The organism is Streptomyces triculaminicus, from assembly GCF_017349075.1.
Classification (GTDB): domain Bacteria; phylum Actinomycetota; class Actinomycetes; order Streptomycetales; family Streptomycetaceae; genus Streptomyces; species Streptomyces triculaminicus.
In genome coordinates this window covers 1,772,971-1,996,032 of sequence record NZ_JAFMOF010000001.1, presented here as the reverse complement: position 1 = coordinate 1,996,032, position 223,062 = coordinate 1,772,971, and the positions used below count along the sequence as shown (strand labels likewise).

222 protein-coding genes, 1 tRNA gene and 4 pseudogenes (2 of these 227 cut by a window edge) are annotated in these 223,062 nt (G+C 71.0%); 130 read left to right on the top strand and 97 right to left on the bottom strand.

The genetic code is table 11. From position 1 onward, the window contains the following. From J1792_RS09365 to J1792_RS09330, 8 genes are all read left to right on the top strand, one after another. Positions 1–1,511, top strand: the 3' portion of a protein-coding gene (locus J1792_RS09365) for an AbeC-like domain-containing protein (RefSeq protein ID WP_086572880.1). 91 nt of this gene lie to the left of the window's left edge; the window shows 1,511 of its 1,602 coding nt (coding positions 92–1,602); the start codon falls outside the window, past its left edge; it ends in the stop codon at positions 1,509–1,511. Continuing rightward, the gene (locus J1792_RS09360; protein ID WP_086572878.1) at positions 1,508–2,014 is read left to right on the top strand and encodes a hypothetical protein; all 507 of its coding nucleotides are present in this window, start codon (positions 1,508–1,510) and stop codon (positions 2,012–2,014) included. The genes J1792_RS09365 and J1792_RS09360 overlap by 4 nt, the downstream gene beginning before the upstream one ends. A 13-nt stretch (positions 2,015–2,027) precedes the next feature. Continuing rightward, on the top strand, positions 2,028–2,909 hold the full coding sequence (locus J1792_RS09355) for a serine/threonine kinase C-terminal domain-containing protein (RefSeq protein WP_207246992.1): 882 nt from the start codon (positions 2,028–2,030) through the stop codon (positions 2,907–2,909). A gap of 184 nt (positions 2,910–3,093) precedes the next feature. Further along, the gene (locus tag J1792_RS09350) at positions 3,094–4,602 is read left to right on the top strand and encodes an aldehyde dehydrogenase family protein (RefSeq protein WP_086572875.1); all 1,509 of its coding nucleotides are present in this window, start codon (positions 3,094–3,096) and stop codon (positions 4,600–4,602) included. 148 nt (positions 4,603–4,750) lie between these two features. After that, positions 4,751–6,283 carry a GMC family oxidoreductase gene (locus tag J1792_RS09345; protein WP_207246991.1) on the top strand — a complete coding sequence of 511 codons (1,533 nt, stop codon included), beginning with the start codon at positions 4,751–4,753 and terminating at the stop codon, positions 6,281–6,283. Positions 6,284–6,285: 2 nt separating this feature from the next. Then, a complete protein-coding gene (locus J1792_RS09340) occupies positions 6,286–7,422 on the top strand; it encodes a quaternary amine ABC transporter ATP-binding protein (protein WP_086572872.1) in 1,137 nt (378 codons plus the stop codon). Then, on the top strand, positions 7,419–9,404 hold the full coding sequence (locus tag J1792_RS09335; RefSeq protein ID WP_086572871.1) for an ABC transporter permease: 1,986 nt from the start codon (positions 7,419–7,421) through the stop codon (positions 9,402–9,404). The genes J1792_RS09340 and J1792_RS09335 overlap by 4 nt, the downstream gene beginning before the upstream one ends. 7 nt (positions 9,405–9,411) lie before the next feature. After that, entirely contained in the window at positions 9,412–10,389 is a 978-nt protein-coding gene (locus tag J1792_RS09330; RefSeq protein WP_086572869.1) for an ABC transporter substrate-binding protein, read from the top strand. A gap of 80 nt (positions 10,390–10,469) precedes the next feature. On the opposite strand, the gene J1792_RS09325 is transcribed toward J1792_RS09330, so the two are convergent. Continuing rightward, the gene (locus J1792_RS09325; protein WP_086572867.1) at positions 10,470–10,982 is read right to left on the bottom strand and encodes a carboxymuconolactone decarboxylase family protein; all 513 of its coding nucleotides are present in this window, start codon (positions 10,980–10,982) and stop codon (positions 10,470–10,472) included. A gap of 47 nt (positions 10,983–11,029) precedes the next feature. Here J1792_RS09325 and pdxR point away from each other — a divergent pair, with 47 nt between their 5' ends. Beyond that, complete coding sequence (gene pdxR / locus J1792_RS09320) at positions 11,030–12,451, top strand: MocR-like pyridoxine biosynthesis transcription factor PdxR (RefSeq protein ID WP_207246990.1); 1,422 nt, start codon at positions 11,030–11,032, stop codon at positions 12,449–12,451. Between the two features lie 61 nt (positions 12,452–12,512). After that, a complete protein-coding gene (locus tag J1792_RS09315) occupies positions 12,513–15,005 on the top strand; it encodes a hypothetical protein (protein WP_143587873.1) in 2,493 nt (830 codons plus the stop codon). On the opposite strand, the gene J1792_RS09310 is transcribed toward J1792_RS09315, so the two are convergent. Continuing rightward, positions 14,980–15,864 (bottom strand): hypothetical protein, encoded by an 885-nt coding sequence (locus J1792_RS09310; RefSeq protein WP_207246989.1) that lies wholly within the window; start codon positions 15,862–15,864, stop codon positions 14,980–14,982. The genes J1792_RS09315 and J1792_RS09310 overlap by 26 nt on opposite strands. A gap of 146 nt (positions 15,865–16,010) precedes the next feature. Further along, on the bottom strand, positions 16,011–16,364 hold the full coding sequence (locus J1792_RS09305) for a hypothetical protein (protein WP_207246988.1): 354 nt from the start codon (positions 16,362–16,364) through the stop codon (positions 16,011–16,013). A 120-nt stretch (positions 16,365–16,484) separates the two neighbouring features. Between J1792_RS09305 and J1792_RS09300 the strand changes: the two genes are divergently transcribed. Together J1792_RS09300 and J1792_RS09295 are read left to right on the top strand one after the other, a co-directional pair. Continuing rightward, positions 16,485–17,333 (top strand): helix-turn-helix domain-containing protein, encoded by an 849-nt coding sequence (locus J1792_RS09300; protein WP_086572127.1) that lies wholly within the window; start codon positions 16,485–16,487, stop codon positions 17,331–17,333. Beyond that, positions 17,309–17,521, top strand: a complete 213-nt coding sequence (locus J1792_RS09295) for a DUF397 domain-containing protein (RefSeq protein ID WP_086572125.1) — start codon at positions 17,309–17,311, stop codon at positions 17,519–17,521. Before J1792_RS09300 ends, J1792_RS09295 begins: the two co-directional genes overlap by 25 nt. On the opposite strand, the gene J1792_RS09290 is transcribed toward J1792_RS09295, so the two are convergent. Then, on the bottom strand, positions 17,502–18,353 hold the full coding sequence (locus tag J1792_RS09290; RefSeq protein ID WP_086572123.1) for a YwqG family protein: 852 nt from the start codon (positions 18,351–18,353) through the stop codon (positions 17,502–17,504). The genes J1792_RS09295 and J1792_RS09290 overlap by 20 nt on opposite strands. A 246-nt stretch (positions 18,354–18,599) precedes the next feature. On the opposite strand from J1792_RS09290, the gene J1792_RS09285 reads away from it, so the two are divergent. Further along, the gene (locus tag J1792_RS09285; RefSeq protein WP_242645490.1) at positions 18,600–18,929 is read left to right on the top strand and encodes a hypothetical protein; all 330 of its coding nucleotides are present in this window, start codon (positions 18,600–18,602) and stop codon (positions 18,927–18,929) included. 10 nt (positions 18,930–18,939) lie between these two features. Further along, the gene (locus J1792_RS09280; protein ID WP_207246987.1) at positions 18,940–20,142 is read left to right on the top strand and encodes a glutathionylspermidine synthase family protein; all 1,203 of its coding nucleotides are present in this window, start codon (positions 18,940–18,942) and stop codon (positions 20,140–20,142) included. A gap of 22 nt (positions 20,143–20,164) precedes the next feature. Here J1792_RS09280 and J1792_RS09275 read toward each other — a convergent pair whose 3' ends face one another. Further along, complete coding sequence (locus J1792_RS09275; protein ID WP_207246986.1) at positions 20,165–20,986, bottom strand: class I SAM-dependent methyltransferase; 822 nt, start codon at positions 20,984–20,986, stop codon at positions 20,165–20,167. 84 nt (positions 20,987–21,070) lie between these two features. Between J1792_RS09275 and J1792_RS09270 the strand changes: the two genes are divergently transcribed. The 3 genes from J1792_RS09270 (at position 21,071) to J1792_RS09260 (ending at position 22,792) form a co-directional block, all read left to right on the top strand. After that, positions 21,071–22,063 (top strand): Lrp/AsnC family transcriptional regulator, encoded by a 993-nt coding sequence (locus J1792_RS09270; RefSeq protein ID WP_207246985.1) that lies wholly within the window; start codon positions 21,071–21,073, stop codon positions 22,061–22,063. Positions 22,064–22,244: 181 nt separating this feature from the next. Continuing rightward, positions 22,245–22,538, top strand: coding sequence for a hypothetical protein (locus J1792_RS09265; protein ID WP_207246984.1), 294 nt, complete (start codon positions 22,245–22,247; stop codon positions 22,536–22,538). A gap of 11 nt (positions 22,539–22,549) precedes the next feature. After that, positions 22,550–22,792, top strand: a complete 243-nt coding sequence (locus J1792_RS09260) for a hypothetical protein (protein WP_207247133.1) — start codon at positions 22,550–22,552, stop codon at positions 22,790–22,792. 66 nt (positions 22,793–22,858) lie between these two features. On the opposite strand, the gene rocD is transcribed toward J1792_RS09260, so the two are convergent. Beyond that, positions 22,859–24,064: an ornithine--oxo-acid transaminase gene (gene rocD, locus J1792_RS09255; RefSeq protein WP_086572112.1), complete on the bottom strand. Its 1,206-nt coding sequence runs from the start codon at positions 24,062–24,064 to the stop codon at positions 22,859–22,861. Positions 24,065–24,175: 111 nt separating this feature from the next. Here rocD and trpS point away from each other — a divergent pair, with 111 nt between their 5' ends. From trpS to J1792_RS09240, 3 genes are all read left to right on the top strand, one after another. Next, complete coding sequence (trpS, locus tag J1792_RS09250; RefSeq protein ID WP_086572110.1) at positions 24,176–25,189, top strand: tryptophan--tRNA ligase; 1,014 nt, start codon at positions 24,176–24,178, stop codon at positions 25,187–25,189. 142 nt (positions 25,190–25,331) lie between these two features. After that, positions 25,332–25,955: a 2'-5' RNA ligase family protein gene (locus J1792_RS09245; RefSeq protein ID WP_086572108.1), complete on the top strand. Its 624-nt coding sequence runs from the start codon at positions 25,332–25,334 to the stop codon at positions 25,953–25,955. 83 nt (positions 25,956–26,038) lie between these two features. Beyond that, positions 26,039–26,944, top strand: coding sequence for a YihY/virulence factor BrkB family protein (locus tag J1792_RS09240; RefSeq protein ID WP_086572106.1), 906 nt, complete (start codon positions 26,039–26,041; stop codon positions 26,942–26,944). A 1-nt stretch (position 26,945) separates the two neighbouring features. Here J1792_RS09240 and J1792_RS09235 read toward each other — a convergent pair whose 3' ends face one another. Further along, on the bottom strand, positions 26,946–28,433 hold the full coding sequence (locus tag J1792_RS09235; RefSeq protein WP_483883521.1) for a D-alanyl-D-alanine carboxypeptidase family protein: 1,488 nt from the start codon (positions 28,431–28,433) through the stop codon (positions 26,946–26,948). Between the two features lie 109 nt (positions 28,434–28,542). Between J1792_RS09235 and J1792_RS33935 the strand changes: the two genes are divergently transcribed. Continuing rightward, on the top strand, positions 28,543–28,824 hold the full coding sequence (locus J1792_RS33935; RefSeq protein WP_242645488.1) for an SCO4848 family membrane protein: 282 nt from the start codon (positions 28,543–28,545) through the stop codon (positions 28,822–28,824). Positions 28,825–28,940: 116 nt separating this feature from the next. Further along, positions 28,941–30,503, top strand: a complete 1,563-nt coding sequence (locus J1792_RS09230; RefSeq protein WP_086572104.1) for an ABC transporter substrate-binding protein — start codon at positions 28,941–28,943, stop codon at positions 30,501–30,503. Between the two features lie 100 nt (positions 30,504–30,603). Here the strand turns inward: J1792_RS09230 and J1792_RS09225 are convergent, their stop codons facing one another. Both J1792_RS09225 and J1792_RS09220 read right to left on the bottom strand, forming a co-directional pair. Beyond that, entirely contained in the window at positions 30,604–31,005 is a 402-nt protein-coding gene (locus J1792_RS09225; RefSeq protein ID WP_086572102.1) for a hypothetical protein, read from the bottom strand. 157 nt (positions 31,006–31,162) lie between these two features. Then, the gene (locus tag J1792_RS09220; protein ID WP_207246983.1) at positions 31,163–31,420 is read right to left on the bottom strand and encodes a hypothetical protein; all 258 of its coding nucleotides are present in this window, start codon (positions 31,418–31,420) and stop codon (positions 31,163–31,165) included. 509 nt (positions 31,421–31,929) lie between these two features. Here J1792_RS09220 and J1792_RS09215 point away from each other — a divergent pair. The 3 genes from J1792_RS09215 (at position 31,930) to J1792_RS09205 (ending at position 33,539) form a co-directional block, all read left to right on the top strand. After that, the gene (locus J1792_RS09215; protein WP_086572098.1) at positions 31,930–32,187 is read left to right on the top strand and encodes a ribbon-helix-helix domain-containing protein; all 258 of its coding nucleotides are present in this window, start codon (positions 31,930–31,932) and stop codon (positions 32,185–32,187) included. 94 nt (positions 32,188–32,281) lie between these two features. After that, entirely contained in the window at positions 32,282–33,265 is a 984-nt protein-coding gene (locus J1792_RS09210) for a DUF2207 domain-containing protein (protein WP_207246982.1), read from the top strand. Between the two features lie 40 nt (positions 33,266–33,305). Further along, entirely contained in the window at positions 33,306–33,539 is a 234-nt protein-coding gene (locus J1792_RS09205; RefSeq protein ID WP_086572094.1) for a hypothetical protein, read from the top strand. A gap of 2 nt (positions 33,540–33,541) precedes the next feature. Here the strand turns inward: J1792_RS09205 and J1792_RS09200 are convergent, their stop codons facing one another. Further along, on the bottom strand, positions 33,542–34,807 hold the full coding sequence (locus tag J1792_RS09200; protein WP_086572092.1) for a M48 family metallopeptidase: 1,266 nt from the start codon (positions 34,805–34,807) through the stop codon (positions 33,542–33,544). A 113-nt stretch (positions 34,808–34,920) separates the two neighbouring features. Beyond that, a complete protein-coding gene (locus tag J1792_RS09195; RefSeq protein ID WP_086572131.1) occupies positions 34,921–35,703 on the bottom strand; it encodes an alpha/beta fold hydrolase in 783 nt (260 codons plus the stop codon). Positions 35,704–35,764: 61 nt separating this feature from the next. Between J1792_RS09195 and J1792_RS09190 the strand changes: the two genes are divergently transcribed. From J1792_RS09190 to J1792_RS09180, 3 genes are read left to right on the top strand one after another with little or no spacing between them, the layout of a single operon-like run. After that, positions 35,765–36,109, top strand: a complete 345-nt coding sequence (locus J1792_RS09190) for a MerR family transcriptional regulator (RefSeq protein WP_086572090.1) — start codon at positions 35,765–35,767, stop codon at positions 36,107–36,109. A 46-nt stretch (positions 36,110–36,155) separates the two neighbouring features. Further along, positions 36,156–36,560: a hypothetical protein gene (locus J1792_RS09185; protein ID WP_086572087.1), complete on the top strand. Its 405-nt coding sequence runs from the start codon at positions 36,156–36,158 to the stop codon at positions 36,558–36,560. Further along, the gene (locus J1792_RS09180; RefSeq protein WP_242645487.1) at positions 36,560–38,758 is read left to right on the top strand and encodes a DUF4132 domain-containing protein; all 2,199 of its coding nucleotides are present in this window, start codon (positions 36,560–36,562) and stop codon (positions 38,756–38,758) included. The genes J1792_RS09185 and J1792_RS09180 overlap by 1 nt, the downstream gene beginning before the upstream one ends. 105 nt (positions 38,759–38,863) lie before the next feature. On the opposite strand, the gene J1792_RS09175 is transcribed toward J1792_RS09180, so the two are convergent. From J1792_RS09175 to sdhC, 4 genes are read right to left on the bottom strand one after another with little or no spacing between them, the layout of a single operon-like run. Then, the gene (locus tag J1792_RS09175) at positions 38,864–39,622 is read right to left on the bottom strand and encodes a succinate dehydrogenase iron-sulfur subunit (RefSeq protein WP_086572083.1); all 759 of its coding nucleotides are present in this window, start codon (positions 39,620–39,622) and stop codon (positions 38,864–38,866) included. Beyond that, positions 39,622–41,376: a succinate dehydrogenase flavoprotein subunit gene (gene sdhA / locus J1792_RS09170; protein WP_086572081.1), complete on the bottom strand. Its 1,755-nt coding sequence runs from the start codon at positions 41,374–41,376 to the stop codon at positions 39,622–39,624. The genes J1792_RS09175 and sdhA overlap by 1 nt, the downstream gene beginning before the upstream one ends. Before the next feature lie 32 nt (positions 41,377–41,408). Further along, a complete protein-coding gene (locus J1792_RS09165; RefSeq protein WP_086572079.1) occupies positions 41,409–41,885 on the bottom strand; it encodes a succinate dehydrogenase hydrophobic membrane anchor subunit in 477 nt (158 codons plus the stop codon). Between the two features lie 8 nt (positions 41,886–41,893). Beyond that, positions 41,894–42,274 carry a succinate dehydrogenase, cytochrome b556 subunit gene (gene sdhC / locus J1792_RS09160; protein ID WP_086572078.1) on the bottom strand — a complete coding sequence of 127 codons (381 nt, stop codon included), beginning with the start codon at positions 42,272–42,274 and terminating at the stop codon, positions 41,894–41,896. Positions 42,275–42,635: 361 nt separating this feature from the next. Here sdhC and J1792_RS09155 point away from each other — a divergent pair, with 361 nt between their 5' ends. The 7 genes from J1792_RS09155 to J1792_RS09125 all read left to right on the top strand — a co-directional run bounded on the left by J1792_RS09155 (position 42,636) and on the right by J1792_RS09125 (position 52,245). Then, positions 42,636–44,210 carry a beta-N-acetylhexosaminidase gene (locus tag J1792_RS09155; protein ID WP_207246980.1) on the top strand — a complete coding sequence of 525 codons (1,575 nt, stop codon included), beginning with the start codon at positions 42,636–42,638 and terminating at the stop codon, positions 44,208–44,210. Between the two features lie 72 nt (positions 44,211–44,282). Further along, positions 44,283–46,415 (top strand): glycosyltransferase, encoded by a 2,133-nt coding sequence (locus tag J1792_RS09150; protein ID WP_372446082.1) that lies wholly within the window; start codon positions 44,283–44,285, stop codon positions 46,413–46,415. Between the two features lie 114 nt (positions 46,416–46,529). Further along, positions 46,530–47,054: a hypothetical protein gene (locus J1792_RS09145; RefSeq protein ID WP_086575370.1), complete on the top strand. Its 525-nt coding sequence runs from the start codon at positions 46,530–46,532 to the stop codon at positions 47,052–47,054. A gap of 324 nt (positions 47,055–47,378) precedes the next feature. Then, complete coding sequence (locus J1792_RS35020; protein WP_207246979.1) at positions 47,379–48,386, top strand: DUF4328 domain-containing protein; 1,008 nt, start codon at positions 47,379–47,381, stop codon at positions 48,384–48,386. A 34-nt stretch (positions 48,387–48,420) separates the two neighbouring features. Beyond that, positions 48,421–49,068 carry an RNA polymerase sigma factor gene (locus tag J1792_RS09135; protein WP_086575367.1) on the top strand — a complete coding sequence of 216 codons (648 nt, stop codon included), beginning with the start codon at positions 48,421–48,423 and terminating at the stop codon, positions 49,066–49,068. A 1,337-nt stretch (positions 49,069–50,405) separates the two neighbouring features. Further along, entirely contained in the window at positions 50,406–51,995 is a 1,590-nt protein-coding gene (locus J1792_RS09130; protein ID WP_207246978.1) for an acyl-CoA mutase large subunit family protein, read from the top strand. Between the two features lie 31 nt (positions 51,996–52,026). Then, a complete protein-coding gene (locus tag J1792_RS09125) occupies positions 52,027–52,245 on the top strand; it encodes a hypothetical protein (RefSeq protein WP_086574955.1) in 219 nt (72 codons plus the stop codon). A 27-nt stretch (positions 52,246–52,272) separates the two neighbouring features. Here J1792_RS09125 and J1792_RS09120 read toward each other — a convergent pair whose 3' ends face one another. Together J1792_RS09120 and J1792_RS09115 are read right to left on the bottom strand one after the other, a co-directional pair. Continuing rightward, positions 52,273–52,860, bottom strand: coding sequence for a flavodoxin family protein (locus J1792_RS09120; RefSeq protein WP_086574953.1), 588 nt, complete (start codon positions 52,858–52,860; stop codon positions 52,273–52,275). Between the two features lie 18 nt (positions 52,861–52,878). Beyond that, positions 52,879–54,417, bottom strand: coding sequence for an alpha/beta hydrolase (locus J1792_RS09115; protein WP_086574951.1), 1,539 nt, complete (start codon positions 54,415–54,417; stop codon positions 52,879–52,881). A 186-nt stretch (positions 54,418–54,603) separates the two neighbouring features. Between J1792_RS09115 and J1792_RS09110 the strand changes: the two genes are divergently transcribed. Beyond that, a complete protein-coding gene (locus tag J1792_RS09110) occupies positions 54,604–55,146 on the top strand; it encodes a hypothetical protein (RefSeq protein ID WP_207246977.1) in 543 nt (180 codons plus the stop codon). Between the two features lie 3 nt (positions 55,147–55,149). Here the strand turns inward: J1792_RS09110 and J1792_RS09105 are convergent, their stop codons facing one another. Together J1792_RS09105 and J1792_RS09100 are read right to left on the bottom strand one after the other, a co-directional pair. Beyond that, positions 55,150–55,431 (bottom strand): DUF397 domain-containing protein, encoded by a 282-nt coding sequence (locus tag J1792_RS09105; protein ID WP_207246976.1) that lies wholly within the window; start codon positions 55,429–55,431, stop codon positions 55,150–55,152. Next, positions 55,421–56,254 carry a helix-turn-helix domain-containing protein gene (locus J1792_RS09100; RefSeq protein ID WP_207246975.1) on the bottom strand — a complete coding sequence of 278 codons (834 nt, stop codon included), beginning with the start codon at positions 56,252–56,254 and terminating at the stop codon, positions 55,421–55,423. The genes J1792_RS09105 and J1792_RS09100 overlap by 11 nt, the downstream gene beginning before the upstream one ends. A gap of 117 nt (positions 56,255–56,371) precedes the next feature. Between J1792_RS09100 and J1792_RS09095 the strand changes: the two genes are divergently transcribed. Both J1792_RS09095 and J1792_RS35735 read left to right on the top strand, forming a co-directional pair. After that, positions 56,372–56,704 (top strand): hypothetical protein, encoded by a 333-nt coding sequence (locus J1792_RS09095; RefSeq protein ID WP_207247132.1) that lies wholly within the window; start codon positions 56,372–56,374, stop codon positions 56,702–56,704. Beyond that, positions 56,701–56,952 (top strand): DUF6255 family natural product biosynthesis protein, encoded by a 252-nt coding sequence (locus J1792_RS35735; protein WP_086569820.1) that lies wholly within the window; start codon positions 56,701–56,703, stop codon positions 56,950–56,952. Before J1792_RS09095 ends, J1792_RS35735 begins: the two co-directional genes overlap by 4 nt. Positions 56,953–56,963: 11 nt before the next feature. Here J1792_RS35735 and J1792_RS09090 read toward each other — a convergent pair whose 3' ends face one another. After that, positions 56,964–57,731, bottom strand: coding sequence for an SDR family oxidoreductase (locus J1792_RS09090; RefSeq protein ID WP_086569822.1), 768 nt, complete (start codon positions 57,729–57,731; stop codon positions 56,964–56,966). 78 nt (positions 57,732–57,809) lie between these two features. Here J1792_RS09090 and sigJ point away from each other — a divergent pair, with 78 nt between their 5' ends. From sigJ to J1792_RS09070, 4 genes are all read left to right on the top strand, one after another. Continuing rightward, positions 57,810–58,733 (top strand): RNA polymerase sigma factor SigJ, encoded by a 924-nt coding sequence (gene sigJ, locus J1792_RS09085; protein WP_207246974.1) that lies wholly within the window; start codon positions 57,810–57,812, stop codon positions 58,731–58,733. Next, on the top strand, positions 58,726–59,520 hold the full coding sequence (locus J1792_RS09080; protein WP_207246973.1) for an aminotransferase class IV: 795 nt from the start codon (positions 58,726–58,728) through the stop codon (positions 59,518–59,520). Before sigJ ends, J1792_RS09080 begins: the two co-directional genes overlap by 8 nt. A gap of 42 nt (positions 59,521–59,562) precedes the next feature. Next, the gene (locus tag J1792_RS09075) at positions 59,563–60,207 is read left to right on the top strand and encodes a maleylpyruvate isomerase N-terminal domain-containing protein (protein WP_207246972.1); all 645 of its coding nucleotides are present in this window, start codon (positions 59,563–59,565) and stop codon (positions 60,205–60,207) included. Between the two features lie 171 nt (positions 60,208–60,378). Then, positions 60,379–61,323, top strand: coding sequence for an SGNH/GDSL hydrolase family protein (locus J1792_RS09070; protein ID WP_207246971.1), 945 nt, complete (start codon positions 60,379–60,381; stop codon positions 61,321–61,323). A 184-nt stretch (positions 61,324–61,507) separates the two neighbouring features. On the opposite strand, the gene J1792_RS09065 is transcribed toward J1792_RS09070, so the two are convergent. After that, the gene (locus tag J1792_RS09065) at positions 61,508–62,368 is read right to left on the bottom strand and encodes a helix-turn-helix transcriptional regulator (RefSeq protein ID WP_207246970.1); all 861 of its coding nucleotides are present in this window, start codon (positions 62,366–62,368) and stop codon (positions 61,508–61,510) included. A 138-nt stretch (positions 62,369–62,506) separates the two neighbouring features. Here J1792_RS09065 and J1792_RS09060 point away from each other — a divergent pair, with 138 nt between their 5' ends. After that, on the top strand, positions 62,507–63,340 hold the full coding sequence (locus J1792_RS09060; RefSeq protein WP_207246969.1) for an alpha/beta fold hydrolase: 834 nt from the start codon (positions 62,507–62,509) through the stop codon (positions 63,338–63,340). 8 nt (positions 63,341–63,348) lie between these two features. Here the strand turns inward: J1792_RS09060 and J1792_RS09055 are convergent, their stop codons facing one another. The 8 genes from J1792_RS09055 to mycP all read right to left on the bottom strand — a co-directional run bounded on the left by J1792_RS09055 (position 63,349) and on the right by mycP (position 72,922). After that, positions 63,349–64,545 carry a DUF1266 domain-containing protein gene (locus tag J1792_RS09055; protein ID WP_207246968.1) on the bottom strand — a complete coding sequence of 399 codons (1,197 nt, stop codon included), beginning with the start codon at positions 64,543–64,545 and terminating at the stop codon, positions 63,349–63,351. A gap of 10 nt (positions 64,546–64,555) precedes the next feature. Next, entirely contained in the window at positions 64,556–65,119 is a 564-nt protein-coding gene (locus J1792_RS09050) for a GNAT family N-acetyltransferase (protein ID WP_207246967.1), read from the bottom strand. Continuing rightward, positions 65,112–65,579 carry a hypothetical protein gene (locus J1792_RS09045; RefSeq protein WP_207246966.1) on the bottom strand — a complete coding sequence of 156 codons (468 nt, stop codon included), beginning with the start codon at positions 65,577–65,579 and terminating at the stop codon, positions 65,112–65,114. The genes J1792_RS09050 and J1792_RS09045 overlap by 8 nt, the downstream gene beginning before the upstream one ends. 91 nt (positions 65,580–65,670) lie before the next feature. Then, the gene (locus tag J1792_RS09040; RefSeq protein ID WP_207246965.1) at positions 65,671–65,988 is read right to left on the bottom strand and encodes a hypothetical protein; all 318 of its coding nucleotides are present in this window, start codon (positions 65,986–65,988) and stop codon (positions 65,671–65,673) included. A gap of 2 nt (positions 65,989–65,990) precedes the next feature. Next, positions 65,991–70,823, bottom strand: a complete 4,833-nt coding sequence (locus J1792_RS09035) for a putative T7SS-secreted protein (RefSeq protein ID WP_207246964.1) — start codon at positions 70,821–70,823, stop codon at positions 65,991–65,993. Then, a complete protein-coding gene (locus tag J1792_RS09030; protein ID WP_207246963.1) occupies positions 70,823–71,392 on the bottom strand; it encodes a hypothetical protein in 570 nt (189 codons plus the stop codon). Before J1792_RS09030 ends, J1792_RS09035 begins: the two co-directional genes overlap by 1 nt. Continuing rightward, the gene (locus J1792_RS09025; protein ID WP_307842926.1) at positions 71,389–71,814 is read right to left on the bottom strand and encodes an SseB family protein; all 426 of its coding nucleotides are present in this window, start codon (positions 71,812–71,814) and stop codon (positions 71,389–71,391) included. The genes J1792_RS09030 and J1792_RS09025 overlap by 4 nt, the downstream gene beginning before the upstream one ends. A 148-nt stretch (positions 71,815–71,962) precedes the next feature. Beyond that, a complete protein-coding gene (gene mycP, locus J1792_RS09020) occupies positions 71,963–72,922 on the bottom strand; it encodes a type VII secretion-associated serine protease mycosin (protein WP_242645835.1) in 960 nt (319 codons plus the stop codon). A 1,179-nt stretch (positions 72,923–74,101) separates the two neighbouring features. On the opposite strand from mycP, the gene J1792_RS09015 reads away from it, so the two are divergent. After that, entirely contained in the window at positions 74,102–74,389 is a 288-nt protein-coding gene (locus J1792_RS09015) for a hypothetical protein (protein ID WP_207246962.1), read from the top strand. A 414-nt stretch (positions 74,390–74,803) separates the two neighbouring features. Beyond that, on the top strand, positions 74,804–76,222 hold the full coding sequence (locus J1792_RS09010; protein WP_307842925.1) for an amidase: 1,419 nt from the start codon (positions 74,804–74,806) through the stop codon (positions 76,220–76,222). A 17-nt stretch (positions 76,223–76,239) separates the two neighbouring features. Here the strand turns inward: J1792_RS09010 and J1792_RS09005 are convergent, their stop codons facing one another. Then, complete coding sequence (locus tag J1792_RS09005; RefSeq protein ID WP_242645486.1) at positions 76,240–77,013, bottom strand: FadR/GntR family transcriptional regulator; 774 nt, start codon at positions 77,011–77,013, stop codon at positions 76,240–76,242. Positions 77,014–77,144: 131 nt separating this feature from the next. Here J1792_RS09005 and J1792_RS09000 point away from each other — a divergent pair, with 131 nt between their 5' ends. Continuing rightward, the gene (locus J1792_RS09000; RefSeq protein WP_207246960.1) at positions 77,145–77,654 is read left to right on the top strand and encodes a gluconokinase; all 510 of its coding nucleotides are present in this window, start codon (positions 77,145–77,147) and stop codon (positions 77,652–77,654) included. Positions 77,655–77,695: 41 nt separating this feature from the next. After that, positions 77,696–79,096, top strand: a complete 1,401-nt coding sequence (locus J1792_RS08995; RefSeq protein WP_207246959.1) for a GntP family permease — start codon at positions 77,696–77,698, stop codon at positions 79,094–79,096. An 82-nt stretch (positions 79,097–79,178) separates the two neighbouring features. On the opposite strand, the gene J1792_RS08990 is transcribed toward J1792_RS08995, so the two are convergent. Then, on the bottom strand, positions 79,179–80,696 hold the full coding sequence (locus tag J1792_RS08990) for an FAD-dependent monooxygenase (RefSeq protein WP_207246958.1): 1,518 nt from the start codon (positions 80,694–80,696) through the stop codon (positions 79,179–79,181). Positions 80,697–80,769: 73 nt separating this feature from the next. Between J1792_RS08990 and J1792_RS08985 the strand changes: the two genes are divergently transcribed. Continuing rightward, positions 80,770–81,423, top strand: coding sequence for a TetR/AcrR family transcriptional regulator C-terminal domain-containing protein (locus tag J1792_RS08985; protein WP_207246957.1), 654 nt, complete (start codon positions 80,770–80,772; stop codon positions 81,421–81,423). Here the strand turns inward: J1792_RS08985 and J1792_RS08980 are convergent. The 3 genes from J1792_RS08980 to J1792_RS08970 form a co-directional block, all read right to left on the bottom strand. Continuing rightward, entirely contained in the window at positions 81,401–82,564 is a 1,164-nt protein-coding gene (locus J1792_RS08980) for an acyltransferase family protein (protein WP_207246956.1), read from the bottom strand. The two genes, J1792_RS08985 and J1792_RS08980, sit on opposite strands and share 23 nt — an antisense overlap. 122 nt (positions 82,565–82,686) lie before the next feature. After that, positions 82,687–84,051, bottom strand: a complete 1,365-nt coding sequence (locus J1792_RS08975) for a polysialyltransferase family glycosyltransferase (RefSeq protein WP_207246955.1) — start codon at positions 84,049–84,051, stop codon at positions 82,687–82,689. Then, the gene (locus J1792_RS08970) at positions 84,051–85,058 is read right to left on the bottom strand and encodes a glycosyltransferase family 2 protein (protein ID WP_086573537.1); all 1,008 of its coding nucleotides are present in this window, start codon (positions 85,056–85,058) and stop codon (positions 84,051–84,053) included. The genes J1792_RS08975 and J1792_RS08970 overlap by 1 nt, the downstream gene beginning before the upstream one ends. 223 nt (positions 85,059–85,281) lie before the next feature. Between J1792_RS08970 and J1792_RS08965 the strand changes: the two genes are divergently transcribed. The 11 genes and pseudogenes from J1792_RS08965 to J1792_RS08915 all read left to right on the top strand — a co-directional run bounded on the left by J1792_RS08965 (position 85,282) and on the right by J1792_RS08915 (position 98,896). Next, on the top strand, positions 85,282–86,571 hold the full coding sequence (locus tag J1792_RS08965) for a DUF6716 putative glycosyltransferase (protein WP_207247124.1): 1,290 nt from the start codon (positions 85,282–85,284) through the stop codon (positions 86,569–86,571). A 38-nt stretch (positions 86,572–86,609) separates the two neighbouring features. After that, a pseudogene (locus J1792_RS08960) lies at positions 86,610–87,934 on the top strand (cytidylyltransferase domain-containing protein). Positions 87,935–88,041: 107 nt separating this feature from the next. Beyond that, entirely contained in the window at positions 88,042–88,980 is a 939-nt protein-coding gene (locus J1792_RS08955; protein WP_207246954.1) for an N-acetylneuraminate synthase family protein, read from the top strand. Between the two features lie 10 nt (positions 88,981–88,990). Next, positions 88,991–90,235 (top strand): hypothetical protein, encoded by a 1,245-nt coding sequence (locus J1792_RS08950; protein WP_207246953.1) that lies wholly within the window; start codon positions 88,991–88,993, stop codon positions 90,233–90,235. Positions 90,236–90,348: 113 nt separating this feature from the next. Further along, positions 90,349–91,581, top strand: a complete 1,233-nt coding sequence (locus tag J1792_RS08945) for an amidohydrolase (protein WP_086572636.1) — start codon at positions 90,349–90,351, stop codon at positions 91,579–91,581. A 130-nt stretch (positions 91,582–91,711) separates the two neighbouring features. Continuing rightward, positions 91,712–92,743 (top strand): BMP family lipoprotein, encoded by a 1,032-nt coding sequence (locus tag J1792_RS08940; RefSeq protein ID WP_086572634.1) that lies wholly within the window; start codon positions 91,712–91,714, stop codon positions 92,741–92,743. Between the two features lie 276 nt (positions 92,744–93,019). Then, entirely contained in the window at positions 93,020–94,729 is a 1,710-nt protein-coding gene (locus J1792_RS08935) for an ABC transporter ATP-binding protein (RefSeq protein WP_086572623.1), read from the top strand. Next, complete coding sequence (locus J1792_RS08930; protein ID WP_086572622.1) at positions 94,726–95,832, top strand: ABC transporter permease; 1,107 nt, start codon at positions 94,726–94,728, stop codon at positions 95,830–95,832. Before J1792_RS08935 ends, J1792_RS08930 begins: the two co-directional genes overlap by 4 nt. Then, entirely contained in the window at positions 95,829–97,121 is a 1,293-nt protein-coding gene (locus J1792_RS08925) for an ABC transporter permease (RefSeq protein WP_242705367.1), read from the top strand. The genes J1792_RS08930 and J1792_RS08925 overlap by 4 nt, the downstream gene beginning before the upstream one ends. 11 nt (positions 97,122–97,132) lie before the next feature. Continuing rightward, positions 97,133–97,516 (top strand): cytidine deaminase, encoded by a 384-nt coding sequence (locus J1792_RS08920; RefSeq protein WP_278251586.1) that lies wholly within the window; start codon positions 97,133–97,135, stop codon positions 97,514–97,516. 96 nt (positions 97,517–97,612) lie between these two features. Continuing rightward, positions 97,613–98,896: a thymidine phosphorylase gene (locus J1792_RS08915; protein ID WP_086572619.1), complete on the top strand. Its 1,284-nt coding sequence runs from the start codon at positions 97,613–97,615 to the stop codon at positions 98,894–98,896. Positions 98,897–98,976: 80 nt separating this feature from the next. On the opposite strand, the gene J1792_RS08910 is transcribed toward J1792_RS08915, so the two are convergent. Continuing rightward, positions 98,977–101,259, bottom strand: a complete 2,283-nt coding sequence (locus tag J1792_RS08910; protein WP_086572617.1) for a S9 family peptidase — start codon at positions 101,257–101,259, stop codon at positions 98,977–98,979. 122 nt (positions 101,260–101,381) lie between these two features. Here J1792_RS08910 and J1792_RS08905 point away from each other — a divergent pair, with 122 nt between their 5' ends. The 3 genes from J1792_RS08905 (at position 101,382) to J1792_RS08895 (ending at position 103,301) form a co-directional block, all read left to right on the top strand. Then, the gene (locus J1792_RS08905) at positions 101,382–102,107 is read left to right on the top strand and encodes a TetR/AcrR family transcriptional regulator (RefSeq protein ID WP_086572615.1); all 726 of its coding nucleotides are present in this window, start codon (positions 101,382–101,384) and stop codon (positions 102,105–102,107) included. A gap of 250 nt (positions 102,108–102,357) precedes the next feature. Then, on the top strand, positions 102,358–102,933 hold the full coding sequence (locus J1792_RS08900; RefSeq protein WP_372446081.1) for a hypothetical protein: 576 nt from the start codon (positions 102,358–102,360) through the stop codon (positions 102,931–102,933). Further along, positions 102,930–103,301, top strand: coding sequence for a peptidase inhibitor family I36 protein (locus J1792_RS08895; protein ID WP_086572614.1), 372 nt, complete (start codon positions 102,930–102,932; stop codon positions 103,299–103,301). The genes J1792_RS08900 and J1792_RS08895 overlap by 4 nt, the downstream gene beginning before the upstream one ends. Positions 103,302–103,369: 68 nt before the next feature. On the opposite strand, the gene J1792_RS08890 is transcribed toward J1792_RS08895, so the two are convergent. Continuing rightward, a complete protein-coding gene (locus tag J1792_RS08890; protein WP_086572612.1) occupies positions 103,370–103,972 on the bottom strand; it encodes a TetR/AcrR family transcriptional regulator in 603 nt (200 codons plus the stop codon). 51 nt (positions 103,973–104,023) lie between these two features. On the opposite strand from J1792_RS08890, the gene J1792_RS08885 reads away from it, so the two are divergent. Continuing rightward, positions 104,024–104,572 (top strand): GNAT family N-acetyltransferase, encoded by a 549-nt coding sequence (locus J1792_RS08885; protein ID WP_086572611.1) that lies wholly within the window; start codon positions 104,024–104,026, stop codon positions 104,570–104,572. A 66-nt stretch (positions 104,573–104,638) separates the two neighbouring features. Here J1792_RS08885 and J1792_RS08880 read toward each other — a convergent pair whose 3' ends face one another. Both J1792_RS08880 and J1792_RS08875 read right to left on the bottom strand, forming a co-directional pair. After that, the gene (locus tag J1792_RS08880) at positions 104,639–105,307 is read right to left on the bottom strand and encodes a DUF4097 family beta strand repeat-containing protein (protein WP_086572609.1); all 669 of its coding nucleotides are present in this window, start codon (positions 105,305–105,307) and stop codon (positions 104,639–104,641) included. 145 nt (positions 105,308–105,452) lie between these two features. Next, complete coding sequence (locus tag J1792_RS08875; protein WP_207246952.1) at positions 105,453–105,605, bottom strand: hypothetical protein; 153 nt, start codon at positions 105,603–105,605, stop codon at positions 105,453–105,455. Positions 105,606–105,640: 35 nt separating this feature from the next. On the opposite strand from J1792_RS08875, the gene J1792_RS08870 reads away from it, so the two are divergent. Beyond that, complete coding sequence (locus J1792_RS08870; RefSeq protein ID WP_207246951.1) at positions 105,641–106,888, top strand: glycosyltransferase; 1,248 nt, start codon at positions 105,641–105,643, stop codon at positions 106,886–106,888. 101 nt (positions 106,889–106,989) lie between these two features. On the opposite strand, the pseudogene J1792_RS35730 reads toward J1792_RS08870, so the two are convergent. Continuing rightward, positions 106,990–107,178: pseudogene (locus tag J1792_RS35730) on the bottom strand (DUF6255 family natural product biosynthesis protein); the annotation flags it as partial. Beyond that, entirely contained in the window at positions 107,175–107,762 is a 588-nt protein-coding gene (locus tag J1792_RS08865; RefSeq protein WP_086572606.1) for an ATP-binding protein, read from the bottom strand. The gene J1792_RS08865 and the pseudogene J1792_RS35730, both read right to left, overlap by 4 nt. A gap of 242 nt (positions 107,763–108,004) precedes the next feature. Between J1792_RS08865 and J1792_RS08860 the strand changes: the two genes are divergently transcribed. The 7 genes from J1792_RS08860 to J1792_RS08830 all read left to right on the top strand — a co-directional run bounded on the left by J1792_RS08860 (position 108,005) and on the right by J1792_RS08830 (position 112,422). Beyond that, complete coding sequence (locus J1792_RS08860) at positions 108,005–108,883, top strand: helix-turn-helix domain-containing protein (RefSeq protein ID WP_086572630.1); 879 nt, start codon at positions 108,005–108,007, stop codon at positions 108,881–108,883. An 8-nt stretch (positions 108,884–108,891) separates the two neighbouring features. Further along, complete coding sequence (locus J1792_RS08855; RefSeq protein ID WP_086572604.1) at positions 108,892–109,080, top strand: DUF397 domain-containing protein; 189 nt, start codon at positions 108,892–108,894, stop codon at positions 109,078–109,080. 108 nt (positions 109,081–109,188) lie between these two features. Beyond that, entirely contained in the window at positions 109,189–109,644 is a 456-nt protein-coding gene (locus tag J1792_RS08850; RefSeq protein ID WP_086572602.1) for an ester cyclase, read from the top strand. After that, complete coding sequence (locus J1792_RS08845) at positions 109,641–110,246, top strand: TetR/AcrR family transcriptional regulator (RefSeq protein WP_086572601.1); 606 nt, start codon at positions 109,641–109,643, stop codon at positions 110,244–110,246. Before J1792_RS08850 ends, J1792_RS08845 begins: the two co-directional genes overlap by 4 nt. Further along, a complete protein-coding gene (locus J1792_RS08840; protein WP_207246950.1) occupies positions 110,243–111,175 on the top strand; it encodes an oxidoreductase in 933 nt (310 codons plus the stop codon). The genes J1792_RS08845 and J1792_RS08840 overlap by 4 nt, the downstream gene beginning before the upstream one ends. A 132-nt stretch (positions 111,176–111,307) precedes the next feature. Further along, positions 111,308–112,000: an RraA family protein gene (locus J1792_RS08835; protein WP_086572628.1), complete on the top strand. Its 693-nt coding sequence runs from the start codon at positions 111,308–111,310 to the stop codon at positions 111,998–112,000. A gap of 122 nt (positions 112,001–112,122) precedes the next feature. Then, positions 112,123–112,422 (top strand): hypothetical protein, encoded by a 300-nt coding sequence (locus J1792_RS08830; RefSeq protein WP_207246949.1) that lies wholly within the window; start codon positions 112,123–112,125, stop codon positions 112,420–112,422. Positions 112,423–112,524: 102 nt separating this feature from the next. Here J1792_RS08830 and J1792_RS08825 read toward each other — a convergent pair whose 3' ends face one another. Continuing rightward, on the bottom strand, positions 112,525–112,833 hold the full coding sequence (locus tag J1792_RS08825) for a hypothetical protein (protein ID WP_086572595.1): 309 nt from the start codon (positions 112,831–112,833) through the stop codon (positions 112,525–112,527). A 188-nt stretch (positions 112,834–113,021) separates the two neighbouring features. Here J1792_RS08825 and J1792_RS08820 point away from each other — a divergent pair, with 188 nt between their 5' ends. Together J1792_RS08820 and J1792_RS08815 are read left to right on the top strand one after the other, a co-directional pair. Then, positions 113,022–113,510 (top strand): hypothetical protein, encoded by a 489-nt coding sequence (locus tag J1792_RS08820; RefSeq protein WP_207246948.1) that lies wholly within the window; start codon positions 113,022–113,024, stop codon positions 113,508–113,510. A 127-nt stretch (positions 113,511–113,637) separates the two neighbouring features. Then, entirely contained in the window at positions 113,638–114,231 is a 594-nt protein-coding gene (locus J1792_RS08815; protein ID WP_207246947.1) for a Uma2 family endonuclease, read from the top strand. A gap of 115 nt (positions 114,232–114,346) precedes the next feature. On the opposite strand, the gene J1792_RS08810 is transcribed toward J1792_RS08815, so the two are convergent. After that, a complete protein-coding gene (locus J1792_RS08810) occupies positions 114,347–115,669 on the bottom strand; it encodes an MFS transporter (RefSeq protein ID WP_086572591.1) in 1,323 nt (440 codons plus the stop codon). 44 nt (positions 115,670–115,713) lie between these two features. Here J1792_RS08810 and J1792_RS08805 point away from each other — a divergent pair, with 44 nt between their 5' ends. Further along, entirely contained in the window at positions 115,714–116,721 is a 1,008-nt protein-coding gene (locus tag J1792_RS08805; RefSeq protein ID WP_242645484.1) for a LysR family transcriptional regulator, read from the top strand. Between the two features lie 20 nt (positions 116,722–116,741). Here the strand turns inward: J1792_RS08805 and J1792_RS08800 are convergent, their stop codons facing one another. Continuing rightward, positions 116,742–117,539 carry an alpha/beta hydrolase gene (locus tag J1792_RS08800; protein WP_372446092.1) on the bottom strand — a complete coding sequence of 266 codons (798 nt, stop codon included), beginning with the start codon at positions 117,537–117,539 and terminating at the stop codon, positions 116,742–116,744. A 185-nt stretch (positions 117,540–117,724) separates the two neighbouring features. On the opposite strand from J1792_RS08800, the gene J1792_RS08795 reads away from it, so the two are divergent. Further along, positions 117,725–118,885, top strand: a complete 1,161-nt coding sequence (locus J1792_RS08795; protein WP_086572588.1) for an adenosine deaminase — start codon at positions 117,725–117,727, stop codon at positions 118,883–118,885. A gap of 182 nt (positions 118,886–119,067) precedes the next feature. After that, on the top strand, positions 119,068–119,460 hold the full coding sequence (locus tag J1792_RS08790; RefSeq protein ID WP_179198994.1) for a hypothetical protein: 393 nt from the start codon (positions 119,068–119,070) through the stop codon (positions 119,458–119,460). Between the two features lie 183 nt (positions 119,461–119,643). Here the strand turns inward: J1792_RS08790 and J1792_RS08785 are convergent, their stop codons facing one another. The 5 genes from J1792_RS08785 to afsQ1 form a co-directional block, all read right to left on the bottom strand. Beyond that, positions 119,644–119,862, bottom strand: a complete 219-nt coding sequence (locus J1792_RS08785; RefSeq protein WP_086572586.1) for a PspC domain-containing protein — start codon at positions 119,860–119,862, stop codon at positions 119,644–119,646. Between the two features lie 110 nt (positions 119,863–119,972). Next, positions 119,973–120,557, bottom strand: coding sequence for a VanZ family protein (locus J1792_RS08780; RefSeq protein WP_086572584.1), 585 nt, complete (start codon positions 120,555–120,557; stop codon positions 119,973–119,975). 99 nt (positions 120,558–120,656) lie between these two features. Beyond that, positions 120,657–121,250 carry a hypothetical protein gene (locus tag J1792_RS08775; protein WP_086572582.1) on the bottom strand — a complete coding sequence of 198 codons (594 nt, stop codon included), beginning with the start codon at positions 121,248–121,250 and terminating at the stop codon, positions 120,657–120,659. Further along, entirely contained in the window at positions 121,247–122,761 is a 1,515-nt protein-coding gene (locus J1792_RS08770; RefSeq protein ID WP_242645822.1) for an ATP-binding protein, read from the bottom strand. Before J1792_RS08770 ends, J1792_RS08775 begins: the two co-directional genes overlap by 4 nt. A gap of 76 nt (positions 122,762–122,837) precedes the next feature. Further along, positions 122,838–123,515, bottom strand: a complete 678-nt coding sequence (afsQ1, locus tag J1792_RS08765) for a two-component system response regulator AfsQ1 (protein ID WP_177338123.1) — start codon at positions 123,513–123,515, stop codon at positions 122,838–122,840. A gap of 217 nt (positions 123,516–123,732) precedes the next feature. Here afsQ1 and J1792_RS08760 point away from each other — a divergent pair, with 217 nt between their 5' ends. Then, the gene (locus J1792_RS08760) at positions 123,733–124,488 is read left to right on the top strand and encodes a SigE family RNA polymerase sigma factor (protein ID WP_086574987.1); all 756 of its coding nucleotides are present in this window, start codon (positions 123,733–123,735) and stop codon (positions 124,486–124,488) included. Between the two features lie 130 nt (positions 124,489–124,618). On the opposite strand, the gene J1792_RS08755 is transcribed toward J1792_RS08760, so the two are convergent. After that, positions 124,619–125,275 carry a uridine kinase family protein gene (locus J1792_RS08755; RefSeq protein WP_086575488.1) on the bottom strand — a complete coding sequence of 219 codons (657 nt, stop codon included), beginning with the start codon at positions 125,273–125,275 and terminating at the stop codon, positions 124,619–124,621. Between the two features lie 175 nt (positions 125,276–125,450). Between J1792_RS08755 and J1792_RS08750 the strand changes: the two genes are divergently transcribed. Beyond that, a complete protein-coding gene (locus tag J1792_RS08750) occupies positions 125,451–125,801 on the top strand; it encodes a hypothetical protein (protein ID WP_242645483.1) in 351 nt (116 codons plus the stop codon). A 78-nt stretch (positions 125,802–125,879) separates the two neighbouring features. Here J1792_RS08750 and J1792_RS08745 read toward each other — a convergent pair whose 3' ends face one another. From J1792_RS08745 to deoC, 3 genes are read right to left on the bottom strand one after another with little or no spacing between them, the layout of a single operon-like run. Further along, complete coding sequence (locus J1792_RS08745; protein WP_207246945.1) at positions 125,880–126,770, bottom strand: aldehyde dehydrogenase family protein; 891 nt, start codon at positions 126,768–126,770, stop codon at positions 125,880–125,882. Then, positions 126,767–128,254, bottom strand: a complete 1,488-nt coding sequence (locus J1792_RS08740) for an aldehyde dehydrogenase family protein (RefSeq protein WP_207247123.1) — start codon at positions 128,252–128,254, stop codon at positions 126,767–126,769. The genes J1792_RS08745 and J1792_RS08740 overlap by 4 nt, the downstream gene beginning before the upstream one ends. Beyond that, a complete protein-coding gene (gene deoC, locus J1792_RS08735) occupies positions 128,251–129,243 on the bottom strand; it encodes a deoxyribose-phosphate aldolase (RefSeq protein WP_207247122.1) in 993 nt (330 codons plus the stop codon). Before deoC ends, J1792_RS08740 begins: the two co-directional genes overlap by 4 nt. A 140-nt stretch (positions 129,244–129,383) precedes the next feature. On the opposite strand from deoC, the gene J1792_RS08730 reads away from it, so the two are divergent. After that, positions 129,384–130,058, top strand: coding sequence for a PH domain-containing protein (locus J1792_RS08730; RefSeq protein WP_207246944.1), 675 nt, complete (start codon positions 129,384–129,386; stop codon positions 130,056–130,058). A gap of 207 nt (positions 130,059–130,265) precedes the next feature. On the opposite strand, the gene arfB is transcribed toward J1792_RS08730, so the two are convergent. Then, entirely contained in the window at positions 130,266–130,694 is a 429-nt protein-coding gene (gene arfB, locus J1792_RS08725; protein WP_086567008.1) for an alternative ribosome rescue aminoacyl-tRNA hydrolase ArfB, read from the bottom strand. 199 nt (positions 130,695–130,893) lie between these two features. On the opposite strand from arfB, the gene J1792_RS08720 reads away from it, so the two are divergent. From J1792_RS08720 to J1792_RS08705, 4 genes are all read left to right on the top strand, one after another. Continuing rightward, positions 130,894–131,469 (top strand): TerD family protein, encoded by a 576-nt coding sequence (locus J1792_RS08720; protein WP_207246943.1) that lies wholly within the window; start codon positions 130,894–130,896, stop codon positions 131,467–131,469. Between the two features lie 938 nt (positions 131,470–132,407). Next, the gene (locus tag J1792_RS08715; RefSeq protein ID WP_207246942.1) at positions 132,408–133,163 is read left to right on the top strand and encodes an ATP-binding cassette domain-containing protein; all 756 of its coding nucleotides are present in this window, start codon (positions 132,408–132,410) and stop codon (positions 133,161–133,163) included. Then, complete coding sequence (locus tag J1792_RS08710; protein WP_207246941.1) at positions 133,160–134,437, top strand: hypothetical protein; 1,278 nt, start codon at positions 133,160–133,162, stop codon at positions 134,435–134,437. The genes J1792_RS08715 and J1792_RS08710 overlap by 4 nt, the downstream gene beginning before the upstream one ends. A gap of 226 nt (positions 134,438–134,663) precedes the next feature. Then, positions 134,664–135,077 (top strand): hypothetical protein, encoded by a 414-nt coding sequence (locus J1792_RS08705; protein WP_207246940.1) that lies wholly within the window; start codon positions 134,664–134,666, stop codon positions 135,075–135,077. A gap of 211 nt (positions 135,078–135,288) precedes the next feature. Here the strand turns inward: J1792_RS08705 and J1792_RS08700 are convergent, their stop codons facing one another. From J1792_RS08700 to J1792_RS08690, 3 genes are all read right to left on the bottom strand, one after another. Beyond that, positions 135,289–136,851 carry an MFS transporter gene (locus tag J1792_RS08700; RefSeq protein WP_207246939.1) on the bottom strand — a complete coding sequence of 521 codons (1,563 nt, stop codon included), beginning with the start codon at positions 136,849–136,851 and terminating at the stop codon, positions 135,289–135,291. 71 nt (positions 136,852–136,922) lie between these two features. After that, positions 136,923–137,630 carry a tRNA-dependent cyclodipeptide synthase gene (locus tag J1792_RS08695; protein WP_086567003.1) on the bottom strand — a complete coding sequence of 236 codons (708 nt, stop codon included), beginning with the start codon at positions 137,628–137,630 and terminating at the stop codon, positions 136,923–136,925. A gap of 7 nt (positions 137,631–137,637) precedes the next feature. Further along, entirely contained in the window at positions 137,638–138,420 is a 783-nt protein-coding gene (locus J1792_RS08690) for a 2OG-Fe(II) oxygenase (protein ID WP_207246938.1), read from the bottom strand. 252 nt (positions 138,421–138,672) lie between these two features. Here J1792_RS08690 and J1792_RS08685 point away from each other — a divergent pair, with 252 nt between their 5' ends. Further along, entirely contained in the window at positions 138,673–139,038 is a 366-nt protein-coding gene (locus tag J1792_RS08685; protein ID WP_143587576.1) for a hypothetical protein, read from the top strand. A gap of 567 nt (positions 139,039–139,605) precedes the next feature. Here the strand turns inward: J1792_RS08685 and J1792_RS08680 are convergent. Genes J1792_RS08680 through J1792_RS08665 form a run of 4 tightly spaced genes read right to left on the bottom strand, consistent with a single transcriptional unit; the run spans position 139,606 to position 141,432 of the window. Then, entirely contained in the window at positions 139,606–139,839 is a 234-nt protein-coding gene (locus J1792_RS08680) for a DUF397 domain-containing protein (protein WP_086566998.1), read from the bottom strand. 57 nt (positions 139,840–139,896) lie between these two features. Beyond that, positions 139,897–140,715: a helix-turn-helix domain-containing protein gene (locus J1792_RS08675; RefSeq protein ID WP_278251604.1), complete on the bottom strand. Its 819-nt coding sequence runs from the start codon at positions 140,713–140,715 to the stop codon at positions 139,897–139,899. Positions 140,716–140,729: 14 nt separating this feature from the next. Beyond that, positions 140,730–141,239, bottom strand: coding sequence for a DUF6879 family protein (locus J1792_RS08670; RefSeq protein ID WP_207246937.1), 510 nt, complete (start codon positions 141,237–141,239; stop codon positions 140,730–140,732). Continuing rightward, positions 141,223–141,432, bottom strand: a complete 210-nt coding sequence (locus J1792_RS08665; protein WP_086566994.1) for a hypothetical protein — start codon at positions 141,430–141,432, stop codon at positions 141,223–141,225. The genes J1792_RS08670 and J1792_RS08665 overlap by 17 nt, the downstream gene beginning before the upstream one ends. Before the next feature lie 366 nt (positions 141,433–141,798). Between J1792_RS08665 and J1792_RS08660 the strand changes: the two genes are divergently transcribed. From J1792_RS08660 to J1792_RS08645, 4 genes are all read left to right on the top strand, one after another. Continuing rightward, positions 141,799–142,317: a toxin-antitoxin system HicB family antitoxin gene (locus tag J1792_RS08660; RefSeq protein ID WP_086566992.1), complete on the top strand. Its 519-nt coding sequence runs from the start codon at positions 141,799–141,801 to the stop codon at positions 142,315–142,317. A gap of 96 nt (positions 142,318–142,413) precedes the next feature. After that, a complete protein-coding gene (locus J1792_RS08655; RefSeq protein ID WP_086566991.1) occupies positions 142,414–143,256 on the top strand; it encodes a DUF4097 family beta strand repeat-containing protein in 843 nt (280 codons plus the stop codon). Between the two features lie 87 nt (positions 143,257–143,343). After that, on the top strand, positions 143,344–144,327 hold the full coding sequence (locus J1792_RS08650) for an ATP-binding cassette domain-containing protein (RefSeq protein ID WP_207246936.1): 984 nt from the start codon (positions 143,344–143,346) through the stop codon (positions 144,325–144,327). Further along, complete coding sequence (locus tag J1792_RS08645) at positions 144,324–145,115, top strand: ABC transporter permease (RefSeq protein ID WP_207246935.1); 792 nt, start codon at positions 144,324–144,326, stop codon at positions 145,113–145,115. The genes J1792_RS08650 and J1792_RS08645 overlap by 4 nt, the downstream gene beginning before the upstream one ends. A gap of 27 nt (positions 145,116–145,142) precedes the next feature. On the opposite strand, the gene J1792_RS08640 is transcribed toward J1792_RS08645, so the two are convergent. Together J1792_RS08640 and J1792_RS08635 are read right to left on the bottom strand one after the other, a co-directional pair. Continuing rightward, positions 145,143–145,418: a DUF397 domain-containing protein gene (locus tag J1792_RS08640; protein ID WP_086566986.1), complete on the bottom strand. Its 276-nt coding sequence runs from the start codon at positions 145,416–145,418 to the stop codon at positions 145,143–145,145. Next, positions 145,405–146,253: a helix-turn-helix domain-containing protein gene (locus J1792_RS08635; RefSeq protein ID WP_307842924.1), complete on the bottom strand. Its 849-nt coding sequence runs from the start codon at positions 146,251–146,253 to the stop codon at positions 145,405–145,407. Before J1792_RS08635 ends, J1792_RS08640 begins: the two co-directional genes overlap by 14 nt. Before the next feature lie 110 nt (positions 146,254–146,363). On the opposite strand from J1792_RS08635, the gene J1792_RS08630 reads away from it, so the two are divergent. The 3 genes from J1792_RS08630 (at position 146,364) to J1792_RS08625 (ending at position 147,250) form a co-directional block, all read left to right on the top strand. After that, complete coding sequence (locus J1792_RS08630) at positions 146,364–146,714, top strand: hypothetical protein (RefSeq protein WP_207247131.1); 351 nt, start codon at positions 146,364–146,366, stop codon at positions 146,712–146,714. After that, positions 146,711–146,938: a DUF6255 family natural product biosynthesis protein gene (locus tag J1792_RS35725; RefSeq protein ID WP_372446080.1), complete on the top strand. Its 228-nt coding sequence runs from the start codon at positions 146,711–146,713 to the stop codon at positions 146,936–146,938. Before J1792_RS08630 ends, J1792_RS35725 begins: the two co-directional genes overlap by 4 nt. Positions 146,939–147,058: 120 nt before the next feature. Next, on the top strand, positions 147,059–147,250 hold the full coding sequence (locus tag J1792_RS08625) for an antitoxin (RefSeq protein ID WP_086566981.1): 192 nt from the start codon (positions 147,059–147,061) through the stop codon (positions 147,248–147,250). A gap of 18 nt (positions 147,251–147,268) precedes the next feature. On the opposite strand, the gene J1792_RS08620 is transcribed toward J1792_RS08625, so the two are convergent. Then, complete coding sequence (locus J1792_RS08620; RefSeq protein WP_086566979.1) at positions 147,269–147,871, bottom strand: GNAT family protein; 603 nt, start codon at positions 147,869–147,871, stop codon at positions 147,269–147,271. A gap of 303 nt (positions 147,872–148,174) precedes the next feature. On the opposite strand from J1792_RS08620, the gene J1792_RS08615 reads away from it, so the two are divergent. Together J1792_RS08615 and J1792_RS08610 are read left to right on the top strand one after the other, a co-directional pair. After that, the gene (locus J1792_RS08615) at positions 148,175–149,791 is read left to right on the top strand and encodes a M4 family metallopeptidase (protein WP_242645482.1); all 1,617 of its coding nucleotides are present in this window, start codon (positions 148,175–148,177) and stop codon (positions 149,789–149,791) included. Positions 149,792–149,870: 79 nt separating this feature from the next. Then, the gene (locus tag J1792_RS08610) at positions 149,871–150,365 is read left to right on the top strand and encodes a hypothetical protein (protein ID WP_086566975.1); all 495 of its coding nucleotides are present in this window, start codon (positions 149,871–149,873) and stop codon (positions 150,363–150,365) included. A 37-nt stretch (positions 150,366–150,402) separates the two neighbouring features. On the opposite strand, the gene J1792_RS08605 is transcribed toward J1792_RS08610, so the two are convergent. Further along, positions 150,403–151,107: a pentapeptide repeat-containing protein gene (locus J1792_RS08605; protein ID WP_207246934.1), complete on the bottom strand. Its 705-nt coding sequence runs from the start codon at positions 151,105–151,107 to the stop codon at positions 150,403–150,405. A 175-nt stretch (positions 151,108–151,282) separates the two neighbouring features. Here J1792_RS08605 and J1792_RS08600 point away from each other — a divergent pair, with 175 nt between their 5' ends. The 3 genes from J1792_RS08600 to J1792_RS08590 all read left to right on the top strand — a co-directional run bounded on the left by J1792_RS08600 (position 151,283) and on the right by J1792_RS08590 (position 154,539). Continuing rightward, the gene (locus tag J1792_RS08600; protein ID WP_086566974.1) at positions 151,283–152,293 is read left to right on the top strand and encodes a zinc-binding dehydrogenase; all 1,011 of its coding nucleotides are present in this window, start codon (positions 151,283–151,285) and stop codon (positions 152,291–152,293) included. 204 nt (positions 152,294–152,497) lie between these two features. Beyond that, on the top strand, positions 152,498–153,979 hold the full coding sequence (locus J1792_RS08595) for an MFS transporter (protein ID WP_207246933.1): 1,482 nt from the start codon (positions 152,498–152,500) through the stop codon (positions 153,977–153,979). A gap of 71 nt (positions 153,980–154,050) precedes the next feature. After that, positions 154,051–154,539, top strand: coding sequence for a GNAT family N-acetyltransferase (locus tag J1792_RS08590; protein WP_086575275.1), 489 nt, complete (start codon positions 154,051–154,053; stop codon positions 154,537–154,539). Positions 154,540–154,561: 22 nt separating this feature from the next. On the opposite strand, the gene J1792_RS08585 is transcribed toward J1792_RS08590, so the two are convergent. Beyond that, positions 154,562–155,665, bottom strand: coding sequence for an aminopeptidase P family protein (locus J1792_RS08585; protein WP_086575273.1), 1,104 nt, complete (start codon positions 155,663–155,665; stop codon positions 154,562–154,564). Between the two features lie 239 nt (positions 155,666–155,904). Between J1792_RS08585 and J1792_RS08580 the strand changes: the two genes are divergently transcribed. Next, the gene (locus J1792_RS08580; protein WP_086575078.1) at positions 155,905–158,079 is read left to right on the top strand and encodes an MMPL family transporter; all 2,175 of its coding nucleotides are present in this window, start codon (positions 155,905–155,907) and stop codon (positions 158,077–158,079) included. Between the two features lie 91 nt (positions 158,080–158,170). On the opposite strand, the gene J1792_RS08575 is transcribed toward J1792_RS08580, so the two are convergent. After that, positions 158,171–158,244: transfer RNA gene (locus J1792_RS08575), tRNA-Thr, on the bottom strand. A 216-nt stretch (positions 158,245–158,460) separates the two neighbouring features. On the opposite strand from J1792_RS08575, the gene J1792_RS08570 reads away from it, so the two are divergent. From J1792_RS08570 to J1792_RS08555, 4 genes are all read left to right on the top strand, one after another. Continuing rightward, positions 158,461–159,855, top strand: coding sequence for an RNA-guided endonuclease InsQ/TnpB family protein (locus J1792_RS08570; RefSeq protein WP_207246932.1), 1,395 nt, complete (start codon positions 158,461–158,463; stop codon positions 159,853–159,855). Between the two features lie 354 nt (positions 159,856–160,209). Beyond that, a complete protein-coding gene (locus J1792_RS08565; protein ID WP_207247118.1) occupies positions 160,210–161,334 on the top strand; it encodes an ABC transporter ATP-binding protein in 1,125 nt (374 codons plus the stop codon). A gap of 212 nt (positions 161,335–161,546) precedes the next feature. Then, complete coding sequence (locus tag J1792_RS08560) at positions 161,547–161,963, top strand: hypothetical protein (RefSeq protein ID WP_086575080.1); 417 nt, start codon at positions 161,547–161,549, stop codon at positions 161,961–161,963. Between the two features lie 53 nt (positions 161,964–162,016). Next, entirely contained in the window at positions 162,017–162,739 is a 723-nt protein-coding gene (locus J1792_RS08555; RefSeq protein ID WP_207246931.1) for a nucleotidyltransferase family protein, read from the top strand. Between the two features lie 86 nt (positions 162,740–162,825). Here J1792_RS08555 and J1792_RS08550 read toward each other — a convergent pair. The 3 genes and pseudogenes from J1792_RS08550 to cysS form a co-directional block, all read right to left on the bottom strand. Next, positions 162,826–164,437: pseudogene (locus tag J1792_RS08550) on the bottom strand (DoxX family protein). A gap of 156 nt (positions 164,438–164,593) precedes the next feature. Next, the gene (gene rlmB / locus J1792_RS08545) at positions 164,594–165,547 is read right to left on the bottom strand and encodes a 23S rRNA (guanosine(2251)-2'-O)-methyltransferase RlmB (protein WP_086575120.1); all 954 of its coding nucleotides are present in this window, start codon (positions 165,545–165,547) and stop codon (positions 164,594–164,596) included. Positions 165,548–165,622: 75 nt separating this feature from the next. Continuing rightward, positions 165,623–167,014 (bottom strand): cysteine--tRNA ligase, encoded by a 1,392-nt coding sequence (cysS, locus tag J1792_RS08540; protein ID WP_086575121.1) that lies wholly within the window; start codon positions 167,012–167,014, stop codon positions 165,623–165,625. A gap of 245 nt (positions 167,015–167,259) precedes the next feature. Between cysS and J1792_RS08535 the strand changes: the two genes are divergently transcribed. Continuing rightward, entirely contained in the window at positions 167,260–168,417 is a 1,158-nt protein-coding gene (locus tag J1792_RS08535; protein ID WP_086575123.1) for an acyltransferase family protein, read from the top strand. 217 nt (positions 168,418–168,634) lie between these two features. Then, positions 168,635–169,786: an acyltransferase family protein gene (locus tag J1792_RS08530; RefSeq protein ID WP_242645481.1), complete on the top strand. Its 1,152-nt coding sequence runs from the start codon at positions 168,635–168,637 to the stop codon at positions 169,784–169,786. 40 nt (positions 169,787–169,826) lie between these two features. On the opposite strand, the gene J1792_RS08525 is transcribed toward J1792_RS08530, so the two are convergent. The 4 genes from J1792_RS08525 to J1792_RS08510 all read right to left on the bottom strand — a co-directional run bounded on the left by J1792_RS08525 (position 169,827) and on the right by J1792_RS08510 (position 172,332). Then, a complete protein-coding gene (locus J1792_RS08525; RefSeq protein ID WP_086575124.1) occupies positions 169,827–170,234 on the bottom strand; it encodes a PPOX class F420-dependent oxidoreductase in 408 nt (135 codons plus the stop codon). Positions 170,235–170,288: 54 nt separating this feature from the next. Continuing rightward, positions 170,289–170,789, bottom strand: coding sequence for a 2-C-methyl-D-erythritol 2,4-cyclodiphosphate synthase (ispF, locus tag J1792_RS08520; protein WP_086575126.1), 501 nt, complete (start codon positions 170,787–170,789; stop codon positions 170,289–170,291). Next, complete coding sequence (gene ispD / locus J1792_RS08515) at positions 170,779–171,564, bottom strand: 2-C-methyl-D-erythritol 4-phosphate cytidylyltransferase (RefSeq protein WP_086575128.1); 786 nt, start codon at positions 171,562–171,564, stop codon at positions 170,779–170,781. The genes ispF and ispD overlap by 11 nt, the downstream gene beginning before the upstream one ends. A gap of 285 nt (positions 171,565–171,849) precedes the next feature. Further along, complete coding sequence (locus J1792_RS08510; RefSeq protein WP_003953493.1) at positions 171,850–172,332, bottom strand: CarD family transcriptional regulator; 483 nt, start codon at positions 172,330–172,332, stop codon at positions 171,850–171,852. A 610-nt stretch (positions 172,333–172,942) separates the two neighbouring features. On the opposite strand from J1792_RS08510, the gene J1792_RS08505 reads away from it, so the two are divergent. Beyond that, positions 172,943–173,617: a DUF461 domain-containing protein gene (locus J1792_RS08505; protein WP_086575131.1), complete on the top strand. Its 675-nt coding sequence runs from the start codon at positions 172,943–172,945 to the stop codon at positions 173,615–173,617. 73 nt (positions 173,618–173,690) lie between these two features. Here the strand turns inward: J1792_RS08505 and phoP are convergent, their stop codons facing one another. Both phoP and phoR read right to left on the bottom strand, forming a co-directional pair. After that, on the bottom strand, positions 173,691–174,362 hold the full coding sequence (phoP, locus tag J1792_RS08500) for a two-component system response regulator PhoP (RefSeq protein ID WP_466731699.1): 672 nt from the start codon (positions 174,360–174,362) through the stop codon (positions 173,691–173,693). A 262-nt stretch (positions 174,363–174,624) separates the two neighbouring features. After that, positions 174,625–175,950 carry a two-component system sensor histidine kinase PhoR gene (phoR, locus tag J1792_RS08495; protein WP_086571267.1) on the bottom strand — a complete coding sequence of 442 codons (1,326 nt, stop codon included), beginning with the start codon at positions 175,948–175,950 and terminating at the stop codon, positions 174,625–174,627. Positions 175,951–176,180: 230 nt separating this feature from the next. On the opposite strand from phoR, the gene phoU reads away from it, so the two are divergent. Then, the gene (phoU, locus tag J1792_RS08490; protein WP_086571265.1) at positions 176,181–176,876 is read left to right on the top strand and encodes a phosphate signaling complex protein PhoU; all 696 of its coding nucleotides are present in this window, start codon (positions 176,181–176,183) and stop codon (positions 176,874–176,876) included. Between the two features lie 488 nt (positions 176,877–177,364). Here the strand turns inward: phoU and J1792_RS08485 are convergent, their stop codons facing one another. After that, the gene (locus tag J1792_RS08485) at positions 177,365–177,793 is read right to left on the bottom strand and encodes an NUDIX domain-containing protein (RefSeq protein WP_207246930.1); all 429 of its coding nucleotides are present in this window, start codon (positions 177,791–177,793) and stop codon (positions 177,365–177,367) included. Between the two features lie 58 nt (positions 177,794–177,851). On the opposite strand from J1792_RS08485, the gene J1792_RS08480 reads away from it, so the two are divergent. The 15 genes from J1792_RS08480 to J1792_RS08410 all read left to right on the top strand — a co-directional run bounded on the left by J1792_RS08480 (position 177,852) and on the right by J1792_RS08410 (position 190,598). Further along, positions 177,852–178,631 (top strand): GntR family transcriptional regulator, encoded by a 780-nt coding sequence (locus J1792_RS08480; protein ID WP_207246929.1) that lies wholly within the window; start codon positions 177,852–177,854, stop codon positions 178,629–178,631. A gap of 515 nt (positions 178,632–179,146) precedes the next feature. Beyond that, the gene (locus J1792_RS08475) at positions 179,147–179,398 is read left to right on the top strand and encodes a DUF6284 family protein (protein WP_207246928.1); all 252 of its coding nucleotides are present in this window, start codon (positions 179,147–179,149) and stop codon (positions 179,396–179,398) included. Beyond that, positions 179,395–179,805, top strand: coding sequence for a hypothetical protein (locus tag J1792_RS08470; protein ID WP_207246927.1), 411 nt, complete (start codon positions 179,395–179,397; stop codon positions 179,803–179,805). Before J1792_RS08475 ends, J1792_RS08470 begins: the two co-directional genes overlap by 4 nt. After that, entirely contained in the window at positions 179,786–181,447 is a 1,662-nt protein-coding gene (locus tag J1792_RS08465; protein WP_207246926.1) for a hypothetical protein, read from the top strand. The genes J1792_RS08470 and J1792_RS08465 overlap by 20 nt, the downstream gene beginning before the upstream one ends. Further along, positions 181,447–181,788: an RRQRL motif-containing zinc-binding protein gene (locus J1792_RS08460; RefSeq protein WP_207246925.1), complete on the top strand. Its 342-nt coding sequence runs from the start codon at positions 181,447–181,449 to the stop codon at positions 181,786–181,788. Before J1792_RS08465 ends, J1792_RS08460 begins: the two co-directional genes overlap by 1 nt. A gap of 139 nt (positions 181,789–181,927) precedes the next feature. Beyond that, the gene (locus J1792_RS08455) at positions 181,928–182,350 is read left to right on the top strand and encodes a hypothetical protein (protein WP_307842923.1); all 423 of its coding nucleotides are present in this window, start codon (positions 181,928–181,930) and stop codon (positions 182,348–182,350) included. After that, the gene (gene traA / locus J1792_RS08450) at positions 182,347–182,880 is read left to right on the top strand and encodes a plasmid transfer protein TraA (RefSeq protein ID WP_207246923.1); all 534 of its coding nucleotides are present in this window, start codon (positions 182,347–182,349) and stop codon (positions 182,878–182,880) included. The genes J1792_RS08455 and traA overlap by 4 nt, the downstream gene beginning before the upstream one ends. Positions 182,881–182,892: 12 nt before the next feature. Continuing rightward, the gene (traB, locus tag J1792_RS08445; RefSeq protein WP_207246922.1) at positions 182,893–184,944 is read left to right on the top strand and encodes a plasmid transfer protein TraB; all 2,052 of its coding nucleotides are present in this window, start codon (positions 182,893–182,895) and stop codon (positions 184,942–184,944) included. A gap of 181 nt (positions 184,945–185,125) precedes the next feature. Further along, positions 185,126–185,608 (top strand): hypothetical protein, encoded by a 483-nt coding sequence (locus J1792_RS08440; protein WP_242645480.1) that lies wholly within the window; start codon positions 185,126–185,128, stop codon positions 185,606–185,608. Positions 185,609–185,619: 11 nt separating this feature from the next. After that, complete coding sequence (locus J1792_RS08435) at positions 185,620–185,781, top strand: hypothetical protein (protein WP_207246921.1); 162 nt, start codon at positions 185,620–185,622, stop codon at positions 185,779–185,781. 13 nt (positions 185,782–185,794) lie between these two features. Next, a complete protein-coding gene (ssb, locus tag J1792_RS08430; RefSeq protein ID WP_207246920.1) occupies positions 185,795–186,244 on the top strand; it encodes a single-stranded DNA-binding protein in 450 nt (149 codons plus the stop codon). A gap of 89 nt (positions 186,245–186,333) precedes the next feature. After that, a complete protein-coding gene (locus tag J1792_RS08425; protein WP_307842922.1) occupies positions 186,334–187,416 on the top strand; it encodes a bifunctional DNA primase/polymerase in 1,083 nt (360 codons plus the stop codon). Positions 187,417–187,687: 271 nt separating this feature from the next. Then, on the top strand, positions 187,688–188,851 hold the full coding sequence (locus tag J1792_RS08420) for a DUF3631 domain-containing protein (protein WP_207246919.1): 1,164 nt from the start codon (positions 187,688–187,690) through the stop codon (positions 188,849–188,851). A 215-nt stretch (positions 188,852–189,066) separates the two neighbouring features. Continuing rightward, positions 189,067–189,288, top strand: a complete 222-nt coding sequence (locus J1792_RS08415) for a helix-turn-helix domain-containing protein (RefSeq protein WP_207246918.1) — start codon at positions 189,067–189,069, stop codon at positions 189,286–189,288. A gap of 89 nt (positions 189,289–189,377) precedes the next feature. Beyond that, positions 189,378–190,598: a tyrosine-type recombinase/integrase gene (locus J1792_RS08410; RefSeq protein WP_207246917.1), complete on the top strand. Its 1,221-nt coding sequence runs from the start codon at positions 189,378–189,380 to the stop codon at positions 190,596–190,598. 255 nt (positions 190,599–190,853) lie between these two features. On the opposite strand, the gene J1792_RS08405 is transcribed toward J1792_RS08410, so the two are convergent. Continuing rightward, on the bottom strand, positions 190,854–191,045 hold the full coding sequence (locus J1792_RS08405) for a hypothetical protein (RefSeq protein WP_207246916.1): 192 nt from the start codon (positions 191,043–191,045) through the stop codon (positions 190,854–190,856). Positions 191,046–191,373: 328 nt separating this feature from the next. On the opposite strand from J1792_RS08405, the gene J1792_RS08400 reads away from it, so the two are divergent. Next, complete coding sequence (locus tag J1792_RS08400) at positions 191,374–191,562, top strand: hypothetical protein (RefSeq protein ID WP_207246915.1); 189 nt, start codon at positions 191,374–191,376, stop codon at positions 191,560–191,562. A gap of 80 nt (positions 191,563–191,642) precedes the next feature. Here the strand turns inward: J1792_RS08400 and J1792_RS08395 are convergent, their stop codons facing one another. After that, positions 191,643–192,404, bottom strand: coding sequence for a phosphoglyceromutase (locus tag J1792_RS08395; RefSeq protein WP_086571261.1), 762 nt, complete (start codon positions 192,402–192,404; stop codon positions 191,643–191,645). A 139-nt stretch (positions 192,405–192,543) separates the two neighbouring features. Between J1792_RS08395 and J1792_RS08390 the strand changes: the two genes are divergently transcribed. Next, positions 192,544–193,824 (top strand): MDR family MFS transporter, encoded by a 1,281-nt coding sequence (locus tag J1792_RS08390; RefSeq protein ID WP_086571259.1) that lies wholly within the window; start codon positions 192,544–192,546, stop codon positions 193,822–193,824. A 31-nt stretch (positions 193,825–193,855) separates the two neighbouring features. Here J1792_RS08390 and J1792_RS08385 read toward each other — a convergent pair whose 3' ends face one another. Both J1792_RS08385 and mshA read right to left on the bottom strand, forming a co-directional pair. Further along, positions 193,856–194,359 carry a type III secretion system chaperone family protein gene (locus J1792_RS08385; protein WP_086571257.1) on the bottom strand — a complete coding sequence of 168 codons (504 nt, stop codon included), beginning with the start codon at positions 194,357–194,359 and terminating at the stop codon, positions 193,856–193,858. Then, positions 194,352–195,713 carry a D-inositol-3-phosphate glycosyltransferase gene (gene mshA, locus J1792_RS08380; protein ID WP_179198944.1) on the bottom strand — a complete coding sequence of 454 codons (1,362 nt, stop codon included), beginning with the start codon at positions 195,711–195,713 and terminating at the stop codon, positions 194,352–194,354. The genes J1792_RS08385 and mshA overlap by 8 nt, the downstream gene beginning before the upstream one ends. A 233-nt stretch (positions 195,714–195,946) precedes the next feature. Here mshA and J1792_RS08375 point away from each other — a divergent pair. After that, positions 195,947–196,743 (top strand): annotated as a pseudogene (locus J1792_RS08375) (class I SAM-dependent methyltransferase). A gap of 56 nt (positions 196,744–196,799) precedes the next feature. Here J1792_RS08375 and J1792_RS08370 read toward each other — a convergent pair. From J1792_RS08370 to mshD, 7 genes are all read right to left on the bottom strand, one after another. Then, on the bottom strand, positions 196,800–197,234 hold the full coding sequence (locus tag J1792_RS08370) for an NUDIX hydrolase (RefSeq protein ID WP_207246914.1): 435 nt from the start codon (positions 197,232–197,234) through the stop codon (positions 196,800–196,802). Next, complete coding sequence (locus tag J1792_RS08365) at positions 197,231–198,226, bottom strand: CHAD domain-containing protein (protein WP_242645805.1); 996 nt, start codon at positions 198,224–198,226, stop codon at positions 197,231–197,233. The genes J1792_RS08370 and J1792_RS08365 overlap by 4 nt, the downstream gene beginning before the upstream one ends. 154 nt (positions 198,227–198,380) lie before the next feature. Then, a complete protein-coding gene (locus J1792_RS08360; protein WP_086573139.1) occupies positions 198,381–200,618 on the bottom strand; it encodes an RNA degradosome polyphosphate kinase in 2,238 nt (745 codons plus the stop codon). 295 nt (positions 200,619–200,913) lie between these two features. Further along, positions 200,914–201,960 (bottom strand): ABC-2 membrane transporter-related protein, encoded by a 1,047-nt coding sequence (locus J1792_RS08355; protein ID WP_207246912.1) that lies wholly within the window; start codon positions 201,958–201,960, stop codon positions 200,914–200,916. Next, complete coding sequence (locus J1792_RS08350; protein WP_086573142.1) at positions 201,957–202,898, bottom strand: ABC transporter ATP-binding protein; 942 nt, start codon at positions 202,896–202,898, stop codon at positions 201,957–201,959. The genes J1792_RS08355 and J1792_RS08350 overlap by 4 nt, the downstream gene beginning before the upstream one ends. Next, a complete protein-coding gene (locus J1792_RS08345) occupies positions 202,895–203,323 on the bottom strand; it encodes a GntR family transcriptional regulator (protein ID WP_086573144.1) in 429 nt (142 codons plus the stop codon). The genes J1792_RS08350 and J1792_RS08345 overlap by 4 nt, the downstream gene beginning before the upstream one ends. A 120-nt stretch (positions 203,324–203,443) precedes the next feature. Next, entirely contained in the window at positions 203,444–204,367 is a 924-nt protein-coding gene (gene mshD, locus J1792_RS08340) for a mycothiol synthase (protein ID WP_207246911.1), read from the bottom strand. Between the two features lie 148 nt (positions 204,368–204,515). On the opposite strand from mshD, the gene J1792_RS08335 reads away from it, so the two are divergent. Continuing rightward, positions 204,516–206,333, top strand: coding sequence for a bifunctional metallophosphatase/5'-nucleotidase (locus J1792_RS08335; protein WP_086573146.1), 1,818 nt, complete (start codon positions 204,516–204,518; stop codon positions 206,331–206,333). 44 nt (positions 206,334–206,377) lie between these two features. Here J1792_RS08335 and J1792_RS08330 read toward each other — a convergent pair whose 3' ends face one another. After that, positions 206,378–208,918, bottom strand: a complete 2,541-nt coding sequence (locus tag J1792_RS08330) for a hypothetical protein (protein WP_207246910.1) — start codon at positions 208,916–208,918, stop codon at positions 206,378–206,380. Positions 208,919–209,264: 346 nt separating this feature from the next. Here J1792_RS08330 and J1792_RS08325 point away from each other — a divergent pair, with 346 nt between their 5' ends. Both J1792_RS08325 and J1792_RS08320 read left to right on the top strand, forming a co-directional pair. Beyond that, a complete protein-coding gene (locus tag J1792_RS08325) occupies positions 209,265–209,465 on the top strand; it encodes a hypothetical protein (RefSeq protein ID WP_207246909.1) in 201 nt (66 codons plus the stop codon). Positions 209,466–209,543: 78 nt separating this feature from the next. Continuing rightward, positions 209,544–210,077: a GNAT family N-acetyltransferase gene (locus J1792_RS08320; RefSeq protein ID WP_207246908.1), complete on the top strand. Its 534-nt coding sequence runs from the start codon at positions 209,544–209,546 to the stop codon at positions 210,075–210,077. 41 nt (positions 210,078–210,118) lie between these two features. Here the strand turns inward: J1792_RS08320 and J1792_RS08315 are convergent, their stop codons facing one another. Continuing rightward, positions 210,119–210,760 carry a TetR/AcrR family transcriptional regulator gene (locus tag J1792_RS08315; protein WP_086573128.1) on the bottom strand — a complete coding sequence of 214 codons (642 nt, stop codon included), beginning with the start codon at positions 210,758–210,760 and terminating at the stop codon, positions 210,119–210,121. Positions 210,761–210,869: 109 nt separating this feature from the next. Here J1792_RS08315 and J1792_RS08310 point away from each other — a divergent pair, with 109 nt between their 5' ends. Both J1792_RS08310 and J1792_RS08305 read left to right on the top strand, forming a co-directional pair. After that, positions 210,870–211,259 (top strand): VOC family protein, encoded by a 390-nt coding sequence (locus tag J1792_RS08310; RefSeq protein WP_086573129.1) that lies wholly within the window; start codon positions 210,870–210,872, stop codon positions 211,257–211,259. A gap of 153 nt (positions 211,260–211,412) precedes the next feature. Beyond that, complete coding sequence (locus J1792_RS08305; protein WP_086573131.1) at positions 211,413–212,309, top strand: MBL fold metallo-hydrolase; 897 nt, start codon at positions 211,413–211,415, stop codon at positions 212,307–212,309. A gap of 37 nt (positions 212,310–212,346) precedes the next feature. Here the strand turns inward: J1792_RS08305 and J1792_RS08300 are convergent, their stop codons facing one another. After that, positions 212,347–213,210 (bottom strand): LysR family transcriptional regulator, encoded by an 864-nt coding sequence (locus tag J1792_RS08300; RefSeq protein ID WP_086573132.1) that lies wholly within the window; start codon positions 213,208–213,210, stop codon positions 212,347–212,349. A 69-nt stretch (positions 213,211–213,279) separates the two neighbouring features. On the opposite strand from J1792_RS08300, the gene J1792_RS08295 reads away from it, so the two are divergent. Further along, positions 213,280–214,188 (top strand): EamA family transporter, encoded by a 909-nt coding sequence (locus J1792_RS08295; RefSeq protein WP_086573134.1) that lies wholly within the window; start codon positions 213,280–213,282, stop codon positions 214,186–214,188. Between the two features lie 43 nt (positions 214,189–214,231). Here the strand turns inward: J1792_RS08295 and J1792_RS08290 are convergent, their stop codons facing one another. Next, positions 214,232–214,663, bottom strand: a complete 432-nt coding sequence (locus J1792_RS08290; protein ID WP_086573135.1) for a hypothetical protein — start codon at positions 214,661–214,663, stop codon at positions 214,232–214,234. Positions 214,664–215,096: 433 nt separating this feature from the next. Here J1792_RS08290 and J1792_RS08285 point away from each other — a divergent pair, with 433 nt between their 5' ends. After that, positions 215,097–216,314: an LmeA family phospholipid-binding protein gene (locus tag J1792_RS08285; protein WP_207246906.1), complete on the top strand. Its 1,218-nt coding sequence runs from the start codon at positions 215,097–215,099 to the stop codon at positions 216,312–216,314. A gap of 17 nt (positions 216,315–216,331) precedes the next feature. Here J1792_RS08285 and J1792_RS08280 read toward each other — a convergent pair whose 3' ends face one another. The 6 genes from J1792_RS08280 to J1792_RS08255 form a co-directional block, all read right to left on the bottom strand. After that, complete coding sequence (locus tag J1792_RS08280) at positions 216,332–217,726, bottom strand: sensor histidine kinase (RefSeq protein ID WP_086569317.1); 1,395 nt, start codon at positions 217,724–217,726, stop codon at positions 216,332–216,334. After that, entirely contained in the window at positions 217,723–218,457 is a 735-nt protein-coding gene (locus J1792_RS08275) for a response regulator transcription factor (RefSeq protein WP_086569315.1), read from the bottom strand. Before J1792_RS08275 ends, J1792_RS08280 begins: the two co-directional genes overlap by 4 nt. Positions 218,458–218,542: 85 nt before the next feature. Beyond that, the gene (locus J1792_RS08270; protein ID WP_086569313.1) at positions 218,543–219,547 is read right to left on the bottom strand and encodes a S1C family serine protease; all 1,005 of its coding nucleotides are present in this window, start codon (positions 219,545–219,547) and stop codon (positions 218,543–218,545) included. Between the two features lie 114 nt (positions 219,548–219,661). Then, positions 219,662–220,687 (bottom strand): LacI family DNA-binding transcriptional regulator, encoded by a 1,026-nt coding sequence (locus J1792_RS08265; protein WP_086569311.1) that lies wholly within the window; start codon positions 220,685–220,687, stop codon positions 219,662–219,664. Between the two features lie 24 nt (positions 220,688–220,711). Further along, positions 220,712–221,551: a response regulator transcription factor gene (locus tag J1792_RS08260; protein WP_086569309.1), complete on the bottom strand. Its 840-nt coding sequence runs from the start codon at positions 221,549–221,551 to the stop codon at positions 220,712–220,714. Positions 221,552–221,953: 402 nt separating this feature from the next. Next, positions 221,954–223,062, bottom strand: the 3' portion of a protein-coding gene (locus J1792_RS08255) for an ABC transporter ATP-binding protein (RefSeq protein ID WP_372446079.1). The gene runs 919 nt beyond the window's last position; only the last 1,109 of its 2,028 coding nucleotides appear in the window; the start codon falls outside the window, past its right edge; it ends in the stop codon at positions 221,954–221,956.

Here is a 223,062-nt window from a genome sequence, read left to right as displayed (position 1 = left end):
TCGAAGAGCTGGTGGAACATGAAGAACGACCGGTCGCGCCCTCGCTGGGCGTGGACGTGGTGCCGGTGCTCACCCACGCACTGCGCGCCCGCGGTCAGGACACGGTGACCGCACTGCTTCTGCTCGCCCTCTGGACGGGGTTCATCGCCGTCGACGTGGCGTCCACCCCGGAGGGGGTGGAGCTGCCGGTGCCGTTGTGGTCGACGGCGTACGCCGTGGTCTGCATGGCGCACTGGGCCGCGCACACCGCCGCCGGGCGCGGGTCGGCGCCGTACGTCGTCGACAGGCGGACCCTGCGCCAGGCGCTGAAGGGGAACGCCGCGCTGCGCGCGCTGCTGCCGGTGGGGATTCCGGTGCTGACGCTGGCGTACTGGGCCTTCGCCTTCTGGGCGCTGTACCAGGGGGCCGAGAACTGGGCCGGCATCATCTTCCCGCTGCTGCTGGTGCTGCCCGTGTGGATGCACCGCCAGCGGGTGGCGGCCGTGATGCGCGACGAGCTGAACCGGGAGGCGTTCCTGGTGCGGCCGCGGGCGCTGCCCACGACCACGTATCACCACCGCATCGCGCGCTCCATCGACCGCGAGCAGTACGCGGGCCTGACGATCTACGACCCGTACCGGCCGTTCATCGGCATGGGCGTGCCCTACGAGCCGTGGTCGTTCGCCCTGGAGCTCAAGAAGCGGCGGGACGCCGCGCCCGACGGTCCGGCGCCGTTCACCGGCCGTACGGTCGTGGAGCTGATCCGGCCGCGGCTGGAGGCGCTGCGCGAGGCCACGGCGGCGACCAGCCGGGACCGGCTGAAGGACCTGGAGATCGAGGAGTTCGTCTATCTGCCCGTCGGCCCGCAGCGCACCGGCGTGGCCTACGACGACCAGATCGTCCGGCGTCACCTCGCCGAGTCCGTCAACGAGGGCGGCGAGGCGCGCCGCTACTTCCTGCGGGTGCGGGTCGGCGCGTGGGACGAGCAGGTCGTGGTGTCCGTGCTGGTCAGGGTGCACACCCAGGGCGGGATGCTGGTCCTGGAGGTCGCCCCGCACGTGCTGCCGCCGGTGCGGCCGGAGTTCCGGGCGGTCGACGTGATCGCCTCGCGGGGCGAGGACGACCTCGTGCGCGACGGCGTGCGGGCGCTGCTGACGGCGCCGGCCGCCGGGTTCGCGGCCGCGGTGTCCACGGTGCGTTCGGCCGTCTCCGGCTTCCGCACCTGGCTCGCCGACCCGCGGCGGGCGGTGCCGGACGGCCCGGCCGGCTCGGTGCGGGAGATGGGCGCGGTGCCGCAGGTCTCGCTGTTCCAGGAGATGGACATCAGCCGCTATGTGAAGACGGTCCAGGACCGGATCGCCAGCGGTGTGCGGGACGCGCTGCGCGCGCAGGGCTATGAGACGGACCAGTTCGAGCAGCAGATCGTGCAGATCAACGAGGGCGGCGTCTTCATCGGCTCGATGAGCGGCGGCGCGGTCGCCAGCGGTGCGGGCGCGGAGGCGAAGAACGTCACGGGGAGCGGGAAACGATGACGAACGGACAGCGTGATCAAGGCGGCGGTGGCATCTCCATCGGCCGCATGACCGGGGGCGCGGCGGCCAGCGGGCCGGGCGCGAAGGCGGAGGACCGCTCCGAGCGGACCGACCGGCCCGCCGGCGGAGGCGGCGTGCCCGCCCCCGTGCCGGCGCCCTCCGACGGCGGCATCGCCATCGGCGAGATGGCCGGCGGCGCGGCCGCGGCGGGCCGGGAGGCGCGGGCGGTGGACGCCTCGCGCAGGCTGCTGACGGTGTCGCCCGAGCTGCTCGCGGCGGTACGGGACCTGCGGCTGGACCTGCCCCGCTTCGCGCGGACCGAGCCGCTGGCCGAGCTCGAGGAGGAGCTCGAGGGGCTCGAGGAGGACGCCCGGCAGGACGGCCGGACCCGTGGCGGCCGGCTGACGCGCCTGCGCGAGCTGCTGACCGGCGGCGCGACGGCCGTCGGGGCGCTGGCGTCGGCGGCCGCCGTCGTCCAGGCGATCAGCCAGTTACTGGCGTAGGGCGGCGAGGCACATGAGCTACTGGGACGCCGACCTGCAGCAATGGGTGGACGAGCCGCCTCCGGGAACGCCGTCCGGCGACGACGAGCCCGAGGTACTCCTCGCACCCGTCCCCGACCCGCTGCCCACCGGCCCCTCGCACGCGTCGATCCTCGCCGGGGTGCTCGCCGGCGTGGTGCTGGCCGGCGCCATCGGGACCGGCATCTGGGCCCTCGTCCACGACGGCGATCACGACGGCGGCGGCAGCACCTTCGACTACGGGACGCCGAGCGCGTCCGCCTCCGCGACCCCCGGCCCGAGCTACGGGTCCAGCTACGGGTCGACGTACGGGTCCACGTACGGGTCGACATATGGCTCTACCTACGGGTCCACGTACGGCACCACATCCGGCACCTCGGGCGGCAACACCTACACCCCGAACTCCGTGCCCAGCCCCTTCACCGGCGGGACGAGCCTGCCGAGCCGCTTCACGCGGACCGTCGACCCGGCCGGTTTCCGGCTGGACGTGCCGACGGGGTGGACGCGCAGCACGGACCGGTCCAGCGTGTTCTACAAGGCGGCGGACGGCCGCCGGCTGATCCAGGTCTTCACCCTGGAGGGCCCGGAGGGCACGCCGTACGACTCCCTGCTGGCGACCGAGAAGTACGTCAGCCAGTACAGCGGCTACCAGAAGATCCGCCTGACCAGGCTGAGCGGGGACGCCGGGGAGTACGAGTACAGCTACACCCTCACCGATCACACCACCCGCCATGTGGTGATCCACGCCTCCACCGCGCCCGACCGGCGCAAGTACGCGCTGCTGGCCGCCGGGCCCTCGTACGACCGGCTCGGCACGCTGGAGACGTTCCGGGCGGTGCTGGGTTCGTTCTGCCCGCTCGGGTACTGCACCGGCTGAACAGGGGGCCGCGGGGCAGAGGACCCCGAGGCCACTGTGAGTGACTCACGTCACTCTTTGTGAAAAAGGAGGCATAGGTTTCTCCCCTCTGGTTAGGGGCGTCCCGTTGTCGGTCCCGGGCCCGCCCGTGGCGGCCCGGTCCGGCGACGTGACCGTTCACCACCGGAAGGCAAGGAAAGAAGTCATGTCGTCACTCGAGACCATCCACGTCGACGGGGTGTGGCGCGCCGCCGCGTCCGGGGCGCAGCGGGAGGTCCTCGACCCCGCGGACGCCACGGTCCTCGCGACCGTCTCCGAGGGCGGCGTGGCGGACACCGACGCCGCCGTGGCCGCCGCCCGCCGCGCGTTCGACAACGGGGCGGGCCCCTGGCCGCGTACTCCGGTCGCCGAGCGGGCCGCGCTGCTGCGCCGGGTGGCCGGGCTCCTCGAGCGGGACCGCGAGGAGATCGCGCTGATCGAGAGCCGGGACACCGGCAAGACCCTGGAAGAGGGCCGGGTCGACGTCGACTGCGTGCGCGACGCGTTCCGCTACTTCGCCGACCTGGTGGTGGCCGAGGGCCCCGGGCGCGTCGTGGACGCGGGCTCGGACACCGTCCACAGCGTGGTCGTGCACGAGCCGGTGGGCGTCTGCGCGCTGATCACTCCCTGGAACTATCCGCTGCTGCAGGCCAGCTGGAAGATCGCCCCGGCGCTGGCGGCCGGCAACACCTTCGTCGTCAAGCCCAGCGAGGTCACCCCGCTGTCCACCGTGCACCTGGTGCGGCTGCTGGCCGAGGCCGGGCTGCCGGACGGCGTCGCCAACCTCGTCACGGGCGGCGGCGACCCCGTCGGCGCCCGGCTCGCCGAGCATCCGCACGTCGACCTCGTCTCCTTCACGGGCGGGCTCGCCAGCGGCACCAAGGTGATGACGGCGGCCGCGCCGACCGTCAAGAAGGTCGCCCTGGAGCTCGGCGGCAAGAACCCCAACGTCGTCTTCGCCGACGCGTGCGAGAGCGACGAGGACTTCGACACCGCCGTCGACCAGGCCCTCAACGCCGCCTTCATCCACAGCGGCCAGGTCTGCTCGGCCGGCTCCCGCCTGATCATCGAGGAGTCGGTGCGCGACCGCTTCGTCTCCGAGCTGGCCCGCCGGGCCGAGCGGATCAGGCTGGGACGGGGCACCGAGAAGGGCGTCGAGTGCGGCCCGCTGGTCTCCGCGCAGCAGCTCGCCAAGACCGAGGCGTACGTGACCCACGCGCTCGCCGAGGGCGCGGCGCTGCGCTGCGGCGGCAGGCGTCCGGAGCCCAGCGACGTCCGCCCGGAAACCGGCTACTTCTACGCTCCGACCGTCCTGGACCTGTGCCACGGCGAGATGAAGGTCGTGCGCGAGGAGACCTTCGGCCCCATCCTCACCGTGGAGACCTTCCACACCGAGGACGAGGCCGTGGCGCTGGCCAACGACACCGAGTACGGGCTCGCGGGCGCGGTCTGGACGAAGGACGCGGGCCGGGCGCGCCGCGTCGCCGGCCGGCTGCGTCACGGCACGGTGTGGATCAACGACTTCCACCCCTATCTGCCCCAGGCGGAGTGGGGCGGCTTCGGCAAGTCGGGCATCGGGCGCGAGCTCGGCCCGTCCGGACTGGCCGAGTACCGCGAGGCCAAGCACGTCTACCAGAACCTCGAGCCGAAGCCGGTGCGCTGGTTCGCGGGCTGACACCCGCAGCACCCCTGCTCGTACGCACAGACGTACAGAAACGTTTCGTACGCGCAGCAGCCCGCCCCCGTGGGCGTCGCGGAACCACAGCGATGCGGAGCCGCGGCAGCGCGAACGTTTCCTGCCGCAGAAGGAGTTCACCCCCACCATGCCCGTCTACGACTACGTCGTCATCGGCGGCGGCACCGCCGGTTCCGTCATCGCCTCCCGCCTCACCGAGGACCCCGGCATCAGAGTCGCCGTCATCGAGGGCGGCCCCTCCGACGTCGACCGCGAGGACGTCCTGACCCTGCGCCGCTGGCTCGGCCTGCTCGGCGGCGACCTCGACTACGACTACCCGACCACCGAGCAGCCGCGCGGCAACTCCCACATCCGGCACAGCCGCGCCCGTGTCCTGGGCGGCTGCTCCTCGCACAACACGCTCATCTCGTTCAAGCCGCTGCCCGGCGACTGGGACGAGTGGGAGCAGGCGGGCGCCGAGGGCTGGGGCGCGGAGTCGATGGACCCGTACTTCTCCCGGCTGCGCAACAACATCGTTCCTGTGGACGAGAAGGACCGCAACGCCATCGCCCGCGACTTCGTCGAGTCGGCGCGCGAGGCGGCCGGCGTGCCGCGCGTGGAGGGCTTCAACGCCAAGCCCTTCCACGAGGGCGTGGGCTTCTTCGACCTCGCCTACCACCCCGAGAACAACAAGCGCTCCTCCGCCTCCGTCGCCTACCTCCACCCCTTCCTCGACCGCCCCAACCTCCACCTGATGCTGGAGACCTGGGCGCACCGGCTGGAGCTGGACGGCACCCGGGCGAAGGGCGTGCACGTCCGCACCAAGGAGGGCGAGGAGGTCTACGTGGAGGCCGCGCGCGAGGTCCTGGTGTGCGCGGGCGCCGTGGACACCCCGCGGCTGCTGATGCACTCCGGCATCGGCCCCAGGGCCGACCTGGAGGCGCTGGGCATCCCCGTCGTCCACGACCTGCCGGGCGTCGGCGAGAACCTCCTCGACCACCCCGAGTCGGTCATCGTCTGGGAGACGGACGGGCCGATCCCGGAGAACTCCGCGATGGACTCGGACGCGGGCCTGTTCGTACGCCGCGACCCGGCCGCGAACGGACCCGATCTGATGTTCCACTTCTACCAGATCCCCTTCACCGACAACCCCGAGCGGCTCGGCTACGAGAAGCCCGAGCACGGCGTGTCGATGACCCCCAACATCCCCAAGCCGCGCAGCCGCGGCCGGCTCTACCTCACCAGCGCCGACCCGGCCGTCAAGCCCGCCCTCGACTTCCGCTACTTCACGGACGAGGAGGACTACGACGCCCGCACGCTCGTGGACGGCATCCGCCTCGCCCGCGAGATCGCCAGGACCCAGCCGCTGGCCGGCTGGCTCAAGCGCGAGGTCTGCCCGGGCCCGGAGGTCACCTCGGACGAGGACCTCAGCGAGTACGCCCGCAAGGTCGCGCACACCGTCTACCACCCGGCCGGAACCTGCCGCATGGGCGCCACGGGCGACGAACTCGCCGTAGTGGACCCGCAGTTGCGCATTCGCGGCCTTGACGGTATCCGTATCGCCGACGCGTCGGTCTTCCCGACGATGACGGCCGTGAACCCGATGATCGGTGTGCTGATGGTGGGGGAGAAGTGCGCCGAACTGCTGGCAGAGGCCGCTACCCAAGGGGGTGAGGCATAAAGATGCCTACCGTCGATACGAACGCCGAGAGCCTGAACGCCCACGTGGCGAGTGACCGGAACGAACCGGAGACGGCGGCTCCCGTCTTCTCCGTCCGCAACCTGTGGAAGGTCTTCGGCCCCAAGGCCGAGCGCGTGCCCGGCAGCGACCTGGCGGACCTCTCGCCGGAGGAGCTGCGCGAGAAGACCGGCTGCACGGTCGCCGTCCGCGACGTCTCCTTCGACGTCCGCCCCGGTGAGTGCTTCGTGGTCATGGGCCTGTCGGGCTCCGGCAAGTCCACCCTCGTACGCTGCCTGACCCGGCTCATCGAGCCGACGTCCGGCACCATCGCCATCGACGGCGAGGACGTGCGCGGCATGGACAAGGGCGCCCTGCGCGACCTGCGGCGGCACCGCGCCGCCATGGTCTTCCAGCACTTCGGCCTGCTGCCGCACCGCACGGTCCTCGACAACGTCGCCTACGGCCTGGAGATCCAGGGCGTCGGCAAGGCCGAGCGCCGCGCCAAGGCCGCCGAGATGGTGGAGAAGGTCGGCCTCGCGGGCCTGGAGGCCCGCCGCCCCGGCCAGCTCTCCGGCGGCCAGCAGCAGCGCGTGGGCCTGGCCAGAGCGCTGGCGGCCGACCCCGAAGTACTGCTGTTCGACGAGCCGTTCAGCGCCCTCGACCCGCTGATCCGCCGCGACATGCAGGAAGAGGTCGTACGCCTCAACCGCGACGAGGGCCGCACGATGGTCTTCATCACCCACGACCTCAGCGAGGCGCTGCGCGTCGGCGACCGCATCGCGCTGATGCGCGGCGGCCGCGTCGTGCAGTGCGGCACCCCCGAGGAGATCGTCGGCTCCCCGGCCGACGACTACGTCCGTGACTTCGTCCGGGACGTGCCGCGCGAGCAGGTCCTCACCGTCCGTCGCGCCATGCGCCCCGTCCGCAGCGCCGGCGAGGCCGAGGCCGGAGCCGCGCTGAACCCCGCCACCACCGTCGCCGACGCCATCGAGGCCGTCGCCCGCACGGGCGCCCCGGCGCGCGTGGTGGACGCCGGGCGGTGCCTGGGCATCGTGGACTTCAAGTCACTGCTGAGCATCGTCGCGGGGCTGGACCGGATACCGGGCCGGGTGCACTCCCTGAAGAAGGCGGCCGCATGAGTTCCGCCACCACCACCGTCCCGCCCCGGGCCGTGGCTCCGCCGGGCCGGCTGCGCGCCGCCCTGCGCCGCCCGGCCGCCCGCAAGCTGCTGCTGCTCGGTGCCGTCACCGCCGTCCTGGCGCCGTTCGCCGCGGCCCGCTGGGGCAGCGGCGCCTGGCCCGACGCGCTGACCGTCGACCTGGCCGGCCCCCTGGGCCGCGCCAACGACTGGATCATCGACAACCGCGACGGCCACTGGCTCTTCCTCTACTTCTTCGGCCACATCAGCAACGCCATCATCACGGCGGTGCGCGGCGTGTACCTCGTGCTGCTCGCCCTCGGCTGGGCCGGGGTCACGGCGGGAGCGTCGCTGCTCGCCTGGCGCCTGGCGGGCGTACGGGCGGCCGTGACCGCCCTCGCCTCGTTCGCCGTGTGCGGGCTGCTGGGCATGTGGGTGCCGACGATGCGCACCCTCGCGCTGATGATCGTCGCCGTCGCGGCGTCGGTCGCCGTCGGCGCGCTCCTGGGCCTCGCGGCCGGGCTCTCGGACCGTACGTTCCGGGCGCTGCGGCCTGTACTGGACACCATGCAGGCGCTGCCCGCCTTCGCCTACCTGCTGCCCGTGGTCCTCGTCTTCGGCATCGGCGTGGCGCCGGCCGTCCTGGCCACGGTCGTCTACGCGGCCCCGCCGATGGCGCGGCTCACCGCGATGGGCCTGCGCGGTACGGACCAGGGCGTGCTGGAGGCCGTCGACTCCCTCGGCGCCACCGGCCGCCAGCGCCTCCTGACCGCCCGCCTGCCCCTGGCCCGCCGAGAACTGCTGCTGGGCGTCAACCAGAGCATCATGATGGCCCTCTCCATGGCCGTCATAGCCTCCGTCATCGGCGCCGACGGCCTCGGCGACCGCGTCTACCAGGCCCTGTCGACCGTAGACGTCGGCAGCGCCCTGGCAGCGGGAATCCCGATCGTGCTGCTGGCGATCGTGCTGGACCGCACGACTGCGGGCCACCGCTCTGTGGGCAATCGTTCCGCAGGGCGGAACGGGTGGGCACAGAGCCACCCACGGACCCGCACCCGAACGCTCACCACGTGGGCGGTAACCGCCGCGGCGGTCGTAGCCCTCGGCCGCCTCGTCGGCGCCAACTCCTGGCCGGACGGCTGGACCGTGGCGATCGCAGGCCCCGTCAACGAGGCCAAGGACTGGATGGTCGACCACCTCTACAGCGGCATCCCCGGCATCGGGGGAACGGCCGACTGGGCCGCCCACTACACCGGCTGGGTCCTCGACCCGCTGCGCGACGGCCTGCAGGGCCTCCCCTGGTGGGGCGCGCTGATGATCGTGGCCGCCCTGGCCTGGCTGATCGGCACCTGGCGCACGACGGTCACGGCGGTCCTCTCACTCGCCGCGATCGGCGTGCTGGGCCGCTGGAACCTGGCCATGGACACCCTCTCCCAGGTGCTGGCGGCGGTCGTCGTCACGCTCGTCCTGGGCTTCGCGGTCGCGGTCGTCGCGGCCCGCAGCCCGCGCGTGGACCGGCTGCTGCGCCCGGTTCTGGACGTCTTCCAGACCATGCCGCAGTTCGTCTACCTGATCCCGGTCGTCGCGCTGTTCGGCATCGGCCGGGCGCCGGCCGCCGCGGCCGCGATCGTCTACGCGCTGCCGGCCGTGGTCCGCATCGTCAGCCAGGGTCTGCGCCAGGCCGATCCGGCGGCGCTCGAGTCGGCCCGCTCGCTGGGCGCGACGGGCGGGCAGCAGCTGCGTCAGGTGCAGTTCCCGCTCGCTCGGGCGGAGCTGCTGCTGGCGGTCAACCAGGCCGTGGTGCTGGTGCTGTCGGTCGTCATCATCGGCGGCCTGGTCGGCGGCGGCGCGCTCGGCTACGAGGTCGTGTTCGGCCTGGCCCAGGGCGACCTGGCGACCGGCCTGATGGCCGGTACGGCGATCGCCTGCCTGGGCCTGATGCTCGACCGGGTCACCCAGCCGACCAAGCCGAAGGAGGGCTGAGACGGACATGAGAAAAGCACTGATCACCGCCGCGGCCATCGGCCTGACGACCGTCACGGCCGTCACGGCCACGGGTTGCGGCGCGGCGGACATGACCAAGCAGTCCTCGCCCTACGCGAACGCGGCGGGCACGAAGACGGTCACCCTCTCCGTCCAGTCATGGGTCGGCGCCCGCGCCAACGCGGCGGTCGCGACGTACCTGCTGGAGCACGAGCTGGGCTACCGCGTGGACACCGTCCAGGTCGACGAGGTCCCCGCCTGGGACGCCCTCAGCCAGGGCCGTGTCGACGCCATCATGGAGGACTGGGGCCACCCGGAGCAGGAGAAGCGTTACGTCACGCAGAAGAAGACCGTGACGGACGGCGGCGAGCTGGGCGTCACCGGCCACATCGGCTGGTGGGTGCCCAAGTACTTCGCCGACGCCCACCCGGACGTCCTGGACTGGAAGAACCTGAACAAGTACGCCGGGCGGATGCGCGGCCCGGAGAGCGGCGGCAAGGGCCAGCTCCTGGACGGCTCCCCGTCCTACGTCACCAACGACAAGGCGCTGGTGAAGAACCTGAAGCTCGACTACCAGGTCGTCTTCGCCGGTTCCGAGGCCGCCCAGATCACCCAGATCCAGCAGTACGCGAAGGACAAGAAGCCCTTCCTGACCTACTGGTACGAGCCGCAGTGGCTCTTCAACGAGGTGCCGATGGTCGAGGTGAAGCTCCCGAAGTACACCGACGCCTGCGCCGAGAAGGGCACCGCCGACCCGTCCACGATCGACTGCGCCTACCCGACGACGCCCCTGAAGAAGTTCCTGAACACCGAGTTCACGAAGAAGGGCGGCAAGGCCGCCCGCTTCCTGAAGAACTTCAACTGGACCAAGGCGGACCAGAACGAGGTGGCGCAGATGATCGCCGAGGACAAGCTGCCGGCCGACAAGGCGGCCGAGCGGTGGGTGCACAAGCACCCGGAGGTGTGGAAGGCCTGGCTGCGCTAGGGGCCGGCGCCAGGCGAGGGTGGTGCGTCGGAGGTTCCCCTGTGACCTCCGGCGCACCCCCCTCCCCATGACCGTGGGGGTCAGCCCTTGAGGGAACCCGGCTTGTAGTGGCCCGGGACGCCGCGGGTCGTCACGGCGATGCGGTTCCAGGCGTTGATCACGATGATCGCGGAGATGAGCTGCGCGAGCTCCGTCTCCTCGAAGTGGGCGGCGGCCCGCTCGTAGACCTCGTCCGGTACGAAGCCGTCCGTCAGGACGGTGACGGCCTCGGTCAGCTCGATCGCCGCGATCTCCTTCGCGGTGTAGAAGTGCTTGGACTCCTCCCACGCGCTCAGCTGGATGATGCGCTCGACGCTCTCGCCCGCGGCCAGGGCGTCCTTGGTGTGCATGTCCAGGCAGAAGGCGCAGTGGTTGATCTGCGAGGCGCGGATCTTCACCAGCTCCAGCAGCACCGGGTCCAGGCCCTGGTTCGCCGCCTGGTCCAGCTTGACCATCGCCTTGTAGAAGTCGGGGACCAGCTTCGGCAGCACCAGGCGGGGGGTGTGCTCGGGAACGTACTCGCCGGTGGTGTTCGTGTTCTCGTTCGTCGTCATGGGTACGACACTACGGTTCGGGTAGCCCACGGATATGGTCCATTTCCATGGCGGAAAATTGGGCCACTTACGGCACTGACCTGCACCTCGACCTCACCGGTCCCGGCGGCGTACGCGCCTGCCTGACCCGCGCCCTGCGCGAGTCCGTACGGACGGGCCGGCTGGCCCCGGGCACCCGGCTGCCCTCCTCGCGCACCCTCGCCGCCGACCTCGGCATCGCCCGCAACACCGTGGCCGAGGCCTACGGCGACCTCGTCGCGGAGGGCTGGCTCACCGCCCGCCAGGGCTCCGGCACCCGCGTGGCGACACGCGCCGCCGCGTCCCGCGCGAAGCCCCCCACGCGCGGCCCGCGGCCCGCCCGTACGTCCCGGCCGACCTACGACCTGATGCCCGGCACCGCCGACGTCTCCGCGTTCCCGCGCGCCGCCTGGCTCTCGGCCGCCCGCCGCGCACTGACCGCCGCCCCCAACTCCGCCCTCGGCTACCCCGACCCGGCCGGCACGCCCGAGCTACGGGCCGTACTCGCCGGCTACCTGGCCCGCGCCCGGGGCGTACGCGCCACCCCGGAACGGATCGTGGTCTGCTCGGGCTTCATGCAGGGCCTGTCCGTCCTGAGCCGGGTGCTGAAGGCCCGGGGCGTACGCGAGATGGGCGTCGAGTCCTACGGGCTGTGGTTCCACCGCAACGCCGTCGACCGCGCCGGGCTGCGCTCCACGCCGCTGCCCCTCGACGAACACGGCACCTGCGTCGAGGAACTGGCGGCCCACCGCTCCGCACGCGCGGTGCTGCTCACCCCCGCCCACCAGTTCCCCCTCGGCATGGCCCTGCACCCGGACCGGCGCGCGGCCGTCGTCGACTGGGCGGCGCGCACCGGCGGGCTGATCCTCGAGGACGACTACGACGGCGAGTTCCGCTACGACCGGCAGCAGGTCGGCGCGCTGCAGGGACTGGACCCCGAGCGCGTCGTCTACTTCGGCACCGCGAGCAAGAGCCTGGCCCCCGCGCTGCGGCTGGCGTGGATGGTGCTGCCCGAGCACCTCGTCGACGAGGTGCTGGCCGTCAAGGGCCAGGGGGAGTACGGCACGGGCGCCCTCGACCAGCTCACCCTCGCGGAGTTCATCGACTCCGGCGCGTACGACCGTCACCTGCGCGCCATGCGACTGCGCTACCGCCGCCGCCGCGACCAGCTCGTCTCCGTCCTCGCCGAGCGCGCCCCGCACGTCCGCGTCACCGGCATCGCGGCGGGCCTGCACGCCGTGCTGGAGCTCCCGCCGGGCACCGAACGCGACACCCTCAAGGCGGCCGCCTGGCAGGGCCTGGCCCTGTCGGGCCTGAGCCGCTTCCGCCACCCCGAGGCCCCCGGCCCCCAGGCCCCGGACGGCCTGATCGCCGGCTACGGCACCCCGCCGGACCACGCCTTCGCGGGCGTACTGGACACGCTGGTGAGATCCCTCCCCCCGGTGGGGTGAGGGGGCCAAGGGGAGCTGTCCCCCGCTCGCGGGGTGAGCGGGGCGGTCCTACGGTCGAGATATGCCCCCACTGACGGTGGAAGCGAGGCTCCGGGCGCGCGTGGCAGGCGGGAGGAAGCTCGACCTGGAGCCCCGGGGCCACGTGACGTGGGCTGACATGCGTGCTTGGGGCTATGAGCGCACGATCGCCGCGTCGGCCCTTCGGAAGATCATCCTCGACGGAGAGACGGTGTACCCCAGAGGGGTGCATCTGCGCGGGGCACGCGTTCTAGGGCCCCTCGACCTGGAATCCGCGGAACTGAAACGCCACGTGGTGCTGGAGGACTGTGCGTTCGACGCCCCCGTAGCTCTCGACCGTGCCACCGCCTTGCGGATCCGTTTCGAGCACTGCGACATGGCCGGGTTCACCGCCGAGAAGCTCCGGGCGACGTCTTTGGAGCTGACCAGCTCGAGGTTTCTGCCGCCCCCGCAGGGCGGGCGGAGAGGGGTGCGTCTGAGCGGTGCGCGGTTCGCCGACCAGCTGAGCGTGTCCGAGGCGGAGCTCAGGGACGTGGACGAGGGTGGCGTCGCGCTGGTCGCGGACGGCGTGAGGGTGGACGGGCACCTGTCGCTCGAGTGCGTCAGGGCTTCCGGCGCGGTGTGGCTGAGCGGTGCCGAGATCAAGGGGGACCTCGAGTGCTCCGGGGCTGGGTTCCTGGGGTGCGACAAGTACCGCAGCGCGCTGATGGCCGACGACGTCAGAGTCGGGGGACGGCTCGTCCTCAGGGAGGCCAGGAGTGCGATCGGGTCGGTCCGGTTGATGCAGGCGAGCATCGCGGGTGAGCTGGATGGAGTCGCGGCCCGGTTTCTGGGAGCGGACGCCGACAGGGATGCTCTGGTGGCCCCCGGTATCAGGGTCGATGGTTACGTGTCGTTGAGGGGCATGAAGGCCGGTGGCGCCCTGATTCTTTCGGGGGCGGAGATCAAGGGGCAGGTGAATCTCTCGTTCGTTGACTCTCTGCGCGCCAATACCGACGGGTGCGCGGTGGAAGCGGACGGTCTCACTGTTCGTGGCGGAATGTTTCTGAGGGAATTCACGGCCAGGGGCGCGGTGCGGCTGCTCGGCTCCGATATCGCGCTCCAGCTCGATTTCTCACGTGCCCGGTTCACCGGTACGAACGGTGACGGGGAGGTGGTGATCGCCGACGGGATGAAGGTGGGCGGAAAGGCCCTGTTCCGGTACCTGCGGGCGGGGGGTGCCGTACGGCTGGGCGGCACCGACATCAAGGGGGGCGTGTCGTTCGGCAGGGCGGTGATCGCCCCCGCTACACCTCATGGCGAGGCCTTGAACGCCGACCGGGCCGTGATGCGGGGGGATCTGAGTCTGCACAGCTTGATCGCCGAGGGGCCGGTATCCCTGCGTTCGGCCACCGTAGCGGGCCGGCTGGACTGCTCCTACGCCCAGCTCACGGGCGTCGACAGGCACCACAATGCGCTGATCGCCGACGGGATTCAGGTGGGTGGGCACCTGTGCCTGGGCGACAGGAACGAGACCACTGGACACATCAAACCGTTGCGGGTGCGGGGAACGGTACGGCTCGTCGGTGCGCGGATCAACGGCGCGCTTCGCATCGTGACGCTCGAGATGGCCGCCCGGCACACCGCTCTGGACGCGACCGGGGCGCGTATTACGGACGAACTGCATTGGCTTCCGGTCTCACAGGTGCGCGGAAAGGTGATCCTCGAGAGAGCGTCGGCGCATCGTGTGGAGGACAACTGGGACGACGTGTGCCGCCCGCGCGCCTGGTGGCCCGGCGAGGGCGGGCTGCAGATGGCCGGCTTCACCTACGACGGCTTCGGCGGCAGGAACCGGGCCGAATACGAACAGCGGCTGAGCTGGATTCGTTGCGGCCATATAGAGAGAACCAAGTCGTCGCCTGGAGTGTTCGCCGCTCAGCCCTATGAACAACTGGCGCGTGTCTACAAGCAGATGGGGCAGGACACGGAGGCTCGACAGATTTCCGTTGCCCGCCGCCGAGACAAGCGCAAGCATGGCAAACTCCTCCGACCGCGTCGGCTGGGGAGCTGGATCCTGGACAGGACCATTGCTTACGGATTCAAGACCGGGCGTATGGGCTTCCTGCTTGTCGCCATCTGGGCTGTGGTGTTCGGCGCCTCTTGTTGGGCCCAGCAGCAGGATGACCTGGTGATGCCGATCAGAAGCGTTGCGTCGGCGAAGGCTGCGCCGGCCCCGCTGCCTTCGCCGCCTCCGCCTCCGCCGACGATGACACGGCCGCCGATGATCCAGCCTCCGCTGATTCAGCCGGCGCCAGCGCAGCCGACGCCCACTGCGGACCACCCGCAGAAGGGCTACCCGGCCTTCGCGCCGGCGGCATACGCCGTCGATGTCGCCATCCCTGTGCTCAATCTGCACCAGGCCGAGTACTGGGGGCCCAACACGGCCGCACCTCACGGTAGGGAATTCGCCTACCTCACCTATTTCTGCACAGTGGCCGGGTGGCTCACGGCGACCATGGCCGTCGTGGGCCTCACAGGCCTGGCGCGCAGGGACTGAGGGGGCTGAGGGCCTCCCGGATGGCGGCCACGCCGCGCCTGGTCGCGGCGACGGCACCGGAGGCGTCGTCGTGGGGTACGGCGGTGGCGAGCTCGTAGCGGCAGTCGCGGCATTGGGACTCTCCTGCAGCAGGGCGGATCATGCGGCCGCAGCCGCCTGCGCAGGCGCGGAGCGGGGACGGCGGGGGCGTGGGTTCGGGGGCCGGGTCGGGCATCTTGCGCAGGAGGCGGTTGCGGAGGAGCCCTCGCGCGGAGCGGACCTGGTCGGGGAGGCCGGAGGTCAGTTCGTCGCGGAGCTCGCGCAGGCTCGCACCGCGCTGGAGCCATTCGGCGACGAGCGGGGCGAGGGTGCGCACGTCGCGGGACGACAGGCGGAGGCGGCGCTCGCCTCGGGTGACGAGGGCCAGGGCCTGTGCGCCTCGCTCGGCGAGCGGGTGGTGGGGAGGTGGGGAAGTGTTCCCCTCAGTGTTTTCTTGGGGACGGCCGACGGTCCGGGGTGTCGGTTCACCGACGGCCGGTTCTGGAGCAGTCGGTGGGCGATCGATCGCCGCCGCGGCTTCCTCCGCCGTGAGGGGGGTGTTCGAGATCAGCTGCCGGGTGGCCCAGCGGCCCGCGACGCCCTGGCGTTTCCATTCGTGGACGTAGCCCTCGGCGATCAACTCGCCCTTGGCGCGCGTGAAGGCGGTCTTCTTGATCCCCGCGCGCTTGGCGGTCTCCGAGAGCGGTACGTCAACGCCGGGCGGGAGCGCGAGCTGCCAGAGGAGGAGGCGGACGGCCTCGGCGGAGAGGCGGGGGTGGCGGATGATCTCGTTCGGAACCTGGGTGGAGGAATGCGCCGGAGCGCTAACATGCCTGAGCATCTAAGGGAGGTCCTGACTCCTGGCGGGTGTAGACCCCCTCCGCCGGTTGCCGCCAGCGTGGGGGGTCGCTTGTGCGCAAACGTACTGCGCGAGCGTGCCTGAACAGCCCGTTCCGCCACTCCAACACCCGTACGGTTACCGCCCGATCAGGTGTGCGCTCGCCGCTGGTGCAGCCCCATGCTCCACGCCAACGCCGCCGCGCCCTCGCGGTCGCCCCCACGCTGGGCCGTGGCCCACTCCTGCTTGATCGACCGGCACTCCCCGCAGGGCTGCCCGGACTCCCGCGCCCCCGAATACGCCGCGAGCGCGGCGGTGATCAGCCGCGCCTCGTCCTCCCGCAGCGGACTGAGGAACGTCACGTACGGCTGCCCGTACGACGGCGGCTCGGGCACGACCTGGACCGAGTGTCCGTGCGCGCGCAACGCATCGTGCAACTCCACCGCCACGCGGGCAGCGGTCTGGCGGATCACATCGGCGTCGGCCGGCTGGGGATTGGGCATGGGTGGGTACCTCGGTCGTGGTGTGTGCACTCCGGTTTCGGTTCCCAGCATCGGGGCGTGGAGCTACGCTCACCAGGGGTAACGGTTTTCGGCCTTCCGACGCGAAAACAGGTGGCAACAGTGCCCGCACCCAAGGAACTCGATCCATCGACGTCGCTGACAGCGTTGTACGGAGCGAAGTTGCGCAAGCTCCGCATGCGGTCGTCCATGACGCAACGGGAGTTGGGCGACAAGATTCCCATCGCACACAGCCGGATCGCCCAGTTCGAACTGGGGAAGGAGATGCCGACGAAGGCTGTCTCGGAGCGGCTGGACGTGCTGCTGGGCGCGGACGGCGATCTGTCCGACTTGTGGGAGCACGCCAGGCGGACGCCGTTTCCGAACTGGGCGCAGAAATTCGTGGAGTACGAGGCAAGGGCCTCTGCCATGCACAAATACATGGCGCACGTGGTGCCGGGTCTGCTGCAAACCGAAGCGTACGCGCGAGAGGTGCTGCGACTTGGTCAGCCGTGGCGTGCTGCGGACGAGATCGAGGAGCAGGTAGTCGCTCGACTCAACCGGCAGGCCATCCTTGCGAGGGAAGACCCTCCTCTCCTGTGGGTGGTGCTGGACGAGGCGGTACTGCGTCGCCCGATCGGTGGCTCGGCGGCTATGTACGAACAGCTGGCGCGGGTAAGGGAAGCGGCCGAGGCCCCGAATATCGAAGTGCAGGTCATGCCGTTCGAGGCAGGCGCCCACTCCGCCCTCGGCGGGTCGCTGACGCTGCTCTCCTTCCGCAGCGGTCCGGATGTGGCCTACCTGGAAGGCGACCACCACAGCGAGTTGGTGGAAGATAGCGCCGCAACGGCACGACACTCCCATCGATACGATCTCGTGCACGCTTCGGCGCTTTCCCCGACCGCGTCAACCGCTTGGCTTGAAAGGGCGATGGAGGACTTCAGCACATGCAGAAAAATCGTGCCGACCTGAGTATCGCCAAATGGCGGAAGTCGACTTACAGCAATGGCGGGGGAGGCGACTGCCTCGAAATCGCCGACAACATACCCGGCGGCCTCGTCCCCGTCCGCGACAGTAAGAACCCCTCGGGCCCCGTCCTGGTCTTCCCGGCCGGGGCCTGGGCCCGGTTCGTCGAACGACTCAGCAGCACTGCCAGGTGAACATCGCTCGGTCGAAGCGGCGTTCGGCGAGGTCCTCGGGGCGTATGAGCCAGTAGAGGCAGCCGGTGTCGCCCCACATCATCTGGGCGCGGTGGTCGGAGTCGAACTGGGCCAGCAGCGTCCAGCGGCGGGCCTCCTCGTCCATGGCGGGTTCGCCCCAGGCGACCTTGCCGCCGAGCACGGCGTGGGCGATCTCGTGGTCCACCGGGTTCTGGACGGCGGTCGCGTGGCCGCCCACGCGGTGGCAGGCGTTGCCCGCGAGGTCCCAGAGCGCGTTCCGGAACTCCTCAGGGAACGCCGTGTCGTCGTAGGAGTCGGAGACGGTCGCCTCGATCACGGCGGTCAGCGGCACCTCGCGGTAGGCCTCCACGTCCTCCAGTTCCTCGACCAGGCCCTCGAGCAAGTCCTCCGGCATTGCTCGTTCGGCGGTCGGGGTGCCGGCGGGGACGTAGATGATGCGCGCGCCTGCCAGGGTTTCCGGTTCGCCCGGGTTGACCAGGGCGTCGCCGTCGTCGATCTGGCCGTCGAAGTAGAAGAAGTTCAGCGTGCCGTCCGCAGGCAGCTCGATGTCGAGGGCGTCGGACGGCAGCGCGGCGCAGTCCAGGGAGGCGACGAAGGCGAGGGGGCCGTGGCCGTCCCATACCGGCCACTCCACGTCGTCCGGCAGCCGGGGCAGGCCCCCGAGGCGGCCGACGACCGGGTCGGAACCGGACGCGGCCCTCAGGCGGGCCGCCGGGCGCAGCCCGGCGATCCAGCGCTCGGCGGCGTCGGCGGGCAGGTGGGCACGGGCCAGGTCGTGCAGGGTGGCGGCGTCGGCGAAAGACTCGGTCATGGCTCGATGATGCAGGGCGCCACTGACAATTCCGTCTCCTGGCAACCCTTTGACCGTGTTCCTGGCAACCCCGTGACCGTGCCCTGACAATCCTGTGACCGAGCCGGGACCGGCCGGAAACCGCCCTCGCCGACTGGCGGCTTAGGGTGTGTGGACTTCATCCGCGACGGGGGCGTCCCACACATGGCACACAAGCCACAGAAGACACGAAGGCGACTTCGTTCCAGCACCGTGATACTCGGCGGCATGGGCGCGCTCGCCGCCACGCTCACCGCCTGCGGTTCGGAACCGGACAAGCGCTGCGTCGACCCGAACAGCTACGACGTGAGCCGGGGATACAAGGTCCTCGACTCCAAGGCCTGCAAGAAGAGCGGCAGCTCCACGTCCTCGAGCTCCAGCTCCAGCTCCGGCTCCAGCGGCGGCGGTTCCTCCTCCGCGCGCTGGTACTACGGCTCCTCCAATTCGAACAACGGCGGATTCGCCGACCGTGGCACGTTCAGCAAGAGCCAGGCCGTCGACCGGGGCGGCTTCGGCTGTTCGTCGTCGTCCTCCCACGGCGGCTCGAGCGGCGGCTGAGCGCAGAGCGATGCAGCGTCACCGCATATCCCCCCGGCCCGGCTGGCAGGAGATCGTCGAGGAGCAGGGGCTGATCTACCCCCTTGCTCGTCAGCCCGACGGCTCGCTGCGTCCCTACTGGGACGAGAGCGCGTACTACTCCTTCACCCTCCCCGAGGTCGAGGCGCTCGAGGAGGTCGTCGAGGAGTTGCACGGGATGTGCCTGGAGGCCGCCGCGCACATCGTCGACCACGACCGTTTCGCCGACCTCGGCATCACCGATCCCGGCCTGAAGTACCTGGTCGCCGAGTCCTGGCAGCGCCGTGCGGAGCTGCCCACCCTCTACGGGCGGTTCGACCTGCGCTACGACGGCCGCCCGGGCGGCGGCCCGGCCAAGATGCTGGAGTACAACGCCGACACACCCACCTCCCTGGTGGAGGCCGCCGGACCGCAGTGGTTCTGGATGGAGGAACGTTTCGCCGACGTTCCGCACGCCGACCAGTGGAACTCCCTCCACGAGCGGCTCGTCGATGCCTGGAGGCGCCAGGCCGCCCTCCTGCCGCCCGGCGCGCCCGTGCACTTCGCGCACTCGGCCGGGGACGAGCTGGGCGAGGACCTGATGACGGTCGCGTACCTGCAGGAGACCGCCGAACAGGCCGGCATCACCACTGAGGCCATCTCCATGGAGGACATCGGCTGGGACCGGCTCTCGGGTCGCTTCGTCGACAAGAAGCTCCGCTTCATCCGGTCCTGCTTCAAGCTCTACCCCTGGGAGTGGCTGGCCACCGACGACTTCGGCCCCCAGGCCCTGGACACGCTCGACAACGGCGGCGGCACGGGCTCGACCCTGTGGATCGAGCCCGCGTGGAAGATGCTGCTCTCCAACAAGGCCCTGCTGGCCATCCTCTGGGAGCTCTTCCCCGACCACCCCAACCTTCTCCCCGCCTACCTCGACGGCCCGCGCGAGCTGGCCCGTACGAACGGCTACGCCGCCAAGCCGCTGCTCGGCCGCGAGGGCGCCGGCGTCACCCTCCACGCCCCCGGCGCCGAACCGGTCGTCCGCGACGAGCCCTGCTGCTACCAGGAGCTCGCCGCGCTCCCCGACTTCGACGGCAACCACGTCGTCCTGGGCGCCTGGGTGGTCGGCGACGAGTCCGCCGGCCTCGGCATCCGCGAGTCCTCGGGCCTGATCACGGACGAGTACGCGCGCTTCGTCCCGCACGTGATCCTCTAGTGAAGGGTGCGTACCGGACGCTCTAACGGAGGGCGTGCACCAGCCACCCCGACATCCCGGGGCCGCCCTCCACGTGCCGCCCCAGTTCCTCTCCGACCCCGGCGAACGACCGGACCTCGGCCTTCCAGCCGTGCTCCGAGAGCAGCGCTCCGGGATCGTCCGCCCCGTAGTGCCATGCCGAGCCCCACTCCTCCATCCGCTCCAGCATCGGCCGGGCCTCCGGGGCGGCGAGAAGCTTCGCGGCCACGAAGTCGGTCAGCAGGTGGCTGCCGGGCGCGGAGAGTGCCGAGATCCGCTCGAACAGGGCGCGCACGTCCGGCTCCCGCAGATACTGCGTGAGCCCTTCCACCAGCCAGCACGTGGGCAGGTCCGCCCTGAACCCCGCGCCCGCCAGGGCCTTCTCCCAGCCGGCCGCCGCGAGGTCGACGCCCACCGCCACCCGGCGGCAGGCCGGCGCGACCCAGGCCGACAGCTGTTCCTTGCGGTCCAGAAGCTCCGGCCGGTCCAGTTCGTAGACCGTCACATCGTCCGGCAGACCCAGCCGGTACGCGCGCGTGTCCATTCCCGCCGCGACGATCACGAGCTGGCGAGGACCCCCGTGGCCCACCGCACCCCCGATCGCCTCGTCGAAGAACCGCGTCCGTACCGGGATCGCCGCCACGTCGCCGACCGTCTCGAGCAGGGCCATGGCCGAGGGCCCCGCGAGCTTCGCGGCCAGCGGGTCGTGGAAGAGGGCGTCGGCCCTCGTCGACTCCCGCGCCCGCATGGCGGCGGTGAGAAGGGCCGTCTTCGCGACGGGATCGAGCGTGTTCGCATGCGTATCGAGTGTGTTCGCGTTCGTCATGCCGAGGACTCTCACCGGGCCGGTCGTCCCTCGTCCTCAACCGGGCCCGCCCTGACGGAATGCGACATCGGATAGCGTTTTCCGGTGGATTCCGTCATACGCGATCTCGACCTCCTCGACCGGCAGTTGGTGCACGCCCTCCAGATCGACGGGCGCGCCCCGTTCAGCCGGATCGCCGCCGTCCTCGGCGTCTCGGACCGTACGGTCGCCCGCCGCTACCACCGCCTCCGCGCCGACGGGGTCCTCCGCGTCACCGGGATGCCGGACGCCGGCAGCCTCGGCCTCGTCGACTGGGCCGTGCGCCTCCAGTGCGTCCCCGGCGCCTCGGCCGAGATCGCCGCCGCGCTCGTCGAGCGGGCGGACACCTCATGGGTGGGGCTCGCCTCCGGCGGCACCGAGATCACCTGCATCACCCGGGCCCGGGGCGGGTCCGCCCAGGGCAGCCTGCTGCTGTCCAGACTGCCCAGGACGTCCCGGATCACCGGTGTGACCGCCCACTGCATCCTGCGCATGGTCGCCGGCGCGGGCGGCTGGCCGGGCCGTACCGCCGCGCTCGACGCACGGCAGGCCGAGGAGCTGTCCCGTCTCGCGGCGCCCGGCGCGCCCTCCCGCGACGTGCGGCCCGGCACCGCGGACGACCGCCTCTTCGCCGCCCTCGCCAAGGACGGCCGCGCCGCCGTCGGCGAGCTGGCCGCCGCGACGGGGTGGTCGGAGTCCACCGTCCGCCGCCGGATCGACGAACTCCGCGCCGCCGGGGTGCTGTACTTCGAGATCGACATCGACCCGGCGCTCTACGGCTTCACCCAGGAGGCCGTGCTGTGGCTGACCGTCGCGCCCGGCGAGCTCACCGCCGTCGCCGAGGCCCTCGCCGGTCACCCCGAGGTCGCGTACGCCGCGGCTGTCACCGGGCCGGCCAACATGATGGCGGTCGTCGTCGTCCGGGACGCCGACGCGCTGTACGACTACCTCGCCACGCGCGTCGGCGCACTGCCGGGCATACGGGGTGCCGAGACCACGCCGGTCACCCGGCACGTCAAGAGGTCCGGCACCCTGCTCACCCCTGCACGGGCCCGCTGAGCACCCGAGCGCCACTGACAGTTATCGGCGAGGAAAGCGCACAGGCAGCGTCCGCCGTTCGAGTGAACCGGCCGCAGCCGCCGGATACCGTGTACTTCCGAGTGGTACCTCTTGATGCTCATGCGCCAGGAGTACCGATCGCGCACACACCGGCCCCATAGCGTCGAGGAGAGTGGCGAAGATGGCCCGCGCGAAGTCGTTCGTGATGCACATGACGGGTGGCCCCGTCGAACTACCGTCGACGATCCTGGGCATCCGGGAGGCTCTGCCCGAGCGGCAGCGGGACGAGTTCAACGCCGAGGTCGAGCACGCCGAGGCCGCCGACCTCCCGCTGTTGCTGGCCCGTTGGGCCATGCGGATCCCCGCCGAGCAGGACGCCGCCGAAGCCGACGTGGTCGACCGTGTCAAAGCGGGCGACTTCTCGGGAGTGACGTTCGACAACGAGAGCGATGACGCCTGGAGGAGCGCCGGTTGAGTGAATTCCGTGTGGCCTGGACCGACGAGGCCCGGGCCGGGAGGGACACGATTCCGCCGGAGCGGAAGAAGGCATTCAACAACGGCATGGCGGCCCTGCGAGCCGATCCGTACCAGTGTGGATCGTCAGCCGTCGGAGACGGTCGGAACCGGCGGGACGCCGCGATCGGCGGGGTGGCGATCATCCGGTACGAGGTGAGCCCGAATCCGCAGATCTTGGTCATCACAGTGCTGCGCCTGATCGCTCTGCCCTGATCCGGCTTCCCGCCCGCGGGGCCCGGGCGGGAAGCCCGGACCCCGCGGGCGGCCTCCGGCGGCCCGTCAGCCCTCCAGCACCGCGCGGAGCTGCTCCAGCCCCCAGTTGAGGTCCTCCTTGCTGATGACCAGCGGCGGGGCGATGCGGATCGTCGAGCCGTGGGTGTCCTTCACGAGCACGCCGCGTGCCATCAGGCGCTCCGAGATCTCGCGGCCCGTGCCGACCTCCGGCGCGATGTCGACGCCCGCCCACAGGCCGCGGCCGCGGACGGCGGTCACGGCGCCGGCGCCCGTCATGAGGCCCAGCTCGCGGTGGAGGTGCTCGCCCAGTTCGGTGGCGCGCTCCTGGTACTCGCCGGAGCGCAGGATGGCGATGACCTCCAGGGCCACCGCGCACGCCAGCGGGTTCCCGCCGAAGGTGGAGCCGTGCTCGCCGGGGCGGTGGAGGCCGAGGACGGCGCGGGAGGAGACGACCGCGGACACCGGGACCACGCCGCCGCCCAGGGCCTTGCCCAGGACGTACATGTCCGGGACCACGCCCTCGTGCTCACAGGCGAACGTCCGGCCGGTCCGGCCCAGCCCGGACTGGATCTCGTCGGCGATGAAGAGGACGTTCCGCTCGCTCGTCAGCCGCCGTACGCCCGCCAGATAGCCGGGCGGGGGCACCAGCACGCCCGCCTCGCCCTGGATGGGCTCGAGCAGCACCGCCACCGTGTCCTCGTCGACCGCCGCCTCCAGCGCCGCGAGGTCGCCGTAGGGGACGATCTCGAAGCCGGGGGTGTACGGGCCGTAGTCCGCCCGCGCCTCGGGGTCCGTGGAGAAGCTGACGATGGTCGTCGTCCGGCCGTGGAAGTTGTTCTCGGCGACGACGATCTTCGCGCGCCCGTCGGGCACGCCCTTGACGCGGTAGCCCCACTTGCGGGCGGTCTTCACGGCCGTCTCGACCGCCTCCGCGCCGGTGTTCATCGGCAGCACCATCTCCATGCCGCACAGCTGCGCGAGCTCCGCGCAGAACTCCGCGAACCGGTCGTGGTGGAAGGCCCGCGACGTCAGCGTCACCCGGTCGAGCTGCTGTTTGGCCGCGTTGATCAGCCGGCGGTTGCCGTGGCCGAAGTTCAGCGCCGAATAGCCGGCGAGCATGTCGAGGTAGCGGCGCCCCTCGACATCGGTCATCCACGCGCCCTCTGCGGTCGCGACCACGACCGGGAGCGGGTGGTAGTTGTGCGCGCTGTACTCCTCGGCGGCGGCGATGCTGCGTTCCGTGGCTGTCAACGTGTGCTCCGTTCCTGCTGTAGGGGGTTCGGGGCATGCTGCTGACGCCTTTCTACACCCGCCTACGCACCGCTGAGCCGAGTCCGGTTCAGCACCTGAGAGAATGTGTGCATGGCCCTTGATCGTCCGCGCGCTCTCTCCGGTATCCAGCCCACCGCAGGCTCGTTCCACCTCGGGAACTACCTCGGTGCCGTCCGTCAGTACGTGGCCCTGCAGGAGACCCACGACGCCTTCTACATGGTCGTCGACCTGCACGCGATCACGGTCCCGCAGGACCCGAAGGAGCTGCGGGCGAACACCCGCATCGCCGCCGCGCAGCTGCTCGCCGCCGGCCTGGACCCGGACCGCTGCACCCTGTTCATCCAGAGCCACGTGCCCGAGCACGCGCAGCTCGCCTGGGTGATGAACTGCCTCACCGGCTTCGGCGAGGCCTCCCGCATGACGCAGTTCAAGGACAAGTCCGCCAAGCAGGGCGCCGAGGGCACCACCGTCGGCCTGTTCACCTACCCGGTCCTGCAGGTGGCCGACATCCTCCTCTACCAGGCCGACTCCGTGCCGGTGGGCGAGGACCAGCGCCAGCACATCGAGCTGACCCGCGACCTCGCCGAGCGCTTCAACGGCCGCTTCGGCCAGACCTTCCGCATGCCGGCCGCGCACATCGTCCGCGAGACGGCGAAGATCTACGACCTGCAGGACCCGTCCGCCAAGATGAGCAAGTCGGCGGCCACGGCCAAGGGTCTGATCAACCTGCTGGACGAGCCCAAGGTCTCCGCGAAGAAGATCAAGAGCGCGGTCACCGACACCGACACGGTCATCCGCTTCGACGCCGAGAACAAGCCGGGCGTCAGCAACCTCCTCACCATCTACTCCACGCTCACCGGCACCACGATCGCCGAGCTCGAGCAGAAGTACGAGGGCAAGGGCTACGGCGCGCTCAAGACCGACCTCGCCGAGGTCATGGTGGAGTGGGTGACCCCCTTCCGCGCCCGTACGCAGGAGTACCTCGACGACCCGGAGACGCTGGACGCCGTCCTGGCCAAGGGCGCGGAGAAGGCCCGTGCCGTCGCCGCCGAGACGCTGGCCCAGGCCTACGACAGGATGGGTTTCCTGCCCGCGAAGCACTGAGCCATCCGGATACGGTTCGGCGGCTTCCGTGCACGTCGGGGCCGTGATCCGGGCGGCGCAGGACCAGGTGATCTGGCAGTGGACGCGGCCCAGCCGTCACACTGACCACGGGGACGTACAGGCGCACAGGAGGGAGAACGCAGTGGGGACCGTAACGCTCGGCGTTTCGATCGCGGTCCCGGAGCCGTACGGAAGCTTCCTCCAGAAGCGCCGCGAGAGCTTCGGCGACCCGCACGCCCACGGCATTCCCACGCATGTCACCCTCCTGCCGCCCACCGAGGTGGACGCCTCGTCGCTGCCCGCGATCGAGGACCACCTCGCCGAGGTCGCGGCCGAGGGCCGGCCGTTCCGGATGCGCCTGTCCGGGACGGGTACGTTCCGGCCGCTGTCGCCGGTCGTCTTCGTCAACGTGGTCGAGGGCTCCTCGTCCTGCGCCTGGCTGCAGAAGCGGGTGCGGGACGCCTCCGGGCCGGTGGCCCGCGAGCTGCAGTTCCCCTACCACCCGCACGTCACGATCGCCCACGGCATCCCCGAGGAGGCCATGGACCGGGCCTTCGAGGAGCTCGCGGACTACGAGGCGGCCTGGACCGTCAACGGCTTCGCGCTGTATGAGCAGGGCGCGGACGGCGTATGGCGGCTGGAGCGTGATTTCCCTTTCGGACGGACTGACGGGGAACATCCACCCCCGGGCGTGCCGCGGCAGACCGACCAGGCGGGACATACGGACCAGGCGGGCCAGGCGCGCCCGCAGGCGCCCTCCCGCTGAGCGCGCCCGTACGCCGCGACATCACTCCGTTTCACCCGTCCGGGTGAGGCGTACGCCCGTCCGGGGAATGGTAAAGGTCGATCATGGACTGGCTGACCCGGCTGCCCCTGATCGGCACCCTCCTCACGAAGGTCATGCGCACGCACGCGTGGCGCTCGTACGAGACCCTCGACCGGGTGAAGTGGACCCGGCTCGCCGCCGCGATCACCTTCACCAGCTTCGTCGCCCTCTTCCCGCTGCTGACCCTGGGCACGGCGGTCGCGGCCGCCACGCTGAGCGACGCACGCACGCGTGACCTCGAGCGGCGGATCGCCGAGCAGGTGCCCGGCCTCGCCGACAGCCTCGACCTCAGGGGCCTCACCGAGAACGCCGGCACCATCGGCCTCGTCGCGGGCGCCCTGCTGCTGTTCACCGGCATCAGCTGGGTGGGCTCGCTGCGCGAGTGCCTGCGGGCGGTGTGGGAGTTGGAGGAGGGCCCCGGCAACCCCATACTGCTCAAGATCAAGGACGCGGTCCTGCTGGTGGGCCTGGGCGGGGTCTTCCTGCTGTCGGCCGCCTGCTCGGCGTTCGCGTCGGCCGCGGCGGGCTGGGTGGTCGACCAGGCAGGCCTCGGCGGGGTCGGCGCTCTGCTGACGGCGGCGGGCTTTGGCGCCGCCGTCCTCGCCGACTTCCTGATGATGGTGTTCGTGCTGTCCCGGCTGCCCGGAGTGCACCCCAGCCGGCGCCGGCTCGTGGCGGGCGCGCTGATCGGAGCGGTCGGCTTCGAGGTGCTCAAGCTCGTCCTGAGCGGCTATCTGCAGGGCGTGGCGGCCAGGAGCATGTACGGGGCCTTCGGCACGCCGGTCGCCCTGCTGCTGTGGATCAACTTCACGGCGAAGCTGACGCTCTACTGCGCCGCGTGGACGGCGACGAACGGACCCGCCGAGACATCCGACGGGTCCGCCAGTACGTCCGCCGAGTCCGCCGAGGCGGCACAGGGCGAGGTGTAGCTCAGCTGGCGTCCGGCTTGTCGCCAGGCTGGGCACCCGGCTTGTGGTCCGGCTTCGGGGGAGCCCCCGGTGTCTCGGGCGTCACCGGCGTCGTCGGCGTCACCGACATCTCGGGCGTCACCGGCGTCCCGGGCTTCCGGTCCTGCCCCGGCTCGGCCGGGGACCGGTGCCGGGCCCGGGCCGGCAGCGGGTGGCGGCGGTTGACCACGAAGCCCGCGATCGCCAGCAGGGCCAGCGCCGCGCCCGTGAGGCCGACCGCCGTCCACATGCCGTCTCCGCCGCTTCCGGCGACCGACGCCTGGGCGCTCTCCCCGCCCTGCCCGGCCGTCCTCCCGCCCGGCTTGTCGGTCCCGCCCTTGGGGGTCACGAGCATGCCGACCGGCTTGACGTGGCCCGCGGCCTCGAAGCCCCAGTCCAGCAGCTTCGCGGTCTCCTTGTAGACCTGGTTGGGCTCCTTGATGTCGGGGTTCATGACCGTCACCAGGAGCTTGCGGCCGTCGTGCTGGGCGACGCCGGTGAAGGTGTTGCCGGCGTTGGTGGTGGAACCGTTCTTCACGCCCGCCATGCCCTTGTAGGCGGGCACGCCCTGACCGGTGAGCAGCCGGTTGGTGTTGGTGATGGGGAACGTCTCGCGCTTCTTGCCCGGCTTCTCCTCGCCCGGGAACTGCGCGGTGGCCGTCGAGCAGTACTCGCGGAAGTCCGCCTTCTGCAGGCCCGAGCGCGCGAAGAGCGTCAGGTCGTAGGCGCTGGAGACCTGGCCGTCGGCGTCGTAGCCGTCGGGCGTGACGACGTGGGTGTCGAAGGCCTGGAGGTCGTCGGCGTGGGCCTGCATGTCCTTGACGGTCCGGGCGATGCCGCCGTTCATCGAGGACAGCACGTGCACCGCGTCGTTGCCCGAACGGAGGAACACCCCCAGCCACATGTCGTGGACGGAGTACGACGAGTCCTCCTTGATCCCCACGGCGCTGCTGCCCTCGCCCATGCCCTCCAGCTCCGCCGGCCGCACCCGGTGCTGCTCGTTCTTGGGCAGCTTCGGCAGCACGGTGTCGGCGAAGAGCATCTTCAGGGTGGACGCCGGGGGCAGCCGCCAGTGGGCGTTGCGGGCGGCCAGGATCTCGCCGGACTCGGCGTCGGCGACGAGCCAGGAGTCGCCGCTGAGCTCCTCCGGCAGCGCGGGCGCCCCCGGTTCGGGCCGGACCTGGGTGCCGGGCTTGCCGAGCAGCTCGCCGCCCACCGTGGACATCCTGGCCGGCGGCTGCTTGGGGGGCAGCTTGGGGGGCTTGCCCTTGCCGTCGGCGTCCGGGCTCGCGCTGGAGCTCGGGTTCGGCGTCGGGGCGGCCAGGGCCGGGGCCGCGACCGCCAGGGGGAGCAGCAGCGAGGCACCGGCCGCCAGCGCGGCGGCGGTGGTGACGGCGGTGCGGGAGCGTCGGCGGCGCGTCGCGGAGTACCGCGCGGCGGAACGCGGCGGAGGTGATGTCTTCGTCGGCACGCTGGTGAACGTACCTCTACGCCCCGTGAGGGAAGACGGCGCCTCACGGCGGGCCCGCGTCGAGGACCCGATAGGACCAGTGCGGGCGGCTAAACGCATACTGAAACCCATGGTGAAGTCTTCCGGGGATGCCGCCCCCCGAACCCCCGCGACCCTCTCGCGTCCCGTGTCCTGGTTCCTGCTCGCCTTCGGGGTGTGGAGCTGGTTCATCTGGATCACTTTCGTCAAGAACCTCTGGAAGGACGGCAGCGGGCTCGCCTTCGACGACTCCGGTGATCCGACCGCGTACTTCTGGGTGCATCTGCTGCTCGCGATCACCTCGTTTCTTCTGGGGACGGCTGTCGGGATCATCGGGTTGCGTGGCGTACGGGCGTTGCGGCGCAGCTCATAACGGACGCTCCGGGCTCCTTCCGCCCCCGGTCGGCGATCACTTGGCCGATTCCCAGGACGTACGCACGTTCGTGTGTTTACCGTGATGCGCATCACTGGGCGGGAGGGGCGCAGGCGATGCGTGGTGTACGGAATCGGGTGGGTGCGGTAGGTCTGGCGGCGCTGCTGACGGCAGCCGTCGGCGGCTGTGGGTTCACGGAGGGGGGTGGATCCGGCCAAAGACCGATCAGCGTGGGCACGACCGACACGGTCAGCACGCTCGACCCGGCGGGCGCCTACGACGCGGGCTCCTGGGCGCTCTACAGCAACATCTACCAGTCGCTGCTGACCTACGCCCCCGGCTCCAGCACCCCGGTGCCGGACGCGGCACGGCGGTGCGGCTTCTCGGGCGACGACTTACGCACCTACGTCTGCGAGCTGCGGCCCGGCCTGACGTTCTCCAACGGGCACCCGCTGACGGCGGCCGACGTGAAGTTCTCCTTCGACCGCATCATGCGCATCAAGTCCCCGCAGGGCCCGGAGTCGCTGGTGGAGACCCTGCGCTCGGTCGACGCCCCGGCGGACGGCGACACGGTGACCTTCCGGCTGAAGGTGCCGGACGCCACCTTCCCGTTCAAGATCGCCACCGGTGGCGGTGCGATCGTCGACCACCGGACCTACCCGGCGAACCGGCTGCGCACCGGCACCACCGTGGACGGCTCCGGCCCGTACCTCCTCGACGCCTACACGGCGGGCGCGAGCGCGGAGCTGAAGCCCAACAAGCGCTACCAGGGCGCGATGAAGCGGCAAGGGAGCGACGTGACGGTGCGGTACTTCGCCGACCCGGCCCGGCTGGCGCAGGCCTGGCAGCGCCGGGACCTCGACGTTGTCGGCCGCCAGCTGCCGCCCGCCGACCTGGCGGGGCTCTCGCCCTCGGAGACGGCCTTCCGAGTCAGCGAGACGACCGCCGCCACCATGCGCGCGCTCGTCTTCAACCTGCGCGGCGGCTCGCCGATGAAGGACCAGGCGGTGCGCCAGGCGATCGCGGCGGTCCTCGACCGCAGCGCACTGGCCAGGGACGTCCATCTGCGCACGGTGGAACCCCTGTACTCGCTCATCCCCCAGGGCATCACGGGCCACACGACGTCCTTCTACGACGCCTACCCCCAGCCCGACACGGACCTCGCCGCCCGGCTCCTGGCCCGGGCGGGGCTGACGGCGCCGGTGCGCTTCGGCCTCGCCTACTCGCAGGGCGTCGCCACGGACGAGGAGGCGGCGCTGCTGAAGAAGCAGCTCGAGGCCACGGGACTGTTCCGCGTGGACACCCGCCGGGTGGGCTGGAAGGAGTTCCAGGAGGGCTACGCCCGGGGCGCGTACGACGCGTACACCATCAGCTGGGTGGCCGACTTCCCCGACCCCGACACCTTCACCACCCCGCTGCTGGGGGCGGGCAACGCCCTGCACACCGGCTACTCCAGCCCCCGCATCGACAAGCTCATCCGCGCCACCCAGAAGAACGACGACCGGGGGCGCGTCTCCGAGGACTTCCGCGCCATCCAGCGCATCGTCGCCGAGGACGTTCCCCTGGTGCCGTTGTGGCAGAAGAAGGACTACGCGGTGAGCACGAAGTCCATCTCCGGCGCCCAGTACCTGTCGGACGGCACGGGCATTTGGCGGCTGTGGCAGCTGAGGCGGATGTGAGAGGGCGGTAGGGGCGGTACGGGGCGCGCCGGCGGCCTCCTGTCCGGCTCGGCGCGCTCCCTGTCGGAAATCAAGCAAACGTGTCAGTTAAGGAATCGGGTCAGAAGCGGGTGCGCTCGTCGCTGGCGAAGAAGAAGCCGAAGGCCGCGCTGGCCAGGGCGACGATCGGGGTGATGACCAGGCTGATCTCGCGGTAGTCGTCACTCTTGAAGTGGGTCCAGTGGCCGAGGACCAGCGCCAGCGTGGGAACGCCGGTGAGGAGGCCGACGAGCCACAGCAGCCCCACCGCCAGGGTGCGGCGGGTCTCGCTCATGTGGCGCTCCTTCAGGCCCACGACCTGGTCGTCGCGCACCCTCGGGTCCGGCTGCTCGTCCTCCTCGAACACGCCGCGCACCGGTGCGGCGGGCGAGCTCAACCCGACTTCCCGGAGGAAGGCGAGGTCCAGGCCGTTGCCGGCGGGCGCCTCGTCCTCGATCAGGTCTTCCGGTCGGCCTGACGTCATGGGCATCAACTCTCTTCCGGAACGTGCGGAGACGGGTCTTCCGGTGGGGGCGGCGGCCAGGGGGCCGCCGGGCCCAGCGTCCAGACGTTCGCGCCGGGCAGGGGCTGTTCGTCCTCCCGCAACTCCTCGTCGTCCAGGGGCGGTCGAGGCGGTTCCGTCACTCGTGGGGACACCCCCGTTGGCCGGGGACGCAGGTGCAGACCATGATCGGCGGACCGATCCGCCAGGTCTCGACGTCGGGCAGCGGCATCTCCTCCTCCCGGAGCACCACTTCGCCGTTCAGGAAGGGGTCCGGATCGTCGGGGCGGATGAACTCCCTGGGGAGTTGGGGCGCTGGAAGCAGCTGACAGGCGTTGTGCCACTCGTGGAAGGGGGTGAGGAAGCCCCCCGCCTTGGCGTTCTCGCAGATCCTCACGCGTGGTGCCCCCTCTGAGGTTCGCCCGAGGGCGAAGGGATGACGGTGCCGCAGGTGCCCCCAAGTGTTGCCTGGGGCGATCCTATCACATGTGGTGTGACTCTCATCAACATTCGATCCACATTCCATCCACATCAAATGTGGATCGGCGTCACATCTGAAGCTCACACCATGCGGATTTGCTTGACATTGGTTGCTTCGGAGCGCAGGATGAGGGAGCGCGTTGGATCCAGTACGGCTGAAGGGAATGGTCTGATGGGTTGTTTAGCTGTCCTGTGAAGTCCGACCGGCCGGCTGGTGTGACCGCCGGTGCCGTATGCGGCTGTGGTTGCGTATAGGGGGAACCACGCCCAGGCGGAGCAATGGGGTTGCTTCGTACTTGCGTGCGGCATGGATGCCGACTCGTGTGCACGTGTCTGTCGGGATGGCCCGGGTCTGGAAGCCCGGTGGCCGGAGCCCGATCGTTGCCGTGCCCGGGTCATCGTGAACCTTCGAATGGGAGCCCTGGCATGCCCGAGAACTCGACCGACACGCCGACCACAGCGCCTGCAACCGACACCCAAGTCACTCGGCTAAGCGTGAACATCAACGCGGAAACAGCTGCCAAGCTCCGCTGGTACAAGGATCACAAGGGCATCTCGATCACCGAGACGGTGCGCCGCGCCGTCGCCCTGCTGGATCTTGTGGAACGAGAGACCGCGAACGGCAGCGAAGTTCTGCTCAAGTCGCGCGACGGCAAGTCGGTCCGTCAGCTGTGGATGGTCTGACTCGGATGTCCCGAATGTAGATCCGCTTTCCAACTCCCCTCCTCCGTCGCACACTTCGGAAAAAGAGTGCGCACCGACGGGGGACCGGACCGGCATGAGTGGTTACGCACAGGACTTCACCTGGCTGTGGACAGGTCTCGGCCTCGGCGTGCTCGGCGCCTGGGCGTGGGGGTTGCTGCTGCTCCACGCCGACCGCAGGCAGCGAGCGGTCCGCAGGCCGGGACCGGCCGTCGGCTGGGGTGACCATGCCATGGCCCGGGCGTCGCGCGAGGACCCGGACCGGCTCGCGCCCACGGTCGCCGCGGCGCTGCTGCACCGGGGCGCGCTGATCTGCCGGGACGGCACGCTGCACGTCGTGCCCGGTGTCCCCGCGGCCGACGATCCGCTCGAGCGGGCCATGGTCGCGGCCGCGAACCCTCCGGCGGACCTTCCCGCCCTCGTGCGGCGCGAGCCGTACGCGACCGCCGCGGCGGAGTACGACCGCCTGCTGACCGCTCAGGGCCTGCTGCCGCTGCCCGTCCGCGCGCTCCCGGTGTGGCCGTTCGGCCTGCTCGCGGCGCCCGCACTGATCGTGCTCGGGGTGCGGCTCGTCCTGCTCACGGCCGACGGCCCGCCCCCGGGAGCGGAGTACGCCTGGGACTGGGGCGTCTTCGCGGGGCTCCTGCTTCTGGCGGTGGCCGCGATGGCGGCCCTGCACCGGAGCCGGGACGCCAGGGGGCTCACGCCCTACGCCCGGATGCCCGAGGTCGCCGCGGAGAGCGCCCGCCTGCGCGGCAAGCTGATCACGCACGAGAGGCGGGCGAACGAACGCCGCGTCCACCGACCGCGGCTGGGCGTCGACGCGCCCGGCCTGGCCCGCGCCCTGGCCGTACTCGGCCCCGTCGTGCTCGCCGACCGCGAGGTCGCCCACTGCCTGGGCTGCGAGTGGACCCCGCCCCACCACGTCAACCAGTGGGAGGTCATCAGGGCCCCGCTCGAGAAGTCCGGTGGCAGTGGCGAGGGCGTCGGGCTCGGAGGAGCGTGCGGCGGGGGTTCGGGCTGCGGCGCGGGATGCGGGGGCGGCTGCGGCGGTCTCTGACCGGCACCTCCGCCGACGCGTTCCATGGCAGTCTGAAGAGATGGACCAGTACCCCTGGCGCGCCCCCGCCTCGCCCGCGTCCCCCGGTGAGCCGCCGTACTACACGACCGACACGTGCGCCGGCTGCGGCGCCGTCGTCCACGGCATCCACGCCCGCTGGACGTGCGCGGCCTGCGGCGCCTGCAGCCCGTACCAGGAACCCCCCGAGGGCTGGGCCACCGAGATCACCCCGGAGGAGCAGGCCACCAACACCGTCGGCTACGACACGCCCTAGCCTCAGCCCCGGAGGACCAGCCGCGCGACGCGCGCGCGGGCGTCGGCCAGTTCCGCGGCGACCGCCTCGTCCCGCTCCTCCCCGAGCAGCACGGCCGCCGGGTGCTGCGACGCGGCCGCGAGCCGCTGCCGGCGCAGGTGGGTGGGCGGATGGGTGCTGTCCACGCCGTGCCCGCGCAGGGCGCCGGCCCGGCGCCGTCGCTCGTACTCCCGCTCGGGGACGGACGCGACGTGCTCGGCCAGCGCCGCCCACAGCTCCTGTCCGGCCTCCCGGCCGGTCCCGGACCGGCCGGACCGGCTCCGGGCCCTGACCGACTCGCGCCGGAGCCTGTCCTCGACCGTGTCCGTGATCAGCAGCCGGTCCATGAGCCCGACGGCCGCCGCGGCCGATCCGGCGTGCGCGGCCAGGTCGTCCGCGCGGTACTCGGCGCGCTGCGACGCGCGCAGCGTCAGGTGGTCGAGCAGGGCCAGCAGCCCGTGCACCGGGTAGCGGCCGACCGCCATCAGCCAGTTCGCCAGGCGCTCGGCGATGTTGGGGTTGGCGATCGGAGCGAGGAAGTACCGCCATGCGAGGAGGCAGTCCAGCGCGGTCCTGACGAGGAAGCCGCGGCGCGTGTCGCGGTGGGCGTAGTGGCCGAGCTCATGGCCCAGGAGCGCGACGCGCTGCTGCGGTGTGAGGACTTCCCACAACCCGAGCCCGAGGAACAGGGCGCGCCGCCGCCGTGCGAAGCCGTAGGGGCGTACGCCGGCGTTGGCGTCGGCCTCGACCACCACGGCGTCCACGCCCCGCGTACCGACCGCCTCCGCGACCCCGTCGATCAGGTGGAAGAGCGAGGGCGCCTGGGCCCGGCGCAGGACCGGCAGGTCGTCGGGCAGTCCCGGGAAGCGTGGGCGGAGGACGAACGCCACCGCGAGCAGGATGACGCCGAGCAGCAGTGGGACGACGCTGCCCTGGACGATCAGGAGGATTCCGCCCACGGCGAGAGCGAGCGTGACGCCGTGCACGAGCAGGGCGATGGCCTGTGCCGCCACGCCGGCGGGATCCCACCGGGACCACTCGGGGTCCTCCCCGCCGCTGCCGGCCTGGGCCTCGGCGTAGAGCCGTTCTCCGTGATGCTGTGACAACCGGTGCCGCAACGCCTCGACGCGGCCCGGGGGTAACTCCGGCTCCACCGGGTCGACATTCCAGTCGCAGGCGTCGCACCAGGTGACGAAACGGTCGTCCACCGGCATGGCGGTGGCACAGCGCGGGCATGCGCGCGTCGTCATGTTCTCTCCCCTCGCGGCCCTCCCCAGAGCCGCACACATGATCGACGGACCCTACCGTGCAGGCCTCGGACGGCCCGGTACGACAGGCCGTCCGCAGCCGCGTCCGCCGCCGCTCACAGACCCTTCCGGTCCAGGAAGTCCGTGATCAGCTTCTGCCACTCCTCCGGCCGCTCGGCCATCGGGACGTGGCCCGTGGCGATCTCGGCGTACTCGGCGCCGGGGATGCGGTCCGCCAGGTAGCGCGAGTTGGCGGGGGAGACGAGGGTGTCCTGGGTGGTGGCGATGACCAGGGTGGGCACGGAGATGCCCGCGAGGTCGGCGGTGGTGTCGGCGAACCGTACGGCACCGGCCTGGTCGCCGGCGCCGGGCGGGACGGTCGCGGCGATCTGGTCGAGGAAGGGGCCCACCTGGTCCCGGGGCACGGCGTTGTAGAAGTCCTCGCCGAACCCCGACAGGGCGACGAAGCGGGCGAAGGACTGCGTGTCACCGTCGGCCAGCAGCTTCTGCCAGAGGTCGAGCGAGGCCAGCAGCCGGTTGTCGGGGCGCGCCAGGCCCGCCGTCAGCACGAGGCCGCGTACGCGCTCGGGGTGGCGGGCGGCCACCCGTACGGACACCAGGGTGCCCAGCGAGTAGCCGATCAGCGTGAAGGTCTCCAGGCCCGCCCGGTCCGCCTCGGCGACGAGCGCGTCGGCCAGGAGGTCGACGGTGAGCCCGTCCGGCAGGCGCGGCGTGGCGCCGGAGCCGGGGTAGTCGGGGGCGACGACCGTGTGGGCGGCGGCGAGGGCCGGGAGGATCGGGGCGTAGTTGCCCTCGATGCCGCCGCCCGCGCCGTGCGCGAGGAGGAGGCCGGGGCCGGAACCGGTGACGGACGTGGAGAGCGCGGGAATGCGTGTCATGGGCAGGAGGTTGCCGTATGACATCAGTGTCAAGGTCAAGTCCGGTGGGGGAACGTCGCACATGCGCATCGGTGAGCTGTCACGTCGTACGGGAGTGAGCCCTCGGCTCCTGCGCTACTACGAGCAGCAGGACCTGCTCAGCTCCGAGCGCGACGCCAACGGCTACCGCCGCTACCACCCCGACGCCGCCGAACGCGTCGCCCGGATCCGCGAACTGCTCGACGCCGGACTGACGACGGAGGTCATCCGGACCCTGATGCCCTGCGCCCAGGGCGGGCCCGGGCTGCAGTCCTGCTCCCATTCGGTGGGGGTGCTGGACGATCAGATGGCCCGCATGGAAGCGGAGATGGAGGAGCTGCGGCGCAAGAAGGAAGCGCTGCTGGAGGTCAGCTCGAGCCTGCGCTGACAGGCGCCTGGGGGCGTTGTCAGTGGTCGCCCCTACTCTCTGTCACATGGCAAAGGTGAGGCTCGTCGACGAGACGACATCGGGGGAGCGACGCGACGCCTGGGCGCTCGAGTGGCCGGAGGCGCGGCTGACGCTGCGTGAGGTGATCCGCCGTCGGGTGTTCGAGGAGGTGGCCGCGCTCGACGCGGCCCGCGCGGAGGGCGGCCAGGGGCTGGTCAAGCCGACGGAGACCGAGCGCCTTCTCAACGGCAACGGCACCGGCACCGACCAGCGCGAGGCCCGGCACACGCTCCCGCAGAAGCACTACGAGCGCGCGCTCGCCGACTTCGGCCGCAACGGCTTCCTGGTGCTCGTCGGCGACCGTCAGATATGGGACCTCGACGAGGAGGTCGACCTGACGGCCGGCGCCGAGATCACGTTCCTCAAGCTCGTTCCGCTGGTGGGTGGCTGATGACGACGACGACCGACGACCAGGCCCGGATGGAAGAGCTCGGGCGGCTCCACGTCTGCTACAACACCCACAAGCTGTGGCCCCTGCTGAAGGCCGCGCTCGCCGCCGGGCAGCCGCTCCCCGGCACCTTCGTCGGCGTGCTCAGGCGCACGGCCATGGTCGCCGCCTGGCAGGTCGAGAAGGACTGGGCGAGGACCGTCGCCGGCCTGACCGAGCCCGTCGTCAACCCGGGGGAGGCCTGGACCGACCTTGCCCTGGCCGAGCTGCCCGCGCTCGGCGACACATGGCGGCGGCTGCTCGCCCACGCCGCCACCGCCCGCACCGCACGGCCCGCCGCCAAGTGGGACAAGACCGCCCGGGCCCTGCTCGACGAGCTCGACGAGGCCCCCGACGCCGTACGCCCGCGCCTGCTGTCCTGGCTCGAACTCGCCGGCCGCCCCCGGACCGCGCCGCTGCACGTCCCCGAGTACGGCTCGGATCCCAACGACGAGTTCGACCCGTACAACGTCGACGCCCTGCGCGGCATCACCTGGCTGCTGGCCCTGCTCCCGCCGCACCCCGACACCGTCCGCGCCCTGGGCGCGCTGGTGACGTTCTCGCTGCGCAAGGTCCCCGGCCTCGGCCCGCGCAGCCCCAAGATCGCCAACGCGGCCGTGCTCGCCCTCTCCCGTATCGACGGCGACCCGGCCCTCGCCGAGCTGGCCCGGCTCTCCGCCCGCATCACCTACAAGGGCACGCTCAAGCAGCTCGACACCGCGCTCACGGCCCGGGCCGAGGCGATGGGACTCGGCCGCGACGAGATAGAGGAGCTGGCCGTCCCCTCGTACGGCCTGACGGAGGTCGGCCGCAGCGTCCACACCCTCGGCGACTGCACGGCCGAACTGGCCGTCCGGGGCGGCAAGGCGGTCCTCGCCTGGCACAACGCCACCGGAAAGGCCGTCAAGAGCCCGCCCGCCGGCGTGCGGCGCGACCATGGCGACGAGCTCAAGGAGCTCAAGGCGGCGGTCAAGGACATCGACGGCATGCTCGGCGCCCAGAGCGAGCGCCTGGACCGGCTCTTCCTCGCCCGCCGCCGCTGGACGTACGCCGCCTGGCGCGAGCGCTACGCCGACCACCCGCTCGTGGGCACCCTCGCCCGCCGCCTGCTGTGGATCGTCGACGGCCGGGCCTGCGGCTTCGCCGACGGCGCCTGGCGCACGCCGGCCGGCGACGCGGTGACGGCCGGCCCGGACGCCCCGGTCGAGCTGTGGCACCCGGCCGTCCGCGAGCCCGCCGAGGTCCTCGCCTGGCGCGAGTGGCTCGAGCAGCACGGCATCACCCAGCCGTTCAAGCAGGCCCACCGCGAGGTGTACCTGCTCACCGACGCCGAGCGCGCCACCCGCGTCTACTCCAACCGCTTCGCGGCCCATGTGCTGCGCCAGCACCAGTTCCACTCCCTCGCCGCCGTCCGCGGGTGGAACAACAAGCTGCGCCTGTGCGTCGACGACTCCTACCCGCCCGCGACGCGCGAGCTGCCCGAGTGGGGGCTGCGCGCGGAGTTCCGGGTGGACGGCGTGGAGGACAGGACGGGGGCGGACCTCACCGCGTCCGGCAGCTATCTGTGGCTGTCCACCGACCAGGTCCGCTTCTACCCCGTCGGCGCGCCGCCGCACATGGCCCACGCCGGCTCCGGCGACTACCGCCCGGGCTGGAACGAGACGCCCGTCGAGCCGATACCGCTGGCGGAGATACCGCCCCTGGTGCTGAGCGAGGTGCTGCGCGACGTCGACCTGTTCGTCGGCGTGGCGAGCGTGGGCAACGATCCCACCTGGCAGGACGGCGGACCCGAGGGCCGCTTCCGGGACTACTGGACCTCGTACGGCTTCGGCGAGCTGTCGCAGAGCGCGCGGACCCGCGCCGAGCTGCTGGAGCGGGTCGTGCCGCGGCTGGCGATCGCCGACCGCTGCCGGATCGAGGGCCGGTTCCTGCTGGTGCGGGGCGAACTCCACACGTACAAGATCCACATGGGCTCGGGCAACATCCTCATCAGCCCGCACGACCGGTACCTGTGCATCGTGCCCAAGGCGGCCGGGGCGGCCGCCGACGCCGGCTATCTGCCCTTCGAGGGCGACCGGACGCTCTCCACGATCCTCAGCAAGGCCATGATGCTCGCCCGGGACGAGGAGATCACCGACCGGACCATCACCAGCCAGCTCTGAACCGAACCGAACGGAACCGGACTGGACCGAACTGGACCGAACGAAACGAAAGGTCCCGCTCCCTCGCGGGAACGGGACCTTTCGGAAGACGCGGCGGACCGCAGGTCAGAAGCGGCGCGTGATCAGCGCACGCTTCACTTCCTGGATCGCCTTCGTGACCTCGATGCCACGCGGGCACGCGTCGGTGCAGTTGAAGGTCGTCCGGCAGCGCCAGACGCCGTCCTTGTCGTTGAGGATCTCCAGGCGCTGCTCTCCGGCCTCGTCACGCGAGTCGAAGATGAAGCGGTGCGCGTTGACGATCGCCGCCGGGCCGAAGTACTGGCCGTCGTTCCAGAACACCGGGCACGAGGAGGTGCACGCGGCGCACAGGATGCACTTGGTGGTGTCGTCGAAGCGCTCGCGGTCCTCGGCGGACTGCAGACGCTCGCGCGTCGGCTCGTTGCCCTTGGTGATGAGGAAGGGCATGACGTCGCGGTACGCCTGGAAGAACGGCTCCATGTCGACCACGAGGTCCTTGAGCACCGTCAGGCCCTTGATGGGCTCGACCGTGATCGGCTTCTCGGGGTTGATGTCCTTGATCAGCGTCTTGCACGCGAGGCGGTTCTTGCCGTTGATCCGCATCGCGTCGGAGCCGCAGATGCCGTGCGCGCAGGAGCGACGGAACGTCAGCGAGCCGTCCAGGTCCCACTTGATCTTGTGGAGACCGTCGAGGACGCGCTCCTTGGGGTCGATCTCGACCTGGAAGTCCTGCCAGGTGGCCTCGGCCGAGACCTCCGGGTTGAACCGGCGGACGCGGAAGGTGACCGTGATGTACGGCGAGACCTCGGCCGGGGACTCGGCCTTCTCGAGAGTCGGGGTAGCCATCAGTACTTACGCTCCATCGGCTGGTAGCGGGTCTGGACGACCGGCTTGTAGTCGAGGCGGATCGAGTCCTTGCCGTCCGCGTCGACCTCGCGGTACGCCATGGTGTGGCGCATGAAGTTGACGTCGTCGCGGTTGGGGTAGTCCTCGCGGTAGTGACCGCCGCGGGACTCCTTGCGCGCGAGCGCGGAGACGGCCATCACCTCGGCCAGGTCGAGCAGGTTGCCCAGCTCGATGGCCTCCAGCAGGTCCGTGTTGAAGCGCTTGCCCTTGTCCTGGACGGACACGTTCTTGTAGCGCTCACGCAGCTCGGCGATCTTCTCGACGGCCGTCTTGATGGTCTGCTCGGTGCGGAAGACCATGACGTTGGCGTCCATGGTCTCCTGCAGCTCCTTGCGGAGCTCGGCGACCCGCTCGCTGCCGGTGGAGTTGCGCAGCCGCTCGACCTGGTCGACGACGAGCGCGGCCGGGTCCTCCGGCAGCTCGACGAAGTCGGCCTTCGCGGAGTACTCGGCGGCGGCGATGCCGGCGCGCTTGCCGAAGACGTTGATGTCGAGCAGCGAGTTCGTGCCCAGGCGGTTGGCGCCGTGCACGGACACGCAGGCGACCTCGCCGGCGGCGTACAGGCCGGGGACGACGGTGTCGTTGTCGGACAGCACCTCGCCCTCGACGTTGGTCGGGATGCCGCCCATGGCGTAGTGCGCGGTGGGCTGGATCGGGATCGGGTCCGTGTAGGGCTCGATGCCGAGGTACGTCCGGGCGAACTCGGTGATGTCCGGGAGCTTGGCGTCCAGCTGCTCCGGCGGCAGGTGGGTGAGGTCGAGGTAGACGTGGTCGCCCTCGGGACCGCAGCCACGGCCCTCGCGGATCTCCGTGTAGATGGAGCGCGAGACGACGTCGCGCGAGGCGAGGTCCTTCATGACCGGCGCGTACTTCTCCATGAAGCGCTCGCCGTCCTTGTTGCGGAGGATGCCGCCCTCACCGCGGGCGCCCTCCGTCAGCAGGATGCCCATGCGCCAGATGCCGGTCGGGTGGAACTGGAAGAACTCCATGTCCTCCAGCGGCAGGCCACGGCGGTAGCAGGCGGCCTGGCCGTCACCGGTCAGGGTGTGGGCGTTGGAGGTCACCTTGAAGAACTTGCCGGTGCCGCCGGAGGCGTAGATGACCGACTTCGCCTGGAAGACGTGGATCTCGCCGGTGGCCAGCTCGTAGGCGACCACACCGGCGGACTTCTTGACGCCGTCGACCTCGGTGATCAGCTGGTCCAGGACGTAGAACTCGTTGAAGAACTCCACGCCCTCCTTGACGCAGTTCTGGTACAGCGTCTGGAGGATCATGTGGCCGGTGCGGTCCGCGGCGTAGCAGGACCGGCGGACCGGGGCCTCGCCGTGGTTACGGCTGTGACCGCCGAAGCGGCGCTGGTCGATGGTGCCGTCCGGGGTGCGGTTGAACGGCAGGCCCATCTTCTCGAGGTCGAGGACCGCGTCGATGGCCTCCTTCGCCAGGATCTCGGCGGCGTCCTGGTCGACCAGGTAGTCGCCACCCTTGATCGTGTCGAAGGTGTGCCACTCCCAGTTGTCCTCCTCGACGTTCGCGAGGGCGGCGGCCATGCCGCCCTGGGCGGCGCCGGTGTGGGAGCGGGTGGGGTAGAGCTTGGTGAGCACCGCGGTGCGGCTGCGCTTGGTCGCCTCGATGGCCGCGCGCATGCCGGCGCCACCGGCGCCGACGATGACGGTGTCGTACTTGTGAATCTTCATGAGTGGGTTACCTCAGTCCCTCAGCCCGTGGCCTAGCGGATGTTCGGGTCGAAGGTGAAGATCACCAGCGTGCCCAGCAGGACGGTGAACACCGTGGCGGTGTACAGCAGCATCTTCAGCCAGAAGCGGGTGTTGTCACGTTCGGCGTAGTCGTTGATGACCGTGCGCAGGCCGTTGGCGCCGTGCAGCATCGCCAGCCACAGCATGATCAGGTCCCATGCCTGCCAGAACGGCGAGGCCCAGCGGCCGGCCACGAAGGCGAAACCGATCTTGCTGACGCCGCCGTCGAGGACGAGCTGGATCAGCAGGTGGCCGAGGACCAGGACGACCAGCAGGATGCCGGACAGGCGCATGAAGAGCCAGCCGTACATCTCGAAGTTGGTGCGCGTGGCCTTCGGGGTCTTCTTGGTGCGCTTGCGCGGCGCCTCGATGACCGGAGCCGGGTTGTCGACGTCGTAGAGCGTGACGTCGTCGACGCCGCTCACGGCGGGGGTGGTTTCAGCGGACATCTTGCGACTCAGCTCCCGAACAGCGTGCGCAGCGTGTGCTGGAGCACGGGGTAGAAGGCGCCTGCCATCAGGAGGGCCCAGACCGCGACCACGGACCAGAGCATCTGCTTCTGGTAGCGCGGTCCCTTGGACCAGAAGTCCACGGCGATGACCCGGAGGCCGTTGAGAGCGTGGAAGAGGATGGCGGCCACGAGGCCGTACTCCATCACGTTGACGATGGGCGTCTTGTACGTCGCGACCACGTTGTCGTACGCCTCGGGGGAGACGCGGACGAGAGCGGTGTCGAGGACGTGAACGAACAGGAAGAAGAAAATGAGGACGCCGGTGACTCGATGAGCCACCCAGGACCACATGCCTTCCCGGCCGCGGTACAGCGTTCCAGCCGGCACGGAAAACCCTCCGGGAGCGGGGATTGGGGCCTGCCGGCTTCACTGTCGGTCGGGCCCGGCCGGGTACGGTCCACCGGCCCTGGCCATCGTAGCGACGCCTTGTCGCTTCGGTCCCCCGGGGTGGGCAGGTGTGATCAAACAGGCACGTACGGCCTAGGACCTACGGCGACCTGCGGGAACCTTGTCCGATACCTCCCGGCGTGTCTGGATGCCTATTGGGGTAGATACGGAGAAAAGCCATATCTTCGCCATATAGATCCCTTTTAGGATCTATGAGGAGGTTTACTCCATGGGACGGACGGAACGGCCGGCAAGGACCCCTCGCGCTTCCGCCATCCGGGGCGTTGTGGCCACTTGTGCCATGGTGGTCACTTTGTCCCTGATGGGCTGTCCACGGGACGGCTCCGCCGATCGCCCCAGCGACGACGACTCGCGCTCGGCCCGGGCCTCGGACTCCTCCCCGGCCGCCCCCTCCTCCGCCCCCGCCGTCTTCGCGCCCCCGCCCGTGCGGCCGGGCAAGCCCGCCACCGTCCCCTCGGTACGCACCTACAACCAGCGCACCGGCCCCGGCTGGCGGCCCGCCGCCGGCGCCCGCGTCGTCGCCGACCCCGGCGGGCCGCTGGCCGACGAGGCCCGCCGGCTCGCCGAGGACCTCAGGCTGCCCACCGGCCCCGGGCCCGCCCGGCCCGGTGACGTGGAGCTGGGCCTGCGCGCCGGGCAGAGCGGCGGCCCCGAGTCCTACGAGCTGACCGTCCAGGGCCGCAAGGCGACGATCACCGCGCCCGACGAGGCGGGCCTGTTCTACGGCACCCGCACCGTCGTCCAGGCCGTCCGCACCGCCGGCGGCCTGCCCGAGGGCGTCCTGCGCGACGGGCCCGACCGGCCCCAGCGCGGCCTCAACCTCGACATCGCCCGCAAGCACTTCTCCGCCGGCTGGATCGAGGCCCGGCTGCGCGAGATGGCCGACCTCAAGCTCAACCAGCTGGCCCTGCACTTCTCCGACGACCAGGGCTTCCGCATCGAGTCCGCCTCGCATCCCGAGGTCGTCTCGCCCCAGCACCTCACCAAGGCCGAGCTCCGCCGGATCGTCGCCCTCGCCAGCGCCCTGCACATCACCGTCGTCCCCGAGATCGACTCGCCCGGCCACCTCGGCGCCGTCATGACCGCCCACCCCGCGCTCCAGCTGCGCGACGCCGCCGGAACCGTGGCCCGGGGCGCGGTCGACGTCGCCAACCCCGAGGCCGCCCGCGTCGTCGACGACCTGCTGCGCGAGTTCGCTCCCCTCTTCCCCGGCCCGTACTTCCACCTGGGCTCCGACGAGTACCGCGCGCTGACGGCGAAGAACCCGCAGGTCGCCTACCCGCGGCTGGCGGAGCTGGCCCGGCAGAAGTACGGCCCCCGGGCCCTGGTGCAGGACCTGGCCACGGGCTGGCTCAACGACCGGGCCGCCGTCGTGCGCGCCCTGGGCAAGACGCCCAAGGCCTGGAACGACGGCTTCTTCCGGGGCGGGGTCGTCACACCCGACAAAACCATCGAAGTCGAGTACTGGACGGGCAAGGAACTCGGGGCGCGTCCCCCTCAGGAGTACCTGAACGAGGGACGCACGGTGGTCAACCTCAACGACGAGTACCTCTACTACGTGCTCGGCGAGCCCAACCAGTTCCGCTACCCCACCGGAGAGCGCATCTATCGCCAGTGGTCGCCCGCCGTCCTGCGCGGCACCGTGTCCGTCCCGGCCGGACCCACCGGCGCGGACCGGATCCCCGGCGGCCGGCTCGCCGTGTGGTGCGACCGGGCCGAGGCCCAGACGCCCGAGCAGGTCGCCGCCGGCATCCGGATGCCGCTGGCCGCCGTCGCCCAGAAGCTGTGGGATCCGGCGCCGCCGCAGCTCACATGGGCCGATTTCTCCGCTTTGGCCACTCGCGTGCGACGCTGAGCCGAAGGGCCTAACCTCCGGGGATGAAGCCTGCGGCGCGCGCGGCGCACCCGTACGGCCCACCCCGGCGGTGTGCGCGCCCGCGCGCCGCGCCTTGAACGCGCACTTGAACGAGGGCCCGATGAAGATCGAATTCCTGCTGCACAACGCGTATGGCATCGGCGGCACCATCCGCTCGACCGTCAACCTGGCCGCCGCCCTCGCCGACCGGCACGAAGTGAGCATCATCAGCGTCAACCGGCCCGCCGACGAGCCGGAGCTCACCATCGACCCCCGGGTGCGCCTGGTGCCGCTGGTCGACCTGCGCGAGGGCACCGAGGGCGACGAGTACACGGACCCCCTCAACCAGCGCCCCAGCGAGATCTTCCGCGACGAGCGCATCGACAACGGCCGCATGGCCGCCACCGCCCTCACCGACCGGCGGGTCGCCGACCACCTCGCCGCCACCGACGCCGACGTCGTCATCGCCACCCGCCCCAAGCTCATCGGCTACCTCGCGAAGTACGCCGCCGACCGCCCCTACCTGCGCCTGGGCCAGGAGCACCTCACCCACGAGGCGCACGTCGCCGAGCTGCACGCCGTGATGGACCCGGCGATCGCCGCCCTCGACGCCTTCGCCACCGTCTCCGAGGCCGACGCCGGGCACTACCGCGAGGCCCTGCCCGACGCCCACGCGCGCATCCTCTCCATCCCCAACGCCGTCCCCGCCCCGGCCGCCGCCCCTCCGACGGCACCTCGAAGACGATCGTGTCCGCCGGCCGCCTCGTCGGCGTCAAGCGCTACGACCGCCTCATCGCCGCCTTCGCCAAGGTCGCCGCCGACCGCCCCGACTGGAACCTGCGCATCTACGGACGCGGCCCCGCCAAGGCCAAGCTGCGCAAGCAGATCGAGGAGCTGGGCCTGTACGAGCGCGTCACGCTGATGGGCGCCCGCTCGCCCATCGAGACCGAATGGTCCAAGGGAGCCGTCGCCGCCGTCGCCTCCGACGCCGAGTCCTTCGGCATGACCATCGTCGAGGCCATGCACGCGGGCCTGCCGGTGATCGCCACCGACTGCCCCTACGGCCCGCGCGAGATCCTCACCGACGGCACCGACGGCGTGCTCGTCCCGCTCGACGACTCCGACGCCGTCGACGCCTACGCCGACGCCCTGCTGAGGCTGACCGGCGACGCCGAACTGCGTGCCCGCCTGGGCGCGGCCGCCCGCACCGCCGCGCACCGCTACGAACCGTCCGCCATCGCCCAGCGCTACGAGCAGCTCTTCGAGGAGCTGCGCCCCGGCAGCACCGCGCCGGGCAAGGCGAAGAAGGGCGGGCTGCTGCGCGGCCTGTTCGGCGGCGGCCGCAAGGAGCGCGGCCCCGTCGCCCCGGCGCCGGCCGCCCAGGGCGACACCGCCCACCCCGACGCGCGCTGCGCGGTCGACGCCGACGGCTCCCTTCTCGTCCGCCTGCGCGCCGAGCAGCTGACCGCGGCCGACACCCACGTCCTGCTCCGGCACCGGGGCAGCAAGGGCAAGGAGGCGGTCCGGGCCGCGCTGCCCAAGCAGCGCCCCGAGCCGGGCCAGTGGGTCGAGGCCCGCGTCGAGCGCGACGCCCACACCCTGCCCGAGGGGCGCTGGGACAGCTATGTGGAACGCTCCGGCGACAAGTCGCGCCGCCGGCTGACGGCCGCGCTCGTCGAGCAGAAGGCGCTGCTGACCCTGCCCCCGCGGCAGACCGCCGAGGGCGCCTCGGCCTGGGTGCCGTACGAGACGAGCGACGGCTTCCTGGCGGTGCGCACCTGGCTGCGCACCCAGCACGTCGAGGCCGCCGAAGTGCGGGTGGGCGAGGACGGGATCATGGTCACGCTCGAGGCGATGGGCGACGCGCGCCTCGGCGAGGGCGCCGAGCTCGTCGCCCGGCTGCGCGGCGCCGACGGCTCGGTGGACGACGTCCGCGCGGCCGTCGAGAACGCCACCGCCCTCCTGCCCTACGAGCCGATGACCCGGCGCATCGGCGCGGAGCAGGACCTGTGGGACCTGTACGTGCGCCCGTCGGCCGGCGCCGCGCTGGTGCGCCTCGGCCGCATCTCCGGCGACTTCGCCGACCGCAAGGGCATCGACACCTTCCCGGCCGCGACGCGTGGCGCGGTGCGGCTGCGCCCGTACTTCACGGTCACCAACGACCTGACGGTCACGGTGAAGGACCTGGAGGGCGAGGACGCCTGAGCCCGCCCGTGGCGGATGTGACGCAAGAGGAGCCCGCCGCGCTGTACGTCCCAGAGCCGTTTGTTTCGCGGACGGAAACGTTCGTGGAGACGAACAGACCGAAGGGGAACGCTCATGGGCTTCTGGGGCTACTTACTCCTCGGCCGCGGCGGCGACCGGGCACTCGCCGAGTGCCCGGTCCTCGCCGCGAGCCGTGAACACCTGATACCGGCCGGGACCTTCGCCGGCGGCTGGCAGCTGTGGCGGCACCCCGGCCCACCCGAACCGGCCGGCGTGGACGCGCTCGTGCGCGCGCTCGCCGACGAGACCGGCGCCCCGGCGCTGGCCGCCTACGTCATGGAGAGCGACTGCGCGGTCGTCGGCGGCGCCCACCCCGGCGGCGCGAGTTGGTCCGCGTGCCTGGGCCGGACCCCGCTGGCCCGCTACATGGCCGACACCGAACTCGGCCTCGACGAACTCTTCCCCACCCCCGAGGCGGCCGCGGCCGACTGCGCCGCCTGGGCGGCGGAGGCCGGGCACGCGGCGGACGCGGCGGAGCTGGCGGGAGTGCTGGCCGCCGACCCCGAGCCGCTGGTCGAGAACCTCTTCCACGAACTCCTGGCGCGGCTCGGCATGGTGGAGCCGCTCGCCGGCCGCTGAGCGGCGACGTACGAACGTAGAGATGAACGTAGAGGTGTACGGACGGAGGGCGGCCGGGGCCGCCACCCCCCACAGGAGAGGCCCCGGCCGCCCGCCCGTTGCGAACCCTGGTGAGGTACGCACTCCTTACAGCGTCGTTAATCGAAAATTCGTCACACCCCGGGTACTGGCGGGTAGGCGCAAACGTGGCCGGTAGCGCTCAGGGGCGCACGCCGGGCGCGTAGTATCACCCGCTCGTAGACGTTTTCCCTGTGGCCGGGAGCCGGGCCACCACTCTGGGGGTCAGTAGAGATGTATCCGTGCGGTCATTGCCGCGCCACCGCCGTGGGCCCCGACGGACGCTGCGCCGCGTGCGGGGCGTACCAGCAGCCGGCGGCGGCCCCGGTGGCGGCCGCCCCGGCGGGCTACGGCTATCCGCCGCCCCCGCCCGCGCCGATGGGCCTGCCCGTCGGCGGGGTCGACCTGCGGCGCGGCGTGCGCATCGCGGTGATGGTGCTGCTGAGCGTGTGCGTCCTGGTGGCGCTGCTCCACGTGGCCGCGACCGGCCAGCAGCGCAGCGCCGTCCAGGACGTCATCAGCGGCGGCTTCATGGCCATGGACCGCGAGAAGATCAACGACGCGGACGACTTCGCGCGCTCGATGACCATCCTGCAGATGCTGTCGATGCTGGTGACAGGCGTGCTGTGGGTCATCTGGTTCCGCCGGATGCGGCTCAACGCCGAGGTCTTCGCGCCCGGTACGCACCGCTTCGGCAGCGGCTGGGCGGTGGGCGCGTGGATCACGCCGGTCGTCAACTTCTGGTTCCCCAAGCAGATGGCCAACGACATCTACCGCGCCAGCTCCCCGGCGGGCCCGCAGAGCGCGCCCAAGGGCCTGCTCAACGCCTGGTGGACGGTGTGGCTGGCGAGCATGGTGGTCGGCGGGATCGGAACGTCCATGTACCAGTCGGCCAACAGCAAGATCCACGCGTCCGTCGGCTCGGACCCCGGCGACGCCCTCGACACGCTCAGCAGCTCGCTCGCGGTCAGCGGCCTGTCGGAGCTGCTCTCCGCCGCGGCCGCCGTGCTCGCGCTGCTCGTCGTCCGGCAGTTGTCCGGGATGCAGGAGCAGCGGGCCATGGGCGGCATGCCGCCCATGGCGCCCGGTATGGCGCCCGGCATGCCTTACGGCGCGCCCGCTCCGGCCCAGGGCTGGGCCCCCGCGATGCCGCCCGCCATGCCTCCCATGCAGCCCGGCGGCCCGGTCCCGCCGCCGTACGGTGCGCCGTACGGTCCTCCGCCCAGCGCCCCGCCGCCGCAGAATCCTTTCGGCAGCGGTCCGGCCGGCTACTGAACCACGGGCACGGTACGTGGTGCAGGATGAGAGCGTGCAGGGGGACGACGCTGAGCTGACCGTCGCGGTGCGCGCGGCGCAGGGTGGGGACGAGACGGCATTCCGTACGGTCTACCGGGCCGTGCATCCCCGACTCCTCGGATACGTACGCACGCTGGTCGGCGAGGCGGACGCGGAGGACGTGGCCTCGGAGGCGTGGCTGCAGATAGCCCGCGACCTCGAGCGGTTCACCGGCGACGCCGACCGGTTCCGCGGCTGGGCGGCCCGCATCGCCCGCAACCGCGCGCTCGACCACATACGGATGCGCGGCCGGCGGCCGGCCATCGGCGGCGACGAGAGCGAACTCGCCGGCCGGGCCGCCGACGCGGACACCGCCGGGGAGGCCCTCGAGGCCCTCGGCACCGGGCGGACCTTCGCCCTCATCGGCCAGCTCCCGCAGGACCAGGCCGAGGCCGTCGTCCTGCGCGTGGTCGTCGGACTCGACGCCAAGAGCGCCGCCGGTGTGCTGGGCAAACGCCCCGGCGCGGTGCGCACCGCCGCCCACCGCGGCCTGCGCCGACTGGCCGAACTGGTCGGCGGCGACACCACCCCCGGACAGCGGCAGTCACCCACAGGCGCGAGCGGACCGAACGCTTCTGCCGGTGTGACGCAATTGCGCGCGCGGACGCAGAAGGACATGTGATGGCGGACGACCACCGGTACGACTGGCTGGATGACGACGCCGTGGAGCGGCTGCTGCGCGGCGATTTCGTCGCGGGTCGCGACGAGAAGAACGCGAAGAACGCGAAGATTCTGACGACGGACACGACGGACACGACGAACGCTGCGGGCGCGATGGGCACCGCCGACACGACGGGCGTGACGAGCGCGGCCGGGACGAACGTCGGCGGAGCCGATGTGACCGATGCCGCCACCGCCGGCACGGCTGCCGACGCCGGGATCGTGGCCGAGCGGCTCGAGGCGGCGCTGCGTTCCCTCGCCGTGCCCTCCGTGGCCGCCGACGCCCCGCTTCCCGGCGAGGAGGCGGCGGTCGCGGCGTTCCGCGCGGCCCGCGCCTCCGCCGCCGCGCCCGTCGCACCCGCCGCGGTCCGACGCGCCAGACCGTTCTCCGCCCTCCGTTCCTTCCTCGACCGACCCCTGAAGACCGTCCTCGCGCTGACGCTGGCCGGCTGCGCGGTGGGCGGCGTCGCGGTGGCCGCCGGTACGGGCGTGCTGCCCAGCCCCTTCGGCCGCGCCGCCAAGTCGCCCGGCTCCGACCGCAGCGTGGCGGCCGCCGAGGGTTCCGGCACCGCGACCGTCGGCCCCGGCACCACCGCTCCGGGCGCCACCCCCTCGCCCGGCCGGACCGGGGGCAAGCACTCGGGCGCCGGCTCCGAGCCGTCCGCCTCCGGCACCCCCGGCAAGGGCGCCCCCCCGCCCCGGAGGCAGGGAGACCGGGCCGGGCCGCTCCCCCTCGGCCACCCCGCCCGGCGGCGACGCCGGCAAGGACGACGGGAACAAGGACGACGGGCAGAGCGGCCAGACCGGACAGACCTGGGCCGCCCGCCTGTGCCGCGAGTTCCTGACGAACGGAAAGCGGAGCGGCAGCGGCTCGGGCCTCGACGAGGAGGGCGTACGCACCCTCGAGCGCAGCGCCGGCGGCGCCGCGGCGATCCGTGCGTACTGCGAGCGGCTGCTGAGCGTCATCGACGGCGACGAAGCGGACGACGGCTCCTCGGGCGGCAGCGGCGACCAGGTCGTTCCGCGTCCTCCGCGCACCCGCAGCCAGCCCCACACCAGCCTCCTGGAGCCCCTGCCCGCACCGGGTGTGACGTTTTCCGGGGGCACGGCGCTGTAAGAAGTGAGCCGACTGGTCATCGGCTGCGCAGGAGCCGGAGTTCCCCCCATACCGTCGGCTCCGCGCATCGGCGCGGGCGGAGCTCTTTCCCCCGGCTCTGCCCGCGCCCCCCACTCCTCGCCCCCGCGCACCGCTACAGTCCCAAGCGGAGTTTCCGCAACGGAGCGCGCGGGAGGCATCCCATGACCAAGCCCCGGCCGACCGAGTCCGGACCGCCCATCGAGCCCGTCTACGGCCCCGACGCCCTGGCCGGGTGGGATCCCGCCGACAGGCTCGGCGATCCGGGCGCCTACCCCTACACCCGCGGCGTGTACCCCACGATGTACACCGGCCGCCCCTGGACCATGCGCCAGTACGCCGGCTTCGGCACGGCCGCCGAGTCCAACGCCCGCTACCGCCGCCTCATCGAACACGGCACCCACGGCCTGTCCGTGGCCTTCGACCTGCCCACCCAGATGGGCCACGACTCCGACGCGCCGATCGCGAGCGGCGAGGTCGGCAAGGTCGGCGTCGCGATCGACTCGATCGAGGACATGCGGGTGCTCTTCGACGGCATCCCGCTCGGCGAGGTCTCCACCTCCATGACCATCAACGCCCCGGCGGCGCTGCTGCTGTTGCTCTACCAGCTGGTGGCCGAGGAACAGGGGGTGCCGGCCGAGCGGCTCACGGGCACCATCCAGAACGACGTGCTGAAGGAGTACATCGCCCGCGGCACGTACATCTTCCCGCCCCAGCCCTCGCTGAGGCTGACCGCCGACATCTTCCGCTACTGCCGGGCCGAGATCCCCCGCTGGAACACCATCTCCATCTCCGGCTACCACATGGCCGAGGCCGGCGCCTCGCCCGCGCAGGAGATCGCCTTCACCCTCGCCGACGGCATCGAGTACGTCCGTACGGCCGTCGCCGCCGGCATGGAGGTCGACGACTTCGCACCCAGACTCTCCTTCTTCTTCGTCGCGCGGACGACGCTGCTGGAGGAGGTCGCCAAGTTCCGCGCGGCCCGGCGGATCTGGGCGCGGGTGATGCGCGAGGAGTTCGGGGCACGGGACCCGAAGTCGATGATGCTGCGCTTCCACACCCAGACGGCGGGCGTACAGCTCACCGCGCAGCAGCCCGAGGTGAACCTCGTGCGCGTCGCCGTGCAGGGCCTGGCGGCCGTGCTGGGCGGCACCCAGTCGCTGCACACCAACTCCTTCGACGAGGCCATCGCGCTGCCCACGGACAAGGCGGCCCGGCTCGCGCTGCGCACCCAGCAGGTGCTCGCCTACGAGACGGACGTACCGGCGACCGTCGACCCCTTCGCCGGCTCCTACGCCGTCGAGTCGCTGACGGACCTCGTCGAGGAGGCCGCCGTCGACCTGATGCGCCGGGTCGAGGACCTGGGCGGCGCGGTGGCGGCGATCGAACACGGCTTCCAGAAGGCCGAGATCGAGCGCAACGCCTACCGGATCGCCCAGGAGACGGACGCCGGCGAACGGGTCGTCGTCGGCGTCAACCGCTTCCAGCTGGCGGAGGAGGAGCCCTACGAACCGCTCCGCGTGGACCCGGAGATCGAGACCCGGCAGCGGGAACGGCTGGCCCGGCTGCGCTCGGAGCGGGACGCGCGGGCGGTCGAGGCGGCGCTCACCGAGCTGAGGAAGGCCGCCGAGGGAACCTCGGCCAACGTCCTGTACCCGATGAAGGACGCGCTGCGGGCACGGGCCACGGTGGGGGAGGTGTGCGGGGCGCTGCGGGAGGTGTGGGGTTCGTACGTACCGACGGAGGCGTTCTGACCCGCCCCCGGGCTGGGGGACACTGGAAGGTATGTCCTCACCCCGCCGCACCTGCCCCGTATGCACCCGAGAGATCGCCGTCGTCGGCGGACGCTTCGCACGCCACGACCCCCCGGGCCGCCGCCCCGCGTTCTCGTACGAGCTGGTCTCCTGCCCCGGCTCACGCCGCTCGGCGCCGCTGCTGGCCACGGAACCCCGGCTGTTCGACCCGGAAGAGCCGCCGATGGACGGACAGCAGCAGCTCTTCTGACACACGCCCTTCTGCTCCTCTGGGCGCCTACGCGGCAAAGAAGGTCTTCGCGGCGGTGAGCGTCGCGGTGTCCGCGTCGATGTCGTCCGGGCGGTTGCCGTGACCGACCAGCCCGCCGGCCCACTCCATGCCCATGTAGTCGGCGGTGAGGCGCAGCGTGCCGAGCAGCGGGTCGGCGTTGGCGGGGTCCTCGTCGCTGATCACCGTGATGCCCCAGAGCTTCTTGCCGGCCATCCGCTCCTTGAACCGCACCTGCTCGCGCAGGTGCAGCCAGCCCGCCCAGTAGTCCAGGTAGACCTTGGTGTCGGCGGACACGGTGTACCAGTAGAGCGGCGACGCGATGACGAGGTCGGTGGCCTCGAGGGTGGCGTCCAGCAGCAGCTTCTCGTCGCCGGTGGGAAGCGGGCGGGTGCGGTCGCCGGTGTGCCGCAGGTCGTCGAAGTCGGGCAGGGGCATGTCGCGCAGCCGCAGCCACTGCTGCTCCACGTCGGCGGGGAGCTGGGCGGCGGCCTTGCGGGCGAGCTTCTCGGTGTTGCCGCCGGTGCGGGAGCTACCGAGGAGGAAGAGGAACTTCCGCTCTGTGGAGTGCTGTTCGGGATTGATCGTGTCCGTCATGACCGGCCATAACCGTGATCACTTCGCTTTCATTCCGGCTGCGGTGCACAGGCCGTCCGACGCGGGTCGGCGGCCGGTGGTGAGGAAGGTGGTCACTGCGCGGTCGGCGCAGGCGTTGGCGCGCTTGTCGCCGCTGTCGACGAGATCTCCGCTGCCGAGGTAGACGCCGTGCCCACCGGCGTCGACGCTCACCATGCGGGCCCGGTCGCCGAAGGCCTCGCGCATCTTCAGCGCCCCACGGTGCGGGGTCGCGGGGTCGCGCAGGTACTGCACCATGAGGACGTTCGACGGCCCGTCGGAGGTGATGCGGGTCGGCTTGTCGGCGGGCCCGTCCGGCCAGAACGCGCACGGCATGACACCCACCGGCATGCCGTTGGTCAGCGGATGCCTGGCCCGGTCGGCCTTCACGGCACGGGCGTAGTCCGGTATCGAACCCGGCCAGCGCACGTCGTTGCAGATGACGCCGACGCTCACGGCGGCGTCGGCCGACGATATGAGCCCCGGCTCGTAGGGCACGGGCTTGTCGCCGGCGTCCCGGGCCTTGACGATCAGCGCGGCCAGCCGGTCGAAGCTCCTGTCGCTGTAGAGCGACTGCTGCATCTCCGCGCGCAGCCGGTTGCCGGTGAGCTGCGGCTTGCCGTCCGCCGACCGCGCGGGCACGCGGTCGAGCTTCTCCGCGAGCGAGAGGAACAGCGGCCGTACGTCCCCGGCCCGCTCGGCGACCCTGTGCTCCTTGGCGAGCCCGGGGTCGGCCGCCCACTTGGCGAAGTCCGGGAACCGGTCGTCCGCCGCCCCCGACATGTTCGCCAGCCACCCGCGCTCGGCCCGGCTCGGATCCGGGTCGCCACTGCTGTCGAGCACCCAGCGGTCGGTGTGCTTCGGGTACTTCTGCGCGTACACCGCCCCTACGTACGTCCCGTACGACGTCCCCCACGCCGACAGCTTGTCCTCGCCGAGCGCCTGCCGGAAGCGGTCGATGTCCCGCACCTCGTTGGCCGTGGAGAACGACCGGATCACCTCCCCGCCGTTGCGCACGCACGACTCGGCGATGCGCCGGGACCGGGTGACGCTGGCGCTTATGTCACCGTCCGGCCCCGGCCAGGGCCGCAGGCCGGCGGACTCGAGGTCGTCCTCGCCCAGCTTGCAGTCGGCCCGCGTGCTGTCGCCCACACCACGCGGATCGAGCGAGACGATGTCGTACGCCCCGCGCGTCTCCTTCCGCAGCTCCTCACCCACGGCCGCGAGCTTGGCGTTCCCCGAGCCGCCGGGCCCGCCGGGAATGACCAGCAGCGTGCCGCGCCGGGCGGTGGGCCGGTCGCTGCGCAGGCGGGACACGGCGACGTTGATCTGCGGGCCGGTCGGCTTGCGGTAGTCCAACGGGACGGGCAGCGTGGCGCACTCCGTGGCCGAGCCGGCCGAGCCCGCCGAGCAGGGCTTCCAGGTGAGTGAGGGGGCGGTGGCCGGCCCCTGGGCCGCCTGGGCCGGGGCGGCCAGAGTGGCGGCGACGGCGGCGGAGGAGAGGGTCAGTAAGAGTGCTGAGCGCTTCGTAAGTGCCATGCGTTCCATGGTGGTTGAGTGCGACGCCCGTGACCATCCGGAGATCCACCTAGGGGCGGAGGGGGTAGCCCCGGGGAGGTGTCGGGGTGCGCGATAAATCCGCAGGCCAGCGTGGGTGGGGCCGGGGTAGGGTGCGGGGCCGCCGGTCAGCGGGCCGGAGGATGCACACGAGGGAACGGTGACGACTTGGCGCGAATCTGCCGCCTGATGGAGAAGACCTGGGAGCGCAGCGAGGTGAACCAGCGGGCCGAGGTGCTCGCAAGCTTCCTGGCGTCGCGACCGCGATACAGCACCGACGCCGTGGCGCGGAAAACGCTGACCCACAAGCTCGAGATCGTGCGGGAGTCCCTCGAGGACGACAGCCTCGACGTGGCGCGGCGATGCCTGGAGGATCTGGAGGACGAGGCGGCCGAATGGGCCGACCACCCCCACTACCCGGCCGCCCCACGCGCCCACGAGGCGGACGCCCAGGTCCGCGACTACGTGAAGGACGAGCTGCGGAGCCGTCTGTCGACGAAGCAGCGAGGCGACCGGGACGTGCTCAGGGGGTCCATCGAGTACACGCGGCGACGGCTCCTCTTCAACACCCCGAACCTGACCATGTTCGACCGCCTCGACGTCCACTACATCTCCGGGCGCGCCCTGATGGCCCTCGACCTGGGCCATCTGTACATGGCAGGGCGCGAAAGGGAGCGGCTGCGGGAGATCGCGAAGCGGTACGAGGCCTGACGGCTACCGCAGGGTGCGGAGGAAGGCGGCCCAGCTTGACGAGGGGACCGTCAAGACGGGGCCGGGGCGCTGCCGCCGCTTGGAGTCGCGGACGCGGACGAGGGTGGGGGCGGCGTCGTTGACCTCGAGGCAGTTGTCGCTGCCGTCGTCGTCCCCGGCAGAGCTGTAACTCGACTTGCGCCAAGCGGCCAGAACTTCGATGCAGCTGCTGCCGCCTTGGTCGTCGCCGTGACCGCTGTAGCTCGACTTGCGCCACTCAGGCGATATGTGGTGCTCACAGCGCATGTTCGTACTCCTCTGCCACTGAAGTGATCAGGTCCAGCGATGCCCGGGCCGACAGCGCGTCCCCCAGCGCGAGGTCGTACGAGGCCTGGCACTGGGCGACCGTCGCCGGATCGTCGTGCAGGTGCCCGGTCCTTAGCCCCTCAACGTACGCCAGCGGTGGGGCCTCGTCGAACTTCATCAGGGACACCATGCTCTCGGCGAGCGCGTGTGCGCCAGAACTGAAGGGAAGCACGTGAACCCGGACACGGCCGATGCTTGCCAGCATGGCGATATGGCGTAGCTGGGCGGCCATCACGGCCGGTCCGCCGACCACCCTCCGCAGCACACCCTCATCCAGCAGCGCCCACAGCACAGGGCCATCGGTGCCATCGAGGATTCGTGCGCGCTCGAGGCGCTTGACGACGCGCCTGTCAACATCCGCTGCCGAGGTGTTGGCGGTTCCGGACCGGAAGATGGCCCGGGCGTAGGGCTCGACCTGCAGTACGCCGGGAACCAGGGCGGCTCCGTACCCCTGAATGCAGCTGGCCAGGGCCTCCAGTTCCACGACCTGCGCGAAGTACGTGGCGAACCGTCCGATGTCGAGCGTCGGCAGGAACCGTTCGAAGAAGCCGTCCGTACCCAGCTCGTTGTCCAACCGCCTCGCGTCCTCGACGCGCGGCTTGCGCCGCCCGGCCTCGATGTGGGCGATCAGCGACGGCGAGCAGACGACGGCGTCGGCGAGCGACTGCTGCGTGTGGTCGGCGGCCTCGCGCCGTAGCCGTAGCTCCTCGCCGTAGGCCTGCCTGGCGATGGACGGGCCTTGTGCGCCCAGGTCTTTGGCCATGGCTAACTCCACTTCTTGACGGTGGCGTTGGAGAGCTGGACCCCCTTCCGGAGCGTAGCTGCGCACGGCGAGCATTCGGACGCAGTCCGTGAAGAACGAACCCCGAAGGGACCTGCTGTGTACGACGACACCACCCCGTCGGAGGCGATGACGTATCGCGAGGGGACGTATGTGATCGACACGCGCAGCGGAGCGCTCGCGCAAGTCATGGGAACCATGGGGCCGCGGGTGCAGGTGCGGCGTCCGGATGGTGGTCGGGAATGGGAGGTGCCGCCGACGGCGTTGCGGCTGGCGACGCGGGAGGAGCGGGTGGCGGCCGCGTTGGGGTGCGAGGAGTGCGTGTCGCTGCGGGCCGCGCAGCGGCGGGCCGTCGACGGCGGGGGCACGCAAAGCGCGGTGGCGGCGACGGTCGCGGTGCGGCGTCACGCACGAGAGGCGCACGCGGGATGAGGACCGGTATCGACTGCCCGCACACCGCCGGGTGGACGCAAGGCCAGGACGGTGTGTGGACCTGCCAGCGGTGCGGTACGCGCCGCTTCGCGGACTACGGGGCCCTTCGGCCCCCGGGGCTGCCCGAGCCGAGGAAGCCGAGCCGTGCCGCCCGCCGCGCGGCGGACCGTAGCGCGGCGAGCTACATCGCGTGCCGCCTGCCACGCGGCATCCGGTGGGGGCTCAAGGAGGCGGAGTTGGCGAGGTAGCGCCCGAAACCCTAGGCGACCCGCTCGGCCAGGAAGTCCTCCCAGGTGCGGTGACCCGTGACGGCCGTCTCCAGGGAGAGGTTCTCGCCGGCCCGGTACGCGCGGCCGGCCTTTCCCGGCATCCGGACCGGCAGCATCGGGCGGCTCTTGCCGCGTGCCCGCAGGTAGCCGCGGCTCAGGTCGGCCAGGCCGTACACCGTGGGGCCGGCGAGGTCGGGTACGAGCCCGGCGGGCTCGCCGAGGGTCAGCTCCACCAGCCGGGCGGCGACCTCGCGTGCGTCGACCGGCTGGAAGCGGAGGCCGCCGGGGACGGGTACGACGGGCATCTTCGTCATCGTGCCCACGACCTTCAGGACCAGGTCGTGGAACTGAGCGGCCCGCAGCGTCGTCCACGGCAGCCCGGAGCCGGCCACGGCCTGTTCCGCGCCCAGCTTGGCCTTGAAGTAGCCCAGCGGCACCTTGTCCGCCCCGATGACCGAGATGTAGACGAGGTGCTTCACATCGGCGCGCTGTGCGGCCCGGACCAGGTTGCGGGTGGCTTCGTCGTCGCCCTTGGGGCCGCCGGCGAGGTGCAGGACGGTCTCGACTCCGTCGAGCGCGGGCTCGATGCCCTCGTCCTTGAGCAGATCGGCGGTGACGTACGTGATGCCGTCGCCGGAGGGCGTGCCGCCGTGCCGGCTGAGGACGCGTACGTCGCGGCCGGCTTCCCGCAGGAGCGGCACGACGAGGCGCCCGAGCGTGCCCGTACCACCGGTGACCAGGATCGTTGACGAGGCCATGACTTCGCACTTCCGTTCGCGTCGGTTAGTTTTCGAGCTTCTGCTGTCATGACCCGGCGTGCGAAAGGAATGTGACAGGTGGGGGAGAAAACTTTTCCGGCGGAGCGATTCGAGGAGCACCGGCCGCGTCTGCGGGCGGTGGCCTACCGGATGCTCGGCTCGGTGAACGAGGCCGATGACGCCGTCCAGGAGACGTGGCTGCGCCTCAGCCGGACGGACGCCGACAGCATCGAGAACCTCGCTGCCTGGCTGACCACGGTGGCCGGACGCGTCTGCCTGAACATGCTGCGCTCGCGCGCGCAGCGGCGCGAGGACCCGCTCGAGGTGTACGTACCCGACCCCGTGATCAGTCACGAGTCCGGGATCGACCCCGAGCAGGAGATGTTGATGGCCGACTCGGTCGGGTTGGCCATGATGGTGGTGCTCGAGATGCTGACGCCGGCCGAGCGGCTCGCGTTCGTCCTGCACGACATGTTCGCCGTGCCCTTCGACGACATCGCCCCGCTGCTCGATCGGACCCCGGCCGCGACGAGGCAGCTCGCGAGCCGCGCCCGCCGCCGGGTGCAGGGGCAGGCCCCGGCTCCCGACCCCGACCTCGGCCGCCAGCGCGAAGCCGTGAACGCCTTCTTCGCCGCCGCCCACGACGGCGACTTCGATGCGCTCGTGGCCGTACTCGACCCCGACGTCGTGCTGCGCGCCGACGGCGGCACCGCGCGCTCCGGGCTGTCCGTGGTGCTGCAGGGCGCACGGACCGTGGCGGGCCAGGCGGTCACCTTCGGACAGCTCACCCCGTACATACGACCGGCGCTCATCAACGGGGCGGCCGGAGTCGTCGTCGCCGACGGCGCGTGGCGGTGGTCCGTCATGGCCTTCACCGTGGTGGACGGGAAGGTCGTCGCCATCGACGTACTCGTCGACCCCGACCGGCTGGCTCTGCTCGACCTGACGGTTCTCGACCGGGTGCAGGGTCAGGGTGAAGGGCAGGTGCAGGGCGATGCGTGATCTTTCCGTTCCGTACGTCGAGGTGGACGGCCGGGCCGTCGACGCCGGGCCGCTGCTGTCCGCGCTGATGGGCAGCTACGGCCACATGACGGCCATGCAGGTCAGGGAGGGCCGGGTACGCGGCCTGGACTTCCACCTCGAGCGGCTCGACGCGGCGACGCGCGAGATGTTCGGGGAGGGAATGGACGGCGGGGGCGTACGCGACAGCGTCCGGCGGGCGCTGGGCGGGGCGGGGGTCGCCGACGCGGACGTACGCGTCTACGTCCACGCCATGGGCGGCCTCGACGCCGGCCCGACCACGACGGTGGTCGTACGGCCCCCTCTCGCGGGCCCCGGGGCGCCGCAGCGGCTGCGCAGCGTGCCGTACGTACGGCCGCTGGCGCACCTGAAGCACGTCGGGTCGTTCGGCCAGGTGTACTACCTGCGACGGGTGCGGGCCGAGGGGTTCGACGAGGCGCTGCTGGTGGGGCCGGGCGGCGAGGTGACCGAGGGCGCGATCACCAACGTGGGCTTCGTCGAGGGCGACACGGTGGTCTGGCCCGACGCGCCCGCGCTGGACGGCATCGCCATGCTGGTGCTGCGGCGGGAGCTGGATCGGGCGGGTGTGGCGTGGCGGCGGCAGCCGGTGCGGCTGGACGAGGTCGGGCGTTTCGAGAGGGCGTTCGTCTGCAATTCGATCGGTGTCGCGGCGGTTTCGCAGATCGATGAGGTGCGGTTTCCGGTGGACGGGGGCCTTGTCGATGAGGTGATGCGGCTGCACGCGGCGGCGGGGTGGGATGCGATCTGACCGGTCTGGTGCGGGTTCGTCGCGTTGTGGGACAGTCGGCGCATGGACGACGTCGTCGTGTATCGCGACAGGCTGGACGCTCTTGAACGGACGTGGCGGGTCTGGGCCGAACTGGGCACGGATCTGACCGAGGAGCAGTGGACGGCGGCGACCCGCTGTCCGGGGTGGGACGTGGCCGCCGTGTACGCGCACCACTCGACGTTCCCGAGGGACATGGACGGCCCGCTGCCGCCGTCCATGTCCTCTTCTCTTGAGGAGCCGGTGACGGCCGTGGAGGCGCTCCGGCGGTTCAACGCCCCGGGTGGACTGGCGTACGCGGCGGCTGAGGCGGTCGCGGACCGGGCGGTCTCGGGGGCGGCGGAGGCCGGGCGGGGGGAGCTGGTCGAACGTTTCGCCGTGCGCGGGCCCGGCGCGGTGCGGCGCCTGCGCGCGGCGGAGGCGACCCGGGTCGTGCCCTGGGGCGGTACGGGGGTGGTGGTCGAGCTGGTGGAGGCGGTGCGGTTGGTGCTGCTGGAGGCCACGGTGCACCTGCTGGACGTACAGCGGGCGCTGGGCCGGCCCCCGCTCGTACCGCCGCAGGCGCTCGGCGACACGGCCCGGCTGCTGGCGGAGGTGGCCCCTCCGGTCGACTTCATCGAGGCGGCGACCGGGCGCTCGGCGCGCTCTCCCTTGCCGGTGCTGCGCTAGGCATCCGCGCAACGGTCTTGAAGCCGTCAAGTACGGGCAACTGGACCTCGAGAGCCCGGCATCCGGTCACATGTGCGGGAAATGTGGGGATGTCGATTGACGGCCGGTCTCGCCGCCTTCGAGTCTGGCGACCCGAACTTCGCCCAGGAGTTCGCATACGAGGAGGCAGACATGCCCCGTACCGCCAGCGCTCCGGCCGGCCGGCGCAGAGCCCGATTAGCCATCGCCGCGTGTGGTGCCGCAGCGGCCCTTGTCGCGGGCGCCCTCGCGCCCGCGACCGCCGCGAATACCGCGCCCCACACGGCCCCGAAGCCACGGGCGGAGCACTATGTCGCCCTTGGCGACTCCTTCACCGCCGGCTCGCTCATTCCCGTCCAGATCGACGCCGCGTGTGGACGCTCCAACCGCAACTACCCCTCCCTCACCGCCCGCCGGCTGAGCCCGGCCGACTTCCGGGACGTCAGCTGCGGCGGCGCCAAGACCGACGACATGTGGCGCCCGCAGCCCGGCACCGGCAAACCGGAACAGCTCGCGGCGCTCAAGTCGGACACCACGCTGGTCTCGATCGGCATCGGCGGCAACGACATCGGCTTCGGCGAGGTCGTCAGGGCGTGTACGTACGCGGTGCCCAAGCCGATCCCGGACGGCAACCCCTGCGAGCAGCGCTACACGAAGGGCGGCACCGACCAGCTCGCCGAACGCATCCTCGAGACCGCCCCCAAGGTGGCCGCCGTCCTCGGGGAGATCCGCAAGCGGTCCCCCAAAGCGCACGTGATCGTTGTCGGGTTCCCGGCGATCCTCTCGGAGAAGGCCGAGGACGCGGAGGGCTGCAAGGCATCCTTGCGGATGCCCGTAGGGGACATTCCGTACCTGCGGGCCACGATGCGCAGCCTCAACACCATGCTGAGCCGCGAGGCGCAGCTGGCCCGTGCGACCTACGTCGACACCTACACGCCGTCCGTCGATCACAACGCCTGCCGGCCGTTCGCCGAGCGCTGGGTCGAGGGCATGTACCCGCGGGCCGAGCGCCCCGCCTGGCCCTTCCACCCCAACGCGAACGGCGAGGCGGGGATGGCCGAGGCCGTGAAGCAGACCCTGGCTGCCCCAAAGGTATGAATATGTCGACATAGAGGCCTATCTACCCCCTTCTCCGGCAAGTCCTCTTGACAACCGTTGTCCGGGGGGTAATCACGGAGGAGCCGCCATACGACGAGAGCTGATGTAGCCCCGCATCACGGTGACTGTCGCGGTAACCGGTGATGCGTACGCGGTGGGGGCGGCCGGGGCGCCTGGGCCCGGGTCACCCCACCGTTTCGAACTGGCCGGTGCCCACGACCTTGAGCAGCGCGAGGCGCTCGGCCGTGTCGCTGCCGACGGGCGGGGTGTAGAGGATCACCCGCTGATCTCCCTCCGGCGCGAGCAGCGCCTGGCAGTCGAGATCGACCGGGCCGATCAGCGGGTGCAGCACCCGCATGCGCGTAGCCCGGCGTACGGCGACCTCGTGCAGCTCCCACAGGGTGCCGAACTCCTCGCTGGCCCCCTTCAGCCGCTCCACCAGACGCGTCGCCGCGGGGTCGCCCGCCCGCCGCCCGAAGGACGCCCGTAGGTCGGCGACGTGCAGGCGGCTGTAGTAGTCGTGCTCGTCGGCAGGGTAGGCGGCGCGCTGGGCGGAGTCGGTGAACCAGCGCCAGATGATGTTGCGGCCGTGCTCCGACACCGTGCACACCCCGCCGAGCAGCGCCTCGGCCATGGCGTTCTGGGCCAGGACGTCACCGAGGTCGCCGACGATCTGGGCCGGGGTGGCGGGCAGCTGGTCCAGGAGGTGCAGCAGCCCCGGGCTGACGTGATCGCCGGACGTACGACCGGCGGGCGGGCGCCGGCCGGCGAGGAGGTGGAGGTGGTCGCGCTCGTCGTCGGACAGGCGCAGGGCGCGGGCCAGCGCGGCGAGCATCTCCGGCGACGGCTGCGGGCCCCGGCCCTGCTCGAGACGGATGTAGTAGTCGGCCGACATCCCGGCGAGCTGGGCGACCTCCTCGCGGCGAAGCCCCGGCGTGCGCCGCCGCGGGCCGACGGGAAGGCCCACGTCCTGCGGGCGCACACGGTCACGGGAACGGCGCAGGAAGTCGGAGAGCGCGGCACGGTCGATCGTCATGCTGATCATCCTGCAGCACGCGCCGACGGCTCAACCAGGGACTCCCGATCCCAGGCTGAAGAGGTCTCTCCCGGCCCCGTCGCCACGGCGGCAGAGTGAGTCGGGCCGGAGCACAGGGCCCCGGCGACTTGAGGCAGGGAGCGTTCCATGGCCACCATCACCGTCGACGGCGCACAGGTCCACTACGAGAAGACCGGCACCGGCACCGGCACCGGCCCCGCGCTCGTCCTGGTCCACGGCACCGGATCGTCGGGCGCCGCTGTGAACTGGGGACAGACCGCGCCCCGGTTCGCCGGACACCGCACCGTGATCACCCCCGACCTGTCGGGCACGGACGCCACCGTCGACGACGGCCGCCCGTTGACCTCCGAAGGGCTCGCCGCCCAGGTCATCGCGGTCATCGAGGAAGCGGCCGACGGACCGGTCGACCTGCTCGGCTTCTCCATGGGCGCCACCGTCACCGCCACCGTGGCCGCCCTGCGCCCCGACCTCGTACGCCGCCTCATCCTCACGGCCGGCTGGGCCCACACCGACAGCGACGAGTACCTGCGCAGCCTCTTCACCCTCTGGCAGAACCTCGGCACCACCGACCCCGCCTCCTTCGGCCGCGCCGTGGCCATGACCGGCTTCAGCCGCGGCTTCCTCAACGCCATCGGCCGCGACGCGTTCGAGGCCCTGATCCCCAACATGCCGCCCACGACCGGCACCCTGCGCCACGTCGCCTACGACCTGCAGGTCGACATCCGCCACCTGCTGCCCCGCATCGAAGCCCCCACCCTCGTCCTCGGCGGCACCCAGGACATCACCGTCCCCGTAGAGCACAGCCGCGCCCTCCACGCCGCGATCACGCACAGCACGTACGCGGAGATCGACGCGGGGCACGTGATGCTCTTCGAGCAGGAGGACACGTTCGTGAAGCTGGTGACGGACTTCATCGACGGCGATGCCGATGCTGATGCTGCTGCCGCGCTGGCGATGTGACGGCGCGGCTACTTCCAGGGGATGTTGAGCCAGGGGCTCTGCGGGTCGGTGACGAGCAGGCGGTAAGCCTCGAGAACCCCCTGGTACCAGTTGCCGAACTCCTCCTCGTCGAAGTGGAGGCAGCGGCCCAGCGCGTAGCCGGCGGCGAAGTCGTGCCAGGAGTTGTAGGTCGCCTGACTGACCCGGCCGGCCCGGACGACCGCCGCTTCGGCCTCGGCCACGCTACCGAAGCGCGCCGCCACTCCCCAGCGGGCCATGGCGGAGGCTCGCCCGTAGTCCCAGGAGAGGACCGATCGGACGAACTTCCCGTCGGCGAGCAACCCGTCGGCGCGGAACCGGGCTTCGTAGCGCGTGATGCGGCCGATGAGCTGCTGGAGGCGGCCGACTTCCGCGGCAATGCTCGGATCGCCGGGCTCGGCACCCGATTCCACGGCGTTGTGCCGCAGGACGCGCTCGGTGATCTCGCGCCAGTGGGCGACCTCGACGGGACCTCCGTACTCACGGGCGATGGACCGCCGCACCCTCAGTACGAATTCCCACGTCGAGCTCACCATGCGGCCCTGCAGCAGATCTTCCACATACTCCAGCCACTTGGCGCGGCTCGTGACGCCCCACCACCGCTCAAGGCTGCGGCGCTCGGTTCCGTAGCCGCTCCCGTGGTGGGCCACCGCGTTCCACAACTCGTTGTTGTTCACCATCAGGAACGCGCCGCAGGCGAGCCCATGCGCGACGGGGCCCTGCAGCGGGCCGCCCACCCACAACGTACGCAGAGACCGGGGCGGATCCTCCGGTGCCTTGCGGGCGTGCTCCTCCCATACGGCCCGATGAGCGGGAGTGGCCGGGAAGAACGCCTCGCAGGGCGTCCCCGGATTGACGGCGAGCCACGCGTCAGGCCGGGGCCAGTGCCGGGCGGCGTCCGAGAGACGCTCGAGAAAGAAGACCGGGTCCTCCACCGGAGCGGGAAGCATGCCCTGGGTGAGGTACGCATAGCATTCGACGCCCATGCGGGGTTCCCAGTACGTGCGGGAGACGACCCTTCCCGGGTTGTCGTCCACGTACTGCCGGGAGATCGCGTGGAAGAGATCCGCCTCGGCGAGAACATCGAAATATGCGGCCCAGTCGCCCCGCACCTTCGCCTCGTACAGCTTCCGCTCGACCTCGCTCGGCGCCTGCCACGGCGGCGGCACCTGTCCCGGTATCCCCATGATCGGAACTTTACGGTGCGGGGGGTTCCGGGTCCGGGTCCTGGTCCGTGGCCAGCCGGGCGTGCGACTCGACGTCGTAGCGCACGCTGTCGTAGAGAAGCCTCTGCCGCTGAACGCCCTCGGTGGCGAAGCCGGCGGCGGTCGCGACGTGGCACGAGGCCGGGTTGTTCACCCGGTGCCCCAGCTCGAGCCGGAACAGCCCCAGATCGTCGAACGCCCAGCGGGCGACGGCCCGGCAGGCATGGGTGGCGACGCCGCGCCCGCGTGCGGTGCGGGTGATCCAGTACGAGACCCACCCGGTGGAATGCCGCCGGTCGACCGCGCTGACGGCGACGTTGCCGAGCACGGCGCCGCCGCCGTGCTCATCGACGACGGCAAAGGAGAAGGCGCTCCCTTCCTCCCACTGCTCGACCCGCGACCGGACCCACTGCCGTGCGTCCTCGACGGAGTCGACGGGCTGAGGCGCCTGCCACCGCATCAACGGCTCGGCATACGCCTCGAGGACGGCGTCCACATCCCCCTCGGCCCCCCACGGCCGCAACACCAACCCCGACACTTCAACTGATTCACGCACGTGCGGAGTTTGCCGCGACGGAGCCCTCACTGCCACCGGATTTCCGCCACTGCTTCACGCCGGCCACAGCGGCGAAGGCGACGGCTCCGACGAGGCAGACGGCGATGGCCGGATTGACGAAGCCCGGCACTATTTCGACGGTGGTGTGCACATCGGACACGCACCGCGTGGAAAGCGGAAACGCACTCTGCTCGATCCGCGCGTGATCCGACAGCTCGGGGTCGCCGTAGAACCTCACGGTGGGACACCAGTCAGGCGCATCGCCCAGCAGCACGCCCCACGCCCCGACGCTGTACGCCAGCACGGCCCCACCCACCCACCACCAGGCCCCTTCGATCCACGCCCGAGCCCCAACTCGCCGCGTAAACCGCCGCGCGACGAGCACGCGCACGGCTTTGACCAGCACGGCGATGCCGAGCACGGGAGCGGCGAGCAGGAGCGTCAGAGCCAGGATGAGCATGCGGTCATCCTGCCAAAACCGATACCTGTTCCTTGAGGCCTGGGCCTTTCAGGAGGTACAGGCATTCTGCTGCCATTGACGCCTCCTGATGTCATTCAAATCCTCGCCGTTGTACACGCCCAGCGTCGAATCCTGACTCTCTGAGAAACGCCTCAAGGATTTCAGCAAGCGGACTCTCCCCGATGGCAGTCAAAATGTAGCCGGGGTTTGGTGCATTCTCGACCTCTCGCACCAGCGCGGCAAGAATGCCATCATTCAGGGCGAAGGCAAAGGTAAACCACGGCCCCAGGTCGTCCCACGTTATTTCGTTCGGCCCCCACAGGCCCTCAAGCTCCTCCGTGGTGGCGCTTAGCTCCGCTACGTAGTTCTGCGGCTTCCCGCGAAACTTGGAAGCGTCGATTCGTCTCATTGTTACCTTATCTCTGTCACGAATACCGGGATCGCGCCGAAGTCTTCGCCATTGCTGTGAATGTGCTGCACGCCGGGCTGCTGCCCAAGTTCCCATGCCGCATAGTCGCCAGGCGTGTTTCTCATGGGTTTTGGTTCCACGGTTGTGTAAAATTCAAAACTTCCTGGTTTGGCAGTGTCAGGGATCGGGCCTCGGTGAGCCTGAACCATCGGTTCCCCACCCCAGCGAGACTCGCGTCCCCACAGCTGCCCTGAATCGATCACTTGTTGTGTGACATCGGGAGTCTGTGTTGCTGAGCCCCGTCGATGGAAGGGGCCGTGAAGTTCCGCGACATCCCCAATTCCTGGATTGCTCGGCTCCAACGCTAGCGGAGGACGCGCAGTACCCTGCTCGGGTACCACTCCGCCCGCTTCATTGCCTCCGCGATTGAACAGGGACTTCAAGCGATCGAGGACCGAGCTCTTACAGGGAGCCAGCCCCAGCGGGTCCGCCCACGTATGCGGGTTATGAACGTACGCCGCCGGGTTGGGCGCTGGGGCCAAGCCCAGCGGGTCGGGGGAGGTGTACCTCGCCGTCTCCGGGTCGTAGTGGCGGTGGAAGTTGTAGTGGAGGGCCGTTTCGGGGTCGAAGTATTGGCCGGGGAAACGGAGGGGGGTGTAGGCCGTGCTGTCCTTGGGCCAGGTGGTGGTGCCCCAGAGGGTGGTGCGGGTGCGCCAGGCGATCTCGCCCGTCTCGTCCACCAGCTCGGTCGGGGTGCCGACGAGGTCGGTGACGATCGCGAAGAAGCGGCTGTCTATCTCGCGTTGTGAGGCGTCCGCCGCGGATATTCGTTCCGTCTGGGCGACCGGGCGGAGGCCGTCGTGGTCCCAGGTGAGGGTGACGGGGTGGGGGAGGTCGGCCGAGACCGTGGTCTGTTCGGTGAGGGTCGGGCCGTCCCAGGTGAAGTCGGTTTGTTCCGCGACCTCGCCGCCCGGCGTCAGACGTTGTTTGGCTATGCGGCGGCCCAGCGGGTCGTACAGGTACCGCCACCGCGTGCCGTCCGGCGTCACCACCGAGCGGAGGCGGTCCTCCGCGTCCCATTCGTACCGCCAGGTGTCCGGCTTGCGCGACAGGCGGGTCTTCTGGCGCAGGATGACGCGGCCCTGCGCGTCGTGTTCGTAGCGGATGGTGCCGGCGCGGGTGATGCGGGTGCCCGTGTACTCGCGGGGGCCCTGGGCTTCCTGGCCCGGGTGGGTGGTGGGCCAGGTGGCGTGGGTCTGGTTGCCCGCCTCGTCGTAGGCGTAGCGTTCCTGCCATCCGGGGGCGTTCACCGCCGTGACCCTGCCGGCCGGGTCGAGGTCGAAGGTGCGGTCGTCGACGGACGTCAGGTAGCCGTCGCGGCGGTAGGTGAAGGACCGGTTCTGGAGCGGGGTGGCATCCGTAACCAGAGATTGGCTCGTCAGACGGCCCGCGTCGTCCCACGCGTGCCGCAGCGTGATGTTGTCGCCGAAGTGGCGTGCGACCTCACGGCCGACCGCGTCGCGTTCCAGGTCGAACGTGTGGCCTGAGGCCGTGTGCGTCGTGCGCCGGCTCGCCGCGTCGTACGTCCAGGTGCTGGTGGCGCCGATCGGCGTGACGCGGCGGGTTCTCCGGCCCAAGCCGTCGTAGGCGAACGTCAGCGTTCTGCCGTTCGTCGTCTCGGACTTCACCCGGCCCAGACGGTCGTGGCCGTAGACCAGCGTCGCGTCCGGACCCACTGCCTCCAGCAGGCGGCCGGCGACGTCGTGTGCGTACGTCGTCACCTCGCCGTCCGCGTCCTTGGCCACCACCCGCCCGAGCACGTCGTGCTCGTAGGTGGTGGTCTGGCCCAGGGCGTTCGTACGGGCGACCAGCCGACCGGCCGCGTCGTGGGCGTACGTCAGCCGTCGGTCGTCGAAGTCGGTTTCCTCGAGCAGGCGGCCGAGTGCGTCATACGTGTAGTCCCACGTCAGGCCTTGCGGGTTCGTGACCTGGGTGAGCCGCAACTCCGTGTCGTGGGTGAACTCGTGTCGCACGCCGTCGGGGCCGGTCTGCGCGGTGAGCAGGTCGAAGTGGGTGTACTCGTACGTCGTGACGCCGCCCACCGCGTCGGTGTGGGTGAGGCAGTTGCCCTCGCCGTCGTACGTCCAGGACTGCTCGGCACCGTCCGGGCCGACGCGGCGGAGGAGGCGCCCTTCCACCGACCACCACATGCGGGTCGTAGCGCCGAGCGGATCGACGATGGCCTTCACGCGGCCGAGTGCGTCGCGCCGGTAGCTGGTGACGCCGCCCAGGGGGTCGGTCACCTCGACCACGAGCCCGGCCGCGTTGCAGCGGAGTCGGGTCGTGTTGCCGACGGCGTCGGTGACGGCGGCCGGGTGGCCGAGTGCGTCGTACGTGAAGCGGGTCACCGCGCCCGTCGGGTCGGTGACGGACGTGCGATTGCCCGCCGCGTCGTACGTCTGGCGCCACACGGATCCGTCCGGATCCGTCACCGTGTCCGGGAGCCCCACCGCGGCGTCGTAGGACGCCCGCGCCTCCCGGCCGTCGGGGCGGACCACCGCGACCAGGCGGCCGTCGTCGTCGTGGCGGAGGGCGGTGGTGCGGCCGAGGGCGTCGGTGCGGGAGAGCAGCCGGTTGTACCTGCCCCAGGTGGAGCGGGTCGTCGCGCCGTTCGGCGCGATCACGGCCACCACGTGCAGCGCGTCGTCCATCACGAAGCGCTTGGTGTGCCCGAGCGAGTCGGTGATGGCGGTGACGCGGAGGCCGGTCTCCCGGTCCGTCTCGTCGTAGTCGAAGGTCGACTGCAGGTGGCCCGCCGCGCCCGACTGCGCCACGCAGCGGTCGCGTTCGTCGTAGACGTAGTCGAAGTGGCTGCCGTTGCGGTCGGTCCACGAGGTGATCCGGCCCTGATCGTCGTAGCCGAAGCGGAGCGGATCGCCCGAGGAATTCGTGATCTCCGACAGGTGGCCGTCCGTGTAGCCGTAACGCACCAGCTCGAGGTCCGCGCCGTCCGGTCCCGCGCCGGCCAGGTGCAGGGCCGTGATGCGGCCGGTGTCCGTGGAGACGCGCAGGTGGTAGCCCGCGTCGTGGACGATGTCGGTGGGGGTGCCGTCCGCCGCGTACAGGAAGCTGATGCGGTGGCCGTTGCGGTCGGTGAGCTCCTCGAGCAGCGCGAGTCCGGCATCGTATGGGCGGAAGTGCCAGCTCCGGCCGCCGGCGGAGTCGCTGACCGTGTACGTGCCGTCGGCATCGACCGACAGCGGCCAGCGCCTGCCCACGGCCGGCATGGTCGGCACGCCCGGGGCCGGGTGAGGGTAGGACAGCAGGACGCCGTCCTCGCCGACGAAGATGACGCCTTCGGAGTCGATCTCCAGGCGCTGGTCCGCGGTGCTCGCCCAGGTGGGGCCGAACCAGACGCCCGAGCGGTAGGAGGATTCGAAGTGGCGGGAGAAGACGAGGGGGAGTGAGCCTGGAAGTGTGACGTCCGTTTGCGGCAGCAGCATACGGCCGGTCGCCACATCGACAGGGTCCTGTTCGCAGACCTTGTTCTCTTTGCTGCGTGTGAGGTCGTTCGGGTCCTCGGTGACCTTCTCCCGCGCCGGCGTCGGCGGCTTCTCCTTCGGCGCGGACTTCGCCGCCGCGCCCTCGGCTCCCTCCATGGCTCCGCGGCGGGCGCCCGCTATGGCCGTGCGTTCGCCGGCCGCCGCGCCCGCACTGGCGCCGCCGGTCACGACGGTCGCGACGACGTTGCCGAAGAGGCGGCCGCCGGCTTCGGAGGGGTCCTTGCCCCAGCCGGTGCCGAGGAGGGTGGTGGGGACGCGCTCGGGGTGGGAGGCGAGGGAGAGCGTGCCCGCGGCCATGTTGTTGACGCCGGTCAGGTACTCCGCGGGGTGGGAGAGGTTGTAGGGGTCGAAGGGGCTGACGCTGCGGGCCGTCCTCGCCATGTCCGTCACCGAGCGGACCACGCCGCCGCCCGCGTGGAGGAGCTCGATCTTGCCGCCGTCGCGGACGTCGGCGCCGGTGGCCATCATGCGGTGACTGAAGGAAGGTTTCTGCGGGGCGTTGGCGACGGCCGCGTCGACCCTCGTCTTCGCCTCGCCCGCCGCCGTGTCGCGCTGCTTGCGGGCCTCGGAGAGGATGCGTTCGGCTTCCTTGAAGTCCGCCTTGCCGGGGTTGTCCGGCTTGGTGGGCGCCGGGCCGGGGACCTGGCACTTACGGGCGGCCTCGGCCGCCGCCTCCTTGTAGGCGTCGGCCTGGCGGTCGTACGCCTCGGCCGCCTTCTTGTTCGTGTCCTTGCCGCGCTTCCAGAGGCGGATCGCCTCCTTCGCCTGGCCCTGGGCCCAGGTGACGGTGTGGGCGTACGTCTCCAGCGCGCCGGCCGCCGTCTCGCACGCGTCGGCCGCCTCGGCCCACTTTTTCGGCTGTTCCACGAACTTCGCCGTGAACGCGTCGGCCCCCTCGCCCTTCCAGCCGTCCGTGGCGCGCACCTTCAGAAGAGCCGTGTGGGTCGTGTCGAAGGCGGTGTGGAAGTTGCGCAGGTGCTTGGCGGCGGCGTTGATCTGCTTCGCGTCGCCGTGGACGAGCTCCTTGGGGTCATCGGTCTCGCCCAGCCGGTGCTCGCCGACATGGGCGCCGAGGCTGGAGGCCGTCTTGTCGCCCCAGTGCTCGACCGAGTCCGCCGCGTCGTCCGCGCCGACCATGTGCAGGCCGTCGGCGGCGATGTCCGTGCCCTTGTCGACGACCTTGCCGACGGCCTTCTTGCCCTGGTCGACGGCCCCCTCGACCGCCTCGCCGGCCTTGTCGAAGACCTTGCCGACATCCCACTTCGAAGCCATCAGCCGTAGTCCTCGATCTTGCTGCCCAGGCGGACCGCCAGCCCCGCCGCGTTCGGGGCCTTGCCCACGTCGTCCTTCGTCCGCGACCACGTCTCCTCGGCGTGCTCGGCCGCCTTCGCGAACGACTTCTTGCTGTAGTCGGCGTCACGGACCTGCGTGTACGGGTTGTCGGCCAGTACGTCCTTCATGCGCATCCCCTCCACCTGCTCCTCCGTCAGGTGCGGGTTGCCGAAGGCCGCGTTGGCGACCACCTTGACCGTGTCCTTCACGTACTGGTCGCCCTCGTGGTAGTAACCCGCCGCCAGGCCCACGCGCTCCGCGAACTGGCTGCCGTCGTGCACCAGCGCCCGCACGCCCCACTCCCACCGCTCACAGAACGTCTTGAAGGCGGCCGTCAGGCCGTCGTGGCCCGTCTCCATGCCGGACAGCGCGAGGTCCTCGAAGCCGCGGCCGACGGCGGCGGAGCCGGCGGTGCCGAGTTCTTTGAGTTCGCCGATCGCGGCGTTGATGCCCTTGGTGACGCCGTCCAGGGCGTCCTTGCCGGCGTGTATGCCCCCGTGGTCGCTCACGGCTGTGCGTTCTCCTTGGTGGCGATGATGGCGAAACGATTCGTCGGGGTGTCCAGCGCGTCCAGCGCCACCTCGTCCGGGACGATTCCGCGTACGGGCGGGAACAGCGCGGGGCGCTCGCCACCCACGTTCAGCGCCACACCGGCGGGCCCGGCGACCGCCGGAACCACTACGTCCAGCAGGCGCGCGCCCAGCACCGAGCGGTACTCCCACGACGCGTCGGCCCTCAGCCCATGCGCCAGCGCGAACCTCGCCAGGGCCGTCTCGTCCGTGAACGCGCACACCCAGCGGATGCCGTCCATCTCGACGGACCACAGCCCGCCGGCCTCGTCCAGGGGGACCAGCACCGCGGTGCGGCGGAACTCGCCCAGCAACGCCGCTGGGTTGGGCTGTTGTGCGTACATCGCGTCGATCTCGCTCAAGAGGGCATGCGGCATCGGGTTGGCCTTCGGAAGGGGTGGGGTAGGGGTGCGGGTCAGCCCTGGCCGGGCAGGGGCTTGCGGCGGCGGCGACGGGTGATGAGCGTGGGGACCGCGACCGCCAGTGCGACGGCGGTGACGGCGGCCGCGATCACGGTGGTGCGGGTCGAGAGGGGGCCGGTGCCGCTGCCGTTGTCGTCGGCGGCCGTCGCCTTCGTGCCGGCGCTCGGCTTCGCCGCGGGGGCTGCGGCCAGTTCGGGGAGGGGGCTGACGTCCGGGGGCCGGGGTCGCCGGGGTTCTGCAGGGCGATGCGGGGGCGGACGACGCCGTAGCCGAGGCTGTCGCTGCGCTTCTCGCCGCTCTTGGGGCCGCCGGCGGTGTTGATGAGGACGCGCAGGACCTGGTTCGCCGTCCAGTCGGGGTGCGCGGACCAGACCAGGGCCGCGGATGCGGAGGCCAGGGCGGTGGCGTCACTTGTGCCGTCGCCGATACAGAGGCCGCTGGTGCCGTCTGTGCACGGGGCCACCATGTTTGTCCCGGGCGCGGCCAGGTCGACCTGGGGGCCGTACTGGGACCAGGAGGCGGCCTTGATGTCCTGGTCCACTGCGGATACGCCGATGACGCCGGGGGTGGCCGAGGGGTACTGAGGCAGGTTGGATGTGTCGCCGTCGTTGCCCACTCCGGCGAAGATCAGCTTCCCCTTGGACAGCGCATAGGCGACTGCGTCCGCCTCCTCGCGGCTCGCCGCCGTTCTCGCGAGGGAGATGTTGATGACCTTTGCATCCGAGTCGGCCGCAAAACGAACGGCTGATCCGATGGCTGCTCCGCTTGTAGCGGCGTCCCGGGTTCCAGAGGCTCGTAGGGGGAGGATCTTCGCCCCCGGAGCAAGGCCCCATGTTCCGTCGCCTTTTCCGGTTGCGGCGATGAACATGGCCATCCGGCTCCCGTGCCCCTTCGCGTCGGTACGGCCGTCATCGCCTCGTCCGGTGAAGTCACGACCTTCGAGGACTTGCCCCCGGAGGTCCGGAAGGGTTGCGTCGACGCCCGAGTCGATGACGGCAACGGTCACACCGGTACCGGTGCTTGTCTTCCAGATCTCCTCAGCACGCATGGCGTCCAGGTACCACTGCTGGGAACGGATGGAGTCCGCATGTGCCGGCGCGCTCATGGAACTGGCGCAGAGCAGCATGGCTACGGCAGCCAGCACTCTGTTGCTGCGGGTTCTGGCCTTTTTCGGCATGCGCCTTCCCTTGTGGGCCGTGATTCCGGCCATCAGTCGATGACGGGTGGAACCACGCGTCGGTGGCCCTCGGTCCAGGCGGATTCTTCCTCGACGACATAGTCGGGTCGTCGGCGCTGCCTTTCGCGCTGTGAACCGTCGGTCGTTGACGGGGCCCGGACCAGCCCTGCTCCGCCCGGTGTGAACGTTCGGTCGGAAGCGCTTCCGCGTGGTTGGGGGCGGCCGCCAACGACTCCGCCGGTTTCGGTCGCCAACCGCCTGCCGGGACCGCCCGCCCGGCCGGTTCCGGTGGCGCCGCTCGTTGCTCCGGCGCCGGGGCCGTAGGGCAACGGGGAGCCGCTCCGCCGTTGATCCTGCCCTTCGGCACCGATGACAGCGCCCCTGGCAGGCTGCGCGCTCGGCTGCCCGCCGGCCCGGGGTGAGGGGCGGCCCCCGACGATGCCATCCCCGACGTTGCGGGGAAAGGGTGTGGCGGAGCGTGGTCCGGTCGCTCCGCTTCTGCCGACGCCTTGAGGGAGCCGACCTGCCTGACCCGGTGACACACGACCGTGAGGACCTGCCGACTCCACCGGTCTGCGCTCCGAGCCAATGGCCGGAGGCGTAGGCACATGCGGCAGCGGAAGCGGGCTGGTAGGCGTGCTGCTGTCCGGCCTCGGATGGGCGGGAGTGGCAGGGGAGTTCGGTACGACGGGAGGGCTGTCTCGCCATCCGTCGATTCTGCTGGAATCCGGGGAGCCCGGGTGGTTGATCGTCGGAGCGACGGAACCCGCACGGTCGCCGACGGGCGGCGAGGCAAATGCGCCTGCTCCCGAGGAATGTGGTGCTGCTGCCGCAGCTCCCCCGGAGGGCATTGCCGAGGACGCGCCACCCGGAGCGTGCCGATATCTCTCGACATCCTTCTCCGGCATCCAGTCATCCGGCATCGGCCGGAACGTAGGCCGCGGCGCCACCGACAGCTGGTGCGCCGACCACGCGTACGACTCCGCAAGCTGGCGCATCAGACGTGCCGCCTCCGCAGGGGCCTGCTGGGCCTCATACGCCTGACGCTGCGTGGGCCCCGACGTCCGCAGGCCCCCCGACTGGTCCGTGACGAGCGGCGAGGGCACCTGCCCCACCCGCTCCGGATTCCCCTGCCGGTACGCATCCAGCGTCGCCCGCGCCGCCGACGGCTTCGGCATCGCCGACTTCACCCTCGACAGCGTCGACGCCGCATGCGCCATCCACTCACCCGCACTGCCACTCAGCTCACCCAGCCGCAACGTCGCATTGGCCATGTCCGCACCCCACACACGGAAGGCCTCGCCCGCCTCACCCTCCCACCGCACCCGGGACACATGACCCTTGAGCTCATCACCCAACAACGCGAGCAACGCCGCAGCCGAAGACAGCCGAGCCGCCACCAACGTCGTACGCTCCACATCCGCGTGCTCGACCATCGCATACAACTCGTCATGCGACTTCGACTCGAAATCCGACGCGATGATCAGACCACTGGCCGGCTTCGGCAGGATAGGGCTCACCCCCACACCCGCACCCGCACCCGGTGACGATGATGACGGTGCCATCGGAACTCCCCCTCCTCGCCCACGCCCGTCACAGACTACTGACACCCTGTGACAGTTCCCCATCATGCGAGGCGGCAAGGCGCCGGCTCACAGGAGTCCCGGCCTGCTGTCGGTACAACTCTCGTCCCGTTACCGTGTGTTCGATCGGGAGGAAGGGGCTCGGGTGACCGGTTTCATAGGTGGGGGCGTGGGTGGGGATGTAGGCCGGGACTGCGAAGGGCTTGCCGCGCAGGCGCAGGCGCTGGCCGAGCGTCAGGTTTCCTCCCGGGAGCTCGTCGAACGGTCCTTGCGGCGTATCGCGGCCACGCAGGGCACTCTCAACGCGTTCCGGATCGTGCGTGCCGAGGCGGCGCTGCGGGAGGCCGACGAGGCCGATCGGAGGCTGGCGGCGGGGGAGCGGGGGGTTCTGCTGGGGGTGCCGCTCGCCGTCAAGGACGACATGGACGTGGCAGGCGAGCCCACGGCGTTCGGGTGTTCCGGGGACTTTCCGCGCAAGAAGGACGACAGCGAGGCCGTGCGCCGATTACGGGCCGCCGGCGCTGTGATCGTCGGCAAGACGAACACTCCCGAACTGGGGCAGTGGCCCGTGACCGACGGGCCCGCGTTCGGGGTGACGCGTAATCCGTGGAGCCTGGAGCACAGTCCCGGCGGCTCGTCCGGCGGCTCCGCCGCGGCCGTCGCCGCCGGGCTGGTGCCGGCCGCGCTGGGGTCGGACGGGGCGGGGTCGATCCGGATACCGGCAGCGTGGACGCATCTGGTGGGGATCAAGCCGCAACGCGGGCGCGTGTCGACCTGGCCGCAGGGGGAGTCGTTCCGGGGGATCACCTCGGACGGGCCGCTGGCCCGTACCGTCGGGGACGCCGCGCTGTTGCTGCAGGCGGTGAGCGGGTCGCACGCCGGTGATCTGCACCGGCCGCCCGCCGTGGACGTTCTGGCCGCCGCCGGGCACGAGCCCCGACGGCGGCTGCGGATCGCCCTGTCGCTGCGGCCCGCCTTCGCCGCCGTACGGCACTGGCTCGATCCGGTCGTCCGCGACGCCACCCTTCGCATCGCCACCCGGCTGGAGATCCTCGGGCACGACGTCGTGGAGGAGGACCCGCGCTACGGGCCGATCGGGTTCGCCTTCGTGCCACGGTCGATGGCCGGGGTCCGGGACTGGGTGGCGCGGGTGCCCGACCGGGCGCTGCTGGACGCCCGTACGCGCGTCAACGCGCGTGGCGGCTCCCTTCTCGGCGGGGGAGCGTTGCGCGCCGCGCGCGCGGCGGAGGCGCCGCTGCGCCGCCGGATCGGCGAGATGTTCTGGCGGTTCGACGCCGTACTGACGCCCACCACGGCCGTACCGCCGCTGCGCACCAGGCATCTGGCGGGCATCGGCACCTGCGACACCAACACCCGGATGATCGCCGCCTGTCCGTACGCCTGGCCGTGGAACGTCCTGGGCTGGCCCGCCGTCAGCGTGCCCTCCGGTCGCACCGCCGCCGGTCTGCCGCTCGGCGCCCAGCTGCTCGGGCCCGCGAACAGCGAGCCGCTGCTCATCTCGCTCGCCGCGCAGCTGGAGGAGGACCAGCGGTGGTACGAGCAGTGGCCCGACGGCCACCCGGGCTGAGGGACCACCCGCTCCGGTTACGGGGCCAGTACGTCCAGCTCCGCCATCGCTCCCGTCGCGATCTCCCGCGTCAGGGCCTCGGCCCGTTCCGCGTCCCGTTCCCGTACCGCCTCCGCGACCCGTACGTGCAGGGTCACCGCGGCCGGGTCGGGGTCGGTGAACATCACCTGGTGGTGGGTGCGGCCCGTGAGGACCTCGGCGACGACGTCGCCGAGGCGGGCGAACATCTCGTTGCCGGAGGCGCGCAGGATCACGCGGTGGAAGGCGATGTCGTGGACGAGGTAGCGCTCGAGCTGCTGGCCGCGCGAGGTGGCGACCATGCCCAGGGCGTGCTCGGTCAGTTCGGCGCACTGCGCGGGGGTGGCCAGGCGGGCGGCGAGGCCCGCGGCCACCGGTTCGATCGCCGAGCGCAGCACGGTCAGCGAGCGCAGCTGGCGGGGGCGGTCGGGGCCGGCCAGGCGCCAGCGGATGACGCGCGGGTCGTAGACGTTCCACTCCTCGGGCGGGAGGACGGTCACGCCGACGCGGCGCCGGGAGGCGACCAGGTGCATGGACTCCAGGACGCGGATCACCTCGCGGACGACGCTGCGCGAGACCTCGAACCGCTCCTCCATCTCGTCCGTGCGCAGCACACTGCCCGGGGGGTAGTCGCCCGCCGTGATGGCCGGGCCCAGGGCTTCCAGCACGCGCGCGTGCAGGCCGCTTCCTCCCTGAACACCCTGAACGGTCTGACCGCCCTGACCGCTCTGGCCTTCCGGTTCCCCCGGTCCCTCCTGTGCCCGCTTGTCCATGGGGCCAGCCTACGGGCCGGTAGGCGGCGGCAAATAAGTATGACGTTTTAGTTACGAGCTCTTGAATACGTCATACCCAATGGGCTTCAGTGAGGCCGGACGCCGATGTCGACGGAGACAGCGAGGAACGCATGACCGCCACCACCCCCCACCTCGTCGTGGTCATGGGTACCGCCGGTACGGGCAAGACCACGGTCGGGCCACTGGTGGCGGCGGCGCTCGGCGTCCCGTACGCCGAGGGCGACGGCTTCCACCCGGCCGCCAACATCGCCAAGATGTCGGCCGGCATCCCGCTGGACGACGACGACCGCGCCCCCTGGCTCGACGCCGTCGGCGCGTGGGCCGGCAGCCAGGCCGGGGCGGGCGGCGTGGTCAGCTGCTCGGCGCTCAAGCGCGCGTACCGCGACCGGCTACGGGCCGCCGCGCCCGGAATCGTCTTCCTCCACCTCACCGGCGACCGGGAACTGATCGCCGCCCGGATGGCCGCCCGCCAGGGCCACTTCATGAGCGCCCGGCTGCTCGCGTCGCAGTTCGCCACCCTCGAACCGCTCGAGGACGACGAGGCGGGCGTCGCCGTCGACGTCACGCCCGAGGCGGCCGTCATCGCCGAGCGGGCCGTCGCCGCGCTGCGGCGGCTCTGACCACAGACAACACCGACCGACCCCCTCTCCCAAGGAAGCCCGTGAGCACTCTCAGCGTCGAGATGCTGGCCGCGGCAGCACCCACCGCACCGATCACATCGGCGGGTCACGCACAGCTCGGCATCGCCGTCCTCGTCGGCATCGCCGTCATCGTCCTCCTCATCACCCGCCTCAAACTGCACGCCTTCCTCTCCCTGACCCTCGGCACGCTCGTCCTCGGGGCCGTCGCGGGCGCGCCCCTCGACAAGGTCATCGCCAGCTTCACGGCCGGGCTCGGCTCCACCGTCGCGGGCGTGGGCGTGCTCATCGCCCTCGGCTCCATACTCGGCAAGCTCCTGGCCGACTCCGGGGGCGCCGACCAGATCGTCGACACGATCCTGGCCCGGGCGGGCACGCGCTCGATGCCGTGGGCGATCGTGCTGATCGCGGGCGTCATCGGCCTGCCGCTGTTCTTCGAGGTCGGGATCGTGCTGCTGATCCCCGTGGTGCTGCTCGTCGCCAAGCGGGGCGGTCACTCGCTCATGCGCATCGGCGTCCCCGCGCTGGCCGGACTGTCCGTGATGCACGGTCTGGTGCCGCCGCACCCCGGCCCGCTGGCCGCCATCGACGGCATCGGCGCGAACCTCGGCGTCACCCTGGCCCTGGGCGTGCTCGTCGCCGTGCCGACCGCCGTCATCGCCGGGCCGGTCTTCTCGCGCCTCGCGGCCCGCTGGGTGGACATCGCACCGCCGGAGAAGATGATTCCGCAGCGGCCCTCCGAAGAGCTCGAGCGGCGGCCCGGCTTCGCGGTCACCGTGGGCACGGTGCTGCTCCCGGTGGTGCTGATGCTGGTCAAGGCGCTCGTCGACATCGTGGTCGACGACCCGAAGCACCCCGTGCAGCGCGTCGCGGACGTCGTCGGCTCGCCGCTGATCGCCCTGCTCGCGGCCGTGCTCGTCGGGCTGTTCACGCTCGGCCGCGCCGCCGGCTTCGGGCGGGACCGGCTGGCCGGGACGGTGGAGAAGTCGCTCGTACCGATCGCGGGCATCCTGCTGATCGTCGGCGCGGGCGGCGGCTTCAAGCAGACGCTCATCGACGTCGGCGTGGGACGGATGATCCTCGACGTCTCCAAGGACTGGTCCGTCTCCGCGCTGCTGCTCGCCTGGCTGATCGCGGTCGGCATCCGGCTGGCCACCGGGTCGGCGACGGTCGCCACGATCTCGGCCGCGGGACTCGTCGCCCCGCTCGCCGCCGACATGAGCACGACCCACTCGGCGCTGCTGGTGCTGGCGGTCGGGGCGGGCTCGCTGTTCTTCTCGCACGTCAACGACGCGGGCTTCTGGATGGTGAAGGAGTACTTCGGGATGAGCGTCGGGCAGACGCTCAAGACGTGGTCGCTGATGGAGACGGTGATCTCGGTGGTGGGGATCGTGTTCGTGCTCCTGCTGTCCGTGGTGTTGTAGAGACGGCCATGTAGGCACGGCAACGACCGCGGACGGACAGGCCGGGCGGGAGCGTCACCACGCTTCCGCCCGGCCTCTGTCGTCACGCGGCCCCCGCCACCAACCCCACGTACGCCTCCACATCCCGCACGTCGTCCGTCGCCAGCCCCACGTAGCCGTCCGGCCTCACCAGGAACAGCCCCGACCCGTACGCCGCCTTGGCGTGCCCCTCCGGGTCCTGCGGGCGGAACGTACGTACCCAGTCGGGCAGTTCCGGCGCCGAAGGCTCGTCGCCGGCCTGGCCGGTCAGGTCCAGCAGCGTGAAGTGCGGCCCCCGGAACACGTCGAACAGCCGCACCGGCGCTCCCGAGGCGTCCTGGCAGGGCGCGTCCGGGGCGCGGTCCCCGGCGCGCAGGGCGTCCTCGGGGACGTCCCGCCGCAGCTCGCGGGTCAGGGGGCCCTCGCGGTAGCCGAGGGTGAGCTGGTGGGTCTCCTTGCCGCGCCGCCAGCGGCCGCCGCCGTTCCCCACGTCGGCCTGGTGGATGTGGGTGCTCAGGCCCAGCACGTCGGCGGCGATGCGGGTGCGTTCGGTGTCGTAGGAGTCGATCAAGCCGTCGGGGGCGCCCCGCCGCAGTACGGCCTCCAGCTTCCAGCCCAGGTTGTACGCGTCCTGGACGCTGGTGTTGAGGCCCTGGCCGCCGGCCGGGGAGTGGACGTGCGCGGCGTCCCCGGCGAGGAACACCCGGCCGGAGCGGAAGCGCTCGGCCATCGCCATGCGGGCCCGGTAGGCGGAGGCCCAGCGCACCTCGCTGATCGTCAGGTCGAGGCGGGTGCGTTCGGCGACGAGGCGGCCGAGGGCCTCGGGCGTGGCTTCGGTGTCCAGGTCGATGTCCTTGCCGTCGTCCGCGAAGCCGGCGATGACCTGGACGGTCTCCACCTGCTCGAGCGGGCGCAGGGCGACGAAGCCCGACTCCTCCTTCTGCCACATGTGCCAGTGGCCGCCGTCGATCCGCGCGCGGTCCGGTCCCTCGAGGAGGACGTCGGCGATCAGGACCGGGCGGGAGTCGACCTGCTCGCCGGTGAAGGGAATGCCGAGCGCCTGGCGGACCTCGCTGCGGCCGCCGTCGGCGGCGACGAGCCACTTCGCCCGTACGGTCTCCTCCGTGCCGTCGGCGTGGCGCAGGGTGCCGGTGACGCCGTCCGGGTCCTGGGTGAAGCCGGTGAGTTCGGTGCTGAAGTCCACTCGGCCGCCCAGCTCCTCGAGGCGGGCGTAGAGGATCTCCACCGTGCGCCACTGGGGCAGCATCCGGGCCGCGGGGTAGGGGATGGCGGGCGAGGCGTCGGCCGATTCGGTGAGGTTCCACTTCTCGGAGCGCTCGGCGCCCTCCCACGTCTGCACGGTCGGCACGGGCCCGCTGCCGGCCATGATCGCGTCGATGACGCCCAGGTCGTCGAAGAGCTCCAGCGTGCGCGGCTGGATGCCGGTGCCGCGCGAGCCGGGGAAGCCTCGCTCGGAGCGCTCGACGACGCGGTGGGGTATGCCGCGGCGGGCGAGGTCGATGGCGAGGACGAGGCCGGTCGGTCCGGCGCCCGCGATCAGGATGTCGGTGTCCATGGACATGGACGGTCCCCCCTTAACGTTGTTAAGTCCGTTGCGGTGCCCAGCCTGAACTGAACGTTGTTAAGCTGTCAAGGTGGCACCTCGAATCGATCGCGCCCAAGTGGCCGACACCGCGCTCCGCCTGCTGAACGAGGTGGGCCTCGAAGGCCTGACCCTGCGCAGGATCGCCAAGGAGCTCAACGTCCAGGCTCCGGCCCTTTACTGGCACTTCGAGAACAAACAGGCGCTGCTCGACGAGATGGCGACGGAGATGTTCCGCCGCATGGAGGGCCCCATCGCCGCGATCGACCGCAGCTCCTGGCAGGCCTTTCTGGCCGGGACCATGCGCGGGCTGCGCCGCTTCCTGCTCGGCTACCGCGACGGCGGGAAGGTCTTCGGGGGCACGCGCTTCACCGACAGCGGCCACGCGGGCTCGGTCGAGGGCATGATGCGCGTGCTGGTGGACGCCGGGTTCGCGCCGCGTGCCGCCGCCCGGGCCATGTTCACCGCCAACACCTACACGATGGGCTACGTGATCGAGGAGCAGTCCGTCTACCCCGAGCCCGGCGGCGAGCGCGACCCCGCCTACGACCTGGAGGACCGCACCCTGGAGATGGAGGGGTACCCGCTCGCCACCGAGGCGGGGTACGAGTTCTTCGCGAACCTCGACCGCGGCTTCGATGACGGCCTGCAGGCCGTCATCGCCGGGATCGAGGCCACGCTGCTCAAGCCCGCGGCCGGCGACTGACGCCCGTGCTGCGCGGGTCGATCGCCCCGCGCAGCACGGGCGTCAGCCGGTGCTCCACCCACCGGTGCAGCACCCACGCCAGCACCAGCATCACCAGCAGCGTCAGCCCGAACGTCACGTACGACGGCAGCCCCAGGCCCCGGTGCAGCCCGCCGATCACCACCCAGCCCAGGTGCTCGTGCACCAGGTAGAAGGGGTACGTCAGCGCCCCCGCGAACGGCAGCCACCGCCACCGCGCCCACCGCGTGCCGCCCAGGGCCACCGCCGCCACGGCCGCGTAGCCCAGGGCGAGGACGGCGATGATGACGTAGGGCGAGCGGTACGAGAAGTAGTGCGGGTTCGGCGGGTGCCACAGCCCCGCCACCGCGTAGTGCTGGCCCAGCAGGAAGCTCACGGCCACGATGCCCCAGGCCACGGCGTCATGGCCGAAGCGGTGGACCAGGTACAGGCCGATGCCGCCGATGAAGAACATGGAGTGCTCCGGCATGAACACCACGCGCAGGAACTCCACATGGGACGCCGTCGTGACGACCGTCATCAGCGTCCACACCGCGCAGAACAGCACCACCCGCCGACGCGTCGCCCCCGGCAGCACCACGAACAGCGCGAACAGCGCGTAGAAGCGCACCTCCGCCCACAGCGTCCAGCACACCCCGAGCACCCGGTCGGCCCCGGCCGGCTGCTGCAGCATGGTGAGGTTGACCAGTACGTCGCTCGCCGGCACCGGCGTGTACGGCGCCCACGGCAGCGCGAAGACGAGGGTGACCAGCACGATCGCGGCCCAGTAGGCGGGGTAGAGACGGGCGGCCCGGGAGGCGAAGAACGAGCGCAGCGGGCGGCCCCAGCCGCTCATGCAGATGACGAAGCCGCTGATGACGAAGAAGATCTGCACCCCGAGACAGCCGTAGGCGAAGGCCGTCGACAGGTGCGGGAACTCATGGCGCGGCGAGGCCCCCCACGCCCGGCTGACGTCGCCGTCCCGGCCGCCGTAGTGGTAGAGCGCCACCATCAGCGCGGCGACCAGCCGCAGACCGTCCAGGGCGTACAGCCGCCCGCCGGAGTCCTTCCGCCCGGCCGCCGCCTTGCCGGCGCTTCGTTGTTCCGGGGGCCGTACGGTGCTCGGAGCCTGGACCGTCGTCATGCGGAAGTCGCCATTTCTATAAGGCCCATGAGGGCTGTAGGGCTATAAGGGCCATGAGGGCGCCGGAGTCATACGGGCGCCCGACGTCATACGGGCGCCCGACGTCATACGGGAGCCCGACGTCATGCGGAGCCCGCCGTCTTCTTCCGCTTCAGCAGCCGCCTGCGTACCGCCCGCGCCCGGCGGGCCACCGTGCGGACGGCGGGGTGGCGCGGCAGGAAGGCGAGCTGGGAGGGGACCGCGCCGGGCAGCGCCAGGGAGGTCAGGCGGCGGCGCTTGAAGTAGCGCCGGGTACGGGCGTCCAGGTGCGCGGAGAGGTAGCGCTCGGCGGCGGGGCGCAGGCCCGGGTGGATGCGGGGCTGCATCGCGTAGCCGACGGCGGCCAGCAGTCCCTCGAGCCGCTCGGGGCTGTCGGGCTCCCGGCCGCCGTCGTCCTCGAGGCCGGGCAGCAGCGCGTCCACGATGGTCACCGGGACGCGGTTGCTGTTCTCGTACGGGGCGAGCCGCTCGAGCAGCAGGTCCGTGCCCGCGCGGGCGACGGGCAGGCCGTAGAAGGCGCGCGCGGTGAACAGCGCGGTGGAGAAGCAGGCGACGACCAGGGCGGGCCGCAGCCGGTGGCAGACCACCTCGGCCAGGACGGGCGTCTCCAGGAGGGTCAGGTCCGCGCCGAGCCGGTCCGCCTCCTCCTCCAGCAGCCGTGACCAGCGGGCGGGGGCCGAGGGGTGCGGCTTGAAGAGCAGGGTCCGGTGGCCTCGGGCGACGGCCCCGCGCAGCATGCTCACGTAGAGCCGTTCCTCCTCCTCGGGGGTGAGGATGTCCAGCGCGGAGAGGTACTGGCCCAGGAGCAGGGCGGCGCCCTCGGGGGCGTCGGGCAGGCCGGCGGCCGTGGCGTCGGAGAGCTCGGCGAGGACCTTGGTGAAGACCTCGTTCGGCACGATCTCCGGTTCGACCCCGAACTCCGTGAGCAGCAGGGGCTTCAGGCCCGGCACCAGGTCCACGTGGAGCAGGCGGCGTACGCGGGTGCCGATGAGCGGATCGAGCCTGCTGCGCGTGGGGCCGTAGCTCATCAGGCCGTCGGCGTAGACGTCCAGGGGCGCGTCGGGGAACAGCTGGGCGAGGGCGAGGGCGGGGTTGACCTGGAGGGATTCCAGGACGATCTCCACGTCGTCGGTGCCGAGCCCCCACAGCAGCCGCAGGTGCCGCTCCCACAGGGGCGCGTCGTCCGGGCGCGGGGACCAGCCGGCGGGGTGGAAGGGGCTGATGGTCTCGTTCCAGGACAGCACCCCGTCGAAGCGGGTGCGCAGCCGTTCGAAGCCGGGGGCCTCGTCGAAGGCGGGGGTGGTCTCGGGGACGGCGGCGGTGTTGGCCACGATCAGCAGCCGGCGGTCGGCGGCGGGGAGCAGCCCGGCGTCGAGGGCCGCGGCCAGGGTGGCGGCGCCGTAGAGCGTCGAGGCCATGAGGAGCTGGGTGCGGGCGGGCGCGGGCATCAGGCGGCCACCTCCGGGCCGGCGTCCGCGGGCCGCGGCGCCGGGATCACGGCCGCCCGGCGGCGCAGCCGGCGCAGGCGGGCGGCGCGGTCCTCGTCCATGGAATCGAGGGCGTCCCGGAGGAGTTCGGGAGGCATCCGTTTCATGGCGGCCGCGCTCATCGAACGCAGTTTTCCGGCGACGGCCGGTTCGAATCGTTCGATCGATCCGAGATGGTGCGAAATAATCGCACAGTACGTACGAACGGCCTTCGGGAGGAGTTTTTCCGCCTCGGGGTCGCGGGCCGTTTCCGCCAATACGGTGTCGAACGCGCGAATGAAATCCAGCTGCCGTACGTCACCGATCTGGGTGAGTGATGTGGCGACCCCGCGCCGGTAGAACACCCCGAGCAGTCCGCTGACCGCGAAGGACCGCGCCTCGCGGTGCAGCCGCCAGATCCAGGGCCGGTCCTCGGCGGTGCGCAGGCCGGGCACGAAGTGCAGCAGGCCCGCGTCGAGCAGCCGCCGGTGGTAGAGGCCCGCCCATGCGTAGGGGTAGTCGACGGAGGTGGAGCGGCCGGCGGGCAGTATCCACTCGCGCGGGTGGAGGGCGACGCCGCGGCGGCCGACGGGCACCCGGTGGACCGTCCGGTTCCGGCCGGTGCACTGCACGTGGTCGGTCCGGACGAAGTCGACGTCCAGGTCCTCGGCGACCCGTAGCAGCCGCTCGTAGTGGCCGGGCGCCAGCCAGTCGTCGCCGTCGAGGAAGGTGATGTAGCGGCCGCGCGCCGCGTCGAGCCCGGTGTTGCGGGCGGTGGCCAGCCCTCCGTTCGTCTCGTGGCGCAGGAGCACGGCTCCCGGCAGGTCCCGCGCGGCGCGCTCCAGCACCCCCGGCGTGCCGTCCGTCGAACAATCGTCGACGAGAAGGAATTCGAAGTCCTCGCGTGCGTTCGCACGCAGACTTCTCAGGGTGTCGGGGGCATATGTCTGCACGTTGTAGAACGGCACGACGACGGAGAGCTTGACCACGCGCGTGACGCTATGTGCTGCCCCGGCATTCGTTCTGACGCCGAGCGCAAGCGCAGGTGAACGAAGCGCGGCGGATTTGTGAACCACCCCGTTCCGTCAACCGATTCGCCGACCGTCGGTGTGCTGTTTACCGGCTGTTGAAGCCCCGTTGGGCAACGAAACGGAATGGATTTCTATCGTCGGCGACGTGCACTCACGTACCGATTCCCCGCCCCGGATCGCGGTGCTCGCGGACTCCGACACCCGGTGGAAATGGGGGGCGCTCACCGCGCACCGGATCGCCCCCGGCGGCCGGCTCGACGGCTTCCTGCTGCGCGGCCGCGCGACGCCCACCGTCCGCCAGCTCGCCGAGGTCGGCGTCCGCGCGGACGCGCTGCGCGAGGTCACCGGAGCGGAGTTCACGGCCGCCGCCGGCCGGGACCGGTACGACGTTCTCGTGCTCTCCTGCGTCGGGGGCGCCGTCCAGGCCCTGCTGCACGGCCTCGCCCACGCCTGGGGTCCGGCCCCGGCCCGCCCGGTCGTCGTCACCGGCTACGTCGGCGTCGTCTACGAGAAGCTCGCCGACGGGCTGCTGCTGCGGCACGGCGCGGACGTCGTCCTCGCCAACTCCCGCCACGACGCGGAGCGGTTCCGCGCCGTGTACGCCGGAGCGGGCGCCCCCGCGCACAGCGTCACCGAGTGCGCGCTGCCCTTCCTCGGCGGCGAGCCGTACTCCGGACCGTCCCAAGGCCGCCCGTACACCGTGGTCTTCGCCGCCCAGCCATCCGTCCCCGACGGCCGCGCCGACCGGGCCTACCTGCTCGAACGCGCCGCCCGCCATGCCCGCCTGCACCCCGGAAGGCAGGTGCTGATCAAGCTGCGCAGCAAGCCCGGTGAGCACACCACCCACATCGAGGAACACCCCTACCAGAAGCTCGCCGCCCGCCTCCCCGGCGGACTGCCCGCCAACTGCCGCCTGGTCTACGGGCACATGGGCGAGGTCCTCGACACCACCGACCTGCTGGTGACGGTCAGCTCCACGGCCGCCCTGGAATCCCTCCACCGCGCGATCCCCACCGCCGTCCTCACCGACCTCGGCGTCCGCGAACCGCTCGGCAACCACCACTTCCTCGGCTCCGGCTGCCTCGTCTCCTGGGACGAGCTCGACGCCGGCCGCCTGCCCGAGCCCGACACCGGCTGGACGGCCCGGCAGGGCGTCGCACCCGACGGCTCGTACGCGCACGCCTTCGACGCCGCCCGCGAACGCGTCGCCGACCTCGCCGCCCGCCCCGCCCTGCCCCCGCTCGCCCCCTACTACACCGCCCGCACCGCCCCCGGCTACCTCCCCGCCGTCCTCGCCCGCTACGGCTTCGACCCCCAGGGGCGCCCCCTGCCGGGGCGCGCCGCGCCCGGGCGGCAGGAGAGCGCGCTGCGCCGCGCCACGCGCGAAGCCCTGCGCGACGCGGCGCGCGGCGCCTACCGGCACGGCGTGCAGCGCGTGGCGCCCGTCATCCGCCGGCTGGGGGAGCTGTGACGCCCCCGCCGGCCACCCGACACCCCAAGGAGCACACCATGTCCGCCCCACCGGCCGTCCTGGCCGTCATCCCCGCACGCGGCGGATCCAAGGGCGTGCCCTCCAAGAACCTCGCCGCCGTCGGGGGAGTACCGCTCGTCGCCCGCGCGGTCCGCGAGTGCCGGGCCTCCCGCCTGGTCACCGACGTCGTCGTCTCCACGGACGACGCCGCCATCGCGGACGCCGCCCGCGCCGCGGGCGCGGCCGTCGTCCGGCGCCCGGCCGCCATCGCCGGGGACACCGCCACCAGCGAGGCGGCGGTGCTGCACGCCATGGACGCCTACGAGGCCATGGCCGGCCGCCCGGTCGGCACGGTCCTGCTGGTGCAGTGCACCAGCCCCTTCCTCACCCGCGAGGACGTCGACGGCGTGGCGGCCGCCGTCGTCGAAGGGGGCGCGGACAGCGCCCTGACGGCGGCGCCCTTCCACGGCTTCGTCTGGCGGGAGGAGCGGGAGGAGACGGACGAAGGGCGCACGGACCGGCCCGCCGCCGTCCCCGCCCAGGTCGCCGCCGTCCCCGACCGGGCCGCCGCGCCGGCCCGCCCCGCCACGGGGCCCGCGGCGTCAACCACGACAAGGCCCACCGCCCCCGCCGCCAGGACCGCCCCCAGGACCTGCTGGAGACCGGCGCCGCCTACGCCATGCGCGCCGACGGCGTCCGGGCCGCCGGCCACCGCTTCTTCGGCCGGACCGAGCTCGTACGCACCGACGCCGCCCGCGTCCTGGAGATCGACGACCCGCACGACCTCGACCGCGCCCGCGCGCTCGCCCCGCTGCTCGACGCCGGCGGCCCCGCCGCCCTGCCCACCCTGGAGGACGTCGACGCCGTCGTCCTCGACTTCGACGGCACCCAGACCGACGACCGCGTCCTCATCGACGCCGACGGACGCGAGATCGTCGCCGTCCACCGCGGCGACGGGCTCGGCGTCGCCGCGCTGCGCCGGGCCGGGCTGGAGCTGCTGATCCTGTCCACCGAGACCAACCCCGTCGTCGCCGCCCGCGGCCGCAAGCTCGGCATCCCCGTCGTCCACGGCAGCGAGCGCAAGGACGCGGCGCTCAAGCAGTGGTGCGGCGAGCACGGCATCGACCCCCAGCGGGTGCTCTACGCCGGCAACGACGTCAACGACCTGCCCTGCTTCGGCCTCGTCGGCTGGCCCGTGGCCGTCGCCGGCGCGCACGGCCCCGTACGCGCCGCCGCGCGCGCCGTGACCGCAGCGCCCGGCGGCTCCGGCGCCGTCCGCGAGATCGCCTCCTGGCTGCTGGGCCCGGCCCTCGACGGTGGCCGCCGCGAAAGCGGCGAGGCCTGCACCAGGGCCGCCCCGTAAACCGCAGGCCCCCGCCTCACGACCCGACCTTCCGCCTCACACCCCTTCCTCTTCCTCTTCCCCTTCCCCCGCACCCTCCCTCCCTCCCGTGAAGGAACAGCCACCTCATGATCTCCGCCCCGCGCAGCGGCACCCGCACCCGTGTCCTCGGCGACCGGCCCGTCGGCCCCGGCCACCCCGTCTACGTCACCGGTGAGATCGGCATCAACCACAACGGCGACCTCGACAACGCCTTCGCCCTCATCGACGCCGCCGCCGACGCCGGCTGCGACGCCGTGAAGTTCCAGAAGCGCACCCCCGAGGTCTGCACCCCGCGCGACCAGTGGGACGTCGAGCGCGACACGCCGTGGGGCCGTATGACGTACATCGACTACCGCCACCGGGTGGAGTTCGGCGAGGAGGAGTACCGCCGCATCGACGACTACTGCCGCCAGATCGGCATCGCGTGGTTCGCCTCCCCGTGGGACACCGAGTCCGTCGCCTTCCTGGAGAAGTTCGACGTGCCCGCGCACAAGGTCGCCTCGGCCTCCCTCACCGACGACGATCTGCTGCGCGCCCTGCGGGCCACCGGCCGCACGGTGATCCTCTCCACCGGCATGTCCACCCCGCAGCAGATCCGGCACGCCGTCGAGGTGCTCGGCAGCGAGAACATCGTGCTCTGCCACGCCACCTCCACCTACCCGGCCAAGGCCGCCGAGCTCAACCTGCGGGTGATCAACACCCTGCAGGCCGAGTACCCCAACGTCCCCATCGGCTACTCCGGCCACGAGACGGGCCTGCAGACCACCCTCGCCGCCGTCGCCCTCGGCGCCGCCTTCGTCGAGCGGCACATCACCCTCGACCGGGCGATGTGGGGCTCCGACCAGGCCGCCTCCGTCGAACCCGGCGGGCTGCAGCGGCTCGTGCGCGACATCCGCGTGGTCGAGGAGTCGCTGGGCGACGGCGTCAAGCGGGTCTACGACAGCGAGCTGGGCCCGATGCGCAAGCTGCGCCGGGTGCCCGGCGTCGTCGCCGAGGCGGGCGACCGCGAACCCGTAGCGGTCTGACGGGCGCCCGGTGACCACGCCCGAGGGGCCGGCGTCCGGCCCGGCCCCCGAGGCGGCGGCCGCGGCCCGCGGCCCCGCCCGCCGCCTCAGGGGCCCCCGGCGCGCCGGGGGCGACGACGCCCCCACGCTCGCCTTCGTCGAAAGCCCCGTACAGCTGCTGAACGTCCTCGAGTGGGCGTACCGCGCGGGTCATTACGCACCGCCCGGCGGCCCTCCCGGCGAGGCGCCCCCGCTGCGCGACGGCGTGCCGCGCCAGCCCGGGCGGCGGGACATCACCCCCCTGGCCGGCGATCTCCTCGTCGTCGTCCTCGCCCCGCACGACCCCACGACCCGCGGCCAGCTGCGCCGGATGGCCGAGCTGGCACGGGACCAGGGTCACCGGGTGCGCTGGGAGGAGGCCCGGGGCGGGCCGGGGGCGCCCTTCGCCACGGTCGGCTCGCTCGCCGGACCGCTGCGCCGGGCCCGCCGGGTGGTCATCGGGGATCCGTTCTCGCGGTACGTCCAGCTGCTGCTGACCCTCGCCCGGGCCCGGGAGCTGGTCGTGGTGGACGACGGCACCGCCACCATGGAGTTCGTCTCCCAACTCGCGCGGGGCGAACGCCTCGTGCGCTGGCACCGGCGCCGGGGGGCCGGCGGACTGGGGGCGCGCGAGCTGCTTCTCGCGCCGGTGTCTGCTTCGGCGCGCCGGAAGCTGACACCGAACAACCGCCGTTCGGTGGAGGTCTTCACCTCCATGCCGGTGGAGCCGCCACCCGGAGTGACCGTCACGGCCAACGACTTCGCCTGGACCAGGGCCACCTACGGCCCGCCCCGGCTCACCCGCGGCACCGACCTCGTGGGCACCTCCCTCGTCGAGACCGGCGTCGTGGACCCCGAGCGCTACCTGGAGGCCGTGGCCGCCCTGGCCCGCGCCCACGGCGCCACCCGCTACTTCGCGCACCGCCGCGAGTCCCCCGACAAGCTGCGCCGCATAGCCTCCGGCCTGGGCCTTCAGGTCGTACGCCCCGAACTGCCGCTGGAGCTGATCGCGCGCCGCGGCCCCATCGGCCGCACCGTCGTGAGCTTCCCGTCCACCGTCGTGCACACCCTGCCGCTGGCCCTGGCGGGCACGGGCGTGAGCGTCGCGGTGTGCGACATCGACCCCGCCTGGCTCACCGAACACGCCTCGCCCCGTGCTGAGGACTTCCTGTCCGGAGTGACCGGCAGCGCGCGCGATGTGCGTCGGTTGCCCTACGCATCCGCGTCTACGACGTAGGCCGTAAATACGGGTCATACCCCTCGGCGGACCCATCCATGCGGCTGAACTTTTCTTGATTGAGGGACAGTTGCCCCATTCGGGGCTCTACCCTTCGCAGGGTGAACCATCTGATGCCCTGCGAAACCGACTCCGAAACCGCCCGCGGCGAACTGCCCGGTGTGCTTCCCTCCGGGCTGCGCGAGGAACTCATCGCGTTCCGACGGGACTTGCACATGCATCCCGAGCTGGGAAAGCGTGAGTTCCGCACCACCGCGGCGCTCCGGGCGAGGCTCGAGAAGGCAGGGCTCAGACCGCGCACCCTCACCGGTGGCACGGGGCTCGTCTGCGACATCGGGCGCGACGGCGCTTCGTACGCCGCCGCCGGCCGTCCCGTGCTCGCCCTGCGCGCCGACATCGACGCGCTGCCGATCCCGGACACCAAGACCGTCTCCTACCGCTCGACGGTCCCCAAGATGGCTCACGCCTGCGGTCACGACGTGCACACCACCGTCGTCCTGGGCGCGGGACTGGTCCTCGCGGACCTGGCCGAAAAAGGCCTGTTGCCCCACCCGGTGCGGCTGATCTTCCAGCCCGCCGAGGAGGTGCTGCCCGGCGGCGCCCTCGACGCCATCGAGTGCGGCGTGCTGGACGGTGTGGACCGGATCCTGGCCGTGCACTGCGACCCCAAGGTGGAGGTCGGCCGGATCGGGCTGCGCACCGGAGCGATCACCTCCGCCTGCGACCGCCTCGAGGTCACCCTGGCCGGCGCCGGCGGCCACACCGCCCGCCCCCACCTGACCACCGACCTGGTGACCGCTGCCGCCCGGGTGGCCACCGACGTGCCCGCCGTGCTCGCCCGAAGGGCCGACGCCCGTTCGGGTCTCTCCGTCACCTGGGGGCGGCTGGTGACCGGGCACGCCTGCAACGTCATCCCGCAGCACGCCGAGCTCGCCGGCACCGTCCGCTGCCTTGACCTGCGCACCTGGCGGGAGGCGCCCGACCTGGTGCACGCCGCCGTCGACGAGGTCGCCGGCCTGCACCGCGCCAAGTCGGAGATCAACTACACCCGCGGCGTCCCGCCCGTGGTGAACGACGCCGAGGCCGCCGGACTGCTGCGGAACGCCATGACCGCCCGCCGGGGCCGGTACGCCGTGGAGGACACCGAGCAGAGCCTGGGCGGAGAGGACTTCTCCTGGTACCTCGAGCGGGTTCCCGGCGCCATGGCACGGCTCGGTGTGCGCCCTGTGGGCGATTCGACCCTGCGTGATCTGCATTGCGGAGATTTCGACGTGGATGAGAAGGCGATCGAGGTCGGGGTGGAGCTGTTCACGGCGGCCGCGATGCTGGATGGCAACCGTATGTAGGCAATCCGGTCAAGTCTGGTTAACGACGAATCGATAACGGCTTGCAGGCACCCCTTTTATCTGCATCTACGCGCGTTACGATTCCCGCGAACCAGCGCCAACGGAGGCGCTTCGAGTGAAGGGGCCCCTCGTGCGCCGGGTATCCACCATCGCTGTCGCGGGCATCAGCACCGCGGCTCTCGCATTCACTCTCACCGCCTGCGGTGAGTCCTCGACCGAGTCCAGCGACTCCAAGGCCAAGGGCGTCGGCCTGGCGTTCGACGTCGGCGGCCGTGACGACCACTCCTTCAACGAGTCCGCCGCCCGTGGCGTGGACAAGGCGGAGAAGGAGCTGGGCGTCAAGTCCAAGATGATGACCGCCAAGAACGGCGAGACCGAGGCGGACCGCGAGCAGCGCCTGTCCTCCCTCGCCGAGGCCGGCTACAACCCCGTCATCGGCGTGGGCTTCAACTACTCCAAGTCGATCGAGAAGGTCGCCAAGGACTTCCCGAAGACCAGCTTCGCGGTCGTGGACTCGGTTGCCCCGGGCAAGAACATCGACAGCATCACCTTCGGTGAGCACGAGGGCTCCTACCTCGCCGGTGTCGCCGCCGCGCTGAAGTCCAAGAACCACAAGGTCGGCTTCATCGGTGGCGTGAACAACGCCCTGATCCAGAAGTTCCAGGCCGGCTTCGAGCAGGGCGCGAAGGACACCGACTCCAAGGTCGAGGTCACCTCGCAGTACCTGTACCCGAACAACGACAAGGGCTTCAACGACCCGGCGGCCGCCAAGGAGAAGGCCAAGGGCATGCTCGACTCGGGCGTCGACGTGATCTACACCGCGGCCGGCCTCTCCGGCAACGGCTCGATCGAGGCCATCGCCGGTCAGAAGGGCGCCTGGGCGATCGGCGTCGACTCCGACCAGTACCAGCAGCCGGGTCTGGACAAGTACAAGGCCTCGATCCTCACCTCCGTGGTGAAGAACGTGGACGTGGCGGTCTTCGACCTCATCAAGAGCGTCCAGGACGGCAAGCCGCTCACGGGCCCGCACCCGTACCTGCTCAAGGACGGCGGCGTGTCGCTGGCCACCTCCGGTGGCTTCATCGACGACATCAAGGACAAGGTCGAGGCCGCGAAGAAGAAGATCGCGGACGGCCAGGTCAAGGTCCGCACCACCCCGTGATCACAGGCCGGTGCTGACCGGCCCGTAAGGACTGCGGGCCCGGCGGCGAGGAGCGATCCTCGCCGCCGGGCCCGTACATACTCCCCCAGCTAACGCTGGGTGGTACCCCCAGCCAACGCTACGCGCGTAGCGTTCTCTTGACGCGTGTAGCGTCGCCTCCGCCCAGCCGGACCTCTCCGTTACCCCGCACGGCCCAATCCGGCTCCCGCTCCCTTTCTCCGAGGAGAGTGCGCCATCAAAGCGTCCACCAAAGAGCCCAGCAGTACCGCCCCAGCGGTGGAACTCGCGGGTATCACCAAGCGGTTCCCCGGTGTCGTGGCCAACCACGACATCCACCTCACGGTCCGCCGCGGCACCGTTCACGCCCTCTGTGGCGAGAACGGCGCCGGCAAGTCGACCCTGATGAAGATCCTCTACGGCATGCAGAAGCCGGACGAGGGCACGATCACCCTGGACGGTGAGCAGGTCACCCTGCACACGCCCGCGGACGCCATCTCGCGCGGCATCGGCATGGTGCACCAGCACTTCATGCTCGCCGACAACCTCACCGTCCTCGAGAACGTCGTCCTCGGCGCCGAGAAGCTGCACGGCATCGGCGGCAAGGCCCGCGCGAAGATCAAGGAGATCTCCGACGCCTACGGTCTGGGCGTGCGCCCCGACGTCCTCGTCGAGGACCTCGGCGTCGCCGACCGCCAGCGCGTGGAGATCCTCAAGGTCCTCTACCGGGGTGCCCGCACGCTGATCCTCGACGAGCCCACCGCCGTCCTGGTGCCGCAGGAGGTCGACGCGCTCTTCGACAACCTGCGCGAGCTCAAGTCCGAGGGCCTCACGGTCATCTTCATCTCGCACAAGCTCGGCGAGGTGCTCTCCGTCGCGGACGACATCACCGTCATCCGCCGGGGCACCACCGTCGGCACCGCGGTGCCCAGCGAGACCACGCCCAAGCAGCTCGCCGAGCTGATGGTCGGCGAGGAGCTGCCGTCGCCGGAGACCCGTGAGTCCACGGTCACCGACGTGCCGATGCTCACCGTCGACGGCCTGCACCTGTCGGCCACCGACTCCGACGGCGTCGTCCGCGCGGTGCTCGACGGCATCTCCTTCACCATCCACAAGGGCGAGGTCCTCGGCCTCGCGGGCGTGGAGGGCAACGGCCAGGCCGAGCTCGTCGAGGCCATCATGGGCATGCGCACGCCGGACGGCGGTGTCGTCACCCTCGACGGCGCCGACATCACCAAGGCGCCCACGCGCAAGCGCCGCGAGGACGGCATCGGGTACATCCCCGAGGACCGTCACCGCCACGGCCTGCTGCTCGAGGCCCCGCTGTGGGAGAACCGCATCCTCGGTCACGTCACCGAGAAGCCCAACAGCAAGCGCGGCCTCATCGACATCAAGGCCGCCCGCGCCGACACCGAGCGCATCGTGCGCGAGTACGACGTGCGCACCCCCGGCATCGAGGTCACCGCGGCCTCGCTCTCCGGCGGCAACCAGCAGAAGCTGATCGTCGGCCGCGAGATGAGCCACCTGCCCAAGCTGCTCATCGCCGCGCACCCCACCCGGGGCGTGGACGTCGGCGCGCAGGCGCAGATCTGGGACCAGATCCGCGAGGCGCGCCGCGAGGGCCTGGCCGTGCTGCTGATCTCCGCGGACCTGGACGAGCTGATCGGCCTCTCCGACACCCTGCGGGTGATGTTCCGCGGCCGTCTGGTCGCCGACGCCGACCCGGCCACGATCACTCCGGAGGAGCTGGGCTCGGCCATGACCGGCGCCGCGTCCGGCCACCTGGAGCACCAGGAGGACGGCGAGGACGGCAAGGACGCCAAGGACGGCGGGGACGCCGATCCGGCGGAGCCGGCCGAGAAGCCGGAGACGGCCGACGAGCCCAAGGCCGAGAAGCCGGAGACGGCCGACAAGGCCGAGGCCGACAAGGCCGACGAGAAGAAGTCCGACAAGAAGTCCGAGAAGAAGGAAGGCGGTGACGCGAAGTGAAGAAGTTCGACAAGGACAAGCTGATCCTGGGTCTGGCCGCCCCGGTTCTGGCGATCGTGGCCGCGCTGGCCATCACCTCGATCATCATCGCCGCCACCGGCCAGGATCCGTTCCACGCCTATGAGGTCATGATCGACTTCGGCTCCAAGGCCGACAGCCAGGTCTGGATCATCAACAAGGCGACGCCGTACTACCTGTCCGCGCTGGCCGTGGCCATCGGCTTCCGGATGAACCTGTTCAACATCGGCGTCGACGGCCAGTACCGCATCGCGGCCTTCTTCGCCGCCGTCGTCGGCGGCGCGCTGACGCTGCCGGGCATCATCCAGATCCCGGTGATCATCATCGTCGCGATGATCGTCGGTGCGATCTGGGCGGGCATCGCCGGTCTGCTGAAGACCACGCGGGGCGTCAACGAGGTCATCAGCACGATCATGCTGAACGCCATCGGCGCCTCGATCATCGGTTACTTCCTTCAGGACGGCCGGCTCGCGGAGAAGGAGGGCAACCTGATCCACACGCCCTACCTGCCCGACTCCGCGCAGTTCTTCGAGATCCCGACCCAGCCCAAGCCCATCTACGGCTTCGTCGTGATCGCGGCCCTCGCGGGCGTCGCCTACTGGTTCGTGCTCAACCGCACCCGCTTCGGCTTCGACCTGCGCACCGTGGGCCGTTCCGAGTCCGCGGCCCAGGCCAGCGGCGTCAGCGTCAAGCGCATGGTGATCACCGCCATGCTGCTCTCCGGCGCCATGGCCGGCCTCGTCGGCATGCCGACCCTGCTCGGCGTGTCGTACAACTACGGCACCGACTTCCCCGTCGGTATCGGCTTCACCGGCATCGCCATCGCGCTGCTCGGCCGCAACAACCCCATCGGCATGGCCCTCGCGGCCCTGCTCTGGGGCTTCCTGGAGCGCACCGGCACGCAGCTCGAGTTCGAGGGCTACGCCCAGGAGATCGTCGGCGTGATCCAGGGCGTCATCGTCCTGTGCGTCGTCATCGCCTACGAGATCGTGCGCCGGTACGGACTCAAGGTCCAGCAGCGCAAGGTCGGCGAGGAGCTCGCCGCCCAGGCCCGTAAGAGCGACAAGGCGGAGGTTTCCGCGTGAGCACCACCTTCACCGCCGCGCTCTCCGAGCGACTGAGCGGCAAGAACAAGCCGGCCGGTGGGAGGCGCAAGCTCTCCTACCCCGTCGTCCTGCTGATGATCGCGGGCGCGCTGCTGCTGCTGTCCGCCCTGCGGGTCATCACCAGCGCCGAGGACCTGACCTCCTCCGGCCAGTGGAGCGGCGCCCTCGGCGCCGCCGTGCCGATCGGCCTCGCCGGCCTCGGCGGCCTGTGGGCCGAGCGGGCGGGCATCGTCAACATCGGCCTCGAGGGCATGATGATGCTCGGCACGTTCTGTGCCGGCTGGATCGGCTGGCAGCACGGCCCGTGGGCGGCCGCCCTGGCCGGTGTGATCGGCGGCGCCATCGGCGGCGTCGTGCACGCCATCGCCACCGTCACCTTCAACGTCGACCACATCATCTCCGGTGTGGCGATCAACATCCTGGCGCTGGGCTTCACCCAGTACCTGGCCAAGCTGTGGTTCGGCGCCGAGGGCAGCGCGGCGCAGCAGGCGGGCGGCAACGACAAGCAGTCGCCCGTCATGGAGAACATGGGCCACTTCTCGGTCCCCGGCCTGTCCGACTGGCTGCACTCGATCGAGAAGCACCACTGGTTCTTCGTCTCCGACATCGCCGGCATCCTCAACGGCCTCGTCTCCGACGTGTCCTGGCTGACCATCGTCGCGGCGCTGCTGTTCGTCGGCACGTTCTTCGTGCTGTGGCGCTCGGCGTTCGGCCTGCGCCTGCGGTCCTGCGGCGAGAGCCCGGTGGCGGCCGAGTCCCTCGGCGTCAACGTCTACACGTACAAGTACGCGGCCGTGGTCGTCTCCGGCGCCCTCGCGGGTCTCGGCGGCGCGTTCCTGGCCATCGGCACGCACATGTACTCCGACGGTCAGACGGGTGGCCGCGGCTACATCGGTCTCGCCACGATGATCTTCGGTAACTGGCGTCCTGGCGGCGTCGCGATGGGCGCCGGCCTGTTCGGCTTCATGGACAGCCTCCAGCTGCGCTCGGGCGGCCCGACCGTCCACGCGCTGCTGCTGCTCGTCGCCGTGCTGCTGATCGGCCTCGTGGTGTGGCAGCTGAAGAAGGGCAAGAGCCGGCAGGCGATCGTCAGCTCGATCGTCGTCGCGGCGCTCGTCGCCTGGTACCTGCTCACCACCACCGTGCCGCTGGAGTTCGTCGACGCCACCCCGTACGTCGCGACCCTGCTGGTGCTGTCGCTCTCGGCGCAGCGTCTGCGGCCGCCGAAGGCCGACGGTCAGCCCTACCGGAAGGGTCAGGGCAAGTAGTGAGCTCTTCCGTGAACTGGGAAGACCTCCGTGCGCAGGCCCGGGACGCCATGTCCCGGGCCTACGCCCCGTACTCGGGCTTCCCCGTCGGTTCCGCGGCCCTCGTGGACGACGGCCGCACCGTGAGCGGCTGCAACGTGGAGAACGCCGCCTACGGCGTCGCCCTGTGCGCCGAGTGCGGCATGGTCTCCGAGCTGATCGCCACCGGCGGCGGCCGCCTGACGCACTTCACCTGCTGCGACCGCCACGGCAACATCCTGATGCCGTGCGGCCGCTGCCGGCAGCTGCTGTGGGAACACGGCGGCCCGGAGCTGGAGGTGGACACGGTCTCGGGCATCCGCCCGCTGGCCGAGCTGCTGCCGGACGCGTTTGGGCCCGCCGACCTGAATCGTTGAAGATGTACCCAAGCGCCGGACGGGCTGATATTTCAGCCCGTCCGGGTCACTTTCCGGCCCCGGAAAGACCTGAGGACTACGAACCCAAAGGAAAATGTGCTGATGGACGCCATTTCCGTTATCCGCACCAAGCGTGACCGCGGCCGTCTGACCGACGAGCAGATCGACTGGATGATCGACGCGTACACGCGCGGTGAGGTCGCCGACGAGCAGATGTCCTCGCTCGCCATGGCCATCCTGCTCAACGGCATGGACCGGGCCGAGATCGCCCGCTGGACCGCCGCGATGATCAAGTCCGGCGAGCGCATGGACTTCTCCTCCCTGCCCGTCCCCACCGCGGACAAGCACTCCACCGGCGGCGTCGGCGACAAGATCACCCTGCCGCTGGCCCCGCTCGTCGCCGCCTGCGGCGCGGCCGTGCCCCAGCTCTCCGGCCGCGGCCTCGGCCACACCGGCGGCACCCTGGACAAGCTGGAGTCCATCCCCGGCTGGCGCGCGCTGCTCTCCAACGACGAGATGATGGACGTCCTGCGCAACGTCGGCTCCGTCATCTGCGCCGCGGGCGACGGCCTGGCCCCGGCCGACAAGAAGCTCTACGCGCTGCGCGACGTCACCGGCACGGTCGAGGCCATCCCGCTGATCGCCTCCTCCATCATGTCGAAGAAGATCGCCGAGGGTACGGGCTCGCTCGTCCTCGACGTCAAGGTCGGCTCCGGCGCGTTCATGAAGAACATCGCCGACGCCCGCGAGCTCGCCTCCACCATGGTCGGCCTCGGCACGGACCACGGCGTCAAGACCGTCGCCCTGCTCACCGACATGTCCACCCCGCTCGGCCTCACCGCGGGCAACGCCCTCGAGGTCCGCGAGTCGGTCGAGGTGCTGGCGGGCGGCGGCCCGGCGGACGTCGTCGAGCTCACCATCGCCCTGGCCCGCGAGATGCTCGACGCGGCCGGCATCAAGGACGCCGACCCGGCCAAGGCCCTCGCCGACGGCTCGGCCATGGACCACTGGCGCCGCATGATCATCGCCCAGGGCGGCGACCCGGACGCCACCCTGCCGGTCGCCCGCGAGCAGCACGTGGTGACGGCCTCCGCCTCCGGCGTCCTCACCGCGCTCGACGCGTACGCCGTCGGCGTCTCCGCCTGGCGCCTGGGCGCCGGCCGCGCCCGCAAGGAGGACCCGGTGCAGGCCGGCGCGGGCATCGAGATGCACGCCAAGCCGGGTGACACGGTCACGGCCGGCCAGCCGCTCATGACGCTGCACACCGACACCCCGGAGAAGTTCGACTACGCCCTCAAGGCCCTCGAGGGCGGCGTGGAGATCTCCCCGGCGGGCACGGCCTTCACGCCGAACCCGATCGTGCTGGACCGCATCGCGTAAGCGACGCGCGTCGATCGAACAGAGCCCCCGCCTTTTCAGGCGGGGGCTCTGTCGTTTCATCGGCACCGGCACCGGCGACGTCAGCCGAAGATGTCCGCGATGACGTCGAAGTCGAACGGTGCCGGGGTCAGGCGGTAGCCCTCCGGCGGCTCGACGCCCAGGAGGTTGCGGACCAGGAAGTCCCACCGGCGCCGGGTGACGTAGTGCTCGTAGCCGGCGAAGATGTGCTCGGCGCCGGGGACGATCAGCAGCTCGAAGTCCTTGTCGGCGGCGATGAGGCGCTCGGCCAGGCGCAGCGTCAGATGGGGGTGGACGTTGTCGTCCATGCCGCCGTGGACCAGCAGCAGCTTGCCCTCGAGGCGGTCGGCGGCCTCCACGTTGGACGAGCGGGCCCAGACCTCCGGGTCCTGGCCGTCGTAGGTCTCGGCCCACCACAGGTGGTAGTTCCGGTTCTCGTGGTTGCCCGCCTCGGAGACGCCGACCTTGAAGACCTCGGGGAAGTCGCACATGGCCCGTACGGTCGCGTAGCCGCCGCCCGAGATGCCGAAGATCCCCACCCGGTCGAGGTCCATCCAGGGCCGCTCGGCGGCGAGCTGCCGCAGCGCCGCCACGTGGTCGGCCATGCCGCCGGCGTCGGCCAGGTTCCGGTCCGAGGCGTCGTGGAAGGCCTTGTCCCGGCCGGGCGTGCCGCGCCCGTCGAGCGCGACGACGACGAATCCGAGGGCGGCCACGGCCTCGGCGTCGGGCTGGAAGAACGCGTTGTCGAAGGACGCGGATCCGCGCCGCATGTGCGGGCCGGGGTAGGGGTGGTCGATGACGGGGTAGCGGCGGTCGGGGTCGAAGTCGTGCGGGCGGTGGAGGACGCCGTGGATGTCGGTGACGCCGTCGGCGGCCTTGACGCGGAAGGGCTCCGGGGGCGTCCAGCCCGTGGCGAGCAGCCGGCCGATGTCGGCGCGCTCAAGCTCGACGAGGACCCGTCCGTCCCAGTCCCGCACGGTGATCACTGGGGGAGTGGTGCTGGTGGACGCGGAGTCGATGAAGTACCGACCGCTTTCCGGCAGGGTCACGACGTGGTCGAGGTCGTCGTCGGTCAGGCGTACGAAGCCGGTGCCGTCGAGCCCCACGCGGCACACGGAGCGGCGGTAGGGGTCGGCCTCGATCAGCCCGGAGGCGACGAAGTACACCACCCGCCGGTCCTCGTCGACGCGCAGGATCTCCTGCACCGCCCACCGGCCCGACGTCACCTGCCGGCGCACCTCGCCGGTGCGCGCGTCGTAGAGGTAGAGGTGTCCCCATCCGTCCCGCTGGGAGTACCAGAGCACCTCGGCCCCGCCCGCCAGCACCTTGACCATGGGCGCCTGGCGCTGCTGCTGGGCGGGTTCCACGCGCGTGTCGCCGGTCTCGGTCACCACCGCGGTCACCTTGCCCGTGGCGGCGTCCAGCCGGTCCAGCCGCAGGCGGCGCCCGTCGCGCGAGCCGTTCAGGTGGTACACCGCCGAGCCGTCCTCGGCCCACCAGGCCCACTTGGTCGTGATCGGCGACATGAGCGGCAACGGCTCCGGCCCGGTCTCCGCGCGCACCGCCTCGCCCGTGGCGACGTCGAGCACGACGAACTCGCCGAGCGGAATCCGCTCGTCACCGGGGAACGCGTACCGCTGGGTGATCAGTCGCGGCGCGCCGCCGTCGGCCGGCGCCGCCTCCACCAGGTGCGTCGTACGCACCTCGCGCTGGTCGGTGCGGTGGGTCAGGACGCGCGTCGAGTCGGGCGACCAGGCCAGGGCGGGCGGCAGGTGGGATATGCCCATCTTCTCCAGCAGGACGGTGGGGGAGAAGGGGCTGGTCCCGTAGGCGTGGTCGGCCTCGCCGTCGGTGGTCAGGGCGCGTTCCCGGCCGTCCGCCGAGCGCACCCACAGGTCGTGGTCGCGCAGGAACACCGCCTGCTCCCCGTCGGGGGAGGGGATGTCCAGGAAGCCGCCGGACTGGCCCTCGCGCTCGGCCTTCTCGCACCCGTAGGTCTCGAGCGAGCACCGCCAGTGGGCGTCGAACGCGTCGAACTCCACATGGCCCTCGGTGGGCTCGATCGCCGCGAACGGCAGTGCCGCCGCGTCCACGTCCTGCCCGGAGGCGGCCGCCAGGGCGGCGGCGAGACGCTCGTGGTCGAACGCCGGCTCGCGGGTGCCGTTCCGCGGGTCCACGAGGACGAAGCGCCGGCCGGCCTCGGTGTCGACGGTGTACCAGAAGCGGTCGCCGCCCTCGATCCAGCGCGGCCGGACGCGGCCGCCGTGGACGAGCCGCGAGCGGTTGTGCCGCAGCAGCTGCTCGGCGGTTCGGTAGGCGGTCGCGTCGAGTCGTGCGGTGGTCATGGGATCCCCCCGGAAGTTCATGCGTACGGTGTTCGCTCGATGCGCACACCGTACGCAATGCGAACGATGTGCGCAAGGTCGTCCGGCGCGCGCTAGCCTGACCCGGTACGAGAGGAGGCCTCATGACGGCCGATGACCAGCAGATCTCTTCGGTATGGACCCGCCCGCCCCGCGGCCGGCGCGACCAGCCGGCGCTCAGCCGGGAGCAGATCGTCGCCGAGGCCGTCCGGCTGCTCGACGCCGAAGGCCTCCACGCGCTGAGCATGCGCAGGCTGGGCGCCCGCCTGAGCGCCGGAGCCACCTCGCTCTACCGGCACGTGGCCAGCAAGGACGAACTGATCGAGCTGGTTCTCGACGAGATCTACGGCGAGCTGCGGGTGTCGACCGTCACCGACCCGGCCGCCTGGCGCGAGGCCGTCATCGACACCGCGGGCGGCATCCGCGCGATGCTCCTCCGCCACCCCTGGGCCGTCTCGGTCATCGGCGGCGCCGGCCTGTCCTACCTGGGCCCCAACCTCATGCGCATCACCGACGACATGCTCGCGCTCCTCGAGTCGGCCGGCTTCGGCCTCGAGGCCGCCGACAGCGCCCTGAGCACCGTCGTCGCCTACGTGATGGGCATGACGAGCGCCGAGGCGGCGTGGCTCACCAAGCTCGCCGGCTCCGGCCTGACGCAGGACGAGTGGGCGGAGCAGGCCTGGCCCGCGGTCCGGCGAGCCGTCGAGCCCTACCCGCGACTGCGCCGGCTGTACGCGCCCGACGGCGACAAGGACCCGCAGCGCACCCGCGAGGAGGACTTCACCCGCGGCCTGAACCACATCCTGGACGGGTTCGAGCCCCGGCGCTGACGGCCGCGGGGCCGGGCGATGACGCCCGCGAGGCCGCGCTGACGCCCGCGGGGTCGCGACGGCGGCCGCGTCGCCCGACGAGGGGCTTGATCACCTCTTCGGGTGATGCGACGCATGCCCGCGCACACGGTGGGGAGTGTGGCCGTGCCGAGCACGACCGCTGCCACCCGGGGGACGGCCCGCATGCGCCAACTCGTCACACACACCGCCGCGTTCGCCACCGCGAGGCGCGAACCGGCCTGATCCCCAGATGCGCCTTCCCGCACGGACCGCGGGGCCGCGGGCCGGCCTCCTGCTCCTGACGACCCGCTGCCTCCTGACGACCTGCTGCCTTCTCATGGCCGGCCTCCTGGCCGGTTGCGCGGCCCCCGCGCCGCCTCCGCCCGCACCGGAAGAGGTGATCAAGGCCGCCACCGGCCTCCTCACCGACGCCTGCCTGACCCGCCGGGGCCTCACCCCGCCGCGTCCCGGCCAGAGCCCCCCGCCCGCCGCCGAACAACAGCGCGTCACCGCCGCCCTCTTCGGCGCGGGCCCGGCCGAACTGTCCGTAGCCCTGCCCACCGGCTACGTCGTACGCGCCCACACCGACGGCTGCCTGGCCGCCGCCCAGCAGCGGCTCTACGGCGACCAGCGCCGCTGGTTCCGGGCCTCGGTGATCGTCAACAACCTCCGCCCCGAAGCCGACAGCACCCACCGCACCGTCGCCGAGGTCCGCGCCCTGCACCACGCCGAGCTCGACGAATGGCGGCGCCTGCGCGCCCACGCGCTCACCGAATCCACCACCCTGCTCGCCGACCCACCACCGACAGGAGACCCACGACCATGAAGCGCCTCACCGCACTCCTCACGGCGGCCCTGATCTCCGCCGGCGCCGTCCTGACGACATCGGTCACCGCGCAGGCGGCGAACTGCCGCAGCGGCTACTTCTGCGTCTGGACGCACGCCAACTTCGACGGCATGAAGATCGAGCACAGCGGCGACGACCACTGGTGGGAGGGGAACATGAACAATCAGGACTCCTCATGGGCCAACCACGGCGTCTCCGGGCCGGGCGTGAAGGACCACGTCAAGGTGTACGACGGCCGCGAACTGACAGGGAAGGTGACGCTCTGCCTGGCGCCCGGCCAGGAGGTCGGCTACAACCAGGGCGCCAACGACAAGGGCGGCTCCCACACCTGGACCGCCCGCTGCTGATCCTTCCGCTCCGGCCGGTCCTACGGGCCGCTCCGCCACCCGGCGGGGCGGCCCGTGGTGCGCCCGGGTCAGCGCGGCGAGGGCGGGGCGGAGGCCAGCGCGGCCAGGTAGTCGTCGAGGAGCCCGGCCTGGCGGTCGGGCGGGAACGCCGTGGGGTTGAGCAGGGCCTGCACCACCAGGCCGAGTACGAAGGACTGGGCGCCCTCCGCGATGCGCGCCGGATCCCCGGCCGGCAGCTCGCCGAGCCGCTGGGCCGTGGCGACCAGGTCGCGCAGCCGGTCGCGGCTCTGCGCGTACATGCGGGCGTGGTTCGCGCTCACGGCGGGATCGGCGAGCGCGGTGTCCCAGGAGGACACCCAGATCCGGTTGCTCGCGGTGGCCTCGGCCGTCAGCGGAAGGATGCCGAGCAGCGCGGTCCGCACGGCGGACAGGCCGTCCCCGCCGGCGGGCCGGGGGCGGGCGGAGGTCCGCTGTTCGAGCAGGTCGAGGGCGTGCGCGAGGAGGTCGCGTTTGGCGGGGAAGTAGTGGGTGAGCAGGCCGGTGGTCGCGTCGAGTTCGGCGGCGACCGCGCGGAGCGTCAGCCCCCCGAAGCCGTGCGCGGCCAGCACCCGCCAGACCGCCTCGGATACGTCGCGGCGACGGGCTTCGTGGTCCCCCTTGGTGCGTGGCATGCTGCTACGGTACATACTCATAACACTTGTTGTGTAAATGGGGGTCTCACCGTGTTCTCTCTCCCGCTACGGGACAACGCCCGCCTCGCCCCGCTCGAGGCATGGCATGCCGAGGAGTTCGCCGCCCACCTGGACCGGGCCCGCGAACACATCCGCCCGTGGGTCGGCCCGGCGTTCGTCACCGACGACCTCGACGGGGCCCGGGACACCCTGCGCCGCTACGCCGAACGCCAGGCCGCGGACGGCGGCCGCCTCTACGGCATATGGCTCGACGGCACGCTCGTCGGCGGCGTGATGTTCGTCGACTTCGACGCCGCCCTGGGTTCCTGCGAGATCGGCTGCTGGCTCGAGCCGGCCGGCGAGGGCCACGGCCTGGTCACCGAGGCGTGCCGCACCCTGCTCGACTGGGCGTTCACCACCCGCGGACTGCACCGCGCCGAGTGGCACTGCCGGGCGGACAACGAGCGGAGCTCCGCGGTGGCCAAGCGGCTCGGCATGACCCAGGAGGGCGTACGGCGCGAGTTCTGGCCCTACGACGGCGCCCGTCACGACAAGCAGATGTGGGCGATCCTCGCCCACGAATGGCAGGCCCGGCCCTGACAACTGCCCGCGCCGGCCGAACGGTTCGGCGCGCTGGGGGAGTTCCATCCGACGGGGTGTTCCTCTTTACAGGCTGCGGGCGGTGATGTTGCCGTAGGACGTGGTCGCGTGGATGGTCAGGTCCGTGGCGCCGTCGGTGTTCTTGAGCGCGTTGTGAATGCGGCCGTAGCCGGTGACAGCGTCCAGGGAGGCGGAGACGCCGGTGGCGGCGTCGACCGACAGGTCGCCGGCCTGGGTGCGCAGCGTGATCGTGCCGCGCATGGCCTCGGCGATCCGGATGCCGCCCTTCTCGGTGCTGATCTCTGCGTCGCCGCCCAGGCGGCCGACCGCGATGTCGCCGGCGAGGAGCGTGAGGCGGGCGCCTGCGGCCTCGTCGAGCCCGACCGTGCCCTGCGCGGCCTCGAAGGCGACGTCGCCGAGCCGCCCGACGCCACGGAGTTCGGCGTCGGCCGCCTTGGCCTCGACGCGGGAGCCGGCGGGCAGCTGGACCGTGACCTCGACGGATCCGGAGGGGCCGAAGTACTGGTTCTTCGCGGCCGGGGCCTGGATCCGCAGGACGCCGTCGGCGTACGCGACCTCGATCCGCTCCGCCGCCTTCACGTCGCGGCCCTTCGAGGCGTCCGCGGGCAGGACCTCGACCGTGGCGTCGGCCCGGTCGGCGGCGATGAACCGGATGCGGCCCGCGGGGACGTCGAGAATGGCGGCGATCGGGGCGGTGGTGGCGAACTTCTGCATGATGTCTTCCTTCGGCTCGTCGTTTCTGACTCCGCAAAAGCTACGTTGCGTTCGCGGATCCCGCAACGTGCTCGTTGCGAAGAACCAGCATTAATGCAGGTCAGAGCCATAATTTCATTGCAATGATGGTGAATCTAATGCAACATCAACCGCCTGTTTGTTGCAATGGGTGGAAAGTGAACGCTAGGGCTTCATCCACCGGGAACGCGACGAAGGCCGCCGCGAGCGCGAGGTCGTCGACGACGCCCGGTACCCGTCGGTGATCGCTGCCGCCCGGTCGTGCCGCAGAATCGGCCATCGAGACCGGAATCTACGGGGATTGAGAGTCACGAGATGCGCGTGTTGTTGCTGTCGTACGGGTCGCGCGGGGACGTCGAGCCGATGGTGGGGCTCGCGACGCGGTTGCGGGCACTCGGCGCGGAGGTGCAGGTGTGCGCGCCGCCGGACTTCGCGGAGCTGCTGGACGGTGCCGGCTTCCCGCTGGTGCCGCTCGGCCCGTCGATCCGCGAGATGGCGACCAAGGCGGTGACCGCGACGAAACCGGCGCCGCCGACGAGCATGCAGCAGCGCGCGGCCGAGATGTTCGCCGCGACGTACGAATCGGTCGCCGCGGTGGCCGAGGGCTGTGACGCGGTCGTGGCGACCGGCCTGATCCCCGCCGCGGCCGCCGCACGGGCGGTGGCCGAGAAACTGGGCATCCCCTACGTGTTCGTGGCCTACTTCCCGACCTACCTGCCGTCGCCGCACCACCCGCCGCTCGTCTGGCCGGGCCGACCGGTCCCCCCGGACGTGACCGACAACCGGGTCCTGTGGGACCTGAACGCCGAGAACATCCACGAGCTGTTCGGCGAGGCGGTCAACACCCACCGGGCGACGATCGGCCTGCCCCCGGTGGACGACGTCCGCGACCACGTCCTCACCGACCACCCGTGGCTGGCGGCGGACCCGACCCTGGCCCCGTGGCCGGAGCCGGCGGACCTCGACGTCGTACAGACCGGCGCGTGGATCCGACCCGACGAACGCCCCCTCCCCGCCGACCTGGAGGCCTTCCTGAACGCCAGCGCCCCGCCGGTGTACGTGGGCTTCGGCAGCATGCCCCTGCGCGACGCGCAGGACGTCACCCGGGCGGCCATCGAGGCCGTGCGCGCGCAGGGCCGCCGCGTACTCCTCTCCCGCGGCTGGGCCGACCTGGCCCTGACCGACGACCAGGACGACTGCTTCGCCGTCGGCGAGGTCAACCAGCAGGCGCTGTTCGGCCGGGTCGCCGCCGCCGTCCACCACGGCGGCGCGGGCACCACGACCACGGCCGCCCGAGCCGGCGCGCCCCAGGTGGTCGTACCCCAGATGGCGGATCAGCCGTACTGGGCCGCCCGCGTCGCCGAACTGGGCATCGGCGCGGCCCACGACGGCCCGACCCCGACCACCGAGTCCCTGACGGCCGCGCTCAAGACGGCCCTGACCCCCGACACCCGCACCCGAGCGGCTGCCGTGGCCCGCGCGATCCGCACCGACGGGACGACGGTGGCCGCGAAGCGGCTGCTCGACGCCGTCAGCCGAGAGAAGCCGCCGGTGTCCTCGTGAACCGCGCGGGATCGTAGCGCCAGGCGCCCCGCGCCGGACCGCACCGCCGACTCCGATTCTTTACGGCCCCACCGGTTGCCGCGTGGCAGGCGGTACGCGATGTAGCTCGCCGCGCTACGGTCCGCCGTGCGGCGGGCGGCACGGGTCGGCTTCCGCGGCTCGGGCAGCCCCGGGGGCCGAAGGGCCCCGTAGTCCGCGAAGCGTCGCGTACCGCAGCGTTGGCAGCTCCACACGCCGTCCTGGTCCTGTGTCCACCCGGCGGTGTGCGGGCAGTCGATGCCGGTGCTCATGACGCGTGCACCTCCAGCATGTGCTGCCGCACGGCGACCGTCGCCTGAACCGCCTGGTGCATGCCGCCGCTGTCGACGGCCCGTCGCTGTGCAGCCAGCAATTCCGTGCACTCGGTGCACCCGGTCTCACCTTTTCGCTCGCTGGACCAGCAACCCCGGGCGGTCCGGGCCGTCGGCACGCCGAGGACGAACCACGTCGCCTTGCCGGGCCCGGGCCCGTGCGCGCACACTCCCCACGCGTCCGCGCCGTGTTCGATCAGCATCAGGCCACGGCCCGACTCGTCCTCGTCGGACGCCACGTGTCCCCGTACGGGCAGCCCCGCCGCGCCGTCGTGTACGAGCACCCGCAGGTGCCCTGGCCCGGTCCACTCCGCGACGAGCGTGACCGGCGTCGTGCAGCCTTTCGCCCGGCAGGCGTTGACCGCATTGGTGACCGCCTCCGATGTGAGCGTCACGGCGGTGTCGGCGAGGTCGCTCCGCCGCGCCGCCGTCAGCAATGTGCGCACCGCTTCGCGCGCGGCGCGCACCCATGCCGGGTGGGGTGGGAAGACGAATGAGCAGTCGGGGCCTGGGTGGGTGTCCATGGCGGGTCTCCTGAGGCGGGACGTGGCGTATGCGGTGGCGCTACGGTCGCCAACTCGATGTGATACAGGTGCACTTCAGTGCAGCCGCGTGGTTGCCGAGCGGCTTCGACGCTATGGGCAGATGCGTCACTGTTCCAACTGTGTACGCCGAAGACCCCCCGCAAGAGTGACGTGCGGACGAGTCGGTGGATCGGGTTACCGCAGAGCGAAAAACTGCGCGCACATCGATTTGGAGGACGACCATGCCGCCGAGGAGTGCCCCCAGCGAACGCCAACGTCGACTAGGGGCCGAGCTGCGCAAGCTACGCACTCGCGCACGGTTGTCAGGAGACGATGTCGCCGCCTTGCTGCAAGCCGACCGCTCGCGGGTGAGTCATATCGAGGCCGGGCGGGTCGATGTACCAAGGAACGGCTTGTACAAGTTGCTACATGCCTACGGGTGCGAAAGAGGCCCGCTCTTCGAAGCGTTGATGAACATGGCGCACGACCGCGGCAAGGGCTGGTGGGACGCCTACAGAGATGTCATGGAGCAGCGCGCGCTCGACCTGGCTGAGCTGGAGGCAAGAACGACAAGCGTCCGTATCCATGAGCCGTCGGTCATCCCGGGCATGCTGCAGACCAAGGAGTATGCGCGCGCTGTCATCTCGAACGTGGCGCATGACCATGAACACCTGGACCGATGGGTGGACTTCAGGCTTGCGCGACAGGCAGTCATGTCAGGGCTCGAGAGGTATCACGCCGTTATCCACGAATCAGCGTTGCGCACGCGGGTGGGGGACGCCAAGACCATGCGGAAGCAGCTTCTGAGGCTCATCGAAGTCGCCCGCCTGCCTCACGTGACCGTGCAGATCTTTCCGTTCGAGATGGGGCCGTACTCGTCCCACATGCGCTCCTTCGTCCTTTTCGGAGGCTCGACGCCGGAGCTCGACACTCTCTACCGCGAGCATCCGACCAACGCGGACTTCATCGGGGATAGCAACCGCATCGGCGAGTACGTAAGAATGTTTGAGCGACTGGCGTCGCTGGCGCTTGAGCCCCTCGACCCGGCGGCTCCCCCTGAAGCCCAGGAGAACCAGGACTCGCTGAGTCTCCTCCAGCACGTCTTGTACGAACTGCGATAGGTAGCGACATGCCTCAGCATGAATGGCGTAAGTCCTCATTCAGTACCGGCCCCAACAACGACTGCGTCGAGGTCTCTCCATCGCCCGGCGGGCTCATACGCCTCCGCGAGAGCGACCGCCCCGCCGACGTCATCACCACAACTCCCGCCACCTGGGCCACACTCCTCCGCACCGTCAAGGCCGGCGGGCTGGGGTGACCGATGCCGCCCTGCCGGCGGCCTGACTGTCGATCTTTCCGGGACGGACTATTGGTTACACCGTACACGGTGTGTACGGTGTAACCACATCGACGTTCGGAGGATCTGATGTCTCAGCAGACTGTTGCGCACGCGTTCGCCGCATTGATGAACGGCCACGACCCCGATGCCGTGGACGGCTTCGTGGCCGAGGACTACGTCAACCACAACCCGTACGTCGAGGACGGGCGGGAGGCCAACCGGGCCTTCTGGGGCCGCTGGTTCGCTGCCTTCCCCGACACCCGTGTGACCCTTGAGGACGTCCTGGTCGACAGCGACCGTGTGGTCGGCAGGTTCACCTACCGTGCCACCCACCTCGGGTCGCTGCTCGGCGAGGAGCCCACCGGCCGCCCGGTGGAGATGCGGTCGCTGGACATCTGGCGGGTACGGGACGGCATGGCGGTCGAGCACTGGGACGAGCTCAACACCGTCGAGTTCTTCACCCAGCTGGGCCTGCTGGCGCCGATGAACATGCCCGGTGCACCCGCCGGCGCGCGGAGCCGGGAAGAGGGCGATGCATCATGACGCCCCCCGGGCAGGAGCCCGAGCCCTCCAAGTCCCGGCAGCGCCGGGAGCGGGAACGTGCCGAAACGCGCACCGAGATCCTGCAAGCCGCCCGTGAGCTGGCCCGCGCCGAGGGCTGGGAAGCGGTGAGCATGCGTCGCCTGGCCGACCGGATCGGCTACTCCGCCAACTACGCCTACCGCTACTTCAAGGGCCGGGACGACATCCTGCTGGCCTTCGTCAAGGACGGCTTCGTCCGGCTCGCCGGCATCATGCGCTCGGGCGGCACGTCGGTCCAGGCCGCAGCGGCCGCCTACTTGGACTTCGCGCTCGACGAGCCGGACGTCTACCAGGTGATGTACGGCCTCGGCGGCGTCCACGTGCCCGCCGCCGACACCGTCACCGAAGGCGCCGCGGTCGGCGCCGTGATCGCGGACGCCCTGGGGATCGCGGACCCCAACGACGACCGCATCGCCCGTATCTGGGCCACCGCGCACGGCCTCGCCGCTCTGCACGCCATCCGCAAACTCCCCGTCGACCGTGCCCACCTGCACCGGCTGCTGGCGGCAAGCGTCGACGACCTGCTCCGCGCCCCGAGGCAACCGGAAGGAGACGCCCGATGACCACCGCTCTCGCCGTCCCCGCCCGCTGGACGGCGGACGACATCCCGGACCAGACCGGTCGGACGGTCATCGTGACCGGTGCCAGCAGCGGCCTGGGCTACGTCACCGCGCGAGAACTCGCCCGCCACGGCGCCCACGTCATCCTCACCGCACGAAACGCGGACAGAGGCAGAGCCGCGCTGGACAGGCTCCGCGGCGAACTCACCGCACCCGCCCTGGAGCTGCGCACCCTGGACCTGGCCGATCTGGACTCGGTCCACGCGTTCGCCGGCGCCCTCGACACACCCGTGGACGTACTCGTCAACAACGCGGGGATCATGATGCCGCCGCGCACCCTCACCAAGCAGGGGTTCGAGTCCCAGTTCGGCACCAACCACCTGGGGCACTTCGCGCTGACCGGCCTGCTGCTGGGGCGGCTGCGGGCCGGAAGCGACCCACGCGTGGTGACGGTCACGTCGACCCTCCACAAGAGCGGAGCCATTCACTACGACGACCTCGACGGCGAACGCTCCTACTCGCCGCGCGGGTTCTACGCCCAGTCCAAGTACGCCAACGTGCTGTTCGGCCTCGAACTGGACCGGCGACTGCGTACGAGCGCCGTCCCGGTCCGCAGCGTCCTGGCCCACCCCGGCTACTCGGCCACGAACCTCCAGTCCTCCGGACCGACCGGGCTGCTCAAGGCCATCCTCAAGGTCACCAACCGCCTCGTCGCCCAGGACGTCGAGACGGGCGTGCTCAACCAGCTCTACGCGGCGGCTTCCCCGCATGCCAGGGGCGGGCAGTTCATCGGACCCGACGGACGCAACGAGGCGAAGGGCCACCCCACCCTCGTACAGCCAGCCGAGTCCGCCACGGATCCCGAGACCGCCCGCCGCCTGTGGGACCTGTCGGAGCAGCTCACAGGAGTCCGTTACGACTTCACGACCTGACCGGCCTGACCGACCGGCCCGCACCGGAGCCGCTCGAAGCCGCGATGGACGGCTCGTGGTGGCTCAAGTCCTCGTCCAGCGGCGGTGGAAACTCCCCCGTGCCCTCAAGGCCGGCGGGCTAAGGTGACGGCCATGCTGAAGGACTTCGCCGAGCTGTCCACGCCGCTGGTCGCGGATGCCTGCGTCCGCGAGGGTGTTCCACTGCGCGCAGCGCCACCCGGCATCCGGGCGGTCGTGCCGGGGCATCGCCTCGCCGCACGCGTCCTGCCCACCCGCCACTACGGAAGCGTCGACGTGTTCCTCGAGGCGTTCGGCCGTGCCGAACCCGGCGACGTACTCGTGATCGACAACGGCGGGCGCGCGGACGAGGCGTGCGTGGGTGATCTGGCCGTGCTCGAGGCGGAGTCGGCGGGGCTGGCCGGGATGGTGGTGTGGGGGCTGCACCGGGATACGCCGGAGCTGGTGGAGATCGGCGTTCCGGTGTTCAGCTACGGCAGCTACCCGCCGGGCCCGACGCGGGTGGACGACCGGGAGCCGGAGGCGCTGACCAGCGCCCGCTTCGGCCCGCACCTGGTGACGGCGGAGGACGTCGTCCTCGCCGACGACGACGGCGTGCTGTTCGTCCCGGCCGACCGCGTCGAGGGCGTTCTCGCGACCGCCCACCGGATCCGGGACACCGAGCGCGAACAGGCCCGCAGGATCAGGGCCGGCGAGACGCTGCGCCGCCAGACGTCCTTCGACGACTATCTGGCCCGCCGTGCCGACGACCCCTCGTACACCTTCCGCCGGCACCTCCGCCGCGTCGGCGGGGCGATCGAGGAGTAGACGAGTGGACGGGGCCGTGATGTCGATCACGGGCCCGTCGGCCGGGGAACCGGAAGGGCCGCTCTCCCGCTCCTGCCAAGCACTAGATCATTTAGTTCGGCAGCGCAGACGAGGAGCGGCACATGACCCTGGAGAACGGGAAGGTCAGCCTGTACGCGGCGAACAAGCTCTGGGTGGACGCGCGGATCAACGTCGAGGGAAAGCTGCTGATCCAGGGGCAGGACCTCAACAACGGCGAGTACGAGTACATGCTGTCCGTACCGGAAGCGGAGATTCCTAAGGTCGTCGCCGCGCTGGACGGCGCGCCGGGGGACGACGTCCTGGAGCTGCTCGCCGCACGCGGCACGGAGATCGTGCAGTTCGGCGAGATGCGCTGGCTGAAGTCCCTGGGGATCGAGCCGGGTTTCTCCTCGTACCGCTGAGGCGTTGTCCGACGGGTCGCATGACCGAGCGAACCATCGGACAGCCCTCAGTCCCTCAGTAGTGCTTCGCCGGGTCGGTGATGCGCCGGCGCGCCATGGCCGTCACCCCTGGGAAGCGGTCTCCCGGATCAGCGGTTCGAGCTCCCGCCGTACGTAGGCGTCGAACGGCGCCGTCAGCGCGCTGTCGATCACCCGCCGCACTCGGTGCTCTGCCGCGAACTCCTTGATCGCTGCGCGGTCGTCCGGTTCCACACCCCCACCGATGATCAGCACCCCGAACCCCTCGGTTTCCAGCAGCTTTCGGGCCTCCTCGTCGGTGCTCACTCCCTCCGCGTCAAAGCCGTCCGCATGCAGCGTGGCCAGCACCTCCGTCACCCGGGCGGGCATCCTTCCCAGTACCAGCGTCCTCATGGCCGTTCCTTTCCGGTACGTCGACATCGGCTCCCCCGAACCTAGAAGCTCAACCGGACTTGAGGTCAACCTCGACTCTCACCCTTCGGACAGCCACGTGAATCCGCCGGACAGGGCCTGGACCCGTCGCTTCCCGTCCGGTGAGATGATCAACAGACGGGACGGGCGGGATGCACGGGGGAGTCGGGATGCAGAGCACGCACGGCGGGGCTGCCCTCGCCATCACCGTGGTGGTCGTCGGCCTGGTGGTGCGACGGCAGTTGCGCATCCGCCCGGTGCGGCGCGTCGGCTCGCTGATAGCCCCGGCGGTCCTCGGCGTCCTGGGCGTCGCGGCGACCGCCTTCGGGGTCGCCTCCGTCCTCAAGGACCGGCCGCTGACCGCGATGCCCGTCGTCCTCCTGGTGGCGAGCCTGGCCGTGGCGGCGGGCTTCGGCGTGGCCAGGGCGCGGACCGTACGCGTGTGGCGCGACCCTCAGGGCGGCGAGGTGCTGCGCAAGGGGACGGCGGCCACGACCGGCCTGTGGGTGGCCGCGGGGGCCGTGCACCTGGGGCTGGGCCTGTGGATCGACCACGCGGCCGGGGCCGGGATCCTGGGGCCCGCCTCGCTGTACGCGTACCTGGCGGTCGGCCTGGGAGCACAGAACCTCCTGGTGCGCAGGCGCGCCGCCGCGCTCTGACCTCGGGCCGGCACGCCGTCCGGGCCCCAGCGGAGCAGGCCCTCGGATGGGTGAACGAGATCGGTGGACCGCCCCGGCGGCCGTTCGGCATGCTGGGGTCGGTGATGTACCGATAGAGGAGACCGCCATGAGCGCACTCACCGTCGACCACGAGCCGGAGCATGGGTGGGACGACCTCGTCCGGATCTGGCTGGAGACGGACGCACCCGAGGGCTGCAAGGTGGAGATCGTTGAAGGGATCGTCACCGTGTCGCCCGCCCCGGCCAACAAGCACAACGTCATCGCGGGGAAGCTGCAGCGTTCCCTGTACAAGGTGATCCCCGAGGACTGGGGCATCTATCAGACGCTCGCCGTCTCTGTGCCCTCCCGCAGTGGCCTGTTCATCCCCGACCTGGTCGTCGTGCCGGAGTCCGCGCTGGTCGAGCTGTCCGAGTCCGAGCACTTCATTGCGGCGGACGCCTCCTCGTTCATCGTGGAGATCACGTCGAAGTCCAGCCTTCGCCACGACCGGGTCAGCAAGCCCGCCGCGTACGCCCACGCAGGGGTGCCGTTGTACCTGCTGGTGGACCAGTGGGCTCAGGGCGGGCCGACGATCACCCTCTACGGTGAGCCGAAGGACGACGTCTACCGCGTCCTGCAGGCCGGGAAGTTCGGGGACGAGATCCCTCTCCCCGCGCCGTTCGACCTCGTGATCGACACGGGAGCGTTCCCCGCCGCCTGACTGTATGCCGTACGCCGAAGGCCCCGCCCCCCACCAGGACAGGTGGGGGGCGGGGCCTGCGAGCCTCCGGCCGCGTCCGGGAGTCCCCGAGGGGCTCGGCGGCAGCGACCCGGCGTCACACGCGCCCCGCGACCGCCGAGGGGACGCGGCGGGTGGCCACCGGGGCGGCGCGGCGGGCTGCCAGAGCCTGGCGGGTGCCGCAGAGGGTGACGGAGACGGCGCCGGCCATGGCCAGGAAGCCGAGGACGACGGTGCCGTCCCAGCCGGCCGCGTTGAAGGCGAGGGCGCCGAGGGTGCCGCCGACGGAGCTGCCGAGGTAGTACGCGGTCTGGTAGAGGGCCGAGGCCTGGGCGCGGCCGGTCTTCGCGGCGCGGCTGACGGCCGAGGAGGCGACCGCGTGGCCGGCGAAGAAGCCCGCCGTGATGAGGACGAGGCCCGCGAGGACCGCGGTGAGCGACGAGGTCAGGGTCAGCAGCAGACCGGCGGTGGTGGTGCTCACCGCCAGGTACAGGGCGCCGCGCCGGCCCATGCGGCCGACGAGCTTGCCGGCCGCGGCCGACGAGACCGTACCGACCAGGTAGATCAGGAAGATCGAGCCGACCACGCCCTGCGGGAGGGAGAAGGGCGCGTCCGCCAGCCGGTAGCCGATGACCGTGTAGACCGCGCCGAAGACGGTCATGAAGAGACCGCCGATCAGGTACAGACGGCGCAGCAGGGGGTCGGACAGGTGGGTGCCCACCGTGCGGGCGAGGGCGCGCGCCGACACCGGGGCCGGGCTGAAGTGGCGTGCCTTCGGGACCATCAGCCGGAACGTCAGGGCGCACAGCACCGCCAGGACGCCGACCGCCGCGAGCCCGGCGCGCCAGCCCCAGGCCTGGGCCGCCCAGCCGGCCAGGATCCGGCCGACCATGCCGCCGATGCTGTTGCCCGCCACGAACAGGCCGATCGCGCCGACCAGGGCCTTGGCGCGGACCTCCTCCGCCAGGTACGCCATCGCCGACGCCGGCACGCCGGCCAGCGCGGCACCCTGCACCGCGCGCAGCGCCGTCAGCCAGCCCAGGTCGGGGGCGAACGGCACGAGGAGGGCCACCAGGGCGGCGACGCAGAGCGCCGCGGTCATCGTCGCCCGCCGTCCGTAGCGCTCGGACAGGGCGCTGAGCGGGACGACCGCGACGGCGAGGCCGCCGGTCGCGGCGGAGACGGTCCAGCTGGCCTGACCGGGGGTCACACCGAGGTCGTCGGAGATCGCGGGGAGCAGGGCCTGCGTGGAGTAGAGGAGGGCGAACGTGGCCACTCCGGCGGCGAAGAGCGCGAAGCTCATCCGGCGGTAGCCGGGGCCGCCCGGGACCAGCCGGGTGTCATCGGAGGGAAGGGACGACGCGGTGGAGGCACCCGAACGCATGACGACGACGGATGCCCCGGTATCGGCAGGAGGCATGCGGAAACCGTATGGCGGCTGCATCTATGCGTCCAATGCACAGAATGGCGATAATCGATCCCGTGTTGCATGAACGCAGGTCACAGCGGCCCTTGTCATCGCCCGGCAACGAAAAAGACATTCCTGTTACAGCCGACGTCGAGGCCGACTCCTGGGCCGCCACCCTCACCCCGCGCCTCGCGCAGTTCGTCGCCGTGGCCCGTCACGAGCACGTCACCCGCGCCGCGCAGCAGCTCGGCATGCCGCAGTCCACGCTCAGCCGATCGATGGCCCGGCTCGAACACGACCTGGGCGTCGCCCTCTTCGCCCGCCACGGCCGCACGGTCTCCCTCACCGCCGCCGGCCGTACCTTCCTCGCCACCGTCGACCGCGCGCTGTCCGAGGTGGACCGCGCCGCCGAGTCCGTACGGGCGGACGCGGACCCGGCCGCCGGAAAGGTCGCGTTCGGGTTCCTGCACACCATGGGTTCGGAGACCGTACCCGAGCTCATAAGGGCCTTCCGCACCGACCACCCGCGCGTGCGCTTCCAGCTCGTCCAGAACTACGGCGAGGCCATGATCGAGCGGCTGCGCGCCGGCGACCTGGACCTGTGCCTGACCTCGCCGGTGCCGGACGAGCCCGACCTGGTCTCCCGGCGGCTCGACGAACAGAAGCTGCGCCTGGTCGTGCCCGACGACCACCCGCTGGCCACCCGCAAGCGCATCCGCCTCGCCGAGGCCGCGGGCGAACTGTTCGTCACCCTCGAGCCGGGCTACGGGCTGCGCCGCATCACCGACGCGCTGTGCGCGGAGGCGGGGTTCACCCCGAAGGTGGCGTTCGAGGGCGAGGACCCGGAGACGCTGCGCGGGCTGGTGGCCGCGGGGCTGGGTGTGGGGCTCCTGCCGCCGCCCGCCGTGCCGCGCCCCGGCGTCGTGGAGCTCACGGTCACCGCGCCGCGCGCCGTCCGCGAGATCGGGGTCGCCTGGCTGGACGGGCACCCCGACACGCCGCCGGTGGCGGCCTTCAAGAAGTTCCTGCTCTCGCGCCGGGGTCAGCTCCTGCTCCACCGCTGAGCCGGCCCACCGTCGACGCCCTAGTACCGCAGCGACGCCCCGAACCCCGACGCCAGCGGCATCCGCAGCCCCAGCGGCGGCGGGGCCGCCAGCGCGTCCGCGAGCGGGCGGGCGTAGTGGTGGCCGAAGAGCGAGCCGCGGACGAAGTCGGCCGCCAGGGCGAGCACTTCGGGGCGGTGGTGGCGCAGGGCGTGGCCGTCGGAGTGGACCTCGAAGCGGCACACGTCGCGGTTGACCTTCTTGGCGCGCTCGGCGAGGCGGTAGGAGAGGTCCGGGTCGGTGCGCTCGTCGTTCGTACCGTGCACGATCAGCACGCGTCTGCCCGCGAGCTGGCGCACCGGGTCGGGGTCGAGCACGACCTCCGGCTCGGGCAGCCAGGGGGCGATCGCCAGCACCGTCGTGACGGCCGGGTGGCCGGCGGCCCGCAGCGCGGCGCGGGCGCCCATGCCCGTACCGATCAGGCAGACCGGTACGTCGCCGTAGCGCCGCACCACCTCGTCCGCCGCCCATCGCGCGTCCGCCACGGGGTGGGCGGCGGAACCGTTCCAGCCGCGGTGGCGGTAGCGGACCAGATGGACGACCAGGCCCTGCGTTTCACCCGCCCGGGTCAGTCGTTGGACCAGAGGTCGCTGGGCGGCCAGGGTGCGCAAGGCCGGGCGGCGCAGCCCGGCGGGGGAGCCGCCCGGCAGCAGCAGGGCCACGCCGTGCACGTCGCTGCCGACGCGCGACGCGCCGAGCGGTTTTCCAAGGCGGGCCGTGTCCGGCGGGCCGGTCCGCCCGGCCGCGCGGGGCCGGGTCCATGGCGGGCCGGTCTGCACCTCCAGCCCCGCTTGCCCCTCAGGCCCCACCGGGCCCATCGATCCTTCCGGATCCCGCTGCGGCAACGCTTGCTGCACCATGGCAGACAACGATGGCAGAAGGACGGGTGGTGTCCACCCCGCCGATGGGTCACCGTTCCGTATCGTTCGCCACCATCTACGCGCGTAGGGGCTAGAGTGCCGAAATGACGAGCGAGACCACCTCCCAAGCGACTTCTCCGTCGGGCACCCGCCCGACCCCCGAGCAGATCCGCCGCGCGCCCAAGGTGCTGCTCCACGATCACCTCGACGGCGGACTGCGCCCGGGCACGATCGTCGACCTCGCGGCCGCCACCGGCTACGACAAGCTCCCCGAGACGGACCCGGACAAGCTCGGCATCTGGTTCCGCGAGGCCGCCGACTCCGGGTCGCTCGAGCGCTACCTGGAGACCTTCGCGCACACCTGCGCCGTGATGCAGACCCGCGAGGCGCTGGTCCGGGTCGCCGCCGAGTGCGCCGAGGACCTGGCCGAGGACGGCGTGGTCTACGCCGAGGTCCGCTACGCCCCCGAGCAGCACCTGGAGGCCGGGCTCACCCTCGAGCAGGTCGTCGAGGCCGTCAACGAGGGCTTCCGCGAGGGCGAGCGCCGGGCGCGCGCGAACGGTCACCGCATCCGCGTCGGCGCGCTGCTGACCGCGATGCGGCACGCCGCCCGCGCGCTGGAGATCGCCGAGCTGGCCAACCGCTACCGCGACACCGGCGTCGTCGGCTTCGACATCGCCGGCGCCGAGGCGGGCTTCCCGCCCACCCGTCACCTGGACGCGTTCGAGTACCTCAAGCGCGAGAACAACCACTTCACCATCCACGCCGGCGAGGCCTTCGGGCTGCCGTCGATCTGGCAGGCCCTGCAGTGGTGCGGCGCCGACCGGCTCGGCCACGGCGTGCGCATCATCGACGACATCGAGATCGCCGAGGACGGCACGGTCACGCTCGGCCGGCTGGCGTCCTACGTCCGCGACAAGCGCATTCCGCTGGAAATGTGCCCGACCTCGAATCTCCAGACCGCGGCTGCCACTTCATACGAAGAGCACCCCATCGGACTTCTTCGTAAGCTGCATTTCCGGGCGACGGTGAACACCGATAATCGTCTGATGAGCGGCACCAGCATGAGCCTGGAATTCGAGCACCTGGTCAAGGCCTTCGGGTACTCGCTGGACGACATGCAGTGGTTCACCGTCAACGCCATGAAGTCGGCGTTCATCCCATTCGACGAACGCCTCGCCATGATCAGCGACGTGATCAAGCCGGGCTACGCCGAGCTGAAGTCGGAGTGGCTGTTCCGCCAGACGGCGACCGGAAGCGCCTGACCAGCAATTCCTCATGCGGCCCCGGCCGGGGCTCGGCGAGGCTAATACGGTGAATGCGGCCGGGACTTCACGTCCCGGCCGCATTCATTTCGTGTCATTCATTGCAAGGGTGGTGCGGTCGTCGCTACGTTGCTGTGCCGTTCGGCATTTCCCGCCAACCCTGTCATGAGGACTGATCTCCGATGAAGCAGGCATCTCTCAAGGCTTTCGGTGCCGCCGTTCTCGGTGCCGCCTTCGCCGTCGCCGCGGCCGGCACCGCCTCCGCCGGCACCCTCGAGGCGGTCACCACGACCACCACCGGCGCGGCGAAGGGACTCCCGGTGGCGCAGCTGGCCCCGTTGAGCCCCGTGGGCGGGCCACTGCTCGTCGCCGGGGACCACCTCATCCGCTCCGGCACCCTGGAGCAGACCGCCAGGGCGAGCGACATCGCGCTGGCGCCCCACCTGCCCCTGGACAAGCTCACCGGCGCCCACACCGACAACAAGGGCAACGCCGGCCTGCTCGGCGCCCTGCCGACCAAGTCCATCGCCCCCAACGGCATCTCGCTGCCGGGCCTGGGCACGCCCAACTCCTGACGGCGACGGGCGACGAGCACGCCTCCCCGCAGGACGGGACGTACGGGACGAGACGTACGGGACGGGCAGCACCGCGGGCCGCGCACCCCGGTTGGGGGGTGCGCGGCCCGCGGTGTGCCGTCAGGGCGCGGCGCCCGGCGTCGAACGGCCGCCGGGCGGGGATCACCAGAGAATCCCCGGGAATCACCAGGCGGAGGACTTCGAGGCGGCGCGGTCGCTGCCCTCGGCGGGCATCAGGATCCACAGCGCGATGTAGAGCACGAACTGCGGGCCGGGCAGCAGGCACGAGACCAGGAAGATCACCCGCATCGTCGTCCGGGACATCCCGAAGCGCTCGGCCAGACCCGCGCAGACTCCGGCGATCATCCTGTGGTTACGGGGGCGGACCAGCGGAGCGGACATGGCGGCGACTCCTTGTCGTCGGACGTCTGTGAGGCGTCGGTGGGAGCGGACGGGAAGGATTTCCCGTGCCGGAAGGACGTTTTTCCGACGTTCTCCCGACGCTCTCGACGCTACGGCCGCGACCCGGGCAAAGCGTCACTCCACGGGGCGATCCCGACCCTGGGGATCGTCGGGGTAAGCCCCCGGTCCGTGTCCTCCCGGCGGAGGGGCCGGGTAGGCCCCGCCTCGCCCCTGCGGCGTAGCCGGGCCCGGATCATCGGCACCACCGCCAGATGGGCCACGGTCACCCCCGTGACGTTCATCAGCAGGGCGTCCACGTCCAGCACCTGGCCCACCACGCCGCCGCGCACCACCTGCAGGGCCAGCGAGAACATCGCGCTGGTGAACACCGTCCGGGCCAGCGAGCCCGCCGTCGATGCCGCGATCCGGCCGTGCGCCCACGGCAGCAGCAGCCCCAGCGGGGCGAACGGCAGCACCCCGGCCCCTATCGTCCGGGCGGCGTCCCAGGGACTCAGCGCCAGGTCGGCCCGGATCGTGGCCAGCGGCTCCAGACGCGCGGGCGTCACCCAGGGCGCGGTCAGCGGCCGCAGGGCGAGCCAGCCGAGCACCAGGAGATGCACTGCCAGGAGGACACAGCCCGCCACGCGGTAGCGGTATCGGAGGGCGGGCGTACCGCCGTAGCCATGACGCTGCACGCCCCCCAGGACGCCGCGCGCGGGGCGCGCGGTTCCGTGGCCGGGTACGGAGAGTCAGCGCCGGTCGGCGGGACGCACCGGCGGCCCGTCCGGCGGCCCTCAGGGGAGGGGGACGCCGCCGCTCCGCACGGCCTCCGGATGCGCCCGGGTCTCCTCGGTGCAGGCGTAGCCCTTGGGCCGCTCGTCGTCCGGCCCGCCGAGCGCCACCGTGCTCCTGCCGTCGGCCGCGGCCGTACCGGCGTACGTGCACACGACCTGCGCGAGCGCCGACGGAGGCAGCTGCTCCGGTGCCGTGTTCAGCCGCAGCGTCCCGGCCGGGTCGCCCGGGCGGGGGCCGCTGACGGTCAGCCTTTGCGGCACCTCGGTGGAGAACCCGGCCTCGTTCTCGACCGGGGAGGGCTGGCGCTTGAGCTCCTCCAGCAGCGCGCGCGCCAGGCCGGCCGGGTCGTCCGGGCTCGGGGAGGCGACCAGCCGCGTCACGGGGAGTAGCTGGGAGGTGCACAGCAGCTGGACGGACATCCGCAGGCTGCCCTCGGGCGGCGGGCTCTGCGCTCCGGGACGCACCACGCACGTCGCCCGCGAGGGGGCGCTCCCGGCGTCCACGGGCACGGCCGTGCCCCGGATGCCGCACCCGGTGAGCACGGCCAGCCCGGCCGTCAGGGCGACGGCCCGCGCGGCGGGGGTGACTCTCACGACGTACCGCCTTCCCCGGCGGCACCGGAACCGGAGGACGGGGTTCCGTCGCTCTCCTCGAGGCCGGCGACGTCGCGGGGCAGCGTCAGGGTGAACACCGCGCCGCCCTCCGGCGAGTTCGCGGCGGTGATCTCGCCTCCGTGGATGTGGGCGTTCTCCAGTGCGATCGACAGGCCCAGGCCGCTGCCCTCCGAGCGCGGGCGCGAGGCGCTGGCCTTGTAGAAGCGGTCGAAGACATGCGGCAGCACGTCCTCGGGGATGCCGGGCCCGTGGTCGCGCACGGCGATGACCAGCGAGTCGTCCGTCTGCCGGACCGAGACCCGCACGGGCGAGCCGCCGTGCTTGAGGGCGTTGCCGATGAGGTTGGCCAGGATCACGTCCAGGCGACGCGGGTCGAGCTGGGCCATGATCCCGCGCTCGGCGTCGAGTTCGACCGCGTCCAGCCAGGCCCGGGCGTCGATGCACGCCGTGATCTGGTCGGCGATGTCCACGTCGTCCAGCACCAGCCGGGCCGTGCCCGCGTCGAAGCGGGTGACCTCCATCAGGTTCTCCACCAGGTCGTTCAGCCGGCGGGTCTCGCTCACCACGAGCTGCACCACGGGCGCGATCATCGGATCGAGGGAGTCCGCCTCGTCCTCCAGCACCTCGGTCACGGCGGTGATCGCCGTCAGCGGGGTCCGCAGCTCGTGCGACATGTCGGCCACGAAGCGACGGCTCGCCGCCTCGCGCGAGCTCAGGTCCTCCACCCGCTTCTGCAGCGACTCCGCGGTCCTGTTGAACGTCCGCGACAGGTCCGCCAGCTCGTCGGTGCCCGACACCTGCAGCCGGGTGTCCAGCTTGCCCTCGCCCAGCCTGCGCGCCGCGTCGCCGAGCCGCTGCACGGGCCGCAGCACCGTGGAGGCCGCGGCCTGGGCGAGCAGCGCCGAGCCGATCAGCGCCAGCCCGGTGGCGATGCCCAGCGACCAGCCCAGGGAGTTGAGGTCCGCCCGCTCGTTCTCCAGCGACTTCAGCAGGTAGCCCGTCGGGCCCCCGCCGATCACCTTCGCGCCGGCGACCAGGTACGGCTTGCCGTCCAGCGTGATCCGCTGCCAGTACAGGTGGTACGGGTAGGGGTTGGACTCGTCGACCTTCCGCTCCCGGTTGACCGCCGTCACCAGCGTCTTCGGCACCACCGACAGCGTGAACAGCTCCCGGTCCGAGGGCGCGGCGCAGTCCCCGCCGCCCTTGACCTTGCCGATCAGCAGCACCTCGTACTTCTGCGAGGTCGCCGCCATCCGGTCCGCGGCCTCCTGCAGATCGGGACAGGTCGGCGGCAGCGGCAGCGAACCCGTGCTGTCCTGCAGGGTCTTGCGGAAGTCGTCGAGGGCGGCGTTCTGGGTACGGGTGAGGACCGCGTCACGGTTGAGCCAGTACGCGATCGCCGACGCCGACACCGCGGCCGCCAGGGCCACCAGCGCAAACACCAGCATCAGCCGCAACCGCAGGCTGATCCGCCGCATGCTCAGCTTCATGCCGTTCCTGGCCGCCGCCCAGCCCCGCACCCGACCGGGCTCTTCAGTCACTATGGGCTCTCTGTCCTCAAGGTCGTTACTGCGGGGCGTCCAGCCGGTAGCCGACACCGCGGACGGTCCGGATCAGCGTCGGCGAGGACGGCACGTCCTCCACCTTCGCCCGCAGCCGCTGCACACACGCGTCCACCAGCCGCGAGTCGCCCAGGTAGTCGTGCTCCCACACCAGCCGCAACAACTGCTGCCGCGACAACGCCTGACCCGGCCGCCGGCTCAGCTCCAGCAGCAGCCGCAGCTCCGTCGGCGTCAGCTGAAGATCCTGGCCGTTCTTCGTCACCGTCATCGCCGACCGGTCGATCACCAGCGAACCGAAGGACGCCGAGTCGCTCGACTCCCGCTCCCCACGCCGCAGCACCGCCCGGATCCGGGCGTCCAGCACCCGCCCCTGCACCGGCTTGACCACATAGTCGTCCGCACCCGACTCCAGCCCCACGACCACATCGATGTCGTCGTTGCGGGCCGTCAGCAGAATGATCGGCAGCTGGTCGGTCCGCCGGATGCGCCGGCACACCTCGAAGCCGTCGATGCCCGGCAGCATCACATCCAGCACGATCAGGTCCGGCCGCTGCTCACGCAGCATCTTCAGACCGTCCTCACCCGTCGCCGCGGTCACCACACGGTGACCCTGGCGGGACAGGGAGAACTCGAGAGCCGTACGGATGGCGTCGTCGTCCTCGATCAGCAACAGGAAAGGCACGGTGGTCATTCTGGCCTAAGAGTGGCCCGTAGTTCGACAGAAGGACGCCGCGACGGCGCCGCACGCGTACGTGACGGTCGCGCCGCGACCTGTTGCAGTGCTGTGACAGTCGGCGGACAGCGCCATGAAACTGGCCCGGCAGAGTTCTGTTCACCGGGCGGAACCACGGTCCGGGGCACTGACGGACCGAGCTGGCTCCACCGACGGGGGGCGTGAGATGAACGCACTGCACAGCACCACGAACAGCGCAGTTCGCACGCGCCTTCACGACGCCGGCCGGAGCGGAGAGAAGTCCGGTGCCGTGGGCGGGCGGGGGTGCGCTCGCGGTACCGGACGTACGGTACGGCCGCCGTACATGGTGGCCATCGACGCGATCGCGTACGGGGAGGCCGCAACTGGCGCGGGGGGCGCCCAGGCGGCCAAGGGGGGACGCGGCACCAGCGTGTCGCGGGCGGAGGCGGAGTTCACCGCCTACGTCCAGGAACGCCGGGCCTCCCTGTACGCGACCGCATACCACCTGACCGGTGACCGGCACGAGGCCGAGGACCTGCTGCAGAGCGCGCTGTTCTCCACCTACCGCGCCTGGGACCGGATCAGCGACAAGGCCGCGGTCGGCGGCTACCTGCGCCGCACCATGACCAACCTGCACATCAGCGCCTGGCGCCGCCGCAAGCTCAACGAGTACCCGACCGAGGAACTCCCCGAGACGGCCGGCGAGACCGACGCGATGCGCGGCACCGAACTGCGCGCCGTGCTCTGGCAGGCGCTCGCCCGGCTGCCCGAACTGCAGCGCACGATGCTCGTCCTGCGCTACTACGAGGGCCGCACCGACCCGGAGATCGCCGAGATCCTCGACATCAGCGTCGGCACCGTCAAGAGCAGCATCTGGCGCTCGCTGCGCCGCCTGCGCGACGACGAGGTCATCGGCTCCGACCGGGGCGTCAGGGAGTCCTTCGGCGAGCTGGTGGCCTAGAAGGAACGGGGGACGGGGGACCCGCGGGGGAAACGGGGGAACCACGGGGAAAAGAGAGCGGGCGAGGCGGCCGGGGGACCGCCTCGCCCGCTCTCGCATGTTCACATGTTCACAGGGGCGTACGCGCCGCTCAGGCGCGCACGCTCTCGCGTCGGCCCGCGGCCGCCGCGGCTATCCGGCCCATGGCCGTCTCCCCACCGCAGGCGAACGCCCCGAGCGCCGTCTGCCGGGCCACGATCGCCCGCTCCGAACGCATCAGCCGCAGCCCGCGCCGCACCAGGGTCGGCACCGGCTTGCGCGCCTCGCGCAGATCCCGCAGCAGCCGCCGCCGGAACGTCGTCGACGGCCGGCCCCGCAGACACAGGGCGTCCGCGAGGTGACCGAGGTCACGGCACCGGTCGATGATGTCCGCCGCGAAGATGCCCTCCGCGATGAACAGCGGGGTGCGCCCGATGTCCAGCGGGCTCTCGCCGACGCGCGAGCTGGTGGAGATGTCGTACACCGGCACGGTCGTACGGGCCGTACGGCACAGGTCGTCGATCGCCGCGACGGCCGCCTCGGCGTCCCACGACAGCGGGGAGTCCCAGTCGGTGCCGCCGCCCTCCGCGAGCAGCGGCAGCGTGGGGTCGTGCCCCTCCTTGTAGAAGTCGTCCAGGTTGAGCACCGGCAGTCCGGTGCGGGCGGCCAGGGACGACTTTCCGGAGCCGGACGGACCGGTGAGCAGGATGACGCGCGCGGAGGGCGGGAGGGAGGTCACGGGACACCAGTGTGAGGCATTGCGCCGCATGGGGGATCCCCCTGGGTCGCGGCATGCGCACAGCGTAGTGGATCCACTACGTTGCGTTGTCGGTCCCCATACGCTCACACGGCTCTCACGGCAGGTGGTCATGGCCTCCCAGGCACGTCACGCACGCTCTCCCCTCCCACCACCCCCGCGCCGCCGCGCGCTGACGCGGATCGGGATGACCCTCTCCGCGGGCGCGGCGCTCGTCGGAGCCGGCGCGGCGGACGCCCAGGCCGAACCGCAGGCGCCGCGCGTCCAGCTCGCCCGCCAGGACGTCCGCGCGGCGCTCCAGGGCACCACCGTCGGGCTGCGGAAGTCCGTGGAGGGCCTGTCGCCCGTAGTGAAGCAGTTCAAGTACCACCCGCTCGCGGGCACCGCGGTGGACCCGCTGAACAACGTCGCCAGCACCCAGATCCTCGACTTCAAGCCGGTCAGCACCGCGCCGGTGACGGCGCCCATCACCACCCGCGGCCAGATCGGCGACCTGCCCGTCGCGGGCCAGGTGCTGCAGGGCCTGCTGCCGGGCTGAGCGGCCCCGGCGCACACGACGACGGCGGGCTCCCCGTGAAGGGGAGCCCGCCGTCGTCGTGCGGTGCCTCGCGCGGCCCTAGTAGGACGAGCCGCCCGCGCCCAGCGACCCCGTGGGGTGCCAGACGGTCTTGGTCTCCAGGAAGGCGGTCAGCCGGCCCGTGCCCGGGTCGGCGGCCCAGTCCACAGCCTGTGGACGGACGACGCGCTTGAGGTTGTCGGCCGCGGCGACCTCGAGGGCCTTCGCGAGCTCCTCGTCGGCACCCGCCAGGTCGATCGCGTTGACGTCCTGGTGCGCGGCGAGGGACGGAGAGATCTCCGAGGCCTTGCCGGACAGGATGTTGACCACGCCGCCGGGCACGTCGGAGGTGGCGAGCACCTCGCCCAGCGACAGCGCGGGCAGCGGGGACTTCTCGGACGCGATGACGACGACCGTGTTACCGGCGGCGATCACCGGGGCGATCACCGACACCAGGCCCAGGAGCGAGGACTCCTGCGGGGCCACGACGGCCACGACGCCGGTCGGCTCGGGGGAGGACACGTTGAAGAACGGCCCGGCGACGGGGTTGGTGCCCCCGACGACCTGGGCGATCTTGTCCGTCCAGCCCGCGTACCAGACCCAGCGGTCGATCGCCGCGTCCACCTGGGCCGCGGCCTTGGACTTCGACAGGCCCTCGGCGTCGGCGACCTCGGCGACGAACTGGTCCCGGCGGCCCTCGAGCATCTCGGCGACGCGGTAGAGGATCTGGCCGCGGTTGTACGCGGTCGCGCCCGACCAGCCGCCGAACGCCTTGCGCGCCGCCACGACGGCGTCACGGCCGTCCTTGCGGGACGACAGGGGGGCGTTGGCGAGCCACTTGCCCTTGGAGTCGGTCACCTCGTACACCCGCCCGCTCTCGGACCGGGGGAACTTGCCCCCGACGAACAGCTTGTAGGTCTTGAAGACGCTGAGACGATCAGTCTGCTTCATCGGTCGCGCTCACCCTCTCGCTCGCTGCGCTCGTTCGACGGCTCGGCTGCTCCGGCGAGGTAGGCCTCCAGACCGTGACGGCCACCCTCGCGACCGAAGCCCGACTCCTTGTACCCACCGAACGGGGAAGTCGGATCGAACTTGTTGAACGTGTTGGCCCAGACGACGCCGGCCCGCAGCTTGCCGGCCACCGCCAGCATCCGGGAGCCCTTCTCCGTCCAGATGCCGGCCGACAGCCCGTACTGGCTGTTGTTGGCCTTGGCGACGGCCTCGCCCGGCGTACGGAAGGTCAGCACGGACAGCACCGGGCCGAAGATCTCCTCGCGGGCGATCCGGTGGGCCTGGGTGACGTTCGTGAACAGCGTCGGGGCGAACCAGTAACCGGCACCGGGCAGCTCGCAGGCCGGCGCCCAGCGCTCCGCGCCCTCGGCCTCGCCGCTGTCGGCCAGCGCCGTGATGCGGGCCAGCTGCTCGGCCGAGTTGATCGCGCCGACGTCGGTGTTCTTGTCGAGCGGGTCACCCACCCGGAGCGTGGACATCCGGCGCTTGAGCGCGTCGAGCAGCTCGTCCTGGATCGACTCCTGCACCAGCAGGCGCGAACCGGCGCAGCAGACCTGGCCCTGGTTGAAGAAGATGCCGTTGACGATGCCCTCGACGGCCTGGTCGATGGGCGCGTCGTCGAAGACGATGTTGGCGCCCTTGCCGCCCAGCTCCAGGGTCAGCTTCTTGTCCGTACCGGCGAGGGTACGGGCGATCTGCTTGCCGACACCCGTCGAGCCGGTGAAGGCGACCTTGTCGATGCCGTCGTGGCCCACCAGCGCCGCGCCCGTGGAACCGTCGCCGGTCAGGATGTTCACGACACCCTTCGGCAGGCCCGCCTGGCGGCAGATGTCGGCGAAGAACAGCGCCGACAGCGGCGTGGTCTCGGCCGGTTTGAGGACGACGGTGTTGCCCGCCGCCAGCGCCGGAGCGATCTTCCACGCCAGCATCAGCAGCGGGAAGTTCCACGGGATGACCTGGCCCGCCACGCCCAGCGGGCGCGGGTCGGCGCCGAAGCCCGCGTGGTCGAGCTTGTCGGCCCAGCCGGCGTAGTAGAAGAAGTGCGCGGCGACCAGCGGGAGGTCCGCGTCGCGCGTCTCCTTGATCGGCTTGCCGTTGTCCAGGGTCTCCAGGACGGCCAGCTCGCGCGAGCGCTCCTGGATGATCCGGGCGATCCGGAACAGGTACTTCGCGCGCTCGGCGCCCGGCAGCGCCGACCACTTCTCGAACGCCTTGCGGGCGGCCTTCACGGCCGCGTCCACGTCCTCGGCCGACGCCTGGGCGACCTCGGACAGGACCTCCTCGGTCGACGGCGAGACGGTCTTGAAGACCTTGCCGTCGGACGCCTCGCGGAACTCGCCGTCGATGAACAGCCCGTACGACGGGGCGATGTCGACGACCGCGCGCGACTCCGGCGCCGGTGCGTATTCAAAAGCCATGATCAGTCCACCGTCACGTAGTCGGGACCGGAGTAGCGCCCGGTGCTCAGCTTCTGCCGCTGCATCAGCAGGTCGTTGAGGAGGCTGGAGGCACCGAAGCGGAACCACTCGTTGGACAGCCACTCCTCGCCCACGGTCTCGTTGACCAGCACCAGGAACTTCATCGCGTCCTTGGTCGTACGGATGCCGCCCGCGGGCTTCACCCCGACCTGTACCCCGGTCGTGGCGTGGAAGTCGCGCACGGCCTCCAGCATCAGCAGGGTGTTCGCCGGGGTGGCGTTCACCGCCACCTTGCCGGTCGACGTCTTGATGAAGTCGGCGCCCGCGAGCATGCCGAGCCAGGAGGCGCGGCGGATGTTGTCGTACGTCGACAGCTCGCCGGTCTCGAAGATGACCTTCAGCCGGGCGGCGGAGCCGTCCTCGCGGCGGCAGGCCTCCTTGACGGCCTTGATCTCCTCGAAGACGCTCAGGTAGCGGCCCGAGAGGAAGGCGCCGCGGTCGATCACCATGTCGATCTCGTCCGCACCGGCGGCGACGGCGTCGGCCGTGTCCGCCAGCTTGACCGGCAGGGCCGCACGGCCCGCCGGGAACGCGGTCGCCACGGACGCGACCTTCACGTCCGAGCCGCGCAGGGCCTCGGCGGCGGTCGCCACCATGTCGGGGTAGACGCAGATCGCGGCGGTACGCGGGGTCTCGCGGTCCGTCGGGTCCGGGTTGAGGGCCTTGGCGCACAGAGCCCGGACCTTGCCCGGGGTGTCCGCGCCCTCCAGGGTCGTGAGGTCGATCATGGAGATCGACAGGTCGATGGCGTACGCCTTCGCCGTCGTCTTGATCGAGCGGGTGCCGAGCGCCGCGGCGCGGGCTTCCAGCCCGACCGGGTCGACGCCCGGGAGGCCGTGCAGGAAGCGGCGCAGCGCTCCGTCGGAGGCGGTCACGTCCGCCATCGACGCCAGTCGCTCCGCGGCCTCGTTGCCGAATGAGGGAACAGTGGGCATGGTCACCGGAAGAGCATATCTACGCGCGTAGCGCATGTCACCCCCTCTTGCGGAGGCGTTGCCTCCGCCGCGATTCGTGCCCTGGCTGTTACCAAGGCCGTTACCCGGGCCGTTACCGGCCGTGGGGCACAATCGGCGGCATGACGAGCAGCTCCTCGCAAGCGCCGGACCAGGGGCCTGGCCACGAGCCGGGCCACGGACCGGCCACCGACCCCGACCAGAAGCACGCCGACCGGTGTTACCGCTCCGCCGCCGGCATCGCCAGCGGCGTCCTGCTGCTGGCCCTGATCGGCTGGCTCGGCGGTGACGCGATCGTGCGCGGCGAGGGGGACGCCCCCTGGCTCGCCCTCGCCGGACTGCTCTTCGCGGTGCCGCTGACCATCGCCTTCACGGTACGCCCCGCCGTCTGGGCGAGCGAGGACAGGCTGCTGGTCCGCAACCCCTTCCGCACCGTCACCCTGCCGTGGGCCTCTGTCGAGGCCGTTCGGGCCGGGTACTCCAGCGAGGTCCTCGCCGGCGGATCCAAGTACCAGCTCTGGGCCATTCCGGTGTCCCTGCGCCAGCGCAAGACCGCCGCGCGGCGGGCGGCACGCGACGTCTCCCAGGACATTCGGGTCGCCTCACGCGCGGCCGCCCACGAGGGGCCCGTGCGGGCGCCGTCGGACCAGGCGATCGAGGACCTGCGCGAGCTCGCGGAGCGGTGCGCTGTGCGGGAGGGGGCGCAGGGGGTGCCGGTGGTTCGGTGGGCGTACGAGCTGATCGTGCCGGCGCTGGTGGGGTTGGTGCTGGTGGTGGCGCTGTCTGTCGTGGGCTGACGGCCGTTGTCGTGGGCTGGGCGCCGTTGTCGTGGTGCGGGGGCCGGGGGCTCCGGAGGGTGTTCCGGAACCGGATATTTACGGGCCCGTCACCGTCTCGCGCATTGAGTGCCCTCACATTGGGCCCACAAATATCCGGCAGCATTCCGGAACACCCTCCTGCGCCCCCGGCCCCCTCCCGTCCGGTGTCCACCAGGGTGGGCGGGTCTAGCCCCAGTCGCGTCCCGTGCGGCCGCGCTTCGTCTCTCCGCGGGCCTTCTTCTCGCGGAGACGTCGTTCGTTGATGCCGCGCGGAATCTTCGTGGGGCGCCGCGGCTTCGGCGGGGGTGCCGTCGCCTCGGCCAGCAGGGACGCCAGGCGTACGGCCGCGGTCTCGCGGTTGCGCCACTGGGAGCGGTGCTCGGAGGCGCGTACGGTCACCACGCCGTCGACGAGCCGGCCGGCGAGGCGCTCCAGAGCGCGCTCCTTCCATACCGGCGGAAGGGCTTCCGTGGCGGCGAGGTCGAAACGCAGCTCGACCTGACTGTCGCTCGTGTTCACGTGCTGCCCGCCGGGCCCGGAGGAACGCGAAAAACGCCACATGAGCTCCGCCTCGGGAAGCGAGACGGAACCGCGGATGACGTGGGGACCGGACATGCCCCCCATGATCCCGCGCCCCGGGCGACCCCGTCACCTCGATTTATGGGGCGGGTGCCACGGCCGGCGTCAGGAATGAGCAAAGAAAGTAAAGGGAGCTGGAACCCTCCCTCCCCTCGTTCGCGTTATCCGGGGTGACTGTAACTTCGAGTGCGCGAGCCGACAGCGGGCTCGCGAACCGACGAAAGGGACACATCCCATGGCTGTAAGCCTGTCCAAGGGCGGCAACGTCTCCCTCACCAAGGAGGCCCCGGGCCTGACGGCCGTCACGGTCGGCCTCGGCTGGGACGTGCGCACCACCACGGGTACGGACTTCGACCTCGACGCCAGCGCCATCGCGGTCAACGGCGGCGGCCGGGTCTTCTCCGACTCGCACTTCGTGTTCTTCAACAACAAGTCCACCCCGGACCAGTCCATCGTGCACACCGGTGACAACACCACCGGCCAGGGCGAGGGCGACGACGAGCAGATCAACGTCAACCTGGCCGCGCTGCCCGGCGACATCGAGAAGATCGTCTTCCCGGTCTCCATCTACGACGCCACCGCGCGCTCGCAGAACTTCGGCCAGGTCCGCAACGCCTACATCCGCATCATCAACCAGGCCGGCGGCGCCGAGATCGCCCGCTACGACCTGAGCGAGGACGCCGCCACCGAGACCGCCATGGTCTTCGGCGAGCTCTACCGCCACGGCGCGGAGTGGAAGTTCCGCGCGGTCGGCCAGGGCTACGCCTCGGGTCTCGCGGGCATCGCCCAGGACTTCGGCGTCAACGTCTGACGGCCTGACAGGCTGATCCGCCGGGACAACGGCCAGGCGGAGGATCCCCAGGCGAGGGGCCAGATCGAAAGGTCTGGCCCCTTCCTGTTTTCTCAGCCCGTTTCAACTTGGCTCTGGCGCCCGGGCCGGCTCCATGCCGACCCGCTGACCGCTCCTATCCCTGTGCATCCAGCGGGTCACAGAGGACGCGTCACCAGCCCGTGCTCCCGTGCCGCGTACCCGCGCACGTCCATGCCTGCACACACGTCATCAGCCGTAGCAGTCTCGCTGCGTTGGTGTCGCTACAGGCCATTTCCTGTCTGCAAACCACCCTTCAGGGCTGCACGCAAACAAGACAATCACCTTCTAGGCGGCACCGAAAACCAGCCATTTAATATATTGTTCCAGCCAATATGTCCAGCAGTGGGGCGCAAGGCGACCTAATCCCGCTCTCCATGATCCAAAGATCTCCGTTGACTCGGGTCGATGGATAGATCTAGCGTTCGGGCGCCGTGGGGCCCGCAGGGGCCTAGTAAATCCAAGCGGAAGGTCAATGATGATTTCACCGAAGGCGCGAACTCGCTGGGCTAAGGCAACCGCAGTCAGTGTATTCGCGGCAGCAGCTCTGGCAGGAGTCGCTCCCAACGCATCCGCGAGCACAAGCAGGACGAACCACGGATGCTACACCTGGTATGGCAACACTACTGCGGACGGACACTGCACGGACCCGTTCGTCGTGTCCGACGGCGATTACCAGACCTACGCCGACTGTTCCAATGAGGTGGACGACTCCTCTCGCTTCTACTTCTACAAAAGAGGCTCGTACATCCAGAGCTGGGGGGACTTAGAGTGCACCTTCAGTGTCAGAGAAGCGTGGATAAATTTCAAGTGAGCAATCACTGACTCAAAGAGCCGTGCACCGTCAGGTGCACGGCTCGTCCAGTAAATAAGGTGATCTCGTGGACTTCACGGTCGGCGCCTCCGGTCTCAGTCAGGGACACGGGCGCAACGAAATATTTTCAGGTCTGCAGTTACAGATCGGGGTGGGCGTCTTCGGGCTCCTCGGCCCTAATGGCGCAGGGAAAACCACACTGCTACGCACCCTTGCCACCGTCACGCCCCCACGCGCTGGGTCCATAGAAATTCTCGGGAAGCCCATCGAGTCGGAAAAGGATGCCAGAGCCGCCCGTCGTCACATCGGATTCCTGCCGCAAGACTTTGGGTACTACCCTTCCTTCTCGGTTTACGACTTCGTCCACTACAGCGCATGGCTGCGAGAAGTCCCCTCCAAGCACTCCCGTGAAGAAACACTGCGAGTAATTCGGCAGGTCGGCCTCGAAGGTCGCATGAAAAGCCGCATGAAGTCACTGTCCGGGGGGATGCTTCGCAGAGCCGGCATTGCTTCCGCATTGGTCGGCTCACCGCGATTGGTATTGCTCGACGAACCTACCGTCGGCCTCGACCCTGCCCAGCGGCTCGAGTTTCGGGATCTTATCCGTTCGCTCGAGAATGTCACGGTGATCCTCAGCACTCATCTCGTCGAGGATGTTGCCGCCATCTGCAATGAAGTCATAGTCATGTCATCCGGAAGCTTCGTCTTCCGAGGGACACCTGGCCGACTTAGCAGCCTGGCGCCCAACGGCGGCATCGGCGACACCCCCATGGAGCAGGGGTACATGTCCATTCTGGAAAGCCACCCGGCAGGCACCCGTTGAAACTCTACTGGATTGAACTACGCAGGTCGCCATTGCGTTTGTGGTTTCCCCTGCTGGTCGGGGTCGATCTTGCGGCCCTTTTTGGACGCAGCACTTGGTGGATTGGCGAATGGCCGCAGGCCAGCGTGCAGGCCCAGATTCCCGCCTTCTACTTCGCGCCGCTCCTGGCCGCGGCCGCAGCATGGGCAGCGGGAAGAGTCGACCGACACAACGTGCATGCCCAGCTTGACGCCGCCGCGCATCCGAGATGGCGTAGTGAACTTGTCCAATTATCTGCGACGCTCACCTACGGGCTCGGCGCTTACGCTGCTGGAGTCATCGCCGCGGTCATCGTCACCCTCCCGAAGGCCGGCCCAGGGTTTTTGTGGCCGAGTTATATTTTTCTCGGAGTCTCCCTGCTCATCACGTACGCGGGTATCGGCCACCTCATCGGCCATTGGCTACGCTCTCCATTCACAGGGCCGCTCATCAGCGGACTGGGCGGACTCGTCCTCATATCCTGGATGGGCAGCCCGAAAAGGCTGGGATTGTTTGCTCTCTCCGGCGACCCCTTCAAAGAAATCTCACAGAACGCCTTGATGGCTCGCGCCTTGATGGCGATGGCTTTGGTCATCGCCGCAGTCTCATTGAGGCGGAAATCGCCATTGTCAGTGGGCCGCGTATGGAACCTATCCGCCCATCGCGGCAGGACTCTTGTCGTCGGCGTGTTGCTATGCGGCTCGATCCTCGGACTGTCGATGGCCGGCCCTGTCCAGGTTGCGCGTTCAGCCCCTTCGCAGCCACTCTGCACAAAGGGCACACCCAGGATCTGCCTGTGGCCCGAGGACCGTAAGTACCTTCCCGAGGCAGAAGGCATGGTGAAGCGCATCAATCGCCTGCCTCGCCGCCTCTTCACCATTCCGTCGGAATTCCAGGAGCGGGGCCTGTCCGGACCCGGCGAACCATTCAGCGGCTTCTTCATTCTCGAGGGTTCGATGTGGAACCCCGCAGCAACCATGGCCGGTAGCATCATGCACGCGTCTTGGCCAAAAGAGAATGGATGCACGCTCCCTCTCGGTTCACGCCTCACCCCGCAATTTCGACAGGCCTCCGCAGACCTCACTGCATGGCTTACGGTGCGCATCTTCGGGGGAGGAACCCCGGCAGGAATTCATGGTGGGCCGCCAAATGTCAGCATGCCGGCAATGGCTCAGCTGGCAGACAAGCCCGAGGGCGAACAGATGGATTGGGTGAAGAGCAGGATGCAGGTCGTCCACAACACCTTCTGTTCCTGAGAGGCTACGGACAGACGTGTCTTCATCCGTGAGGCAGTATGCGACAGTCCATCACCTGCCTGTACTTGCGGCCGGTTTAGTGCTACTTCTGGCGTTTGATCTCAGATTTGGATCCAAGGTGCTGACCCTGCCATTTGAGCAGGGGGGCCAGTCCAGCGGATTGCCCATGAGAAGAGAGCTTCCCGTAGCGTTTGCAGCTCTGGCGGCAGGAAGCCTTCACAGCAGCATGAATCAGCTGGAGCTCGCGGCCGGCCCCATCCTCCGTACTTACGAGAGGCTCCACCTCTCAGGGGTGTATCTGACCACTCTCGTACTTGTCGGCAGTGTCGAGTGGTTCGAAGTCGGACCAGACCCAACCATCACCGCATGCCGCTCCCTGACCATCTGGTTCGGGCTCGCCCTGCTGTCCGGGCGAATCTGGGGACGCTGGCTGTCCTGGATCCTGCCTGCGGCGACGTTGTTTCCCTTGACCTACCTCAACGTCGACACCAATGGCGATGCTCGCTGGTGGGACTGGACCGGCCAGCCGGCGTCGCACGCTCCTTGCTGGGGAATCGCGGCGTTGAGCGCTTTCATCGGGCTGGCCTCCTTCTTTCTGACGCCCTGGCACTGGAAGAAGCTGCGCACGAAGAAGTTCTGACCTGCACCCCGTGCTCCGGGCGGTCCTGGAGCACGACGAGCAGACGGCGCGGGAACCTGCGACGCCATGCCGAACGTGGCGCTCGGGCCCCGCCGCATGGTCGCGGCGCCTGGTCGCAGCGCTCGGGAACGCATGTACGCACGTGGGGGCCGCCGGGATTCCGGCGGCCCCCACGCGTCGTAGTGGTCGTATCAGGCGGTCCGTGTCGTCGTCAGACGGTCTCCTTCGTCACCGCGGCTTCGGGGGTGGCGCCGGTCGTGGCCGCGGCTCGCCGGCCGGCGAGGCCCAGCAGTCCGACGACCACGAGCGCGGCGAGCGAGGTTCCAGCCACCATCCACATCGCGGCCTGGGTGCCGTCCGAGAACATCCGGTCGAAGACCTCGCCGACCTGTCCGGAGGTCAGCGACGTGTGCTCCCGCAGCAGATCGGCCGCCCGCTCCGGGTCGGCCACCACGTCGTGCGTCCAGTCCCCGGCGGGCGCGTGCAGCCGGGCCAGCGCCGAGGTCAGGCCGTCCTCCGCCTGGGCGCGGTAGAGGACGATGCCCACCGCGAGGCCGATGGCCCCGCCGAGGTTGTGGAACGTCCACGAGGACCCCATCGCGAGCCCCGCCTGGCGTTCGGGCACGGACGACAGCGCGGACACCGTGGCCGGTCCCAGGATGCAGGCCCAGCCCAGCCCCATCGCCACCAGCGCGACGGCGACGTACGCGAGCGACGTGTCGCCCTCCAGGCGGGTGAGCAGCAGCGCCGAGACCGTGAACGCCGCGAAGCCCACGAGCAGGAGGCGGCGCGGGCCGAAGCGGTCGGTCAGCCGGCCCACGAACGGCGACAGTACGGCCATGACGGCGGTGCAGGGCAGCAGCAGCGCGCCGGTCGCGTAACCGCCGTAGCCGTGTACCTCGTGGAGGTAGAGAGGCATCAGGAAGAGGACGGTGGTGTAGAAGCAGGCCAGCGCGAAGTCGGAGACGATGGCCGTGAGGAACGAGCGGTGCCGGAACAGCCGGAAGCTGATGATGGGGTCGGCGGCGCGGCGCTCCACCGCGTAGAAGGCGATCAGGACCACGAGCGCGAAGGCCAGCAGCCCCAGCGTGCGCCCGCTCGACCAGCCCCACGAGCCGCCGAGGGTGAAGGCGAGCACGACGGCCGGGATGCCGAGGCTGATCAGGACGAGGCCCGGCCAGTCGACGCCGGGCCCGGCGTCCTCGTTACGGGACTCGCGGACGCTGAACGAGCACAGGGCGAGAGCCAGCGCGACGAGCGGGACGTTCACCCAGAACACCCAGTGCCAGCCCAGGGCGGAGACGATGACGCCGCCGAGCAGGGGGCCGATGGCGAGGCCGACGCCGTTGACGCCGTAGAGGGCGCCGATCGCGCGGCCGCGCTGGGACTCGGGGAAGGCGTTCTGCACGATGGCGCCGGTGGAGGTGTACAGGATGGCGCCGGCCGCGCCCTGCAGGAAGCGGAAGGCGATGAGCCAGCCCGTGCTGTCCGCGAACCCGGCCCCCAGCGAGGCCAGGCCGAAGACGACCGTCCCCGCGTAGAGGACACGACGCCGCCCGTACGCGTCGGCCAGTCGTCCCATGGTCACCATGAACATCGACAGGGCGACGATGAACATGTTGACGATGAGCTGCAGGTCGGTCACGGAGGCGCCCAGATCCGACTGGATCTGGGGGGCGGCGGTGTTGACGATGGTCAGGTCGATACAGCCCAGGAAGCTGATCAGCCCGACCCCGGCGAATGCCCACCATTTACGGTCGGTTGATGTCGTCACAGTTCGTGTCCTCTACACGTATAGCGGCGTTGCCAAGCGAGGCGAAGTGCGATGCCCGCTGAGTGCCGTGTTTATGCCGCGGCTTCGGGCACGGCGGCCCGCTTCTTGAACCTCAGGGACAGCCACCCGCCCTTCCCGGGGTATTCCCCGGTGACGAACTGTCGCTGCGTTTCAGCCATCGCGGTGGTCATGGGCTGGGGATATATGACGTAGTCGTACCCCTGATGAGCCCACATCGGCATGATGATGGGACATTCCTCGATGAGGTAGGACAAGCAGTTCCTGAAGGCGAGTTCGGTATCGGCCTCCGGGTCACGGGCGGTGAGCCGGTCGATGAACTTGCCGATGGTCGCGTCGACCGCCGCCCGATAGCCGGGATCCTCGGCGTAGGCCCGCTCCACCCGCTCCCGGAACGCCCCGTACTCGGGATCCTGCAGCGTCTCGTCCCAGCGCAACACCTCATTGCTCACGGACAACTGTCCGAGAACCTTTTCGTTGCGTTCCAGCCATTCGTCGCCCTCCCTCAGCGCCCTTTCGTAGGCCTCCTCGGGAGAGAGGTGCAGGTAGTTGGTGCGCTGCAGGGTGTCGGCGACGGCGATGGTCAGCTGCTTGAATCCGCTGCGGTTGACCAGTTCCACGGTCGCCCGCAGCTTGTCGCCCTCGTGATAGCGCTGGCCGACGCTCACCAGCAGAATGGCCCGGGTTCCGGCCAACGTCAGCTTCTTGGCCTCCTGACCGAAATTCGCTTTGGTCCGGCCGTCGATGATGTAGTCGTTCATCAGGGTGTCAGCTCCACAGCTCGAGGGGCCGGTCGGTGCCGTAGTAACCGATGAAGTGCCCCAGCGTGATGCGCGGTTCGTCGCCGGACGGCCGTACGGCGTGGATCTGCCGCGGGTTGAGCAGCAGCAGATCGCCGGGCTCCGGCTTGATGACCTCGACGGGCGGGCCGAGCTTCTCGCGCTCTATGCCCCAGACCCGCTCGCCCTTGAGCTCGTTGTAACTCTCCTCGCCCGGCTCGGTCCCCCACAGCTCCAATTCGCCGCCGACCTGGGGAATGTTGACGTAGATGTTGACCGAAAGCTGCGCCGTGAGCCCCTGCGCGTGGTCGGCCGGCAGGTTGCGCTCGAGAGCGTCGGTGTGCGGGTTGAGATCGACGTCCTTGTGCTGATAGCGGCAGATGCCGATGAAGGCCTTTCGGCCATCGACGTGCATCAGGTTCGCGCCGGCGTTCCAGGTCTCCTCCAGCAGCAGCCGGAGAACATCACTGGGTGAGGCGTAGGGCGCGAACAGATCCCGCATCCGCTGGATATTGGCGCGCGCCTCGGAGTGATAACGGTCCCTGGACCGCTCGTCGCTGATCTCCGAGTAGGCGAAGCCGACCCGCTGGAACGCCGTGTCCTGGCTCAGTCCGCCCCGATCGGGGTGGTCGTAGAGCTGGGCGCGTGCGGACGCCAAGGCCTCCGGATGAATGAAGCCGGGTATGTGTACAGCCAATGCGGTGCCTTCGACGATGGCGAGGATGTCGTCGTGGGACAGCTCGTCGGCATTCTTTCTCGTGATGACAGTCATAAGGCCTTCTCCGTATGCGGCTGGGCAGGCGAAAGAGATCGCCGGCACGCCCGAGACGCGCCCCGGGGCGATCGGTGGCCACTACACCGGCTTTAACGCGTTAACGTCAAAGGCAGTTGATCGGCGAGGTGTTGAGTTTCGGCAAGCCTGGCTTGAAGGCTTCCCCGGCCGTCGAGGGGGCCTGTCGAGGCCGCGCGCATCTGAGTACGCGTACGGATGCGCGACGCCCCCGCGCCCGTCGACGCTGGCCTCATGACGACAGACCAGGGCCAGGGCCAGTACCAGCACAGCCGAGCGCCCTACATCGTGGCCATGCTCGTCCTCACCCTGATCTTCATGAGCCCGGCGATCTGGGTCTGGACCCTGCAGCTGCAGGTTGTCCAGAACCCGTCGGGTTCGGACTGGGCGGGCAACCACGAGGCGAACGTCCACTTCGCCCAGCTCACGGGCCTGATCGCCGGCGTCCCCGCCGCGGGCGGCTTCCTGGGCGCCCTGCTGGCGGCGGCCCGCCGCCACCACGCGGGCGCGGGCGCGGCGACGGGCGCATTCCTCGCCACGATCGGCCTCATCGCCTTCGGCGTCTACGACTTCCTCGCCCACTTCACGCTGGCCCCATAAGGCCCGAAGGGCCGACGGCCGGAGGGCCGACACCCGGAGGACCTGCGGCCGAACGGCCCGGGCAGGGCGCCTGGGGTGCCGCACGGTTCGGCGAGCACGTCACGAGCGCGACGGAGAAGAAGAGCGGCCGGTTCAGGTAGTACCCATGCGACACGTCGCCGCCGCACGCCAACCGCTCCGCCCCCGCCGCCGTGCGAGCGGCGATCCGCGCAGGGTCTCTGTCCTGCGGCGAAAGGAACCGAGGCGCGTGGGCTGACAACTGCTCACCGAGCCACCCGGCTGCCGCTCCGGGCTCGTCCCAGGTGGCCCGGATCAGAGCCACCGGCTTCAGCAACCAGTGCGCGGTCAGCATCGGGGGGACGTCCGCCCCGAAAAACCCCGGACTGTCGGGCCGCCTGCTCCCTTCCCGGTCGAAGACCGCCTTGTCGCCGACCCACAAGTACGCGTGCACATGCACCAGCACTCACCGTTCCACCGTTCCGGGCTGTCGAGCGGCAGCCCCAGCGGCCTGCGGCCTGGCTGGGGCCTGGAGGCGGGGCTTTGGCTGGGGCTGCCGGGGATGCCGCGTCAGGCCGAAAGGCCGAAGCGCTCGGGCTCGATACCCGCCGCACGCAGCTCGTCCGTGGTGAACCTCAGCGGCTCGGCCTGGGGACGCTTGCTGTCCCCCATGGCCCAGACACCGTCACCGACCCGCGCGAGCGTCACGCAGGATTCGCCGTCGGGGTGAGTACTGCCACCGCACGCCTTGTGGAACTGGATCCCGCCGACGGGGACGTCGTACAGATCAGCCTTGTTTCCCATGGGAAACACCCTTTCTTCAGAGGTGCGCCCATAGTGCGGCGGCTGCCGGACAATGCACTACGACCTTTTCTGATCACGAAAGAATCCGTCTCGGATGCCCTCGGCCATGGCCCGCATGTCGTCGCCGTAAACGGCGACTCCGGCGAACCGTTCGAACGTATCGAGGTACGCCCGCACATCCGCCGGCTCCCGCGTGGTGATCTCCGCGTGGAACGTCTCCACAATGACCAGCCGGTCGTCGTGAAGACTGAAACAGGTCATGGGGAAGTCCGGCATCCGCCGGTCGAGCGGCAGAATTCCGATGGAAACATTGGGAAGCCGGGACAGCGACACGATCCTGTCGAGCTGAACGGCCATCACCACCGGCTCACAGATCAGCCAGCGAAGAGTGTGTTCACAGACGAGGAACCGAAACGACCGGTGCGGCTGATAGAGCGTGTTCTGTCGTTCCAGCCGGGCCGCGATCGTTCTGGCCCGTGTCTCACCGGGAAGGGCGGGCGGCAGCGAGAAGACGGCCGACATGTACTCCGGCGTCTGAAGCAGCCCGGGAATCAACTGCCCCTGGAACAGCCTCAGGGTGTCCGTACGATCCTCGAGGGCCCGGATGGCTTGCTGGTGCTTCCACGGCCCCAGCCTCCGCAGCAGGCGCCATGCGGTGGACTCGGTGGCCTCTGCCCGCGCGGCCTCGAGGAACTCCGCCTTGGCCTCGTCGGACACACCGATGGCCTCGAGGATCAGCTCGACGTCCCTCACCGTGGGGCGGGTCCTGCAGTGCTCGATCTTGGACAGCTTTCCGGCGGACATGGAGGCCCTGCGGGCCACGGACTCGCCGGTGCGTCCCGACGCCGTCCTCAGGGCCCGCAGGGCCTTCCCCAGCTCGGCATGTCCGCTCAGCTGCGCTGATCCCAGTATTCGGAGAACGGCACAGCGTGCTCCTGTGCGATGTTCCGGTACTTCTGATACTCCGCGAGTCGTTCTGGCGCGAGTTTCTCCGCCCCTACGAACTTTCCGCCCTCGGTGTAGTTCATGCGGTAGACCTCGGCGTCATCGAACAGCCAGAAGTCATGGTCCGGCAGCCCGGCTACCGCTTGTTCCGCCAGATCGATGATTCCGATGGTTTCACCGGCGGTGACGTTCCCCGGGTACGCCGAAAGCTCGTACCGCAGGTAGTCCGTCAGAGGAGAGCGCAGCACATGCACCCTCGATACGGACTTCCCTCGGTCGGTCATGCTGCGGACCCAGGGGTTGTCGGCCCACTCGGGCAGCATCGGCTCACCGGCCAGGAATGCCTCGTACTCCGCTCGTTCCTCTTCCACGTCGTAGACGCTCAGCGTTTCCAAACGGAAGGCGCACCGCTCGAAGGTCTCGAAAATCCGGCCGAACTCAATCCCGCCGAGCACCGAAATACACCTCCAGGAGTTTGGCGGGCACCAGAACGGCCGTCTCCCCCTCCGGAAGGCGAAGCTGTGCCAGCCGCCCGGGGTCGGTGACGACGAAGCCTTGCACCACGTAGCTGTCGGCGTCTTCGGTAGCCCAGAGGGTCGGGCACGTTCCGTTCTTGCAGTCGGGGTCACCCGACAGCTTGCGTAGCATTCCTGCCCCCTCGTGTCGTCCGACGCGCTCGATGCTCCCGACCCTGTGGCACGCCGGTCAAGGCGGTCGGCTTTCCAACACGGGAAAGGGCCGCGCCGGCCCCGCCTCCGCCCCGGCGGTCCATCACATGGCATCGCGTGACATCACGTGACATCGCCATGACGCCACATGGCACCGGGTGGCGCCACTTGGCGCCATGCGGCGCCATTTCATGGCCTGGAGAGCGCGTGAGCGCGCATGGCGCCACAGTGACTCAGGTCGACTTCTTGGCGTTTGCGCAGGTCAGGATGGTCGACGCCACGCCCGCCACACGTATGGCACCACCCGGGCTTGCGCATGGCGCCATCGTGGTGCCACTATGACGTCATGGACCTGACCCCGTATGTCGACACCCTCCGCCGCGAACTTGCGGTGGCCGCCGAAGCCGGCGGGCAGGACGCTCGCGAGCTGGCCGAGCGGCTCACCGCTCCTTTGGAGTCGGCGACCCGTCTGACCATGCTCAATGTGCTCTCGGCCGCGATGGACGAGATCACCCGCGAGCTCGCCCCCGGTTCCGTCGACGTACGGCTGCGCGGGCTCGACCCCGACTTCGTGGTGACGCCGCCGCCCGCCGGCAGTGGCCCCATGGAAGCGGCCGCCGCGCCCGCCGAACTGCTCAAGGCGCACGCGCCCGCCGAAGGCGACGAGGGCGGCACCGCCCGCGTGAATCTGCGTCTTCCCGCCCACCTCAAGGCGCGCGCCGAGGAGGCCGCGAGCCGCGAGGGCCTGTCGGTCAACGCCTGGCTGGTACGGGCCGTGTCGGCCGCGGTCGACGGCGGCACCCGGCCGCGTACGCCGGAGAAGACCCGCACCGTCGGACAGAGCTTCACGGGCTGGGTGCGCTAGCCGCGCCCGCGCCCGCGCCCCAAAGAAATAAGCACGGCACCCACACCACGTCCCACCTGCGGGGACGACCCGAAGACCCAAGAGGACGGTACAGCCATGCCTTCTTTCGACACTCCCGAGCCGATTTCGACCACCGCCCGCGTGGAGGCCGGCTCCATCCAGTTCATCGCGAGCGACCGCCTCGACACGGTCGTCGAGGTGCGGCCCCGCGACCCGAAGAAGGACCTGGACGTGCGGGCGGCCGGCCAGACCGAGGTCACCTACGCGAGCGGCGTCCTGGCGGTCAGGACGCCCAAGTCCAACCTCTTCGGACGCACCGGCGTCGTCGACGTGACGGTCGAACTGCCCACGGGCTCACACGTCGACATGACCGGCGCATGGACCCAGGTGCTCGGCGAGGGCCGGCTCGGCGAGGTCCGCATGAAGACCTCGTCCGGTGACGTCCGCCTCGACGCGACCGGGCCGCTGAACCTGACCGCCTCCCACGGCTCGATCACCGTCGACCGCATCGAGGGCGCGGCCGAGATCACCACCAGCACCGGCAGCCTGCGCGTCGGCACCGTCGACGGCTCCGCCGTCCTGAAGAACTCGCACGGCACCACGACCGTGGGCGTCGCGACCGGCGACCTGCGGGTGAGCGGCGCCCACGGCGACATCGACATCGCGCGCGCCGAGGGCTCGGTCGCCGCCACCACCGCCCACGGCACGGTGCGCGTCGCCGACGTCGCGCGCGGCACGGTGCAGCTGGAGACCTCCTACGGCGCCATCGAGGTCGGCATCCGCGAGGGCACCGCCGCCTGGATCGACGCCACCTCCGGCTCCGGGCAGGTGCGCAACAGGCTCACCCCCTCCGAGACCCCCGAGGAGACCGAGGACACCGTCGAGGTTCGCGCCCGGACCCGCAACGGCAACATCGACGTCCTCCGCGCCCGCGCCTGAGCACCGGCCCCCGCCAACTCCTCCACTCCCCCAGTCACTTCAGCCACTTCAGCCTTCGAACGGGAGGGCCCCATGGGTTCGCTTGTCATGCCCACATCCAAGCTGAGCGGTCCGCAGTCCCCCACCGCCGTCTCCACCATCGGTCTGCGCAAGTCCTACGGCGACAAGACCGTGCTCGACGGCATCGATCTGCACATCCCGGCCGGATCCGTCTTCGCACTGCTCGGCCCCAACGGCGCCGGCAAGACCACGACCGTGCAGATCCTCTCCACCCTCATCACCGCCGACGCCGGGCAGGCCCAGGTCGCCGGCCACGACGTCGCCACCTCACCGGACGGCGTACGCGCCGCGATCGGCGTCACCGGACAGTTCTCCGCCGTCGACGGCCTGATCACCGGCGAGGAGAACATGCTCCTCATGGCCGACCTCCACCACCTCTCCAAGCGCGAGGGGCGGCGGGTCACAGCAGATCTGCTGGCGCGGTTCGACCTCACCGAGGCGGCGAAGAAACCCGCCTCCACCTACTCCGGCGGCATGAAGCGCCGCCTCGACATCGCCATGACCCTGGTCGGCGATCCGCGCATCATCTTCCTCGACGAACCCACCACCGGCCTCGACCCGCGCAGCCGCCACAACATGTGGCAGATCATCCGCGAGCTCGTCTCCGACGGCGTCACCGTCTTCCTCACCACCCAGTACCTGGACGAGGCCGACGAACTCGCCGACCGCATCGCCGTGCTCAACAACGGCAAAATCGCCGCCGAAGGCACCGCCGGCGAACTGAAGCGGCTCGTCCCCGGCGGACACGTCCGGCTCCGCTTCACCGACCCGGCCGCGTACCAGGCCGCCGCCTCCGCCCTGCGCGAGGCCACCCGGCACGACGAATCCCTCACGCTCCAGATCCCCAGCGGCGGCAGCCAGCGCGAACTGCGCTCCATCCTCGACTGGCTGGACGCTGTCGACGTCGAGGCCGACGAGCTCACCGTCCACACCCCCGACCTCGACGACGTGTTCTTCGCCCTCACCGGCGACGCCGGCACCCCCGAACAGCCCAAGGAGATGGCCCGATGAGCTCCCTGTCCCTGGCCCTGCGCGACTCCTCCACGATGCTGCGCCGCAACCTCCTGCACGCCCGGCGCTACCCGTCCCTCACCCTGAACCTGCTGCTCACGCCGATAATGATGCTGCTGCTCTTCGTCTACGTCTTCGGCGACGTGATGAGCGCGGGCATCGGCGGCGGTGGTGCGGACCGTTCCGCGTACATCGCGTATCTCGTCCCCGGCATCCTGCTGATGACCATCGGCGGCACCGTGGTCGGGACCGCGGTCTCCGTCTCCAACGACATGACCGAGGGCATCATCGCCCGCTTCCGCACCATGGCGATCCACCGCGGTTCGGTGCTCGTCGGGCACGTCGTCGGCAGCGTGCTGCAGTCGATCGCGAGCGTGGTCCTCGTCGGCGCCGTCGCCGTGGCCATCGGCTTCCGGTCCACCGACGCCACAGCCCTGGAGTGGCTGGCGGCGTTCGGGCTGCTCGTACTCTTCGCCCTGGCCCTCACCTGGATCGCGGTCGGCATGGGCCTGGTCAGCCCCAACGCCGAGGCCGCCAGCAACAACGCACTGCCGATGATCCTGCTGCCGCTCCTGTCCAGCGCCTTCGTCCCGATCGACTCCATGCCCGGCTGGTTCCAGCCGATCGCCGAGTACCAGCCGTTCACACCCGCCATCGAAACCCTGCGCGGCCTGCTCCTCGGCACCGAGATCGGCAACAACGGATGGCTCGCCGTCGCCTGGTGCCTGGGCCTCGCAGTCCTCGGCTACTTCTGGTCCACCTCGAAGTTCAACAGCGACCCGAAGTAACCGCGCAACCGCCATGCGGCCTGGCCTCTACGCCTTCACCTCGGCGACGAAGGCCGCCCAGGCGGCGGCCGGGAAAGTGAGGGTCGGGCCGGTGGGGCGCTTGCTGTCCCGGACGGGGACCAGGGTGGGTATGTTGTCGGCGACTTCAACACAGTCGTCGGTACCGCTGCCACCACCAGATCCGCTGTACGAGCTCTTGCGCCACACAGCAACTTCCACGCAGTTGTCGCCACCGTTGCCGTCGCCCGGCCCGCTGTACGAGCTCTTGCGCCACGCTGCGGTGCACAGGTCATCGGCGCTCATGTGCATACTCCTCTGCCGCCGATTTGATCAGGGACAAGGACGCTTCCAACGACAACGCAGCGGCCGTCACAAGATCGTATAGCCGCCTGCAGTCGCCAACCAGCGCTGGTTCGTGGAGCAATTGGCCGCTCTTCACGCCTTCGGTGTACGCCACGGGAGGTGCGTCCTCGAAGGTCATCAGGCTGAGAGCGCCACCCAGCGCCGGGGCGCCCGCACCGAAGGGGAGCACCTGCACGCCAATGCGACGCTTCTCCACCAGGTTCACCAGGTGCGCCAGTTGCTCGCTCATCGCTCCCGCACCACCAATGCTCCGCCGGATGACGCATTCGTCCAACACGACCCACAACAACGGCCTTGTTGGATGCTCGAGCATGCGAGCCCGCTCCAAGCGGGCGGTGATCCAGGTCTGGATTCTGTCTTCGGGTGCGAAGGGGAATCCGCCAAGGAAGACGCCTCGAGCGTAGGCCTCCGTCTGCAGCAGCCCGGGCACGAAGGTCGGCGCGAACTCGTGGATGGTGGAAGCCAGACCCTGGAGGTAGGCGGTTTCGGCGAAGTAGTTGGCGTATGGCGAGTTATTGATCAACTCCGTGCACATGCGCTCAAAAAAGCCCTCTGTCTGCAGCTCGACATCGATCCGCTGAGCGACATCCAGCTGAGGCTTACGCACCGCCGTCTCGAACTGTCCGATGTACGCGCCCGAGCAGAACACCCGTCTACCGAGCTCCTGTTGTGACAGCCCAACGGCCTCGCGCCGCCTTTTCAGCTCGGAGCCGAAGAACTCCCAGCCCACTTTCGACTGGCCGTACCGGCCGACCGGTCCCGGATCCTTGGCCACGGCGTACCCCCTCCGACAACAGCGGTACTGCAGAGCGCTACCCCCTCCCAAAGCCTAGCCCCGCACGGTCACGCTCTCTGTACAGCCAGTGAAAGAGCGAAGGGAACGCCGTGCGCGACAACACCCCCACCCCGCCGGAGGCGATGACGTACCGCGAGGGCACCTACGTCGTCGATACCCGTAGCGCGACGCTCGCCCAAGTCATGGGAACCGTCGGGCCCCGCGTGCAGGTTCGGCGGCCCGGGGGCGGCCGGGAGTGGGAGGTGCCGCCGCAGGCGTTGCGGCTGGCGACGCGGGAGGAGCGGGCGGCGGCCGTTCGGGGGCCGGCGTGCGAGGAGTGCGCCAGGCTGCAGGCGGCGCAGCGGGCAGCGGTGGACGGGGGTCGTAGGGATCAGGCGGTCGCGGCGACCGTGAGCCTGCGTACCCATGTCCGTAAGACCCACCTGGGGCGCACGTCATGACCGTCTTCACCACGGGCCGCATGCGGGCCGACTGTCGTCATCAGGCGGGCTGGACGCACGCCGACGGATTGTCGACATGCCGACGGTGCGGGGTGCGGCGGTTCGAGGAGTACGGGGCGCTACGGCCGCCCGGCCTGCCGCAGGCCGTGACCGTACGCCCGGATGCCGCACCCGAACGGTACTGCCCGGGCAGACGGTGCAGGCCGGCGGAGGCCGTGGGGTGACGGCGTCGGTATGGCGCCACGCGCCCCCGGCGGCCTCCCGCGCGCCCCCGTGCCGGGATGCGGGCGGGGGGAAAGGCGGCGATGCTGAGGAGGTCAGGCGTTCCCTCAAGGAGGACGATCATGTCCATGCTCGACAAGCTCAAGGGCCTGATCAAGGGCCATCCGGACCAGGCCAGGCAGGGCGTGGAGAAGGCCGGCGACGCGTTCGACACGAAGACTCAGAACAAGTACCAGAGCCAGGTCGACGCCGTGCAGCGGAAGATGAACGAGCAGATCGACGCGGACCGTCCACCTACCGACGAGCAGCGCTGACCCGAAACCGAGCCCCTGTCACCACAGTTTGTCGATCTCGCCCGGGTGGAGCGCGATGCGGCTGTGCGGGAACGTGTCCGCGTGCCTCATCGCGCGCTCGGTGAAGAAGCCGGCCATGGTGACCTTGTCGAAGCCCGGCTGGTCGCTGGGGAAGGGGTCGTGCGGGGTGCCGCCGATCAGGACGGTTCCGTCCAGGCACTGCCACCCCGCGCTCTCGTAGAAGCGACGCAGCGGACGGTCGCAGGTGAAGAGCGCCAGATCCGCCCTCGGTACGGACGGAAGCGATCCGCTTCCCGCGATCAACTCACGGGCGGCAGCCACGAGCTGTCGCCCGTTTCCCTTGCCCCGGTGTGCCGTCGCCGTGACCACGGCGCTCAGTCCGGCCGCCCGGTAGGTGTGCCCGGCGTGGGTGATGTCCTTGCTGAGGATGTCCAGCGCGGCCACCACCTCATAGGCATCGCGCCCTGTCGCGCGGGGGGTTACCAGTAGTACCGTCACAGGCCGCAGCAGCGGATCATGGGCGTCGCCGCCCGCACCGGGCCATTCCCTCTCGCGCAATGCGGCCAGCTGCATGCGGAGTTGTTCCGGAACATCGAATTCCGGGTAGACCCTGATCTCCACGTATTCCCTTTCCCTGCGGCCCCATTGATGCCGTTTCGCCGCACCCGGAAACCTTCTGTGTGCCATCCGGTGGACCAACACGCCCTGGCGAACAGTTGAACACGTCTTCGATTCTGCTCAACTCGCCGCATAGCGGACTCAATCCACCGGTCATCGGTTACCGGCAAGTCAATTCCTTGTTGCGCCCCTGTCAAAGTCGCTCGATCGATGGCACTCTCTCCTCAATTCACTCCTGCACAACTCCTGCACCAACGAGCGGCCTCACTCCAAGGCTGCCCGTAACCCCCCTCATAGGAGACTGAGTTGAGAAGCATCACCGCCACCTCCCGCAAGAACTCCCTGCGTGCCGCCGCCCTGGTCGCCTCGGCCACCATGGTCGTCATCGGTGTGCAGACGGGCTCGGCGAGCGCCTCGGCCACCAAGAGCGACGGCGGGCAGCAGCTCGCGCTCTCCGCCGGGCAGCGGGCTTCCGCGATCAAGGACGCGCAGAGCACGACCTCCTCCATCGCCTCGAAGATCGGCCTCGGCGGCAAGGAGAAGCTGGTCGTCCGTGACGTCGTCAAGGACGCGGACGGTACGGTGCACACGCGCTACGAGCGCACGTTCGACGGTCTGCCGGTCCTCGGCGGCGACCTGGTCGTGCACCAGAAGAAGAACGGTGACCGCGACGTCACCAAGGCGACCGACGCCGACATAGCCGTGCCCAGCACGACGCCCTCGCTGGCGCCTTCCGCCGCAAAGAAGAGCGCGCTCGGCGTCGCCGCCGACCAGAAGACCGCCAAGGCGGACGCCGGCCAGGCGCGCAAGGTGATCTGGGCCGCGCAGGGCAAGCCGGTCCTGGCGTACGAGACGACCGTCACCGGCGTCCAGAAGGACGGCACGCCGAGCAAGCTGCAGGTGATCACGGACGCGAACACCGGCAAGAAGCTCTTCCAGAACGAGACCGTCCACACCGGCTCGGGCACCAGCACCTACAGCGGCACCGTTCCGCTGACCACCACGCAGTCGGGCTCGAGCTACACCCTGACCGACGGCGCCCGTGGCGGCCACAAGACGTACGACCTGAACCAGGGCACCGACGGCACCGGCGCGCTCTTCACCAACTCCAGCGACGTCTGGGGCGCGGGTCGCCAGAAGGCCGCCGTCGACGCGCACTACGGTGCCGCGGTCACCTGGGACTTCTACAAGAACGTGCTCGGCCGCACCGGCATCAAGGGCGACGGCGAGGGCGCGTACTCGCGGGTCCACTACGGCAACGGCTACGTCAACGCCTTCTGGGACGACGACTGCTTCTGCATGACCTACGGCGACGGCGAGAACAACGCCAACCCGCTGACCTCGCTCGACGTGGCGGCCCACGAGATGAGCCACGGCGTCACCTCGCACACCGCCAACCTGCGCTACAGCGGTGAGTCCGGCGGCCTCAACGAGGCCACCTCCGACATCTTCGGCACCGCCGTCGAGTTCTACGCCAACAACTCGACCGACGCGGGCGACTACCTCATCGGCGAGAAGATCGACATCAACGGCGACGGCACCCCGCTGCGCTACATGGACAAGCCGAGCAAGGACGGGTCCTCGCGCGACTACTGGTCCTCGTCGCTGGGCAGCGTGGACGTCCACTACTCGTCCGGCCCCGCCAACCACTTCTTCTACCTGCTGTCCGAGGGCAGCGGCAGCAAGGTCCTGGGCGGCGTGAGCTACGACAGCCCGACCTACAACAACTCCAAGATCACGGGTATCGGCCGGGACAAGGCCACCAAGATCTGGTACAAGGCGCTGACCACGTACTTCACCTCCACCACCAACTACAAGGCCGCCCGCACCGCCACCCTGAAGGCGACCGCGGACCTCTACGGCTCCACCAGCAACGAGTACAAGACGGTCGCCAACACCTGGACCGCGATCAACGTGAAGTAACCCCCTCACGGGTCTGCACCCGGTGCCCCCGCCGCCCCTGTGGCAGCGGGGGCACCGTTGTCGTACGTACCATCGAGACGTGATCGACCTCGGCTACTCCCTCTCCCGCCGCTTCCCCGACCCCCCGCAGACGGACTACCGCACCGCGGACGTCCACACGCTGCGGCACGACCTCTTCTGCGGCGACGTCTACCTCGCCGACGTCAAGGAAGACCGGGAACTGTCCACAGCCTGGGGATGGGTGCCGGTGCTCGACTTCGCCTGGGCCCTGTGCGACATCGTCGAGAAGGTCGACCGGGACCCCCGGGGCAGCCGTTCGGCGACCACGCAGTTCGCCGAGCTGGACTTCACCGAGTCCACCGACTGCCTGGTCTTCGAACGCCGCTTCGGCTGGGTGGACGTCACCGCCGACTGGGCGCCGGACGAGCCCCCGCTCACCTTCGACCACCGGGCGCTGCGCCGCGAGGCGCGCGACTTCCTGCAGGACCTGATCGCCGACCTGGCCGACATGCACGAGGGCCTCGCCGACAACCCCGTCATCTGGGACCTGCAGAGCCGCTACCCGCGCGTGTGACCCACGGAGGCGCCCCGGCGCCGGGGCCCCGCCGGCGTCACTCCGCCGGCGGCGCCTCGACCCGGATGCCTATCGCCGCCGCGAAGGCCGGGGCGAGATCGAGGAGTTGGGCCGGGCTGACGATCGCCCCCGACAGCCGCTCGACGCCCCGGGCGATGTCCAGCTCCGCGACCGCCCGCAGGTCCACGTCCTTCATCTGCGTCCCCGTGAAGTCCACCCCGCGCAGCACGCAGTCACGGAAGACCACCCGCTCCAGCCGGGCGCCGCCGAAGTCGGCCTCGGACAGCACACAGCCGTCGAACGTCACGTCCTTGAGCACGGCCTTGCGCGCGTTCAGATAGTCGATCTTGCCGCCCTTCACGAGGACCCGCTCCAGGACCGCGCCGTGCAGCTGCACGCCGCCGAACCGGCCGTCGCGCACCTCCACGTCGCGCAGCGACGCCTCCGCCAGGTCCGTGCCCACGCCCCGCACGCCCTCCAGCACGCAGTCCACCATCCGCGCGCGGCTCAGCAGGGCCTCGTCCAGCACGCAGCGGTACAGCCCGCAGTCGCCGAAGTACGCGCCCTCCCCGCTGCGGCCGGTGAAGTCCGCATCCGTGAACGCGAGCCCGTCGTAGTCCCCCTCGGGCTCCGGCTCCCCGCCCTCGAACGGCCGCAGCTCCGGCAGCCGCACCTCCGGCAGCCTGGCCACCGGCCCCGCCTTGCCCGCCTGCCGCCGCCCGCCGCCTCGCGTCGTCGCCATGACACCCACACCCGCTTCCCCGTAGCCACCCGTCGACCCACCGGACCGTCACTGTCCGTGAACACACAGTGGCACACCCCACTGACAACGACCCCGGAACGCCTTGACCTCAAGCACGGTTCGGGTTGAAGACTCAAGGTCATCGGCATCACCGACACACGCCCTGGAGACCGCCATGCACGCCGTCCGCCTGCACGCCTTCGGCCCCGCCGAGAACCTCGTCCACGAGCGGACCGACGACCCCGTCCCCGCCCCCGGCCAGGTGCGTGTCGCGGTGGCCGCCGCGGGCGTCCACCTCGTCGACACCAGCCTGCGCTCCGGCGACCCCAACGGCCCCTACGCCCTGCCCGAGCTGCCCGCGATCCCCGGGCGGGAGATCGCCGGCACCGTCGACGCGCTCGGCGAGGGCACCGACCCCCGGTGGCTCGGGAAGCGCGTCGTCGCCCACATGGGCCCCGACAACCCCGGTGGTTACGCGGAACTCGCCGTCGTCGACGCCGACCGGCTGCACGAGCTCCCGGAAGGGCTGGCCGAGGACCAGGCCATCGCCATGATCGGAACGGGCCGCACCGCACTCGGCATCCTCGGCTTCACCGAGCTGACCGGCGACGACGTGGTCGTGGTGCCGGCGGCGGCCGGCGGCATCGGATCGCTGCTCGTGCAGTACGCCAAGCGGGCCGGGGCCACCGTCGTGGGCCTGGCGGGCGGCCCGGCCAAGGTCCGGCACGTCCGTACGCTCGGCGCGGACGTCGCACTCGACTACGACGACCCGGCCTGGGCCGACACCGCCCGTACGGCCCTGGACGGGCGCGCCGCCACCGTCGTCCTCGACGGCGTGGGCGGGCCGGCCGCGCGGGCCGCCGTCGACCTGCTCGGGCCCGGCGGCCTCCACCTCGTCCACGGCTGGTCCTCACAGGGCGTCACCGGCGGCGGGCCGCTGAACCTCACCCCCGAGGAGCTCGCCGAGCGCTCGATCACCTCCCGCGGCGCGCTGGGCCCGGCGATGCTGGAACGGTTCGGCGGCGGCCGGACCGGCCTGCGACGGCTCGAGGAGGAGTCGCTCGCCCACGCCGCCGCCGGCCACGTCGTCCCCGCCGTACAGCGCTTCCCGCTCACCGAGGCCGCCGCCGCCCACCGGGCCCTCGAGACGCGCGGCACGATCGGCAAGGTCGTCCTCGTCCCCTGAGGCCCGTCGCCGAAGAACCCCCTCCCGCCAGGGGGCGCGCGTCACCCGCCGGGCCTACCCTGGACTGCGAGTTTCTGCACGCTATCGGCCCGCCGCGCACCCCGCGGCGGCCGCGAGAGCAGATCACCATGAGCCCGACGAGCGAGCCCCCGGCGGCACCCGCGGCACCCCTCCCCCGCCGACCCACGCCGCTGGTGGGGGCTGGTGATCATCGCCCTCGCGCAGCTGATGGTCGTCCTCGACGCCACCATCGTGAACATCGCCCTCCCCTCGGCGCAGCGCGAACTGCACATGTCCGACACCAACCGCCAATGGGTGATCACCGCCTACACCCTCGCCTTCGGCGGCCTCCTGCTCCTCGGCGGCAGGATCGGCGACCTCATCGGGCGCAAACGCACCTTCATGATCGGCCTCGTCGGCTTCGCATGCGCCTCCGCCCTGGGCGGCGCCGCACACAGCCAGGGAATGCTGTTCGCCGCCCGCGCCCTGCAGGGCGCCTTCGCCGCCGTCCTCGCCCCGGCCGCGCTGTCCCTGCTGACCACCACGTTCACCGACCTCAAGGAACGCAGCAAAGCCTTCGGGATCTACGGCGCCATCGCCGGCGGCGGCGCCGCCATCGGCCTCATCGCCGGCGGCGTCCTGACCGAATACCTCGACTGGCGCTGGTGCCTCTACGTGAACGTCCCCATCGCCCTCATCGCCCTGCTCGGCGCCACCTGGCTGCTCCACGACCGCCGCCCCGCGGCCGCCGAACGACCCAGCCTCGACCTCCCCGGGGTGCTGCTCGGCTGCGGCGGCCTGGTGGCCATCGTCTACGCCTGCAGCGAGGCCGTGCCACGCGGCTGGAGCGACGCCCTGGTGCTCGGACTGCTGTGCGGCGGCGTCGCGCTGCTGGCGGCCTTCGCCTGGTGGCAGAGCCGCACCACCACCCCCCTGCTCCCCCTGCACATCATCCGCAACCGCAACCGCGCCGGCGCGCTCATCGTCATGGCACTGGCCGTCGTCGGCATGTTCGGCATGTTCCTCTTCATGACCTACTACCTACAGGTCGTCCTCGGGTACTCACCGCTCAAAGCCGGACTGGCCTTCCTGCCGATGACGGCCGCCATCGTCCTGTCCTCGACACAGCTCTCCGCACGGCTCATGAACCGCCTGCCCCCACGCCTGCTCATGACACCCGGCGCGATCGTCGCCGCCACCGGCCTGTTCCTGCTCACCTTCCTGACCGTCGAACCCGCCTACGCCTCCCACGTACTGCCCGCCATGATCCTCCTCGGCCTCGGCATGGGCCTGGTCTTCATGCCCGTCGTCAACGTCGCCACCAGCGGAGTCGACCAACGCGACTCCGGCGTCTCCTCCGCCACCGTCAACACCGCCCAACAGGTCGGCGGTTCCATCGGCACAGCCCTGCTCAACACCATCGCCACCTCCACCAGCGCGACCTACATCGCCGCCCACCTGCAGGCCGCGGCCGCGGCCGGCGCCCCCGGCCCGGCCGTACGGGACAGAGTCGTCAAAGAAGGCGTCGTCCACGGCTTCGGCATCGCCATAGGCTGGGGCACGGGCATCATGCTCATCGCGGCCGTCGTCGCCTGGACCATGGTCACCGCCCGCGCCCCCAAACACGGACCCGTCGCCCCCGAATACGCCCCCGCCTACGACCCCCACCGCATGCGGGCCGTCTGAGGGCACGCCCGTACGCCGTCCGGACGGAAAACCGGTGGCGGCCCCCACACCCCCCGGCCATGCTGACGCCCATGCTGATCAGAACCGCACACGCGGACGACTGGGCCTCCATCTGGCCCTTCTTCCACACCATCACCGCCGCCGGCCAGACCTACACCTACCCCCGCGACCTCACCTCCGAGCAAGGCCGCGGCATGTGGATGCTCACCGCCCCCGCCCGCACGGTCGTAGCCGTCGACGACGACGGAACCGTCCTCGGCAGCGCCAAGATGAACCCCAACCAGATGGGCCCGGGCGCCCACATCGCCAGCGCCAGCTACATGGTCGCCCCCGAACACGCCGGCCGCGGCGTCGGCCGGGCCCTGTGCGAACACACCCTGGACTGGGCACGCACCGAGGGCTACCACGGCATGCAGTTCAACGCCGTCGTGGAATCCAACACCCGCGCCGTCTCCCTCTGGCGCTCATGCGGCTTCACCATCATCGGCACCATCCCCGGCGCCTACCGCCTGCCCGACGGCACGTACACCGGACTGCACGTCATGCACCAAGCCCTCTGAGCCAGGACACCGTCCCCCCCCACTAGGACACCGTCCGCAATTCCCGCGCCGTGTTGTTCAACCGCCGGGCCCCGGAATCCGTACAGGCGACAATGTCCTCGATACGGACCCCGAACCGGCCCGGCAGATAAATCCCCGGCTCGATCGAGAAACACATCCCCGGCACCAACGGCAAATGCTCGCCCTCCACCATGTACGGCGGCTCATGCGTGGTGACACCGATCCCATGCCCCGTCCGATGGATGAAGTACTCGCCGTACCCCGCCTTACGGATCACCTGACGCGCCACCCGGTCGATCTCCTGGCACGCCACCCCCGGCCGCACCGCCTCGAACGCCGCCTGCTGCGCCTCACGCACCAGATCGTGCACCTTGCGCTCCTCCGACGTCGGCTCGCCCACGTGCACCGTGCGCGTCGTGTCGGAGCCGTAGCCGTCCTTCAGGCCGCCGAAGTCCAGGACGACCATGTCGCCCTCCTCGATCATCCGGTCGCCCGCCTCGTGATGCGGGTTGGCGCCGTTGGGGCCCGATCCGACGATCGTGAAATCGACCTGGCTGTGCCCGTTCTCGCGCAGCAACCGCGCCAGGTCCGCCGCCACCTCGTTTTCCCGGCGCCCCCCGAACGGCAGTTCGACGATCGCCTCGTACGTGGCGTCCGCCGCCGCCCCCGCGGCCGCCAAACGCTCCAGCTCGTACGCGTCCTTCACCGCACGCAGCATCGGCATCGCCTCCGTCAACGCCGCGTACGCCGTACCGGGAAGCGAACGCTGCAGCGCCAGCAGATGCAGCGCCCAGGCGTTGTCCGAGACGCCGTAACGACCCTGCGGATCCAGGGCCTTGACGATCTCCGCATACGGATTCTCGCCGTCCGCCCAGCCGGCGATCCTCAACGCACCCGCACCCGGCGCCTTTTCGGCGTCCGGCCGCTCCAAGTGCGGGACGACAAGCCAGGGCTTGCGGTCCGGGAGCAGCAGCAGCGCGGTCAGGCGCTCGGTGGTCACCGGCTCATAACCGCACAGCCATACGAGGTCGGGGCCCGGCGCGACGACCAGACCCGCCAGCCCCTCCTGCACCGCCGCCCGGACGGCACGGTCCATGCGCGCGGCATAGAAATCCACATCGCTCATGGGGGCAGAGTAATCCCGACGGGGGCAGTCGGCAGGGCGGTCTCTACCCCACGGGTGAGAGGGCCCTCCTCCCCAGGGCGGAGAGGCCCCCACCCCAGGACCGATTTCCCCCTGACTCCCCGGAAATCGTTGTGCCCGCGGAACTCCGATGCCTAGCGTGTTCATGCCCGTGCCGAACGCCAGCACGATCATCCTCCCCGCGTCCGACGCCTGAAAAACAGCGAAGTTGAAGGAGCACCATGTTCCGACGAGTCGGGCGGTTCGCCGTCCACCGGCCCTGGCTCACGATCGCGGGCTGGATCATCGCAGCCGTGGCCCTCGCCATGCTGGCACCGGGACTGAAGTCCACCACCGACGAAACCGAATTCCTGCCCTCACACTACGAATCCGTACGCGTCGGCAAACTCCAGCAGGAGGCCTTCCCGCAAACCGAACAACCCGCCGCCATCGCCGTCTTCCAACGCGCCGACGGCGGCAAGCTCTCCCCCGACGACCAACGCGACATCGCCAAGGTCGCCGCCGGACTCGAGAGCAAGCACCGCGAGAAGATCGGCAAGGTCGTCACCGGCCCCCAGGCCGTCTCGCCCAACGGCGAGATAGCCCTCGCCAACATCATCGCCACCACCAAGAACTCCTACGACGAGAAGCTGCCCGCCTCCGTCAAGAAGCTCCGTGAGGACGCCAAACCGCTCCTCAAGGACACCCACCTGAAGATGGGCATCACCGGCCAGGCCGCCAGCAACCTCGACTCCCAGGAGTCCTCCGGCGACACCGACGCCATGATCATGATGGCGACGCTGGTCCTCATCGTCGTCCTGCTGCTCGTCATCTTCCGCAGCCCGCTCATCGCGATCCTGCCGGTCCTGATCATCGGCGTCGTCTTCTCCGTCGCCCTCGGCCTCATCGGCACCGCCGCCGACCTCGGCGGAATGAAGGCCGACAGCTCCATCTCCGCGATCCTCATCGTCGTCCTCTTCGGCGTCGGCACCGACTACATCCTCTTCCTCCTCTTCCGCTACCGCGAACACCTGCGCAACGGCCAGGAACCCAAGCAGGCCCTCGTCGACGCCGTCGCCAAGGTCGGCGAAACCATCGCCTCCGCCGCCGGCGCCGTCATCGTCGCCTTCCTCGCCCTCCTCCTGTCCACCATGGGCATGATGCGCGCCATGGGCCCCTCGCTGGCCATCTCCGTCGCCGTCACACTCGTCGCCGCGCTCACGCTCGTACCCGCCGTCTTCTCCCTCCTCGGCACCAAGGCCTTCTGGCCCTCCAAGGCCTGGAAGAAGGCCCCCAGGAACCGCTTCGCCAACGCCGTCGGCGGCGTCGTCGCCCGACGCCCCGCCCTGGTCGCGGTCCTGTCCACCGCCGTACTCGCCGTCCTCGCCGTCGGCACCTTCAGCTTCCGGGCCGAATTCGACACCTCCAGCCAGATGCCGCAGAAGCTGGAATCCGTCCAGGCCATGAAGGACATGCAGCGCGGCTTCTCCGCCGGCCAGTCCGACCCGGCGATGGTCTACCTCAAGTCCAAGGACGGCTCCCGCCTCGACAAGGCCGCTCTCGAGACCTACCGCGCCCGTCTGGAGGCCGTCGACGGCGTCGGCAAGGCCGCGCCCGCCGTCACCAACCCCGACGGCTCCGTCGCCCAGTACAGCGTCGTCCTCAAATACGGCCCCACCGCCGACAAGGCCATCGCCCTCGCCGGCGGCCCCCTGCGCGACAACGCCCACAAGGCCGCACCGGCCGGCACCGAAGCCCTCGTCGGCGGCACCTCCGCCGTCCTGTCCGACGTCAAGGACGCCGTCGCCCACGACTACCGCGTCGTCTTCCCCGTCGCCGGACTCGCCATCATGATCATCCTGGGCCTGCTGCTGCGCAGCCTCGTCGCGCCCCTCTACCTGATGATCGCCGTGGCCCTCGGCTTCGGCGCCACCCTCGGCTCCACCGTCTGGCTCTTCCAGGACTACAAGGGCGAGAGCGGCCTGCTGTTCATGCTGCCGGTCATCGTCTACCTCTTCGTCGTCGCCATCGGCACCGACTACAACATCCTCATGGTCGCCCGCCTCCGCGAAGAGGTCCGCCGCGGCATCCCGCCCCGCGAGGCCATCCGCACCGCCGTCGCCCAGTCGGCCCCCACGATCGCCTCCGCCGCGATCATCCTCGCCGGCACCTTCGGCGTCCTGATGCTGGCCGACAACTCCATGCTCCAGCAGATGGGCTTCGCCGTGGCCTTCGGCATCCTGCTCACCGCCTTCGTCATGGCGATGCTGCTCGTCCCCACGGTCACCTCGCTCCTGGGCCACAAGGCCTGGTGGCCGGGCCACCAGGACGCCCCCCGGCAGCCGGCCGTGGCGGCGGACCCGCAGGGCGCGGACACGGTGACGTGGAGCAAGGAGGGCGAGGAGGCGCGGCGATAGCCGTATGACCTGTTCGCCAGAGCAAAAACGTAACGGCCCTCCGGGATCGCTCCCGGAGGGCCGTTACGTGCGCTGAGCTGCGCTTTTACCGAGCCGCCTGTCGGAATCGAACCGACGACCTACGGGTTACAAAGCCGTTGCTCTAGCCAACTGAGCTAAGGCGGCAGCGCCTACGGACTGATGCCCGTATAGGCGAGACCACTCTACACAGGGCCCAGTTCCACCATCCACAAAGCAGGCGAGCGGCCACCGCACCCGGCCCCGGAATGTACTGCCCTATTTATGCCGAGAAAATGACTTAGCCCTTCATCCGTGTCTTTATCAGCTCTTCGCCGTTGACACTGATGCGCTGGTCCGATCGTCAGCACATGGGAGGGGTTGATGGCAGGGCAGGAGGGGTCGCCCGCCGACCGGCCGGCCAGGGTCACCGGCGACGAGGCGCGGCGCATCAAGCGTGAAGACCTCGGGATACCCGGGCGCAGCAAGCACGAGAAGCGGGCCGCTGTGCCCGTGAAGGGGCGTACGAAGGCGGCGGGCACGCGGGAGCGTACCTATCGTTTCCGTTTCCATCCGAGCCCTGGTCAGGCGGATCAGTTGGTGAGGACCTTCGGTGCCTGTCGGTGGGTCTACAACCGGGGTTTGGACCTTCGTCGGGAGGGTTGGGAGCGGCATCGTGTGTCGATCGGTTATGCGGAGACGTGCCGGGCGTTGACGGGGTGGCGGCGGGCCGAGGAGACGTCGTGGTTGCGGGAGGTGTCGTCGACGGTGTTGCAGCAGTCGTTGCGGCATCTGGACGGTGCGTTCAAGCGGTTCTTCCGGGAGGCGGCCCGGTATCCGCGGGGGAAGAAGAAGGGCCGGTCGAGGGATTCGGCTACGTATGTGCGGACGGGATTCCGTTGGCTGGAGGACCCGGAGCGGCCCGGGACGGGGCTCGTGACGCTGGCCAAGCAGTCCGAGCCGTTGGATGTGCGGTGGTCGCGTGCGCTGCCGCCGGGGGCGCATCCGGTGAAGGTCACGGTGACGCGGGACAGGGCGGGGAGGTACTTCCTGTCGGTTCTCGTCGAGGAGAGCGTCTCCCGGCTCTCCCCTGTCGTCGGTAAGGCCGTCGGTCTGGATGTGGGGATCACGTCGCTGGTGACGCTGGACGACGGCAGCAAGGTCGACCATCCACGTCTGCTGCGGCGCTACCGCGCCCGGCTGGCGCGGCTGCAGCGGCAGTTGCATCGCAAGCGGAGGGGGTCCAGAAACCGCGAGAAGGCACGGCTGGCCATCGCCCGCCTGTATGCCCGTATCAGTGACGTACGCAGAGATCTGCTCGATCAGCTCACCACCCGCCTCGTGCGCGAGAACCAAGTGCTCGTGGTGGAGGGTTTGGACATCGAGGGGTTGAAGCGTCGTCGGTCCGGCATGGACAAGCGGCTGCGGGCCAGGCTCAATGAGGGGATCACGGATGCGGGCTGGGGTGCGTTGCTGCGCCGGCTCGCCTACAAGGCCGAGTGGTACGGCCGGACGCTGGTCGTCGTCGACCCGCGTTATCCGTCCACGAGGATTTGTTCTCGTTGCCAATCCGTGGAAGGCCCAACCGATTTGTCGGTACGCGTCTGGACCTGTGCGTCATGCGGTGCGACTCACGACCGGGACGGGAACGCGGCGGTGAATCTCCGGGAGGAGGGGCTGCGTCTGTATCGCCTGGTGGTGGGCGCTGATCCGGGCGAGCGGGTGGCACCGCCCCTGATCAGGGCCGTCGACCTCGCCACGTACGGGCAAGCAGTTTGAGATAGACACGCCACACCGGACCGACGGGCCGTCGGCCGTAACGCCTGTGGAGCCTGCGCAAGACCAGCCGGGGCATTCTTCAAGGATGCCGCCGCGAGCGGAGAATTCCGCTCGTTGCTGGCTGCGGGCGGAAAGCACCCATGGCGGGTGAAGGAAGCAGGAAGCCCAAGCCAGTGAGGGCATGGTCAAAAGATAGGTGCTCTGCCTCTCTCCCCCCCCACATCGTGACCCGCCACCTGCTGACAACCGCCCTTCGCGCGGGTACCGTCACCAGCACCCCAGCCCAAATGGACTGGACCACTCCCTCTACTCGGATCGTCCGGCACGTTCCTGCCGGTGAAGGGACTCATCACCATGGCCACGGTCACGTATGACAAGGCGACCCGCATCTACCCGGGTTCCGACAAGCCCGCCGTCGATCAGCTCGACATCTCGATCGAGGACGGCGAATTCCTCGTCCTGGTCGGCCCCTCGGGCTGCGGCAAGTCCACCTCGCTGCGGATGCTGGCGGGGCTCGAGGACGTCGACGGCGGGGCGATCCGCATCGGCGACCGCGATGTGACGCACCTGCCGCCCAAGGACCGGGACATCGCGATGGTGTTCCAGAACTACGCGCTGTACCCGCACATGACCGTCGCCGACAACATGGGCTTCGCCCTGAAGATCGCGGGTGTCAACAAGGCCGAGATCCGGCAGAAGGTCGAGGACGCGGCCCGCATCCTGGACCTCACGGAGTACCTGGGCCGCAAGCCCAAGGCGCTCTCCGGCGGTCAGCGTCAGCGTGTGGCGATGGGGCGTGCGATCGTCCGTGAGCCGCAGGTGTTCCTGATGGACGAGCCGCTGTCGAACCTGGACGCGAAGCTGCGTGTGCAGACCCGTACACAGATCGCGGGGCTGCAGCGGCGGCTCGGCATCACGACGGTGTACGTCACGCACGACCAGGTCGAGGCGATGACGATGGGCGACCGGGTCGCGGTGCTCAAGGACGGGCTGCTGCAGCAGGTGGACTCGCCGCGCAACATGTACGACCGTCCGGCCAATCTCTTCGTGGCGGGTTTCATCGGCTCGCCGGCGATGAACCTGGTGGAGGTGCCGATCACGGACGGCGGCGTGAAGTTCGGCAACAGCGTGGTGCCGGTCTCGCGCGAGGCGCTGACGTCCGCCGCCGACAAGGGCGACCGGACGGTGACGGTGGGCGTCCGGCCCGAGCACTTCGATCTGGTGGACGGCGCCGGTTCGGCGGGTTCGCTGAGCAAGGACGCGCCGGCGGGTGTGGCCGTGACCGTGAACGTGGTCGAGGAGCTGGGCGCCGACGGCTACGTGTACGGGACCGCCGAGGTCGGTGGCGAGCAGAAGGACATCGTGGTCCGCGTCGACGGGCGCAACGTCCCGGCGAAGGGTTCCGTGCTGCACGTGGTGCCGCGGCCGGGCGAGCTGCACGTGTTCTCGACGTCCTCGGGCGAGCGCCTGAGCGACTGATCCCGGGGCGGTCCGGGCGGCCGGCGCACGGGGGTCGGAGGTGAGTGGGGCGGTGTTGTCGCGGGGGTTTCCGCTCGGGCGGTAAATACCCCGGCAGACCCCTCATTTCGACTTCCGTGCGTCAACCCGGCACCTGCATACGGGCGCGGCGGCATCACTCGACCGGGTGACTAAATGTCGCCGCGACATTACGCCTCGCTACCATCTGCGGCATGAACCAGGCCGCCCGCCGCATCGGCAGAACTCTCGCTCTCGTCCTCCCGGTCGTTCTTGTGCTCTCGGGGACTCTCGCGGTGACGCGCGTCCCCTGGGCGGCGCCGAACGCCGAGTCGCAGGTGCTCACCGCGTCCTCCGACAACGCCTCGACCGTCGCCACGGCGCGCGCGCCGCACGAGGTGCTGCGCGACCGGCTGCTGAGCGAGCTCCAGGAGAAGAACCCCGGCGTCGCGCTGACGCATCTGCAGGAGGCGACCAACGGCCGCCCCTCGCTGGCCCGTCACTGCATGGACATCGCGAAGGCGCTGGGTCAGGCCGCGGTCCGTAAGTACCGTTCGGCCAAGGTGGCCAACGCTTACTCCCGCCCGGTCTGCGACACGTCCTTCGCCACGGGTGTCGCCCAGGGTCACTGACGGGGCGCCCACCGGCCGCACCTCCGCTCGCGGCACGGCATATCGTGCGGAGCATGACCGGCACCCAGCCCTCTCCGTACCCCGCGCAAGCCGTGATCCTGGCCGGTGGCCAGGGGTCGCGGCTGCGCCCGTACACCGACGACCGTCCCAAGCCGATGGTCGAGATCCCCGGTACGGGGGTCCCGATCATCGGCCATCAGCTTGCCTGGCTGGCCGCCGAGGGCGTCACGGACGCCGTGGTCTCGTGCGGCCATTTGGCCGAGGTGCTGCAGGAGTGGCTCGTGTCGGCCGATCTGCCGCTGCGGGTGACCACGGTGGTCGAGAAGGAGCCGCTCGGCCGTGGTGGCGGTCTGCGGCACGCCGCCGCGTCGCTGCCGCGCCCGGACGAGCCCTGGTACGCGACGAACGGTGACATCTGGACGCGGTTCTCGCTGCGCGAGATGGCCGCGTTCCATCATGAGCGCGACGCCACGGCGACGCTGGCGCTGGCCCGGCCGCGGATCCCCTGGGGTGCCGTGGAGACGGACGAGTTCGGGCATGTGCTGGACTTCATCGAGTCGCCGCCTTCGCCGTATCTGATCAACGCGGGCGTCTATGTGTTCTCGCCGGGGTTCACGGATCTGCTGCCGGAGCGCGGGGACCATGAGCGGACGACGTTTCCGCGGCTGGCGCGGGAGCGGCGGCTGGCGGGCTTCCCGCTGCCTCAGGGGGCGTACTGGCGGGCCATCGACACGGCCAAGGACCTGATGGAGGCCGCCCGGGAGCTGGGGCGGTAGAGCGGGGACGAGAGAACGGGGCGGGTGGGCTGCGGTGGTATCGCAGCCCACCCGCCCCGTTCGTTGCGGGGGAGAGGTGGCCGGCTCTACCCCAGGAGGCCGCCGAGGGCGCCGCCGCCCGAGGAGCCGCCCGAGGAGCCCCGGACGAGCCGCCCGAGCCGCCGCCGGTGCCGCCGCCCGTGGAGCTGCCCGTCGACGAGCCCGAGGAGCTGTGCGGCGGGGCCGCGGGCGCCTGGCGGGGGTCTGGGGGGCGGGGCGGACGCTGCCCGTGCCGCTGCTGGACTGTCCCGTGCCGACGGTGCCGGCGGGGGTACGGGCGGTGCCGGCGGGTGCGGAGGGGTGGCGCCGGGGATGGGTGCCTTGTGGGTGGAGGCGCTGGGCTTGGGGGTGCCCGCGACGGCGGGGCCGTGGGAACCGCGGGGGTGGAGGAGGAGGGCCGCTGCGGGAGCGGGGAGCCGGGGAGGCTGTTGGCGGGCGGGGTGGGGATTCCGGGGGCCTGGGCGACCCGGGAGGAGCGGACGGCGCCGCCGAGCATGGAGCCGGTGATGAGGGAGAGGCCGATGAGGACGGTCGCCATGACCGTTCCGCGGCGCAGGACGCGGCGGCGCAGGGCCCACAGTTCGGCGCGGGGGCCGAGGCGTCGCCAGGCTTCGCCGGCGAGTCGGCCGTCGACGCTGTAGAAGGGGGCGCCGGCGATGACCAGGGGGCTCCAGGCGGCGAGGTAGATGAAGTCGGGGGCTTCGTAGACGGGGACGCTGTGCCAGCTGACGGTGACGATGAGGACGGCGGAGAGCAGGGCGCCGATGGAGGCGGCGAGTCTCTGCCAGAGGCCGAAGATGGTGAGGATGCCGACGACGACCTGGAGGAAGGCGACGGTGAGTCCGGCGCCGACGGGGTGGGCGAGGGCGAGGTCGCGCAGCGGTGCGGCGGCGGACCAGGGGTGGAGCTGGGTGAGCCAGGCGACCATGGAGCCGCGTTTGCCGCCGTCGAAGTAGACGGGGTCGCAGAGCTTGCCCATGCCGGCGTAGATGGAGATCAGGCCGAGGAAGATGCGGGGCGGGAGGAGGACGACGCCGAGGTTCATCCGGCGGCCGGGGTAGTAGGCGTGGCGGACGGAGTCGCCGCGGCGGTCCGCGGTGTCGTCCTCGTCGTCCTCGAGGTCGTGGTCGTCGTAGGCGTCGTACTCGGGGTCGTCGGGGTCGTCGTCGTACGCGCCGCGGGCGGGGCGGACGCCTTGGAGGAGCCTGTCGCCGGGGTGGGCGTCCTCGGCGGGGCCGCGGGGGCGATGACGGTGGTGGGTGGGCCGTCGTCGACGGCGATGCGGGGCAGGACCTGGGTGGCGCCGGCGTCCCCGCCTCCGCTGGCCGTGTGCAGGGGTACGGCGGTGCCGTTGTCCCTGACGGCCTGGAGGAGTTGGGTGGAGGCCGAGTCGTCGGGGCCGGTCCGCCCGCTCCACACCAGAGGGGCGCGGCGCTTGGCCGCGCTCTTGACCGTGGGCAGCTGGGCCGTGTCCGCTCCGCCGGCGTAGTGCCGGGAGGTGCGTGGGGGCCGGGCGAGCTGCACCCGGAAGCTCAGGTGGTTGACGATGACCTGCGCCGGGTCCGAGGGGACCTTCACCGTACTCAGCGCGGGCTGGTCGTCGTACCCGGAAGAGCTTCCCCCCGTAGGTGTGCGGGGTGTTCTGGTGTCCACACTCATCTAACCGAGTGACCGGAGATTAGGACACTGCCTTGACCGGTTCGATGTGTCCGAGACCCGTCAAGATCACCAAGTGAACGTCCGATGGCCGGGGTTGATCACCCCGGCCATCGGACGCATCATTTTTGCGTCGGAACGTGTCGGACGCGTCGGGCGTCACGCCCGGCGGCGCGCCGCCTCGTAGAGGACGACACCGGCGGCGACGCCGGCGTTGAGGGACTCGGCGCCACCCGGCATCGGGATGCGCACGCGGAAGTCGCAGGTCTCGCCGACGAGGCGGGACAGGCCCTTGCCCTCGCTGCCGACGACGATGACGACCGGGCCCTCGAGGGCCTCGAGCTCGTGGAGCTCGACGTCGCCGTCCGCCGCGAGGCCGACGACCACCAGGCCTTCCTTCTGGTACGCCTCGAGCATGCGCGTCATGTTGGTGGCGCGGGCGACGGGCGTGCGCGCGGCGGTGCCGGCGGAGGTCTTCCAGGCGCTGGCGGTCATGCCGGCCGCGCGGCGCTCGGGGACGACCACGCCGTGGCCGCCGAAGGCGGAGACGGAGCGGACGACGGCGCCGAGGTTGCGCGGGTCGGTGATGCCGTCGAGGGCGACGATCAGCGGGTCCTCCGCGTTGTCGGCGGCGATCGCGGTGAGGTCCTCGGGGTGGGCGTAGTCGTACGGCGGCACCGACAGGACCAGGCCCTGGTGGTTGAGGCCGTTGGTCATGCGGTCCAGCTCGGGGCGGGGGGCCTCCATGAGGTTGAGGCCCTTTTCCGTGGCGAGCTGGAGCGCCTCGCGCACGCGCTCGTCGTTGTCCAGGAACTGCTGGACGTAGAGCGTGTTCGCGGGCACGCCCTCGCGCAGCGCCTCGACGACCGAGTTACGGCCGACGACGAGCTCGTTGGTGCCCTTGGGGCCGCCGCGGCGGGGGGCGGGGCGGCGGCTCTCGGTCCGCCGGGCCTGGGCGGCGGCGACACGGTTCTTCTTGTGTCCCTTGCGCATGCTCGCGGGCGGGGTCGGGCCCTTGCCCTCCAGGCCTCGGCGCCGCTGGCCGCCGCTGCCGACCGTCGCGCCCTTCTTGTTGGACGTGCGGCGGTTCCTGCGCTGGCTGTTGCCGGCCATGGGGGTCACCTATCTCTTTACTGCTCAGAACCGCATGGGGTGCGGCTCAGTAAACGTACGTACGAAAAGTGTCCCTCAGGACAGGGACCAGCGCGGGCCGGACGGGGTGTCCTCGATGGCGAGGCCGGAGTGCTGGAGCTGGTCGCGGATGGCGTCGGCGGTGGCGTAGTCCTTGCGGCCGCGGGCCGCCTCGCGCTGCTCGAGGACCAGCCTGACCAGGGAGTCCACGACGCCGTGCAGGTCCTCGCCGCGGCCGTCGCCGCCGGTCCACCGCTCGTCGAGCGGGTCCAGGCCCAGCACGCCGAGCATGGCGCGCACCTCGGCCAGCCGGGCGACGGCGGATTCCTTGTCGTCGGCGGTCAGCGCGGAGTTGCCCTGGCGGACGGTGGTGTGGACGATCGCGAGGGCCTGCGGGACGCCCAGGTCGTCGTCCATGGCCTCGGCGAAGGCCGGCGGCACCTCGGCGGCGGGTTCGACCGGTCCGGCCTTCTCCACCACCCGCTGGATGAAACCTTCGATGCGGGCGAAGGCGGACTCCGCCTCGCGCAGGGCTTCCTCGCTGTACTCGATCATCGAGCGGTAGTGCGGGGTGCCCAGGTAGTAGCGCAGGACGATGGGGCGCCAGTGTTTGACCATCTCGGAGACGAGGACGGAGTTGCCCAGCGACTTCGACATCTTCTCGCCGCTCATGGTGACCCAGGCGTTGTGGGCCCAGTACGCGGCGAAGTCGTCGCCGAAGGCCTTGGCCTGGGCGATCTCGTTCTCGTGGTGCGGGAAGATCAGGTCGATGCCGCCGCCGTGGATGTCGAAGGCCTCGCCCAGGTACTTGTGGGCCATGGCCGAGCACTCCAGGTGCCAGCCCGGGCGGCCGCGGCCCCAGGGGGTCTCCCAGCTGGGCTCGCCGGGCTTGGACGCCTTCCACATGGCGAAGTCGCGGGGGTCGCGCTTGCCGGTCTCGCCCTCGCCGGAGGGCTGCAGGAGGTTGTCGAGCTCCTGGTTGGACAGGCTCAGGTAGCCGGGGAAGGAGCGCACGTCGAAGTAGACGTTGCCGTCGGCGGCGTAGGCGTGGCCGCGCTCGATCAGGCCGCGCATCATTTCGATCATCTCCGGCACATGGCCGGTCGCGCGCGGTTCGACGGTCGGGCGAAGGCAGCCGAGGGCGTCGTACGCGGCGTTGAACGCGCACTCGTTCTCGTAGCCGATCGACCACCACGGGCGGCCCTGCTCGGCGGCCTTCGTGATGATCTTGTCGTCGATGTCGGTGACGTTGCGGACGAACGTCACGTCGTAGCCGCGGTAGGTGAACCAGCGGCGCATGATGTCGAAGTTCAGGCCGGAGCGGATGTGGCCGATGTGCGGTGCGGCCTGCACGGTGGCACCGCACAGGTAGATCGAGACGCAGCCCGGCCGGAGCGGGGTGAAGTCGCGAATCTGCCGGGCGCTGGTGTCGTACAGGCGAATGGTCACGGCACAAGGGTAGTGGCCCGAAGAGGGTGCCACCGCAATCGCCCGGCTTCAATCATTCACCAGCTGGCGGAGGGCGAGATTCCGCAGGGCACCCTGGGCGAGCACGGCCGCCGGGGCGGCGCGTTTTGCCCCTTATTTGCTTTTTGCACGATAAATACCATTGCTTCTGGTAGCTTCCCCGGCACAGCCCGGCCGGGGCCCGTCGCCCCTGTGCCGGGACGCCGCGGAACCCCAGGAGAGGCGCGTTGCACTCCACTCTGCCGGTACAGCAGGAACACCCGGGACAGCCGCCCGCCCCCGCGGACGACAGAGCCGGGGACGGCGGCGGGCGGACCGGGGACGACGACGGGCGGCGGGACCGGCTCGCGGCGCTGGACGGGCTGCGGCTGGTGGCCGCGCTGATGGTGGTGGCCTACCACTACATCGCCTTCGACAGCGGCGCCTGGAGCGTTCCGGCGCGGGCCCTTTTCCCCACCGCCCACCTGCCCGCCTCCTACGGCTGGCTCGGGGTGCAGCTGTTCTTCCTGATCAGCGGCTTCGTGATCTGCATGAGCTGCTGGGGCAAGAGCGCCGGGGACTTCGCCATGGCGCGCGTGGCGCGGCTGTACCCGGCGTACTGGTTCGCGGTCCTGGGCGTCGCCCTGGTCGTACGGCTGTGGCCGTCGGTGAACGACGCCCCGGCCCTGCGGAGCGTGGCCGTCAACCTGACGATGCTCCAGGACCCCCTGGGGGTGGAGCCGGTCGACGGGGTCTACTGGACGCTCTGGGTCGAGCTGCGCTTCTACCTGCTGTTCGCGCTCGTCGTCCACCGGGGGCTGACCTACCGGCGGGCGGTGGGCTTCTGTGTGGCCTGGGCCTTCGCCGCGGTCGTCGCCGAGGCGTCCGGGAACGGCACGCTCCGGCAGATCCTGATGCCGGACGACTGCTGGTACTTCATCGCGGGCATCGCCTTCTATCTCATGCACCGCTTCCGCCCCAATCCGGTGCTCTGGATGCTCGTCGGCGGCAGTCTGTTCATCGCCCAGTACGACCTGCTCGCGGCACAGGCGCGGGCCGAGGGGCACATGGGACACCGGGTCCCGCAGTGGCCGACGGCGGTGCTGGTGACGCTGTTCTTCCTGGCGGTGATGGCCATCGCGCTCGGCTGGACCCGGCGCGTGAACTGGCGGTGGCTGCCGGTGGCGGGAACGCTGACCTATCCCCTCTATCTCCTCCACGAGCGCATCGGCTGGGTGGTCATCAAGCACGCCGACGGCCGGGTGCCGCCCCGCGTCCTCCTGCCCGCTCTCGTCGCGGTCATGCTGCTGGCCGCCTGGCTGGTTCACCGCTGTGTCGAGCGGCCGCTGGCGCGGAGGATCAAAGACGGTATGCGCCGGGCGGTGAGGGAGATCCGTAATGGGTGAGATGGAGGAATTAAAAAGAAAATCGCAGCGGAAGAGAGAACCGTCACGGCCCGCCGACGGCATTTATGTGTCAGCATCTCTGCGCGAACGCCCCGCGTAGGATGAGCCGACTAGGGCAATGGGAGAGGACGACATGCGCTTCGCCAGACGAGGTGACCTCGATGGCGGCCGGACAGCCGTCCGGCAGAAGTCGGCAGCCAGGCCCAGACTCTACGTATTGGACGCGCTTCGCCTCGTAGCCGCGCTGATGGTCGTGGCCTTCCACTACACCGCCCTCAAGGGCGGCTGGGGCCGCAGCCCCAAGGAGGTCTTCCCCGACCTGGAGATCGTCACCCGGTACGGCTGGACGGGCGTCGAGGTCTTCTTCCTCATCAGCGGATTCGTCATCTGCATGAGCACCTGGGGACGCACGCTCGGCGACTTCGTCGTCTCCCGGGTCACCAGGATCTATCCGGCCTACTGGGTCGCGATCTTCCTGACGGCCGGCGTCGTGGCGCTGTGGCCGCAGGTGCGTACCGTGAAGAACTGGGACGTCGTGCTCACCAACCTCACGATGCTCCAGCAGGGCATGGGGGTGTGGGACGTCGACGGCGTCTACTGGACGCTGTTCGCCGAGCTCAAGTTCTATGTGCTGTTCGCGGTCGTGGTGGCCACGGGCGTCACGTACCGCAAATGCGTCCTGTTCTGCGGCGTGTGGACGGTCGCGGCGGTCACCGCTCCGTCCGTCGACAACGAGATGCTGAGCCTGTGGGCGATGCCGTTGTTCGCGCCGTACTTCATCGCGGGCATCGCCTTCTATCTCATCCACCGGTTCAAACCCACGGCGCTGCTGTGGGGAATCGTGATCATGTCGCTGCTGCTGGCGCTGCACAGCGTGCCCAAGCGGGTGCACGACAACGCCGAGGGCGTCATACCGACCTGGCCGGCCACGCTGATCGTCTTCATCGCGTTCGGGCTCATGGCCCTGATCTCGACGGGCGCCTTCGACCGTGTGCAGTGGCGCTGGCTGGCGACGGCGGGCGCGCTGACGTACCCGCTGTATCTGCTGCACCAGTACATCGGCATGACGATCATCTACGCGCTGCGGGAGCGGGTGACCTCGGGATGGCTGGTGAGCGGCCTGATGGTGGTGATGCTGGGGGCCGCCTACGTGATGCACCGCTGCGTGGAGCGACCGCTGGGCAAGCGGCTGCGGAACGCGCTGCAGAAGGGCATGGAGGAGATGCGGCGCCACTCGGTGGCGCCGGAGCCCGCCGGGGCGGCCCGCAAGCCGGTGACGTCCGCGCTGCCGCTGATGAAGGACGCGCGCCGCTACGAGCCGGAGCCGGACCGCGTGGGCGCGGCCGCGCAGTCCTCCGACGGCGCCTGAGTCCGGGCGCCCCCGGCGACGGGGGCACCCGGGCCCCTGCCTACAGCGATCCCACCGTCCTGCGCGGGCTGACGCGCACCACCACGCGCTGGGCGTCCTGGCCCGCCGCCGGGTTGAAGTCGGCGTAGTCCTTGCCCGTGTACTTGCGCGAGAGCTCGTCGATGAGCTCGTCCCCGCCCTCGGTGGTGATGTCGGCGGTGCCGCGGACCTCGACGTAGGTGTAGGGCGCGTTCGGCGGGTTGATCATGATCGTGGCGCGCGGGTCGCGGCGGAGGTTGCTCTCCTTGCGGCGGCCCACCGTCGTCGAGATCAGCAGGTCGTTCCCGTCGCGCTTGATCCAGGTGACCGACAGCTGGGGGCTGCCGTCGGGCTGGACCGTCGCCACGGTCGCGAAGACGGGGTTGTCGTCGATGTACTTCTTCAGGTCCTCGGACAGCTCGGCTGACACGGTCGGTCCTTTCCCTCGGCTCGGCACGGCGCGCCCCCTCGCACCGTACTGCCGCTACGCGCCGTACGCGGGGAGGACCAGGGCCGTGGCGACGGCCGCCAGGCCCTCCGCCCGGCCGGTGAGGCCCAGGCCGTCGGTGGTGGTGCCGGAGACCGACACGGGGGCGCCGACGGCCGCGGAGAGGGCCTTCTGGGCCTCCTCGCGCCGCTTGCCGATCTTCGGGCGCACGCCGATCACCTGGATGGCGACGTTGCCGATCTCGAAACCGGCGGCCCGGACGATCCGGGCCGCCTCGGCCAGGAGGGTGACGCCGGACGCCCCGGACCACTCGGGCCGGTCGGTGCCGAAGTGCGCGCCGAGGTCGCCGACGCCGGCGGCGGAGAACAGCGCGTCACAGGCGGCGTGCGCGGCGACGTCGCCGTCGGAGTGGCCGGCCAGGCCGTGGCTCTCGCCCTCCCACAGCAGGCCCGCGCACCACAGCTCGCGGCCCTCCTCGAAGGCGTGCACGTCGGTGCCGATGCCGACCAGGGGCAGCGGCGGGCGGTCAGAAGCCATCGTTGGCCCTCCTGCGGGCGAGTACGGCCTCGGCCAGGACCAGGTCCAGGGGCCGGGTCACCTTGAAGGCCTCTTCGTGGCCGGGGATGAGGACGACGGGGACGCCGAGCCGCTCGACCATGCCGGCGTCGTCGGTGGCGCCCTCGCCCTCCAGGGCGACCTTCTCGTGCGCCTCGGCGAGCGTGCGCCGGTCGAAGCCCTGCGGGGTCTGCACGGCGCGCAGCACGGCGCGCTCGGGCGTGGCCACGACGGGCTCCGGCTCGCCGGCCCGTTCGCCGGTGCGGGGCTCGACCTGCTTGACGGTGTCGGCGACGGGGAGCGCCGGCACGACGGCGGGGGCGCCCTCCCGGACGGCCGCGGCGACGGCGTCGACGGTGTCGACGGGCACCAGGGGCCGGGCGGCGTCGTGGACGAGGACGGCGGTGACGTCGTCGGGCAGGGCCGCCAGGCCGAGCCGTACGGACGCCTGGCGGGTCTCACCGCCGGGGACGACCACGACGTCGGTGCGGGTGCTGTCACGGTCGGCGAGCGGGTACTCGTCGAGGAGGTGGCGGACGTCCGCGGCACCGTCCGGCGGGGCCACGACGACCACGAGGGAGACCGCGCGGGAGGCGGCCATGGCGCGTACCGCGTGAACGAGCATGGGCGTGCCGCCGATGGCCCGCAGGGCCTTGGGGGCGCCGGGGCCGAGCCGTACGCCGCGGCCCGCGGCCGGGATGACGGCGGCGGTGCGCGAGGGGGCTCCGGAGGCCGGTGCGGTGGCTCGATCAGACATTGGTTTGGCGTTCAGGTTTGCTTCCTCGGCCGAATTGGGTATGGCCTCAGCGTGCCGGGCACGATGCCCCGACCAGCCCCTTCCGTGACGACTGGTCGGGCCGGCTGCCCGGGCCCGGCACGCCAAGTACGGCGTGTCACCGGAGCCAGAGATGCCGCAGCGCCCGGCGGATGACGATCGTCACCCCGCGGGCACCGCGGCACTTCTTTACGCCCGGTCGCGGCCGACTGCCGGGGTCCGGAGTTGTTCTTCAGGACTTCGGCGGAACGGCCGGCACCTGTTGCGTCAGGACGCGAGAACCTCGTCGAGCAGGGCCTCGGCCTTGTCCTCGTTGGTGTTCTCCGCGAGAGCCAGCTCGCTCACCAGGATCTGCCGCGCCTTGGCGAGCATGCGCTTCTCACCTGCGGAGAGACCGCGCTCACGCTCGCGCCGCCACAGGTCGCGAACGACCTCGGCAACCTTGATCACGTCACCGGACGCGAGCTTCTCGAGATTTGCCTTGTAGCGACGGGACCAGTTCGTCGGCTCTTCCGCATAGGGTGCGCGCAGCACCTCGAAGACCCGGTCAAGCCCGTCCTGGCCGACCACATCGCGAACTCCGACGAACTCTGCGTTGTCCGCCGGCACCCGAACCGTCAGGTCACCCTGGGCGACCTTCAGCACCAAGTAGGTCTTGTCCACGCCTTTGATCTGGCGAGTTTCGATGGCCTCGATCAGCGCGGCCCCGTGATGGGGATAGACCACGGTGTCGCCAACCTTGAACGTCATGTGACAGGTACCCCTTCCGTGGCTATCCAGTCTAACACGGGGCCCGACCGTTCTGAATGGCGTTTCCGCAGGTCAGGGCATATCTCGGGGCTTGACAACAGTAACCGGAACGTGCTGCGGAAGGCTTCCGGAAGCAGGTATTCGCAGGTCGGAGCGGTTGTTCGGGTGGGGTGAAACGCGCACGTTACACGTGTCGGACAGGCCCCGCGAGCGGTCGATCGTCCCGTTTTGCCGGGGTCCGGTCGGCGCGGTTCCGGTACTCCGTTCGGGGCGCATGGGGCTTGTGTGCTCTCATTCCGGAATTGATCAAGTCGAACTTGATCAATTCCGGAACGCGTTCCCGCGCGAGCGCGCCGCATTCATTCCGATAATCCCCTGCACGCCGGGTCTCCGCTGTTCTCGGACGGTTCATGATCAACGGAAGACGCGCACGGGACCGGTGGGTGAGCGGGGCGTGACGGAGAGCCGGGTTGACCATGGGGGCGGGTCGGGTGCGGCGCCCTGACGGCGGCTCGGTAACCTAAGCCCGCTGACGCAACCCTTATCCCGTACGTACCCCTGTGATCTCGTACGCTCCGCGTACCACCTCGTCCAAGGAGATGCCGCCGCCGTGAGCAGCAGCCTTCGACGCGGCGTTCTCGCCGCTTCCGCCCTCGTGCTCTCGATCGCCTCGCTCTCCGCCTGCGCGGCGGGCAACAGCGCTCAGACGCTCGAGGTCAAGCCGGACAACGCCGCCACCTCGGTCGGCGACATCAAGCTCCAGAACATCAACGTGATCACCCAGCCGGACCAGAAGACCGAGGGTCCGGCCGTCGTCACGGGCCGGGTGTTCAACAACGGCCGCAAGGACCAGGAGCTGCGCTCCATCACGCTGGCCGGCAAGAACGTGCCCGTGAAGCTGTCCGGTGCCAAGGGCGCCGGCAAGATCGTCGTGCCGGCCGGCGGGGCCGTGACGCTGGGCGGCAAGGACAACGCGTCCGCCGTGCTGCCCAAGGGCCGCGAGGGCCTGAAGGACGGCGAGGCCCAGAACCTGTCGTTCGACTTCAGCTCCACGGGCGAGGTCAAGATCGCCGCCTACGTCGTCCCGGCGAAGAGCTACTTCAAGGAGTGGGGCCCCAGCGAGGCCGCCTCCCCCGCCGCCCAGCCGGGCGGCAACGCCAAGCCGGGCGCCTCCGCGCCCGCGTCGCCCGCGAACCCCTCGGGCACGCCCGCGAAGCCCGGCGCCACGCCGGCCGCGACCGGCTCCCCGGCCCAGAACGGCCAGCAGCAGCCCGCGGGTCACTGAGCACGCGCGAAGGGGCCCGGAAGCATCCGCTTCCGGGCCCCTTCGCACATCACCGTCGCTTACGGCCTGCGGCCTACGGCTCGAACTTGTAGCCCAGGCCGCGCACGGTGACCAGGTAGCGCGGCGCGCCCGGGTCCGGCTCGATCTTGGCGCGCAGGCGCTTGACGTGGACGTCCAGGGTCTTGGTGTCGCCCACGTAGTCGGCGCCCCAGACGCGGTCGATCAGCTGCATGCGGGTCAGTACGCGGCCCGCGTTGCGCAGCAGCATCTCCAGGAGGTCGAACTCCTTCAGCGGCAGGTCCACCTTGGCCCCGGAGACGGTGACCACGTGCCGGTCGACGTCCATGCGGACCGGGCCGGCCTCCAGCGCGGCGGGGGTGACCTCCTCCGGCTCGCCGCGGCGGCGCAGCACGGCGCGGATGCGGGCGACCAGCTCGCGGGAGGAGAAGGGCTTGGTGACGTAGTCGTCGGCTCCTATCTCCAGGCCGACGACCTTGTCGATCTCGCTGTCCTTGGCGGTCACCATGATCACGGGCACGTTGGAGCGGCCGCGCAGCTGCCGGCAGACCTCGGTGCCGGGCAGGCCCGGCAGCATCAGGTCGAGCAGGACCAGGTCGGCGCCGTTGCGCTCGAACTCGTCCAGCCCGTCGGGCCCGGTGGCCGCGATGGCGACCTCGAAGCCTTCCTTGCGGAGCATGTAGGACAACGCGTCGCTGAAGGATTCCTCGTCCTCGACGACGAGCACTCGGGTCACGGGTCGACCTCCGGTCGGGTCTCAGGGTTGCACAGCGGGTGACGCGGCACGGCCAGGGCGTGTCCGATGGGTCGGTGCGGGTCCTGCGGTGTCTGGTGCGGTACATCGCAAGGCGGAGCATCTCCCTCGGACTGGGCGTCCTTGGGTGATGCGACAACGCGGCGAGGTGCCGTGCCAGGCGCCGCAGGGCCTGTGCCGATCCATCGGACACGCCCTGCGCGAGGGGCCGCGGTCCCGGCCGGGCCGGCGCCGGTCACGGAAGGACCTGCCGGGTGGGACGGGCGGGGAGGGGTTCGTCGGAGTAGGTCTCGTCGGGGTGGGTCTCGTCGTCCTCGGGGTCGTCCGGCTCGCGGTCGTCCGGGCCGATCAGCGGGTGGTGGCGGTCGCGGGCGTTCCGTACGCGGTCGCGTTCACGGTCGCGCTCGCGGCCCGCGCCCGCCTCCGGCAGGCGCAGCGTGAAGGTGGAGCCCTGGCCCTCGGCGCTCCAGACGCTGACCTCGCCGCCGTGCGAGGCGACCACGTGCTTGACGATCGACAGGCCCAGGCCCGTACCGCCGGTGGCGCGCGAGCGGGCGGGGTCGACGCGGTAGAAGCGTTCGAAGACGCGGTCGCGGTCCTTCTCGGAGATGCCGATGCCCTGGTCGGTGACGGCGAGCTCGATGAGGTCGCCGCCGGGCGCGGAGACGCGGCGGGCCGCGATGCCCACGCGCGTCCGGGCGGAGCTGTAGTTGACGGCGTTCTCCACGAGGTTGCCCAGGGCGGCGGCGAGCTGGCCGCGGTTGCCCCAGACGCGCAGGTCGGCGGTGCCCCCGGCGGCCATGGTGATCTGCTTGGTGCCGGCCTGGTGGCGGCAGCGGTCGATGGCCTCGGCGACGAGCTCGTCGACGCGGACGGGCTCGGCGTCCTCCAGCGGGTCGTCGTTCTGCACCCGCGAGAGGTCGATGAGCTCCTGGACGAGGTTGGTCAGCCGGGTGGCCTCGACCTGCATGCGGCCGGCGAAGCGGGTGACCGCCTCGGGGTCGTCGGAGGCGTCCATGACGGCCTCGGAGAGCAGGGACAGGGCGCCGACCGGCGTCTTGAGCTCGTGGCTGACGTTGGCGACGAAGTCACGGCGGACGGCCTCGATGCGGCGGGCCTCGGTGAGGTCCTCCACCAGCAGCAGGACCAGCCGCGAGCCCAGCGGGGCGACTCTGGCGGAGACGGCGAGCGCGTCGCCGCGGCCCGTGCCGCGCCGCGGCAGGTCGAGCTCGACCTGGCGTATCTCGCCGTCCCGGCGGGTGTCGCGGGCCATCTGCAGCATCGGCTCGACGGCGAGCTTGCCGCCGCGCACCAGGCCCAGGGCGTACGCGGCCGAGCTGGCCTTGACGACGGCGTCGGCCTCGTCGAGGACGACGGCCGAGGAGCGCAGGACGGACAGGACGGTGTCCACGCCGGGCGGCAGGACGGCGTCGGTGTGCAGGGAGCTACGGGTGGGGCGGGCCTGGTCACGCTCGCTCCAGCGAAACGCCAGCATGGCGATGACGCCGGTGCACACTCCGGCGATCGCGGCCGCTGCGGCGAGGGCCGCGTCCAGGTTCATGTCTCCAGGTTATGCGGGCGAACGGCTCCGGCCACAGCCAAATGGGTACCGCCTCGAACATACGTTGCCGAGAGTTCACCTTGAGGTCGGCGCCGGTTCACTCCTGCGGTCTTCGGCCGTCGGGTTCCGGCCGGAACGTGGAGACTACGGGGAAGGCTGCCGGACGAACCACGGACGCAGCCCTCTCCACGGCAGTACCGGTAGTACTCGAAGCGAGAGAAGGTCGACCAATGCGGGACGCGTACCACGAGGAGCTCGATTCGATCGGCGAAGGCCTGGTCGAGATGGCCCGGCTCGTCGGCTCCGCGATCGGGCGCGCCACCACGGCGATCCTGGACGCGGACCTCAAGCTGGCGGAATCGGTGATCGCGGCGGACACCAAGGTCGACGACCTGCAGCGGGACCTCGAGGCGCGGGCGATCGCGCTGCTGGCCCGCCAGCAGCCGGTCGCCACCGACCTGCGGATCGTCGTCACGTCGCTGCGCATGAGCGCGGACCTGGAGCGCTCGGGCGACCTCGCCCAGCACGTGGCCAAGCTGGCCCGGCTGCGCTTCCCCGAGACGGCGGTCCCGCGCGACCTGCACGCCACGATCCTGGAGATGGGACAGCTGGCGCAGCGGCTGATGGCCAAGGCCGCCGAGGTGATCATCACCAAGGACGTCGACCTGGCGCTGCAGCTGGAGCACGACGACGACGCGATGGACCTGCTGCACCGGGCGCTGTTCCAGCACCTGATGGACGACCGCTGGCAGCACGGCATCGAGACGGCCGTCGACGTGACGCTGCTGGGCCGCTACTACGAGCGCTTCGCCGACCACGCGGTCTCGGTCGCCAAGCGCGTGGTCTACCTGGTCACCGGCGAGCACGCGGACGAGCTCACCCAGGACGGCGGCCGCCCGGGGGCGGGCCAGACGGAGCCCGCGTAGCGGCGCGCGCCCCCGTCGCCCGGGACCAATGCTCCAACGCGCCCCCGGCGCGCCCGTACATGCGTACGCGAGAGGCATTGACGGTCGGAGCGAGCGGTCCTTGACTGGTGGTCAGGCAGACACCCTTCTAGGAGGTAACCGAATGAGCGGCTGTCAGTGTGGTCCCGGGTGCTCGTGCGGCTGCCAGAGCGGCGGCTCCTGCCAGTGCGGCGGCAGCTGCCACTGACGCTTGACGCATGTCACTCACGGGCAGGGCCCCCGACCGGTAGCACACCGGTCGGGGGCCCTGTCCGTCCACGCGGCGGCACGCACGCCGCCCGCGGGGGACTACTTCTTCTTGCCCTGGGACTTTCAGCCCCGCTCGTGGAGCTGGTAGTTCCCACGGTCATGCCTTGGCGAGCAGCGATCGAACGGCCGTCATTGGTCGTTGCCGGTCGCCATGGGCCACCCTTCGACGGCCCCCAGACGGCCCCTGACAGCTCCGACGCTCAGGCAGCTTCGAGCAAGTGACGGCCGTCGTGAGCGCGCACGTGCGGCGTCGCCTCGGGCCCCAGGGCATCCAGAACGCGGACGGCATAGACCTCAGCCATCCACTTCTCGACTTCCTCCGGCGTCAGCCATTCCACAGCGGTGGATTCTGCCGAAGTACGCTCTTCGCCCTCCACCGGTCGGCACCGGAAGACGAGAGCGACGACGCCCAGGTTCATGTTCTTGTACACGCCGGTCAGGCGCTCAACCTCGACGCGGATGCCCGTCTCTTCCAGCACCTCCCGTATCGCGCCGTCCTCCGGCCGCTCATCGAGCTCCAGGACCCCGCCGGGGGGCTCCCACGTGCCATTGTCGGCACGCCGGATCGCCAGAACGCGGCCGTCGTCACGGACGACCACACCAGCGACCGAGACAGAGTGAAGCGGCATAGACGCGCCCTCCAGGTACCGTTGCTTATGTACAGGAGCATAGGAGGAACTGAAGGACATGGGCCCCACGCCTTCCAGAGATTCCGGTAAACCACGGTACCTACAGATCGCTGACGACCTCGTTCAGCAGATCGAGCACCAGATCCTGCCGCCCGGGGAGCAGGTGCCCAGCGAATCGGACCTCATGAAGAAGTACGGCGCGTCTCAGGGAACAGTCAGGAAGGCGATCGCTGAGCTGCGCGCGACCGGTCTAGTGGAGACGCGGCACGGCAAAGGCTCGTACGTAAAGCGACGCCCGCCGGTGCGCCGCAAGTCTTCCGACCGGTTCCGCCGGTCGCACCGAATGGCCGGCAAAGCCGCATATCTGGCGGAGGCGGAGCAGGCGGGGAGCAAGCCCAGCGTGAGCGTCCTGTACGTCGGCCCCGCCGAAGCCTCCGAAGAGATCGCGGAAAGGCTCTCGGTACCTGTCGGCGAAAGGGTGCTCGCCCGGCGCCGCCTGTACTTCAGCGACGGGATCCCGACGGAGGAGGCGACGTCCTACCTCCCCTGGGACATCGCCAAAGACATCCCCGAACTCTTCGAGGAGAACCCTGGGGGCGGCGGCATTTACGCCCGGCTCGAGGAGCACGGCCACAGGCTGAAGGAGCTGACAGAGACCGTTCGGGTCCGGCTTGCCACGAAGCAGGAGATCTCGGCGCTGAGTCTGAGCCCCGGCTCCCCCATCATCCACTTGACGCGCAACGCCGAGTCCGAGTCGGGGCGCGTGGTGGAGGTCTGCGACACGTTCATGGCTGCTGACCAGTTCGTTCTCGAGTACCGCATCCCGGCCGGCGACTGAGCGAACCCGCTCCCGCCCCAACCCGTCGCGCAGCTTTCGGCGCGACGGGTTGACTCATATACAGGAGCCGGGCACTCTCTTAGATGGCACTCCTGCACATGAGTGCATGAGTGCAGGTGCTTCGCTGCGCCTGGTCGCCCCGAGAGCCCCGGCTCGAAGGACGCGCCCGCTTCTTGAGAACTCAACAGTGTGCCGACCCAGCCACATGAACACGTGTGGTCGATGGGTGCGGGTTACCACCCCGACTGCCCATGTCGGGCCGGGTGACCTGCCCGGATCCGCCCCGCGTGGGCGGTGACTGGCATACGTGATCTGAAACCACAGAACGCTCCGTGGGCCGTCCGCCCACGTTTGAGCACCAGTGCTCACGGTCCCCGATTCCTCCGTCTCTGACGGCCGGAGTCGGGCGGCCGTGGCCGCTCGTGCTGATCGAGTAGCCGTCCCCAACGCCGCGCGGCCCCGGTGATGCCACACCGGAGCCGCAAGGGCCGTTCCTGCTGAAGGGAGCACGACCCGTGAAGACCATCGATCTCTTCCCGGCGGTCGTTACCGCCGATGCCGTGGAGCCGACGGCAGCTGAGCTGGACGCCATCGAGGCCGAGATGCCCCTGACGCTCGCTGAGGTGGAGCTGCTGAACGTCGAGATCAGCCTGCTGGACCGGCCGCTGTCGGAGCTGGACACCCGGAGGCTGCGCCGGGCCCGCCGCCGAGTGCTCGCCGCGCTTCGGGCGCTGACGAACAGGCCGGCTGTAGGGGGTGCGGCGTGATCCGCCTGATCACGCCCCGCCGGCTGGAGAGCCTGCTGGAGGAGACGCACAAGGCCCGTCTGCGCGCCGCTGAGATCCGGGCGCAAGCAGAACGTTCGCTGCTGGCCCGCATCCATGAGGTGTGGGATCTGACGGTGCGGGCGGAGGCGGCCGAGAGCGAGGTGGCGAAGCTGCGACGCGCGCTGGAGGAGAAGCCTGCCGTGGTGGGGCGGTGGCTGCTGCTGCACTACGGCCAGCCGCACAGCATCCACCGCACCCTGCAGGCCGCGAAGGAGCGGGCAGTCATGCACGGCGCCGCGTCGGACGGCTGGAGGCCGTCCTCCGCCGCTCGGCCGGCGGCGGAGGACACCTGGCGCACGGTCCCGGTGATGGTGAAGGAGGGACACGATGCGTTCCTTCCTTCCTGACCTGTTCCCCATGTCCGGACCGTTGGCCTGGGGGCTGCCGCTCGTAGCGGCGATCCTGGTGCTGGGCCTGGCCACGTGGGGCGTGGGTCGACTGCGGAAGTCGGTATGGCTGGCGGGGATCGGCCCGCAGGCCGTGGTGGCGCTGGGCGGCGTAGCCGTCTCCATTCACGGTCTATGGGGCTTCGCCACCGACACCTGCGCCCTGCCGACCGTGCTCGCAGTTGCGTTCATCGCGGTGTTCGACGCGGCCGAGATGACGCTGCTGGTGATGATGTACCGGGCGGCCGACCCGGACGTGGGGTGGACGCGTGAGCTGCGGCTCATGCACCGCACCGCCTGGACACTGGTTGCCTTCTCCGCCGCTATGAACGCCATTCACGCCCCGAACTGGTGGGCACGTCCCGTGCTGGCCGCCGTCCCGGCCCTGGCCGCATGGCTGATCGAGCTCCAGCTCCGCAGCAAGCTGCACCACGCTCGCGCAGGTGAGCACGAAGAGACCGCGCGTCCGGGGCCAGTGCGGCTGGTGGCGCTGTTGTGGCAGCACGGCTGGGCGAGTCTGTTCGCCGTGCTCGGGCTGGACGCGCGCAGTTCTTCTTCCGCGATCGCCCGGGCCGCGCTCGCTCAGCGGGCGGCCCTGCGTATCTACCGCCTCCGGCTCGCCCTGGACACCGCCAGGCCGGCCAGGGTGCGACGGCTGCGCGGCAAGGCCCAGAAGGCCTTGGACCGCGCGGACGTGGCCACCGACACGGGGCAGTCGCTCGCGCTGGTCCGTCGGCTGGGAGCCCTGACCCGCGCGGAAGAGGTCGCGCAGCTGGACTACCGGGACACCGCTGCGGTCCTGACCCTGATCGAGGATCTCGCCATCACCCCCGCCGCTCAGCGTCTGGAAGCCTCCGCGCTCGCCGCGCAGGCCCAGACCGCGCGGCAGGAAGCGGAGGATGCGCGGCAGCGCGCGGAAACCGCGCGACAGGATGCCGAGACCGCGCGACAGCGTGCCCAGGACGATTTGGGTGCCGCGCGGCGGGAGCTGGAGACAGCGCGGGGAGAGCACGCCGCGCTGGTGGCCCGTGGCGAGGAGGCCGACGGGCAGGCGGAAGCCGCGCGGCAGCGCGCGGCAGAGGCTGAGCACCGCGCGGAGAACGCGCGGCAGGAGGAGACGGCCGCGCGACGGCGCGCGGAGCACATCCTCAAGGACGCCGGGCAGCAGGTTGACGACCGCCAGGCCCGCGCCGATGACCTGGCCGTGAAGCTCCGTGAACTCGATTCCCTGCACCAGGCCCGCATGGCGGCGCTGGCGCAGGTCAACGGGCAGATCGAGGAAGCCGCCGTCCTGCGCGACCGCCTCCACGGGGACTTGGCCGGCATGCGGCCGCAGGCCCCGGATGCCGCGCTGAGCGGGGACGGTCCGGTGTGGAAGTCCGAGGCAAAGCAGGAAGGCTGGACCTACTACCTGCACCGCCTGACAGCCGACGGGCACGAAGAGCCGAGCGCGGCCGAGATGGCCGCCAAGTTCGGCGTGGATCCTGGAAACGCCCGCAACTGGCTAAGGGACTTCCGTGCCGCGCGCGCCGCGCAGCTTGCCGCGCACCAGCCGCGCGCCCTGGCCGCGATCAACGGTCATGACCTGACCCCGGCCGGCTGATGGGCGCCCTTCCCGTCTACCGGTGGCGTCTGGCCCCGGAGGGTCTGGCCACGCGCCGTCAGCTTCGCGTGCTGGGTTTGCGGCCCGGTGGGCAGGAGGTGGCGGCGGAGCTTCAGCGCCCACGGCGTGGCCGTGGGCCGCTGGTGGCCTACCTCTACCGCATCGACGCGGCCAAGCCGGTCCGGCCGATGACGCCGGCCCGGCAGGCCGCTCTCGGCAAGGCAATGGCCGCCCGCCGCACCTGCCCCGCCTGCCGCGTGGATGTCGGGTACTGCATCCCGCCGTCGCTCGGCGTATGCGTCACCTGTGCCGACGCGGCCGCTCCTGTCCTGGCCGCTTGAGCCCTCCAGTCCCGAGCCCGGTCCCCGCTGAGGTGCCCGGCTCACCCACTCTCGCCTTCCGGGAGTTCCTGTGACCCCTCGTACAACGACTGTCCGCATCCCGCGCCAAAGGCGCGGGCGCCGCTCGAGCGAGCCGTTCGTGATCGTCGTCCCCGAACGGATCCCGCTCTCGCATGAGCTGCTGTTCTTCATCGGCCGGAAGCTGTGGGCACACCGGCGCGGGCTTCTCCCGCTGCTGCTCGCCTTGGCGGTCCTGCTGACCACGGCCCTGCTGCACGCGATGGCCTGGTGGTCGGGCCTGGTGCTCGCCCCCGTCGCGGCCGCGCCGCTGGTCTGGCTGGTGACCGTGCATCGCCGCTACCCGACCGAGCGAGCCACGGTGCGTTTCTGGCGCGTGGCCCTCGCGCTGCTGTCGACCACCGCGCTCGCCTGGGCGGCCATGGCCGCCGCGTTCGGCCCGCTTACCGGACCCCTGGGCGGTTGGTGGCTGGCGCTGGTGATCGCTGCTCATCTCGTCTGGTTCGTCGCCCGCCCGCTCCCTGCGTCTAAGGAGACTCGATGACCTCCCGTGGCTTTGCCGCCGGCGACCCGTACGCGGGGGCCAGCGGCTTCAAGAGCAACAGCACCAAGTTCAACTCCAAGAGCTTCGGGGCGACGTTCTCCCCCGGGTTCACGGTGAACGTCAACACCGCCGGCAGGGGCGGCGGAAGCCCCGCTGCGGCCCACCGGGGCGGCTCCCCCGAGTTGCTTCCGCCGCCGGAGTTCACCTCCCCGGCCCAGGTGCGGAACTACTGCAACAGCCTCCGCGCCGCAGCGGTGACCCTCGCCATCGAGGTGGCCATGGGCGCCGAGATCCTCAAAGGCGTGCTCGCCGCCGTTCCGGACCCCGACGGCCGGCTGGGCGCGTCGCGGCTGCGCGCGCACAAGGTGGCTCGCAAGCTGCAGCGCTCAGGCGACGCGTTGCGGGACGCGGCGAAGAACGCGGCGGCTGCGTACGCCTCGTTCCAGCAGGAGTACGAGGAAGAGATCAATCGTGTCCGGCACCGTGCCCGGCGCCCCCAGGTGCCGCGCATGGACTGGGCCCAGCAGTAAGGGGGAGCGGCCATGCGAGACATGCGTGAGCGCAGTACCGCTGAGCAGCAGCACGAAGAGCAGCTGCGGGGCGCCTCCGATGGTGCCGGTGTCCGGGCGTACCTGCTGCATCGGGCCAAGCCCCACCTTCCGCCCTGGCTCGGGGTCGGCGGGGCTGGCCTGGCCGGTGCGCTGGGCAGCCTGAAGTGGTCCGAGAGCGTGGCGGCTGGCGTGGGCCTGACTCTTGCTTCCGTCGCCCTCACGGGCGCCACCTGGTGGGCGGCCCGGTCGACAAGCCAGCAGAGGCGTCTCCACTCGGCCATCACCGTGGCCGCAGGTTCCGCCTGGGTCACGGCCGCGTGTCTGGCGGGGCCGACGGCCGGGCCGCTGCCGGACCTGTATCTGATGGGCGGCCCGGTCGTGGCGCTGTCGTGGAACGTCCGCATGCTCATGCGGCGGAGCGTCGACGGCGCTGCTGGTGAGGGCGCGGACAAGGGGCTGCTGGAGAAGGTCGGCCTGGCCCGGGCGCAGATCGGTGCGGTGAAGGTGGACCCGAACCGCGTCACCGCGCCGATCGAGCTGGAGGCCGGCGAGCAGACCAACGACGACGTGACCAAGAGCCTCTCGAGGCTCGCGTCCGCACTGGACCTGCCGACCACGGCCATCCGGTACCAGCCGGACCCGTCCTCGGCCCGCCGCGGCGAACTGGTCATCGTCCCGGAAGACATGCTCGCGGAAGCGATCGAATGGATGGGGCCGTCGAACCTGGGCGGCTCCATTGCCGAACCACTGGTCATCGGTCGCTACGACGACGGCTCGCCGCTCCTGCTGTGGCTGCCCGGTGACCCGGAAGCCGGACGCAACTCGACCCACGTGCTGGTCGCGGGCGTTTCCGGTTCCGGCAAAGGCGACACGGCGCTCAACCTGCTTACCGAGATCCTCTCTCGCTGCGACGTGGTCGTCTGGATGTCCGACCCGAAGATGTTCCAGGACTTCGGGCCGCTGCGGCCTGGTCTGGACTGGAGCGTGGAGGGCGGCTCCGGCACCGAGGTCATGGTGGAGGCCATCAAGGCCGCAATCCCGGCCCGGACCCGGTGGCTGGGTGCCCACGGCTACCGCCAGTGGCTCCCCGAGGCAGCCCAGACCCAGACCAGCCCTAAGCACTCCTGTCGCAAGGACGGCACCGCGTGCGGATGCCCCGGCATGCCGTTCCTGGTGGCGTGGATGGAGGAGGCCGCCAACACGCTGCGAGCGCTGGGGGACGACGCGTTCACCGGCATCGCCCAGGAAGCGCGCTCCGCCGGCATCGCCCTGGTCGTCTCCCTCCAGCGCCCCAGCTACGACCAGATGAGCACCAGCACGCGTGCCTCCCTGCCGTCCGTGATCGCGCTGGGCTGCGACCCGCGCGACGAGGGATTCTCCCTTCCCGAAGCAGTGCTGGACGCCGGGGCCCACCCCGGCGCCTGGGGTAACCGTCGCCCCGGCTACTGCTACACGGTCAGCCCCGGCATCCCCGAGGACCGATATCCCTCTCCGGGCCGGACCTTCAACTTCACAGTCCGTTCCGTGTCCGTCCTGGAGGTGCTGGCCTCTTGGGCCCAGCGCAACGGAGCGACTGCGGGCCCTGTCACCGCCCAGGCGGCCGCCAGTGTCGCCGGGCAGCTCTACACCGGCCGGGCGGCCCCCGGTACCGATCAACCGGCCCCAGCATGGGCCGGCGAGGGGGAGGGCGAGATCGAGATGGACGGCGGCCCGCTGATCGACCCCGAGGACACCCACCTTGACCCGGAAGCCGACCTGCCCAGCGCCGAACCCGGCGACGACGCCCCGCTGTTCGGGCAGGACACAGGCCGCAAGCCGTCTCCCGAGGAAGCCCGGCAGCTACTCGCCCAGGCACTGGCCGAGTTCGAGTCCGAGGGCCGAATGATCGTGGGCCCGAAGGACTTCACCGACTGGTGCGACGCGAACGGCTACAGCCGCCCGTGGGTCTCCGCACGGCTGAAGGAGGCGGCCCTTGAGGGCCGTCTGGAGCCGACCGCCCAGACCGGCCGGTGGCGGATCGTCCCTGCTCTGACGGCCGCCTGACACCTGACACCGTCACGACGGCCTGACACCCAAACCCCTAGGCAGACGCGCCGTCACACGCCGTCACGCGGCCCCTGACACCGCCCCGTGACACCCCCGGCGGCCGTGCCTGACACCCCCGCCCATGCGGCCCCGCGCCACCCGGCGCGGGGCCGCCCTCGCAACCGTAGGGAGCCCTGCCATGCCCCTGCCCGAACACCCGCCCACCACCCATCACCCCATCCCGATCACCGAGCCCACCCCCGCCCCGCTCATCCCCGTCCAGCCTGGCCCGCTGCCCGACGTCCAGACGATCCAGCTTCCCGACGGGCGTCTGATCACCGGCTACGCCCTAACCCCCGTCCAGCCAGAACTCGCGCCCGTGCCGGTGGTGCGGCCGGTCCCCTCATGGGCCAAGACCACCGCGCTCCTCGCCCCCACCGTCGGCGGCGGCATCGCCGCAGCCGGCTACGGACTCTCCGCCGCCGCGCCCGGGCTGATCGCCGCCGCCCACGCCCTGTGGGCCGCCGCAGCGCTCCTCGTGCTGGTCCCCCTGGGCGCCGTAGCGATCCTCCGCGCCGTCTGCGGCCGACCCCGCGAGGAGCACACCGAGACCACCCAGATCGTGCAGGTCACCGCCACCGGCCTCTTCGGCCGCGCAAACGGCACCATCAACAACCGCTGAAAGGACTTCGCGTGTTCGACGACGCCTATTGCGACGAGTGCACCGACTACGGCTGCCCCGGCCACGTGCTGTGCGACTGGTGCACCGGCGACATCTGCAACGAGTGCGGCGGCTGCGACTGCCCCGACTCGCCCTGCCCCGGCTACCTCGCCCACTACACCGGCACCGAATAACGAGGAGACCAGCATGTCGTTCGGAGAGACCCCGATCACCGTCGTCGGCAACCTGACCAGCGACCCGGAACTGAGGTACACGCCTTCCGGCCAGGCGCTGGCGAAGTTCACCATCGCCGCGACCCCGCGCACGTTCGACCGGGAGAACAACCAGTGGAAGGACGGCACGTCCACCTTCTTCCGCTGCGCCGCCTGGCGGACCCTGGCCGAGCACATCGCGGGATCCCTGGCCAAGGGCTCCCGCGTCGTGGCATTCGGCCGCATCCGCCAGCACAACTGGCAGACCCCCGAAGGCGAGAACCGCTCCATGCTCGCGCTGGAGATCGACGACATCGGCGCCAGCATGCGCTTCACCACAGTCACCATCGACGGCAAGCGCACCCAGTCCGCGCCAGCCAGCGACGCGTGGGCCACCGCTGGATCTCCGGCGCCCGCGCCGGCCGGTGACGAGCCGCCGTTCTAGATCCGCCCGGGGCGACCGCTCCGTCTCGCCAAAGTCGCACGGTCGCCCCGGCCAACCAGCCCACAACAGACCTGTTGGAGGCATCCAGCATGACTCAACCCGACCCCATCCGGCGAGCACCCCACCGCATGGCGCTCCTGGACGCCGCGTTAGCTGCCGCCGAGCACGGCTGGCGCGTCCATCCCCTCCGCCCGAGCGCCAAAGGCTCCGCACTCCACGGAGAACGCTCCTGCCCCCGCATCGGCGAATGTGCCGATGGGCACCGCAAGTGGGAGCAGCGCGCCACCACCAACCCCGATCGCATCCGCGCCGCCTGGGCCGCCGGCCCGTTCAACGTCGGCATCGCCACGGGCCCCTCGAACCTCCTGGTCGTCGATCTGGACGTGTCCAAGGAGAAGAGCGAGAAGGACGCGCCTGACGGCGCGACGTCCTTCAAGGCGCTCTGCGAGCGCGCCGGAAAGCCCTGGCCCATCACCTACACAGTGCGGACGCCCAGCGGCGGCATGCACCTGTACTTCCAGACCCAGCCCGGCACCCGCCTGCCCTCCACTGCCGGCACGTTCGCCCCGCACATCGACACCCGCGCCTGGGGCGGCAACATCGTCGCGGCAGGCAGCATCACCAGCTTGGGCGCCTACGAAGCCATCGTCCCCGGGCCCGTGGCGGAACTGCCCGAATGGCTCTTGGATCACCTCCACGCCCCGCCTGAGCCTCCAAGGCAGCCCGGCCCGCTCCGGATCCCCGGACGGGGCACCCGGCGGGCCGAAGTCGCCCTGGACCGAGAGGTGGCCGTGGTCCGGGCAGCGCCAAAGGGCCAGCGGCACAAGCTCCTGCTGGCACGCACCATCGCCATCGGGCGCTTCGTGGCCTGGGGCGACATCCCCCGCGACGTGGTCGAAGAGGCGTTTGGGGCGGCGGGGGAGTCCATCGGGCTGTCTCCGGCCGAATGCCGGGCGACGATCCGCGATGCTCTGGCCTACTCCGCCCGGACCTGCCGGCCCCGGGAGACGGCATGCCCCACAACCCGCCCCCGCCCGAACCCCAAACGCCGTCTTTCACCGCTGCCCAGCAGCACACCGCCAACAGCACCGAGCCCCTGCTCAACACGTGCGGCCGAGGAAAGGCCGCCCGTCAGGGCGTCCTTTCAGCTTTTCGTTCTGACCGGCACCTGATCGGCCACGCGCGCCACAGCACCACCGACCCGACACCGGACAGGCCCGGCATCCGCATCTGCGCCCCGCCGGTCTACCGCTCCCACGACGACGGCGCCCGCTGGTCCAAGCACTACGGCGCCACCCCCACCGCCGCCTACGTCTGCCCCTGCGGCGAGACCGGCACCGCCGCCGGAGAGCACGCCGTGGCTGCCCTGGTCACCGAGTACGAGGCCCACAAGCACTTCTGCACGGGAGCTCCCGCCGCCCCCGCAGAAAGGAGGAACGCCGCATGACCGAGCAGCCCATCGACGGCGCCGCACTGCTCGGCGAAGTCGAAGCTTTCCACCGCCGCTTCAATGTCTTCCCACGCGAAGCGGCCTATGTCGCCGTCGCCTTGTGGGACGCCCACGCTCACCTTCTCGACGCCTTCGACAGCACACCGCGCCTGGCCTTCCTCTCCCCGGAGCCCGGGTCCGGTAAGTCCCGCGCGCTGGAGATCGTGGAGACCCTCGTGCCGCACCCCATGGTCGCGGTCAATGCCTCGGCCGCCGCACTCTTCCGGGCCGTATCCGGGAGTGAGGGGCGGCCGACGATCCTCTTCGACGAGATTGACACCGTCTTCGGGCCCAAAGCCGGGGACAACGAGGAACTACGAGGCTTCCTCAACGCCGGCCACCGCCGCTCCGGAGTCACCTACCGGTGCATCGGCGACGGCGGGAACCAGACCGTACAGGCATTCCCCTCCTACACCGGCGTCGCGGTCGCCGGACTCGGCTCCCTGCCCGACACGATCCTGACCCGCTCCGTCATCATCCGCATGCGCCGTCGGGCCAGGAACGAGCGCGTGGAGCCCTACCGACAGCGGCTCCACGAGAAGGAAGGCCACGTCCTGCGAGACGGACTCGCCGCCTGGGCTGGTCAGGTCCGCGAGCAAGTCCGCGACGCATGGCCGGAACTGCCCGAAGGAGTCACCGACCGCCCCGCCGACGTGTGGGAGCCGCTGCTCGCAGTCGCCGACGCCGCCGGCGGCGACTGGCCCAAGCGGGCCCGCTCCGCCTGCGCGGAACTGGTCAAAGCCTCCCAGGTCGACGACAAGGGCAGCCTGGGCATCCGGCTGCTCACCGACCTACGCGACCACATCATGGTCGGCGTCGATCGCCTGCCCACCATCGCCGTCATCGACCGGCTTAACGCCCTGGAAGACGCCCCCTGGGCCGACCTCCAAGGCAAGCCTCTCGACTCCCGCCGCCTCGCCCGGATACTCGCCGAGTACATGACGGCCGACAACGAGCCCATCACCTCCCGGAACATCCGCACCTCCGGCGGAGTCCTCAAGGGCTACTACTCCGCCGACCTACACGACGCCTGGGCTCGCTACTGCCCGCCCCATCCCCAGCAGCCGCTACAGGCGCTTCCCCCGCTACAGCCCAGCTCAGAGCACATTCCCGCGTAGCGGCACACCTTCGATGTAGCGGCTGTGCCGCCGCCCCCGCCAGGACGCCCGGCAGTCCCGCCAGAGCGCACCTGAGCGCGCCGTAGCCGCTACATCTGCCCGTCCCGCTACGCAACACACGCTGCTGACCTGCGACGTAGCGGTGAAGCGCATGTAGCGGACATCTCATAAGGGGGTGGAAGCTTCACCCCGTCGCTCCACAAAGGAGAGACCCCATGGCATCCGCCACCGAGGCGTTACGCGCCGGTCTGCCGGACCGCTACCTCACGCCCGAAGACGTCGCCGCCATCTTCGGCGTACCGCTGGAGACCGTCTACCAGTGGCGCAAGAAGCGCACTGGGCCGCCCGCATTCCGTGTCGGCAGGCACCTGCGCTACGACCCTGTAGCCGTCCATCGCTGGACGGCGGAGCGCATGGCCGCCGACGCGGCCGCGTAGCGATACCCCCCAGACAACACACCTACGCCGCTGGGCGGGGCCACGCCGGTCCCGCCCAGCGGCGTTGTCAGAAGGGACCACCACACTCCATGGCAGGCCACATCCAAGACCGCTGGTACAAGACCGAAACCGGGTCCGGCGGCAAGCCCAGACGAGTGAAGACCGAACGCCACGGCACCGGCATGCGCTACCGCGCCCGCTACGTCGCCCCCGACGGCACGGAGAAGAGCAAGTCCTTCCCGGACGGCCAGAAACGCCTAGCCGACCAGTGGCTGGCCCACATCGAGGCGGACATGTCGCGGGGCCAGTACGTCGATCCTCAGTTGGGCCGCACGACCTTCCAGCAGTACGCCGAGAAGTGGCTGCCGACCGCAGCGAACGACCCGAACACGGAGGCGTCCATGGCGTCACAGCTCCGCCTCCACGCTTTCCCGTATCTCGGCTCGCGCCCGCTCGGGTCGTTCCAGCCGGAGCACATCCGCGACTGGGTGAAGCGGATGGAGCAGAACGGCGTCGCCGGCGCCTACGCCCGGACCATCTACTCCAACGTCCGATCGGCGCTGAGCGCCGCCGTCGATGACGGTTACCTGCCGCGCAACCCGTGCTCCGCTCGCTCGGTAAAAGCGCCGACGGTAGAACGGAAGCGTGTCGTGCCATGGTCGCCGGAGCGCGTGTTCGCCGTACGTGCCGCGTTGCCCGAGCGGTACCAAGCCATGGTGGATCTCGGTGCAGGCTGCGGGCCGCGCCAGGGCGAGATCCTGGGCGTGGCCGAAGACGCGATCGACTTCGACACCAACACCCTGCACATCGTCCAACAGCTCAAGCTGAGCCGGAGCAGGCCCGTCTTCGCCCCGCCCAAGGGCAGCAAGCTGCGAGACGTGCCACTGCCCGGCCCCGTTGCCGATGCCCTGCGGGCTCACCTGAAGCGATTCCCGCCTGTGGAGATCACACTGCCGTGGAAGACGGCGAGCGGCCCCCTGGTGACCAAGCGCCTGATCTTCACCGGCCCCATGGGCGGCCAAGTGTGGAGAACATCGCTGAACGACGACGCCTGGAAGCCCGCTCTCGCGGCCGCCGGCGTCATCCCTCCCGCGGAGAAAGGCGACAGCTATGCAGCTGCACGCGAACACGGGATGCACGCCCTGCGGCACTTCTACGCGTCCGCTCTGCTGGACGCGGGCGAGAGCATCAAAGCCTTGGCCGAGTACCTCGGGCACTCGGACCCGGCCCTGACCCTGCGCGTCTACGCGCACCTCATGCCAGGCAGCCAAGAGCGCGCCCGCAGAGCCATCGCAGCCGTCTACGAGTAGACGAACCACGACGCCGCCAGACCTCCGAAACTCGGCACCCACATCCCACCAGCAGCCACCGAAAACCCCCCGCCACACCACACCCAACCCCGCCCAAAAACCCGGTCACGCCACCTCACAAACAGCTCAGGAAACAGCGCAAGTCGCGCCAATAAATTACCTCTCCACGGGAGCCGCATGACAGCGCAAAATCATCCTTTAGGCGGCCGCCGAAGAGGGTGCGGCGACCCATCATTTCGGCGCACGCATCAGCTATTAAAAGACACACAGCGAGGGCCTTGGTCGCCGACCTAATTGCGGGCGTCGCAGCCATAGCGGGATGCCCGTCGGGATGCCCGTCGGGATGCCCATCGGGATGCCCATCGGGATGCCCATCGGGATGCCCATCGGGATGCCCATCGGGATGCCCATCGGGATGCCCATCGGGATGCCCATCGGGATGCCCATCGGGATAGGCATCGGGATAGGCATCGGGATAGGCATCGGGATAGGCATCGGGATGGCTAGGTCACTAGAAGGAGAACCCATCAAGAGGATCCGGAATGTAGAAGTCCGAATAGAGGGGCACCTAATTCAAGTACCTATTAACCAGACCAGCTCCAGGCGCAGACGCTGGTGTAGCTACAAAAACAGCGATTCAGCTGGGAATTTGTCTATCGCGCACGGCCACGAGTAGAGTCTCGCTACATTGGAGGAGCCGCCCCCCGGCCAGGGGGCGGCTCGTTTTCTCCATTTGTAGTCACTCTTGCCAAGAGACCAACCCAGGAGGTAGCCCATGGTGGCACAGCCCGGCTTACTCATCCACGTCGCTCATCGCGGCTTCCCCCTGTCCCTGGTCGGCGGAGGCGGCGGCGCCCTGGCCCTGTGGGTCGACGTGCCCCCGCCCTACGTCATCCCGGTCGTGCTCATGGTCGCGCTCCGCGTCACCGTCCGCCGGGTACGACCGCGCAGGACGACCGCCTGACGGCCCACAGACGGCCCCAGCACAGCAACAAGCCCCCTACCCGCAGCGAAAGCGCAGGTAGGGGGCCTGGTCAATCAGTCTTACTTCTTCTTGCCCTGGTTCTTCACGGCCTCGATGGCGGCCTTGGCGGCCTCCGGGTCGAGGTAGGTGCCGCCGGGGACGACCGGGCGGAAGTCGGCGTCGAGCTCGTAGGCGAGCGGGATGCCGGTGGGGATGTTCAGGCCCGCGATGTCGGCGTCGGAGACGCCGTCGAGGTGCTTGACCAGGGCGCGCAGGCTGTTGCCGTGCGCGGCGACGAGGACCGTGCGGCCGGCGAGCAGGTCCGGGACGATGCCGTCGTACCAGTACGGCAGCATGCGGACGACGACGTCCTTGAGGCACTCGGTGCGCGGGCGCAGCTCGCTGGGGATCGAGGCGTAGCGCGGGTCGTCGCTCTGCGAGAACTCGGTGCCGTCCTCGAGCGCCGGCGGCGGGGTGTCGTACGAGCGGCGCCAGAGCATGAACTGCTCCTCGCCGAACTCGGCCAGGGTCTGGGCCTTGTCCTTGCCCTGCAGGGCTCCGTAGTGGCGCTCGTTCAGGCGCCAGGAGCGGTGGACCGGGATCCAGTGGCGGTCGGCGGACTCCAGGGCGAGCTGCGCGGTGCGGATGGCGCGCTTCTGGAGGGAGGTGTGGACCACGTCCGGGAGCAGGCCGGCGTCCTTGAGCAGCTCACCGCCCCGGACTGCCTCCTTCTCGCCCTTCTCGTTGAGGTTGACGTCCACCCAGCCGGTGAACAGGTTCTTCGCGTTCCACTCGCTCTCGCCGTGGCGGAGGAGGATCAGCTTGTACGGTGCGTCGGCCATGCCCTTGAGCGTAATCGACGCGCCGAGGCGCCCGCGCCCGGGACGGTTGACGGTAATCGTCAATTCATTGGCGTGCACACGCCCACGTGGGTAAGTTGCGGAGAGTTAAAGAGCCACTTACACCCGGGGGGCCGGCGGAATGTCCGTAGCAAGCGTCAGACAGGCCGCGAGAAGGAGCGTCGCGGGGCTGCCCCGCGAGTTCTGGTGGCTGTGGACCTCCACGTTGATCAACCGGATGGGCGCGTTCGTCGCCACCTTCCTGGCCCTCTATCTCACCCTCGACCGCGGCTACTCGGCCGTCTACGCCGGCCTCGTCGCGGCTCTCCACGGCCTGGGCGGGGTGATCTCCTCCCTCGGCGCCGGCGTGATGGCCGACCGGCTGGGGCGGCGGCCCACGCTGATGATCTCCCAGCTCTCCATGTCCGTCTCCGTGGCACTGCTGGGCTTCATGGAACACCCGGTGGCCATCGCGGCCGTCGCCTTCCTGGTGGGCATGGCCAGCGCCGCCTCGCGCCCGCCCGTGCAGGCGATGATGGCCGACATCGTCGCCCCCAAGGACCGGGTACGGGCCTTCGCCCTGAACTACTGGGCCATCAACATCGGCTTCTCCATCTCCTCGCTCGCCGCCGGCCTCGTCGCCGAGCACAGCTACCTGATCGGCTTCCTCGGCGAGGCCGCGATGACCCTCGCCTGCGCCCTCCTGGTCTTCTGGAAGCTGCCCGAGTCCCGGCCGGAGCCGACGGCCGTCAAGGACGGCGCCGCGGCGGACGAGGAGCCCATCAGCCTGATGACGGTGCTGCGCGACCGGCGCTACATGGGCGTGGTGTTCCTGTCGTTCCTGATGGCCTTCATCTTCATGCAGCACTCGGTCGCCCTGCCGGTGGCCATGGGCGCCGACGGCTTCTCCCCCGGCGACTACGGCACCGTCATCGCGGTCAACGGCGTGCTGATCGTGGCCCTGCAGATCCCCGTGACCCGCTTCATCGAACACCGCGACCCGCGCACGCTGCTGATGCTCTCCGCGCTGCTCGCGGGGTACGGCTTCGGGCTCACCGCCTTCGCCGGATCGGTCGGCGTCTACGCGCTGACCATCGTCGTCTGGACGCTGGCCGAGATCATCAACTCCCCCACCCAGATGGGCCTCGTCGTGCGGCTCTCCCCGGCCCAGGGCCGCGGGCGCTACCAGGGCATGTTCACGCTGTCGTGGCCGGCGGCCGCGCTCGTCGCCCCGCTGGTGGGCGGCTGGCTGATCGATCAGTACGGGGCGGACACCCTGTGGGCGACGTGCGCCGCCGTCGGCACCGTAGCCGCCGCCGGGTACTGGCTGCTGATGCGCGACCTTCCGCCGGCCGACGCCGCTGCGGGCGACACCACCGCGAGCCCGGCCGCCGCGGGGGAGGCGGAGCCGGCGGCGGTCTGAGCCGCCACGCCGTACGAGGAGGGCGACGGGCCTACGCCCCGTCGCCCTCCTCGCGCGTCAGGCGCGCGAAGGCGTCCAGGTTGCGCGTCGACTCGCCGCGCGCCGTACGCCACGCGTACTCCTTGCGGATCGCGCTCGCGAAGCCCATCTCCAGCAGGGTGTTGAAGCTGCCGTCCGCGTGTTCCAGGACCGTGCCCAGGATGCGGTCGACCTCCTCTGACGTCACCGCGGCCAGCGGCAGGCGGCCCACCAGGTAGATGTCACCGAGCCGGTCGACGGCGTAGGCCAGACCGTAGAGCCTGGTGTTGCGCTCCAGCAGCCAGCGGTGCACCGCCTCGTGGTTCTCGTCGGGCCGGCGCACCACGAAGGCGTTGACGGACAGCGAGTGCTTGCCGACGACCAGGGAGACGGTCGTCGAGAGCTTGCGCGTGCCGGGGAGCTTCACGACGTACGTGCCGTCGGCACCGGCCGGGCTCTCCCACTCGAGCCCCGCCTCCTCCAGCGCGTGCTCGATGGTGGTCTTCGCGTCAGACATGAGCCGAGCGTAGGCGACGCCGCCGCTCGGCCATCGCCGCGGTGTACACCTCGGCCGTCCCGGAGGCCGCCGTGTCCCAGCCGAAGGAGCGCGCGTGCCGGGCGGCCGCGTCGCCCATCCGGTCCACGAGTCCGGGCTCGTCGGCGAAGCGGCCGAGGGCGGTCGCGTAGTCGGCGGGGTCGTGGCCGTCGACGAGGAAGCCGCTCACCCCGTCGCGCACGGCCACGGGCAGGCCGCCGACGGCCGCCGCGACGACCGGCGTGCCGCAGGCCTGCGCCTCGGCCGCCACCAGCCCGAAGGACTCGCTGTGGGAGGGCATCACCAGCACGGACGCGGCCCGGTACCAGTCGGCGAGGCGCTCCTGGCCGACCGGCGGGCGGAAGCGGACGACGTCGGCGATGCCGAGCCGGGCGGCCAGCTTCTGCAGGCCCTCGGGCCGGGCGAGGCCGCTGCCGCTGGGGCCGCCGACGACGGGCACCACCATCCGCGCGCGCAGCTCCGGCCGCCGGTCCAGCAGCTCGGCCGTCGCGCGCAGCAGCACGTCGGGGGCCTTGAGGGGCTGGATGCGGCCGGCGAACAGGGGGATCAGGGCGTCGGCCGGCAGCCCGAGCCGCTCGCGGGCGGCGGCGCGGCCGTCGGCGGGACGGAAGCGGTCGAGGTTCACGCCGGGGTGCACCACGGCGACCCTGGCGGGGTCGGCCTGGTAGTGGTGGACGAGCTCGGCGGCCTCGCCGTCGGTGTTGGCGATGAGCCGGTCGGCGGCGCGGACGATCTGGGTCTCGCCGATCACCCGGGCGGTGGGCTCGGGGGTGTCGCCCTCGGCGAGGGCGGCGTTCTTGACCTTGGCCATGGTGTGCATGGCGTGGACGAGCGGCACGCCCCAGCGCTCGGCGGCGAGCCAGCCGACGTGACCCGAGAGCCAGTAGTGCGAGTGCACGAGGTCGTAGTAGCCGGGCCGGTGACCGGCCCAGGCCCGCATCACGCCGTGCGTGAAGGCGCACAGCTGGGCGGGCAGCTCCTCCTTGGCCAGCCCCTCGTAGGGGCCCGCGTCGATGTGCCGCACGAGCACGCCGGGGGCCAGCTCCACGGTGGGCGGGAGGGCGCCGGTGGTGGCGCGGGTGAAGATCTCGACCTCGATGTCGATCGCGGCGAGCCGCTTCGCCAGCTCCACGATGTACACGTTCATGCCGCCCGCGTCGCCCGTACCGGGCTGGTGCAGGGGCGAGGTGTGGACGCTGAGCATCGCCACCCGCCGGGGCCGGCGGTGACCGCCCAGACGCAGCAGCTGGGGCTTGGGGAAGGGGCCGAGCGTACGGCCGCGGCGGGCGCCGAGCCGGGTTGCGTACTGGCTCACCGTGCGTATCCTCCGTCCACCGTCGAGGGCTCATCCGCCCCTGGGGACGTGCTCTGGCCGTGCTGCGTGCTGGGAACTGCCTGCTCTCCACCCTGCCAACACAACGAGGGCGGGTGCCATTTCCACTTTGCCAAAGCGTGATGAAGCCCGGCACACCGGCCGCCCCTGCGGCCCTCCCGGCGGAGCCCGTCCGGCGCGACGAGGGGCCGCCCGGGGCCCGGTACGGTGTTCGCATGATGTCCGTCCGGTCCCGCCCGATCGGTTCCGCCACCCGGGGGACCACCAACCCCAACCGGCTCCGTCGCATGGACCGCTGGATCGCCGCCGCCCACGCGGGCGTGCTGCGACGGGCGGCCGACCCGGTCGCCGTGGACCTCGGGTACGGCGCCGCGCCTTGGACGGCCGTCGAGTTGCTCGGGCGGCTGCGGACCGTCCGGCCGGACGCCGAGGTCGTGGGCGTCGAGATCGACCCGGCCCGGGTCGCGGCGGCCAAGCCCTACGAGCGGGACGGCCTGTCCTTCGCGCACGGCGGCTTCGAGGTGCCGCTGCCGGCCGGGCGGCGACCGCTGCTGATCCGGGCCGCGAACGTCCTGCGGCAGTACGACGAGGACCAGGTCGAGGAGGTCTGGGCGCGGCTGTGCGCGCGCCTGGCGCCGGGCGGCCTGGTCGTTGAGGGCACCTGCGACGAGATCGGCCGCCGCCACGTATGGGTGGCGCTCGGCCCGGAGGGCCCCCGCACCCTGACCTTCGCGGCACGCCTGGGCTCCCTCGGCACCCCCTCCGACCTGGCCGAACGCCTGCCGAAGGCGCTCATCCACCGCAACGTCCCCGGCGAGCCCGTGCATGCCTTCCTGCGCGACTTCGACCGGGCGTGGGCGGCGCTGGCCCCCTACGGGGCGCTCAGCGCGCGGCAGCGGTGGATACGGACGGCCGCCACGCTGCGGGCCGACTGGCCCGTCGTGGACGGCCCCCACCGGTGGCGCCAGGGGAACTGACCCTTCGCTGGGACGCGCTGGCGCCCAGAAGCTGAGGCCGGGGGCCAAGGCCCGGGCCGAAGCCGGGCCGGGGCCGGGGCCGGGCGGGGGCTCAGCCCAGCTCGGCCAGCAGCGCGTCGACCAGCGGCCGGTCCCGGTCGTGGGTGAGCCGCAGCCGCGCGTCGGCCGGGGGCAGCCACACCACCTCGTCCACCTCCTTGTTCGGGGCGAACGCCCCGCCCACCGCCTCCGCCAGCCAGTAGTGGACCTCCTTCGGCCGCCCGTCCACCACGTACCGCGACGTCTCCAGGGCCGCCCCCGGCACGCACCGCATGCCGGTCTCCTCCAGCACCTCCCGCACCGCGCCCCTCAAGGGGTCCTCGCCACGCTTGAGCTTGCCTTTCGGCCAGGACCAGTCGTCGTACTTCGGCCTGTGCACCAGCGCCACCTCGACGGGGTGCCGCTCGCCGCGCCGCCACAGCACGCACCCCGCCGCGCGCACCACGTCGCCGCCCGGCCCGGGCGGCTCGCGCCGTTGTCCGGTCACGGCGTCACCCGCTGCCAGATCCGCCCGAAGGCGTAGCGCGCCGACTCCACCTCGTGCCGCTGGTCGGCGTGCAGCACGCCGAGGGCGTACGCGGTGGCGGGGGCGATGCGCGGGGTGCGGGCGGCGGACGCCGCGGACGCGGCCGCCTCGGCGGCGTCGCGGTGCCGGTCCAGCGCCTGCCCCGCGCCCAGCAGCCGTACCGACAGCGAGGGTTCCGCCTCGCCCTGCTCGTGCTCGTCGAGCACCTCCTGGGCGTAGCGGCGCAGCCGTACCAGCCGTCGGGCCTGGTGCCAGGGCGCGTCCTGGCGGGACTCGGCGGGCGGCGAGTCGGCGGCCTGCGTCGCCGCCAGGCCGTGCGCGAGCGCCTCCGCGTTGTACGGCCGGCCGGCCACCCCCAGCGGCAGCGCCTCCACCGCGTCGGTCAGCCGCCGGTGCGTCTGCTCGACCAGGCAGGGCAGCGCCTCCCGGGCGAGCAGGTCCCGGGCCGCCGGGTCCAGCGGCACCTCGGAGGCCAGCACGGCGACCGCGTCGGCCAGAGCGTGGAAGCGGGAGGAGCCCAGGGCCTGCAGAGCCGCCGAGTGGGAGCGGGTACGGGCCAGGCTGAGCTGCCGGTCGAGCAGGGCTCCGGCCCGGGCCGCCCCCACCGTCAGCGAACCGGTGCCCTCCGGCTCGCCTTCCGCCCGCGACAGCCTGTGCAGCGCGCCCCGCAGCCGCGCGAGCCGCGCCGCGTACGCGTGTTCGCGCCCCAGCACGCCGGTCAGCCACACCAGTTCGGTGCGGAGCTGGTCCGTCCACGCGGTGTCGGTGAGCGGGCGGTAGACCTGCAGCACCCCGGCGACGCGGCGCGCGGAGCGCCGCAGCAGCCGGGCGGCCTCGCTCGCGTCCTCGGCGTCGGCGCCGCTCTCCGCGTGCAGCCGCAGGCTGCGCAGGAAGTCCGTCGCCTGCCCGTGCAGATATCCCGCGAGCACGTCCCCGGCGGTCGCCGTGCCCATGGCCACGGACGCGGACCCGGGCACGGACACAGACACGGACACGGGTACCCCCACCGGCCCGGCCGGACCGGACGGATTCGTCGTCATCATTTCCTGCCCCCCAGTGGCAGCGGCCGGTACGGCGACCGTAACCGGCGCGTCATGAACCGGCGGGTCATGAGGTCGCTGAGCCACGCCGGCGCCTCCGGGCGTCAATGAGCATCTCCTGCACGTTCCGCAGCGGCTGCCCGTCGGCGTCCGTGGCGTGCCGCGTCCAGTTGCCGTCCGGACCCAGGTGCCAGGAGGCGGTGCTGTCGGACACCCCGAGCTCCAGCAGCTTGCTGAGCGAGGAGCGGTGGGCGGGGTCGGTGACCCGCACCAGCGCCTCGATGCGCCGGTCGAGGTTGCGGTGCATCATGTCCGCGCTGCCCAGCCACACTTCGGGCTCGCCGCCGTTGCCGAAGGCGAAGACGCGCGAGTGCTCCAGGAACCGTCCCAGCACGCTGCGCACCCGGATCTTCTCCGACAGCCCCGGCACGCCCGGCCGCAGCGCACAGATGCCGCGCACCCAGATGTCCACCGGCACCCCGGCCCGCGCCGCGCGGTACAGGGCGTCGATCACGGCCTCGTCCACCATCGAGTTGACCTTGACGCGCACGTACGCGGGCCGCCCGGCCCGGTGATGCGCGACCTCCTTGGTTATCCGGGAGACGAGGCCGTCGCGCAGCGAGCGGGGCGCGACCAGCAGCCGCCGGTAGGTCTCGCGCCGCGAGTAGCCGGAGAGGCGGTTGAACAGGTCGGAGAGGTCCGCGCCCACCTGCGCGTCGGCGGTCAGCAGGCCGAAATCCTCGTAGAGCCGGGCCGTCTTGGGGTGGTAGTTGCCCGTGCCGACGTGCGAGTAGCGGCGCAGCGTCTCGCCCTCCTGCCGCACCACCAGCGACAGCTTGCAGTGCGTCTTGAGGCCCACCAGCCCGTAGACCACGTGACAGCCGGCCTCCTCGAGCTTGCGGGCCCACTTGATGTTGGCCTGCTCGTCGAAGCGCGCCTTGATCTCGACGAGGACGAGGACCTGCTTGCCGGACTCGGCGGCGTCTATCAGCGCGTCGACGATCGGCGAGTCGCCCGAGGTCCGGTACAGCGTCTGCTTGATCGCCAGTACGTCCGGGTCGGCCGCGGCCTGCTCGAGGAAGGCCTGCACGGAGGTGGAGAAGGAGTCGTAGGGGTGGTGCAGCAGCACGTCCCGCTCCCGCAGCGCCGCGAAGATGTCCGGCGCGGAGGCGGACTCGACCTCGGCGAGGTCACGGTGCGTTCCGGCCACGAACTTGGGGTACTTGAGCTCGGGCCGGTCCAGCGAGCCGATGGCGAAGAGCGCGGTGAGGTCGAGCGGCCCGGGCAGCGGGTAGACCTCGGCGTCGGAGATCTTCAGCTCGCGCACCAGCAGGTCCAGGACGTACGGGTCGATGGTCTCCTCGACCTCCAGCCGCACGGGCGGGCCGAAGCGGCGGCGCATGAGCTCCTTCTCCAGGGCCTGCAGGAGGTTCTCGGCGTCGTCCTCCTCGACCTCGAGGTCCTCGTTGCGCGTCACCCGGAACATGTGGTGGGCGAGCACCTCCATGCCGGGGAAGAGCTCCTCGAGATGCGCCGCGATGACGTCCTCCAGCGGGACGAACCGCTGCGGGGAGGTCTCCAGGAAGCGCGGCAGCACCGGCGGCACCTTCACGCGCGCGAAGTGGTCGTGCCCGCTGACCGGGTTGCGCACGACGACCGCGAGGTTGAGCGAGAGCCCGGAGATGTACGGGAAGGGGTGGGCCGGGTCGACGGCCAGCGGCGTCAGCACGGGGAAGATCTGCTGCCGGAAGAGCGTGAAGAGCCGGCCCTGCTCCTTGTCGGTCAGCTCGGGCCAGCGGATCAGGTGGATGCCCTCCTCGGCGAGCTCGGGGGCGACGTCCTGGTGGTAGCAGGCGGCGTGCCGGGCCATGAGCTCGCGGGAGCGGGTCCAGATCAGCTCCAGCACCTCGCGCGGCTGCAGCCCGGAGGCGGAGCGGGTGGCGACGCCGGTGGCGATGCGGCGCTTGAGTCCGGCGACGCGGACCATGAAGAACTCGTCGAGGTTGCTGGCGAAGATCGCCAGGAAGTTGGCCCGCTCGAGGAGGGGGGTCGCCGGGTCCTCGGCCAGCTCCAGCACCCGCTCGTTGAAGGCCAGCCAGCTGCGCTCGCGGTCCAGGAAGCGCCCCTCGGGCAGCGCCTCGGCCGGCCGGTCCTCCCCCGGGGCCGCGCTCTTGAGCTCGTACGCGTCCAGCTCGTCCCCCAGCTGTGGCACGCCCGCCACGACAGCCGCGTTCGGCCGGTGGGCCGCGATGAACCCTACCGAGTCGGTGTTGTCGTGCGCACGTGCGCCGGACGACCGGTCCATGTCTTCATTGTTCCGCGCCGCGGGCCGCACCGGCGCGTCGGGCGAGAACGCGGGGGCGGCGCGAAGCCGTCGTTCGGTCGCGCGAGACGTTGCGGGCTGCATTGGGCAAGGCTCGCAACCGAGGTTGAATCACGGGTAACGCGCACGTGACGTGGAGGAATCGCCGGACGGGCGGACGGGCCGGACGCGGGGGCCCAGAGGCCCGTTCCGGCGACCGGGCGGGCTGCGACGCCCCGGAGGCCTGTGCGGCGCGTCAGGGGCCCGTCCAGCGCGTTCAGGGGCGCGTGCGGGCGCCTCAGGGGTACGTCCGGCGGATCAACCACATCGCGGCTCCCGCCGCCAGCGCGGCGAGCGCCAGCGCGATCGCGGCCTCCGTCCACTGCAGGGTCCACAGGTGCGAGGACGGGTGGTAGTCGAGATACCACCCGGTGGCGTCGTGCTGCTCGGCGCACCGCTCCGGGCTGACGCCCACCTTGCAGTCCGGCTCGGGAACGCGGCCTCCCGACCGGGCGATCAGGCCCCGCTCGAGTATCCAGGCGTCCCCCTTGATCAGGCCCGGCATCTCGGGGGAGAGCTCGGTGACCGGGCCGGTCAGCCGGGGCCGCAGCGACTCCAGGCCCCCCGCCAGCGCGAGGTACGTCACGAGCGTGCCGCCCATGGCCGCCAGGGTGCGCTTGAGCGCCAGCCCCATCAGCGCGCCCACGGCCAGCGCGAGCAGCGCGTGGGCGACGGGGACGGCCCCGAGCATGTCGTACGAGCGGGACCACCACTCCTCCGGCAGCGTCCGCGCGGGCACGGCCCGCCAGGTCCAGGTGTAGGCGGCGGACAGCAGCGAGAGCCCGGCCAGCACGGCCACGGCCGGCACCGCCATCCTGACCGCGAGCCAGCGCCCCGGCGAGACGGACTGGGTCCAGGCGAGCCGGTACGTACCGCTCTCCATCTCCCGCCCGATCATGGGTCCGGCGACGAACAGCCCGGCCAGCAGCGGCAGCAACTCGACGAACAGGCCGACGTAGTGCAGCGGATCGCCGAAGTCGGCGCGGAAGGTGTTGACGGCGTCGTTCGAAAAGCCGCAGCCCGACTCCTCGGCGCAGGCGGTGTCGAGGCTGTGGGAGCGGACGTAGCCGGTGATCGCCGCCTGCAGGAACCCCAGCGTCACCAGGAGTGCGACCAGCACGCCCAGGGCGGCCCACGCCGTGGCGCGGTGCCGGCGCAGCGTCAGCCATACGAGCCCGGCCGTCCCGGAGCCCCCGTCGCCGCCGGTGCCCGTCCGTACGCCCGGGGAGGACGCGCCCGGGGACTCGCCCGAGGAGGACGCGCCCGGGTCGGCCGCCGCCCTCATGCCGCCCACCTCGAGGCCGGCATGCGCGGCTCGGCGCTCGGCGCGAGGAGCGCGGGGGCTCCGGGCGCGCGCAGATGGCCGAGGAGCAGCTCTTCCAGGGACGGTTCGGTGATCTCCCACGTGCCGCTGATGGGGCCCTCGGGGCGTATGAGCGCGGTGAGCTGACGGCCCGTCGTGCGCGCCTCGACGATCGTGTGCGCGGCGAACTCCCGTGGTGTGCCGACGTCCTCGTAGCGGCCCACGACGAGCCGGTGCACGGAGATGAGGTCCTCGACCTCGCCCGCGAGCCGGACGCGCCCGTCGGCTATCAGCAGCAGGTAGTCGCAGACGCCCTCGAGCTCGCTGAGGATGTGCGAGGCGATGACGACGGTGGTGGCGCGCTCGGCGGCCTCGGCCATCAGGGCGGCCATCATCCCGTGCCGCACGAGCGGGTCGAGGTCGCTCATCGGCTCGTCCAGCAGGAGCAGTTCGGGCCGCTTGCCGAAGGCGAGGGCCAGGGCCACGCACGTGCGCTGGCCGCCGGAGAGGGAGCCCACGCGCGCGTGGGGCGAGAGGTCCCCCTGGCGCACCAGCCGCTCGGCGACGGCCTGGTCCCAGCGGCCGGGATTCAGGGCGGCGCCCATGCGCAGGGTCTCGGCGATCGTGAAGTGCGGGTAGAGCGGCTTGTCCTGGGCGACGTAGGCGACGCGGGGGCGGACGGCGGGGTCGCCCGGGGCCCCGCCGAGGACGCGCAGCCGGCCTCCGGAGGAGCGGCGCAGCCCGGCCGCGAGGGCGAGCAGGGTGGACTTGCCCGCGCCGTTGGGGCCCACCAGGGCGCACACCCGGCCGGCCGGTACCCGGAACGTGCATGCGCGCAGCGCCTCGCGCCGCCGGTGCCTCGCCCGCAGCCCGACCGCCTCCAGGGCGGTCCGGTCGGGGAGGAAGGTCAGTTCGTTCATGCAGTCCCCTCAGTCGCATGGTGGTCCGCCGGCGCGTGGTCCCCGAAGGCCTCGGCCAGGACGGCGGCGGCCAGCGCGGCCACGTCCTCCCGGTCGAGCCCGGCCGCGCGGGCGCGTGTCATCCAGTCGGCCAGCTCGGCGCGCAGCGGGGAGTCGGCGGCCGCGCCCGGGCGTGCCAGCGACTTCCGTACGAACGTTCCCAGTCCGGGACGCGCCTCGACCAGACCCGCGCGGTCCAGCTCGCGGTAGGCCTTCAGGACGGTGTTGGGGTTGATGGCGGTGGCCGCGACGACCTCTTTGGCGGTGGGCAGCTTGTCGCCGGGGGCGAGCAGGCCCAGGCGCAGGGCCTGCTCGACCTGGTGCACGATCTGGAGGTAGGTGGCGACTCCACTGCGCCGGTCGATGCGGAACTCGACCACGCGCATCACCCTTTCACTACTTGACTAGTGAAAGGGTGATGGAGGGGGGTGGGCCTGTCAATCAATGCCCGCGGCGCGCCTCTTCGGCCCGGGGCGCAGGCTCAGCTCTCGGTCCGGGGCGCAGGCTCAGCTCTCGGTCCGGTACATCAGGTCCGTCTCGTGCGTCGTGAAGCCCAGCCGCTCGTAGACGCTGACGGCCGCGGAGTTGTCGGCGTCGACGTAGAGCATCGCCGTCGGCAGTCCCTTGTCCGCCAGATGCCGCAGCCCGATCGTGGTCAGCGCCTTGCCGAGACCGCCGCCCTGGGCGCCGGGCCGCACGCCCAGCACGTAGACCTCGCCCAGACCCTCGTCCGCGTGCACCTTCGTCCAGTGGAACCCGACGATCTCCCCGCCCTTCTCGGCCAGGAAGAAGCCGTCCGCGTCGAACCAGCCCTCCGCCTTGCGGTCGTCGAGATCCCGCTGCGTGAGCGACCCCTGCTCCGGGTGGTGCGCGAACGCGGCCGCGTTCACCGCCAGCCACGCCTCGTCGTCCTCGCCGGGCCGGAACGCCCGTACGGTCACGCCCTCGGGCAGCACCGGATCGGGCAGCGCCAGGTCCGTCAGCGGCCTGCGCATCTGGCGCAGCTCGCGGAACAGGCTCAGCCCGAGCACCTGCGCCAGGTGCCGGGCGGCCGGGTGACCGCCGTGCGCCCACACCCGCAGCCGCTTGCCGGACTCGGTCAGCAGGGCGTTGCCCAGCGCGCGCCCGTGCCCGTGCCCCCGGTGGTCGGGGTGCACGACGAGCTCGCCGGCCGGCGCCTCCACCGGGTCGTTCGCCTCCAGCTGGCCGTACCCCACCAGCTCCTTGTCCATGGCGCGCAGCAGGACGTGCAGCACGCCCGCGCGCCACCCCTTGAGCTGCAGGCGCCCCTGTTCCGAGACGGCCGGCTGCCCGTCCGCGGCGGCGGCCTCGCCGATCAGGCGCAGCACGTCCTCCGCCTGTCCGGGCGCCAGCTCCTCCAGCACCTCGATGCGCCGCTGTCCGCTCACGTCGTTCACCACGTCACTCATGAGGCGAGCCTACGACCTGGCCGCGGCAGGGGATGCGGCACAAGTCACCCTTCCTTCACCGCACCCCTCCTGCCGGGCTACGCGCGTCAACCGTATGCTGCGCCCGACCTGATACACCCCCAGCACATTGACCGAAAAAGGGGAACACATGCCCGCGAAGCCGCCGCGCAAGCGCAGCACCATCAGACGGCTGACCGCCACCACCGCCGTGCTCGCCGCCACCGCCGGCGTCCTGACCGCCGGAACCGCCCCGGCCGGCGCCTCGGACGCGTACGGAAAGCGCCACGGCCGCACGGTGGACGTGCAGCTGCTCTCCTTCAACGACCTGCACGGCAACCTCGAGCCCCCGCAGGGCTCCTCCGGCACCGTGACCGAGACGCAGGCCGACGGCACGACGAAGGTCATACCCGCGGGCGGCGTCGAGTACCTCGCCAACTCGCTGCGCACGGCCCGCAAGGGCCACGAGTACTCCATCACCGCGGCGGCCGGCGACATGATCGGCGCGAGCCCCCTGATGACCGGTCTCTTCCACGACGAGCCGACCATCGAGGCCCTCAACAAGATCAAGCTGGACGCGACCTCCGTCGGCAACCACGAGTTCGACGAGGGCCGCGCCGAACTGCTGCGCATGCAGCGCGGCGGCTGCCACCCCAAGGAGGGCTGCTTCGAGAAGGGCAAGACCTTCAAGGGCGCCGACTTCCCCTACCTCGCCGCGAACGTCGTCGACGAGAAGACCGGCAAGCCGATCCTCAAGCCGTACACGATCTGGCAGCACAAGGGCGTGAAGATCGGCATCATCGGTCTCACCCTCGAGGGCACCCCCGACGTCGTCACGGCCGAGGGCGTCAAGGGCCTGAAGTTCCGCGACGAGGTCGAGACGATCGACAAGTACGCCAAGGAGCTCGACCGCCAGGGCGTGAAGTCGATCGTCACCCTCGTCCACGAGGGCGGCATGCCGGCGTCCGGCTCGTACAACTACAACTGCGACACCCCCGGCGCCGGCGCGGGCATCTCCGGCCCGATCGTCGAGATCGCCAAGAAGGTCACGCCCAAGGTCGACGCCTTCATCACCGGCCACACCCACCAGGCCTACGCCTGCACCATCCCCGACCCGTCGGGCGCCCCGCGCACGGTGACCTCGGCCGCCTCCTTCGGCCGCCTCTACACCGACACCACGCTGACGTACGACCGTCGCACCAAGGACATCGTCCGCACCAGCGTCAAGGGCCCCCGCGCCACCAACCACGTCGTGAACCGCGAGCAGCCCAAGGCCGCGGACATGACCCGTCTCATCGACCGCTGGAAGACCCTCGCGGCCCCCGTCGCCAACAAGCCCGTCGGCTACATCTCCGCCGACATCAACGGCCGCGGCTCCGAGGACTACGAGAAGCCGCTCGGCGACGTCATCACCGACGCCCAGCTCGAGGCCCTCGCCCCGAAGGACAAGGGCGGCGCCCAGATCGCCTTCATGAACCCCGGCGGCATCCGCTCCGACCTCGCCCACAAGGCCTCCGGCAACGAGGGCGACGGCGTGGTGACCTACGGCGAGGCCTTCACGGTCCAGCCCTTCACCAACCTCATGCAGCTCAAGGACCTCACCGGCGCCCAGGTCATCGCCGTCCTGAAGCAGCAGGTCAGCGGCCCCAACGAGCCCAGCCCCAAGATCCTGCAGGTCAGCAAGGGCCTGACCTACACCCTTGACCTGACGAAGAAGGGCGCCGACCGCGTCGTCGCCTCCTCCGTCAAGCTGAACGGCACCCCCATCGACCCCGCCAAGACCTACCGTGTCGCGGGCAACGAGTTCCTGATGGGCGGCGGCGACGGCTTCCCCGCCTTCAAGGAGGGCACCAACAAGCTCGTCGCGGCCTCGGACCTCGACGTCTTCGTCGCCTACCTGCAGGCCCACTCCTCCAAGGAGTCCCCGCTGGCCCCGCCGAAGGCGGAGCGCATCACGGTGGTGAAGTAACTCCCTGAGACGCCCGCTCGCCGCGCGCGCGGCGAGCGGGTGCCTCACGGTTCAGCGGCGGTGAGACCGTACGCGGCCCGCCGCGGCCTCCGGAAGCCGTTCAGCGCCCGGAGAAGAGCCGCGGGATCCCCGTACGGGTCGAGCTGATCGTCCAGAGCGCGCCATGCGCATTCGTAGTCCCGGCACACCACCTGCCAGGCCGCGCGCCGCGTCGGCAGCCGCGAGACGTCCTGGTCCTTCCTCACGGCGGCGTACCACTCCTCGCTGCACCGGATCGGGGAGAGCTCGGGCGCCCAGTCCGCCTCCCTCTCGTCGGGCTCAAGGTCCCACCTCACGTGTTCAAGGCGCTCCTCCGTCGTCCGCGTGGTGGTCACGACCCGGTCCTCGGCCCCGGCGGGGTCGGCCCACGAGGCCTCGTCCAGAAGGTCGTCCAGCTCGGGCAGACCAGGCGGCAGCCCATGCCGGATCGGCAGGTCGGCGACGGCGATGTCCCGTATCACCCGCAGCAGTCTCTGCCGGTCACGCCAGTCGTTGCCGCCGTTCCTGACGAGCTGGTAGACGCACTCCCAGGCCTCGCGGTCGCTGCTGAACCAGTGGGCCACCGTGTCCGCTCCGGTGAGCAGCTGATTACCCCTGTCGCGCCAGGTGTGCTCCATGACCCTCGCCGCGTTCTGGAGAAGCCGACGGTGATAGGCCCTGAGTTCGGCCGCCACGGGCTTTTCGGGACGCTTGTGGTCGGGAAAGGCGTGGGGGTAGGTCTCCCGCTCGAACCGAATGAACCGCGGGCTACGGCGCAGTTCGGTCAGGTCGGGGTCCTGGATCAGGAGCCACGAGCGTCTGAGGGAGTAGGAACCGCTCCTGCCCGTTCTCGCGGCGTCCTCGAGCTCTTCCACGGCCAGGGCCGCGAGCCGTTCACCGTCCTTGGAGAATTTCGGGTGGCCCATGGCGGCGGCGTAGACGCAGGCCGCGTTGTAGCTGTCCTGCCAGGGCCTGCGGGGGCGCGGGAGCCGCCGCTTCAGCCAGTGGGGTATCGGCCGGTCGAGGAGGTGCTGGACCCGCTGGTCGAGCGTACGCACGTCGCCGATCCACGCCGGCGTCGACGACGCTGCCGCCAAGGGCCTGATCTTCCCGTCCGGGCCGCGCGGCCCGTCCCTCTCGTAGTACGCCCAGGACAGCCGCAGAGGCGCCCACACCTTGACGTTGAGCCGGAGCGAGGCCCGGGTGAGGGTTCCCCGATGTCGCGCGCCCACGAAGGGGAGCAGCGTGGCCCAGGGCGAGTCCCGGGCGAGCTGTCGCATCTCCTCGAGGCAGGCACGCTGGAAGATGAGGCGTACGAGCCACGTCGCCCGCTCCTCCTGGAGGGCTTCCATCAGCCAGGCCGTGATCCTTTCCCTTTCCGTCGCCTCCGTCCGGCCACTGGTCCATCCTCTGAAAGCCCGCCAGTAGCGGTCGGCGAAGGCCGGCGCCATCGCTGCGCGGATCTGGTCACGGGCGCAGGCCCGCCGTGGGAAGTGGCCGTTGTCCGAAGAACTCACGCACCACTGCCGGGCGGTCTGTTCGCCGACACCCAGAACGACGGCGTAGCGGTACCGGACCTCCAACAGGCCTTTGCTCCACCACCGGTACCGTCTCCGGAAGAATCGCCGGGGGTCGCCGTATCTCATCGCCAGACGCTGTTCCCGCTGTCGATTCGTGCACCCGTCCAGCAGCATCGCACCGTAGTACGTCTCAAGAGCGTCGAGGTGCAGCCAGAGCTTCTCCTGTATGCCCGCGATCTGGGTGCGCAGGTACAGGTTCGAGGGGTCGAGCCGGAGAGCGGCGTAATAGCGGTCCAGGGCGTCGTCGAACTTCCGTTCCCTGCTGAGGCGACGCCCCTCCTGATAGGCGGCGAACAACTCGGGATCCAGGTCCCGCCCGTGCCATTCCTGCCAGGGCGGCCGCCTGCCCGCCCGCGTCACGGGCACGATCGCGGCCATGACCCAGTTCCCGCCCGTCCTCACCACGTCGTCCCACGTATCGCCCCACAGCGTCTCCGTACGGCTGCCCCGCATGGCATAGGACGTGACCGTGATGGTCATCCCGCACCGCGGCTCGCGGGCCCGGGCCCGCAACACCCCGCGCACCGTGTAGGCGATCTTGGGTCGAAGCCGGCTGAAGAGCCGGAGCAGACTCGTGCCGAACTTCTTCGGTTCGAGGTCCACGTCCCCGAGCAGGTCGATGAAGTTCTCGGCAGGGGTTTCGGCAGGCAGGGCGCTCGGCGGATAGAGATTGGTCTCCGAAAGATATTTGCGCAGCTGGGCGGTCAACCCCTCGAGTTCCTGCTCGACTTCCGGGCTCGACGCGACGAGCTTCTGCACATCGACCGGACCGGGCCGGTGCGCGTTGCGGGCGAGCATCCACCGACGCCAGAACACGAACGTGAGCAGGAGGAGCAGCAGACACCCGAAGCGCACGCTCAGCGGCGCCCCGTCCTTGCCGATCGTCACCAGGCGCGCCACCCCGGCGACGCACTGCATCACGAACGCGAAAAGCCCCTCGAAAGGCCCCCACCAGTCACCCGTGACGTGCCAGGCGGGCTTTCGCATCCCGACCGCGTGCACCGCGAACAACAACGCCAGGGCAGCGAGCCCCGTCAGAACCGCCGCTCGCTTCACACGCGGAACCGGCAGCAGCGAAGCCTCGGTGGCGGCGTGTCTCTCCGGCCGAGAAGACATGTCGACCCCCCAACTCACCCGGGTCGACCGCTCGGGTCGTCACTTCCAGTCTTCTACGGATCCCCGCCCCGGCAAATCGACCGCGCCCGGCGTCGCTCCGGGGCGACGACGCCTGATCCGGGCGGGGAGGGGTGGCGGCAGGGCGCGTGGGGGTGCGGGGTGGCGCTCGTGCGCGGAGGAGGCTTGGGAGGGGTTCCACGCCGGTAGAGAGCACCGCATGAAACTCTTCCACCGCGCCCTGACCACCCTCACCGCCACCGCCCTGCTCTGCGTGGCCGGCGCCATGCTGGCGGCACCGGCCCAGGCCGACGTCGACGTCCACCTGATCCTGGTGGACGCCCACGCCGACGGCACCATCGATCTCGACGTGGCGGGCAGCCGGGTGATCTCGCTTCCGGACCCGCTGGATCTCGGATAGCCGCCAGCGATGTCCGACACGTACGCGTAACAGACTCCCGGTAGCGTCCGGCGCCAGGACGAGGGCAAGGGAGCACCGATGCGCGACGGCACGACGGCGATACGGGTCCGGCCGGGGGTGTACGACGACCTCGTCGCCCTCACCGGCATCTACAACCACTACGTGGTCCACACGCCCGTCACCTTCGACATCGCCCCCGTCGACGTCGACGCCCGCCGCGCATGGCTGGACGCCCACCCCGCGACCGGCCGCCACCGGCTCCTGGTCGCCGAGGAGGCCGGCACGGTCCTCGGCTACGCCACGAGCGGCCCCTTCCGCGACAAGCAGGCCTACGAGACGTCGGTCGAGACCAGCGTCTACCTCGCCCCCGGCCATACGGGCCGAGGCCTCGGCGGTCTGCTCTACGACGCCCTTTTCGAGGCCCTCGCCACCGAGGACGTCCACCGGGCGTACGCGGGCATCACCCAGCCCAACGCGGCGTCCATGCGACTGCACGAACGATTCGGTTTCCGCCCGGCCGGGGTGATGGAGCAGGTCGGGCGGAAGTTCGGCGCATTCTGGGACGTGGCCTGGCTGGAGAAGCGGCTCGGCCGGCCGGAACCGGGCAGGTAGCGGAACCGGGCGGGATCAGGGCCGTTCCGGCCTCGGGCGGGTCACTCGGCCCGGGTGGCGTAGTGGGCGAGGGACGGCTCGAGGAGCCCGAAGACCCGGGCGGCGTCCGCGGCGACGTGGACGGCGATCCGGGCGTTGTCGCACCCGGCGAGGGTGAGTTCCTGGATCCGCTGGAACAGGACCCGGTGAGCGGCGCCGAGTTGGGCCGCCGCGGCCCTGGGGACGATGTCGCCGGGGTCGGCGCCGGTGGCGGCCGCCAGGGCCTGGGCGAGGGCTTCCTCGCGTTGGTCGTGGAGGTCGCGAACCCGTGCCGTGAGGGTCGGGCTGTCGGCGATCATGCGGGAGAAGTCGGGGCCGGCGAAGCCCGCGACGGGGTCCTGGTCCTGGACGGCGCCGTCGAAGGCGCGGCGCAGCGAGTCCAGCGCCGATTCGCCGGGGTCGCGGTCGGCGACGGCCTGGGCCAGGCTCGTCACGAACTCCTCGTGGTGGTCGAGGGCCAGGTCCTCCTTGCGCGGGAAGTAGTTGGTGACGGTCTTCTTCGCGACCCGGGCCGCGGCGGCGATCTCGGCGATGGTGGTGCTCTCGAAGCCCTGCTCGATGAAGAGCCTGGTCGCGTGAGCGGAGATCGACTGCCGGGTCTCCTGCTTCTTGGACTCCCGGAGGCCCATGGGTTCGCTGCGCATGGAGAAATCTTACATCCGACGTATCTTTTCGCTTGACGCACCCACTGCGCTTGGCTTAAGTTTACGTCGGTAGCAAGTTTGCTCAGCGTGCACGAATCCGAGGAGCCCCATGAACATCACCGCTTCCGCCGTGTCCCTGACCGTCGACGACGTGGCCGCCTCCCGGGACTTCTTCATCACGCACTTCGGCTATGCGGAGGTCATGGCCGCGGACGGCTTCGTCTCGCTGTCCCGCGAGGACACGGCCGTCGACCTGGTCCTGCTGCGGCGCGGCATACCCGTACTGCCCGTCGAGCAGCGCGACCAGCGCGCCTCCGGCCTGATCGTGGTGTTCACCGTGACCGACATCGAGGAGCAGGAGCGCCGGCTGCGCGCCGAGGGCGTCACCATCACGATGCCGCTGCGCGAGGAGCCCTGGGGCGAGCGGCTCTTCCTGGTCACCGACCCCAACGGAGTCGTGGTCGAGCTCGTCGAATGGGTGACCCCGGCCGGCGCCTGACCGGCAGCCCGGGCTGATCGCGGCCGATCGGAGAGAGACGATCGGGGCGTAAAGCACAAGGCGGGCGGCTCTTCCTCTTTGCGGACGGCGGGAGTTATCACTGAGTGGTGCGTGCGGCCACCACGCGACCCGCACGCCGAGGAGGAGCTTCCCGTGAACATCGAGTCAGCCCCGGCCACCGGCTGGTACGTCGACTCCCGCTGCACCAACTGCGACGTCGCCCGGCAGCTCGCGCCGGACCTCATCGCGGAGGTGGACGGGCGCGCCGAAGTGGTCCGTCAGCCGCGCACCGAGGAGGAGGTGCGGCAGTTGCACACGGCGGCGTACGCCTGCCACACCCGTTCCATCCGCCACACCGAACACCGCCTCGACCCCGCCCTGGACCCGTTCCCCCTCGCCCTCGACGACACCGTCTCCCTCTGCGGGCACAACTCGCCCCACACCGCCGCCGCGAACGCGTATCTGCTGCGGCGGCCGTCCGGCACCACGATGATGATCGACACCCCGCGCTGGAGCGCCGCCCTGGCGGACCGCTACGAGGCGGCGAGCGCCGGGCCCGTCACCGACGTCCTGCTCACCCACCGGGACCACGCGGCGCACGGACGCCAGTACGCGGACCGGTTCGGCGCCCGGCTGTGGATCCATGAGGGCGACCTCGACGCGTCCCCCGACGCCGACCACGTTCTGCGCGGGACCGATCCCGTCGAGATCGCCGAGGGGGTGGTGGTCCACCCGCTCCCGGGGCACACGCTCGGCAGCGTGCTCTACGTGGCCGACGAGCGGTACTGCTTCACCGGCGACAGCTTCTACTGGTCGCGTACGACGGGCGACCTGGAGGTGGCGGAGAGCGTGGTCTGGTACTCGATCACGGAGCTCGCCGCCTCCCTGGCCCGTACGGCCGAGAGGCTGCGCTTCGAGTGGGTACTGCCGGGCCACGGCGACCGCAAGCGGCTGCCCGCGCCGGAGATGGCCCGGCGGCTGCGAGGCCTGACGGCGCGCACCCAGGCGCTCGAGCCCCAGCCCGTCGACTTCACCGCCCTGCGCTGGTAGCGCGCCACCACGACAACGCGCCACCGCCACAAAGGGCTCAGGGCTTTCCCGTCGCGAGGATCCGGTGGGCGAGGGCCACCAGGTCGGGGAGGGCCGGGTGTCCCAGCCCCTCGCGCCAGGCGAGGACGACGGGGACGGTCGGCGCGTCCGCGAGCGGGCGGTAGACCAGCGAGGGGTGCATGTGGTTGCTCGGGGTGGCCGACGTGGAGACCCCGACGGCGCGGCCGGCGGCGATGACCATGAGCCACTCGTCGGTGTTGGTCACCTCGATGGTCGCGACGGGCCGGGCCGCCGGCGGCCAGAGGTCCATGGTCGTGGTGCCGGAGACGGTGTTGAGGGCGATCGGACGGTCGGCGAGGTCCGCCAGGGTGACCTCGGGGAGCTCCGCCAGCGGGCTGTCGGCCGGCATGACCACCACCCGCGTCTCCGACAGCAGCGGCTCGGTGCGCAGCCCGGGCGAGGTGACCGCACCGCGCAGCAGGGCCGCGTCGACCTTGCCCTGGGTGAGACCGGCCGTGCGGTCGTCGACGCGGAGCAGTTCCAGCGGGATGCCGGGGTGCGTCTCGTCCCAGCGGCGCAGCAGGGGGACGGTATGGTCGCCGAGCGCCGCCCAGGTGTGGCCCAGGCGCAGGGGCCGGTTGGTCAGCCCTCGGGGGTCGAGGGCGGTCTCGACGGCGGAGAGGGCGGCTTGGGCCCGGCCGCGGAAGGTGCGGCCTTCGGGGGTCAGTTCGAGGTGGTGCGTGGAGCGGTCGACGAGGCGGGCGCCCAGGTGGTCCTCGAGCTGGCGCAGGGTGCGGGAGAGCGCCGGCTGGGTGAGGTGGAGGCGGGCAGCGGCGCGAGTGATGGTGCCCGCCTCGGCGATGGCGAGGAAGGCCCGCAGGTGCCGCAGCTCGATGGTCATGCCTCGGAAGCATAACCGCACGGCAAGAGGCATTTCCCACGGGCGTGGCCGGGTTTCTAGCGTGGGGGCATGACATCCACCGCGCACGCACCCACCTCCTCCGCGACGGCGGCAGCGCCCGTCGTCCTTCGCCATGCAGCCGGGCGCGGCACGCTCGGCGGCGTCGGCCTCGTCCTGGCCGGGACGGTGTCCGTCCAGTTCGGGTCGGCGTTCGCCGCGCTGCTGTTCCCGCGGGCAGGGGCGCTCGGCACGGTCGCGCTGCGGGTGACGCTGGCCGCGTTGGTGCTGCTGGTCGTCACCCGGCCCCGGCTGCGGGGGTACTCGCGCGCGGACTGGGCGGTGGCCGGCGCGTTCGGCCTGGCCCTCGGCGGCATGAACATCCTCTTCTACCAGGCGATCGACCGTATCCCGCTGGGGGCGGCGGTCACCCTGGAGGTGCTCGGGCCGCTGCTGCTGTCGGTCGTCGCCTCGCGCCGCGTCGCCGGCCTGCTGTGGGCGGCCCTCGCACTGGCCGGGGTCTTCCTGCTGGGCCGCGGCGGCTTCGGCGAGCTCAACGCCGGGGGTGTGGCCTTCGCGCTGGGCGCGGGGGCGATGTGGGCGGCGTACATCGTGCTCAACGCCCGTGCGGGCGCCCGCTTCCCGCGGCTGGACGGTCTGGCGATCGCGATGACCGTGGCCGCGCTGGTCGCCCTGCCGCTCGGTGCCGGCACATCGGGCGGGACGCTGCTGGAACCGGCGGTGCTCGGCCTGGGCCTGGCGATCGCGGTGATGAGTTCGGGCGTGCCCTACGCCCTGGAGCTGCTCGCCCTGCGTCGGCTGCCCACCGCGACGTTCGCGGTGCTGACGGCCCTGGCGCCGGCCGTCGCCGCGCTGGCGGGCTATCTGGTGCTGGGCCAGGGGTTGTCGCTGCCGCAGTGCGCCGCGATCGCCATGGTGGTCACGGCGAGCGCGGGCGCGGTGCGTACGGGCAAACGGTGAGCGAATCGCCCGGAACCGCCCGCCCATGGCGACAGGGCGACGGCTAGAGGGCGACGACCTTGTCCTGCTTGAAGGAGATGAAGCCGTCGCCGTCGAAGTAGAAGACGGTGAACTTCACCCGGTCGCCCTTCGCGAACCGCGAGCCGGTCTGCGTGCGCAGCGTCACCGTGGTGCTGTGGCGGGTGTAGTCGCAGGTGAGCTTGTCGGCCTTGATGAGTCCGGCGGCGTTCGACTCGTCGTGGCCGGTGACGTTGAGCTTGGTGGCGTTGACGACGAGCGCGTTGTCGTTGTGCTCGTCGCACGAGTATGTGACCTTCGCCGCCAGGGCGTTCTGTCCGGTCGGCGAGCCGCTGTCGAACGCCAGGTCGTAGCCCTTGGCGGCAGCCGGAGACGCGCTGGTCAGCGCGGCGGCGCCGGCCAGGACGACGGCGGCCGCGGCGCCCGCGGCGCGACGACCGAAACGGGATGACGTCATCAGGATTCCCTCCCCTGCGCCGCCGTCCCGGCCCGCCTCGTCGGGGTCTACGACGATTCGGGCGACAACGGCGTTCGCGAGTTATTGATCTTGATGTGGAATCCTATGGGGTGCTCGCGCAGAGATTCGAGCACATTCGAGCCTTCATTCGGGCCCACCGCCGCCGCACATGTCGCGTGGTCGTCGCGACTCCCCCGAGCGCGTGTCATGGGGCCACGCTAGAGGGCCCGGTCGGCGGAGGGGGAAAACACCGGCCCAACGGCCGAAAACCGCCCCGCTTTTTGCTCGTATTGATGCTAAGACGCACGTTCGAACCGGTGCAAGTAATCCGCAAGTACCGGGAGTAACCCTTGCGTTCGAGGGCATTCGCCGTGTTGGGATAGAGCGATGCGGACCCCCACCGGCATATCCGCCCACCCCACCGGCCACCACGATGACCTGGTGTCATTCGCCGACCCCGAGTACGAGCAACCCGTCGAACCGCCCCTCTTACTCGACGAAGTCGCCGATCCGGTCCTCGAACCGGTCCCCGGACCACCCCCGGCCACCGTCACCGCCGCCGGCGCCCCGCCCCCGCCGGCACGCCGCCCGCAGACAACGCCGCGGTCGCGGCCGAGGCCGCCCGCCCAGCCCCCTGCGGACCTACCGCCGGGCCACCAAGCTCCTCCTCGCCCTCCTCTTCGGCACCGCCTTCCTCCTCCTCGCGGACCGCTGCGCGGTGATGTACGCCGAGAAGAAGGCCCAGCAGAAGCTGCAGCAGGCGCTGCACCTCGAGGCCCAGCCGCAGGTGGACATCCGGGGGTTCCCCTTCCTCACCCAGGTGCTGACCAAGCGCCTGCGGCAGGTCGACGTCACCGTCCCCGACGTCGCCGCCGACCGGGTCTCGCTCGCCAAGGTGCGGGCGAGCGCCCGCGACATCCGGCTCACCGGCAGCCTGCCGGCCGGCATCCACGGGGCCGTCGTCGGCCGGCTCGAGGGCAACGTCCTGCTGGCCTTCGACGACATGAACCGCGAGCTCGGCGCCTCCCAGGTCAGATTCAGCGACCTCGGCGGCAACACCATCGGCGCCAAGGGGCGGCTGTCCGTCGCCGGGCAGGATCTGGTCCTGCGGGCCCGGGCCCGGCTGCGGCGCGACGGCGACCGGGCCGTCTCCACCGCCGTCGATGACATGAGCCTGGACCTCCCCCGCGTCGCCACCTACCGGCCCGGTCCGGGCGAGGGCCGCACGCTCACCCTGCACCCCGAGGCGGCCGAGCTCCTCAGCCGCGACGCCGCCCGAGTGAAGGCGCTGCTGTCCGTGCCGGCCATCGCCGCCCGGCTCGGGGTGAGCGAGGAGGACGTCGCCCTCGCCCTGCGCAGCGAGGAGCGGCTGCACGAGCTGACGGGCGCGCCGCGCTTCGTCGAGCGGCTCACGAAGGTCAATCTCGTCGACGTGGTGCTCGACAACCCCTGGCTGCTGGAACGGCTCGGCATCGACCCGCAGTTGATCACCGCCCTGACCCGTCTCCAGCCGCCCGCGCTCGCCGACCGGCTCGCGCTGTCCTTCCGCCTCCCGAAACAGGCCGACGACCTGCACCTGCACGCGGTGACGGTGCAGCGTGACGGCATCCGGGTGGAGCTGACGGCCGCCGGGCTGCCGATCGGCTCATAAGACCAGAACGCCACGGCTCACAGCCGGGGCGGCTCCGTCGCCGCGCCCGGCAGCCGGACGGAGGCGATGGTGCCGCCGTCCTCGGCCGGGGCCAGCGTGACCTCGCCGCCCGCCTGCCGGACCGTATGGGCGACGATGGCCAGGCCCAGGCCGCTGCCGGGCAGGCTGCGGGCGGTCGGCGAGCGCCAGAAACGGTCGAACACGTGCGGGAGTTCGTCGGCCGGAATGCCCGGTCCGTGGTCGCGAACGGTCAGTTCACCATTCACCAGGCGCACCTCGATCACACCACCCGGAGAGCTGAACTTCACGGCGTTGTCCAGGAGGTTGACCACCGCCCGCTCCAGCGCGGCCGGTTCGGCGCGTACGTACCAGCTGCCGAGCTCCGCGTCGATCGACAGGTCCGCTCCGGCGGCCCGCAGCCGCGCCCGGCCCAGCGCCCGCCCGACGGCCTCGTGCAGCGCGATCACCTGCAGCGGGCCGCCGCCGCTCGGGCCGTCCGGGCGGGACAGTTCCTGCAGGTCGCCGATCAGTCCGGCCAGCTCGGCCATCTGCGCCGTGACGCTCTCCAGCAGCTCCTTGCGGTCCTCCGCCGGGATCGCCCGGCCGGTCGCCTCGCTCCGCACCAGCAGGTCGATGTTCGTCCGCAGCGACGTCAGCGGGGTGCGCAGTTCGTGCCCGGCGTCCGCGATGAGCTGCTGCTGGCGGTCGCGCGAGGAGGCGAGGGCGGCGGTCATGGCGTTGAAGGACGCCGAGAGCCGCGCGATCTCGTCCTCGCCCTCGACGGGGATGCGGACGGCCAGGTCCTCCGTGCGCGCGATGTGCTCGACGGCGCCGGTGAGCCGGTCCACGGGCTTGAGCCCGGCCCGGGCGACCCACAGTCCGGCCGTCGCGGCCCCCAGGGCCCCGAACCCGGCCACCGCCGCCAGCACGATGGCCAGCGCGTTCAGCGGCCGGTCGATCTCGCTGAGCGGCTGCGCGATGGACACGGCGGTGCCGGGCACCGGGCCCGGGGACGTGGCGACGCGCATCGAGGTGCCGTCGTCCGCCCGGGCGTCGTGCAGCGCCTGCCCCCGCTGCTGCCGGGCGACGAGGAGGTCGTCGGCCTCCACCTTGATCGGGGAGGTGCCGACCGTGCTGCAGATGAAGCCCTCGCTCGTGATGATCTGCACCGTGTAGGGGCGGAAGAGGGCGGACGGGCCGGTGGGCGCGGTGCCGCAGCTGCGCAGCAGCCCCTTCACGGTGGTGTCGTCCGCCCGCACGCTGGTCAGCGTCGTGTCCCGCTGGTGCTCCAGCTCCTGCCGGGTGACCAGCCAGCACGCGATGGCCGCGACGGCGACCGCGACGGCCACGGCGGCGGCGGTCAGCAGCGCCAGCCGCGAGCGCAGCGGCAGCCGCCGGAATCTCGTGATCATTCGGCTCCGCCGTCCGCTCGTAGGACGTATCCCACCCCGCGCACGGTGTGCACCAGCCTCGGTTCCCCACCCGCCTCCGTCTTGCGGCGCAGGTACATCACGTACACGTCCAGCGAATTGGACGAGGGCTCGAACTCGAAGCCCCACACCGACTTCAGGATCTGCTCCCTGGTCAGCACCTGCCGGGGGTGGGCCATGAACAGCTCCAGCAGCGTGAACTCCGTGCGCGTCAGCCCCACCGGGCGTTCGCCGCGCGTCACCTCGCGGGTCGCCAGGTCCATGCGCAGGTCGGCGTAGGCGAGCGTCCGGGCGTCGGCCGTGGCCTGGGCGGGCGCCGCGTAGGAGCTGCGGCGCAGCAGGGCGCGGATGCGGGCCAGCAGCTCGTCCAGGTCGAAGGGCTTGACCAGGTAGTCGTCGGCGCCGGCGTCGAGTCCGGTGACCCGGTCCCCCACGGTGTCGCGTGCGGTCAGCATCAGGATCGGCACGGTCACCCCGGAGGCGCGCAGCCGCCGGGCGGCGGTGAGGCCGTCCATGCGCGGCATCAGCACGTCCAGGACGATCAGCTCCGGGTCGTACGTCCCCACCTTCTCGACCGCGTCCAGCCCGTCGACGGCGGACTCCGTCGCGTAGCCCTCGAACACGAGGCTGCGGCGCAGCGCCTCGCGGACGGCGGGCTCGTCGTCCACGATCAGGATGCGGGCGGGCTGGTCGCCGTGCTCGGCGGGGCTCATCGGCGGTACCTCACGGGTGTGCGTCATGGGCGGCGGACGCTCTCAGCGTCGCACGCGACCGGTCGGCGGGAACGGGTCCGGCGGCTCAGCCGCCGACGCCGCCCGCGCGGAGCTTGGCCAGGTCCGCCTTGACGGTGTTGACCGGGATGGCGAAGCCGAGCCCCACGCTGCCCGCGGAGTCGCTCGAGCCGCTGCCCGAACCGGAGGCGTACATCGCCGAGTTGATGCCGATGATCTCGCCGCTCATGTTGATGAGCGCGCCGCCGGAGTTGCCGGGGTTCAGCGAGGCGTCCGTCTGGATGGCCTTGTACGTCGTCTTGGACGAGCCCGTGTCGCCGTTGTACTGGTTGCCGCCGAACTCGAACGGCCACTGCGGGACGCCGCGCTGCTGCTTGCCGCGGCCCTCCTCCTTGGAGACGGTGACGTCGCGGTTGAGGGCGGAGATGATGCCGCTGGTCACGGTGCCGGTGAGGCCCTCGGGGGAGCCGATGGCGACGACCTGCTCGCCGACCTTGAGCCTGCCGGAGTCGCCGAGGGTGGCGGCCTTGAGGCCCTTGCCGCCCTGGATCTTGATCAGGGCGAGGTCCTTGTCCGGGTCGGTGCCGACGACCTTGGCGGTCTTCGCCGTGCCGTCGCTGAGCGTGACCTGGACGGTGTCGGCGCCGGAGACGACGTGGTTGTTGGTGACGACCTCGCCGGAGCCGGTGACGATCACGCCGGAGCCGGTGGACTGACCGGTGCCGGTGGCGGCCTTGATCTCCACGATGCTGGGGCTGACGGCGCCCGCCACGGCCGCGACGCCGCTGCCCTTGGCGGAGACGTTCTGCACGGGCGTGGCCCGGTCGCCGCCGTGGGAACCGCCGGTCAGCTCGCCGACGAGCGCGGCGGAGCCGCCGCCGACCAGGGCCGCGACGAGGGCGCAGGCCGCGATCAGCGTCACCGGGCGGCGGGCCCGGGGCGCGCGGTGGGCGTGGGGCTCCGGCGCCGCGGCCGGTGCGGGCCCGGCGACGTGGGCGTACGGGGCGTACGCCGGGGGCGCCGGGTAGGGCCGTGGCTGCGGCTGCTGGTGGGCGTCAGGGGTTTCCGTCATGTCTATGACTGTGCTCCGGGTTCATGAGAACAGTCTGAGTGCGCCCTGAAAAGGTGAGCAAAAGCGCGTTCGTACCGGATAAACACCGTCCTGCCCCCTGCCCGTCGGGCGGCGTCAGCCGCCGCAGCCGCAGGACCTGCGGATGACCAGCCGGGACGGGAACTGCTTCAGGCGCTCGCGCCTGCTGCCGGCCACCCGCAGCCCGTCGTCCAGGACCAGGTCCACCGCCGAGCGGGCCATGGCCTGGCGGTCCGAGGCGACGGTGGTCAGGGGCGGATCCGTCAGGGCCGCCTCCTTCACGTCGTCGAACGCGGCGACGGCCAGCTCGCCCGGCACGTCGATGCGCAGCTCGCGGGCGGCGCGCAGGACGCCGATGGCCTGGTCGTCGGTGGCGCACATCAGGGCCGGCGGCCGGTTGGGTCCGGCCAGCAGCTCGAGGGCGACCTTGTAGGCGTCGTAGCGGTTGTACGGGGCGGGGAAGAGCCGGCCCTCGATGGACTTGCCGGCCTCGCGCATGGCGCGCCGCCAGCCCTCGACGTGGTCGGTGACGGGGTCGCCCACCGTGGGGGTCTCCTCCGTGCCGCCGAGGCAGGCCACGTAGGGGTGGCCGTGCTCGAGGAGGTGGCGGGTGGCGAGCTGGGCGCCGCCGACGTCGTCCGTGACCACGGCCACGTCGTCGATGGCGTCGGGCCTGCGGTGCATCAGGACCACGCGGGCGTCCCAGGCGTCGATCTCCAGCGCCGCGGTCTCGCTCGGTCCCTGGCTGATCAGGATCAGGCCCGAGACGCGCATACCCAAGAAAGCGCGCAAATAGTGCACTTCGCGCTCGTCGAGGTAGTCGGAGTTCCCGACGAGGACCATCTTGCCGCGCTCGGCCGCCGCCTGCTCGACCGCGTGCGACATCTCCGCGAAGAAGGGCTGGCGCGCGTCAGGGACGATCAGGCCTATGAGGTCCGTCCGTCGCGACGCCATCGCCTGGGCGACCCGGTCGGGGCGGTACCCCAGCTCCTTGATCGCCGCCAGCACCCGTTCCCGCGTCGCCGGCGCCACCGGACGCGGTCCATTGTTGATGACATAGCTGACGACCGCGGTCGACGTCCCCGCAAGTCTCGCCACATCGTCCCGCGTCACCTTGGCCACGCGCGGCAGTCTACGCGGGTCCACCTACCGTTTCACCGGGCGTACGGCCTCGGTTTCGACACGCTCCGCCGCCCCCGGCCGGGCCCGCCCGTCGGCGTCCTTCGCCGCGGACCCGTCCCCCGGGCGGTCGATCCTCTCCGGCACCTTCTCCGAGGGCTTCTCCGAGGACTTCCCCGACGCCTTCTCCGGCGCCTTCTCGGGCACCACGAAGCGGTAGCCGACGTTGCGGACGGTGCCGATCAGCGACTCGTGCTCGGGGCCGAGCTTGGCCCGCAACCGCCGTACGTGGACGTCCACGGTGCGGGTGCCGCCGAAGTAGTCGTAGCCCCAGACCTCCTGGAGCAGCTGGGCACGGGTGAAGACCCGGCCGGGGTGCTGGGCGAGGTACTTCAGCAGCTCGAACTCCTTGAAGGTCAGGTCCAGGACCCGGCCCTTGAGCTTGGCGCTGTAGGTCGCCTCGTCCACGGAGAGGTCGCCGCTGCGGATCTCCATGGGGCTGTCGTCCATGGTGATCTGCTGGCGACCCATGGCCAGCCGGAGCCGGGCCTCGACCTCGGCGGGTCCGGCGGTGTCGAGCAGGACGTCGTCGACGCCCCAGTCGGCGGTGACGGCGGCCAGGCCGCCCTCGGTGACGACGAGCAGCAGCGGGCAGCCGGGGCCGGTGGAGCGCAGGAGCTGGCAGAGGCTGCGGACGTGCGGCAGGTCACGGCGGCCGTCGATCAGTATGACGTCGGCGCCGGGGGTCTCCACCAGGGCCGGGCCCTCGGCGGGGGCCACGCGCACGCTGTGCAGCAGCAGGCCGAGCGCGGGCAGCACCTCGGTCGACGGCTGGAGCGCGTTGGTCAGGAGCAGCAGGGAGCTCATCGGCCGCCACCCGCCTCGGTCGTCGTCGGCCCCGTACGGCCGGCACGGGGATCGGTCTCTTGTCGTGCGCTTCGCTCGCCCATTACGTCGGTTCCTCCTCGGTCCCTGCGAGGACGGTTGGGGCACTGCTCGTCGTCCGAATGCACAAAAGGACCCGGGGGCTACTCTGCCCGGATCCTCTCTGCCCAGCAGAATAACCCACCCGACTTTCGGAGGTGCCGACGATTTTGCACGACCTTGTGTTTCGTCGATCACTTCGAGTGGTGATCGCACCCCACTCTTGACGGCTCCCCGCGGCTCTCGGATGGGACCAGTCTGCCCCGGCGCAGGCCCGTCCGGCCAGCGGCACGGGGGGCCTCCGAAACGGAAGCCCCCCGGTCGCTCGGTGCGTGTGTACGGCGCCTAGCGCACTTCCTCCGCCACCGGCTGGGCGAACTGCGCCTCGTACAGACGGGCGTACGCGCCGCCCGCCGCCAGCAGCGCGTCGTGCGTGCCCTGCTCCACGATCCGGCCGGATTCCATCACCAGGATGACGTCGGCGTCCCGGATGGTGGACAGGCGGTGCGCGATGACGAAGCTGGTGCGGCCGGTCCGCAGGCGGCCCATGGCCTGCTGGATGAGCACCTCGGTGCGGGTGTCGACCGAGCTCGTCGCCTCGTCCAGGATCAGGATCTCGGGCTCGGCGAGGAAGGCGCGGGCGATGGTGATCAGCTGCTTCTCGCCCACACTGACGTTCGAGCCCTCCTCGTCTATGACCGTGTCGTAGCCGTCGGGCAGGGTGCGCACGAAGCGGTCGACGTGGGTCGCCCGCGCCGCCTCGACGATCTTGTCCATCGAGATGTCGTCGGCGGCGCCGTAGGCGATGTTCTCCGCGATCGTGCCGCCGAAGAGCCAGGTGTCCTGCAGCACCATGCCGATGTGGGAGCGCAGCTCCTCGCGCGAGATGGCGGCGGTGTCCGTGCCGTCGAGCGTGATGCGGCCCCCGCCCACCTCGTAGAACCGCATCAGCAGGTTGACCAGCGTGGTCTTGCCCGCGCCGGTCGGCCCGACGATGGCGACCGTCTGACCCGGCCGCACGGTCAGCGACAGGTCCTCGATGAGCGGCTTGTCCGGCTCGTAGCGGAAGGAGACCTTCTCGAAGGAAACCTCGCCGCGCACCCGCTCCGGGACGATGGCGTCGGCGGCGTCCGGGGACTGCTCCTCGGCGTCCAACAGCTCGAAGACCCGCTCGGCCGAGGCGACGCCCGACTGCACCAGGTTGGCCATGGACGCCACCTGCGTGAGCGGCTGGCTGAACTGGCGCGAGTACTGGACGAAGGCCTGCACGTCACCGATCGACAGCGAGCCGCTCGCCACCCGCAGGCCGCCGACCACGGCGACCAGCACGTAGTTGAGGTTGCCGATGAACATCATCGCGGGCTGGATGATGCCGGAGATGAACTGCGCCTTGAAGCCGGCGGCGTAGAGGTCGTCGTTCTCCTTGCGGAAGGTCTCCGCGGACTCCTTCTGGC

What these genes read in the sequence shown, in the direction of transcription:
- J1792_RS09360 (WP_086572878.1), top strand. Translation starts at nt 1,508, where the DNA reads ATGACGAACGGACAGCGTGATCAAGGCGGCGGTGGCATCTCCATCGGC.
- J1792_RS09355 (WP_207246992.1), top strand. Translation starts at nt 2,028, where the DNA reads ATGAGCTACTGGGACGCCGACCTGCAGCAATGGGTGGACGAGCCGCCT.
- J1792_RS09350 (WP_086572875.1), top strand. Translation starts at nt 3,094, where the DNA reads ATGTCGTCACTCGAGACCATCCACGTCGACGGGGTGTGGCGCGCCGCC.
- J1792_RS09345 (WP_207246991.1), top strand. Translation starts at nt 4,751, where the DNA reads ATGCCCGTCTACGACTACGTCGTCATCGGCGGCGGCACCGCCGGTTCC.
- J1792_RS09340 (WP_086572872.1), top strand. Translation starts at nt 6,286, where the DNA reads ATGCCTACCGTCGATACGAACGCCGAGAGCCTGAACGCCCACGTGGCG.
- J1792_RS09335 (WP_086572871.1), top strand. Translation starts at nt 7,419, where the DNA reads ATGAGTTCCGCCACCACCACCGTCCCGCCCCGGGCCGTGGCTCCGCCG.
- J1792_RS09330 (WP_086572869.1), top strand. Translation starts at nt 9,412, where the DNA reads ATGAGAAAAGCACTGATCACCGCCGCGGCCATCGGCCTGACGACCGTC.
- J1792_RS09325 (WP_086572867.1), bottom strand. Translation starts at nt 10,982, where the DNA reads ATGACGACGAACGAGAACACGAACACCACCGGCGAGTACGTTCCCGAG.
- pdxR (WP_207246990.1), top strand. Translation starts at nt 11,030, where the DNA reads ATGGCGGAAAATTGGGCCACTTACGGCACTGACCTGCACCTCGACCTC.
- J1792_RS09315 (WP_143587873.1), top strand. Translation starts at nt 12,513, where the DNA reads ATGCCCCCACTGACGGTGGAAGCGAGGCTCCGGGCGCGCGTGGCAGGC.
- J1792_RS09310 (WP_207246989.1), bottom strand. Translation starts at nt 15,864, where the DNA reads ATGCTCAGGCATGTTAGCGCTCCGGCGCATTCCTCCACCCAGGTTCCG.
- J1792_RS09305 (WP_207246988.1), bottom strand. Translation starts at nt 16,364, where the DNA reads ATGCCCAATCCCCAGCCGGCCGACGCCGATGTGATCCGCCAGACCGCT.
- J1792_RS09295 (WP_086572125.1), top strand. Translation starts at nt 17,309, where the DNA reads ATGCAGAAAAATCGTGCCGACCTGAGTATCGCCAAATGGCGGAAGTCG.
- J1792_RS09290 (WP_086572123.1), bottom strand. Translation starts at nt 18,353, where the DNA reads ATGACCGAGTCTTTCGCCGACGCCGCCACCCTGCACGACCTGGCCCGT.
- J1792_RS09285 (WP_242645490.1), top strand. Translation starts at nt 18,600, where the DNA reads ATGGGCGCGCTCGCCGCCACGCTCACCGCCTGCGGTTCGGAACCGGAC.
- J1792_RS09280 (WP_207246987.1), top strand. Translation starts at nt 18,940, where the DNA reads ATGCAGCGTCACCGCATATCCCCCCGGCCCGGCTGGCAGGAGATCGTC.
- J1792_RS09275 (WP_207246986.1), bottom strand. Translation starts at nt 20,986, where the DNA reads ATGACGAACGCGAACACACTCGATACGCATGCGAACACGCTCGATCCC.
- J1792_RS09265 (WP_207246984.1), top strand. Translation starts at nt 22,245, where the DNA reads ATGGCCCGCGCGAAGTCGTTCGTGATGCACATGACGGGTGGCCCCGTC.
- trpS (WP_086572110.1), top strand. Translation starts at nt 24,176, where the DNA reads ATGGCCCTTGATCGTCCGCGCGCTCTCTCCGGTATCCAGCCCACCGCA.
- J1792_RS09240 (WP_086572106.1), top strand. Translation starts at nt 26,039, where the DNA reads ATGGACTGGCTGACCCGGCTGCCCCTGATCGGCACCCTCCTCACGAAG.
- J1792_RS33935 (WP_242645488.1), top strand. Translation starts at nt 28,543, where the DNA reads ATGGTGAAGTCTTCCGGGGATGCCGCCCCCCGAACCCCCGCGACCCTC.
- J1792_RS09230 (WP_086572104.1), top strand. Translation starts at nt 28,941, where the DNA reads ATGCGTGGTGTACGGAATCGGGTGGGTGCGGTAGGTCTGGCGGCGCTG.
- J1792_RS09225 (WP_086572102.1), bottom strand. Translation starts at nt 31,005, where the DNA reads ATGACGTCAGGCCGACCGGAAGACCTGATCGAGGACGAGGCGCCCGCC.
- J1792_RS09215 (WP_086572098.1), top strand. Translation starts at nt 31,930, where the DNA reads ATGCCCGAGAACTCGACCGACACGCCGACCACAGCGCCTGCAACCGAC.
- J1792_RS09210 (WP_207246982.1), top strand. Translation starts at nt 32,282, where the DNA reads ATGAGTGGTTACGCACAGGACTTCACCTGGCTGTGGACAGGTCTCGGC.
- J1792_RS09205 (WP_086572094.1), top strand. Translation starts at nt 33,306, where the DNA reads ATGGACCAGTACCCCTGGCGCGCCCCCGCCTCGCCCGCGTCCCCCGGT.
- J1792_RS09200 (WP_086572092.1), bottom strand. Translation starts at nt 34,807, where the DNA reads ATGACGACGCGCGCATGCCCGCGCTGTGCCACCGCCATGCCGGTGGAC.
- J1792_RS09195 (WP_086572131.1), bottom strand. Translation starts at nt 35,703, where the DNA reads ATGACACGCATTCCCGCGCTCTCCACGTCCGTCACCGGTTCCGGCCCC.
- J1792_RS09190 (WP_086572090.1), top strand. Translation starts at nt 35,765, where the DNA reads ATGCGCATCGGTGAGCTGTCACGTCGTACGGGAGTGAGCCCTCGGCTC.
- J1792_RS09185 (WP_086572087.1), top strand. Translation starts at nt 36,156, where the DNA reads ATGGCAAAGGTGAGGCTCGTCGACGAGACGACATCGGGGGAGCGACGC.
- J1792_RS09180 (WP_242645487.1), top strand. Translation starts at nt 36,560, where the DNA reads ATGACGACGACGACCGACGACCAGGCCCGGATGGAAGAGCTCGGGCGG.
- J1792_RS09175 (WP_086572083.1), bottom strand. Translation starts at nt 39,622, where the DNA reads ATGGCTACCCCGACTCTCGAGAAGGCCGAGTCCCCGGCCGAGGTCTCG.
- sdhA (WP_086572081.1), bottom strand. Translation starts at nt 41,376, where the DNA reads ATGAAGATTCACAAGTACGACACCGTCATCGTCGGCGCCGGTGGCGCC.
- J1792_RS09165 (WP_086572079.1), bottom strand. Translation starts at nt 41,885, where the DNA reads ATGTCCGCTGAAACCACCCCCGCCGTGAGCGGCGTCGACGACGTCACG.
- J1792_RS09155 (WP_207246980.1), top strand. Translation starts at nt 42,636, where the DNA reads ATGGTGGTCACTTTGTCCCTGATGGGCTGTCCACGGGACGGCTCCGCC.
- J1792_RS09145 (WP_086575370.1), top strand. Translation starts at nt 46,530, where the DNA reads ATGGGCTTCTGGGGCTACTTACTCCTCGGCCGCGGCGGCGACCGGGCA.
- J1792_RS09130 (WP_207246978.1), top strand. Translation starts at nt 50,406, where the DNA reads ATGACCAAGCCCCGGCCGACCGAGTCCGGACCGCCCATCGAGCCCGTC.
- J1792_RS09125 (WP_086574955.1), top strand. Translation starts at nt 52,027, where the DNA reads ATGTCCTCACCCCGCCGCACCTGCCCCGTATGCACCCGAGAGATCGCC.
- J1792_RS09120 (WP_086574953.1), bottom strand. Translation starts at nt 52,860, where the DNA reads ATGACGGACACGATCAATCCCGAACAGCACTCCACAGAGCGGAAGTTC.
- J1792_RS09115 (WP_086574951.1), bottom strand. Translation starts at nt 54,417, where the DNA reads ATGGCACTTACGAAGCGCTCAGCACTCTTACTGACCCTCTCCTCCGCC.
- J1792_RS09105 (WP_207246976.1), bottom strand. Translation starts at nt 55,431, where the DNA reads ATGCGCTGTGAGCACCACATATCGCCTGAGTGGCGCAAGTCGAGCTAC.
- J1792_RS09100 (WP_207246975.1), bottom strand. Translation starts at nt 56,254, where the DNA reads ATGGCCAAAGACCTGGGCGCACAAGGCCCGTCCATCGCCAGGCAGGCC.
- J1792_RS35735 (WP_086569820.1), top strand. Translation starts at nt 56,701, where the DNA reads ATGAGGACCGGTATCGACTGCCCGCACACCGCCGGGTGGACGCAAGGC.
- J1792_RS09090 (WP_086569822.1), bottom strand. Translation starts at nt 57,731, where the DNA reads ATGGCCTCGTCAACGATCCTGGTCACCGGTGGTACGGGCACGCTCGGG.
- J1792_RS09080 (WP_207246973.1), top strand. Translation starts at nt 58,726, where the DNA reads ATGCGTGATCTTTCCGTTCCGTACGTCGAGGTGGACGGCCGGGCCGTC.
- J1792_RS09075 (WP_207246972.1), top strand. Translation starts at nt 59,563, where the DNA reads ATGGACGACGTCGTCGTGTATCGCGACAGGCTGGACGCTCTTGAACGG.
- J1792_RS09070 (WP_207246971.1), top strand. Translation starts at nt 60,379, where the DNA reads ATGCCCCGTACCGCCAGCGCTCCGGCCGGCCGGCGCAGAGCCCGATTA.
- J1792_RS09065 (WP_207246970.1), bottom strand. Translation starts at nt 62,368, where the DNA reads ATGATCAGCATGACGATCGACCGTGCCGCGCTCTCCGACTTCCTGCGC.
- J1792_RS09060 (WP_207246969.1), top strand. Translation starts at nt 62,507, where the DNA reads ATGGCCACCATCACCGTCGACGGCGCACAGGTCCACTACGAGAAGACC.
- J1792_RS09055 (WP_207246968.1), bottom strand. Translation starts at nt 64,545, where the DNA reads ATGGGGATACCGGGACAGGTGCCGCCGCCGTGGCAGGCGCCGAGCGAG.
- J1792_RS09045 (WP_207246966.1), bottom strand. Translation starts at nt 65,579, where the DNA reads ATGCTCATCCTGGCTCTGACGCTCCTGCTCGCCGCTCCCGTGCTCGGC.
- J1792_RS09040 (WP_207246965.1), bottom strand. Translation starts at nt 65,988, where the DNA reads ATGAGACGAATCGACGCTTCCAAGTTTCGCGGGAAGCCGCAGAACTAC.
- J1792_RS09035 (WP_207246964.1), bottom strand. Translation starts at nt 70,823, where the DNA reads ATGGCTTCGAAGTGGGATGTCGGCAAGGTCTTCGACAAGGCCGGCGAG.
- mycP (WP_242645835.1), bottom strand. Translation starts at nt 72,922, where the DNA reads ATGCGTGCTGAGGAGATCTGGAAGACAAGCACCGGTACCGGTGTGACC.
- J1792_RS09005 (WP_242645486.1), bottom strand. Translation starts at nt 77,013, where the DNA reads ATGGACAAGCGGGCACAGGAGGGACCGGGGGAACCGGAAGGCCAGAGC.
- J1792_RS09000 (WP_207246960.1), top strand. Translation starts at nt 77,145, where the DNA reads ATGACCGCCACCACCCCCCACCTCGTCGTGGTCATGGGTACCGCCGGT.
- J1792_RS08990 (WP_207246958.1), bottom strand. Translation starts at nt 80,696, where the DNA reads ATGTCCATGGACACCGACATCCTGATCGCGGGCGCCGGACCGACCGGC.
- J1792_RS08980 (WP_207246956.1), bottom strand. Translation starts at nt 82,564, where the DNA reads ATGACGACGGTCCAGGCTCCGAGCACCGTACGGCCCCCGGAACAACGA.
- J1792_RS08975 (WP_207246955.1), bottom strand. Translation starts at nt 84,051, where the DNA reads ATGCCCGCGCCCGCCCGCACCCAGCTCCTCATGGCCTCGACGCTCTAC.
- J1792_RS08955 (WP_207246954.1), top strand. Translation starts at nt 88,042, where the DNA reads ATGATCTCCGCCCCGCGCAGCGGCACCCGCACCCGTGTCCTCGGCGAC.
- J1792_RS08945 (WP_086572636.1), top strand. Translation starts at nt 90,349, where the DNA reads ATGCCCTGCGAAACCGACTCCGAAACCGCCCGCGGCGAACTGCCCGGT.
- J1792_RS08910 (WP_086572617.1), bottom strand. Translation starts at nt 101,259, where the DNA reads ATGACCACCGCACGACTCGACGCGACCGCCTACCGAACCGCCGAGCAG.
- J1792_RS08905 (WP_086572615.1), top strand. Translation starts at nt 101,382, where the DNA reads ATGACGGCCGATGACCAGCAGATCTCTTCGGTATGGACCCGCCCGCCC.
- J1792_RS08900 (WP_372446081.1), top strand. Translation starts at nt 102,358, where the DNA reads ATGCGCCTTCCCGCACGGACCGCGGGGCCGCGGGCCGGCCTCCTGCTC.
- J1792_RS08895 (WP_086572614.1), top strand. Translation starts at nt 102,930, where the DNA reads ATGAAGCGCCTCACCGCACTCCTCACGGCGGCCCTGATCTCCGCCGGC.
- J1792_RS08890 (WP_086572612.1), bottom strand. Translation starts at nt 103,972, where the DNA reads ATGCCACGCACCAAGGGGGACCACGAAGCCCGTCGCCGCGACGTATCC.
- J1792_RS08880 (WP_086572609.1), bottom strand. Translation starts at nt 105,307, where the DNA reads ATGCAGAAGTTCGCCACCACCGCCCCGATCGCCGCCATTCTCGACGTC.
- J1792_RS08875 (WP_207246952.1), bottom strand. Translation starts at nt 105,605, where the DNA reads ATGGCCGATTCTGCGGCACGACCGGGCGGCAGCGATCACCGACGGGTA.
- J1792_RS08870 (WP_207246951.1), top strand. Translation starts at nt 105,641, where the DNA reads ATGCGCGTGTTGTTGCTGTCGTACGGGTCGCGCGGGGACGTCGAGCCG.
- J1792_RS08865 (WP_086572606.1), bottom strand. Translation starts at nt 107,762, where the DNA reads ATGGACACCCACCCAGGCCCCGACTGCTCATTCGTCTTCCCACCCCAC.
- J1792_RS08860 (WP_086572630.1), top strand. Translation starts at nt 108,005, where the DNA reads ATGCCGCCGAGGAGTGCCCCCAGCGAACGCCAACGTCGACTAGGGGCC.
- J1792_RS08855 (WP_086572604.1), top strand. Translation starts at nt 108,892, where the DNA reads ATGCCTCAGCATGAATGGCGTAAGTCCTCATTCAGTACCGGCCCCAAC.
- J1792_RS08850 (WP_086572602.1), top strand. Translation starts at nt 109,189, where the DNA reads ATGTCTCAGCAGACTGTTGCGCACGCGTTCGCCGCATTGATGAACGGC.
- J1792_RS08845 (WP_086572601.1), top strand. Translation starts at nt 109,641, where the DNA reads ATGACGCCCCCCGGGCAGGAGCCCGAGCCCTCCAAGTCCCGGCAGCGC.
- J1792_RS08840 (WP_207246950.1), top strand. Translation starts at nt 110,243, where the DNA reads ATGACCACCGCTCTCGCCGTCCCCGCCCGCTGGACGGCGGACGACATC.
- J1792_RS08835 (WP_086572628.1), top strand. Translation starts at nt 111,308, where the DNA reads ATGCTGAAGGACTTCGCCGAGCTGTCCACGCCGCTGGTCGCGGATGCC.
- J1792_RS08830 (WP_207246949.1), top strand. Translation starts at nt 112,123, where the DNA reads ATGACCCTGGAGAACGGGAAGGTCAGCCTGTACGCGGCGAACAAGCTC.
- J1792_RS08825 (WP_086572595.1), bottom strand. Translation starts at nt 112,833, where the DNA reads ATGAGGACGCTGGTACTGGGAAGGATGCCCGCCCGGGTGACGGAGGTG.
- J1792_RS08820 (WP_207246948.1), top strand. Translation starts at nt 113,022, where the DNA reads ATGCAGAGCACGCACGGCGGGGCTGCCCTCGCCATCACCGTGGTGGTC.
- J1792_RS08815 (WP_207246947.1), top strand. Translation starts at nt 113,638, where the DNA reads ATGAGCGCACTCACCGTCGACCACGAGCCGGAGCATGGGTGGGACGAC.
- J1792_RS08810 (WP_086572591.1), bottom strand. Translation starts at nt 115,669, where the DNA reads ATGCCTCCTGCCGATACCGGGGCATCCGTCGTCGTCATGCGTTCGGGT.
- J1792_RS08805 (WP_242645484.1), top strand. Translation starts at nt 115,714, where the DNA reads ATGGCGATAATCGATCCCGTGTTGCATGAACGCAGGTCACAGCGGCCC.
- J1792_RS08795 (WP_086572588.1), top strand. Translation starts at nt 117,725, where the DNA reads ATGACGAGCGAGACCACCTCCCAAGCGACTTCTCCGTCGGGCACCCGC.
- J1792_RS08790 (WP_179198994.1), top strand. Translation starts at nt 119,068, where the DNA reads ATGAAGCAGGCATCTCTCAAGGCTTTCGGTGCCGCCGTTCTCGGTGCC.
- J1792_RS08785 (WP_086572586.1), bottom strand. Translation starts at nt 119,862, where the DNA reads ATGTCCGCTCCGCTGGTCCGCCCCCGTAACCACAGGATGATCGCCGGA.
- J1792_RS08770 (WP_242645822.1), bottom strand. Translation starts at nt 122,761, where the DNA reads ATGAAGCTGAGCATGCGGCGGATCAGCCTGCGGTTGCGGCTGATGCTG.
- J1792_RS08760 (WP_086574987.1), top strand. Translation starts at nt 123,733, where the DNA reads ATGAACGCACTGCACAGCACCACGAACAGCGCAGTTCGCACGCGCCTT.
- J1792_RS08755 (WP_086575488.1), bottom strand. Translation starts at nt 125,275, where the DNA reads ATGCGGCGCAATGCCTCACACTGGTGTCCCGTGACCTCCCTCCCGCCC.
- J1792_RS08750 (WP_242645483.1), top strand. Translation starts at nt 125,451, where the DNA reads ATGACCCTCTCCGCGGGCGCGGCGCTCGTCGGAGCCGGCGCGGCGGAC.
- J1792_RS08745 (WP_207246945.1), bottom strand. Translation starts at nt 126,770, where the DNA reads ATGAAGCAGACTGATCGTCTCAGCGTCTTCAAGACCTACAAGCTGTTC.
- deoC (WP_207247122.1), bottom strand. Translation starts at nt 129,243, where the DNA reads ATGCCCACTGTTCCCTCATTCGGCAACGAGGCCGCGGAGCGACTGGCG.
- J1792_RS08730 (WP_207246944.1), top strand. Translation starts at nt 129,384, where the DNA reads ATGACGAGCAGCTCCTCGCAAGCGCCGGACCAGGGGCCTGGCCACGAG.
- arfB (WP_086567008.1), bottom strand. Translation starts at nt 130,694, where the DNA reads ATGTCCGGTCCCCACGTCATCCGCGGTTCCGTCTCGCTTCCCGAGGCG.
- J1792_RS08720 (WP_207246943.1), top strand. Translation starts at nt 130,894, where the DNA reads ATGGCTGTAAGCCTGTCCAAGGGCGGCAACGTCTCCCTCACCAAGGAG.
- J1792_RS08705 (WP_207246940.1), top strand. Translation starts at nt 134,664, where the DNA reads ATGAATCAGCTGGAGCTCGCGGCCGGCCCCATCCTCCGTACTTACGAG.
- J1792_RS08695 (WP_086567003.1), bottom strand. Translation starts at nt 137,630, where the DNA reads ATGAACGACTACATCATCGACGGCCGGACCAAAGCGAATTTCGGTCAG.
- J1792_RS08690 (WP_207246938.1), bottom strand. Translation starts at nt 138,420, where the DNA reads ATGACTGTCATCACGAGAAAGAATGCCGACGAGCTGTCCCACGACGAC.
- J1792_RS08685 (WP_143587576.1), top strand. Translation starts at nt 138,673, where the DNA reads ATGACGACAGACCAGGGCCAGGGCCAGTACCAGCACAGCCGAGCGCCC.
- J1792_RS08680 (WP_086566998.1), bottom strand. Translation starts at nt 139,839, where the DNA reads ATGGGAAACAAGGCTGATCTGTACGACGTCCCCGTCGGCGGGATCCAG.
- J1792_RS08665 (WP_086566994.1), bottom strand. Translation starts at nt 141,432, where the DNA reads ATGCTACGCAAGCTGTCGGGTGACCCCGACTGCAAGAACGGAACGTGC.
- J1792_RS08660 (WP_086566992.1), top strand. Translation starts at nt 141,799, where the DNA reads ATGGACCTGACCCCGTATGTCGACACCCTCCGCCGCGAACTTGCGGTG.
- J1792_RS08655 (WP_086566991.1), top strand. Translation starts at nt 142,414, where the DNA reads ATGCCTTCTTTCGACACTCCCGAGCCGATTTCGACCACCGCCCGCGTG.
- J1792_RS08650 (WP_207246936.1), top strand. Translation starts at nt 143,344, where the DNA reads ATGCCCACATCCAAGCTGAGCGGTCCGCAGTCCCCCACCGCCGTCTCC.
- J1792_RS08645 (WP_207246935.1), top strand. Translation starts at nt 144,324, where the DNA reads ATGAGCTCCCTGTCCCTGGCCCTGCGCGACTCCTCCACGATGCTGCGC.
- J1792_RS08640 (WP_086566986.1), bottom strand. Translation starts at nt 145,418, where the DNA reads ATGAGCGCCGATGACCTGTGCACCGCAGCGTGGCGCAAGAGCTCGTAC.
- J1792_RS35725 (WP_372446080.1), top strand. Translation starts at nt 146,711, where the DNA reads ATGACCGTCTTCACCACGGGCCGCATGCGGGCCGACTGTCGTCATCAG.
- J1792_RS08625 (WP_086566981.1), top strand. Translation starts at nt 147,059, where the DNA reads ATGTCCATGCTCGACAAGCTCAAGGGCCTGATCAAGGGCCATCCGGAC.
- J1792_RS08605 (WP_207246934.1), bottom strand. Translation starts at nt 151,107, where the DNA reads ATGGCGACGACGCGAGGCGGCGGGCGGCGGCAGGCGGGCAAGGCGGGG.
- J1792_RS08600 (WP_086566974.1), top strand. Translation starts at nt 151,283, where the DNA reads ATGCACGCCGTCCGCCTGCACGCCTTCGGCCCCGCCGAGAACCTCGTC.
- J1792_RS08590 (WP_086575275.1), top strand. Translation starts at nt 154,051, where the DNA reads ATGCTGATCAGAACCGCACACGCGGACGACTGGGCCTCCATCTGGCCC.
- J1792_RS08585 (WP_086575273.1), bottom strand. Translation starts at nt 155,665, where the DNA reads ATGAGCGATGTGGATTTCTATGCCGCGCGCATGGACCGTGCCGTCCGG.
- J1792_RS08580 (WP_086575078.1), top strand. Translation starts at nt 155,905, where the DNA reads ATGTTCCGACGAGTCGGGCGGTTCGCCGTCCACCGGCCCTGGCTCACG.
- J1792_RS08570 (WP_207246932.1), top strand. Translation starts at nt 158,461, where the DNA reads ATGGCAGGGCAGGAGGGGTCGCCCGCCGACCGGCCGGCCAGGGTCACC.
- J1792_RS08565 (WP_207247118.1), top strand. Translation starts at nt 160,210, where the DNA reads ATGGCCACGGTCACGTATGACAAGGCGACCCGCATCTACCCGGGTTCC.
- J1792_RS08560 (WP_086575080.1), top strand. Translation starts at nt 161,547, where the DNA reads ATGAACCAGGCCGCCCGCCGCATCGGCAGAACTCTCGCTCTCGTCCTC.
- J1792_RS08555 (WP_207246931.1), top strand. Translation starts at nt 162,017, where the DNA reads ATGACCGGCACCCAGCCCTCTCCGTACCCCGCGCAAGCCGTGATCCTG.
- rlmB (WP_086575120.1), bottom strand. Translation starts at nt 165,547, where the DNA reads ATGGCCGGCAACAGCCAGCGCAGGAACCGCCGCACGTCCAACAAGAAG.
- ispF (WP_086575126.1), bottom strand. Translation starts at nt 170,789, where the DNA reads ATGGCTTCTGACCGCCCGCCGCTGCCCCTGGTCGGCATCGGCACCGAC.
- ispD (WP_086575128.1), bottom strand. Translation starts at nt 171,564, where the DNA reads ATGTCTGATCGAGCCACCGCACCGGCCTCCGGAGCCCCCTCGCGCACC.
- J1792_RS08510 (WP_003953493.1), bottom strand. Translation starts at nt 172,332, where the DNA reads ATGACGTTCAAGGTTGGCGACACCGTGGTCTATCCCCATCACGGGGCC.
- phoR (WP_086571267.1), bottom strand. Translation starts at nt 175,950, where the DNA reads ATGAACCTGGACGCGGCCCTCGCCGCAGCGGCCGCGATCGCCGGAGTG.
- phoU (WP_086571265.1), top strand. Translation starts at nt 176,181, where the DNA reads ATGCGGGACGCGTACCACGAGGAGCTCGATTCGATCGGCGAAGGCCTG.
- J1792_RS08485 (WP_207246930.1), bottom strand. Translation starts at nt 177,793, where the DNA reads ATGCCGCTTCACTCTGTCTCGGTCGCTGGTGTGGTCGTCCGTGACGAC.
- J1792_RS08480 (WP_207246929.1), top strand. Translation starts at nt 177,852, where the DNA reads ATGGGCCCCACGCCTTCCAGAGATTCCGGTAAACCACGGTACCTACAG.
- J1792_RS08465 (WP_207246926.1), top strand. Translation starts at nt 179,786, where the DNA reads ATGCGTTCCTTCCTTCCTGACCTGTTCCCCATGTCCGGACCGTTGGCC.
- J1792_RS08460 (WP_207246925.1), top strand. Translation starts at nt 181,447, where the DNA reads ATGGGCGCCCTTCCCGTCTACCGGTGGCGTCTGGCCCCGGAGGGTCTG.
- traA (WP_207246923.1), top strand. Translation starts at nt 182,347, where the DNA reads ATGACCTCCCGTGGCTTTGCCGCCGGCGACCCGTACGCGGGGGCCAGC.
- traB (WP_207246922.1), top strand. Translation starts at nt 182,893, where the DNA reads ATGCGAGACATGCGTGAGCGCAGTACCGCTGAGCAGCAGCACGAAGAG.
- J1792_RS08440 (WP_242645480.1), top strand. Translation starts at nt 185,126, where the DNA reads ATGCCCCTGCCCGAACACCCGCCCACCACCCATCACCCCATCCCGATC.
- ssb (WP_207246920.1), top strand. Translation starts at nt 185,795, where the DNA reads ATGTCGTTCGGAGAGACCCCGATCACCGTCGTCGGCAACCTGACCAGC.
- J1792_RS08425 (WP_307842922.1), top strand. Translation starts at nt 186,334, where the DNA reads ATGACTCAACCCGACCCCATCCGGCGAGCACCCCACCGCATGGCGCTC.
- J1792_RS08420 (WP_207246919.1), top strand. Translation starts at nt 187,688, where the DNA reads ATGACCGAGCAGCCCATCGACGGCGCCGCACTGCTCGGCGAAGTCGAA.
- J1792_RS08415 (WP_207246918.1), top strand. Translation starts at nt 189,067, where the DNA reads ATGGCATCCGCCACCGAGGCGTTACGCGCCGGTCTGCCGGACCGCTAC.
- J1792_RS08410 (WP_207246917.1), top strand. Translation starts at nt 189,378, where the DNA reads ATGGCAGGCCACATCCAAGACCGCTGGTACAAGACCGAAACCGGGTCC.
- J1792_RS08405 (WP_207246916.1), bottom strand. Translation starts at nt 191,045, where the DNA reads ATGGGCATCCCGATGGGCATCCCGATGGGCATCCCGATGGGCATCCCG.
- J1792_RS08400 (WP_207246915.1), top strand. Translation starts at nt 191,374, where the DNA reads ATGGTGGCACAGCCCGGCTTACTCATCCACGTCGCTCATCGCGGCTTC.
- J1792_RS08395 (WP_086571261.1), bottom strand. Translation starts at nt 192,404, where the DNA reads ATGGCCGACGCACCGTACAAGCTGATCCTCCTCCGCCACGGCGAGAGC.
- J1792_RS08390 (WP_086571259.1), top strand. Translation starts at nt 192,544, where the DNA reads ATGTCCGTAGCAAGCGTCAGACAGGCCGCGAGAAGGAGCGTCGCGGGG.
- J1792_RS08385 (WP_086571257.1), bottom strand. Translation starts at nt 194,359, where the DNA reads ATGTCTGACGCGAAGACCACCATCGAGCACGCGCTGGAGGAGGCGGGG.
- J1792_RS08365 (WP_242645805.1), bottom strand. Translation starts at nt 198,226, where the DNA reads ATGGGCACGGCGACCGCCGGGGACGTGCTCGCGGGATATCTGCACGGG.
- J1792_RS08360 (WP_086573139.1), bottom strand. Translation starts at nt 200,618, where the DNA reads ATGGACCGGTCGTCCGGCGCACGTGCGCACGACAACACCGACTCGGTA.
- J1792_RS08355 (WP_207246912.1), bottom strand. Translation starts at nt 201,960, where the DNA reads ATGAGGGCGGCGGCCGACCCGGGCGCGTCCTCCTCGGGCGAGTCCCCG.
- J1792_RS08350 (WP_086573142.1), bottom strand. Translation starts at nt 202,898, where the DNA reads ATGAACGAACTGACCTTCCTCCCCGACCGGACCGCCCTGGAGGCGGTC.
- J1792_RS08345 (WP_086573144.1), bottom strand. Translation starts at nt 203,323, where the DNA reads ATGCGCGTGGTCGAGTTCCGCATCGACCGGCGCAGTGGAGTCGCCACC.
- mshD (WP_207246911.1), bottom strand. Translation starts at nt 204,367, where the DNA reads ATGAGTGACGTGGTGAACGACGTGAGCGGACAGCGGCGCATCGAGGTG.
- J1792_RS08335 (WP_086573146.1), top strand. Translation starts at nt 204,516, where the DNA reads ATGCCCGCGAAGCCGCCGCGCAAGCGCAGCACCATCAGACGGCTGACC.
- J1792_RS08330 (WP_207246910.1), bottom strand. Translation starts at nt 208,918, where the DNA reads ATGCGAAAGCCCGCCTGGCACGTCACGGGTGACTGGTGGGGGCCTTTC.
- J1792_RS08325 (WP_207246909.1), top strand. Translation starts at nt 209,265, where the DNA reads ATGAAACTCTTCCACCGCGCCCTGACCACCCTCACCGCCACCGCCCTG.
- J1792_RS08320 (WP_207246908.1), top strand. Translation starts at nt 209,544, where the DNA reads ATGCGCGACGGCACGACGGCGATACGGGTCCGGCCGGGGGTGTACGAC.
- J1792_RS08315 (WP_086573128.1), bottom strand. Translation starts at nt 210,760, where the DNA reads ATGCGCAGCGAACCCATGGGCCTCCGGGAGTCCAAGAAGCAGGAGACC.
- J1792_RS08310 (WP_086573129.1), top strand. Translation starts at nt 210,870, where the DNA reads ATGAACATCACCGCTTCCGCCGTGTCCCTGACCGTCGACGACGTGGCC.
- J1792_RS08300 (WP_086573132.1), bottom strand. Translation starts at nt 213,210, where the DNA reads ATGACCATCGAGCTGCGGCACCTGCGGGCCTTCCTCGCCATCGCCGAG.
- J1792_RS08295 (WP_086573134.1), top strand. Translation starts at nt 213,280, where the DNA reads ATGACATCCACCGCGCACGCACCCACCTCCTCCGCGACGGCGGCAGCG.
- J1792_RS08290 (WP_086573135.1), bottom strand. Translation starts at nt 214,663, where the DNA reads ATGACGTCATCCCGTTTCGGTCGTCGCGCCGCGGGCGCCGCGGCCGCC.
- J1792_RS08285 (WP_207246906.1), top strand. Translation starts at nt 215,097, where the DNA reads ATGACCTGGTGTCATTCGCCGACCCCGAGTACGAGCAACCCGTCGAAC.
- J1792_RS08280 (WP_086569317.1), bottom strand. Translation starts at nt 217,726, where the DNA reads ATGATCACGAGATTCCGGCGGCTGCCGCTGCGCTCGCGGCTGGCGCTG.
- J1792_RS08275 (WP_086569315.1), bottom strand. Translation starts at nt 218,457, where the DNA reads ATGAGCCCCGCCGAGCACGGCGACCAGCCCGCCCGCATCCTGATCGTG.
- J1792_RS08270 (WP_086569313.1), bottom strand. Translation starts at nt 219,547, where the DNA reads ATGACGGAAACCCCTGACGCCCACCAGCAGCCGCAGCCACGGCCCTAC.
- J1792_RS08260 (WP_086569309.1), bottom strand. Translation starts at nt 221,551, where the DNA reads ATGAGCTCCCTGCTGCTCCTGACCAACGCGCTCCAGCCGTCGACCGAG.